Here is a 161,724-nt window from a genome sequence, read left to right on the forward strand (position 1 = left end):
ACGGCCACCAGGTCATCGAGCTGGGCGCCTTCGCCGAAGCCGTCGTGATCATCGACCACACCGGTGACGCCGTGCTCGCCGCCAACGTCGAGTACGTCCTCGGCGACGGTGCCAAGCTCACCGTCGTCTCCGTCCAGGACTGGGACGACCAGGCCGTGCACGTCGCCCAGCACAACGCGCTGATCGGCCGCGACGCCACCTTCAAGTCCTTCGTGGTCACCTTCGGCGGCGACCTCGTACGGCTGCACCCGCGCATCTCCTACGCCGGCCCCGGTGGCGAGGCCGAGCTGTTCGGCCTGTACTTCACGGACGCCGGCCAGCACCAGGAGCACCGCCTCCTGGTCGACCACAACACCCCGCACTGCAAGTCGAACGTCGTCTACAAGGGCGCGCTCCAGGGCGAGGGCGCCCACGCGGTGTGGATCGGTGACGTGCTCATCGAGGCCAAGGCCGAGGGCACCGACACGTACGAGATGAACCGCAACCTGGTTCTCACGGACGGCGCCCGGGTGGACTCCGTACCGAACCTCGAGATCGAGACCGGTGAGATCGTCGGCGCCGGGCACGCGAGTGCCACCGGGCGGTTCGACGACGAGCAGCTGTTCTATCTGATGGCCCGCGGCATCCCGGCCGACGACGCCCGCCGGCTGGTCGTCCGCGGCTTCTTCGCCGAGCTGGTCCAGCAGATCGGCGTCGACGACATCGAACAGCGCCTTCTCACGAAGATCGACGAGGAGCTGGAGGCGTCAGTCTGATGACTGCCTCTCCGACGTTCGTACGCGCCTGCGGGCTGAGCGAGCTGGACGAGGACACCCCCAAGCGGGTGGAACTCGACGGCACGCCGGTCTCGGTCGTCCGTACCGAGGGCGAGGTGTTCGCGATCCACGACATCTGCTCGCACGCGAACGTCTCGCTCTCCGAGGGCGAGGTGGAGGACTGTCAGATCGAATGCTGGCTGCACGGCTCCAGCTTCGACCTCCGCACCGGCAAGCCGTCCGGCCTTCCCGCGACGCGCCCCGTCCCCGTATACCCCGTAAAGATCGAAGGGGGCAGCGTCTTCGTTGACGTACGCGCCTCCCTCAACCAGGAGTCCTGAGGAACCCATGGCAACGCTTGAAATCCACGACCTGCACGTCACCGTCGAGGCCGACAACGCCACGAAGGAGATCCTCAAGGGCGTCGACCTCACCGTGAAGCAGGGCGAGACCCACGCCATCATGGGCCCCAACGGCTCCGGCAAGTCGACCCTCGCCTACTCGCTCGCGGGTCACCCGAAGTACACGATCACCGGCGGCACCGTGCTGCTCGACGGCGAGGACGTCCTGGAGATGTCCGTCGACGAGCGTGCCCGCGCGGGCCTGTTCCTGGCGATGCAGTACCCGGTCGAGATCCCCGGCGTCTCCGTCTCCAACTTCCTTCGTACGTCCGCCACCGCCATCCGCGGTGAGGCGCCGAAGCTGCGCCTGTGGGTGAAGGAGGTCAAGGAGGCCATGCAGCGCCTCAACATGGACCCCACCTTCGCCGAGCGCAACGTCAACGAGGGCTTCTCCGGCGGTGAGAAGAAGCGCCACGAGATCCTTCAGCTGGAGCTGCTCAAGCCGAAGATCGCGATCCTCGACGAGACCGACTCCGGTCTGGACGTCGACGCCCTGCGGATCGTCTCCGAGGGCGTCAACCGCGTCCGCGAGAGCGGCGAGGTCGGCACCCTGCTGATCACGCACTACACGCGCATCCTGCGCTACATCAAGCCCGACTTCGTCCACGTGTTCTCCGACGGCCGGATCGCCGAGTCCGGCGGCGCCGAACTCGCCGACAAGCTGGAGAACGAGGGCTACGAGGCTTACACCACGAAGGGTGGCGTATCCGCGTGACACAGCTGCCGGGCCTCCTCGACACCGAGGCGATCCGTAAGGACTTCCCGATCCTCGACCGGGTGATCCACGACGGCAAGAAGCTCGTTTACCTGGACAACGCGGCGACCTCGCAGACGCCCCGCCAGGTGATCGACACTCTCTCCGAGTACTACGAGCAGCACAACGCCAACGTGCACCGTGGCATCCATGTGCTCGCGGAGGAGGCCACGGCGCTGTACGAGGGCGCGCGCGACAAGGTCGCCGCGTTCATCAACGCGCCCAGCCGCGACGAGGTGATCTTCACCAAGAACGCCTCCGAGTCGCTCAACCTCGTGGCCAACATGCTGGGCTGGGCCGACGAGCCCTACCGGGTCGACCACGAGACCGAGATCGTCATCACGGAGATGGAGCACCACTCCAACATCGTGCCGTGGCAGCTGCTCGCGCAGCGCACGGGCGCGAAGCTGAAGTGGTTCGGCCTGACCGACGACGGCCGCCTCGACCTGTCGAACATGGACGAGGTCATCACCGAGAAGACGAAGATCGTCTCCTTCGTGCTGGTCTCCAACATCCTGGGCACGGTCAACCCCGTCGAGCAGATCGTGCGCCGGGCGCAGGAGGTCGGGGCCCTGGTCCTGATCGACGCCTCGCAGGCCGCCCCGCACATGCCGATGGACGTCCAGGCCCTCCAGGCCGACTTCGTGGCCTTCACCGGCCACAAGATGTGCGGCCCGACGGGCATCGGGGTGCTGTGGGGCCGCCAGGAGCTGCTGGAGGACCTCCCGCCGTTCCTGGGCGGCGGCGAGATGATCGAGACCGTGTCGATGCACTCGTCGACCTATGCTCCCGCCCCGCACAAGTTCGAGGCGGGCACTCCGCCGATCGCGCAGGCGGTCGGCCTCGGCGCGGCGATCGACTACCTCTCCGCGATCGGCATGGACAAGATCCTCGCCCATGAGCACGCGCTCACCGAGTACGCGGTGAAGCGGCTCGGCGAGGTCCTCGACCTGCGGATCATCGGCCCGTCAACGGCCGAGGACCGGGGGGCGGCGATCTCCTTCACCCTGGGCGACATCCATCCGCACGACGTGGGCCAGGTGCTCGACGAGCAGGGCATAGCGGTCAGGGTCGGCCACCACTGCGCCCGGCCGGTCTGCCTGCGCTACGGAATTCCCGCGACCACGCGAGCGTCGTTCTATCTGTACTCCACGCAGGCCGAGATCGATGCTTTGATCGACGGCTTGGAGCACGTACGGAACTTCTTCGGCTGAGGAGCTGGCTGAGTCGTGAAGCTTGATTCGATGTACCAGGAAGTCATCCTGGACCACTACAAGCACCCGCACGGGCGCGGTCTCCGGGACGGCGACGCCGAGGTGCACCACGTCAACCCGACATGCGGCGACGAGATCACCCTGCGCGTGAAGTACGACGGTACGACGATCAGCGATGTGTCGTACGAGGGCCAGGGCTGCTCGATCAGCCAGGCATCGGCCTCCGTGCTGAACGAGCTCCTGGTCGGCAAGGAACTGTCCGAGGCGCGGAAGATCCAGGAGACCTTCCTGGAGCTGATGCAGTCCAAGGGCCGGCTCGAACCGGACGACGCGATGGAGGAGGTGCTGGAGGACGCTGTCGCGTTCGCCGGCGTCTCCAAGTACCCGGCCCGGGTGAAGTGCGCGCTGCTGAGTTGGATGGCGTGGAAGGACGCGACGGCCCAGGCCCTGGGCTCGGACGCCGCCGAAAGGAAGACGGCATGAGCGAGACCATTGAGATGAAGCCGGCCTCGGAGGACGAGGTCCGCGAGGCGCTGTACGACGTCGTCGACCCCGAACTGGGCATCGACGTCGTCAATCTGGGCCTGATCTACGGCATCCACGTCGACGACGCGAACATCGCGACGATCGACATGACCCTGACGTCGGCGGCCTGCCCGCTCACGGACGTCATCGAGGACCAGGCCAAGTCCGCCACGGACGGCATCGTCAACGAACTGCGCATCAACTGGGTGTGGATGCCGCCGTGGGGCCCGGACAAGATCACGGACGATGGGCGGGACCAGCTTCGGGCACTCGGGTTCAACGTCTGAGGCTGTGACGATTCGTCCGCACGCTGTACGCGAAAGCGGCGGCACCCTGATCGGGTGCCGCCGCTTCCGCGTGTGGCTCAGGCCAGCGGGGCCACCACGCGGAAGGAGAAGTCCTGCCGGTTGGTCGTGTTGTAGCCGTACGGGTCCAGGCGCATCTGGAAGTCCTTCTGGCGCAGCGCGTAGTTGGGGTAGTTCACCGACTGGAGCAGCGCCGCGCCCGACCCCCCTGAGTACCCGGCGCAGAAGGTGGCGTCCTGCTTGAACAGCGAGGAGCCGTCGTTGCGGTCGGCGCGCAGGACGAAGTTGCGGTGGCGCAGGTACTTGCCGTCGTGTGTCTTGAACGAGTAGCAGGAGCCGTTGGACAGCCCCGGGACCAGGGTGAAGGTGGAGTCCTCGCGGGATTCCGAGCCGGCGACCGGATCGAGCTTCACCAGGCCGCCTGACACGTGCCAGTAGCGGCCGGGGTAGTTGACCGCCTCGATGGACCTCAGGTTGGAGCGGTCCGGCGTGGTGGGAGCGGCCGAGGACTTGCTGGGGGACGGGGAGGCGGCTGGCTTCCCGGGGGTCTCCTTGGCGGGCGCGGAGGCGGAGCCCTTGTCGTCCGGGGCGGTGGTGGGAGTTGTGGCGGCCGAGGCCGACGTGGCCGGCTGCGCCGACGACAGGCCGCTCTTTCCGTCCGGGGGCGTGGCTCCGGACGCCGACGGCGAGGCGAAGGTGAGGAGACCGGGGTACGTCGAACCGGGCGACGGCACGGGTACCTTCGCCACGGGTACCGGGTCCGCGGTCTGCCGGTCCGTGACGATGATCGCGGTCACACAGGCGGCCACGACCGACAGGGCCAGGGTGCCCGCCATCCAGAGCCGCCGCGTCCCGGGCACACGCGAGGTGTCCGGGGCCCAGCCGTTCTCCCACGGTTGATTTGGGATGAGCCGGGGCTTTTCTTCTGTCATGCGCTGTTCCTCCGGCGTCGCCTGTGGCGAACGTGTGAACGTGTGGTTGAAACAGTAATGGACGCGAGGCTAGGTGACGTCCAGTGCCGTGAGAAGGGTTGTTTCCTCAATGAGACCGGGGGGTGAGGGAGTTGGTGGCGGGGTGCGGAGTGAGGGTGGATTTGGGCGGTTGCTGTGTACGGCCGTACGTATCGATGCGTACACTCGTACACATGGGATATGTGTTGCTGGTCGGAGCCATCGCCGCCGAAGTCGGCGCCACGACCGCCATGAAGTACAGCGACGGTTTCAGCAGGTTGTGGCCCTCTGTGCTGACCGGACTGGGGTATGCCGTCGCGTTCGTGCTGCTCGCACAGACACTGAAGACCGTGTCCGTCGGTACGGCTTATGCGATCTGGTCGGGGATCGGGACGGCGGCCGTCGCGACGATCGGGGCGGTGTTCCTCGGGGAGGGCATGAGTGTGACCAAGGTCGCGGGAATCGTCCTCATCATCGGCGGGGTCGTCGTGCTGAACATGGGCGGTGCGCACTGATGGTGCGGCGGTACGACCCCGAGCGGCGCCAGCGGATCATCGACGCGGCGATCCGGGTGGTGGGGGACAAGGGGATCGCCGGGCTGAGCCATCGGTCGGTGGCCGCGGAGGCGGATGTGCCGCTGGGTTCCACGACGTATCACTTCAGCACCCTCGACGAGCTTCTCGTCGCCGCGCTCCGGCAGGCGAACGAGGGGTTCGCGAAGGTGGTGGCCGCGCGGGGTGGGCTGCGGGACGACCGGGTCGATCTGGCGGGGGAGCTTGCCGGGTTGTTGGGGGAGTGGCTTTCGGGGGATCGGGCGGGGGTCGAGCTGGAGTGCGAGTTGTATCTGGCGGCGCTTCGGCGGCCGGCGTTGCGGCCTGTTGCCGCCGAGTGGGCGGAGGGGGTTGTGGAGTTGCTGGGTGGGCGGACGGACGCGGTTACCGCGCGGGCGCTGGTGGCGGTGATGGACGGGATCTGTCTGCAGGTGCTGCTTACCGGCGGTGCTTATGACGAGGGGTTCGCTCGGGAGGTGTTCGGGCGGGTACTGCGGGGGTGAGGGGGAGTTTTCTCGCCCCCGCCGCCCCTACCCGTCCCATCCCTCCCCCAGAGGGGGGACCCCCAGACGGGCTGGATGCGTCTGGGGCGGGCTTGTCCTCGAACTCGGGTCAGCCCTGTGACCGGCCCTTGAGATCCGCTCCGTGCCGGTTCGCCCGGGTGGGGTGGCTCAAGTTAGGTTTTCTCTATGACCGACACGACTGCTCCCCGCACCACCGGCGCCGTGGCCGCCGGGCTTGCCACCGTCGCCGCTGACGGCACCGTTCTCGACACCTGGTTCCCCGCCCCCGAACTGTCCGCCGAGCCCGGCCCCGCCGGTACCGAGCGGCTGTCCGTCGAGCGGGCCGTCGAGGCGCTCGGCGAGGGTGCGGCGAAAGCGATCGGTCCGGACGCGCGCCGGGGCGTCGAGGTGGTCGCGGTCCGTACGGTCATCGCCTCCCTCGACGACAAGCCGCTCGACGCGCACGACGTCTACCTCCGCCTCCACCTGCTCTCGCACCGGCTTGTGCAGCCCCACGGGCAGTCCCTGGACGGCATGTTCGCCCACCTCGCCAATGTCGCCTGGACCTCGCTCGGCCCGGTCGCCGTGGACGACGTCGAGAAGGTGCGGCTCAACGCCCGCGCCGAGGGCCTGCACCTCCAGGTCACGTCCATCGACAAGTTCCCCCGTATGACCGACTACGTGGTCCCCAAGGGCGTCCGCGTCGCCGACGCCGACCGGGTGCGTCTCGGCGCGCACCTCGCCGAGGGCACGACCGTCATGCACGAGGGCTTCGTCAACTTCAACGCGGGCACGCTCGGTACGTCGATGGTCGAGGGCCGTATCTCCGCGGGTGTCGTGGTCGGCGACGGTTCCGACATCGGTGGCGGTGCCTCGACGATGGGCACCCTGTCCGGTGGCGGCCAGGTCCGTATCACCATCGGCGAGCGCTGCCTGGTCGGCGCCGAGGCCGGCGTGGGGATCGCCCTCGGCGACGAGTGCGTGGTCGAGGCCGGGCTGTATGTCACCGCCGGCACCCTCGTCACCATGCCCGACGGACAGATCGTCAAGGCCCGCGAACTCTCCGGCGCCTCCAATATCCTCTTCCGCCGCAACTCCGTCACGGGCAGGGTCGAGGCCCGCCCGAACAACGCGGTCTGGGGTGGCCTGAACGAGGTCCTGCACAGCCACAACTGACGTACGCCGTGGTCTCCGTGTACCAGCGGTGGTCGCTGGTACCGGCAGGTCTCGGCGGGAGCGGTTCGGGGAGGGTCGTGGGTCGTATCGCATGCTGACGCGTCGGTACGGGTCCCGGCCCTCCTTCGGTTCCAGGTCCCAGTTCCCAGTTCCCCGGTCTTCGGCCGGGTGGTTACGCGCTCAACTCCTCGTAGGCCGCCAGTAGTTCGTCCGTTGTCTGCCGGTCGGCCGATCGCAGCGGTGCCCGCACGGGGCCCGAGGGCAGGCCCAGCCCGCCGAGCAGGGCCTTGGCCGTGACCGCGCCCGGCAGTCCGGATGCCATCATCAACTCGGTGAGCGGAAAGGCCCGTTGCTGGAGGCGGGCGGCCTCGGTGGTGTCGCCCGCGTCGAACGTGTCGATGACGGAACGGACATGACGGGGGATCACATTGGCCACGGTGCTGATGTATCCGGCGCCGCCCAGCGCGTACAGCGCCAGCACGTATTCGTCGCAGCCCGTGTAGAACGCCAGGTCGGTCCGGAGCAGGACCTTCTGAGTGGCCATCAGGTCGTACGCACAGTCCTTCACGGCGACGATGCCCGGGTGGGCGGCGAGGCGGATCATGGTTTCCGGCTCGATGCGGACACCGGTGCGGCCCGGGATGTCGTACAGCGCGAGGGGCAGGGCGGAGGCATCCGCCAGCTCGCGGAAGTGGGCCTCGATCGCGTCCTGCGGGGGGCGGCTGTAGTAGGGGGCGACCGCCAACAGGGCGTCGGCGCCCGCCTTTTCGGCCGCCCGCACCAGTGCGACGGAGTGTGAGGTGTCCGCGGTGCCGACGCCCGCCACGATCGACGCCCGTGCACCGACCGCCTCCCGCACCGCCCGTACCAGTGCCGACTTCTCCGCGTCCGTCGTGGTCGGGGACTCGCCCGTCGTACCGGACAGGACGAGGCCGTCGCAGCCCCCGGCCACCAGCCGGTCGGCGAGCCGCTGGGCACCGTCGAGGTCCAGGGCTCCCTCGGCGGTGAAGGGGGTGACCATCGCGCAGAGGGCGCGGCCGAAGGGGGGAGGAGGTGGCGCCGTCGGTGTTGTCATGCGACCAGTCTCGGCAGGACATTCGTGAAGCTCCACTTAATTCTTGTACCTGATATCGGTAAGTGATGCTTCATGCACGAGGGTTGGGAAGCGGGAGGTACCGGTGCCGACTCGGTTGCCCTGTGCGTCACCGTGGCCGGGACGAAAGAGGTTCCGGTCGTCCGATGAAGGTGCGGTTCCCTGAGGAACGTCCGGCTGAGCCGCTGATCGGACACGAGATCGCTCAGCAGGTGCTGTCCCGGGACGGCGTCCGGGCCGGGTTCACCGGGGTGTCGGTGGGCGGTGCGCTGCCGTACGGAGTTTTCGACGACGCTTCTTGTGTCCACGGCCTGCGGCACCGTGTACCGCACCGTCGCTGCGACTGCGGTTTCCACCGCGCGTACGACCGGGCGACAGTCGGAGGGCTGCTGCGCACCGCCGAGCACCGGGCCGCCGTCCTGTCCCACGTCACAGTCCTCGGTGCCTGCATCCGCTTCGAACCCGGCTTCCGGTACGCCCGTCAGTGGGTGCGCGTCGCGACAGCAGGGCCCTGCGCCTGCGGCGCTGTGCGCGTGGGCGTACGGTCATGTCGCTCGCGGGGTTCGCGCGGCCGGCCGGGGGCGGGCTGCGGGTCGTGGCGGGGAATGACGGCGCCGTTGCGGTTTCTGACCCACCGGGCGCGGTCGAGGGATCGCGGGCGCCCGAACTCGTCGCCGAGGCCGCGCTGTTGCAGGCCCGGCTCGACTGGTTCCAGGGGCAGTTGGCGCGACTGGATGATCGGGGACCGGACAACGGGCCCGAGTGGTAGGCGAGTTGGTCTCCAGCAGGGCTTGACCTCAACCCCGGTCGAGGTCGGAGGGTGGTCGGCGTACCCATCGATGCCGATCAACGGAGGCCGCCATGGCCCGTCGTACCGACACGCACCCCGAGCTCACCCGCCCGGACGTCGAAGCACCCTTCTTCAGCACCTGGCGGGTCGGCACACCCGAGCGGCAGCGGGAGGCGGTCGACGCCATCGCCGCGACCTGGGAGCGCCAGGCCTGGCCGGTGGGAGGAGGGCTCGGCTACTTCGTCTACGCCGGGCATGACGGGACCACTCTGCTCCATTACTCCCAGTGGGTCCGCGAGCAGGACTACGAGGCGTTTCTCAAGACGCAGCGGCAGGCGCGCGTCGACGAGATCGACACCGCCGTAGCGGGAATCGAGCGGGTCGCCCTCGACCGGTACCGGCGGTACCGCAGCCATGAGCGGGCCGCCGGGGACGTGCGCGTTCCCGGGCTCGTCGTGACCGTCCGCATCGACTTCGAGGAGGGTGCCGCGGAGCGGCGGCGCGAGTGGGTCGACCTGGTCCTCGGCGCCCTCGCCGAGTCGGCGGAGAGCGACCGTGGGCTCATCTCCGCCCACTTCCATCTCAGCCAGGACGGCACCCACGTCCTGAACTACGCCGAGTGGGAGAGCCCGGAGTCCTACGAGGCGGCCATCGCCGACCCGGGGGAGGACGCCGGGGCGGCGGTCGGGGCGGAGTGGGAGCGCGTGCGGACCTATCCCGCGGTGAAGTCGGTGACCGGCAGCCGGTACTCGTACGTCCTCGGGCTCGTCCCTGAGTGATCCGGCCCGAGTGATCCGGCCCGGATGATCTGGTCGGCCTCTCCGGAGTTTCACCGAAGACTTTTCTGCCCTGGACAAAAAAAGTGTTCGGTGAGACGGTGGGGCCATGCTGGACGTCACCGTGATCGAGGACCCGGCGGCCGCCGCCGTCTCGCTGGACCCCATAAGGGGCCGGCTGCTCGCCGAGCTGGCCGCCGGGCCCGCGTCGGCCGCCATGCTGGCCGGCAAGGTCGGACTGCCCCGGCAGAAGGTGAACTACCACCTCAAGGCGCTGGAGCGGCACGGCCTGGTCGAGCTGGCCGGGGAGCGCCGCAAGGGGAATGTCACCGAGCGGCTGATGCGGGCGACCGCGGCGTCGTACGTCATCTCGCCGCTCGCCCTGGCCGCCGTACAGCCTGATCCTGACCGTTTTCGGGACCAGCTCTCCGCGCACTGGCTGCTGGCGGTCGGGGCGCGGCTGGTGCGGGACGTCGGCACGCTGATCACCGGCGCCGCCCGGGCCCGTAAGCGGCTCGCGACCTATGCGCTCGACGGCGAGGTGCGGTTCGCCTCCGCCGGCGACCGGGCCGCGTTCATCGAGGAGTTGACGGCGGGTGTCAGCGCGTTGCTGCGCAAGTACGACTCGCCCGGTGTCGAGGGCGGGCGCGATCACCGCATCGTCGTGGCCGTGCACCCGACGGTCAAATCCCAGCCCGGCGAACCGACTTCGAGCGCGGCGAGTACTGAAGGCATCACAAGCACCCCAGACATCACCGGCACCCCAGACGCCACCGGCACCACGGGCACTACGGAAATCCAGGAGTGAGCGCCATGTCCAAGGAAGTTTCCAGGGAATTCGAGATCGCGCGTGAGTTCGAGGTCGACGCCAGCCCGGAGGAGGTGTGGGAGGCGATCACCACCGGGACCGGAGGGTATCTGTGGCCGATGGAGCCGCCGGAGCCGCGGGTCGGCGGCAAGGGGCCCTTCGGATCCAAGGTCATCGCCTGGGATCCGCCGCACCGGTACACCAACCGCGTCGAGGACGTCGAGGGCATCTCCGAGCAGACCCTCAACCAGCTCGACTACACCGTCGAACCGCGCGACGAGGGTCGCCGGGCCTGGGTGCGTTACGTGCACAGCGGCATCTTCGTCGACGACTGGGACAACCAGTACGACGGCGCCGCCCGGCACACCGACTTCTATCTGCACACCCTGCGCGAGTACCTGACCCATTTCGCGCCCCGGCCGGTCGCGTTCGCCACCTTCGACGGACCCGAGGCGTCCAAGGCCGCAGACGCCCTCGCCGCCGTCGGGCGGGCGCTCGGGGTCGGGGAGGACGTGGCCGTAGGGACGCGCGTGACGGTCCGTGGGCCCGACGAGTTCGAGGCCGTGGTCGACTTCAGCGACCCGTACTTCATCGGGCTGCGCACGGACCGGGGCCTCACCCGCTTCTTCGGGCGGAACCACTGGGGCTACCCGGTGGGGGTCTCCCTGCACGACTTCACGCCGGATGCCGACATCAAGGAGTGCGAGACCGCCTGGCAGGACTGGCTGAACGGTGTGTTCAGCCAGTCCTGAGCGGCCGTGTACGACTACCGGGACTACCGGGACCAGTCGGTGGTCACGGCTGGAACCGCAGCACCTGCGGGTCGTGGTCGCTGATCTGGTCGTTGAACTCCGAGTTGATGTGCACGGAGTCGTAGTCGAAGTCGCAGCCGCGGCTGATCGACGGGCTGACCAGGATCTGGTCCAGGACCTGGGTGTTGCCCTGGTAGTCGTAGGTGTAACGCTCGCTCTTCGGCAGCGACTTGATCGCCGACCACAGTTCGCCGTCGCCTTCGAGCAGCTCGGTGGTGTCGGAGAACTCGAAGTCGTTGATGTCGCCGAGCGTGATCACGTCCGCGTTCTTCTGGACCTTCAGGATGTCCTTGACGAACGTGTTCACCGCGGTCGCCTGGAGGTGACGCTTGGTCTCCGAGCTGCGGGCCGGCGGCTGGAACTGCGAGGTGAGGCCCTGGTCGCCGCCCTTCGAAGCGAAGTGGTTGGCGATCAGGATGACGGTCTTGCCGCGGAAGACGAACTCGCCCGCGAGCGGCTTGCGACTGTCCGTCCAGGCCGCGTTGGCCGGGTCTATCCGGCCCGGCGAGAGGGTCAGGGCCGCCTTGCCGTGGTCCTTGGTGACACCGACGGCGGTCGTGGCGTCGCCGCCCGGCCGGTCGGTGAAGGAGACCCGCGCCGGGTTGAACAGGAATACCTGACGGATGTTGCCGCCGGGCTCGCCGCCGTCCGCGAGGTCGACCGGGTCGATGGAGCGCCAGTCGTACGCCGGGCCGCCCGCCGCCACGATCGCGTCGGTCAGCTTCTTGACCGTCTGGTCAGCGGCGACCGTACCGTCCTTCGTCGCGCCGTTGTTGTCCTGGATCTCCTCCAGGGACAGGATGTCGGGCGACTGCAGGTTGTTCACGATCGCGGCGGCGTGCGCGGCGAAGGTGCCGTCCGACGGGTCGAGGTTCTCGACGTTGTACGTCGCCACCGCGAGCTCGTTCCGCGACTGCTTGCGGGTCGTCTCGCGCTTCAGGCCGCCCTGCTTCAGGGTGCCGAGCTCGTTGGCGACGAGCGTGTAGCCACCGAACTGGTTGTAGTCCAGCGGGCCGGTCGTGGCGCCCTTGAGGCTGTCGCCGACGTTCGCTGTCGGGAAGTCGGCGACCGCGCCCAGGGACTGGATCTGGAGCCGGCCGGTGTTCTGCGAGGTGTACGAGCCGTACACCGTGCCGCCCCGCCGGTTGGGGTTCTCCCACGGCTTCACCGTGACCCACAGCTCGGTGTACGGGTCGGTCGCGGTGACCACGCGGGCGTCCTTGACCTGGACGTTCATGCCCTCAAGGGACTCGTAGTAGTCCAGGGCGTACTTCTTGGGCAGCAGTGTCAGGGCGTTCACCGAGCCGCTCGCGGCGGTGTCGCCGGCCGACGTGTAGGCGGCCGGTACGGACCGGGCGTCGACGACGATCGGGGCCGGGACCGCGTTTCCGCTGGAGACGACGGTGACCGTCGGCTTGACGATCTCCGTCACCGTCTGGTTGCCGGACGAGGCGCCGCCGGGCACGTACTCCGAGACGGTGCCGGTGACGGTGACCGAGTCGCCGACCGCGACGGTCGGCTTGGAGCTGGTGAAGACGAAGACGCCCTCGCTGGTGGCCGGGTCGGCGTCCGGGGCCGTGTCCTGGAGCCAGAAACCACGCGACGAACCGTAGGTACGGACACCGGTGACGATTCCCGCCACGTCCGTGACCTTCTGGCCGGCTAGCGGGGACAGGCGCGTGGTGCCCTGGATGTCATGAATGCGCACAGTGTCGGCGTGCGCGGCCGACGGGAGCACGACCATCGTGGCGACCGTGGAACAGACGGCGGCGACGGTGAGCGCGGCGAGACGCGCGGAAGACTTGCTCGGCAACGGAATCCCTCCGGGGACAAACATGGGTGCCGGGACGAAAGTGACAAGGGTGGTGCCGTGGGGGAAACGCGACCCGCTGGGCGACTGGCGACGCGCGTAGACATCCGGTGAACACCCGGTGCGGAAAGTTCCGCACCGAAGGCTCGGCACCAGGCGATCGGCAGTGAAAGCCCGGCTTGGGAGAACAGTGAACACGATGGAGCACGGTGGAGCACGTGGAAGGCAAGGGGATGCGGTGAATCGGCGTCCCCTCCACTTCTACGCGCGTCAATCTCCTGCCTGGTCAGGCCACTTGTCAAGGTTTCAGCCATCTACCACCTCTGACAGGTACATGAACCGGGCGGCATGGTGCCAAATCCGTCTAGGCTGAGCGGCTGAGTCGTACGGCCTTCAACGCAACGTCGTACGGTCGTCAGACGCCGTCGTCGGACTCCGGGCGTGATCCGGGTGCCGCCGTACGGCCATTCGGGCGCCTGAGGAGAAAACAGCCGATGTCAGACAGCTCCCCCCTGCCGCCGGTGCGACTGCACTCCGAAGCGGAACTGGCGCGGGACGCGCTCGCCGCCCCGTTGCTCTCCCGCGCCGCCCGCCTCGCCCGCTGGGCCGGGCCGGACACCCGGGTCGAGACCGGTGGCGTACTCGTCCAGGAGCAACTGCCGGCGGCGGCTCGGGCGCTGGGGCTGATCGACGGCGAGGGCGAGGGCGAGGGTGACGTGAGTGCGGGTGATGTGAGTGTCGAGGACGCGCTCGCCCACGCCAGTGAGGCCTGGCGGGTCGCCGTGGACGCCGGGCTCGTCGAGGTCGTCGACGAGGACGAGGGCACCGTCACGGTGGGCGAGGACCTGGCGCTGCTCACCTCCGGGTCGCCGCACGAGGTGCTCGGGGTGTGGCTCGGGGCGCTGGAGACCGTCCTCGCCGACGCGGGCGTGCCCGACCTCGACGATCTCGTCGACTCCATGGGCGAGAGCGGAGAGGTCGACTTCTCCCAACTGGACTGGGACCCCGACGCGGAGGCCGACTTCCTCGACGGTGTGCTCGCCAACCTGTACCTGCTGAGCGTCAGCGAGGACGGCCCCGCCGACATCCCGGTACCGCTGCCGGCGCTGGCCGCGTCCATGGTCGTACCGAGCGACATGGGCGAGCCCACCAACGACGTCCTGGAGCAGGTCTCGGACATGATGATGCGCCTCGACGACCAGTTCAGGCTGCTCGAACCCGTCGGGCTCGTCGCCTACCGGCCCGTCGACGAGGCGCTCATGGCGGACATCGACGACCCCGCCGAGGGTGCGTCGGCGGGCGACGAGACCGACGTCTCCCGCTACGGCATGGTGCGGCTCACCCCGCTCGGCCTGTACGGCGTACGGGCGCGGCTGCTGGAGTCCGGCTTCGAGGCGCCGGCCGTCGGAGACCTCGCCGACAAGGGCGCGGACGCGCTGCTCGACGGCATGGCGGGCTTCCCCGCGACGGCCGCGCGGGCCGAGACCGAACAGTGGCTGACGCGCCGCGAACCCCGCGCGGCGGCAAGGGAGTTGCTGGCGGCGGCCCGGGGCGGCGACGCCGGAGCGCCACTGCGGCGGCTGCACTGCCAGCAGGCCCTGTCCCTCGTCGGCGGCGAGTCCGAGCCCGCGCTGCGCGAGGTCCTCGACGACGCCGAACTGGGCGGCCTCGCCCGTGTCTGGCTCAGCGAGTACGGCGCGCCGGACGTGCCGGCCCCGTCCGAGGCGATGGTGTTCTGGCTGACCATCGACACGGTGGCCGCGCAACTGGCGGCCGAGGGCAACTCGGCGGAGCTGCGCGGACTGGTGGAGGGACTGGCACAGCAGCACGGCGGCTTCTTCGAGGCGGCCTGGCGCGTGGACCATCCGGCGACACCGGACGTGCTGGAGGCGATGGGACGGCTGCACCCGGACAAGCGGGTGGCCAAGGAGGCGCGGAAGGCGGCGTTCAAGGCGCGGTCGCAGCAAGGGGGTTGAGGGGCGCGTCAGGTGGGGGAGCTGCGGGCCGGCTCCCGGCTGCGGGTGCGTTGTGGCTGGTCGCGCAGTTCCCCGCGCCCCTCGGTAGCTGCCCCTTCGGGGCGGCTACCTCTGCGGCGCATCCGGAAGCGTGTCTCGTGAAGTCGCCCTCCGTTCAACTCGTGTTCAGGCGTGGGCGGGACGGTGGCGTCGAACCGAGTGCGCCGCCCTCCACTGCCATGGCACGCCCCCCGTCACAGGAGACATCATGTCGCTCACCCGCAGGGACTTCGGCAGACAGTCTGCGATCACCTCGGCCGGGGTCGCGCTGGCCGGCACCGTCGGTGCCCTCGCCACCGCGCCGGGCGCCCTCGCGTCCACGGAGGCCGACACGGACGCGGACACCCTCGGTGCGGCCGGGGAATCCGCGGACCGGTACCACGGAGTCGGCTACGGCCCGCTGCTGCCCGACCCCAAGGGCCTGTTGGCGCTCCCCGCCGGATTCTCGTACCGAGTGATCACCCACAGCGGCAAGACCAAGTTGGACTCCGGCGAGATCACCCCGTCCAACCATGACGGCACCGCCGCCTTCGAGGGCCCGCGCGGCACCACCCTCCTCGTCAACAACCACGAGCTGAAGGGCCCGCGCGCCGACTGGAAGTACCCGGTGCCGCTCACCGAGGGCCTCGTCTACGACCCCGCCGCGTCCGGCGGCTGCACGGTCGTCGAGGTGCGTCCCGGCGGCCAGGTCGCCGAGTGGGTGGGCATCGCGGGCACCTCCACCAACTGCGCGGGCGGCAGCACCCCTTGGGGCACCTGGCTCACCTGCGAGGAGAACTCCGACCGCGCCGGCGTCAACGGCATGACCAAGGACCACGGTTACGTCTTCGAGGTCGACCCCAGTGACAAGCGTGCCAACCGGAACCCCAAGCCCCTGAAGTTCTTCGGGCGTTACAACCACGAGGCCGTCGTCATCGACCCCAAGCGCGGCGACGCCTACCTCACCGAGGACGCCGCGTCCCCCAACGGCCTCCTCTACCGCTGGACCCCGCCGCAGCACTGCCACCACGGCCACGGCAACCTCCGCACCCTCTCCGACACCGCGGGCATCCTCCAGGCGCCCAAGTGCTTCGACTCCGCGGGCCAGTTCGTCGACGACCTCTCCCGCGCCACGAAGATCGGCACGGTGTACGGCGTCGACTGGGTCGACGTGCCCGACCGTGACGCCAAGGCCGTCGACGTGCGCAAGCAGTTCGGCGCCGGGGAGATCACCCGGGCCCGCAAGCTCGAGGGCATGTGGTGGGGCGACGGCGGCACCTACATCGTCTCCTCGTACGCCCGTTCCGAGAGCCCCGTCCAGCACGACGGTCAGGTCTGGTTCTACGACCCCAAGCGCCGCACCCTCACCCTGAAGGTCCTCCTGGGCGTGAACCCCGACCCGTCGGCCGACGGCGCCTTCGACGGCCCCGACAACATCACCGTCTCCCCGTACGGCGGCCTGGTCATCGCCGAGGACGGCGAAGGCGTCCAGCACCTGTTCGGCGCGACGGACAGCGGGCGCACCTACCCGATCGCCCGCAACGAACTCAACGCCGGCACCGAAGAGGCGCCCGAATACAGCGAGTTCACCGGCGTGACCTTCTCACCCGACGGGAAGACGCTGTACGCCAACATTCAGACGCCGGGGATCATGCTGGCCATTACCGGGCCGTGGAAGCGGCAGCGGCGCTGACCATCGCTCGCCAAGTCACAGCCGCTCGTCGGCGGGGAACAACAGATGTTCCGCGGCGATTCTGACGAGCGGCACCTCACGTCCCAGTGGCAGTTCGTCGGTGTACGGGCTGTAGCGGTCGCCGGACTCCTTGCTATGCGTGATCGCGCACCGGACCTTGTAGATGCGCTCCGCGGCACGTTCCCTGAGAGTCGCCTGCCCGGCTGGGTCACCGGCACGGCCGAAGTCCAGATGCGGCACCTGGACGAAGGGAACCGTGGCGGTGGCGAAGTGGTCGGCCGCGCCCCGCAGATACCGGTCCAGGTCGGTAGCGAGCGCACCGACGTCGAGATGCTTGTCCAGCACCGCCTTCAGTCCTCTGATCTCACTGAAGCTGAGATCATTCTTGCGCTCGCTGAGGACGTCGGCCGCCAGCTTGGCGGCCTTGCGAATACTGTCCGCGGGCCGCTCCAGCGCGCCGCCCGCGGCTTCGACCCGTCGCCGCAGTGCCTGGAACCACTCCTCCTCCATGCTGTACTCCAGCACCTGGTAGTAGCCCATGAACGCCGCGAAGGGATCGGTCGCCGCGATGGCCCGGAGATAGCGCTGAGACAGCTCTTCCTGGACCTCGTGCCCTTCTTGGACCTCCGGCACCGGGCCCAGCAGTCGATCGCCCATGAATCCTGTTGCCGTACCCTGACCAATCGCCTCCACAAACTCCTCTGCCCTCAGGGGTAGTTGGCGGATCAACCGAGGCTGGGACGACCCGTCGAGACGATTGACGTCGAGAACCGGCACGAGCACGACATCGCTCTCGTAGGCCAGCCGTACCCGGAACGCCGTCGCCACCTGCTCCAGCTCGGCGAGGTCGAGGCCAGGCGGGCCGTCGAGCCGCAACGAGCGCAGCCGGGGCTCGGCCGTCACGTCGAGCAGTTGCTGCGCCGAGATCCGGGCGACAGCGCCTTCGGCCAGTCCCTCGCGCCGTTCCTGCTCCATGAGGTGAGCGAGCGTCCGCTGACGGTCGAACACTGCCAGGCGCTCCATCCCGGTCCGCCTCAGTTCGAGCCGAAGCAACAACGGGACCGAGGGCGGGCCGACCGTGACTGTGCAGGTTCCCCTCGGCGTGGGCATCTCGTACACCGTGGCCGCGCCCTCTGGGGCGAGCAGCGTCGCATGCTGTGTCTCGTCACGGACGAGTAGCTCTAGGCCGACCGGTTGGACGATCTGTGTGTCGGGGCGTTCCCGTGAGTCCACCAGTATTCGGGCCAGCGCGGCGATCGCGTCGAAGTCCACCTCCACGTGCCACTCCGCGCGCGGCCGGTCGTCGAAGGACAGGTACTTCTCTCGGAGCGTCTCGTCGATCTCGGCGATGCCCGTACCACTGCGCAGGACGCTCGCGCCGAACTCGAAGACGACCCGCCGCCCGTCCTCGTCCCTCGGTTCGTAGTCGTTGAACAGGCTGCTCATGATGCCGACGATCGCCGCCTCGCGGTCGGCCCGCGCTGCAGCCAACCGGTCCTCCAGCGTATGTAGCCTCCGTGACTTGGCGTGCCACTCCCGCCGAGACCGGTAGCCTCCGGGCACCCCCTTGGATCCCTTCTGGCCGAGAGGCTGGGACAAGCGGTGCGTCAGGGTGCGGATACCCGCTTCCAGGCACTGGATGTGCGCGAGCTGTCCACGGCGGGCCAGTGCCCACTGATCATGAGTAGCCTTGGTGATACTGCCCGCCCATCGCGACGACGAGACCGGTGTCAGCTCCCGCTTGCGCGCCGCCCACGCGTCGCCGGATGGTTCCCGACTGTCACGGCCGCGGGCGGCAAGATCCTTCGAGGCCAGCGACCCCAGATGCGCACTCACCACGCGCAGCACCTTCTCATCGTCCGGTGCCAGGTCCTTGAGACGGGTACGGACCGCCACGCCACGCGGGCCGGGCGCGACGAACGACGGCATCAAGGCTCTCAGCCCGCTCACCTCGCCACCCCCCCATTCCCGCCCGAAGTTCCCTGCCACCACACCCAACGAGCTTCATCCATGCAAGGTCACGCATTCGACGCAAGAACGTCAGTTCTTTCCCGAGAGTCGACACCACGGCCGCAACACGCGACACGACGCAGACCACTGACACTCACTCCCGGCCGCCAGAACACTCATGAACACACTCCACCGGCAGGAGCTTCAAACCCCCTTCTCTTTGGGCACTCTCCCGTGCACCCCCTGGAGCGGCTCACCGCGCATCTCGGCGGCGCCTCGCTCTGGGCCAAGCGGGAGGACTGCAACTCCGGTGTCGCGTACGGCGGCAACAAGACCCGCAAGCTGGAGTACCTCGTCGCCGACGCGCTCGCCCAGGGCTGCGACACGCTCGTGTCGATCGGCGGTGTGCAGTCCAACCACACCCGTCAGGTCGCCGCCTGTGCCGCCCGAGCCGGGCTCAAGTGCGTTCTCGTGCAGGAGAGTTGGGTGGAGTGGCCCGACTCCGTCTACGACAAGGTCGGCAACATCCTGATCAGCCGGCTCGCCGGGGCCGATGTGCGGTTGGTGCGGGCCGGGTTCGGCATCGGGTTCAAGGAGAGCTGGGAGCTGGCGCTGCGGGAGGTGGAGGAGGGGGGCGGCAAGCCGTACGCGATTCCGGCGGGAGCCTCCGACCATCCGCTCGGCGGCCTGGGGTTCGCCGGTTGGGCGTACGAAGTCGCCAAGCAGGAAAGGGAGTTGGGGATCTTCTTCGACACCGTGGTGGTGTGCTCGGTGACCGGGTCGACCCAGGCCGGCATGGTCGCCGGGTTCGCGGCGCTGGAGGAGGCGGGCGGCCGTACGCGGCGCGTGCTCGGTATCGACGCGTCGGCGGCGCCGGCCCGGACGAAGGCGCAGATCGCGCGGATCGCCCACAACGCCGGCCAACTCATTGGTGTAAAGCGGGAGTTGACACAGGCGGACGTCGAGCTGGACGAGCGCTACCACGCGGGCACGTACGGGATTCCCGACGACGCCACCCTGGACGCGATGCGGCTCGCCGCCCGCACGGAGGGGATGGTCACCGACCCTGTGTACGAGGGGAAGTCGATGGCCGGGATGGTCGATCTGGTGGCGCGGGGAGAGATCGGGCGCGACTCCACCGTGCTGTACGCGCACCTGGGCGGGCAGCCCGCGCTGAACGCGTACAGCGCGCTGTTCTAAGTCTCCTCCGGTCCTCTCGGGTCCTCTCCGGTCCTTTCTGGTTCTTTCTGGTTCTCTCTAGTTCTTCCGGAGGGTCGGCTCCGGGTTCGGGAAGAGCGGTTCGGGTGCGGTGAAGGCGAGCTCGGCGAAGCGTTCACCTATGCGGCGGTGGGTGGCCGCGTCCGGGTGGAGCTGGTCGGGCAGGGGGAGTTCGGCGAAGTCGGACTCCCCGTACAGGGCGCGGCCGTCGAGGTGGTGGAGGTTCGGGTCGTCCGCCGAACGCTGCTGCACGATGCGGGACAGCTCCTCCCGGATGACGTTGAGCGTCAGTTTGCCCGCGGCGCGCTCGGCGGGGTCGCCCATGGGCTGGAAGCGCAGTTCACCGGCGCTCATCGTGGAGAGGTCCAGGGCGGTGGGGCCCGGGGTGTCCTCGTGCATGGGGCAGTAGAGGGGCGAGACGAGCAGCAGCGCTGTGGTCGGATGGCCCTCGCGGATGGTGTCGAGGAAGCCGTGGACCGCCGGGCCGAAGGCACGCAGACGCATCAGATCGGTGTTGACCAGGTTGATGCCGATCTTGACGCTGATCAGGTCGGCGGGGGTGTCGCGCATCGCGCGGGCGGTGAACGGGTCGAGCAGGGCGCTGCCGGCCAGGCCCAGGTTGATCAGTTCCACGCCGCCGAGGGACGCGGCGAGCGCGGGCCAGATGGCGGTGGGGCTCGCGGCGTCGGAGCCGTGGCTGATCGAACTGCCGTGGTGCAGCCAGACCCTGCGGCCCTGGTCGCGGAGCGGTACGGGTTCGACGGGGGCGTCGGTGCGCAGGGCGACGAGCTCGGTGGTCTCGTTGTGGGGCAGCCAGATCTCGACGCGCTTCATGTGGTCCGGCAGGCCGGTGAAGCGGAGGGTGCCGGGCGGGCCGGGTTCATGCGTCGCGGTGCCGGCGGTCATGTCGACGGTCAGCGTGTTACCGCCCCCGGCCACGGTGGACTGGGCGGTCAGCCGGCCGTCGACGAGCAGGTCGTACATACCGGCGGGGCGAGGTGGGGCGCCCACATAGATCCGCCTGGTGGGCAGTGCGTCCAGCTCGACGGAGGTCGCCCGGGTGCGGAAGACCAGCCGTACGCCGGAGGGCTGGGATTCCGCCGAGGCGAGCTGGGGGTCCGTGCACTGGGCGCGGGCCCGGGCGGGCAGGCGGTGGGGGAGAACGCCGTGGGGGGTGTGCTCCAGGTCGAGGGCCCCGCGTACGAGGTCGGCGGTGATGTGCGTGGTCGTCCACTCGTGCTCGGATGACATGTCTGTCCTCTGTGTCCTCTGCGTCCTCGGCCTGTCGTCAACGGGTGGGAGGGGTCGGCCAGTTGCGCAGCAGGGCGTCGAGGGCGTCCAGGATCCGGGTCCAGCTCTCCTCCGAGTCGGGGGCGCTGTGGCTGAAGCCGCCTGCCGTTTCCAGGCTGGTGTATCCGTGGAAGACGCTGCCCAGAAGGCGGACCGCGTGCGTCTGGTCGGGCTCCGTCAGCTCGTAGCCCCGCAGGATGGCCCGCGTCATCTGGGCGTGCCGGACGCCCGCACTGGCGGCGGCCGTCTCGGGGTCGAGTCTCATCCGGGTGGCGGCGGCGCGGCCGGGGTGTTCCCGGCCGTAGTCGCGGTAGACGTTCGCGAACGCGGTCAGGGCGTCCTTGCCGGCCCGTCCGGCCACGGCGTCGGCGGCCCGGTCGGCGAGTTCCTCGAGGGAGAGCAGGGCGATCCTGGTCCTGAGGTCATGGGTGTTCTTGACGTGCGAGTACAGACTCGCGACCTTGACGTCGAACCGCCGGGCGAGCTCCGAGGCGGTCACCTGGTCGAAGCCGACCTCGTCGGCGAGTTCCGCCCCGGCTCTGGTCAGGCGTTCCGCGGTGAGTCCTACGCGTGCCATGACCCTCCTCCTGTTTGGCTAAGGTGAATATAGATTTACCTAAAGGATTTAGGCAAATTAGCCTGCCGTTATGGAGCCGCTGACCGAGCAAGAGATCCGTGCCGCTTTCGTGAACTGCACCAAGGGTGAGGCGCGGCGTCTGTCCGTGCCGCGTGACCTGGCCGACCGGCCCTGGGAGGACCTGGACTTCCTCGGCTGGCGGGACCCGCAGGCCCCCGACCGCGCCTACCTCGTCGCCCGGCTGGACGGCGGAGCGACCGGCCTCGCCCTGCGCAGTTCCGCGCCCGCCTTCGGGCAGACGCGGCGCAGCATGTGCTCGATGTGCCTGACGTCCCACACCGGAGGCGTGTCCCTGATGGTCGCGCCGAAGGCGGGGAAGTCCGGGAAACAGGGCAACTCGGTGGGTGCGTACATATGCGGCGACCTCTGCTGCTCGCTGTATGTGCGGGGCAGGAAGGACGCGGGCCCCGGGGCGCGGCTCCACGAGACGATCACTCTGGAGGAGAAGATCCGGCGGACCGTGGGGAACGTCGCCGCGTTCGTCGCCAAGGTGACGGCTTGACGGGATGACGGGGTGGCGGTGTTACTCCACGGTCCGCTTCGGTGGGTGGTTCTGTGGGGCGCTGTGGGGTGCTGCGGGTGGTTCGGCCGTGCGTGGTTACAGCGACTGGGCGGCCGGCTTCACCATTCCCCTGACGGTGCGGGACTTGACGAAGTCGCCGATCGCCGTCATCTCCCACTCGCCCGTGAACTGCTTGATCATCTTCGCCATCATCACGCCCGTCTGCGGTTCGGCGCTGGTCAGGTCGAAGCGGACCAGTTCCTCACCGGTCGCCGCGTCCAGGAGGCGGCAGTACGCCTTCGCCACCTCGGTGAACTTCTGACCTGAGAAGGAGTTGACCGTGAACACCAGACCGGTGACCTCCTGCGGGAGACGGCCCAGGTCGACCACGATGACCTCGTCGTCGCCCCCGCCCTCGCCCGTGAGGTTGTCGCCGGAGTGCTTGATCGCGCCGTTCACGATGGAGAGCTTGCCGAAGTAGCAGCTGTCGATGTGGTTGCGCTGCGGGCCGTACGCGATGACCGACGCGTCCAGGTCGATGTCCTTGCCCCGGTACGCGGGCTCCCAGCCGAGGCCCATCTTGACCTGGGAGAGGAGAGGCCGGCCGCCCTTGACCAGGGAGACGGTCTGGTTCTTCTGGAGGCTTACGCGGCCCTTGTCGAGGTTGATCTTTCCGGCGCCGAGGGGCGGGGCGGAGGGAGCCGGGGGCGCGGCGGGCGCGGGGGGAGAGGAGAACGACCCGACCGGGGCGGGCGGTGCCGCCGGGGACGCGGGGGGCTGCACCGGGGTCGGCTGCGCGGCCGGTGTCGCGGCCGGTGCCGGTTCCTCCACGCTCACGCCGAAGTCCGTGGCGATGCCGGCCAGGCCGTTCGCGTAGCCCTGGCCCACCGCGCGGGCCTTCCAGGCGCCGTTGCGGAGGTAGACCTCGACGATCACCAGTGCTGTTTCCGCGCCGAGCTGGGGCGGGGTGAACGTCGCCAGTACGGAGTTGTCGTCCGCGTTGCGGATCGTGGCCGTCGGCTCGATGCCCTGGAAGGACTGGCCGGCGGCGTCCGGACTCGCCGTGACGACGATCTTCTCGATGCCCGGGGGGACGGCGGCGGTGTCGACCGTGATCGAGTCGGGGCTGGTGCCGCCGCCGGAGCGGTACGTCACGCCCGGGCCGGTCGGCTGGTTGTAGAAGATGAAGTCGTCGTCGGAGCGCACCTTGCCGTCGGCGGTGAGCAGCAGGCTCGATACGTCGAGCCGCACCGGGGCAGCGACGTCCACCGTCACTCGGGCGACGGGAAGAGGGATGTTCGAGCCGGGGGTCATAGCTGTCATGACCGGTGAACGAGCGGACCGGCTTTGCCGTTCCCTTACCTTGCGGTCATTTGGTTCAGTGCCGGTTGCGTGGGTGGTTGCGGGCCGTTCGCTCGTTGCCGCGCTTGTAGTTGCCGGTCCAGCGGGCCATGACCAGCTGGGGGTCGCCGGATTCCACTTCCGCCAGGAACTCGGTGGCCCTCGGACCGCGGAGGGTGGTTGCGGGGTGGGCGCCGTGTGTGATCTTGACCGTGCCGTCGGGGTGGTGGGTGTAGGCGAAGCCGTTGGGGCGGGGCATGGGGGGATGCTAGGCGGGTGGGGTGCGTGCCGCCCAAGGGTTTTCGCCCCCGCCGCCCCTACCCGTCCCATCCTGTCCCTGGAGGCTGCGCCCCCAGATCCCCGCGTCGCCCCCTCGCCCACGGCGCCCGTCTCAGGAGTGCGTTCAGTACGGCCAGATCGGCGGGTCGTTCACGAAGTGGCCGCCCAGGTGGGTGTGGGCCACGTTCTCGGGATCGAGGTCGCCCTGCTCGGCGATCAGTTTCTCGGCGTACGGTTCGGAGTCGTCCTGCGGTGCGTAGCCGAGCCCGCGCGCGGTGCTGAGGTCCCACCACAGGCGCGTGTTGGCGGAGGAGCCGTAGACGACGGTGTGGCCGACCTCCTCGGCGGTCATGGCCGCGTGGAAGAGGCGGGCGCCGTCGGCGGGGCTCATCCACAGCGACAGCATGCGCACGCTGGTCGGCTCGGGGAAGCAGGAGCCGATGCGGACGGAGACGGTCTCCAGGCCGTGCCTGTCCCAGTAGAGCTGGGCCAGGTCCTCGCCGAAGGACTTGGAGAGGCCGTAGAAGGTGTCCGGGCGGTGCGGGGTGCTGACCGGGATCAGGGGATCGGCGCCCTGGGGGCGGGGGGTGAAGCCCACCGCGTGGTTCGAGGAGGCGAAGACGACGCGTCCCACACCCTCCTCGCGCGCGGCCTCGTACAGGTTGTACGTGCCCTCGATGTTCGCCCTGAGGATCTTCTCGAAAGAGGACTCCAGCGAGATGCCGGCGAGGTGGACGATCGCGTCGACGCCCCGCACGGCCTCGCGCAGCGCCGCCCTGTCTGTGAGGTCCGCGGTGATCGCGCCGGGTTCGCCCTCGATGGGGAGCAGGTCGAACAGACGCAGTTCGTAGCCGTACGACGGGAGCAGGTCCCGCATCAGGGTGCCGAGTCCGCCGGCGGCGCCGGTGAGCAGAACGGTGCGGGGAGCGGGCATCCTCGGGTCTCCTTGGGGCTCCTGGGCGGGTCTCCTTGAGGCGAAGGTCGCATGTATGTACGACATTCACATCCATGGACACGCTATGGAGAGGTGGCCGGTGTCGTCAAGTGTGACGCAGGGCCGCGGATTCTGTCCGTAGTTGGCCGCCGGTCGGCTTGACCCGCCCCGCGGAGGGCCCTTAGCGTGAAAGTGTTCAGAAATGTAGACGTTAATCAGAAGCGTGCACGAATGCATGCCAGGGAGAGCCCGTGACGCCAGCCCCTCTCACCGCCGCCCTCGCCGCCCGACTCACCGTCCCGAGCGGTCCGCTGTTCTTCCCCGTCACCGCGTACGGCCCCGACGGCTCGCTCGACCTCGACGTCTTCCGGGCGCATGTGCGCCAGGGCGTGGAGGCGGGGGCCGCGGCCGTCTTCGCGTGCTGCGGCACCGGGGAGTTCCACGCGCTGACGCCCGAGGAGTTCCAGGACTGCGTACGGGCGGCGGTGGAGGAGACGGCCGGGCGCGTGCCCGTGGTCGCGGGCGCCGGATACGGCACCGCGCTCGCCGTGCGCTACGCGCGTCTCGCCGAGGAGGCCGGGGCCGACGGGCTGCTCGCCATGCCGCCGTATCTGGTCGTGGCCGGGCAGGAGGGGCTGCTGCGCCACTACCGGGAGCTGGCCGCGGCCACCGCCCTGCCGGTCATCGTCTACCAGCGCGACAACGCGGTGTTCACGCCCGAGACCGTCGTCGGGCTGGCCCGCACCGAGGGGATCATCGGGCTGAAGGACGGGCTCGGTGACCTGGACCTGATGCAGCGGATCGTGAGCGCCGTACGCTCCGGGCATTCCGGCGACTTCCTGTACTTCAACGGGCTGCCGACCGCCGAACTGACCCAGCTCGCCTACCGGGGGATCGGCGTCACCCTCTACTCGTCGGCCGTCTTCTGCTTCGCGCCCGAGATCGCGCTCGCCTTCCACAAGGCGCTGGGCACCGGTGACGACGTGACCGCGAACCGGCTCCTGGACGGCTTCTACCGGCCGTTCGTCGAGCTGCGGGCGCAAGGGCGCGGGTACGCCGTCTCGCTCGTCAAGGCCGGAGTACGGCACGGAGGGCTCGACGTCGGGGAGGTCCGGCCGCCGTTGCACGAGCCGACCGAGGAACATGTGAAGCAGCTCGTGCGGCTCGTCGAGCGCGGTCACGCGCTGCTGGAGGCCGCGTCCGAGTCTGTGGCCGCGATCGTTGTCGGTTCCGAGTCCGAGTCCGAGTTCGAGGAGAGCGTGTGAAGGCGTCCGCGTTCGTCTATCCCTGGGACGTCAACGGCGACCCCGACGCCGCCCGGCGGATCGCCGCGCTCGGCGTGGAACAGGTGACCCTCGCCTCCGCGTACCACTCCACGCGCGCGTTGACCCCCCGTCACCCGCGCCACCGCATCGTCACCGCCGAGCACGCGGCCGTGCTGTACCCCACCGACCCTGCGGACGAGCGCTGGGCGGGCCGCGAACTGCGCCCCTACGCCGCCGGGGCCTGGGCCCCGGGGGACGCGTACGGCGAGGCTGCCGACGCCCTCGCGGACGCGGGCCTCGACGTGCACACCTGGGTCGTCCTCGCGCACAACTCCCGCCTGGGCGCCGACCGTCCGGACACCTCCGTGGTCAACGCCTACGGGGACCGCTACCCGTGGGCGCCCTGCATCGCGCAGCCCGCCACGCGCGCGTACCTCGTCGATCTCGCGGCCGAGGCCGCCGTACGGCCCGGGGCACGCGGTACGGAACTGGAGTCCCTCGGCTGGTACGGGCTGGCGCATCTGCACGCCCACGACAAGACCGGCGCCATCGGCCTCGGCGACGCCGGCCAGTATCTGATGGCCCTGTGCTTCTGCCAGTCCTGCCGGGCCGGGTACGGCGGCCAGGGCCTCGATCCCGACGAGCTGGCGGCGGCCGTACGCGCCGCACTGGAGCCGCTCTGGCGGGGCGAGCCGGATCACGGGGGATGGGCCGGGGTCGAGAAGTCCCTCGGTGACGAGAAAGCGGCCCTCACGCGCGCGTGGCGTGAGGAAACGGCACGCACGCTGCAGGAGGCGGCCGTCGAGGCGGTCCGGGCGGCGGCCCCGGCCGGCTTCCAGGTACTGCTGCACGCCGACCCCGTCTCGTACCACGTCGGCGCCAACCCGGGCGTGGACCCCGCGCGCATCCTGTCCGTCGCGGACGGTGTGGTGGTGCCGTGCACGGGCGGAGCGGGCCTGCTGACGCCGTTCGCGGAGGTGGGGCGGAAGGAGGGTGTCCTGGCCGCCAACCTCGTCGTGGTCTCCGGGATGGGCGGCAGCCCGGCCACCCTCGCGGCGGACGCGGAGCGCGCGGCCGGGCTCGGGGCCACCGAACTGCGGCTCTATCACGCCGGGTTGGCGTCGGACGGCGACCTGGACTCCGTACGGGACGCGCTGGCCCGGCGCTGAAGGAGCGGGACCGCGGTCAGCAGCAGAGCGAGGGCACAGCCGACGAGAAGCGTCTGGTGGTCGACGAGTTCGACCAGTGCCGCGCCCACGGCCGGACCGATCGCCGTGGGCGCGAACATCAGGGTGTTGGCGGTCGCGGCGGGACGGCCGAGCAGGTCCTGCGGGGTCTCCCGCTGTACGGCGGTGAGGCCCGCGATCAGGAGACACGGCAGGCTCGTCCCGGCGGCCATGCCGGAGCGAGCCGCGGACCGCGGTGGTGCGTCTGCCGGCCGCCGCTCATCGGGGTGATCCGGGACCTGTCCTCGATGAGCGGCGGCCCGGCCTCACTTCAGGTGCCGGCCGAAGAACCGGCTCCCGTCCTCCGCCTCGAACCACGGGGTGCCGGTGTGTCCGCCCAGATTGGCGTGCAGCGTCTTCTCCTTGCTGCCGAAGGCGTCGAACAGGTCCAGGGCCCGCTGCCGGGGGTTCCCTTCGTCGTCCCACTGCAGCAGGAACAGCAGCGGGATGGTGACCTGCCGGGCCTCCTCGCGCTGGGCGCGGGGCACGTAACCCCCGGCGAAGAAACCGGCGGCCGTGATGCGGGGCTCGACCACCGCCAGCCGGATGCCGAGGGCGGTCCAGCTCGAGTAGCCGACCGGGCCGCCGATCTCGGGCAGCGCGAGGACGGCGTCCAGGGTGGTCCGCCAGTCCGGGACCGCCTTCTCGACCAGCGGGCCGACGAAGGACTCGAAGATGTCGTCGACCGGCTCGCCGGCCTGCATCGCCCGGCGGAGATCGGCGCGAGCCTGCTCGGCGGCGGCGGAACGGGGCCGGTCACCGCACCCGGCGGCGTCGATGGAGGCCACCGCGTAGCCGTGCGCCGCGGAGTGCCGGGCCCGGGCCACCAGCCGGGCTTCCCCCTTGGACAGGCCGTTGTTGTGGGCCATCAGGATCAGCGGGGCGGGTGCGGCGGATCGAGGCGTCCACAGGGTGCCGGGGATCTCGCCGAGGGTGAATTCGCGCTCGAGGACGCCGTCGTCGAGGCGTTGTTCAGAAATGAACTGCATGGTCGTGCCTTTCGGGAGAGCACGTGAACGGCGCTCCCGGACGACCTATCGCCCGACCGTGACCCCGGAGGAGAGCACCCATGTCGATACTGCTTTCACGGGTACCACCTCCTCGTTCTCTCGCACGGCCTCCGGCAAAGTAGCAGTGGTCGCCGTGGCCCGCCAACGGGTTTTCGCGAAGACTCCGCGGCCGGACGCGGCGAACGGGCGGGCAGGCGGCAAAGAAGGGCGAGCAGCCCCGCGAGGAGCGCACCGCCCCGTACGCTCCCCGCATGCCCCTGAGCCTCACCGTCCTCGGCACCGCCTCTCCGCATCCGGAGCCGGGACGCCCCTGCTCCGGCTATCTGGTGCGCGGCGGCGGCGCGGAGGTGTGGGTGGACGCCGGGCCCGGCACGTTCGCTGAGTTGCAGAGGCACACCGATCCCGCACGGCTCACCGCGATCTGGATCTCCCATCTGCACGCCGATCACCTCGCCGATCTGATCGCCGCCGTGTACGGGTTCGCGTACGGCGGGCTGACCCCGCCCGCGCCGATTCCCGTCTACGCGCCGCGTGAGTGCGCCCGCCGGATCGCGGGGTTCTTCGGGCAGCCCAACCTCGGCTTCCTGAGCGGAATCCTCGACTTCAGGCCGCTGTACGACGGCCACACCGTCCGGCACTGGAACCTGCGCCTGACGACCCGCGCCGTCTCCCACGGCATGGAGGCGTACGGGCTGCGTGCCGAGTCGCAGGGGAAGGTTCTCGCGTACTCCGGGGACACCGGACCGTGCGACGCGCTCGCCGAACTCGCCCGGGGCGCCGACCTGTTCCTGTGCGAGGCCGACATCGACCGGCATGGTGATGGCGATGGCGAACAGGTGCATCTGACGCCGGAGGACGCCGGCGCGTACGCGAAGGGGGCCGCTTCGCTGCTCGTCACCCACGTCGGGCCCACGCTCACTCCCGACGCGGCCACCGACCGCGCCGCCGCCGTCTTCGGCGGGCTGACCGACACCGCGTACGAAGGCACCACGAAGCTCATCTGACCCGCGCGACGGCCTCCGCATCATGCGGCTTCTTTACTTTCTTTGTCGGAAGCGTTGACGAAACACGGCACCCCTCCTACCTTCAAGCCGTCGTACTTCGTACGTCATATATGAGACGCGATATGTGAGATCCGATACGCGAGATCTGATCCGGTGGATCCGATCCGTCAAGCTTCCGAGAGGCACGCATGACCTCTGTGCCCACGCCGATCCCGTCCCGCACGCAGTTCGTGCAGGAAGGGATCAAACACCGCATCCTCACCGGACAGTTGACGCCGGGTCAGGCCCTGGTCGAGACCGAGCTCGCCGCACAGTTCGGGGTGTCGAAGACCCCGGTGCGCGAGGCGCTCAAGACGCTGGCCGGCACCGGGCTCGTCGTGATGAACCAGTACAAGGGCGTCACGGTGCGCATGGTGGACGCGGACATGGCGCGCGAGGTCTACGACGTACGGCTGCTGCTGGAGCCGGAGGCCCTCAGGCGGTCGGTGCGCAGAGGCGCCTCGCTCGATGCCGCCCGGGATGCGCTCACCCGCGCCGACCAGGCCACCGACACCGCCGAACGCTCCCTGGCCAACCGGGAGTTCCACCGCTCCCTGTACGTCCGGTGCGGCAATCCGCTGCTCGGCCGGATGCTCGACGAGGTGCGCGACCAGGCCGCCCTGGTCTCCGCCGTCGCCTGGGCCGCCAACCCCTCCTGGGAGCGGGAGGCGGACGAGCACCGGGAGATCCTGCGGCTCGCCCTCGCCGGTGACTCGGACGGTGCGGCGCGCGCCCTGCACGCGCACATCGAGTCGTTCGTGCAACGGGCTTACCCCTCAGGGGAGTCCGAGGTCCAGGGAGAGGGCGGTCAGGAATGAGCGGCGTGGCGTTCGAGGCCCAACGGGCGGCCCTGGCCGACGTGGTGGCGATCCCGGTGACCCCGTTCGCCGAGGACGGCACCGTCGACCAGCCCGCCCACCGGGCCCTGCTGCGCCGGCTGCTCGACGGCGGCATCACCACCCTCACGCCGAACGGCAACACGGGCGAGTTCTACACCCTGACCCCCGAAGAGCGGCGCCTGGTCACCGAGTTGACCGTCGACGAGGTCGGCGACCGGGCCGTGATCCTCGTCGGCGTCGGGCACGACGTACCGACCGCCGTGGCCGCCGCCCGGCACGCCCAGGACAGCGGGGCCGCGATGGTGATGGTCCATCAGCCCATCCACCCGTACGTCTCGGAGGGCGGCTGGGTCGACTATCACCGGGCCATCGCCGAGGCCGTGCCCGGCCTCGGGGTCGTCCCGTACATCCGCAACGCCTCGCTGAGCGGCCTGCGGCTCGCCGAACTCGCCGATGTCTGCCCGAACATCATCGGCGTGAAGTACGCCGTCCCGGACGCCGCCCGGTTCGCCGCCTTCGCACGGGACGCCGGGCTGGAGCGCTTCGTGTGGGTGGCCGGGCTCGCCGAGCCCTACGCCCCCTCCTACTTCTCGGCCGGTGCCACCGGCTTCACCTCGGGCCTGGTGAACGTCGCCCCTGCCGTTTCGCTGAACATGATCGAAGCGCTTCGATCGGGGGACTACCCGGGCGCCATGAAGGTCTGGGCGCAGATCCGCCGCTTCGAGGAGCTGCGCGGCGCCAACGCCTCCGCGAACAACGTGACCGTTGTCAAGGAGGCCCTCGCCTCCCTGGGCCTCTGCCGCCGCGACGTCCGCCCGCCGAGCCGCGCGCTGCCCGAGAACGAACGCGCCGAGGTCGCCGAGATAGCTGCCGGGTGGTCGATATGAAGCCGGCCCAGGCACGCAAAGCGCCGGAGGAACTCCGAAGCCATCAGTGGTACGGGACGGACGGGCTGCGCTCCTTCAGCCACCGGGCACGTACCCGCCAGCTCGGCTACCTCCCCGAGGAGCACCTCGGCAAGCCCGTCATCGCGATCCTCAACACCTGGTCGGACATCAACCCCTGTCATGTGCACCTTCGTGACCGGGCGCAGGCCGTCAAGCGCGGCGTGTGGCAGGCGGGCGGATTCCCCCTGGAGTTCCCGGTCTCCACGCTCAGCGAGACCTTCCAGAAGCCGACCCCCATGCTCTACCGCAACCTCCTCGCCATGGAGACGGAGGAGCTGCTGCGCTCGTACCCGGTAGACGGGGCCGTCCTGATGGGCGGCTGCGACAAGTCCACGCCCGCCCTGCTCATGGGCGCCGCGTCCGCCGATCTGCCCGCCGTCTTCGTGCCCGCCGGGCCCATGCTGCCCGGGCACTGGCGCAACGAGATCCTCGGCTCAGGCACCGACATGTGGAAGTACTGGGACGACAAGCGCGCCGGGCTCATCGGTGACTGCGAGATGACGGAGCTGGAGAGCGGGCTCGCCCGTTCCCCCGGGCACTGCATGACCATGGGTACGGCGTCCACGCTCACCGCCGCCGCCGAGGCGCTCGGGGTGACCGTGCCGGGGGCGTCCAGCATCCCCGCCGTCGACTCCGGGCACGACCGGATGGCCGCCGCGTCGGGTCTCAGGATCGTCGAACTGGTCCACCAGGACCGTAAGTTGAGCGACATCCTCACTGCCGACGCCTTCACCGACGCGGTCACGACCGTCCTCGGCCTCGGCGGCTCCACCAACGCCGTGATCCATCTGATCGCCATGGCGGGCCGGGCCGGTGTCCGGCTCACCCTCGACGACTTCGACCGCATCGCGCGGACCGTACCGGTGCTCGCCAACGTACGGCCCGGTGGACAGACGTACCTCATGGAGGACTTCCACTTCGCCGGCGGTCTGCCCGGATTCCTCTCCCGGATCACGGACCTGCTGCATCTGGACCGGCCGACGGTGTCGTTCGACAGTATGCGTGAGCAGCTCGACGGCGCGCAGGTGCACAACGACGACGTCATCCGCCCGCGCGACAAGCCGGTCGCGAACGAGGGCGGGGTCGCCGTCCTGCGCGGCAACCTCTGTCCGGACGGTGCGGTCATCAAGCACATCTCCGCCGAGCCGCACCTGCTCCAGCACACCGGACGCGCGGTCGTCTTCGACGACTACCGGACCATGCAACGCACCATCAACGACCCGGAGTTGGACATCACCGCCGACACGGTCCTGGTGCTGCGCGGCTCCGGACCCAAGGGCGGTCCGGGCATGCCCGAGTACGGGATGCTGCCCATCCCCGACCACCTGCTCAAGCAGGGGATACGGGACATGGTGCGGATCTCCGACGCCCGGATGAGCGGGACGAGTTACGGCACGTGCGTGCTGCACGTGGCCCCCGAGTCACATGTCGGCGGGCCGCTCGCGCTCGTCCGCACCGGGGACTCCATCACCCTCGACGTCGAGGGAAGGTCGCTTCAACTCAACGTGGAAGACGACGAGTTGGCGCGCAGGCGGGCGGAGTGGACGCCGCCGGCCGAACGGTACGAGCGCGGTTACGGCGCGCTCTACAACGAGCAGATCACGCAGGCCGACACCGGCTGCGACTTCGAGTTCCTGGCGAGGCCGGGCAAGGTGCGCGACCCGTACGCGGGCTGACCGGACAGGCCTGACAGGCCTGACAGCGCACACCCCTGCATAGCGAGAAAGCGCTTCCCGAACGACGCAGGCACGACGTACGCACGCACGACGTACGCACGCACGACGCAGGCACGATCCACGCCACACGCACGACGTACCGAGAACGGAGAACAGTCATGGCCCAAGCCGCAGTCGTGGCGAAACCGCCCGCGCCTCCCCGGCGGCGGCGTGCCTCCGCGACGCCGCGAAGGCTCCCCTATCTGCTGATCGCACCGGCCGCCCTGCTCATGGTGGGCTTCATCGCCTACCCGGTCATCAGCGTCTTCTACTACAGCCTGCAGCACTTCAACCCCACCAAGCCGTGGCGCAACGGCTTCGCGGGCTTCGACAACTTCACGCACGCCTTCACCGACGACCCCCAGTTCTGGGACACGCTGGTCTTCAGCGGCAAGTGGGTCGTCGTCGAGGTCGGCCTGCAGCTGATGTTCGGTCTGGCGCTCGCGCTGATCGTCAACCAGACCTTCGTGGGTCGGTCGATCGGCCGCGCGCTGGTCTTCTCGCCCTGGGCCGTCTCGGGCGTACTCACCTCCGCGATCTGGGTGCTGCTCTACAACTCCCAGACGGGCATCACCCGTTACCTCGCCGACGCGGGCATCGGCACGTACGGGACGAGCTGGCTGTCGGACACCTCCACCGTGTTCCCGGCGGCGATCGTCGCCGACCTGTGGCGAGGCGTGCCCTTCTTCGCGATCCTCATCCTGGCCGACCTCCAGTCCGTCTCGAAGGACCTGTACGAGGCCGCCGAGGTCGACGGCGCCAGCCGGTTCAAGCAGTTCTGGCACATCACGCTGCCGCACCTCAAGGACGCCATCGTCCTGTCCACGCTGCTGCGCGCGGTCTGGGAGTTCAACAACGTCGACCTCCTCTACACCCTCACGGGCGGCGGGCCGGCCGGCGAGACCACGACCCTCCCGCTCTACATCGCCAACACCAGCGTCGACGCCCACAACTTCGGCTACGCGTCGGCCCTCACCACGGTCGCGTTCGTGATCCTGCTCTTCTTCTCGATCGTCTACCTGCGGCTCAGCAAGTTCGGAGGGGAGAGTAAGTGATCACCAAGGAAGCCACCGTGATCGTGCCCACGCCAGTGGACGACGTTCCCGAGCCGCCGCGCCCGGCCAGGAAGCAGCGACGCGCCTGGGACGAGGCCCCGCGCTGGCAGATCTACCTCCCCCTGGGGATCTACCTCGTCTTCACCCTCATCCCCTTCTACTGGATCCTCCTCTTCGCGCTGCGCCCGGCCGGTTCGACCTCACTGCTCCCCTGGCCGATGACCCTCGACCACTTCGACAAGGTGTGGACCGAGCGGGCCTTCGGCACGTACTTCGAGAACAGCATCCTCGTCGGCCTCGCCACGCTGGTGATGACGACGCTCGTCGCCCTGGCCGGCGGTTACGCCCTGGCCCGCTTCGACTTCAAGGTCAAGCGTGCCTTCATGCTGGCCCTGCTCTGCTCCCAGTTCGTGCCGGGCGCCCTGCTGCTGGTGCCGCTGTTCCAGATCTTCGCCGAGCTTCAGATGATCAACTCGCTGGGCGCGGTCATCATCGCCGAGACGGTCTTCCAGCTTCCGCTGTCGATGATCCTCATCAGCGGGTTCATCAAGAACGTGCCGTACACCCTGGAAGAGGCCGCTTGGGTCGACGGCTGCAACCGCTTCACCGCGTTCCGCATCGTCGTACTGCCTCTGCTGCGGCCCGGGTTGATCGCCGTCGGCTCCTTCGCCTTCGTGCACTCGTGGAACCACTTCCTGTTCGCCCTGATGTTCCTCAGCGACCAGGGCAAGCAGACCATCCCGGTCGGCCTCAACACCCTGATGAGCGCGGACAGCGTCGACCTCGGCGCCCTCGCGGCGGGCGGCATCATCGCCGCCGTACCCGTGGTGATCGTCTTCGCGTTCATCCAGAAGTGGCTGATCACCGGCTTCAGCGCGGGGGCGGTGAAGGGATGAGACGCCTGCTTCAAGTCGCCGCCGCGATCGGCCTGTTGGGTGCCGTACTGAGCACCCCGGCCGGAGCCGACGCCCGTGACGTCAGCCGCGACACCCTGCCCGCGAACGACGGCTGGGCCGCTGCCGAAGGTGGCACCACCGGCGGCGCGGCGGCGGACGACGCCCACGTGTTCACCGTACGCAGCCGCGGCGAACTCGTCCGCGCCCTCGACGGCGGCAGCGCCACCCCGAAGATCATCCGGGTCGCGGGGACGATCGACGCCAACACGGCTGATGACGGCGGGCACTTGGGCTGCCGTGACTATGCGGATGGCACCGGCTACAGCGTCGCGAAGTACCTCGCCGCGTACGACCCCCGTACCTGGGGTTCCGCCAGGCCGAGCGGGACGCCGGAGGAGGCCCGGCAGGTCGCGGCGGCCCGGCAGGCCGAGCGGGTCGTACTGTCCGTCGGCTCCAACACGACCATCCTCGGGCTCGGTTCGGGCGCCGTCCTCAAGGGCGCGAGCCTCCAGGTCAAGAACGCGGACAACGTGATCGTCCGCAACCTCGAACTCCGCGACGCCTACGACTGCTTCCCCGTCTGGCAGCCCAACTCCGGTGGTCTGGGCGACTGGAAGACGGCGTACGACACCATCTGGCTGAACGGCGCCACCCATGTGTGGGTCGACCACGTCACCGCCTCCGACAAGGGCCACCCGGACGCCGACGAACCCACCTACTTCGCCCGCAACTACCTGCGCCACGACGGCCTGTTGGACATCACCAACGGCTCCGACCTGGTCACCGTCTCCTGGAGCCGGTTCGCCGACCACGACAAGGCGATGCTCATCGGCAGCGGTGACACGGCCTCCGGCGACCGCGGGAAACTCCGGGTCACCCTGCACCACAACGAGTTCCGCTCGGTGACACAGCGTGCCCCGCGCGTCCGCTTCGGACAGGTGCACGTCTACAACAACCGCTACCTGGTCGACCACGGCGACGACTACCGCTACTCGCTCGGTGTCTCCACCGAGTCCGCCGTGTACGCCGAGAACAACGCCTTCACCACTCCCGGGCACGTCGAGGCCGCCGACCTGGTCAAGAGCTGGAACGGCACCGCCCTGCACCAGACCGGCACCCTCTTCAACGGCTTCCCGGTCGATCTTCTGACCATCTACAACGCCTACAACTCGGGCAGCGAGCGTGACCTCACGGCCGACGTCGGCTGGACGCCTACCCTGCACACAAAGATCGACAGCGCCGACACGGCCGACCGAGAGGTGGCACGCGGCGCGGGCGCAGGGAGGCTCACATGAACACGACACCGACGACCGCATTGACGGCCGTATCGACGGCCACTTCATCACTGGTCACGCCGGTTCCGGTGGTTCTCGCGGGAGCGCGCGGGCACGGGCACTGGCATCTCGCGAACATCCGCCGGCTCCAGGACAAGGGGCTCGTACGGCTGGCGGGCGTCTGCGAGCTGACCCCGCTGACCGACAAGGAGCTGGACGGCCTCGGCACGCCCGAACAGTCCGCCGACTTCGGCGCGCTCCTCGACTCCACCGGCGCCGCCGTCGCCGTGATCTGCACGCCGATCCCCACCCACACCGACCTCGCGCTCATCGCCGCCGCCAAGGGCGTGCACCTGCTGCTGGAGAAGCCGCCGGCGCCGTCGTACGCCGAGTTCCGCCGCATGGCCGACGGGGTCGCCGCGGCCGGGGTCGCCTGCCAGATCGGGTTCCAGTCGCTGGGCTCGCACGCCCTGCCCGCGATCCGGGAACTGATCTCCGAGGGCGCCATCGGCACGGTGACCGGCGTCGGCGGGGCGGGCGCGTGGGCGCGTGACGAGGCGTACTACCGGCGCGCGCCCTGGGCGGGCAAGCGCAGGCTGAACGGTGTGGACGTCATCGACGGCGCCCTCACCAACCCGCTCGCGCACGCCGTCGCCACCGGACTCGCCCTGGGCGGCAGCACCCGCGCCGAGGACGTCACCGGTATCGAGACCGAGCTGCTGCGCGCCAACGACATCGAGTCCGACGACACCTCGTGCGTCCGCGTCAGCACCGCGAACGGCGTTTCCGTCACCGTCGCCGCCACCCTGTGCGCCGAACACCCGGGCGACCCGTACGTCCTCGTGCACGGCACAAGCGGCCGGATCACCTTCTGGTACAAGCAGGACCGCGTACTCCTCCAGCGCTCCGGACACGGCCCGGAGGAGTACGAGTACGACCGCACCGACCTGCTGGAGAACCTCGTCGACCACCTCACCGAGGGCGCCGAACTGCTGGTCGTGCCCGATGTGACCGGCGCGTTCATGCGGGTCGTCGAGGCGATCCGGCAGGCCCCCGACCCGGCCGAACTCCCCGCGAAAGCATGGGAGTTCGCGCCCGGGGAGACCCCCCGCCGAGTGGTCCCCGGTATCGACGGCCTCGTCGCTGCCGCCGCCGACACCCTCTCCCTCTACTCCGAGCTGGGCGCCTCCTGGGCGCTCCCGAAAGAGGTGAGCACCTGATGAACCAGAACCAGATGCCCAACGAGTCGCTGGTCCTGCGGGTCGCGGGCCGCCCGGTCGGCCGCTACACCGGCCGGCCGGAGCTGCCGCTCCGCCACGCGCCCCGCCCGTATCTGCACCCCGTCACCACCCTGGCCGGCACCGCTGTCACCGAGCTCAGCCCCGCCGACCACACCCACCACCTCGGCGTCGGTGTCGCCATACCCGACGTCGAGGGGAACAACTTCTGGGGCGGGCGCACCTATGTGCGGGACCAGGGGCCGACCGAGCTGGACAACCACGGCGCCCAGCGGCACACCGCCTACCAGCTCCGCGACCCCGACGGCTTCGTCGAGGAACTGCGCTGGATGGTCGGCCCGGCCGAGCTGCTGCGCGAGCGCCGAACGGTCGCCGCCACCGAACTCACCGGCTCCGCCTGGGCGTTGGACTTCACCTTCTCCCTCACCAACATCACCACCGCCCCCCTCTCCATCGGCAGCCCAGCCACCAACGGCCGCCCCGGCGCGGCCTACGGCGGCTTCTTCTGGCGGGCCCGCAAGGAGGCCGGCACCCCCGACGTCTTCACGGCCGCCACCGAGGGCGAGTCGGCGGTCCACGGCACCCGCGCCGACTGGCTCGCCCTGGCCGGCGCCAACTGGACGCTCGTCTTCGCCGGGGCCACCGAACAGACGCGCCGCGACCCGTGGTTCGTCCGGGCCGAGGAGTACCCAGGGGTCGGCTCGTCGCTCGCGTACGACGAACGGCTGCCGATCGACGCCGGTGAGACCGTCGTCCGCCGGATCGTCACCGTCGTCGCCGACGGGCGCCTCGACCGGGGCGAGGCCGCGGCTCTCGTACGGAAGGCGGTGAGCGCGTGATCACCGGTGCCGATCTCGGCGACGGGACCTACCGCAACCCGGTCCTGAACGCAGACTGGTCCGACCCGGACGTCGTCCGCGTCGGCGACGACTTCTACCTCACCGCGTCCAGCTTCGGCCGGGCGCCCGGCCTGCCCCTCCTGCACTCCCGGGACCTCGTCAACTGGACCCTCGTCGGCCATGCCCTCGAACGCCTGTGGCCGGCCGCCGAGTTCAGGGTCCCGCGCCACGACTGCGGTGTCTGGGCACCCTCGCTCCGGCATCACGACGACCGGTTCTGGATCTTCTGGGGCGACCCCGACCACGGCATCTTCCAGGTCAACTCACCGGCGATACGCGGCCCTTGGACCAACCCGCACCTGGTCAAGGAGGGCAAGGGACTCATCGACGCCTGCCCGCTGTGGGACGAGGAGACCGGCGAGGCGTATCTCGTGCACGCCTGGGCCAAGTCCCGGTCGGGAATCAAGAACCGGCTCACCGGTCACCGAATGCACCCCGAGGGCACGGGACTTCTGGACGAGGGCAAGGTGATCGTCGACGGCGACCGCATCCCCGGCTGGTTCACCCTTGAGGGCCCGAAGCTCTACAAGAACGACGGCTGGTTCTGGATCCTGGCGCCCGCCGGGGGAGTGGAGACCGGCTGGCAGGGCGCCTTCCGCTCCCGTGACTTCTTCGGGCCGTACGAGGAGCGGATCGTCCTGGAGCAGGGGGACACCGACGTCAACGGACCCCACCAGGGCGGCTGGGTGCGCACGTCGGCAGGCGAGGACTGGTTCCTCCACTTCCAGCAGCGCGGCCCGTACGGCCGTGTCGTGCACCTCCAGCCGATGAGCTGGGGTGGAGCGGAGGGGGAGGAGAGGACGCAAGGGGCGGCGGGTGCGGACGGCTGGCCCGTCGTGGGCGACGCCGGCGCCCCCGTCGCCGTACACCGCAAGCCCGATCTGCCGGTGCAGCCGCCCGCAGCGCCCGCCACCGACGACGACTTCCCCGGCGGACGGTACGGCCGTCAGTGGCAGTGGACGGCCAACCCCCAGGACGGCTGGGCCACCCAGCACTCGGGGGACGGGCTACGGCTGACCTGCGTACGCAGTGCCGACGCCCATGACCTGCGGAAACTCCCGAACATCCTCACCCAGCGGCTGCCCGGCGTCGAATGCGTGGTCGAGGTGGACCTGCGCCTCGACAGCGAGGAGCCGGGGGCCCGGGCCGGGCTCGCCGTGCTGGGCGACTCCTTCGGCTGGATCGGCCTGGAGCGGGCGGACGACGGGACGGTCCGGCTCGTCCACCGGTTCGCGGAGTCCGTCGGCGAGCGGGAGCGGGACGCCGGTCGTCCGAGGGCGGCTCCCGAAGGGCGGGTCCGGCTGCGGATCGGGATCGGCGCGGGGGCGCGCTGCCGGTTCGCGTACGACCTCGGTGCCGGGGACGGCTGGGAGTCGTCCGGGCCGGTGTTCGCCGCCACCCCCTGGCGCTGGGTCGGCGCCCTGCTCGGCCTCTTCGCGCTCGCACCCGTCGGCGGGGGACACGCCGGCGCGGCCACGTTCACGCAGTTCAGAGTCACCTCTCCGTAACTCACCTTATTCGTATGCCTGTTGGGAGCCGCAATGACGCACTTCCCTAGCAAGCGCTTACCGGGCGCCGATGGCCCCGGCGCCGTCGGCAGAACCCTGGCGACCGTCGTGGCTCTGGTGGCCGCCCTGGCCCTCGGCGCGGCCGGTGAGGCGACGGCGGTCAACTCCGTGACGGCCGCCGCTCCCTCCACGGCCAAGGGCCCCGTGACGGCGGCCCTCCGCTGGACCGACCGGGCCCATGGCTTCGCCTCCCTCGACGGCGGCACCTCCGGCGGAGCGGGCGGCAAGGTCGTCACGGTCACCGACCAGGCCTCGCTGGTGAAGTACGCGGCGGCCGAGGCGCCGTACGTCATCCGGGTCGCGGGCTCGATCGCCGTGGCGCCCTTCGGGGCGGATGTCGTCGTCGCCTCGAACAAGACGATCATCGGCGTCGACGACACCGGCGAGATCGTCCACGGCGAGCTGCACCTGAACCCCGGCACCAGCAACGTCATCATCCGCAATCTGACGATCCGTGACTCGTACGTCGAGGGCGACTGGGACGGCAAGACGACCGACTTCGACGCCATCCAGATGGACACCGTCGACCACGTCTGGATCGACCACAACCGCTTCACGCACATGGGCGACGGACTGCTCGACATCCGCAAGGACAGCCAGTACATCACCGTCTCCAGCAATCAGTTCACGAACCACAACAAGGCGTTCGGGATCGGCTGGACGGCCAACGTGCTCACCCAGATCACCATCGACCACAACTGGTTCACGGGCACGAAGCAGCGCAACCCGTCCGCCGACAACTGCGCCTACGCGCACCTCTACAACAACTACATGTCCGCGCAGGTCGCCGACGGCGATCCCGTCTGGACGTACGGGAACTGGTCGCGCGGCGAGACGAAGATGGTCATCGAGAACAGCTACTACGACGGTGTCCAACACCCGTACCAGGCGGACGCCACCGCCGAGTTGGTGCAGCGCGGGTCGATCCTGAGGAACGTCGGCGGACGGCGGGACGAGTGGGGCACCGCCTTCGAACCGCGTGACTTCTACGCCTACCGGCTGGACCCGGCCGCCGCCGTACCCGCGCTGGTCAAGCGCTTCTCCGGGCCGCAGCAGCGGATCGGCGCCGCGGTGACACTCCACGTCCCCGCCGACCACCCGACCGTCCAGGCGGCCGTCGACGCCGTGCCCGCGGGGAACGTCAGCCCGGTGACCATCGCCGTCGCGCCGGGAACGTACCGCGAGAAGGTCTTCATCCCGGCCGGCAAGGCGCACATCCTGCTCCAGGGGACAGGCCGGAACCGCTCCGACACCGTCATCGTCTACAACACCCCGGCCGAGTACGGCGGTTCGACGGGAAGTGCCACGGTCCGCATCGCCGCGAGCGACGTCACCGCCCGCAACCTCACCTTCAGCAACGACTTCGACGAGGCCGCGGTCGTGCTGAACGGCGAGCAGGCGCTCGCGATGAAGACGACCGGAGACCGGATCGTCTTCGAGAACACCGCCTTCCTGGGCAACCAGGACACGCTGATGACCGACAGCCCCAAGCTGGACGTGATCACCCGCGTCTACGTCCGCGACTCGTACATCGAGGGCGACGTCGACTTCATCTACGGGCGGGCGACGACCGTCATCGAGCGGTCGGTGATCCGCGCGCTGAGCCGCGGTTCCACCACCAACAACGGCTACATCACCGCCGCTTCGACCTGGACGGGCAATCCCTACGGCTTCCTGATCACCCGCTCCAAGGTCGTGAGCGACGCGCCCGCCGGCTCCTTCCACCTCGGCCGGCCCTGGCACCCGGGCGGTGAGCCGAACGCTGTCGCCCAAGTCCTTTTCCGGGAGACCGAGTTGCCCGCCGCGATCAAGGCGTCGCCATGGACCGACATGAGCGGCTTCTCGTGGAGGGACGCGCGCTTCACCGAGTACCGGACCTACGGGCCGGGTGCCGAAGTGACCGCCGACCGGCCTCAGTTGAGCGACACCGACGCGGCCGTACACACCGTGGCCGACTACCTGAACGGTACGGATGGCTGGGCCCCGTACGCCCGCCGCTGACCCCCCACAACTTCATAGTTCCCGATTGATCCAGAAGAGAGAGTGCCGACCAATGAAGATCAGCATCCGCAGAAGCAGGCGCGCGGCCATCGCCGTGGCCCTGGGTTCCGTGCTCGCCCTGACCGCCACCGCCTGCGGCGACGACGGCAGCGGAGCGGGCGGGGACAAGGGCAACGAGGGCTCGGGCAAGGGCCAGATCACCTTCTGGGACAACAACGGCGGTGTGCGTACCGACGTCTGGAAGGAGATCATCGCCGACTTCGAGAAGGCCAACCCCAACATCAAGGTCAAGTACGTCGGGATACCGTCCGACAGCATCCAGTCCAAGTACGACACCGCGATCCAGGGCGGCGGACTGCCCGACGTCGGCGGAGTCGGTGCGGCCATGCTCGCCGGCATCGCCGCCCAGAACGCCCTGGAGCCGCTGGACGACCGGCTCTCCGACAGTTCGCTGAACGGCAAGTTGACGCCGGGCATGATCGACAGCGTGCGCAGCGCGGGCGGCGGCGACGACCTGTTCACCATCCCGACCTCCGCGAACAACGGCACACTCTGGTACCGCACCGACCTGTTCGAGGCGGCGAAGCTGGACCCGCCGACGACCTGGTCGAAGTTCTACGCCGCCGCGGACAAGCTCACCGACGCGAGCAAGAACAAGTTCGGTTACACCATTCGCGGTGGCGAGGGGTCGATCGCGCAGGCCCTGGACGCGATGTACGGGCAGTCCGGCATCACGTCGTTCTGGAAGGACGCGAAGACCACCGTCAACGACCCGAAGAACGTGGCGGCGCTGGAGAAGTACACCGCGCTCTTCAAGAAGGACACTCCGTCCGCCGACGTCAACAACGACTTCAAGAAGATGGTCGCCCAGTGGGACAGCGGCGACATCGGAATGCTGAGCCACAACCTCGGTTCCTACCAGGACCACCTGAAGGCGCTGGACGGCAAGTTCCGGGGCATTCCGAACCCCACACAGGACGACGGGACCCGGGTTCAGGTCTCCAACCCCGTTGACGGGCTTGGTCTGTTCAAGTCCAGCAAGAACAAGACGGCCTCGTGGAAGTTCATCGAGTTCGCCGTCTCGCACGCGTCCAACAGCAAGTGGAACGAGTCCGCCGGCGCCATTCCGTCCAACACGGAGGCGGCGAAGGACGCGTGGATCCAGTCCGCGGAGGCGACGAAGCTGGCGGCCGAGTCGCTGAACAGCGGCACGATCAAGATCGTGCAGTTGCCGTACTACCTGCCCGACTGGAACACGATCTCGAAGGCGGACAACGAGCCGAACTTCCAGAAGGTGTTGCTGAAGAAGATGAGTGCGAAGGAATTTCTGGACACGTTGGCCGAGCAGCTGAATGCTGCGCAGGCTGAGTGGAATGAGCAGGTGAGCTAGGGGTCGTTCTTGTTCGTCGCTGGCTGCGGGTTCGTTGTGGCTGGTCGCGCAGTTCCCCGCGCCCCTGAAGGCCAAAAACAGGGGCGCGGGGCCCCAACCTCTCTCGAAAGGCACAACGTCGTGTCTCTTAGCCGTCGACAGGTGACCGCGGCTGCTCTGGCCGCCGTTCCTCTCGCTGTCGGTACCTCGGAGAGCGCCTCAGCGCATTCCGGTCGCCGTTCTCGCACCCTCTACATCGCCGGTGATTCCACCGCCGCCCAGAAATACGCTGACGCCGCTCCGGAGACGGGGTGGGGAATGGCGCTTCCCTTCTTTCTTCGGAAAGATCTCGTTGTCGCCAATCACGCGGTGAACGGGCGCAGTTCCAAGAGTTTCTTCGACGAAGGGCGTCTTGACGCCATTCTCGGTGTGATCGCCCCCGGTGACTTCCTGCTCATCCAGTTCGGCCACAACGACGAGAAGAGCGCCGACCCCGTCCGTTACACCGAGCCCTGGACGACGTACCAGGACTATCTGCGGCTGTACATCGACGGTGCGCGGGCCCGGGGTGCCCGGCCGGTGCTCGCCACCTCCGTCGAGCGGAGAAAGTTCGACGCGAGCGGCAACGCGCTGCCGACCCACGGCGACTACCCGGCGGCGATGCGTGCGCTCGCCGAGGAGGAGCGCGTGGCGCTGCTCGACATCCAGGCCCTGTCGATCGCGCTCTGGCAGGAGTTGGGGATCGAGGAGACGAAGAAGTACTTCAACTGGACAGCGACCGAGCAGGACAACACGCACTTCAATCCGCCGGGTGCCATCGCCGTGGCCCGGCTCGTCGCCGCCGGACTCGTGCGGCGCCGGGTGCTGGCGCGCCGGGACGTGCGCCGCCTCGACGACGAGATCCCGGAGTCCTGGATCACCTGGCCGCAGGCCGCCGCGTAGCCGCTTTCCCCAAGTCCTCCCAGCCTGTTCCTCCAGAAGGAGAGCCGCACCATGAACGCTCACGCATGTCATGATCATGCCACCATGAAGGCCGCCGTCCTGCTCGGCTGCACCGCTCTCGTCCTGACCGTCACCGGTCCCGCCGCCCAGGCCGCCGCTCCGGCCCGTGACCTCGGCCGTCAGACCCTCGCCGCCGGTGACGGCTGGGCGTCCGACGCGGGCGGCACGACCGGCGGTTCGGCCGCGACCGCCGAACACGTCTACACCGTCACCACCTGGGCGCAGTTCAAGGCCGCGCTGCAGGACGGCGGCAGCGCACCCAAGATCATCAAGGTCAAGGGCATGATCGAGGCCGTGTCCGAGGGCTGCGAGGCCTTCGTCGCCGGGGGGTACGACCTCCAGCAGTACCTCAAGGACTACGACCCCGCCGTCTGGGGCAACGACAAGCTCGCCAGCGGTCCGCAGGAGGACGCGAGAGTCGCGTCCGCCGCCAACCAGGACGGCGTCATCAAGGCCGCCGTACCCAGCAACACCACCATCGTCGGCGTCGGCAGGAACTCCGGCATCCTCGGCGGCAGCCTCCAGATCAAGGCCGTCTCGAACGTCATCCTGCGCAACCTCACCATCGAGGCCCCCCTCGACTGCTTCCCGATGTGGGACCCGACCGACGACACCGGCACCGGGGCCTGGAACTCCGAGTACGACGCCGTGGTCGTCTACGGCACCGACCACGTGTGGATCGACCACAACACGCTCACCGACGGCCGCTACCCCGACAGCGAGCGGCCGAGCTACTTCGGCAAGATCTTCCAGCAGCACGACGGGCTGACGGACATCGTGCGCGGCTCCAACTACGTCACCATGTCCTGGAACTCCTTCAAGGACCACGACAAGAACATGCTGATCGGGAACAGCGACAGCACCGCCTCGACGGACGCGGGCAAGCTCAAGGTCACCATGCACCACAACAAGTTCGACGGGATCCTGCAGCGCTCTCCGCGCGTGCGCTTCGGGCAGGTCGACGTCTACAACAACAGCTACGTGGTGACCGAGGAACAGAAGTCCGACTACTACGTCTTCGGCGTCGGCATCTCCTCGCAGCTGTACGCCAGCGACAACGCCATCTCGCTGCCGGCCGGCGCCAGTGTCGGCAAGGTGCTGAAGAAGTGGAAGGAGTCGCCGCTCACCGCCGTGAACAACTACGTCAACGGCCAACTGACCGACCTGATCGCCGTCCACAACGCCGAGATCCCTGCCGAGACCCTCCAGTCGGGCGCCGGCTGGACGCCCACCCTCCGCACGAAGGTCGACTCGCCGCGTGCGGTGCCGTACATCGTCAACCGCGGTGCGGGCGCGGGCAAGGTCTGCTGATCATGGACAGCCCCGAACTCCCTTTCAGCAGAAGGTCGTTCGTCGTCGCGAGCACCGGGGCCGCACTGGCCCTGGGGCTCGCGGCCCCCGCCCGCGCGGCCGGCCGGACCCGGTTCGGCCGCTACGGCTCCCCGTCCCGCCGCCTGACCGAACAGACCCTGTACGTCGACGCGGCCGGCACCGGCGACTTCACGAGCGTCCAGGCCGCCGTGACCGCCGTCGGCGGCACCGGATACACGCTGGTCATCGCGCCGGGTGTCTACCGCGAGACCGTCGCCGTCACGGCCACCCGTACGGAACTGACCCTGATCGGCGCCTCCGAGAACCCGCGCGATGTGGTCATCGTCCACGACAACGCCGCCGGCACCCCGAAACCGGGCGGCGGCACCTACGGCACCACCGGCTCCGCCACCACCCTCGTCCAGGCCGCCGATTTCACAGCCCGCTGGATCACCTTCGCCAACGACTGGCTGCGCGCCGCCCACCCCGAGATCGCGGGGACCCAGGCCGTCGCCATCAAGGTGCAGGGCGACCGTGCGGCGTTCCACCACTGCCGGTTCCTCGGCCACCAGGACACCCTGTACGCCGACTCGATGAGCCGTGAGGTGTACGCCCGGCAGTACTTCGCACACTGCTACGCCGAAGGGGACGTCGACTTCGTCTTCGGCAGGGCCACCGCCGTGTACGAGCGCTGCCACTTCCACACCCTGAACCGCACCGACCTCGCGGGCACCCCCTACGGCTTCGTCCTCGCACCCTCCACCGTGGGCACCAACCCCCGCGGCTACCTGGTGACCGACAGCCGCGTCACCAGTGAAGCCCCGGACGCCGCCTACAAGTTGGCCCGCCCCTGGGTGCCCAGCTCCGACACCACCGCCCGCCCGATGCTCACCGTCCGGGACACCCACCTCGGCCCCGGCATCGACGCGGTCGCGCCCTACACCAACATGTCGGACACCTACCCGTGGCAGAGCCAGCGGTTCGCCGAGTACCGGAACACGGGCCCGGGAGCCCGGATCGTCATCGCCGAGAACCGCCCCCAACTCACGGCCACCGAAGCCGAGTCGGCGACCCGCGAGGCCTACCTCGGCGACTGGACGCCGTGGCGCGGACGGTGGTGCTGAGATGCGCCGACGCACACTGCTCACCGGGTTCGCCGGCGGCCTGATCGCCACCGGCACGGCTCCCGCCTTTGCGTCCGCCGCCCACCGCGTCCTGCATGTCCGTCCCGGCGGCTCCGTCCAGGCCGCCGTGGACACTGTGGTCGCGACGGGCGGCACCGGCCGGACGATCGTCGTGCACCCGGGGACGTACCGTGAGGTCGTCAACGTCCCTGCCCAGGCGGCCGAGTTGACGATCCGCGGCGCCACCCGCGACCCGCGCGACACCGTCATCGTCTACGACAACGCCAACGGCACCCGGAAACCCGACGGTTCGGGCACCTACGGCACCGCCGGCTCCGCCACCCTCACCTCGGCGGCGCCCGGCCTGACCGTACGCGACCTGACCCTCGCCAACGACTGGCTGCGCGCCGACCACCCGGAGATCACGGGGACGCAGGCTGTCGCCGCCTGTGTCACGGGGGACCGGTCGCAGTTCACCCGGGTCCGGTTCCTCGCCCACCAGGACACCCTGTTCGCGGACACGACGGCACTGACCGCCTTCGACCGGCACCACTACCGAGACTGCTACATCGAGGGTGACGTCGACTTCGTCTTCGGGCGGGCGCGGGCCGTCTTCGAGCGCTGCCACTTCCACACCCTCGACCGGGACGTCGCCTTCAAGCCCGAGGGCATGGTCTTCGCGCCCGCCACGGCCCGCGCCAACCCCTACGGCTTCCTGGCCGTGCGCGGACTGGTGACCTCGGCTGCGGAGGACGGCGCGTACAGGATCGCCCGGCCCTGGGTGCCGTCCTACGAGACAACCGCCTGGCCCTCGCTGGTGGTTCGGGACACCTGGCTCGGCCCGGGCATCGACGCCGTGACGCCGTACATCAACATGCGCGAGGCCTACCCCTGGCAGACCATGCGCTTTCGCGAGTACGGCAACTCCGGTCCCGGCCCGGTGATCTCGGTTCCGGAGAACCGGCCGCAGCTCACGGCGGCGGAGGCCGGCGAACATACGCGGCGGACGTATCTCGGCGACTGGTGCCCCGATGAACGGCCGTGACCAGGCGGTGGGGCGGCGGGCGTTCGTCGTGGGGGCGGGGGCGGCGCTGGTCAACGGGGCCGCTGTCGCCCAACCCGCCCAAGCGGACGTGTACCTGGAGTCGGCGGTCGTCGACGGTCCGCTGCCCGGCTTCTACCCGGCGCTCAAGGACGAGCTGGACTTCCCGCTCGCCTGGTGCAGATCCGGTGTCCGGGACTTCCGGTCCTGGCAGCGGATCGCCCGCGCCAAGGTGGAGGAATCGCTCCTCGTCGAGCCGGACGGCGACGGGACCCCGTACCGCCCGGAGTTCGGCGAACGTGCCGAAACCCCCACCTTCACGCGGGAGTTGGTGACCCTCGCGCTCACCCGGTACGAACCCGTGCGCGGTGCCCTGCTCACCCCGCACGGCCCCGGACCCTTCCCCGCCGTACTGCTGCTCCACGACCACGGGGCGAAGTTCGACATCGGCAAGGAGAAGCTCGTCCGGCCCTGGTACGACGACACCCGGCTCGCCTCCGCGCAGGCCTGGGCGGACCGGTACTTCAGCGGACGGTTCGTCGGTGACGAGCTGGCCCGACGCGGCTACGTCGTGCTGGCGCTGGACGCGCTCGGCTGGGCCGACCGGGGCCCACTCGCCTACGACCAGCAGCAGGCCCTGGCAAGCAACCTGTACAACCTCGGCTCGTCCCTCGCCGGACTCATGGCCCGCGAGGACGTACGCGCCGCCCGCTTCCTCGCCGGGCTCGACCGCGTGGACCGGCGGCGGGTCGCGGCCGTCGGGTTCTCGATGGGCGCCTACCGCGCCTGGCAGACCGCCGCCCTCAGCGACGACATCGCCGCCGCGGCCGGCGTCTGCTGGATGACCGGCCTGAAGGAAATGATGGTCCCCGGCAACAACACCCTGCGCGGCCAGTCCAGTTACTACATGCTTCACCCCGGGCTGGCCCGGCACCTCGACTTCCCCGACGTGGCGAGCATCGCCGCACCCAGGCCGATGCTGTTCTTCCACGGCGCCCAGGATCCGCTGTTCCCGGCGGAGGGCGTACGCGTGGCCCACGAGAAGCTGCGCGCCGTCTGGCGCTCGCGCCGCGCCGGGGAGCGGCTGCACACCAGGATCTGGCCCGACCTCGGCCATGTGTTCACCGCACCCATGCAGGACGACGTCTTCTCATGGCTGGACGCCGTCATGTAGCCCCGCTCCCTTCCCCGTTACGACGAAAGGACCCGCACGTCATGCGTCGTATCACTCGCACCACTCGTCTGAAGAGCTCGCTCGCCGCTCTCGCCGTCACCACCGCCGGTGTCGGCCTCGCGGTACTCCCCACCCCCGCCCAGGCCGCGACCGTGGTCGTCTCCACCTCCGCCCAGCTGAGCAGCGCGCTGTCCAGCGCCACCGCCGGCACCGTCATCCAGGTGCGCGCCGGGACGTACTACCCGACGGCCACCCTCCAGTCGACGGCCAACGGCACGTCCGCCAGCCGCATCTACCTCCAGCCGTACGGCTCGGAGACGGTCAAGATCGACGGGTCGAACCTGCCCGACGGTGACTGGATCTTCAAGCTGACCGCCGACTACTGGACCGTCTCCAACATCACGTTCCAGAACTCGCCGGACAGCGCGGTCGTCTGCCAGTCCTGCGCCTCCACGGTCTGGAGCAACATCAAGACCATCAACGGCGGCGACTCGGGGTTCACGCTCACCGGCGACAACACCACCAACAACACGGTCAGGAACATCGACTCGTACGGCAACTACGACCCCGCCAACCACGGTGAGAACGCCGACGGCGTCGCCGTGAAGTTCGGCTCCGGCACCGGCAACCTCATCACCGGCGCCCGCCTCTACAACAACTCGGACGACGGGCTGGACTTCTGGTCCTTCTCGTCGCCGGTCACCGTCGAGCACACCTGGGCGATGGGCAACGGCAGGAACCGCTGGTCCGACTCGGCGTTCGCGGGTGACGGCAACGGCTACAAGCTGGGCGGCGACGGCGAGACCGTGGCCCACGTCATCAACAACTCGGCCGCCTGGGACAACGCGGGCAACGGCTTCACCGAGAACAGCAACAAGGGTGCCATCGTCATCAACCGCACCACCGCCTACGCCAACGCCAAGTGGGGCTACTACTTCGCCACCGGCGCGGCCAAGCTCGGCAAGAACCTGGCCGTCAGCAACAGTTCCGGGTCGGTGAGCAAGGGCTCGTCGGTCACCTCGTCCGGCAACAACTGGGACTCCGGGATCTCGACCCCGTCCTTCGTGTCCACGAGCGCGTCCACCACGTTCAACTCCCGTGCAGCGGACGGGACGTTGCCCGCGACCACGTTCCTGACCACGGGCAGCAGCACGATCGGGTCGACGATGAACTGACCGCCCGCCAAGGCGAGCTGCGAGCTGAACCGAGGGGTGCGGCGCCGCGCCGCACCCCTCACTCCTCAATGGCCGGTTTCGAACCCCTATGGACTTGATATAGATCAGGCAAAAGGTCTGGCAACCGCGAGGGTGACGCGCGTAGAAACCTGTCATGCATAAGCCATTCCGTTTCGCGACAATCACCGTCGCCTGTGCCGTAGCGGGCGCCGCGCTGTACGGCACCGGCGCGGCCACCGCCGGCCAGTCCACGGCGAACTCCACCCACGAGCCCTACAACATCGGGCTCCTGGTCAAGGACATCGACACCTACTACGGCACCACGCTCGACGCCAACGGTGTGTACCAGGCCTCGACGAGCAGTCAGTACGCCAAGGACCTGGCTCAGATCGAGTCGGCGGCGAAGAAGTACATCGACAAGTCGGCGCGCAAGGCGCTGCACAAGGGTGAGAAGCCCGCAGTCGTCTTCGATGTCGACGACACGCTGCTGCTCTCCCTCGACTACGAGAAGAAGACCAACTACACGTACAACTCGGCTACTTGGGCCGAGTACGTGGCCAAGGCCGATCGCCCCGCCGTCTTCGGCACGCCCGAGCTGGTCGCGTACGCCAAGGCCAAGGGCGTCGAGGTGTTCTACAACTCCGGTCTGAAGGAGTCGCAGCGCGCCGCGGCCGTCGCGAACCTGAAGAAGGTCGGCGCCGACATCAACCTCGACGCCGCCCACATGTTCCTCAAGGACGCGGCCAACCCGCCCGCCTACCTGAGCGCCTGTGCCACGGCCGCCGCCTGGACCTGCACGACCGTGCAGTACAAGTCCGGCACCCGCAAGCACATCGAGGACCTCGGGTACGACGTCATCGCCAACTTCGGTGACCAGTACTCGGACCTGGAGGGCGGCTACGCCGACAAGACGTACAAGCTCCCGAACCCGACGTACTTCGTGAGCTGAGCTTCGGTTCCTCACAAGTTCGATCGCAGTCGTACGCACCACGGCAACCCTTTTCGGCCGGGCGGCAACAAGACAGCGGAGCCGGGCTGCGACCTCACCTCATCGGGGCCGCAGCCCGGCTTGTCTCTCAGGGAACGAACACGGTCCCAGCCCCGAGGAAAGGAACGCCCCGTGCGCATCGGCACCGGCCGTCACCGCAGAAACCACACCCTCTCCATCGCCGCCGCGGTGGCCCTCTCCTCGGGTGCGGGTGGCGTCTATCTCGGCCTCTCGCCCGACGGAGCGAGCGCTGCCGGCACCACGGTCACCGTCTCCAGCACCGCTGAGCTGGAGTCCGCGGTGAAGAACGCGATGGCCGGCAGTGTCATCCAGGTGCGCGCCGGTACCTACTACCCGACGGCCACCCTCAAGTCGACGGCGAACGGCACGAGTTCGGCCCGGATCACGCTCCAGGCGTACGGCGCCGAGAAGGTGCGGATCGACGGCTCCAAGCTGCCCGCCGGGTCCTGGCTGGCCGGGATCTACGGCGACCACTGGACGGTCCAGAACCTCACCTTCCAGAACTCCCCGGCCCAGGGCTTCGTGGTCACCTCGTCCGTGGGCGGGATCTTCAGGAACCTCGTCACCGCCCGCAACGGCGACTCCGGCTTCACCCTGCGCGGCGACGGCACCAGCGACAACCTCGTGCAGAACCTGGACAGTTACCTCAACTACGACCCCGCGGGCCACGGCCAGAACGCCGACGGCCTCGCCATCAAGTTCGGCTCCGGCACCGGCAACAGGATCACCGGAGCGCGCCTCTACGACAACGCGGACGACGGGCTCGACCTCTGGCAGTTCTCCACCCCCGTCACCATCGAGCACACCTGGGCCTTCGGCAACGGCAAGAACCGCTGGAGCGACTCGGCGTTCGAGGGCAACGGCAACGGCTTCAAGCTGGGCGGCGGGGGCGCCTCGGTCGCGCATGTCGTCAACAACAACGCGGCCTGGGACAACAACCTGCACGGGTTCACGGAGAACTCCAACACCGGCGCGATCCTGCTCAACCGCAACACCGCCTACGCCAACGCCCAGAGCGGCTTCTACTTCGCCACCGGCAAGGCGCGCCTCGCGAGAAACCTCGCGGTGAGCAACAAGGGCGGCCTGTCCAAGCTGGGCTCGTCCACCGTCTCCGCCGCCAACAACTGGGACAGCGGCGTCTCGACGCCGACGCTGAAGTCGAAGGACGCCACGACCGTGTACGGTGCCCGTCAGTCGAACGGCTCGCTGCCGGCGACCACGTTCCTGGTGGTGGCCTCGACGGTCATCGGGTCGACCATGAACTGACGTACCCCGCAAGGAGAACGAGCCCCCTGTCGGTCGTCACCGGCAGGGGGCTCTCTGACTGGCCGAGGGGGGCTCAGGCCAGCAGATCCAGGCAGTCGAACGAGGTGCCCGGGCTGAGGAACGCCGTGCCGCTCGAACCACTCACGATGTTGATCTTCAATACGTTGTACTGACTCGTGTCCGTCTTCCACGCACTACCAGGGACGCTGTAACTGATCGTACGGTTGTTCCCTCGATATGACCCCGTGGTGAGGGAGCGCGTCGCAGGCTGGGCGGATGCCGCAGGGACGGCCGACACCCAGTCGTTGACCGTGACGCGAGGGCGCCCGCCCGCGAAGGCGTCCGTCACCCCGATGCGCAGGGTGTGCGCGGCGGCGGCCTGGGCGGCGGTCAGCTTGAAGTACACGAGGATGCCGTCGTTGACGCCGCTCCACATGTACGCCGGGAAGTCCGCCGACGCTGTCTGTGAGCCGCTGCCGATGGTGACGTTCCCCGTCCACTTAGCCGCGCGGCCGTCCGACGGATGCGCGTACGTCATCAGCTTGGCGTTCTTGAACTCGCCGGGTGTGCCGTCCCAGTCCCCGAGCCGCCAGATCGTCTTCGCGGCGGACGGGTCCCCGGCCACGGTGATGCTGTTCAGCGCGGTCGCGCCGCCCGCCTTCACCGTCACCGAAGCGGTGTGCACGGCCAGCTCGCCCTTGTACACGGTCAGCGTGTACGTCCCCGGCAGCATCCCCTTGCAGGAGAAGGCCCCGGTGCCGGAAGCGGCCTTCGCCCAGTACTGGGCGCCCGCGTTCGCGAAGCCCACGGTGTACGGGTGCTTCGCGTCCATCCCCTTGATGCCGACGCCGGCTACCTTGCCGCGCCCGGCCGCGCCGACCCAGCCCGTGATGCCGAGCCCGTCCACCCAGGAGGTGTCGAGGCGGGCGGCGGCGAGGGAGGCCGCGGGGGCGCCGCCGTCCGTGAAGGCGAGGACGTACGGACCCTGCAGGCCGAAACGTTCCTTCTCGGTCTGGGCCTCGTTGTAGTGCAGGATCTCGTACAGTCCCGCGCCCTTGTCGTTCGAGTGGCGCAGCAGGGAGCGGTAGAAGGGGCCGCCGGACGCCTTCTCGTGGTTGGAGCGCACGATCCAAAGGCCGACCGAACCGGTGGTGAAGCCGATGTGGTCGTAGTCGATGACCCGCTTGCCGGAGTAGTGCTTGGAGTGCGTGGTGCCGTCCGCCCGCTTCCAGACGTCCCCGGCCTCGATGATCTTGTCGGAGGCCTCGATCCAGGAGTCCGATCCCTCGTTCGGGAACATCCCCGGCTTGAGGCGGACGAGGAAGCGGGTCGCCGTGAAGGACGCGTCCGCCTTGTTCGTCCACAGGTAGACGTTGTTCTGGCCGCTGCGCGCCGCGTACCACTGGGTGATCGCCCCGTGCACGACCTTCACCAGGATCGTCGAGCCGGACTGCCTGACGGTCACCGTGGACGCGCCGAGCCCCGACTCGACGTGCGAGTGCCTGCCGCCGTAGCCCTCGTACTCCTTGCCCCGGTAGACCAGGGAGGTGAGGTCGCCGGTCTTCTTGGAGACCTTGAAGACGAGTGAGGCCCCCGTGTTGATCACGAAGTTGGAGCCATCGTCGGTGTGGCCGAAAGTGGCCGCTGATGCGGACGAAAGCAGACTGCTGCCGGCCACCACCGCAGCGCCCGTACCTGCCACTCCTACGGCGGAAGCGGCCAGCAACCTGCGGCGACTTAGGTTTCTCTTGTGCGTGCTCAAGGCTGCCGGCTCCGTCGTGCTGGAAGGATCACTTACTTGTACACGATGTCAGATGGCGGGAACTCGTCGTTGGTTCCGTCCGTACCGGCGGAGAACGGTAAGCGTCGGCCCGGCGGCGGTGGCGGACGCGCTGCTCGACTCGTGGGGTCATCAACCGTGTTCCCTGGTGGCGAGGAGATGTGTTCGTCTCCTGGTCGCCGCCCGTGCGGAAAGGGTTGCCGAGTCTGCGGAAAATCTTTGCGAGTCGTCGCTACGCCGTCACGAATCGCCCTCATCGGACTTTTCGGTGCTGCCCTGGGCCGCGAAGTCGCCCTTCACGGCGAGTTGCTCGCCCCCCGCGACGGCCGTCACCTTGTACGTGTCGTCCTTCGCGTCCCGGCCGCCGCGCGTGTGGTCGTACTGGCCCGCGAAGACCCACTCGCCCGGCCAGACCGTGTGGCCCTCCTTGAGCACCCACGTGTAGACCAGGAAGCCGTCGCGCTCGGCGACCGTCAGGTCGAAGTCGTCCTCCGGAGCCGATCGCCAGGCGCCCGCGGAGGTGACCCCGCCGGTCTCGGCGATCTTCAACTCGACCGTGAACTCGGTGAGCTGCTCGGACGTCTTGATGGTGACGTTGCTCTGCGCCCAGAAGTCGTTGCTGTGCGGATCGATCGAGCCGTCCGACCACAGAGGCCCGTCCTCGGTGCCCTTCGCGACCGGCGCCGCCACCGTGTTCGAGGCCTTCGGCGTCGGGGTGGGCGTCGGCGTCGAACTCGGCTCGTCGTCCTGGGCGTTGCCGCCGCCCGACGGGTCCGGGGCCGGCTGGACCGGTGCACGGCTGGTCGCGTCCGGCGACGGGGTCGGCAACGGCGAGACCGAAACGGTCGGATCGGCCGGGGTCTCGTCGCTCTTCACCACGGAGGCCAGCGCGTACCCGCCCATCGCGAGAATCCCGGAGACGGCGGCGGTGGCACCCGCGACCCGCGCCCAGGCCAGCAGCGGCGGACGCGACGCCCGGCGCCGGGAGCGCTTCTCCTCGGGATCGGCGGCCATGCCGCGCTCGACCCGCGCGAGGATGCGCGCGCGGTCGGGCTCGTACGCCTCGGCCGCCTCGTGCAGCCCGGCGCGCAGCTCGTCGTGCGGCGTCCTCATCGGTTCGTCCCTCCCGCTCCGCCGGTGGTGCGCACGGGGGTACGCACTCGAAGCGGGGCCTCGTCGGTGCCAAGGAGCCGCTGCAGTTCGGCCATTCCCTTGGACGTCTGGCTTTTGACCGTACCGACAGTAACGCCCAGTGCGAGCGCCGTGTCCTTCTCCGACAGGTCGAAGGCGTGCCGGAGCACCACACACGCCCGCTTGCGGAACGGCAGTCTGCGCAGGGCTTCCTGGACATCTATGACGCCAGGTATGTCGGGATTCTCCGTCTTCTCGTCCCGCTGCGACCAGAACAGGGTGATCCTCCGGCGCTCCCTGACCGCGCTGCGGATACGGGTCTTGGCCAGATTGGCGACCACGCCACGTGCGTACGCCACGGGATGATCGGCGGCCTGCACCCGGTCCCAGCGGTGCCACAGCGCGAGCAGCGCGTCAGCCGCCAGGTCGTCGGCGGCGTCGGCCTCGCCCGTCAGCAGGTGGGCCAGGCGGGCGAGTTCGGCGTAGTGCCGCTCGAAGAAGGCATGGAACTCCACGGAGGCTGCGTCGTCGACGACAGTGCCCACGGGCGACCTCTCCCCCTTAGTTTCACTGAGTTTTCCCAGGCCGGCGGCGGTTGCCGGCCGAAGCCTGGCGTCTGCGTACACGGCCGCCGTGGTGCGCCGGTGAAGGGATGGTGATCGTTTGGCGCGAGAGCCGAGAGAGTATCAGGCATGTGTACGGCCCTTCGAGGGTCGTACGACCGGTCGATCCTGATTCCGTAACACGGTGAAAACCTGAGAACGGTTCAACACAGGAACAATCCAGCCAGCATCCGCACACCGATCAATCAGGCAACGAGGAGTAACCGCCATGTCCGAACCACAGAAGGTGGCCGAACGGCCGAACGCCGCGCCTCCCGCGGCGAACAGCGTCGACGGCTTCTTCAAGATCTCCGAGCGGGGATCCACCTTCGCCCGTGAAGTACGCGGCGGCTTCGCCACGTTCTTCACCATGGCCTACATCCTTGTCCTGAATCCCATCATCCTGGGCAGTGCCAAGGACAAGTTCGGTCACCAGCTCGACAACGTCCAGCTCGTCACCGCCACCGCCCTGGTGGCCGCGGTGATGACGATCATCATGGGCGTCGGCGGCAACCTCCCGCTCGCTCTCGCCGCGGGCCTCGGCCTCAACGCGGTGGTCGCCTTCCAGATCGCCCCGCTGATGAGCTGGGACGACGCGATGGGCCTGGTCGTCCTGGAGGGCCTGCTGATCTGCGTCCTTGTGGTGACCGGACTCAGAGAAGCGATCATGCACGCCATCCCGGGGCCGCTCAAGGCGGCGATCGGCGTGGGCATCGGCCTGTTCATCGCCTTCATCGGCTTCGTCGACGCCGGTTTCGTCAGCCGTATCCCGGACGCCGCGAACACCACGGTCCCGGTACAGCTCGGCGGCACGGGCACGCTCAGCGGCTGGCCCGTCCTGGTCTTCTGTCTCGGCGTCCTGCTGACCATCGGGCTGATCGCGCGCAAGGTGAAGGGCGCGATCCTGATCAGCATCGTCACGATGACGCTCCTCGCGCTCATCATCAACTCGGTCGCCGACATCAAGAGCTGGGGCCTGACCACGCCGGCCTGGCCCGACAAGATCGCGGACACCCCCGACTTCGGGCTGATCGGCCACTTCAGCCTGTTCGGCGCGTTCGGCGAGACCACGGTGATCACCGTCGTCCTGCTGGTCTTCACCCTGGTCCTGTCGGACTTCTTCGACACCATGGGTACGGTCGTCGGCATCAGTGCCGAGGCCGGCCTGCTCGACGAGGAGGGCAGGGTCCCCAACCTCGGCCGTGTGCTGCTCATCGACGGCGCGGCGGCGGTGGCGGGCGGCGCGAGCTCCTCGTCCTCGGCGACCTCGTTCATCGAGTCGGCGGCGGGCGTCGGCGAGGGCGCGCGCACCGGCTTCGCCAACCTGGTCACCGGCGGCCTGTTCGCCTGCGCGCTCTTCTTCACGCCGATCCTGACGATCGTCCCGATGCAGGCCGCCGCACCCGCCCTGGTCGCGGTGGGCTTCCTGATGATGACCCAGGTCAAGCACATCGACTGGGACAAGTACGAGATCGCCATCCCCGCGTTCCTGACGATCGCCGTGATGCCGTTCACGTACTCCATCACCAACGGCATCGGCGCCGGCTTCCTGGCCTACGTCCTCATCAAGACGGTCGTCGGCAAGGCGAAGGAGGTCCACTGGCTCCTGTGGGGCACGAGCGCCCTGTTCCTGATCTACTTCGCGATCGACCCGCTTCAGCAGCTCTTCGGCACGAAGTAGTCACCGGGGCAGGTGACCCCCGCGCCCTTGTCTTTAGGCCTTTAGGGGCGCGGGGCTCTGTCTGTTTGCGGCTCCGCCGCGTGGGCGCGACAAGCCACGACGGCGCCGCAGCCGAACAACTCACCCAGCCAGCGCAGCAACCATCATCGCCTTCGCGACGGGCGCAGCCAGCCCATTCCCACTCACCTCGGACCGGGCCGCCCCTGACTGTTCGACCAGAACAGTCACCGCGACTTCCTTCCCGTTGGAGTCGGACTTCGCATAGGACGTGAACCAGGCATACGGCGTCTGGCTGTTGTTCTCTCCATGCTGAGCCGTACCTGTCTTCCCGCCCACCGTAGCCCCGGAAATCTGCGCATTCGTCCCGGTACCGTCCGAGATGACCGTCTGCATAGCCGACTGCAACTGCTCAGCCGTCCCCGAGCTGACGATCTCCTTGGTCGACGCCTCGTCGTCGTAGTCCTCCAGCACGTCCCCGTCGGAGTTCGTGACCTGGGACACCATGTGCGGCGAGACCAGCCTGCCGCCGTTGGCTATCGCCGCGGACACCATGGCCATCTGCAACGGCGTCGCCGTGACGTCGAACTGCCCGATCCCCGTCAGCGCGGTCTGCGACTTCTCCATGTCCGCCGGGTACACGCTCGGGTACGCCCGTACCGGCACGTCCTGCTTCTCGTCGTTGAAGCCGAACTTCTCCGCCATCGCCCTGACCTTGTCCTGTCCGAGGTCGACGGCCATCTTCGCGAAGACGTTGTTGCAGGAGTACTGCAGCGCGACCCGGACCGTGGCGTTCTCACAGGGCGCGTTCGGGTTCTCGTTCGTCAGCTCACGGGTCGTACCCGGCAGCGTGTAGGGGTCCGGGCTGTCCGTACGGTCGTCCACCGAGCCGTACAGGCCGTCCTCCAGGGCCGCCGCCGCGACCACCAGCTTGAACGTGGACCCCGGCGGCAGCGGCTGCCGTAGTGCCCGGTTGACCAGCGGTTTGTCGGGGTCCTCGTTGAGCTTGGTCCAGGTGCCGCCGTCGCTCGCGCCCGTGATCGTCGACGGGTCGTACGACGGAGTCGACACCATGGCGAGGATTCTGCCGGTCTTCGGGTCGATGGCGACGGCCGCGCCCTTCTTGTCGCCGAGCGCAGCGTAGGCCGCCTTCTGCACGTCGGGGTCGATCGTCGTGATCACGTTCCCCGGGGCGGCGTGCTCCTTGGTGACCGTGTCCATGACGGTCGTGAGTCTGCTGTCCGAGCCGTCGAGCACGTCCTTGTAGATGCCCTCCAGCTGCGTCGGCGTGAACAACGGCGTGCTGTATCCGGTCACGGCGGCGTAGAGCTTTCCGTCCGTGTACGTCCGCTGGTACTTGAGATCGCCGCTGCTCGTCTCCTTCGAGCCGGTGACCGACTCTCCGGCCACGATGATGTTCCCGAGCGGGTTCGCGTACAACGCGATCGCGTTCCGCCGGTTCTTGCTGTCGTCCGCGAGCGCCTGTCCGTCGTAGAACTGCACCCATGTCGCCCTGACCAGCAGAGAGAGCACGAGCAGCAGCGAGAAGACGGAGGCGCGCCTGATCGTTTTGTTCATCCCGCTCCGAAGACGAGCGGCGCCGAACGGAACGTTCCCCCTCGCCTGATTTCTCATGGCACATTCAGGAAACACGGGAAGCTGTAAGGGACACGTGTGCCGCAACTGCCGTATGTGCGGTCGTACGACGGGCCGGTCAGGCCTCCAGCGTCAGCACGACCTCGTCGATCTCCGCGTCGCGCGCCTGCGCGAAACCCCGGTCGTGCCCGGACACGCGGAAACCGCACTTCTCCAGGACCCGCAGCGAGCCCGCGTTGTCGGCGGCGGCACGCGCGTGCAACGGGCGCTCGGAGACCTCGGCGACCAGCGCGCGCAGCGCGGCCGTCGCGATACCGCGCCCCCAGTAGGAGCGGTCGATCCAGTACGTCACCTCGCGGTCGCCCGGCTCGCCGTACACCGCCGCGCTGCCCACCACGTCACCGTCGACGAGGACCGTGCGGTTCAGAACGCCCGGCGCGGCACGGATCCGCTCCCAGTGGGCGTCGAAGGCGCCCCGGTCGGTCGGGTCCGCCGCCGTGAACGCGGCCATCCACAGCGACTCCGGGTCGTTCGTCTGCCGGAAGAAGACCGGCAGGTCACTGTCGTGCACCTCGCGCAGCACGACGTCCGTCGAAGCCGAGTACCTCATCGCTCAGAGCCTCCGGGTGGCCAGGGTCAGCCGGTCGCGCGCGTCGAACAGGGCGTCCTTGACCATCTGTTCATGGGCCGGGGTGAGCCGCGCGACGGGCACCGAGCAGCTGATCGCGTCCCGCGCGGGGGTGCGGTACGGGACCGCCACGCCGAAACAGCGCAGCCCCAGCGTGTTCTCCTCGCGGTCCACCGCGAAGCCCTGTTCGCGCACCAGGCGCAGCTCCTCGATGAGCTTCTCCCGGTCGGTGATCGTGTGCTCGGTCAGCGCGGGCAGCGTCTCCGGGAGCAGCTTGCGGACCTGCTCGTCGGTGTGGGTGGCCAGCAGCGCCTTGCCGAGGGAGGTCGAGTGGGCGGGCAGCCGGCGGCCGACCCGGGTGAAGGGGCGCAGGTAGTGCTGCGACTGGCGGGTGGCGAGGTAGACGACGTTCGTGCCGTCGAGCCGGGCCAGGTGGATGGTCTCCGTCGTGTCGTCGGAGAGCCGGTCGAGGGTCGGGCGGGCCACCGCGACCACCTCGTCGCCGTCGATGTACGAGGTGCCGACCAGCAGCGCCCGTACGCCGATGCCGTACCGCGTGCCCGTCGCGTCCGTCTCGACCCAGCCGAGGTCGACAAGCGTGCGCAGGAGCATGTAGAGACTGGACTTGGGGTAACCGACAGCCTCCTGGACCACTGCCAGGGAGTGCATGCCGGGACGTCCGGCGAAGTATTCCAGCAGTTCAACGGTCCGTACCGCGGACTTGACCTGCGCCCCGCCGCCTGTCTCGGCTGCCGACATCGCCCTTGACCCCTTCGTTCGACGGGAAATAGTCTCCAACAGCATATTCATCATCAGAGACGGTGTTCAGCATATCGAACGCACCTGGTGGATGACGCAGAAAATTCGCATCACAATTCGCCTCACAAATGGCAACACAATCTGGAGGGACCCCCGGTGGCAGCAGCACCAGTCTGGAGTGTCGACCCCCGTACCGGGAAGCAGCGGGAGCAGGTTGCGGTCGAGGCCACGGCCCAGGAGGTGGACTCCACCGTCCGCGCCGCGCACGCCGCCCGCCCGGCCCTCGTGGACCGCACGGTCCGCGCGGCCTTCCTGCGCAGCGCGGCCGAGCAGCTCGAAGCGGCCAAGGAACAGCTCGTCGAGGCGGCCGACGCGGAGACCGCGCTCGGCCCGGTCCGGCTGACCGGCGAACTCGCCCGCACCTGCTACCAGCTGCGGGCCTTCGCGGACATCGTCGACGAGGGCGCCTACCTCGACGTCGTCATCAACCACCCCGACGACACCGCGACCCCGCCGATCCCGGACCTGCGGCGCTACAAGGTGCCGCTGGGCGTCGTGGCCGTCTACTCGGCCTCCAACTTCCCCTTCGCCTTCTCGGTGGCCGGCGGCGACACCGCGAGCGCGCTCGCGGCAGGCTGCCCGGTGGTCGTCAAGGCCCACCCGGACCACCCGGGCCTGTCCGAGCTGGTCGCGGCCGTCCTTCGCCGGGCCGCGGCCCCGCACGGCATCCCCGAGGGTGTCGTGGGCCTGGTCCACGGCTTCGAGGCGGGCGTCGAGCTGGTCAAGCACCCGCTGGTCGCGGCGGCCGGTTTCACCGGTTCCGTACGAGGCGGCCGTGCCCTCTTCGACGCGGCGGCGGCCCGTCCGGTCCCGATCCCGTTCCACGGCGAACTGGGCTCGCTGAACCCCGTGGTGATCACGGAGGCGGCGGCCAACGAGCGCGCCGAGGCGATCGGTACGGGGCTCGCGGGCTCCATGACACTGGGCGTCGGCCAGTTCTGCGTGAAGCCCGGCCTGGTGCTGGCGCCGGCCGGCGCGGCGGGCGACCGTCTGCTGAAGTCCCTGACGGACGCGGTCAGCGACACTGCGTCCGGTGTCCTCCTGGACCACCGGATGCGCGACAACTTCGTCGCCGGGGTCGCCGAGCGCGCCGAACTGCCCGACGTCGAGTCCCCGGTGACACCGGGCGCGGGCGGCGAGCACACGGTCAGCGCAGGGTTCCTCACGGTGGCGGCGGAGAAGCTGGTGGTGGAGGGGGCGTACGACCTGCTGCTGGAGGAGTGCTTCGGGCCGGTCGCCGTGGTGGCCCGCTACGCGGACGACGCCGAGGCGAACGCCGTTCTCTCGCGGCTGCCGGGCAACCTGACGGCGACGGTCCACCTCTCGGCGGAGGAAGCCGCGGGGGAGGGGCGCGGGGCCGAGATCCTGGCCGAGCTGACGCCGCTGGCCGGGCGTGTGCTGGTGAACGCGTGGCCGACCGGGGTCGCCGTGGCCGCGGCCCAGCATCACGGGGGGCCGTACCCCGCCACGACGTCCACGTCGACTTCCGTCGGCGGTACGGCTGTTGAGCGGTGGCTGCGGCCGGTGGCTTATCAGAACGCTCCGGCTGCGCTGCTGCCGGTCGAGCTGCGGGACGAGAACGCGCTGGGGCTGCCTCGGCGATTTAATGGTCGCCTGGAGCGCTAGCGCTGTTGGGGTGCGGTGGATTTCGCGGCTGCGGGCTCGTTGTGGCTTGTCGCGCAGTTCCCCGCGCCCCTATCGGGGCCCGCCTGTCTGGGCCTGCGATAATCAGGCAATGGACTTGGAGCTTTCCCCACTGCCCTTTCCCCTCCGTACGTATGGGCCCGATGGGCACTGGTCCTTCGAGGACGGGGTGCTCACCGGGTGGGCCGGGCCCCGGCAGGACCGGTTCGTGCCGCCCACCGGGGAGGCATTGGACCCCGCCGCCGACGCGCCGCGGCTGCTGGGCGCCCCGGAGGGGGAGTTCCAGCTGATCGCCCGTGTCACCGTCGGGTTCGGGGCGGCCTTCGATGCCGGGGTGCTCTACGTCCATGTCGGCGAGCACGCCTGGGCCAAGCTCTGTCTGGAGTACTCCCCGGATGTGCCCACCGTCTGCACGGTGGTCACCCGGGGACACTCCGACGACGCCAACTCCTTCGCCGTGGACGGCAGTTCGGTCTGGCTCCGGATCAGCCGCACCGGCCGTGCCTTCGCCTTCCACGCCTCACGCGACGGCGAGAAGTGGACCTTCGTCCGCCTGTTCACCCTGGGCGACGAGAAGGAGGCCGACGCGGCCCTGGTCGGCTTCATGACCCAGTCGCCGATGGGGGAGGGGTGTGTGGTGACGTACGACCACATCGAGTTCAGGCCGGAGTGGCCGAAGGATCTGCGGGACGGCAGCTGAGCCGGAACCGTCACGGCAACCCGCCACGTCTTCCGGTGCATGATCAATGACCATGTGACCGGAAGCCGGGTGATCCGTCCCGCGCTGCCCGCCGAGGCCGCCGCCGTCGCGGAACTGCATCTGCGCGCACGGGCCACGTACTACCCGGACGGTCTGCCGGACGCCGACCACGACTGGGTCGCCTCCTGGCGGAGCGGCATCGAGCGCCCCGACGCGCATGTCCTGTGCGTCGTCGAACAGGACCGCGTCATCGGCGTCGCCTCCTTCCGCAGGGCCGAGGGCGCCCCCGCGGACACGGTCAAGCTCTTCCAGTTCCACGTCGACCCCGACCTCTGGCGGGCCGGCATCGGCACCGACCTGCACGCCGCCTGCGCCGCGCGGTGGCGGGCCGACGGACTGCTGGCCGCCACTCTCGACGTACACATCGACAACCGGCGCGCCCAGGCCTTCTACCGCCGTCTGGGCTGGGTCCCGGACCCGGAGAACCCGCCCGCCGAGGGCGATCACCACCTCTTCCTGCGGTACGGAATGAAACCAGCCGTTTGAACGTTCATGTAATTCCGTACGACCCCGTACCATCCCGTACCCGTTCGATCTGGAAAGAGCCGAAGACATGCGCGTCGAGATCTGGAGCGACATCGCCTGCCCCTGGTGCTACGTCGGCAAGGCCCGCTTCGAGAAGGCGCTGGACGCCTTCCCGCACCGGGACGGCGTCGAGGTGGTGCACCGGTCGTTCGAGCTGGACCCGGGGCGCGCCAAGGGCGACATCCAGCCCGTCCTCAAGATGCTCACCAAGAAGTACGGCATGAGCGAGGCACAGGCACAGGCCGGGGAGGAGAACCTGGGGGCGCAGGCCGCCGCCGAAGGGCTCGCCTACCGCACCCGGGACCGTGACCACGGCAACACCTTCGACATGCACCGGCTGCTCCACCTCGCGAAGGACAAGGGCCGCCAGGACGAGCTGATCCAGCTCTTCTACCGGGCGAACTTCGCCGAGGAGCAGTCCGTCTTCGGCGACGACGAGCGGCTCGTGGAGCTGGCCGTCGCCGCCGGCCTCGACGCCGAGGACGTCCGGGGCGTACTCGCCGACCCGGACGCGTACGCCGACGCCGTGCGCGCCGACGAGCGCGAGGCCGGCGAACTGGGAGCCAACGGCGTGCCGTTCTTCGTCCTCGACCGGAAGTACGGCGTCTCCGGCGCCCAGCCCGTCGAGGCCTTCACCCAGGCGCTCACCCAGGCATGGGGCGAGCGGCCCGCTCCCCTCAAGGTCGTCCAGGCCCAGGGCGACAGCGCCGAGGTCTGCGGGCCCGACGGGTGTGCCGTACCCCAGAAGTAGCTCAGCGAAGGAAAACCGCAGCTCAGGGCCTATCCATAAGCAGTCCTTCGTGATGCGGTGCAGAAATCGGCAATGGACGAGGGGATCTTCGGGCCGCAGAGTGGTCCCATGGAGACCTCCGCGAAAACCTCGACATCCGAGAACCTCCGAGACCTCGTCCGTGCCGAGTTCGCCCCGAAGACCACCTATCTGAACACCGCGAGCACCGGGCTTCTCCCCGCCCGCGCCGTGGCCGCCATGCGCGACGCCGTGCAGTCCGTGGCCGACGGCCGGCCACAGGACATGTTCGCCGACGTGGAGGCCGCTCGCTCCGCCTTCGCACGGCTCGTCGGGGTCTCCGACCGCAGGGTCGCCGCAGGAGGCTCCGTCGCCGTCTACAGCGGGCTGATCGCCGCCTCGCTGCCCGCCGGCGCCGAAGTCCTCACCGCCGAGGACGACTTCACCTCCGTCCTCAACCCGTTCCACGTACGAGGGGACCTGAAGGTACGGACCGTGCCGCTGGAGCGGATACCCGAGTCCGTCCGACCCGGTACCGCCCTCGTCGCCGTCAGCGCGGCCCAGTCCGCCGACGGACGCATCGTCGACCTGTCCGCGCTGCGCGAGGCCGCCCGCGAGCACGGAGCCCGTACGTACATCGACGCCTCCCAGGCCACCGGCTGGCTGCCCATCGACGCGGACGCCTACGACTACGTCGCCTCCGTCGCCTTCAAGTGGCTCGTGTGCCCGCGAGGCGTGGCCTTCCTCGTCGTACCCGAGGACCTGGGCGGGCTGACCCCGGTGTTCGCGGGCTGGGTCGCGGGGGAGGTGCCCTGGGACAGCTGCTACGGCCCGGTACGCGAACTCGCCCACTCCGCACGGCGGTTCGACGAGAGCCCGAGCCTGTTCTCCTACGCCGGCGCCCGCCACTCCCTCGCCCTGATCGAGGAGTTGGGCGTGGACACCGTACGCGCCCATGACCTCGCGCTCGCCGACCGGTTCCGCGCCGGGCTCGACCGGCTGGGACACCAGCCCGTACCGGCGCCCGGCTCGGCCATCGTGTCCGTCCCGCAACTCGGCCACAGGCAAGCCGAGTTGAGCCGGGCCGGGGTCGAGGTCTCCGACCGCGCCGGAAATCTGCGCGCGGCCTTCCACCTCTACAACACGCCTCCGGACGTCGACCGACTCCTGGACGTCCTGTCCGGCTGAACCGGCGGTACGAGATCCCCGGGAGCGCCCGGCCCCACTGTCGTGGCTCCGAGGCCGGGCGCTCACCTCACCGGCGTGAAGTCCCTGGCCCCGACGAACTCCGGCCTGCGCACCGGTGCCGCGAACGGTTCCACCGCCTGGTTCTGAACGCTGTTGAACACGATGAAGACGTTGCTGCGCGGGTACGGCGTGATGTTGTCACCGGAGCCGTGCATGCAGTTGCAGTCGAACCAGGTCGCCGAACCCGCCCCGCCCGTGAACAACCTGATGCCGTGCTCGTCGGCGAGCGAGGTCAGCGCCCCGTCGGACGGGGTGCCCGCGTCCTGCATCTGCAGCGACTTCCTGTAGTTGTCCTCGGGTGTCGCCCCCGCACAGCCGAGGAACGTGCGGTGCGAGCCCGGCATGATCATGAGGCCGCCGTTGGTGTCGAGGTTCTCGGTCAGCGCGATCGAGACGGACACCGTCCGCATGTTCGGCAGACCGTCCTCCGCGTGCCAGGTCTCGAAGTCGGAGTGCCAGTAGAAGCCGCCCGCCCCGAACCCCGGCTTGACGTTGATCCGCGACTGGTGGACGTACACGTCGGAGCCGAGGAGCTGCCGGGCCCGCCCGACGATCCGCTCGTCCCGCACGAGCCGGCCGAACACCTCGCTGATCCGGTGCACCTCGAAGACCGACCGGATCTCCTTCGACTTCGGCTCGACGATCGACCGCTCGTCGGCCCGGACGGACGGATCGGCGACCAGCCGCTCCAACTCGGCCCGGTAGAGCGTGACTTCGTCGTCATCGAGGAGCCGGTCGAGTGCCCGGAAGCCGTCACGCTGGTACGCCATCAGGTCGTCCGCGGTGAACGGCCCGGGCGTGTCCGGCGCGCCCCAGAGGACCGGGTCCTGACGGGGGGCGGACACCTCGGCGGCGCCACGGGTGGGGTACAGGTCGGTGAGAGTGGACGTAGCTGACGTGGGTGACATGGGTGTCAGGCCTCCTCGGAGTCGAAGTCGGGGTCGGGGTCGGGGTCAGGGTCGGGTTCCGTCAGCAGGGGATAGACGCCGTTCTCGTCGTGGTCCTCGCGGCCGGTCACGGGCGGGTTGAAGACGCACAGACAGCGGAAGTCCTCCTTGATCCGCATCGTGTGCCGCTCGTGTCCGTCGAGGAGGTACATGGTGCCGGGGGTGATCGTGTAGGTGCGCCCGGTCTCGTCGTCGGTCAGCAGGGCCTCGCCCTTGACGCAAACGACGGCCTCGACGTGGTTCGCGTACCACATCGACGTCTTCGTGCCCGCGTACAGGACGGTCTCGTGGAGCGAGAAGCCGACCCGTTCCTTGGCGAGGACGATGCGTTTGCTCTCCCAGGTGCCGGACGCGGACCTCACATGCCGGTCGGTGCCTTCGATGTCCTTGAACGAACGGACGATCACGTGTTCAACAACCCCTCTCTCGGACGATCTCGACGGTCTCGCGTACGGCACGGGCGACGATCCGCAAACCCTCGTCCAGTTCCTCGGGCGTGATGGTGAGCGCCGGCAGCAGCTTCACGACCTCGCTCTCCGGGCCGGACGTCTCGATGAGCAGCCCGAGTTCGAAGGCCCGCCCCGCGACCCGCCCCGCGCGCGCCTTCTCGTGGAACTCCAGGCCCCACACCAGTCCCCGGCCCCGGTACTCCTTGACGTCGGCGAGGTTCTCCTCGGTGATCGAGATCAGCGCTTCCTCGACCTGCTCACCACGGGCACGCGTCTGCTTCTCCATGGCGGAGCCGTCGGACCAGTACGTCTCCAGCGTGGCGGTGGCCGTCACGAACGCCGGATTGTTGCCGCGGAACGTGCCGTTGTGCTCGCCCGGCTCCCAGATGTCCAGCTCGGGCCTGAACAGGCAGAGGGACATGGGGAGTCCGTACCCGCTGATGGACTTCGACACGGTGACGATGTCGGGCACGACGCCCGCCTCCTCGAAGGAGAAGAAGGCGCCGGTGCGTCCGCAGCCCATCTGAATGTCGTCGACGATCAGCAGCATGTCCTGCCGTACGCACAGGTCGGCCAGCGCCCGCAGCCACTCCGGGCGCGCCACGTTGATGCCGCCCTCGCCCTGCACGGTCTCCACGATCACGGCGGCCGGCTTGTTGAGGCCGGACCCCTGGTCCTCCAACAGCCGCTCGAACCACAGGAAGTCGGGGACGGTCCCCTCGAAGTAGTTGTCGAACGGCATCGGCGTGCCGTGCACCAGCGGAACGCCCGCACCGGCCCGCTTGAAGGCGTTGCCGGTCACGGCGAGCGACCCGAGGGACATCCCGTGGAAGGCGTTGGTGAAGGACACGATGGCCTCCCGCCCCTTCACCTTCCGCGCCAGCTTCAGCGCCGCCTCGACGGCGTTGGTGCCCGTCGGGCCCGGGAACATGACCTTGTACGGCAGGTCGCGGGGCCGCAGCACCAGCTCCTGGAAGGACTCCAGGAACGCGCGTTTCGCGGAGGTCGACATGTCGAGCCCGTGCGTGACGCCGTCCCGCTCCAGATAGTCGATCAACGCCCGTTTGAGTACGGGGTTGTTGTGGCCGTAGTTGAGTGATCCGGCGCCCGCGAAGAAGTCGAGGTAGGCGTGGCCGTCCTCGTCGTACATACGGCTGCCCTGCGCACGGTCGAACACGGCGGGCCAGCTGCGGCAGTAGCTGCGCACCTCCGACTCGACGGTCTCGAAGACGCTCAGGTCGGGCTGGGTGATGGTCACGGCGGTGAACTCCTTGAGGTGGGGGGCGAGATCAGCCGGAAAGCCCGGTAAGCCGAGAAGGCCGGGAAAGGCCGGCAAGTTCGGACAGAGGGCCGATGCGGTACAGGACCTCGGGGTCGTGCGAGCCGTGGGAGTCGTGCGGGTTGTTCGGGCTGTTCGGGTTGTTCGGGAACTGACCCGTGTCGAACAGCACCTCGCGCTCGACGGTGGCGCCGTGGCGCTCCGCGAACGAGGTGAACAGCCGCTCCGAGGCGGTGTTGCCGGGGGCGATGGTGGTCTCGACGGTGGTGAGCCCCTGCTCGGCGCCGACCCGTCGGGTCAGCCCGTCGAGCAGCGCGGCGGCGAGTCCGCGCCCCTGGTGGTCGGCGTCGACGGCCACCTGCCAGATGAGCAGGGTGTCCGGCCGGTCCGGCCGGACATACCCGGTGACGAAGCCGACCGGGCATCCGTCGGGGTCCCGGGCGACGGCCGAGGTGGCGGCGAAGTCCCGGCACCACAGCAGATAGCTGTACGACGAGTTGAGGTCGAGAACCTTCGAGTCCCGGGCGATCCGCCACAGCGCGGCCCCGTCGGCAATCGCCGGGCGGTCAATTTGCAGGTCTGTCCGTGCTGCGCTCATGCAAATTGAACTTACCGAGAGAAAATCAAAAATGCATCGCGGATCGGGGTTCCGCGCAGGTGTGGAATATGTTATTCCGGGAGCGCGAGAATGCCCGCTATGTCCAGTAAATAATCAGACAAAGCGGGCGCATTGTTGAGTGAGTCACAATCACGCAATTCACTCAAGTCGTTCGCATAACCTTTGCGTTTAGGTCGATAAAAAGCGGGCAGGGGAATGCGGGAAGCTACCCGCAACTTCCCGCAATTTAATTAGCCAGTTTCAGCGCGTATTCACGAGAAATTCGCGACCGCGTGCCGCCGGGCCGCTTCGGCGTCCACCATCAGCCCCCGGTCCGCCAGCGCCGCGCCCAGTGCCGCCAGACTCCCGAGTACCGCCTCCGGGGTCGCGTCCGCCCCGTAGTGGTTGACCCGGATCATCTCCTTGGCCAGCGCGCCCCCGCCCGCCGCCAGCGGCAGCGCCGGATCGGCGGCCAGCGCGCTCGCCACCAGCTCCGACGCGACAACCCCGGAGGGCGCCCGCAGGGTCGTGGCGACCGGCGCCGCGTCCTCGGCCTCGTACACATACGGCTCAAGGCCGCCGCCCAGCGCGAGCGCTCCCGCCCGGGTGGCCGCCGCCGCTGCGGTGTGCCGGGCGATCACCGTGTCGAGCCCCGCCGTCTCGATCCGCTCGACGCACGCCTCCAGCGCGAGCATCTCCAGCTGGGCGGGAGCGTGCGGGAGCATGCGCCGGCCGCCGTCGATCCACCGCTCCTTCCAGTCCAGCAGCGAGAGGTACGACCGCCGGGGCGCCCCCGGATTCGCCGCCATCCGCGCCCACGCCCGCTCGCTCACCGACACCACAGACACCCCGGCAGGCCCGCCCATCGCCTTCTGTGCCCCGATCACGCACAGGTCGACACCCCACGCGTCCGGCAGCACCGGCTCGGCGCCGACCGACGCGACGGCGTCGAGATAGAAGAGGGCGCCGTGTTCTCGTACCACCTCGCCGATCTCCGCGACCGGGTTGGTGTTGCCGGTCGCCGCCTCCGCGTGCACCAGCGAGACGAAGTCGATCTCCGGGTGCTCGGCGAACGCCGCCCGGATCTGCGCGGCCGTGACCGCCGCGTGGAAGGGCACCGCGAGATCGACGACCGTGGCGCCGCAGTCCCGCAGCCAGTCGCCGAACGTCTGCCCGTAGGGGCCCGTGACGACGTTGAGGGCGGTCGTGCCAGGGCCCGCGGTTCCCCTGATGGCGCCCTCCAGGGGCAACAGCGCCTCACCCTGCATGATCACGACGTCCTGCTCGGTGGAGAGCAGCCGAGCCACGCGGTCCTCGATCGACGCGAAGCGAGCGGCGGTCAGTGGCGCCAGGTCCAGGAAGGGGTGCGTGGTCACGGTGGTGCTCTCTTCGGATCGCGGGGTAGGGAAGTCGAGTCGAGACTAACCGCGAGGCCGCGCAGCCTCGAAAGCGCAGGTCACATGGCGTCACAACCATAGTAATGATTTGAGATAGTCAAACCTTTCCTTATAATCAGAACCCACAGTCCCCCCACAGGAGGTCCCCTTGAACACGGTCCTCGGACGACGGTCCCGCATGCTGGCCGCCACCACCGCGACGGCCGGGCTCCTGCTCGTGGCCGGCTGCTCCTCGGACGACGGCGACAGCGCCTCGAAGACCGCCGCCGGCGGGGTCGAACTCGTCAAGGGCGGTCAGCTCACCGTCTGTACGCACCTCCCCTACCCGCCCTTCCAGTCGGAGATCGACGGCAAGGTGCAGGGCTTCGACGTGTCGCTCGTCGACCTCGCCGCCAAGAACCTCGGCGTGAAGCAGGAGATCCTCGACACGCCTTTCGAGAACTTCAAGACGGGCGCCTTCCTCAACGCGGACCAGTGCGACCTCGGCGCGGCCGGCATGACCATCACCGAGGAGCGCAAGAAGAACGTCGACTTCTCCGACCCGTACTTCGCCGCGACGCAGGCCGTCCTCGTCGACAAGAAGAGCGGCATCACTTCCGTCGCGGACCTCAAGGACAAGAAGGTCGGCGCCCAGGCACAGACGACCGGCGAGGACTACGCCAAGGGCAAGGATCTCGACCCGGTCTCCTTCGAGTCCTCCGACGCCGTCCTCAACGGCCTGCGCACCGGCCAGGTCGAGGCCGTGATCATCGACTACCCGGTCGTCCAGGGCTGGCTCAAGACCCCGGCCAACGCGGACGCCTTCAAGGTGGTGGACAACCTCAACACCGGTGAGCAGTACGGCTTCACGGTGAAGAAGGGCAACACCAAGCTGCTCGCCGCCCTCAACAAGGTGATCACCGACGCGAAGGCCGACGGCACGTACAAGAAGCTGTACGAGCAGTGGATCGGCCCGTACGACGAGTCCGCCGCCGCTCCGTCCGCGTCATGACCGACGCCTCCGCGAAGCAGGTACAGCCCCGTAAGCAGGGGTTGAGTCGCACTCAGAAACGCGCGCTGTCCCGTGGCGCCCAGTACGCGCTGTTCGTCGCGGCCGTCGTCGCCCTCGCGGTCTCGGCCGACTGGGCCCGTCTGAAGAACCAGTTCGCGCAGGTGGACCTGGCCAAGCAGATGTTCCCGGAGATCATCACGCTGGCCCTCAAGAACACCGTCCTCTACACCCTGTCGGGCTTCGTCTTCGGCCTGGTGCTGGGGATGGTGATCGCCCTGATGCGGCTGTCGCCGGTGGGCCCCTACCGCTGGGTCGCGGGCATCTACATCGAGATCTTCCGTGGCCTGCCGGCTCTGCTGATCTTCATCTTCGTGGGCGTGGCGGTGCCACTCGCCTTCCCCGGCACGGAGATTCCGGGCGGGACGTACGGCAAGGTGGCGCTGGCACTCGGCCTGGTGTCGGCGGCGTACATGGCGGAGACGATCCGCGCGGGCATCCAGGCGGTGCCCAAGGGGCAGATGGAGGCGGCCCGTTCACTGGGCTTCTCGCACGCGCGGGCCATGGTCTCGATCATCATCCCGCAGGCGTTCCGTATCGTGATCCCGCCGCTCACCAACGAGTTGGTGCTCCTGTTCAAGGACTCCTCGCTGGTGCTGTTCCTCGGCGTCACCCTGGAGGAACGTGAACTGGCCAAGTACGGCCGTGACTTGGCAAGCCAGACCGCCAACTCCACGCCGATCCTGGTGGCTGGCCTGTGCTATCTGCTGGTGACGGTGCCGCTGGGCTTCGTCGTACGACGGCTGGAGACGAAGGCGGGGGAGGAGACCAGATGAGTGACGGTACCGAGGACATGAGTGTGCCCGAGATCGAAGTCCGGGACCTGTACAAGTCGTTCGGCGACAACGAGGTGCTGCGCGGCATCGACCTGGAGATCGGGCAGGGCGAGGTCGTGTGCGTGATCGGCCCGTCCGGGTCGGGCAAGTCGACCCTCCTGCGCTGTGTGAACCTGCTGGAGGAGCCGACGAAGGGCCAGGTCTTCGTCGGCGGTACGGAGGTCACGCACCCGGACGTCGACATCGACGAGGTCCGCCGCCGTATCGGCATGGTCTTCCAGCAGTTCAACCTCTTCCCGCATCTGACGGTGACGCAGAACCTGACGCTGCCGCAACGCCGGGTACTGAAGCGGGACAAGGCCCAGGCCGCGCGGGTGGCCGCGGAGAACCTGGAGCGGGTGGGCCTCTCGGAGAAGGCGGACGCGTACCCGTCGTCCCTCTCCGGCGGCCAGCAGCAACGGGTCGCCATCGCGCGGGCGTTGGCGATGGGCCCGGAGGTCATGCTCTTCGACGAGCCGACGTCGGCACTCGACCCCGAGCTGGTGGGGGACGTACTGGCGGTGATGCGCAGGCTGGCGAACGAGGGCATGACGATGATGGTCGTCACGCACGAGATGACGTTCGCCCGCGAGGTCGCCGACCGGGTCGTCTTCATGGACGGCGGAGTGATCGTCGAGGAGGGCACCCCGGACCGGGTCATCACCAACCCGGCCCACGAACGCACCCGCCACTTCCTCTCCCGCCTGCTGGACCCGGCGATGGCGGACGTGGAGGAGGAATCGGCACAGGAGGAATCGGCACAGGCGGAGGATGAGAAGCCGCGGCGGCCGAACTAAGGTGCCGTCCATGAGCGATCAGGCGGTGTTGCGGGTCAAAGGGCGGGTGCTGGTCGGCCCGGAGGAAATCCGTGACGAGGTGTGGGTGGTCGGCGGCAGGATCACGTACGACCGACCGCCCGGCGCCCGTGACATCCGCACGGTGGAGGGCTGGGCGCTGCCCGGTCTGGTCGACGCGCACTGCCATGTGGGCCTGGGACCGGACGGCACGGTGCCGCAGGACACAGCCGAGAAGCAGGCGCTGACCGACCGGGACGCGGGCACCCTCCTCATCCGGGATGCCGGCTCACCGTCCGACACCCGCTGGACCGACGCCCGCGAGGACCTCCCGAAGATCATCAGGGCGGGTCGGCACATCGCCCGCACCCGTCGCTACATTCGGGGCTTCGCGCACGAGATCGAGCCGGACGACCTGGTGGCGTACGTCGCACGGGAGGCCCGGCGCGGCGACGGCTGGGTGAAGCTGGTGGGCGACTGGCTGGACCGAGGCACCGGCGATCTCTCCGCCTGCTGGCCGCGCGAGGAGGTGGAGGCGGCGATCGCGGAGGCCCACCGTCTGGGCGCGCGGGTCACGGCCCACTGCTTCGCGGAGGACTCCCTGCGGGACCTGGTCGAGGCGGGCATCGACTGCGTCGAGCATGCGACGGGCCTGACCGAGGACACGATCCCGCTGTTCGCCGCACGCGGCGTGGCGATCGTCCCGACCCTGGTGAACATCGCGACGTTCCCGAACCTCGCGGCAGCCGGCGACGCCAAGTTCCCGGCATGGTCGGCCCATATGCGCCGCCTGCACGAGCGTCGCTACGACACGGTGCGTTCCGCGTACGACGCGGGGATCCCGGTGTACGTCGGCACGGACGCGGGGGGCACGCTGCCGCACGGGCTGGTCGCGGCGGAGGTGGCCGAGCTGACCAAGGCCGGTATCCCGCCGGTCGAGGCGCTGTCGGCGACGACATGGGGCGCGCGGGAGTGGCTGGGGCGGCCCGGTCTCACGGAGGGGGCGGCGGCGGACCTGGTGGTGTACGAGAGCGATCCGCGGGCGGACGTACGGGTGTTGGGGGCGCCGTTGCGGGTGGTGCTGAACGGGCGCGTCGTGGGGTGACCCGGGTGAATGCGGTGAACATCCGTGGCGTGGGATTCGAAGATCTGCGCGGAAACCCCTCGTAGGAGTGAAGTCCCGTCAGATTGCTGACCGTTGACGTCCTGTACGTAATTCTTACCGGGTCCCAAGCGTGTCTCTTCCGAGGGGTCCCCAACCGTGAACGCCAACAACTTCCGCATGCCCGCACGCAGTCTGGTCACCGTCGCGGCAGCCACGGCCCTGGTGGCCGCCGGTCCCGCGGCCCTGGCCCACGCGACGGAGGACCAGGGCCGCGCGAGCGCGGTCGTCCTCCGCACCGGGCTGAACGTGTCCCTCCTCAACAAGAGCGTGAACGTCCCGCTCGCGGTCGCACTGAACGAGGTGGAGGCGCCGCAGAGCGCCCAACAGACGGCGCTGACCGCCACGTTGGACGGCGTGGACGGCGGAAAACCGTTCACCGTGCTCGGCGCGGAGGTCGCGGAGGCGAAGGCTGCGGTGTCGGACGGCAAGGCGGAGGCGTCGACGAAACTCGCGCACGCCAAGCTCCACGTGCCCGGCCTGCCGTTGTTGTCCCTGATCGAGGTGGAGCAGGTCACGTCGAAGGCGACCTGCGTGGCGGGAGAGAAGCCGGTCGCCTCCTCGAACCTCCTGGGTTCGGTGACGGCTCTCGGGAAGAAGGTGACGCTGACTCCGAGCGGCCCCGTCGAGGTGAAGGTGCCAGGAGTCGGCGAGGTGCGCCTCGACCTGTCACAGACGGAGACGACGACCCGTACAGCGGCGGCGACCGCGCTCGAACTCAAGGTGTCCGTCAACCCGTTGGACCTCAACGTGGCGGAGGTCGAGGGCACGGTGACGCTGGCGAAGGCGACGTGTGAGGCACCGGCGGTGCAGGCGGAGCCGACGACGCCGACGAAACCGGCACCGGAGGTGAAGCCGCAGGGGGCTCCGGCCGAGGCGGGGCTCGCGCAGACGGGCGGCAGCTCGATGACGCCGTACCTCGTGGGCGGGGCGGCCGTGTTGCTGCTGGCGGGCGGAGGAGCGGTCGCACTGGCCCGCCGAGGCAAGAGCTGACGCAGGGGGTGTTTCCTCGCCCCCGCCGCCCCTACCCGTCCCATCCTGTTCCTGGGGGCTGCGCCCCCAGACCCCCGCTTCGGCCCTGAAGGGCCTCGTCCTCAAACGCCGGACGGGCTGGGTATTTCAGCCCCTCCGGCGTTTGAGGAGCGGGGTCTGGGGCGGAGCCCCAGAAGGATGGGACGGGTAAGGGCGGCGGGGGCGAAGAAACTCACCGCCCCGCCAGCGTCACCGCCCGATCGAACGCCTGCAGAAACCCGTTCACCGTCACCCGATTTCGCACAGCCACCCGCAGCCACTCCTCCCCCAGCCCAGGAAACGTGTCCCCCCGCCGCACCGCGTACCCCAGCCCCCGCAGATGCCCCCGCACCGCAACAGCCTGAGGCACCCGCACCAGCACGAACGGCCCCTCCGCCGGAGTCACCACCCGCACCCCGTCGGACCCGAACTCGGCGAGCCCGGCGACAAGATGAGCCCGGTCCGCGGCGATACGCCGCGCCCCCTCCTCCGCCTCCGCCAGCGCCGGCCCGGACACGCACACCTGCGCCGCGGCCAGCGCCGGCGTGGACACCGGCCACAACGGCTGTGCCCGCTCCAGCTCCGAGACCGTCTCCGGCGCCGCCAGCACGTACCCGATCCGCAGCCCCGCCAGCCCCCACGTCTTCGTCAGGCTCCGCAGCACCACGAGCCCGGGCACGTCCGTACGCCCGGCCAGCGCCTCCCGCTCACCCGGCACCGCGTCCATGAACGCCTCGTCGACCACCAACGTCCGCCCAGGACGGGCAAGCTGGATGAGCGAGGCCGTCGGATGCAGGATCGACGTCGGGTTCGTCGGGTTGCCGACCACCACCAGGTCGGCGTCGTCGGGCACGAGCGCCGGGTCCAGCCGGAACCCGTCCGCCGCCCGAAGCAGCACCCGGTCCACGCTGTGCCCGGCATCGCGCAGCGCCGCCTCCGGCTCCGTGAACTGCGGGTGCACGACCACCGGCCGGCGTACCTTCAGGGCGCGCGCCAGCAGCACGAAGGCCTCCGCGGCCCCGGCGGTGAGCAGCACCCGTTCCACCGGCACCCCGTGCCGGGCCGCCACCGCCGCCCGCGCGGCGCGCCCGTCGGGATACGCGGCGAGCCCGCCGAGCGACCCGGCGATGTGCTCGCGCAGCCAGGCCGGGGGAGCGTCGGCCCGGACGTTCACGGCGAGGTCGATCAACTTGGCGCCGTCGTCGCGCACTTCGGCGTCCCCGTGGTGCCGAAGGTCATGCCCGTCGGTGTTTCCGTCAGTGCGCATGGGAGTGCGAGTGCCCGTGTGAGTGATGTCCATGATGGTGACCATCGTGGCCACCTTCGTCGTCCGGATGGAAGTGCGGTTGCTGAGGCATTCCGACCTTGTCCTCGAAGCCGGGCAGCGCGATCCGGTACACGCACGAGTCGCAGTTCATCCGCAGATCCCCCTGCACGGCCTCCCGGTACCGCTCCATCACCAGGTCGAGCAGCTCCGGCTCCGGACCGATGACGTCGGCGGACCGCACCTCGATCTCCGGGTGGGCGTCGGCCCAGCCCTCCGTCTGCTGCCGCACCCGGTCCGGCAGAATCCCGGTGAACAGGAAGTAGGGCAGGACGACGATCCGCCGCGCACCCAGCTTCACGCACCGGTCGAGCCCCGACGGCACGTCCGGCGCCGCCAGGGACACGAACGCCGTCTCCACACCGGCGTAGCCGCGCCCCTCCCACAGCAGCCGCGCCGCCTTGAGCACCTCGGCGTTGGCGTCCGGGTCGGTGGAACCGCGCCCGACCAGCAGCACGGTGACGTCGGCCCGGTCGGCGGGCGTACGAGCCCCACCGCCCAGCGCCTCCTCCAGCCGCCGCTCCAGCACCGCGAGCAGCGCCGGGTGCGGACCCAGCGGACGCCCGTACGTGTAGGAGATCCCCGGGTGCCGCTCCTTCTCCCGGGACAGCGCCGCCGGGATGTCCCCCTTGGCGTGTCCGGCGGACACCAGCATCAGCGGAACGGCGGCGAACCTCCGTACCCCCCGCTCCACCAGCTCGGTCACGGCGTCACCCAGCGGCGGCGGCGACAGCTCGATGAAGCCGCCCGCGACGGGCAGTTCGGGGTTACGGCGCCCCAACTCCCGTACGAAGTCACGGAACGCCTCGGCCCCGGCCTCGTCCCGGGTGCCGTGGCCGGCGATGAGCAGGGCGGGCGGCGGGGTGGTCACGATGTCTCCTCGGACGGTGAAGTGGGATGAAGCGAAAGGGTGTTGAGAAGGGAGCCGGGCAGCGACGCCGGACAGGTGGTGTTCATCGCCCCGTCTCCTGCCAGCGATACCCGCGAGGCGTGACCATCCGGCCCGCGATGTTGCGGGTCGCGGTGTTGCCGACGGTCACGACCGTCATCATGTCGACCGTCGCCGGGTCGAGACCGGTCAGCGTCGTGACGCGGCTGGACTCGTCGGGCCGTGACGCGTTCCGTACGACACCCACGGGCGTCGTCGGCTCCCGGTGCGCGCCGAGGATGGCGAGCGCCTTGGGCAACTGCCAGTCACGGCCCCGGCTGCGCGGGTTGTAGAACGTCACGACGATGTCCGCCTCGGCCGCCGCCAGCACCCGCCGCTCGATGACGTGCCACGGAGTGTGCAGGTCGGAGAGGCTGATGGACACGTGGTCGTGGCCGAGCGGAGCCCCGAGAATCGCGCCGGCGGCGAGGGCGGCCGTGACGCCGGGCACCCCGACCACGTCGATGTCGTCGGACGCCTCGGCGAGCGCGGGCGACGCCATCGCGTACACGCCGGCGTCCCCGCTGCCGATCAGCGCGACCGCCTGCCCCTTCCGGGCCTCGGCGACCGCCGTCCGCGCCCGCTCCTCCTCGGCCCCGAGCCCCGACTCCAGGATCCGGGTGCCGGGCCGCAGCAGATCGCGGATCTGGTCGACGTACTGATCGAGCCCGACGAGCACGGACGCCCGCCGCAACTCCGCCTCGGCGCGCGGCGTCAGCAGATCCCGCGCCCCCGGTCCGAGCCCCACGACCGCGAGCCGTCCACGCCCCGGCCGCCGTACGACAGCACAGGTCGCCATGGCCGGCGCCCCGTCCGCGCGCTCCGACTTCCTCTTGGGTACGAGGAGTTCGCCCCCGCCGAGCAGCGCGGCAGCCTCCGCCACGGAGGGTGTGCCGACGGCGGCGAGCGGCGCGTCGGAGGGATTCGGCACGTCGACGCCGGCCAACTCGTCGGCGGAGTACGTCACCACGGGCACCCCGAGCCGCTCGGCGGCCCCGACGATCCCCGGCTCGTCCGCCTTCGCGTCGACGGTGGCCAGCGCGGCGACGGACGCCACCGAGAGCCCCGCGTCCGCCAACGCCCCCTCGACCAGCCCGAGTACCTCGTCGACCGGAGCGCCCTTGGAGGCGCCCACACCGACGACGAGGGACGGCGGCCGCAACACGACCACACCCGCACCGTCACCGTCGATCAGCCGGTCGGTGACCCGGATCGTCGGCCCGGCGCCCGGTACCGCACTCCCGGCACCGGACGGCAGCACATTGGGCGGCAGCGCGGGCAGCGGCCAGACCGACTCCAGCTCCAGCGCGACGGGTTCACCGTCGAGCATTGCCCGCGAGACTCCGGCTACATCGCCCTCGACGGGCATCCCGAGGGTGTCGAGCCCCGGCACCCCCACAGCGTCCGTCGCGGTGGTCACCACCGGCTCCGCACCCAGCAACCGGCCGACCGCACGGGCGAGTTCATTGGCCCCGCCACCGTGCCCGCCGACCAGCGACACGGCGAACCGTCCGCCCTCGTCGACGCACACCACTCCGGGATCGGACGCCTTGTCGGCCAGCAGCGGGGCGACCAGTCGTACGACCGCCCCCGTGGCCAGGAAGCACACGAGCTGTGAGCACTCTCCGAACGCGCGCCGGACGGCGTCGGCGACCGGCCCCTCGTACACACGCGTACGGTCGGGCCAGGCGGCGGCAAGCCGATCACGCGCCGCCGCGCCCGCCGCCGTCGCGGAAATCAGGCCGATCACAGAGCATCTCCTTCGCTACCTGTATGGCTGTCCACAGATCTGTCCACAGACCTGTCTGTACGTCTGTCTGTACGTCTGTCTGTATGCGCCGTGGGACGGGTGCCCCACAGCAGGAAAACGGGGTTGGTCGCCGCGAGGCGGGTCACCTCACCCGGCAGCGGTGCGAGCCGGGACGACTGCAGCAGGACGCCGTCGCAGTCGAGTCCGGCGCCGATGAGCGCCGCACGCACGGCCGGGACCCGGTCGAGGGCGGCCATCGCGACCACCACCGTCCGCCGGGCCCGCCCCGCACACGCGGCGACGATCGCGGGCAGCTCGCGCCCGCCCCCACCGATGAACACGGCGTCGGGCTCGTCGAGTCCGAGCCCGAGTCCGAGCCCGAGTTCGGACGGCGAGGGCAGGTCATCAGGCGCGCTCCCCTCCACCACCCGCACGTCGACACCGTGCGCGGCGGCGTTCGCCCGCACCCGCTCCGCCCCGTCCGGCGTCTTCTCGACGGCGACCACGGCCGCCCCGAGCCGCGCGCACTCCACGGCCACGGAACCGGAGCCCGCGCCGATGTCCCAGACCAGGTCGCCGAGGCGCGGCCCCAGCCGGGCCAGCGCCAGGGCCCGTACCTCGAACTTGGTGATCATCGAGTCGCGATGGGCGAACTCCCGCTCATCCAGAGCCCATTGGGCCGGTCCGACGGACTCCCCGGCGACCGTGACACGGACGGGTGCGAGGGCCCGCGCCTCGTCGAGACACAGCACCACACTCACCGCGTCGCCCCAGTCCCGTGCGGCCGCCTCGGCAGGCGTGACCCGCTCGACGCGTTCGAGTTCCGGATCGCCCAACGCCGACGCGACAACCAGGACGCGTGCCGGACCGCCGACCAGGGCCGAGCCCAGTTCAGCGGGTCCGGCACCCGGCCCGGTCAGCACCGCCACCTTGGGCCGCGCCCGGCACACGTTGACCGCCGTACGCGGTTCCCGCCCGTGCGCGCTGACCACCACCGCGTCGTCCCAGGTCAGCCCGGCCCGGGCGAACGCGGCGGCCACGGAGGACACCCCCGGCCGGACATCGAGCCGCCCGGCCCCGAACCGCTCGGCCAGCGCCCGCACGATCCCGAAGAACCCGGGATCACCCGAGGCGAGCACGACAACAGGCCGTTCCTTCCCTACGTACTCCTCGATGGTGTCGAGCGCCGGTGCCAGCGCCCCCAGGACAACCTGCTCGGCCCCCTCCGCCACCGTCACCGATGCCGACACCGTGGCCAGATGCCGCCGGGCGCCCACGACCAGCGCGGCCCCGGCGACGGCGGCCGTGGCGTCCGGCGGAAGCGGCGCCCCCGTCCCCGTACCGATGACGGTGATCACGTACTCGCCCCTCGTTCGCGCAGCGCCCGGCGAGCCGCCGGGTCGGCCTTGCGGAAGCCGTGGAAGTGGCCGGGGTGGTAGAGGTGCGAGCGGGTGCCGCTGGCGTCGAGGGCCGGGCCGATCAGGAACAAGGTGTGCTTCCACAGCTTGTGCTCCTTGACCGTCTCCTCCAGCGTCTCGATCGTGCACCGCACGATCAGTTCCTCGGGCCAGGTCGCCTGGTAGGCGATGACGACCGCCGTGGACGTCGGATAGCCGCCCTCCAGCAGCTCCCGCACGAGCTGTCCGCTGCGGGCGGCGGACAGGAAGATCGCCATGGTGGTCCCGTGCCGGGCGAACTCCCGCACCTCCTCACCCGGCGGCATCGGTGTCTTGCCGCCGCCCAGCCGGGTGAGGATCACGGACTGCGCGACCTCGGGGATGGTCAGCTCGCGCTGGGCGATGGCGGCGACCGCGGAGAAGGAGGAGACACCGGGCACGATCTCGGTCTCGATCCCGATCTCGGCACACCGGTCGACCTGCTCCTGGGTGCCGCCCCAGAGCGCGGGATCGCCGGAGTGGATACGGGCCACGCGCAGGCCCTCGCGCACGGCACGCTCGTACACGGCGACGACATCCTCCAGCGACATGGTCGCCGAGTCGAGGATCTCCGCCCCCTCGCGCGCATGTTCGAGAACCGCCTCCTGTACGAGGCTGGCCGCCCAGATCACGATGTCCGCGTCGGCGATGGCGCGGGCCGCGCGGAACGTCAGCAGATCGGCGGCGCCGGGGCCGGCACCGACGAACGTCACCTTGCCGGTGGGAGCGCCGGTCGAAACGTCGGCCGTGGGAGCCATGGGGCGAGATCCTCTCGTACGGAATGTCGAAAACATCAGTAAGTGTGCGGATGGGTGTGGAGGTGCGCGAAGGCGGGTTGATCGGATAGCAAGGGCACATGGCGGTCTTCGTCGCGCTCGGCGCGTTCCTGATGACGCTGGCCGGCGGCTGGACGGCACTGCGTGTGACCGACCGCCGCCATCTCGTCCTGGGCCTGGCCGGCGGCCTGATGCTGGGCGTGGTCGGCCTCGACCTGCTGCCCGAGGCGCTGCACGCGGCGGGCCGGGAGGTGTTCGGCGTACCGGCCGCGCTGCTGCTCTTCGTCGCCGGTTTCCTGCTGGCCCATCTGGTGGAACGTCTGCTCGCCGTACGGCAGGCCTCGCACGGCGCCGCCGAGGGGACCGGAGAGCACGGCGGCCGGACGCCCCAGGTGGGCCTGACGGCCGCCGCGGCGATGGTCGGCCACAGTGCGATGGACGGCGTCGCGATCGGCGCGGCCTTCCAGGTGGGCGGCGGTATGGGTCTCGCCGTCGCGCTCGCCGTGATCGCCCACGACTTCGCCGACGGCTTCAACACGTACACGATCACGAGCCTGTACGGAAACGCCCGCCGCAAAGCCCTGGCCATGCTGTTCGCCGACGCGGCGGCACCGGTCGTGGGCGCGGCCTCGACCCTGTTCTTCACGATCCCCGAACAGGCGCTCGGCGGCTATCTCGGCCTCTTCGCCGGCGTGCTGCTCTACCTCGCCGCCGCCGAGATCCTCCCCGAGGCCCACCACGAACACCCCACCCACTCGACGGTGCTGTGCACGATCGCGGGCGCGGCGTTCATCTGGCTGGTGGTGGGCCTGTCGGGCTGAGCGGTGGTTCACAACTTGCCGCCCCTGCCGCCGTGGCGTGGCGCGGGCGCGATGAGCGTGGAGAGGTACGGGAGCGGCTCACCGTCGAGTTCGCCGGCGGGCCGGATGGACTCGTCCTCCAGCCCCAGCGCCGACCCCCACACCGCGTCGCCGATCCGCCCGCTCTCCCGCAACGCCTGGACGACCTCCTGTGCCTGCCGCCCGAACTTGTACGCGACGACAGTCCCCGGCCCGCCTAGAGCCTCCTTGAGCACAGCGGCCCCCGCGGTCACGGGCACGAGGGTGAGCGGCTCGGTCCCCTCGGTGAGTACGGCCCCCGACCGTGCCGCCAGATCCTGCATCGCGGTGATACCGGGCACGGTCTCGATGACGGCGGAGGGCACCAGTTCCCCGATCGTGTGGGCGAGATAGGTGAACGTCGAGTACACGTTGGGGTCGCCGATGGTCGCGAAGGCGACGACGGGATGCGCGCCGAGCAACTCGGCGACCCGGGCACCGGCGGCATCCCAGGCAGCCTCGCGCCGGGCATGGTCGGACCGCTCGTTGAGCGCGAAGACGACCCGAACGATCTTCTCGGCGCCCACGTAGTGCAGCACGGTGGCCTCGGCACGCCCCCGCTCAAGGGTGTCCATCACGGGTACGACGACCACATCGGCGGCGCGCAACGCGTTGACGCCCTTGACGGTCACGAGTTCGGGATCACCGGGCCCGACCCCCACACCGACAAGCCTGCTGATGCTCACACCGCTCTCGCTGCTCATGACGTCAGGCACCTCTCCACGAACCGACGGGCGACACCGGGCGCCGACGCCCAGTGCGTGTGCAAATAGCTCGCGTGCACACCGCGCTGTACAAACCCCTCGACCCGCCGGACCGGGGTACGCACGCCCCAAGCCGGTTCCGCCCCCGCCCCGGGCTCGACGACGGTCCGATGAAACTCGTGCCCCCGCATCCGGGTACCGGCCGCCGCGAGCGAACTGTCACTCACGGCCACGGCGTCCCGATAGCCGAGGGTGAGCCGGTCACTCATCCGGGCGGTGGCATCGAGCACCCCGCACATGGGCCGCCCGTCCAACTCCCGGCCCAGATACAGCAACCCGGCACACTCGGCGGCAACGGGCGCACCACTCCCGGCAAGAGCGGCGACGGACTTGCGCAGGGGCTCATTGGCGGACAACTCGGCCCCGAACACCTCGGGAAACCCACCCCCGATGACCAACCCGCGTGTGCCGTCGGGCAGTTGCTCATCCCGAAGCGGATCGAACACGACGACCTCGGCCCCGGCGGCCCGCAACAACTCGACATGCTCGGCATAGGAAAAGGTGAAGGCGGCTCCGCCGGCGAGGGCGATCACAGGTGCACTGGTGTCTCCGCCCGGCACCACCAGCCCGTCCGGCGTTTGAGGACGAGGCCGTTCAGGCCGACAGCGGGGGTCTGGGGGCGCAGCCCCCAGTGGGGGTCCCCCCTCTGGGGGAGGGACGGGTAGGGGCGGCGGGGGCGAGGCTGCATCCTTCAGCGGCTCCGCCGCGGGCAGAACCTCACCCGCATCCCACCCCGCACACGCCAACACCCCCGCACTACGCGCCAACCCGAACAACGCCTCGAGATCGCACCCTTCCGAAACCTGCGCGGCCATGGCCGCAACAGCCGCCACCGCCTCCCCCTGCCGCTCGGCGACCGGCACCAACCCCAGATGCCGAGAAGGCACATCCACCTGCGGAACCCGCCGAAGCACCCCCACCACAGGCACCCCCACCGACTCCAACGCCTCCCGCAGCATCTCCTCATGCCGATCCGACGCGACCTTGTTGAGGATCACGCCCCCGACCCGCACCTCCGGATCCCACGACACGAACCCGTGCACGAGCGCCGCCACGGAGCGGGACTGCGAAGACGCGTCGACGACAAGCACCACCGGCGCCCGCAGCAACTTGGCCACCTGAGCCGTGGACGCGAGCTCACCCTCGCCCGCAGCCCCGTCGTACAGCCCCATCACGCCCTCGACCACGGCGATGTCACACCCGCGCGCCCCGTGCACGAACAGCGGCCCGACCAACTCGGGCCCGCACATGTACGCGTCGAGATTCCGCCCCACCCGCCCGGTGGCGAGCGCGTGATACCCGGGATCGATGTAGTCCGGCCCCACCTTGTGCGGAGACACGGCAAGTCCCCGCGCGGCGAACGCGGCCATCAACCCCGTGGCGACGGTGGTCTTGCCGCTGCCCGAGGAGGGCGCGGCAATGACCAGCCGGGGCACGGACCCGGACGACAGGGATCCGGACGACAGGGATCCGGACGAGACGGAGGCGGACGTCACCACTCGATACCCCGCTGCCCCTTCTGCCCGGTGTCCATCGGATGCTTGACCTTGGACATGTCCGTCACCAGATCCGCGAACTCCACCAGCTTCTCCGGGGCGTTGCGCCCCGTGATCACCACATGCTGATTCCCGGGCCGGTCCCGCAACACAGCGACGACCTCGTCGACATCGACCCACCCCCAGTGCATGGGATAGGCGAACTCGTCCAACACGTACAGCTTGTACGTCTCGGCGGCGAGGTCCCGTTTGACCTGCTCCCAGCCCTCCCGGGCCTTGTCCTCGTTGTCGAGCTGCTCGTCGCGCTGAACCCAGGACCAGCCCTCGCCCATCTTGTGCCAGTCGACGGTCCCGCCCTCCCCGCTGGCCCCCAGCACCCGGAGCGCGTTCTCTTCCCCCACCTTCCACTTCGCCGACTTGACGAACTGGAACACCCCGATGGGCCACCCCTGATTCCAGGCGCGCAGAGCGAGCCCGAAAGCGGCGGTCGACTTGCCCTTCCCGATCCCCGTGTGCACGACGACAAGCGGCCGGTTACGCCGCTGCCTGGTCGTCAGACCGTCGTCCGGCACGACACTCGGCTGTCCCTGCGGCATTACGCGGCCCTCCTCGAAGTCCCCTGCACATCCCTCACCAGACCGGCGATGGAGTCCGCCCGCAACTCGTCGAGCGTCACCGCCGTACCCCCGAGCTCACCCGCGAGCTGACCGGCGAGTCCCAGCCGTACCGGCCCGGACTCGCAGTCGACGACCACGGAGGCGATCCCCTCGGCAGCGAACAGGCGAGCCGCCCGCCCGGCCAGCGCGACCGGCTCCGGGCCACCCGTGGCCCGCCCGTCGGTCACGACCACCACCAGCGCACGCCGGGCCGGATCCCGCATCCGCTCCACCCGGAGCACGTCGTGCGCCTTCAGCAGTCCCGCCGCGATCGGCGTACGCCCACCGGTCGGCAGCGACTCCAGCCGAACGGCCGCCGCGTCCACGGACGAGGTCGGCGGCAGAGCGACATCGCCCGCCGTCCCGCGAAACGTCACGAGCCCCACCTTGTCCCGCCGCTGATAGGCGTCGAGCAGCAACGACAGCACAGCGCCTTTGACGGCACTCATCCGCTGCCGGGCGGCCATCGACCCCGAGGCATCGACGACGAACAGCACGAGATTCCCCTCGCGCCCCTCCCTCGTCGCCTGCCGCAGATCGTCCCGCCGCACCACCAGCCCACGCCCGACCCGCCCCCGCGCCAGCTGATGCGGCGCGGCGGCCTGCACGGTGGCCGCCAGGTGCAGCTTGGTGAGCGCCCCTTGAGGCCGCCGGGACCCTGTCGTCCGCCCCCGCTCGGTACGTGCCCGAGACCGCCGACCGGCAGCACCCTCACCCACACCGGGAACGCTCAGCACCTTGGTACGAAAGGGCTCACCCGCCCGTACGGGCTGCTGCTCGCCGGCACCGGCCCCCGAGGGCTGCGGCTCCCCGCCCTCCCCGCCCTCCCCGGCCTCGGGCTGCGCGCCGGCGTCGTCCCCCTGCGGCCCGTCGTCGGACTCCGGGGCCTGACCACCGCCACCCCCGGGCCCGTCCGACCCAGGATCGGGATCGGGATCAGGGTCCTCGTCCTCACCGTCCGCCCCCGACCCCTGCCCGCCGAACTCCTCCAACGTCTCGTCGAGCTTGTTCTCGTCAAGTCCGGGCGCGTCAAAGGGATTCCGCCGCCGCCGATGAGGAAGGGCAAGCAACGCGGCCTGCCGCACATCCTCCGCGAGCACGTCGGTACGCCCGTCCCAGGCGGCCAGTGCGACGGCGGTGCGTGCCATCACGATGTCGGCGCGCATCCCGTCCACCTCGAAGGCGGCACAGGTGGCGGCGATCTGCCGCAACGCCCCGTCGCCCAGCCGCACGGACGGCAACAGCTCCCGCGCGGCGACGATCCGGGCCCGCACGGCGGACTCCTCATCGGCCCACCGCGCGGAGAACCCGGCGGGATCGTCGTCGTACGCCAGCCGCCGCCGCACGACCTCCACCCGCTGATCGGGCTCCCGCGAGGCCGCGACCTCGACGGTCAGCCCGAACCGGTCGAGCAGCTGCGGCCGAAGCTCGCCCTCCTCGGGGTTCATGGTCCCGACGAGCAGGAACTTCGCCGCATGCCGTACGGAGACACCCTCACGTTCGACGTAGGAGGCGCCCATCGCGGCGGCGTCCAACAGCAGGTCAACCAGGTGATCATGAAGGAGATTGACCTCGTCGACGTACAGAATCCCGCGATGCGCATCGGCGAGCAGCCCCGGCTCGAACGCCTTCACGCCCTCCGCGAGCGCCCGCTCGATGTCGAGGGCACCGACAAGCCGGTCCTCGGAGGCACCGACGGGCAGCTCGACCATCCGGGCGGCCCGGGACTCGTGGGCCCCGGCCTCGTGCGGCCCATCAGGACAGGCCGGGTCGGGCCCGCCGGGATCACACGAGAACCGGCATCCGGCGACGACATCCACCGCGGGCAGCAGCACCGAAAGGGCGCGCACGGCAGTGGACTTGGCGGTGCCCTTCTCGCCGCGCACCAGCACACCACCCACCGCCGGCGAGACGGCGTTCAGCAGCAGCGCGAGCCGCAGGTCCTCTTGGCCGACGACGGCCGTGAACGGAAACGGGGTACTCACTTGTCGTCGCCCTCCAGATCGCCTTCGAGCTCCAGGTAGGTCGCGCGCAACCGCTCGATCGTGTCGGCGTCCGGCTCGGCCCACAACCCACGGTCGGCGGCTTCCAGCAACCGTTCCGTGATCCCGCGCAACGCCCACGGGTTGGACTTCTTCATGAAGTCCCGGTTCTCGGGATCGAAGACGTACTCGGCGCTGAGCTTCTCGTACATCCAGTCGTCCACGACCCCGGCCGTGGCGTCGTACCCGAAGAGGTAGTCCACGGTCGCGGCCATCTCGAACGCGCCCTTGTACCCGTGCCGCCGCATCGCCGCCATCCAACGCGGGTTGACCACGCGCGCCCGGAACACCCGGTGAGTCTCCTCGCCCAGTGTCCGGGTCTTCACCTGGTCGGGAGTCGCGGAGTCCCCGACGTACGCTTCGGGGCTCGCCCCCGTCAGGTGCCGCACCATCGCGACCATGCCGCCGTGGTACTGGAAGTAGTCGTCGGCGTCGACCAGGTCATGCTCTCGCGTGTCGACGTTCTTCGCCGCCACCGCGATCCGCCGGAACGCCGTCTCCATGTCCCCCCGGGCTGCCCGCCCGTCCAGGCCGCGCCCGTACGCGTAACCGCCCCACACCGCGTACACCTCGGCGAGGTCCGCGTCGCTGCGCCAGTTGCGCGCGTCGATCAGCGGCAGCAGCCCGGCCCCGTACGCCCCCGGCTTCGACCCGAAGATACGGGCCGTGGCCCGCCGCCGGTCCCCGTGCTCGGCGGCATCCGCGTCCACGTGGGCCCGTACGAAGTTGGACTCGGCCGGCTCGTCCAGGTCCGCGACCGCACGCACCGCGTCGTCGATCAGCCCGACCACGTGCGGGAACGCGTCCCGGAAGAACCCGGAGATACGGACCGTGACGTCGATCCGGGGCCGCCCCAGCTCGGCCACCGGCACCACCTCGAACCCGGTCACCCGCCTCGACGCGTCGTCCCACACCGGACGGCAGCCCAGCAGCGCCAGGATCTCGGCGATGTCGTCGCCCTGCGTCCGCATGGCCGACGTACCCCAGACCGTCAGGCCGACGGACGTCGGATACTCGCCGTTGTCGGTTACGTACCGCTGTACGAGCGAGTCGGCGAGCGCCTGTCCGACCTCCCAACTCAGCCTGGACGGAATGGCCTTGGGGTCGACGGAGTAGAAGTTGCGGCCGGTCGGAAGGACGTTGACGAGTCCGCGCGTGGGTGAGCCCGAGGGCCCCGCCGGGACGAAACCGCCGTCAAGTGCCTTGAGGATGTGGGTGATCTCGTCCGTCGTACGGGCCAACCGGGGCACCACCTCACGGCAGGCGAACTCCAACACAGCGACGGCTGCCGGTAGTTCGAGCCCCAGCACGTCCCGCACGAGAGCGGGAACCGTCGCGACCTCCCACGCCCGCTCCTCCATGCCCTCCGCGAGCCGCCGGCACAACTGCTCCAGCAGGTCGATCGCGTCGGCGGCCGAACGCGCCGGCCCGTCGACGAGATCCGTCAGCTCGACCGCCAGCTTCACCGGAGCTCCCGGCTCGGCCAGCAACTCCTTCTCGACCAGCCCGAAGTACTCGGCCAGGCAGGCCCGCAGACCAGGCAACGCGTTCGCCTGACCGCCCCACACCTGCGAGGCACGCAGCACCGCCAGTACGAGGTTCACGCGAGGCTCGGCCTCCGGGCCGCCGCCGAGAATGTGCAGCCCGTCCCGGATCTGCACGTCCTTGATCTCGCACAGATAGCCGTCGATGTGCATGACGAACGAGTCGAACGCGTCGTCGTCCGGCTGGTCGTCCACATGCAGGTCGTGATGCAGTTCGGCCGCCTTGACCAGCGTCCAGATCTGCGCGCGCACAGCAGGCGCCTTCGTCGGGTCCAGGTCGGAGACGAGCGCGTACTCGTCGAGGAGCTGCTCCAGCTTCGCCAGGTCGCCGTACGTGTCCGCGCGCGCCATCGGCGGTACGAGGTGGTCCACGACCGTGGCGTGCCCGCGCCGCTTGGCCTGGGTGCCCTCGCCGGGGTCGTTGACGATGAAGGGGTAGACGAGGGGGAGTTCACCGAGCACGGCGTCCGGCCCGCACCCCTTGCTCAGCCCGAGTCCCTTGCCGGGCAGCCACTCCATGGTGCCGTGCTTGCCCATGTGGACGATCGCGTCGGCGCCGAACGAGGACTCCAACCACCTGTAGGCCGCCATGTAGTGGTGGGACGGCGGCATGTCCGGGTCGTGGTAGATCGCGATCGGGTTCTCGCCGAAGCCGCGCGGCGGCTGGATCATCACGACGACGTTCCCGAACTGGAGGGAGGCCAGGACGATGTCGTCCCCGTCGACGTACAGGTTGCCCGGAGGCTCGCCCCACGTCTCCAGCATCCCGTCGCGCATCCCGCTGTCCAGCTTGTCGAACCACGCCCGATAGTCGGCCAGCGGCACACGCGCGGGCGCAGCGGCCAGCTGGTCCTCCGTCAGCCACTCGACGTCGTGACCGCCGGCCGCGATGAGCCGGTGGATCAACTCGTCCCCGTTGTCGGGGTATTCGGTGAGGGAGTACCCGGCGGCGCGCAGCGCGTCCAGCACCCGTACCGCCGACGCGGGAGTGTCGAGGCCCACCGCGTTGCCGACGCGCGAGTGCTTGGTCGGGTAGGCGGTGAAGACGAGCGCGAGCTTCTTGTCCGCGTTCGGCTTGTACTTCAACCGGGCGTGCCGTACGGCGATTCCGGCGACCCGGGCGGCCCGCTCGGGGTCGGCGAGGTACACGGGCACGCCACCGGGGCCGTCCTCCTTGAAGGAGAACGGCACGGTGATCAGCCGGCCGTCGAACTCGGGGATCGCGACCTGCATCGCCGCGTCCATGGGGGAGAGGGCCGCGTCGGACGCGTCCCAGGTGGCCCTCGACGACGTGAGGCAAAGCCCTTGCAGCACAGGCACGTCGAGGTCGGCGAGCGCCCCGATGTCCCAGGCCTCCTCGTCACCGCCGGCCGAGGCCTCCGAGGCGTGCGTACCGCCGGCGGCGAGAACGGTGGCGATCAGGGCATCGGCGCCGGCGAGCAGCTCGTACAGACCCGCGTCCGCCCCGCGCAGTGAACCGCAGTACACGGGAAGGGCGTTGGCGCCCCGCGCCTCGATCGCGTCGCACAGCGTGTCGACGAACCCGGTGTTGCCGCTGAGCTCGTGGGCCCGGTAGAAGAGCACTCCGATGGTCGGACGGCCGCTCTCCCGCGCGTACGAGCCGTGCACCCCGTACTCGGGCATCTTCTGCGGCTCGTCGAACCCCTCACCGGTCAGCAGCACGGTGTCGGACAGGAACCGCGCCATCTCCACGAGGTTGGCGGGCCCGCCCTCGACGAGATAGCGCAGCGCCTCCGCGACCACCCCGGCGGGCACCGACGACTCGGCCATCAACTCGGCGTCGGGAACCGTCTCCCCGCCGAGCAGCACGGTCGGCACACCGGACGTCCTCAGATATGCGAGTCCGTCCTCCCAGGCCCGCTTGCCACCCAGCAGCCGTACGACGGCGATGTCCGCGCCCTCGACGAGCGCGGGCAGCTCCTCCGCGACATCCACCCGGGTCGGATTGCCGATCCGGTACGAGGCACCGGCAGCGGCCCGGGCCGCCAGCAGGTCCGTGTCGGCGGTCGACAACAACAACACTGTGCTCATGCGGGCGCTCCCGGTGGAATGAAAGGCAGTCCTTGCGGCGCGCCCGACTCGATGAGCCGCCAGAGCGCGTCGGTGTCCGCGTGCTGTTCGATGAGATCGCCGAGCAGGTCGAGCTGTTCCTCGCGCAGCCCGGCGAAGGAGGTGTCGGGGGCCGGTACGAAGCGGCGGCCCGCGGCGGCGGCCACCTCGCGCAGGAACGCCCGCCGGAATCCGTCGGATTCGAGCGAGCCGTGCCAGTGCGTACCCCAGACGCTCCCGACCCGGCACCCGTCCAAGAAGGTTTCCCCACCCAGGACTTCCGCGACCCCGTGATGGATCTCGTACCCCTCGACCTCTTCGCCGAGGGCGCTGCCGACGGGCCGGGTGAGGGTCTTCTCGCGGGCGAACCGCACCCTTACGGGCAGGACCCCGAGCCCCTCGACATGGCCCTGTCGGCTCTCGACGTCGTCCTCGATGTGCTCGCCGAGAACCTGGAAGCCACCGCAGATGCCGAGCACAGGTCGCCCCTCGGCTGCCCGGCGCATGATGGCGTCCGCGAGCCCGCGCTCACGCAGCCACGCCAGCGCCTTCACGGTTCCCCGCGTTCCGGGGATGACGACGAGGTCGGCGTCGGCCAGTTCCTCCGGCCGGTCCACGAACCGCACCACGACGCCCGGTTCGGCGGCCAGCGCGTCGACGTCGGTGAAGTTGGACATCAGCGGGACGGCACAGACGGCGACCCGCAGCACGTCCTCCCCGACCGGCGGGGCGACGTTCGACTCCCGGACAGTCCCCCGCAGGGACACCCGCAGCCCGTCCTCCTCGTCGATGCCGAGCCCGTGCCGGAACGGCAGCACGCCGTAGGTCGGCCGTCCGGTGAGCCCGAGCAGCATGTCGAGCCCGGGTTCCAGCAGGCTGACATCCCCGCGGAACTTGTTGACGAGGAACCCGGCGACGAGGGCCTGGTCCTCGGGGGACAGCAGGGCGACCGTCCCGAAGAAGGAGGCGAAGACCCCGCCACGGTCGATGTCGCCGACGACGAGCACCGGGAGCCGGGCGTTGCGCGCGATTCCCATGTTGACGATGTCGGTCCGCCTGAGGTTGATCTCAGCCGGGCTCCCGGCCCCCTCACAGATCACCGCGTCATACGTGCCCCGCAGTTCGGCGAGGCACTCCAGCACGGTCCCGAGAAGTCGCTGCTGCCGCCCCCCGTGCAGCCTTGTCCCGGGGGACACTGCGCCTGACAGCGGCTCCGCCGCGGGCCCAGACCCCCCGAAGAAACCACGCGCACTCATCTCGCCCACGGGCTTCCCCATGAGCACGACCTGACTGCTCTGGTCGCTCCCCGGCTTCAGCAGTACGGGGTTCATGAGCGCCGTCGGCTCGATCCGGCACGCCTGCGCCTGCATGGCCTGCGCCCGCCCGATCTCGGCGCCCTCTCGCGTGACGAAGGAGTTGAGGGACATGTTCTGCGCCTTGAACGGCGCGACCTTGACCCCCTGCCGCACCAGCCACCGGCAGATCCCGGCGGTGACGACACTCTTGCCGGCGTCGGAGGTGGTCCCGGCGACAAGCAGCCCACCACCGAGGCTCCCGCCACTCATGAGGTACGCCCCTTCGTGTTCATTCGCCCGTTCACGCGCCTGCTCATGCCCCTGTTCATGCTCGCGTTCGCGAGGAGCCGCCCGGCGACACTGACACCGAGGGCGAGCCAGGTGACGCGCCGCGACAGCCGTACGGCCCGTTCGACGTCGGGGACGCCGACAGCCCGCCCGGACTCCCCGTTGAGCACGGGCCGATGCTCGACCCGCCCTCCGTAGGACAGCGTCCCGCCGAGCCGAACTCCCAGCGCCCCCGCGAACGAGGCCTCCACGGGCCCGGCGTTGGGGCTGGGATGGCGTCCCGCGTCGGCACGCCAGGCCCGGACGGCCCCACGCGGATCACTGCCGGCGACGGCGGCGAGTACGGCGGTCAGCCGTGCCCCCGGCCACCCGGCGAGGTCGTCGAGCCGCGCGGAGGCCCACCCGTACCGCCGGTACCGCTCAGACCTGTGCCCGACCATCGCGTCAAGGGTGTTGACGGCCCGGAACCCGACCAGCCCGGGCACCCCGCCCAGGGCGCCCCAGACCAGCGCGCCCACCACGGCGTCGGAGGTGTTCTCGGCGACGGACTCGACGACGGCCCGGGCGATCCCGTCGGAGTCGAGGGCCTTCGGATCGCGTCCGCAGAGGTGGGGCAGTCGCTTCCGCGCCCCCTCGATGTCCCCGGTCTCCAAGTACCAGCCGACGGCCCGCGCCTCCCGGCCGAGGGAGGTACCGCCGACCACGGCCCAGGTCGCGGCGGCGGTGAGTACGACGGAAGCGGTACGGGACGGACGTACGACGCGACCGGCCGCCGCGGCAAGGGAGACGGCGCCTCCCACACACACGGCGGTGTGCAGCGCGCCCCAACCCCGGTGGTCCCGCCACAGCACCCGCTCGACGGCGCCGGCGGCCCGCCCGAACACGGCGACCGGATGCCCGCGGCGAGGATCGCCCAGGATCAGATCACCGAGGAGTCCGGCGGTGGCGCCGTACGCGAAGACGCGATCGGCACGCACCGGCTCAGCCGGCCGTGGGGTCGGGCAGCGACCTGGTGCTGTACCTCGGACGGCAGCCGAGCATGGCGATATGTCCTCACTCAGGGTGTCCACGCCCTGGTTCGACGAGACCGGCGGCGAGAGTTCCTGGCTCCCGGGGATACCTACCCCGGTGACAGTGGCGGGACCGCGCCGGATTCGCACCGGCTTCCTCTTCTGCTGCCGTACATGGCTCCGGCAGTCCACCACGGGCCCGGAACACCCGTCAACTTGCCGTTGACCTGGAAAGGAGGACTGTGCTGAGCCCCACACCGCGACCGGATCGGGGCGACGAAAAACGCCCGCCCCGACCGTGACCACCGGTAGGGCGGCCGCGGTCGGAGCGGGCGACGAGGAGGTGTCCGGGTGTCCGGCCGGGTCAGGCCACGATCAGATAGATCCCGTACGCCACCACGGCCGTACAGGCGGCGAAGCACGCGTACGCGCCGGTGACGGCCAGCCCCGCCGACTCGCCCTGCGCTACCGCCCGTTCGCGGCGCGAGAGTCCGACGATGCCCAGGGTGAACACGCCCACCATGGCCACGGTGATGACGAGGCTGACGCCGAAGACGGAGCCGAGGGCTGCCCAGTCGATCTTCATGTTGCTTCCTTCTGCTTCTCGCTACGACAGGCCCTGGGACCGGAAGCCGGACTCAGAGGGCCGTGGCCGACGGCTTCGCCGTGACCTCGGCCGGGGACGGGATGGTCGCCGTCAGGTCCTCGGTGACGGAGACGGTGCCCACCGGCGGCGGGGTCACAGCGGCGATGGCCGTCGTGACGACGCCCGCGGGCTCGGCGTTCTCACCGGACTCGGCGGTCTCGCCCTCGACGTGGTTGACGTTCGTGTGGTCGATCACCTCGCGGCGCGACACGACCCAGATCGCCGCGCTCGACGCGATGAGGAAGACGGCCACCAGAGCCGTGCCCCAGTCGCCGAAGCCGGTGACGTACTCCGCCAGCGCGCCGACGAGAGCCGCCGCGGGCAGCGTCAGCCCCCAGGCCACGAACATCCGGGTCGCCGTCGACCAGCGGACCACGCCGCCCTTGCGGCCGAGGCCCGCGCCCATCACCGAGCCCGACACCGAGTGCGTGGTGGAGAGGGAGAAGCCGAGGTGTGAGGAGGCCAGGATGACCGTCGCCGCGCTGGTCTGGGCGGCGAAGCCCTGCTGCGGCTGAAGGTCGGTCAGGCCCTTGCCCATCGTACGGATGATGCGCCAGCCGCCCAGGTAGGTGCCGAGCGCGATGGCCATGCCCGCGGAGAGGATGACCCACACCGGGGGGTCGGAGTCGGGGGAGACGGCGCCGCCGGCGACCAGGGCGAGGGTGATGATGCCCATCGTCTTCTGCGCGTCGTTCGTGCCGTGGGCCAGCGACACCAGGCCCGCGGAGGCGATCTGGCCGACCCGGAAGCCCTTCTCCGCCGCCTTGCCCTCGGCCCGCTCGGCGCTGAGCGTGTACGACAGCCGGGTGGCCAGCATGGCCGCCATGCCCGCCACCAGCGGGGCGGCGATCGCGGGGATCAGTACCTTCGTCACCAGCACGTCGCCATGGACGGCGCCCGTGCCCGCCGAGGCGATGGTCGCGCCGATCAGGCCGCCCATCAGGGCGTGCGAGGAACTGGACGGCAGCCCGACCAGCCAGGTCAGCAGGTTCCAGAGGATCGCCCCGACCAGCGCGGCGAAGATCACCTCGGGACGGATACCGCTCTCGTCCACGAGGCCCTTGGAGATCGTGTTGGCGACCTCGACGGAAAGGAAGGCGCCCACGAGGTTGAGCACGGCCGACATGGCGACCGCGACCTTGGGTTTGAGCGCACCGGTCGAGATGGTGGTGGCCATCGCGTTGGCGGTGTCGTGGAAACCGTTCGTGAAATCGAACGCAAGCGCGGTGACGACCACGATCGCGAGGATCAGCGAGAAGCTTTCCATTTACCCAGATTTCTTCCGTACGGTATTGGCTCTTGGACCGTAGGTAACCTGGATGAACGGAAGGTGAACTGGTGGGGGATGCCGGGTGGCCGGAAACGGGGCGCCGTTCCTCCGGGGCTGCGGGACGAGCGGCGCCCGCCCTCGTCACCCCTTCGCGAACCGTTTGAGCTGGGCCGACGACCCGTTGAAGAGGTTCTGGTCACCCGGCAGGGAGCCGCTGTTGTCGTACTGCCAGAACGTCCAGGACTTCCAGCCACCGGACGGCAGCGCCCCCGCGTCGGACGCGTCGTAGCGGGCCAGCCACAGCGCGTGCTTCGAGGTGAAGGAACTGCTGCTGTTCGTGCAGGTGTTCCACCAGTGGGCGGTCGTGTAGATGACCGGACGGCGGCCGGTGAGCCGGTCGACCTCGTTGCTGAAGGCCGTGATCCAACCGGCCATCTCCGCCTTGCCGAGGCCATAGCACTTGTTCTTGCCGTACGGGTTGTACTCGACGTCGAGCGCGGGTGGCAGCGTCCAGCCGTCCGCTCGCCAGGCCCCGCCGTTGCGCACGAAGTACCGGGCCTGGGTGATGCCGGACGACTTGTCAGGCAGAGCGAAGTGGTAGGCGCCGCGGATCAGGCCGGCGGCGCGTGAACCGTCGTACTGCCGGCCGAAGTACGGACTGCGGTAGGTGTGGGACTCGGTCGCCTTGATGTATACGAACGTGGCGCCCTTCGCCTTCGCGGACTGCCAGTCGACGTCCTTCTGGTGCGACGAGACGTCGTGCCCCTTCGGCTCACCCGCCGCCGAGACCGGAACCTCCGTCACGACGGTCCCGCCGATGGTGATCGCCGCCGCGGTGGCCGCGAGGGCGAGGGAGCGGCGGCGGAAGTGCTGGCGCAAGGGTCGGTGATCACGGGCCATGTGTCCCCCCGGAATGGCTGTGTGCGTGACAAATCTCCAGGAGGCTACTTGAAGATCAACCGATTTCCTGTGTTACTCGGCCAAAACGCGCACACGCGCCGATGTACGCGCTTACGCGCCCTTATGGTCCCCGGAGTTCCCCCCTACAGTGCCCTCGCCCGGCGTCGGCCCGGGACCGTGCCTGGCAGGATCGGGGCATGGCCGAGCAGCGACGGGACGGAAGTGACGTGGGGAACGACGTGCGGGGGGCGGGTACGGCGGAGGGACGCGTCGTGTCCGACGAGACGGCGCGAGCCTGGGCCGGGCTCGTCGCGACGGCCCGCCGCACGGTGGCCGACGGCCTGGTGGTCGGGACCTCCGGCAACGTCTCCGTGCGTGTCGGGGACACCGTCCTGGTCACCCCGTCCGGCGTTCCGTACAAGCGGCTCACCCCCGGCGACATCGTCGGCGTCGACCTGACCGGCCGCCAGATCCTCGGCACCCTGACCCCGACGAGCGAACTGCCCATGCACCTCGCCGTCTACCGCGCCACGGACGCCCGCGCGATCGTGCACACCCACGCCGTCCACGCGACCGCCGTCTCGACGCTCGTGCGGGAGCTGCCGCTGATCCACTACATGGCGGGCGACCTCGGCGGCCCCGTCCGAGTCGCCCCGTATGCGACATACGGCACGGAGGAGTTGGCCGAGAACGTGCTCCGGGCCCTGGCCGACCGCGCCGCCTGCCTCCTCCAGAACCACGGCACGCTCGCCCACGGTGCCACCCTCGACCAGGCGTACGACCGCACCGCCCAGCTGGAGTGGATGTGCCGCGTCTGGCTGACGGCGTCCTCCCTGCCCGGACTGTCCCCGACACTCCTGTCGGAGGAACAGGTGGGAGAGGCGGCGGAACGGCTCAAGGGGTACGGGCAGCGGGGGTAGTGGGCGTAGTGGGAGGGGAGAGGCCTCACTCCCACTCCCTTCTTCTGGCTTCTCCCACTGGCCGTCGGAGCGCTCCGCACCGAGACTGGGTGCGTGCGCCCAGTCACCGCGACGGCCGCTGCCGTCACCGCAGCCCTGGCAGCAGGCGCCGCCAGTGTCGCCGCCGGCCGCTACGCCAGCGACGCCGCCCTCAAGGTGCCCCCGGGCAGGCCCCTGCCCGCCGAACCCCGGCTCACCGTGCACTCCACCGCCGCCGGCCGGGTCGTGCTCACCCGCGCCCTGGCCTCCCGGCGCCCCGGCACCTACGGCCTCGCCGGTGACAGGACCCATGCCGTCGTCGGTCCCGTCCTGGACCACGCGGCCCACTCCGCCGACACCGTCGTACGCCGCCTCGAACGGGTCACCCACGGCACCCTCGAACCCCGCGACAAGGTCTGGCTCACCCCGAACGTGCACGTCGGCGATCCCGGCACCGCTCTCGGGCTCGACCACCTCGACATCGAGATCCCCGGCGAACTCGGCGCCCTGCCCGCCTGGTTCGTGCCCGGGGCCCGCAGCACCTGGGTGATCACCGTGCACGGACTCGGCGCCACCCGCGAGCACCCCCTGAACGTCCTGCCGTTCCTGCACCGCCAGCGGTTCCCGGTCCTCGATCTCGCCTACCGGGGCGATCCCGGCGCGCCCCGGCCCCAGGACGGCCTCGGTCACCTCGGCGAGACAGAGTGGCGCGACCTCGACGCGGCGATCAGGTACGCCCTGAGCCACGGCGCCGAGCATGTCGTCCTGTACGGCTGGTCCACCGGCGCCACCATGGCACTGCGGGCCGCCGCCCGCTCCGCGCTGCGCGACCGGGTCTCCGGGCTGGTCCTGGACTCGCCGGTGCTCAGCTGGGAGACCACCCTGCGCGCCCTCGCCACGGCCCGCCGCACCCCGGGCGCGCTGCTCCCGCTGGCCGTGCGTGCCGCCCAGGGCCGCACCGGTCTGCACGGTGGCCCCGAGGGACCCGCCGCCCATGCCGCCGACCCCGCCCGCCTCACCGTCCCGGCCCTGATCCTCCACGGCCCCGCCGACACGATCGCACCGTGGGGCCCCTCCCGCCGTCTCGCGGCCCGCCGGCCCGACCTGATCACCCTGCACCAGGTCCAGGACGCCCCGCACGGCGCGATGTGGAACGCCGACCCGGCGGCGTACGAGGAAACCCTGCGCCGCTTCCTGACCCCGCTGATGTAGGCACCCCGGCCGCCCCGCCGTCGGCGGTCCCAACCGTCTCCCGCGCCGCGAAACGCCAGGTCCGCAGCCCTCTGCCCACGCGCCGCCGCACTACACGCTCCCTTCCGTTCAAGCCTGGACCACTGGCTTGAACACCCCCTTGGACCCCCGCCCGAACCCCCTCCTCCGGCCGGCCCTGTGGCCCGCCGTGCCATTCCGTTTGGGTTTTCGGACCGTCAACCGGAAGACTGCACCCGTGACGTCCCGTATCCCGCGCGACTCCAGGCTTCGACTTGTCCGCCCGCGACCCCTGGCCGCCGCCCCACGAGCGATGAACCAGCGGCGCTCGCGCCGCCCCGCCCCGCGTCCGCCCGAGGGCACACCGGCCCCGGCGGAACTGGCCAGAATGGCCCGCTCCGGTCTGGCCGGCGCGGCCCGCGTGGCCCGCTGGGCCGACCCCTCCCTGCGGCCCGGCCACGACGGCGGGTCCTCCGACGGCAGGGGCACCCTGTCCCACGCCACCGCCGAACGGGCCGCCTCCGAACTGGGGCTGACCTCGGATCAGGTCCGCCACGACTGGGACACCGCCCGACTCGCCGGACTCGTCGAGGTGCACGGTGACATCGCGCGCCCCGGCTGGCGCCTGCGCGCCTGGAACCGCGACGACAGCGCCGTACTGCGCGGCTGGGTCGCGCTCTTCGACGCCTGGTCGATCGCCCACCCCGAGGAGGCGGACCACGAGCCCGCCGCCGTCGCCGAGGTCGTCTCCGCGATGCCCCAGGTGCTCTCCTTCCTCCAGCTGTCCGCGGGACCCGTCCCCATGGAACAGCTCCTGGACCTCCTGGAGCAGCGGGTCACGGAACTGCGCACCGAACGCTGCGAGATCCCCTACGGCCCCCAGCCCGAGCCGGTGGCGCAGCAGCCGGAGGCGCCCCCCGTCGAGGACACCCCGCTCGCCCCCCTCCTCGACTGGGCCCTGCACGCCCTGGCCTCCGTCGGCGCCCTCACCTACGGCGACGGCCAGGCCACGCTCACCCCGCTCGGCAGCTGGGCGGTGTGGGTCAAGCTGGAGCAGATCTGCGTCGCCGCGCAGAGCCCGGCCGGCAACATCGAGCAGAACGCCGAGGACATGCTGCGCGGCTGCTCCCAGCTGCGCCCCAACGCGGCCCGCGCCGAGTACCGGGCCTGGCTCGCCGCCCGCCCCGTCGGCAGCGCCGTCGCCGAGCTCCTCGACGCCGCCCGCGGTGAGGACGCCCTGCTGCGCGGTCTCGCCTTCGAGGCGCTGCGCGTGGTCGGCGGCCCCGCCGAGCCCGACGTGCGCGCCGTGACGGAGAAGACCCCGCTGCGGCCGTACGCCCTGCTGTGGCTGGCCGAGCACGACGGGATCGACCCTGAGGACGCCTACGAGGTGCTCACCCGCGAGGAGGCCACCTGGATGTGGGTCGACACCGCCGCGGCCGTCGCCGACCACGGCGAGGCGCCGCTGCTCGTGCGGCATCTGGAGTCCGCGGTGCAGCCGACCATCCCCGCGCTCCTCGACGAGGTGCGCGCGGTCGGCCACCCCCGCACCGTCCAGGTCCTGGTCGCCCTCGCCGCCGGCCACCCCGACCCGGCCCTCGCCAAGGCCGTACGCCGCGCCGCCTTCCAGGTGCACACCGGAGGCAGCTGAAGGCTCCGCCGGCCGTGCGGTTGGACTGTCGCGGGCCGGTGTGGCCCGGCCGCGCCCACGCGGCGGAGCCGCACCGCCGCAGTCGCCCGCCCTCGCGGGCCGCGGTGGCGCGCCCGGCTTCCACCGAGGCCGCGCAGTCGTACCGCACGGCGGCCTCGGGCTGCCCTGGGGGAGGACGGGGTCAGGCCTGTATCTCCGGCGCGTACGTACCGAAGCTCCAGATGTTGCCCTCGATGTCGCGTGCCATGTAGTCGCGCGAGCCGTATTCCTGGTCCGTCGGGGGCATCAGGATGTCCGCGCCGTGCTCCACGGCCTGCAGGTGGTGTGCGTCGACGTCGTCCACGACGACGTACACCCCGCACGGGCCCGCGTCCTTCATCGCCGTGTCGAAGACGCCGCCGCGGCCCTTCGAGCCGAGCATCACCGCGCCGTTGCCCTGCACCAGCTCGGCGTGCAGCACCGAGCCGTCCTCCCCCTCGTACACCGACGCCTCGGTGAAGCCGAAAGCCTCCGTGAGCTGCCGGATCGCCGCCTTCGCGTCCGCGTACACCAGTGTCGGGTAGACGCTGGGACGCCCGCCGCCCGTGCCTGCCATGCCCATCACACTCCCTGGGTCCCGCTGTCGGACAACCGGAGACCGGACAACCGGAAACCGGAAAAAATGGCCTGCGCCCAGTCTTGCACCGGCCACTGACAACGCCCTGGAAAGCAGCCCCGCGCCCGCCCCGTTCCGTCGCCCCGCTCAGCGGAACGTGTCGCAGCGGGCCGTGTCCCCGGTGCGGTACCCCTCGTGGAACCACTGCCGGCGCTGCTTCGCCGAGCCGTGCGTCCATGTCTCCGGTGTCACCCGGCCCTGGAAGCGCTCCTGGATGCGGTCGTCGCCCACGGCCGCCGCCGCGTCCAGACCGTCCCGGATGTCGGCGTCCGTGAGGCTGGTGATCAGCGGGCGGCCCGTCGACCCGTCGTTCGTCGTGGTCGCGTGGTTGGCCCACACGCCCGCGTAGCAGTCGGCCTGGAGCTCCACCCGTACCGCGTTGCTGTTCGCGCCCGTACGGCCGTCCTGGGACCTGCCCAGGGTGCCCATGAGGTCCTGGACGTGGTGCCCGTACTCATGCGCCACCACGTACGCCTGTGCGAACGGGCCGCCGTCGGCGCCGAACGTCGTCCGCAGCTCGTCGAAGAAGCCCAGATCGAGATAGACCTTGCGGTCGCCGGGACAGTAGAACGGGCCCACCGCAGAGGTCGCCGTGCCGCACGCGGTGGCCACCCGCTCGCTGAAGACCACGGTAGGAGACCGCGTGTACGCGCCCCGGCCACCACGGGTGAATTCCGCGTTCCAGAAGTCCTGGACGCTGTTGACCACCGCCACGATGCGGCAGTCGTCCTTGGTGTTCGCGTCCCGGCCGGTCCGGCAGGTCTGCTGCACCTGCGCGAGGGAGGATGCGGTCGCCGTGGGCCCGTCGCCGCCGGAGGACAGGCCCAGCTGGTCCGGGCCGACACCGAAGAACAGCCCCAGAAGGAGCGCGAGCAGGGCGCCGATGCCACCCCCGACGGTCGCCCTGCCACCCGGGACCCGGCTGCCGCGTACGTCCTGCACCTCGGAGGTGTCGAGATCGGCGTCGTCGTCGAACTGCATGGCGTCATCCTGATACGCGGCCTGAGCTGCGGTGTCGGACGGAGGTCCGAACGGGGGACCCGTCCCGAACACCTGCACGCAGAGAAAGTGCTTGCACGACCCCGTTAGACTTGCCCCATGGCCTGTCTCCTCGCGCATTAGACGGCGGGAAAGTCCTCAGCCGCCCACCCCGCCAACAACCCCGCCCTGGAGTCTGTCCGTGATCTCCGCTTCCGGTATCGAGCTGCGCGCCGGCGCACGTGTCCTCATCGAGTCCGCCACCTTCCGCATCACCAAGGGCGACCGCATCGGCCTGGTCGGCCGCAACGGCGCCGGCAAGACGACTCTCACCAAGGTCCTCGCGGGCGAGGCCATCCCCGCGGCGGGCCAGATCGCCCGCTCCGGCGAGGTCGGCTACCTCCCCCAGGACCCCCGCACCGGCGACCTGGACGTGCTGGCGAGCGACCGTATCCTCTCCGCGCGCGGCCTGGACACCCTGATCCGCAAGATGCGCGAGAACGAGCAGCGCATCGCCAACGGCTCGGGCGCCACGCGCGAGAAGGCCATGCGGCAGTACGAGCGCCAGGAGACGGAGTTCCTCACCAAGGGCGGCTACTCCGCGGAGGCCGAGGCGGCCACCATCGCCGCCGCGCTCAACCTGCCCGACCGGGTGCTCGGCCAGCCCCTGCACACGCTCTCCGGTGGTCAGCGCCGCCGTATCGAGCTGGCCCGCATCCTGTTCTCGGACGCGGACACCCTGCTGCTCGACGAGCCGACCAACCACCTCGACGCGGACTCCATCGTCTGGCTGCGCGACTACCTGAAGACCTACCGCGGTGGCTTCATCGTGATCTCCCACGACGTCGACCTGGTCGAGACGGTCGTCAACAAGGTGTTCTACCTGGACGCCAACCGGGCCCAGATCGACGTCTACAACATGGGCTGGAAGCTCTACCAGCAGCAGCGCGAGGCCGACGAGAAGCGCCGCAAGCGCGAGCGCCAGAACGCCGAGAAGAAGGCCGCCGCGCTGAACGCGCAGGCCGACAAGATGCGCGCCAAGGCCACCAAGACGGTCGCCGCGCAGAACATGGCCAAGCGTGCCGACCGGCTGCTCGCCGGGCTCGACGCGGTACGGGTCTCCGACAAGGTCGCCAAGCTGCGCTTCCCGGAGCCCGCGCCCTGCGGCAAGACCCCGCTCATGGCGGAGGGTCTGTCGAAGTCGTACGGCTCCCTGGAGATCTTCACCGACGTCGACCTGGCCATCGACAAGGGCTCCCGCGTCGTCATCCTCGGCCTGAACGGCGCCGGCAAGACGACCCTCCTGCGCCTGCTCGGCGGCGCCGAGAAGCCCGACACCGGAGAGGTCATCGAGGGCCACGGCCTCAAGCTCGGCTACTACGCGCAGGAGCACGAGACCCTCGACCCCGAGCGCTCGGTCCTGGAGAACATGCGCTCCGCCAACCCCGACCTCGACCTGGTCGAGGTCCGCAAGACGCTCGGCTCGTTCCTGTTCTCCGGCGACGACGTCGACAAGCCCGCCGGCGTCCTCTCCGGCGGCGAGAAGACCCGCCTCGCACTCGCGACCCTCGTGGTCTCCTCCGCGAACGTGCTCCTCCTCGACGAGCCGACGAACAACCTCGACCCGGCCAGCCGCGAGGAGATCCTCGGCGCGCTGCGCACGTACAAGGGCGCCGTCGTCCTCGTCACCCACGACGAGGGCGCCGTACACGCGCTCCAGCCGGAGCGGATCATCCTGCTGCCGGACGGCGTCGAGGACCTGTGGGGAGCCGACTACGCGGACCTGGTGGCCCTCGCCTGACCGATCGTCCGGCCTCGGCCGACGGTCACGGTCGCTTGATCGAATCGCTGATCCACTTCCTCTGGATCATTCGGCCGATCCGTGATCCATCATCTGAGTGAGATCTCCTCATACCGAGGTGTGTCCTACATCCATTTCGCGGCCGGGCCCTTCATCGACAAGGGCCCGGCCGTCGCGCGTTCCTGACCAGGCACTTCGCGGAACAACTCGTTCGGCCGTACGGACAAGTCTGTGCGGAATCAGTGATTCCGCTTGTGGGGACGTGCTCCTGTCGTCAAAACCTTGTCTCACGGACCTTGCCGAATGGGTGGCCATGAGGCGCTTGAGGGGTGATCATGAGAGGACCAGAGCGCACTTCCGCACGAGGAGGCACGGGTGGCCGAGACTCTGAAGAAGGGCAGCCGGGTTACCGGCGCCGCGCGCGACAAGCTCGCGGCAGACCTGAAGAAGAAGTACGACTCCGGTGCGAGCATTCGAGCGCTGGCCGAAGAAACCGGTCGCTCGTATGGCTTCGTACACCGGATGCTCAGCGAGTCGGGCGTCACGCTCCGTGGCCGGGGCGGGGCGACACGGGGCAAGAAGGCCACTTCGGCCTGATCCCCGACGACTCGTCGGTTTCGATGGTGACCACCCGGTCGGTCTGCTGACCGGCCGGGTGGTTACTGTGCAGTCACTTAGGTGCGTCCCGCAAGGGGCACGCACCTGATCCGACCGCACTCATCGGAGGCGCCCCATGGCTTCGTTCGACCAGGACGTTGTTGGTCAAGGTCCCGAAGTTTCCGTACTCGACAAGGACGGCGTACGGCTCACCGTCGACGACGCGGTCGCCACGGTGACGCTGTCCAACCCGGCCAAGCGCAACGCGCAGAGCCCCGCTCTGTGGCGGGCGCTGGCCGAGGCGGGCCGACTGCTGCCGGGCACCGTGCGTGTCGTCGTGCTGCGCGCCGAGGGCAAGTCTTTCTCGGCCGGACTCGACCGACAGGCGTTCACGCCCGAGGGCTTCGACGGCGAGCCGTCGTTCATCGACCTCGCGCGCAGCGACGACGCCACCCTGGACGGCACCATCGCCGAGTACCAGGAGGGCTTCACCTGGTGGCGGCGCAGCGACCTCGTGTCCATCGCCGTCGTCCAGGGGCACGCCGTCGGCGCGGGCTTCCAGCTCGCGCTCGCCTGTGACCTGCGCGTCGTCGCCGACGACGTGCAGTTCGCCATGCGCGAGACAAGCCTGGGCCTCGTCCCCGACCTGACGGGCACCCATCCGCTCGTCGGCCTGGTCGGCTACGCCCGCGCGCTGGAGATCTGCGCGACCGGCCGCTTCGTCCAGGCCGAGGAGGCCGTGAACACGGGCCTCGCCAACATCGCCGTGCCCGCCGAGCAGCTCGACGGCGCCGTACGCGAACTGCTCGCCGCGCTGCTCGCCGCGCCCCGCGACGCCCTCGTCGAGACGAAGGCGCTGCTGCGCGGCGTCCAGGGCCGGACGTACGACGAACAGCGCACCGCCGAACGTGCCGCCCAGGCCCGTCGGCTGCGGGATCTGGCGGGCGTCGGCGACTGACCCCCGCCCGCACACGCCCATGAGGGGCCGCTGCCGTGGGCGGTGGCCCCTGGTTTTCGTCTGTGGCGCACCTGTCCGCTGCTCGAACCGAGCGGCGCGGCGGTTCTTGGCGCGGTCGCAGACGCCTGTATCGCCTGCCTGCCGCATCCCCGGCGCGGGTTCGCCCGACCCCGCCTACTGTGGGCCGTGGAGGACGACCGAAAGGGATGTACGGCGATGACCGACATGACCCGGCGGAACCGGCCCGAGCAGCCCGAGAACGAGGGCGACGACCCGCCGGCCGACCCGCTCCGGAAGACGAACGTCACCAGACGCGGTGGCGGCGACCCCGCCGGCCGGGGGCGCACCACGATCGCCGACGGAGTCGTCGAGAAGATCGCCGGGCTCGCCGCCCGTGACGTCCTCGGCGTGCACGCCATGGGCAGCGGCCTGTCCCGGACCTTCGGCGTGGTCCGCGACCGGGTGCCGGGCGGCGCCTCGAAGTCCGTCAGTCGCGGTGTGAAGGCCGAGGTCGGTGAGGTGCAGACGGCCCTCGACCTGGAGATCGTCGTCGAGTACGGCGTCTCCATCGGCGACGTGGCCCGGGCCGTGCGCGAGAACGTCATCGCCGCCGTCGAGCGCATGACCGGCCTGGAGGTCGTCGAGGTCAACATCGCGGTGACGGACGTCAAGCTGCCCGAGGAAGAGGAAGAAGAACCCGAACCGCGGCTGCAGTGACGGATTCGGGGCATCGGAAAGGGACCGGAAGAGGACCGGGAAGGCAGGGCAGCATGAGCATCGCCGTGATCGGCATGATCGCCGGAATGGCGCTGGGATTCGCCGGGTACTTCGGCGGCTTCGGCGCGTTTTTGCTGGTGGCCGCCCTGGGCGCCCTCGGCTTCGTCGTCGGCCGGTTCCTGGAGGGCGACCTGGACCTGGGCGACTTCTTCCGCACCCGCGACGACAGACGGCGCTGACGCCCCGTGGCCGAGGAGCAGTCCGGTGAGGAGCGGTCCGGACCGACCCGTACGCCCGGCAGGGCACCGACGGCCGTGCCGCCGGGCGATCGCGGCGCCACTCGGATCGCCGACCGGGTCGTCGCGAAGATCGCCGCGCAGGCGGCCCGCGAGGTGCTGGCCGAGCTGCCCCCGGACGCGGTCCCTCCGCACGCCACGGTCGTCGTCCACCGTGGCAGGGCCCGTATCCGCGTGAGCCTCGAACTCCCTTATCCCTCCGATATCGGTGGCCAGTGCGCGACAGTGCGTGATCGGGTCACTTCGCGGGTACACGGGCTGGCGGGAATGGATGTGCCGGAGGTCGCCGTGGAGATCGAGCGGCTGCACCTGGCATCGCCGCACGGTGCGGCACCAGGGAAGGCACAGGGGAGGACGCGATGAGCGAGCCCCAGGGCTTCGACGGCTCAGGGAACACCCGACGACTGCCAGTACTGGAGAAATCGAACGACGCGGAGACCGACACCACAGGACCGGGGCGGTCCTCGGACGCCTCCGTCCACGAGCCCCTGCCCACCCTCGGCGGCACGGGCGACGCCCCTGGCCGCCGCTTCTGGTCGGCCCGCCGAGTCCCCGCGGCCGTCCTGGCGCTGCTGCTCCTGCTCGGCGCGGGCGCCTTCCTCTACGACATCACCGCCGTACGTGCCAACCGCCCCGCCATGAGCTGGCGCAGGTCACTGGCAAGGCAGCTCGCGCAGCGCCCCCTCGACGACACCTGGGTCCTGGTCGGCGCCGGCATCGCCGTGTTCCTCGGCGGCTGGCTGCTCGTCCTCGCCGTCACACCCGGTCTGCGCGGCGTTCTGCCGATGCGGCGCACCCACGCCGACGTCCGGGCCGGCCTGCACCGGGCCGCCGCCGCGATGGTGCTGCGCGACCGGGCCGTGGAGGTGTCCGGCGTCCAGTCGGTCCGGGTCCGGATGACCCGTACCAGGGCCGACATCCGCGCGGTCTCCCACTTCCGCGAAATCGACGACGTACGGGCCGACCTGGACGACGTGCTCGCCGACGCGATCAGGAGCCTCGGCCTGTCCCGGCCGCCGGCCCTGTCGGTGCACGTCGCCCGCCCCGGCCGGAAGGGGTGAGGACGGATGCAGCGCATCGTCAACCGCGTACTGCTGGGGCTCACGGGCCTGGGCCTGATCGTCATCGGCGGCTCGGTACTGGCCGTGGGCCTGGGCAGCCGATGGCCGACGTGGTGGATCCACGACGACCGTCACGACGTACTGCTGAGCAACGCAGAACGGACCCACTACCGGGACGCCGGCTGGTGGTGGCCGGCGGTACTCGTCGTCCTGGCTGCACTGGTTCTGCTGTCCCTGTGGTGGCTGGCCGCGGTACTGCGCCGACGCCGCCTCACCGAGGTCCTGGTCGACACGGGCGACGGCGAGGGCGCCCTGCTGCGAGGCCGGGCCATGGAGAACGCGATCGCCGGAGAGGCAGCCCGCCTGGAGGGCGTGCAACGGGCCCATGTCACCCTGACAGGCCGCCGCACAGCCCCCGAGGCCCGAATCCAACTCCTCCTGCAGCCACACGCGGCCCCGGGCGAGGCGGTAATCCGCCTCACGACGGAGGCGTTGGGTAACGCCCGCGACTCGGCGGGCCTCAAGGCGCTGCCGACAGAGGTGAGTCTGCGGGGCGCGAAGCACTCGGCCGAAAGGGTGAGCTGAGCCACTGCTCCCGGAGGTCCACTGTCAGTGGGGCGTGTCAGAGTCTGGGCATGCTCGAGATCGTGGTGAAGACGGAGACCGGGGAGCGGCACGTTCGTGTGTCCGCGGAGGAGCTGGCCGGGCTGGTGCGGCGAATCGGCGGTGCCGGCGACCGGTTCCTGGTGGTCCAGCGGATACCCGACCTGCCCGACGTCTTCGCCCAGGTCTGGCACGAGGCCGGCGGGGACTACACGCTGGAGCACCGCGACGGTACCGCCGACCGGCACTTCCAGGTGCTGGTCGACGGTACCGAAGCCGTGATCGAGGCGATGACAGGCTGGGCCCGGCAAGGGGCTGGGTGGATCACGGATGCGGCCTGGTCGCTGGTGGACATGGGCCTCACTCCCGAGGTGCCGCCGCTCGACCTGGACGAGGGTGAGCGCGAGGAGTTGGCGAAGCGCGTTCGCGAGGTGCTGGTCGGCGGCTACGCCGGCCGTGCCGAACTGGCGGAGCTGGCCGAGGAGCACCTGGTCACCGCGGACCGTCGGCCCGTGTCGCGCGCGCAGGCGGCGGCACTGGCCGACCGGATGTGGCTGGAGCGCGTCGCGGAGCAGGCCGAATGGAAGGGCGAGACCGATCCGGAACGGCTCACCCGCGCGTTCACCGCCCTCCAGGAGACCGGAATCACCGCCCGCGAGAACTTCACCTGCTGTCGCAGCTGCGGCCGGTCCGAGATCGGCGCCGAAGGCGGGACCGACGCCCGTGGCTTCGTCTACTTCCACTCCCAGTGCACGGACTCAGCCGCGGCCGGCCACGGACTGACGCTCCTCTACGGAGGCTTCGACGGCTCGTCCGAGACCACCGCCGCCGTCGGACACGAGGTCGTGGCCGCCCTGGCAGCGGCCGGTCTCCAGGCCGACTGGGACCGCGACCCCGACCGGGCCATCACCGTCACCCCTCTGGAGTGGCGCCGCCGCCTGGTCGGCCAGAGATCGCCTCCAGAGCTGATCAGGCCTGTTCCCCGCTCCGGTGACCTGCGCCGACGCCGGCGGTCCTGGGGCCACCTGCTCCGCTGCCGGTGGTGGCCGACGAGGAGGCGGGCCCCGGGCCCAGGGCGTCGCGAACGGAGGTCAGGATGTCCTCGGTGCCGGCGCCGAGCGCTCGCGCCGCGGAGGTGAAATCACGGGTCAGAGTGGCGAGTCGGCTGGCATCGAGCGCGTGCGGCTCGGACGGGAGCGCCGCGACCCGGGTGCCCGCGCCACGGCGGGTACGGATCAGTCCGGCGGCCTCCAGCTCGTGGTAGGCGCGGGCCACGGTGCCCGGCGCCAGATCGAGGTCGACGGCGAGCTGGCGCACGGTCGGCAGGCGCTCACCCTCGGCCAGCCGGCCGGTACGGATCAGCGCGGCCAGCTGGGCGCGGATCTGCTCGTACGGCGGTACCTGGCTGGTGGTGTCGACGCGGACGGCGGGGTCACTCATCGTCGAAGACCCCGTCTTCCGCCGCCTCGTCGTCGACGGCCCGCGGCGCCACCACCGTGACCAGCGACCATCCGAAGGTGAAGAGGCCGAGAAGGCCCAGGGGGCAGAGCGCCACTATGGTGGCGGCGCCCAGCGGACCGGCGCATGTCTTCTCCGTGAGCGCGACGAAGATCATCACTACGACGAGCAGCACCTGGGTCGACACCAGCAGCCCCCAGGCTCCGGTGATCGCCCACGCGCGGTCGCGGCGCTGCTGCTCGTCGCCCGGTCCGTGGGCGATACGGCGCAGGGCCCAGACGCAGACGGGGGTTCCGACGGCGAGGGCGGCGAACATCGGGCCGCTGTAGTACAGGCCGGGCCAGGGGCCGAGTGATGTGCGCAGCCCTTCGCAGGTGACGGTGAGGACATGCCCCGCTCTGCCTGTCCGGTCGGCGTCGGAAGAGGCCGTGACCGCACCGATCACCAGCAGGGTGACGAGGGACGCCGCCTGCAGAAGAAGCAGAGGCGCCATACGGGGCGGCACTTGGTCCCGGACCAGACGCGGGGCGAGACTCGCGGTGCGTACCGCTTCCTGGGGACGCAGGGTCAGGGCGTCGCCGAGCAGGACACCGCCCACCGCGCACAGGCCGAACGCCGTGATGGCGAACACGAGGGGCATCGCGATGTCGCCGCTGTGCATCGCGATCAACTGCTGTGCGACCACGATGCCGATGGCCAGACCGGACCAGCGGGCGTAGTACTCGGCGTGGTCGAGGAACCGGGACTGGAGCGGGACGGTGTCGAGCATGTGGAGATCCCCCCAGATCATCTTGTATCAAGCAGTGGGTACAAGATGCCCTGGCCGGGATCTTGTGTCAAATACTCGATACAAGATGAACAAGGGGAAGAGGTACTCAAGGAGAGACATCGGCCTGAGGCACGCTCGGCGGTGAGTCCCCTTCCCCGTGTTCAGCTCGCATTCCGGGCAGCGCGTACCGGCTGAGGCCGGGGGTGTCGGGCCTGCCCCGACCCGCTGTCAGCACCAGGACCTCGTCCTCGGCGCTCCAGACGCGCCGCGGGGACTTGGCGGGGCACAACTGGACGCTGTCGTGGGGGAGGAGCGCGCGCGGGTCGTGGGCGCGGTAGCCGATCGCGCACTCGCCGCGTCCCAGCGCTGCCGCGACCACGGTCGCGAAGGAGGCTTCCAGGCCGGGCAGCACGTAGTGGTCGGCTGTGCGCAGGGCGAGTGCTCCGCCGCGCACGGCGAAGATCTCCTCGAACACGGCGGCCAGTTCGGGGCTGTGCACGATCTGTGCCATCAGCAGGGCGGTGAGTTCTCCTCGCAGGACGACGTCGGACGCGCGGCCGAGCGGGGCGACCCTCCGGCTGCGGTGGTCGCGCATCTCGGCCACCACGGGCAGTACCCGGTGTGTTCTCTCCTCCCAGGACCGCAGGGTCAGCATGCTCAACAGGGTCCGGTCGTCGGACCGTTCGGGACATGTCTCCTGGTCCGCTCCGAGGGCGATGACACTGTCGTAGACGCGGAGGTCGAGACCGCCGAGGGTCTCGGGGGCGGCCGGGTCACCGGTTCGGTGTGCGAGGCGCAGCGGCGAGGGGTCTTCGAGGCCGGGGGGCCAGTCCGTCGGGGGGCCGGTGTCCGCGGCGGTGACCACGTCGAGGACGGAGCCCGGCCGGGCGGTCCGGCGCAGGATGTCCACGATCAGCGGGGCGCGCCGGTTCCATCCCAGGAGCAGCAGCCGTGCGGGAGGGCCGGGCCGTGGGCGGGGTGGTGCCATGGCGGTGGTGTCGACCCGCGCGCGCGAGTCGGCGAGCGGGACGGGGCTGTCGTCGTGGGCGACGGTCACCAGCCGGTCCCCCGGTTCCAGCACGGTCCCGGGCGCCGGAGTGAGCAGCGCAGAGCCGTCCGCCCGCAGGAGTCCCACGGCGCAGGACGTTTCGAGGCGCAGTGCCACGTCCTCGAAGGACAGTCCCGGTGCCTGCGGGATGTCGCTCACGTGGAACTCGGCTCCGGAGAAGTCCAGGAGGTCGCGCAGCACCGACGACATCCCGGGGTGCCCGGCGGACTGGAGGAGCAGCCGCGCGGTGGTCCGGTCGGTCTCCAGGACGGTGCCACGCGGTCCGGCGGCGAGCCGCGCGGCCGGCAGATAGCGTCCGTCGCGTACGGCGGCCACCACGCGCGGGCCGTTCTCGGCGTGGACCAGGGTGCGCAGTGCCAGGAGGGTCCGTACGACCGTCAGGTCGCCGTCGGTGTCCTCGGCGGGCAGCACTGTCACCGTCCGTGCCGTGCCCGGGGTGACCAGGGCCAGGGCGTCGGGGTCGGTCGGTGATCCGGTGCGGCACTCCAGGCGGACGCCGACCCTGGCTCCCAGGGTGGTGGTGAGGGCCGTTTCCATGGTGGCCGGGTCCCGGTCCGCGAGAATGGTGATCACATGCCGGACGCCGACCGGGCGTGCGGCGATCAGTTCGGCGACCAGGGGGAAGATCTGGTCGGACCAGCCCAGGACCACGGTGTGGTCGTGTTCCAGGATCCGGGAGCGGCCCCGTCTCAGTTCCGTGAGCCGGTCTCCCAGGCCGGTGGTGACGACACCGACGACTGTCGACACGCACAGCAGGGCGATCAGGCCGAGCAGTACGGACAGCAGCATGCGCAGGGGTGCGCCGGTCGCGGCGCCGAGACGCAGGGTCTCCGCGCTGGTGCGCCATACCTGGGTGAGCCGGCCGGACAGGGAGTGCGGGGCGGCGGGGTCCGTCCACACCAGCAGTGCGCTGACGGGGACGACGATCGCCAGGCAGCACAGGGCGAGCCAACCGAGCAGGGTTCCGGTGCTGCGGGCCAGTGTCCTGTCGAACAGGTAACGCGTCCGGTGGTGTAACGGGGGTCGTTCCTGTCGCCGTTCCACATCAGCCCCCTGATCGCCGCGCCCGCCTCCGGAAGTCGAAGCGTGCCGGTCCCACCGTCCGCGACACGCCGCTCCACCGGGATCTTCATCCTTTCGGGCAGCGACACGGGCCGAAACCTGGGCGAGGCCGGACCGGGGAGAAGGAGCTCAGAACCCGTGGCGCATCCCCCCGTCGACAGGCACCATGACCCCCGTCAGATAGCTCGCCGCAGGCGACAGCAGGAACGCCGCCGTACGTCCGAACTCCTCCGGCCTGCCATATCGCCGCAACGGAATCCGCGACTCGTTGGCGACCCGGGTCGCCCCGGGGTCCGCGGACAACCCGTCCAGCTCGCGCACGCGGTCCGTGTCGATGCGCGCCGGCAGCAACCCCACCACCCGGATCCCTCGCGGCCCCACCTCGTCCGCGAGGGACTTGGCGAACCCGGCGAGCCCCGGCCGCAGGCCGTTGGAGATGGTCAGCCCCGGAATCGGTTCGTGCACCGAACCGGACAGCACGAACCCGACGACCCCGCCCGCCTCCAGCTCCGTCACCGCGGTACGGGCCAGCCGTACCGCGCCCAGGAACACCGAGTCGAACGCGGCCCGCCACTGCTCGTCCGTGTTGTCGGCGACGAACCCGGGCGCCGGCCCGCCCACGCTGATGAGGATGCCGTTGAAGCGCCCGAAGTGCTCGCGGGCCGCCGCGACGAGCCGCTGCGCGACCTCCGGGTCGGAGTTGTCCGCGGCCACGCCCACCGCCCCCGGGCCCAGTTCGGCCGCGGCCTCCGCGACCGTCTTCTCGTCCCGCCCCGTGATGACCACCTTCGCGCCGTCGGCGACGAGCTCGCGCGCGGCGGCGTTGCCCAGCCCACGGGTGGCTCCGGTGACGACGTACACCCGGTCCTTCAGTCCAAGATCCATGGTCCCTATCCTGCCCGCTCGTCGCCGTACAGGGCGAGGGCTGTGTTGACGAGGCCGATGTGGCTGAACGCCTGGGGGAAGTTGCCGAGCTGGCGGTCGGCGACCGGGTCGTACTCCTCCGCCAGCAGCCCCACGTCGTTGGTGAGACCGACCAGGCGTTCGAAGAGTGCGCGTGCCTCCTTGGTACGGCCGATCATGTGCAGGGCGTCCGCCAGCCAGAACGAGCAGGCCAGGAACACGCCCTCGTCACCGGGCAGTCCGTCGACCACGGGACCGTCCGTGCTGTAGCGGCGTACGAATCCGTTGTTCCCGAGTTCGTCCCTGACGGCGTCGATGGTGCCGACGATCCTCGGGTCGTCCGGGGGCAGGAAGCCGACGCGGGGCAGGAGCAGCACGGCGGCGTCGAGTTCGCGGGAGCCGTAGAACTGCGTGAACGTGTTCCGCTCCGGGTCGTAGCCGCGTTCGCACACCTCCCGGTGCACCTCGTCGCGCATGGCCCGCCAGCCGTCGAGGTCGCCGCCGCTGAGCTTCGGGTTGAGTTCGAGCTGACGCACCGCGCGGTCGGCGGCCACCCAGGCCATCACCTTCGAGTGCACGAAGTGGCGGCGCGGGCCGCGCACCTCCCACAGCCCCTCGTCGGGCTGCCGCCACGCCGTCCGCAGGAACTCCATCAGCGCGACCTGCACCCGCCACATGTGCGGCTTGGACGGCAGCCCCGAACGCCGGGCCAGCGCCAGCGAGTCGATCACCTCGCCGTACACGTCGAGCTGGAGCTGCCGTACGGCCGCGTTGCCGATCCGCACCGGAGCCGAGCCCGCGAAGCCGGGCAGCCAGTCCAGCTCGAACTCCGGCAGCCGGCGTTCACCGGCGAGCCCGTACATGATCTGGAGGTCCGCCGGATCGCCCGCGACCGCCCGCAGCAGCCAGTCGCGCCAGCTCTCGGCCTCCTCGTGGTAGCCCGCCGACAGCAGTGCGTTCAGGGTGAGAGTGGAGTCGCGCAGCCAGCAGTAGCGGTAGTCCCAGTTGCGTACGCCGCCCAGTTCCTCCGGGAGCGAGGTGGTGGGGGCGGCCACGATCCCGCCGGTCGGCGCGTACGTCAGCGCCTTCAGGGTGATCAGCGAGCGCACGACGGTGTCCCGGTGCGGCCCGTCGTACGTACAGCGCGCCGACCAGTCCTGCCAGTCCGAGACGGTCGTGTCCAGCGCCTCGTACGGGTCGACGAACGGCGGATGCGGCTCGTGCGAGGGATGCCAGGTCAGCACGAACGCGACCCGCTCGCCCTCGGCGACGGTGAACTCCGAGTACGTGGTGAAGTCCCGGCCCCAGGTGCGCACCCCCTCGTCGGTGCGCAGCCACACCGCGTCCGGCCCCGCGACGGCCACCCGGTGCCCGTTCACCCGGCGCATCCACGGCACGACCGACCCGTAGTCGAACCGCAGCCGCAGCGTGCTGCGGACGGTCACCTCGCCGCGTACGCCCTCGACGATCCGTACGAGATCGGGGGAGCGGTCGCGCTGGGGCATCAGGTCGGTGACGCGTACCGCGCCCTCGTCGGTCTCCCACTCGGTGTCGAGGACGAGGGTGCCGGGCCGGTAAGTGCGCCGGGTACACCGGTCGGCGCCCTCGGGGGCGATCCGCCAGTGCCCGTTGCGCTCGTCGCCGAGCAGCGCGGCGAAACAGGCGGCCGAGTCGAAGCGGGGCAGACAGAGCCAGTCGACGGAACCGTTCATGCCGACGAGCGCGGCGGTCTGGTGGTCACCGACGAGGGCGTAGTCCTCGATACGAGGGATACGAGGGATACGCGCGATATCGGGGATACGGTCATTCTTATGGGGGTGCACGACGTGCAGGTTCCCGCTGTGGGGCCCCGGCATTCGGACGAGATCGTCCTGTCACACGCCGAGAATCCCCGGTTACGTCACACGGCCGGTCGCGTCACACGACGGCGGGCTCGGCATCCTGGGACTCCTGAGCCTCCCGCGCCGCCGCCTCGGCCTCCGCCCGGTCCCGGCGTTCCCGGCGCACGAGGATCACCCAGCCCAGGGGGACACCCGCGGAGAACAGCCACCACTGGATGGCGTAGGCGTAGTTCAGCGCGGCGTTCTCGTCGCCGGGCTTCCCGAGCAGCTCGGGGGCGCTGCCCTTCGGTTCGGGCGTCGTCAGCACGATGTAGCCGCCGAGCACCTCGGCGCCCAGCCGCCGGGCCTCCTGCTCGCTGTTGATCAGCATGACCTGCCGGTCCGGCAGCCCTTTGAGGTCCTTGATGCCGCTCGCCGCGGTCGTCTCGGCGGGCATCAGCCGCCCGGTGACGGTGATCTCGCCTCTGGGTGGTGCCGGGATCGTGGGGAACGCGGTCTGGCTCGGCCCGTCCGAGGGGATCCAGCCCCGGTTGACCAGCAGGACCTTGCCGTCGTCGAGGACGAAGGGGGTCAGGACGTGGTAGCCGACCTCGTCGTCGGAGTTGGTACGGCGGCGGACGACGACCTCGTCGTCGGTGTCGAAGCGGCCCTTCGCGCTCACGGTGTGGTAGCGCTCGTCGGTGGTGACGGTGTGTCCGGGGGAGGTCAGCCTCTCCACGGGCACCGGCTCGGCGGACAGCGCGTCCGCGACGAGCTGGTTGCGGGCGGAGCGCCCTTCGTAGCGGTGCATCTGCCAGATGCCCAGCCTGATCATCGTGGGGATGAGGAGGAGGGCGACCAGCGTGAGGATCACCCACTGCCGGGACAAGAGGAAGCGGTACACCCCACTGACGGTACAACTCGCCCGTGGGGTGCGTTCAGGGGGGTACGGACTCGGACGCGGGCCCGCGCGGGCCCTCTCAGACCCTGTCGACGATCCCCACCCTCCCCTCCGCGCGTGCGCAGTGCGCCCCGCAGTACCAGTGCCCCTCGGCCTCGACGCCCTGCCCGATGATCTGGACCCGGCAGTGCTCGCAGATGGGCGCCATACGGTGGATCGCGCAGGCGAAGCAGTCGAAGACGTGCACTCTCCTCTTTGACGTAACTGGTATCTCAGGAGGGGTGGTTACCTGTGATTATGACGAAGAGTGAGTGGCTTGAGTACTGGTTGTCACGGGCGCCGATGTTGTCGGAGGACGTTTTGGACGACATCGAGTACATCCTTGCGACTGCGGGAGGCGATGAAGACTGACCTGATACGGCAAACCGCCGTGCTTGGTGAGGCTGGCGGGGCACAGTCGCCGAGAGCCCGAGCGGAGGGTGCGGGACGCCGTTGGTCCATTCCGCCTGCTGGATCTGATCCTGCGGGGTTGAGCGCTGCGAAAGGTGAGACACGGGTGCGGGCGAATGGTCTGCCAGCAGTGACGTCGCTGGGCCGACCAGGGGTAACCCCTGGTCGGCCCAGCGACGTCAGCTTGCGAGTGTCCGCTTCGTCCCTGACGATGCGGCTTATGACACGTTGCGAAGTGTGTGGGAACGACTACGAGTTGGCGTTCACTGTTGAGACCAGGGACGGGGCGCGCCACGTTTTCGATTCGTTCGCCTGCGCGATCCACCGGATGGCGCCCATCTGCGAGCACTGCCGGGTCCAGATCATCGGGCAGGGCGTCGAGGCCGAGGGGCACTGGTACTGCGGGGCGCATTGTGCCCGCGCGGAGGGCAAGGTAGGCATCGTGGACAAGGTGGGCTCTGCCGTGTAGTCGGCGAACCCCCTGGGGCTTGAGGCAGGGTGCGAAAAGGACTGGCTTGGCGTGGGCCCAGTCGAACCAGCCGCCGCGACTCTTGGCGGAGTGGATGAACCGCCCCGGGTTCGGGGCACGTGCCGCGTAACGCTGTCGTCAGGCGTTGTACTACAGCCGCAGATCTCGACTGGGCTCCGGGAGGTGCTGCCACTCGTGACCAGGACCGATGCTGAAATGCGAGAAGCAGTTCACCGAGGCATCGTCCCAGCCAAGATCGACGAGGTCCGGGGAGGGGGGCCGGCCCCGGCGCTGCTGGTCGAGCACCTGTGCACCGCGGTGTTGGCCGTCTCGGACAACCTGCTCGGCATCCGTGACCGGTCCATCGCAGGGTGGAACTCGCAACTGTCGATTCCGATTCCGCGCAGCCTGAGCAGGTCATATGAAGGAAACAACGGCAAGGAAGATTGAGATTGCGGCAGCACCAAGAGGCCCGTACAGCCAGCGGTGGCGCCGAGCGGTGATCGCGGCCGCCATCAGAAATTCGGCCACGATGCCGATTGCAGTGGCGGCCGAGAGCAGTAGCGCACGATTCCCCGCCTGCTCGGCAAGGCTGACCTGATGGTTCTGTTCGATTCGCATGGCAGGCCATTTCGCCGACTGCGCGCCCAGCGCGGCTACCGTAGCCGAGTCAACACCATCCGCATGGCTCGGAACCCTACCCATGTACTCGGCCGTACGGCGCAGTTGGCTGGCGACGGCCGTTTCGACCGCAGCCACGTCCAGTTCAGGCCGAGTGTCACGCGCGTCTCGGGTGTCCAGCGCGATCTCCATACGCACGGCTGCCTGGGCATCGGCAACGTGGGCGGCTTGGACACTCTGCGTGAGAAATGCCGACCGTTCGCCGCTCGCTGCAATGCTGGTGGTGAGCTGGACCGCGCGGCGCGCAGCCTCGGCTTGGGCCCGCTGCTCACTACCAGTGGCCGCGATCTGCCCGAGCGGTAGAAGGAAGAGCAAGGCGACGACAACCAGGTGGAACCATGCGGCGCGACGCCTAGCAGGTGGAGTCGTCACCGGTTGCGGAATGATCTCCGGATCTCGCAAGATGCGAGTACCGGACGGCGTAGGACGGCGCCACGCCACCGGCCTGAGCACGCTCGCGGCGATAGCCGCGGCGATGACGGCCAAACCTGCGATCCCCGCTGAGATCAGTCCCCAGAAGGCCCAGTCGTCCCCGTCGCGCAGCGTCGCTTCGGGGCTGAGCGCGTACAACTCCGGAGAGAGTTTCTGTACGTCCGCGAGCCGACGGGGCACGTTGTAACCGAGGTCTTCGGTCAGGTAGGTGTCGTTGCCGATGAGGAGCTCTGGTGGTGCCGCGTGACGCAGCCTGAACGCGGTACGAGAAGCCAGCGTGTGTTCAGACGAGGCCAGCCGGTTGCCTTTTTTGATCGTTTCCAGGGCGTCTGCGCGGGCTTCAGCCACAGCTACGAGGAAGGCCAGCGGGGCTTCATCGGCATAGATACGACGCGCGTCATCCTGCAAGGCAGCTTGTCGCTTGACGTCCTCGCGGACCGCATCCTGATACGCGCCACCTGCCTGGCTGAACTGCCATGTGGATACCAATGTTGCCAGCGTCACGACAGTAATCAGTACGATTTGGACATGGATGCGAACGCTGAACCGCATTCGGGGCTGTGGTGCAGGTGCAGGTGCAGGCGGGGCTGGTGGCGTCGGATTGGTCACGACTCGACCCGCTGGAACACGAACTGCAGGTCGTCTGCGTCGGTCAGGGTGAGGACCCCGTCGGCCACCGCCCAGGTGAAGCGCTTCGGTGTCAGCGGCTCTTGCCGGTCGGTGTAGTCGTCCCCGGGGTAGCGGGGATCTTTCCTTGTTGTGGTAGCAGACGATGGATACAGGGTCAGTTGCTGGCCGTCAATTTGGACTTTTCCTGCGGCGATGCTTTTCATGAGGAAGAAGTCGTCCGATGCCGCAGAGAGGGGATAGGTCAGCACTCCCGCGTGCTTGTATCTGCCTTCGGCCGTAAATCGATACGCGAGCGTGGTGTTCGAACTCGGCTGTGAGCTCTCCCAGGCGCCGACGAGGACCTCGGGATCGCCCCCGAACTGAGTGGGCGTTACGGATATGCTGGAGGTCGTCGTGCTCGGTGAAGGGCGCGTCCCGTCGGAGCCAGGAGCCGCTGGAGAGCAGGCCGCTATGACTCCCACTACCCCCAGTATGAACAAGACTATTGACACTCGGACATCACTTTGTGAACGTGCATGGAGAATCATCGGCTCCCCTGAACATCGGCGCTTCGGTAGCCAGTTGGTCATCCCCCGCTAATTTGCCGAACGTAACTGACCCCGTCTAATAGCAGGTTCTCGAACGTGTATCCGTAGCCACCGTCGAACGGCGTGATCGACCACTCGCTGACATACATCGGACCGCCGGGAATGTGGAGAGTCATGGTCGAGCCTTCCACAAACGCAGGCCCACGCAACACTTGCCCGTTGTTGTAGTGCACCGCCACATATCCGTAGGCAAGGAACTCAATCTTCGTCGCCCGCGCACTGCCCTCACCGTCGCCGTCCCATTCCCCCACGAGTTCTTCCGGGACCTTCCCCGCAACGGGCGTGGACGGATCCGGGGCGGGCGGAGGGGGCTCCGGCGATGTGGTCTTCGGCGACGGCGACGGCCGGGGCGGGGGCTCGGGTGGAGGGCTGAGCAGTGTGGTCGATGTGTCCGTATCTGGCGGACGAGGTGACGTGTCGTCTCTTCCTCCACAGCCCACGACCGTACACAGTGCAACCACTGCGATTCCGCGCGTAAGTGGTGCCCTCACGACAGCCCCCCCTGAAACCCCACGGCACTGCATCCCTGCGGTCGGAGCAGTGGCTCGCGACTGAGAGTAGCCCCGCCTGATCCTCAAGGGAGCACCCCGTCGAAGTCGGTCTATGTCAAGCAATTCATTACATGAGCCATCTCGCCGTCTTTCAGCTTCTTGCACGTATGGCCAGTCATTGGTTGATGGATGAGGCTCATGAGATGAGTTCCCGCTGAACAAGTTTCAGTTCCGCTGAACCCACGGGCCTCGGATGGTGGCGTACGAATCACCCTTGCGTAGCGCAAAATCGTCCACGTCCAGTCTGCTCGGCGAATGTCACCGCCGGTACGGCAGCCGCACTTCGTTACTTGACCTGCGGGTACGGGTTCTCCAAGGGCCGTCCGAGGCGGGCTCTTTGATGGTGCCAGCGTGCTCTGGCCCGGTGTCGGTCCCGCCAGTTCTGCCAGTGGACCCGGTGTTCGAGGGTGGCCTGGCGGGGGTTCAGGGCGCCGAGGAGGTTCTTGATCGCGGCGACGGTCAGTGGGACGTGTCCGGGTTCGGGCGGCGGGATGTCCTCGGGGCCGGTCGGCGGCCTGGCCTGGGTGTCCGTCCTCGGCCGGGCTTGGGCGGCGGCTACCGAGCACACCGCTGAAGCAATCATGACCAGGACGGTGTGGCGGCGGATCGCCTCGTACAGTCTGACCTGGGACTGGTCCAGGCCGAACAGATCCTTGCCGAACTCAAAATCCTCCTCGACCGGCCGGCGAAGCCCGGCCGCGGTGATCAACCGACGCAGTGTCACGCGCTGTCCTTCGGGGGCGAAGCACAGGTGGTAGGCCAGTTCGCCGGTCTTGAGGTGCTTGCGGATCAGCAGCAAGTGCCGGGGTTCGCCGGTGGCGACCCACGCCCACCCGTAGAGCCGCTCCCCCTTGTCGCCGGCCCCGGCCGAGACGATCTGCCACCGCTTCTTCGGCTTCAGGCACTTCTTCACGATCTTCTTACAGGTCGTGGTGGTGCCGTCGCCCAGCATGAAGGTGAAGTTCGACGGGATCCGGAGCACATACCCCTGCTGCACCTTCACGCAGTAGGACCGCAGGTCGGGGCTGTTGCCGTAGACCTCGTCCGCCCCGGCTCCGTCCTGGGCGAACGCCGATCCGTGTCCGTTCGGCCCAGCAACACGCGCCGGGCCGGCGTCATCTCCATAGGGTCGCTGTGACGGTCGTGCAGGCCACCGGACCGAAAGGAATGACCTATGCGGATACGCACCGCGTTCGCCGCCGCAGTGACGGTTGCCCTCGCCGCCGGCCCCTCGGCGGGCCTGGCCCATGCCCAACCCGATCTTAACTGCCGCGACTTCGCCTTCCAGGAAGACGCCCAGGCAGAGCTGAACCGCGACCCCAGCGACCCCCACCGGCTGGACGAGGACCAAGGGCCGGACGACGGCATCGCCTGCGAGGTCCTGCCCCGCAGAAGCACCACCAGCACCACCAGCACGACGGCGCCGACGCCTTTGCCCACCCGCGGCGTCCAGGGCGGCATCGGCGGCAGCACCGGCCCCGCCGACTTCGAGCGGACCCTGGGCACGGCCCTGGCCTGCACCTCCCTCACTGCGGCAGCTGCTTACGCGGCCCGGCGACGCCGCGACGCCAACCCGCGAAAGCACTGACCGGCCACCGCAGAGCGCTTCACCTACGCGAGCCGCCCTCCCCCCTTCGTGCGGATGCGGGAGGCGGTCACGATTCACCCGTCGCCGACACGGAGACCCTCACAACAGACAGACACCCCATGTAATTACATCCTGCCTCAACGGCGCCCTCTCGGTGAGCGGACTGACACCCTGGCAAGGATGGAGGACCATCGATCTCCGGCTGCTTCGCACCTGGTTGGCCATGAGGTGGGCTCAGGTGCGAGGAGGCATCGTCTCGATGACCGTGGCAGTGCCGCCGGAAGGTCTGCCTTCGTGCATCGTGATCACGTCACCAACCTTCAGGTGTCGCCATTGCTCGGGGCTCAGAGGAGCCAGCCGAACGTCGGCGGTCTCGCCGGGACCGAGTTCTTCCGCGAACTCGACCCACAACGTCGCGATGTTCAGGTCTCGCTCTCCGCCGGCAGTGCGGTTGCCGATGTCCCACAGTGGTCTGAGCCGACCGTCCCCGTGGAAGGCACTCTGGCGTCCGCCCCCTTCTGCCTCCGACAGGCTCAGCGTCGCCCGGACAGTGCCGTGTTGGACTTCCCAGGCCCGCCACTCGCACCACCGGCGGCTGCGGTCGAGCATCATCTGCCGAGCGGCTTCGGCGAGCAGTTCCCAGAAGTGCACGGTCACGGGATGGATGTCCGCGATCTCGATGAGAAGGCCGAGCACCATCTCCCACTCCTGGCGCTCGATGTCCTCAAGCACATCCCCGACCGTCACGCCGTTCTCTGCCACGGCATCCTCGGGCAGCAACTCGACGGCTTGCCGAAGGAGTGTGAACGCGTCATCCATGCGGTGGATTGTCTCCTCCCAGCAGACGCCTTGTCACAGGCGACCACGCACGACTCCACGACGCTCAGCCGATGCAAGCGGGTAGAAGGAGGCGATGCTCAGAACCGACCCCTGCGCGTGCACCTCGAAGGTCATCCCGTAATTGTTCCCGCAGACTTCACAACTGGCCATGCGCCACAGGGTGGGCCGTCGATGCCGTGCGAGCGAGACGGCGCCGGGCGAGTCGTACGGCAATCACCCGTCCGTACGGTCGTCACCGTCACACCCCTGCCGCGGGTTCCACGTCCCGCAGCAGTTGCCCGAAGGCGGCCTCGTCGAGGACCGGCGTGCCGAACTGCCGGGCCTTGACCACCTTCGAGGTCATGGAGTCGGGGTCGTTGGTGATGAGCAGGCTGGTCAGCCGGGACAGGCTCGTCGCGACATGGAGCCCCGCCTCGACGGCCCGGTCCTCCAGCAGGTCGCGCTCGACCGAGGTGTCCCCGGAGAACGCCACCCGCATGCCCTGCCGGAGCGGCTTGCCGTCCTCGTACCGCCCCGGGTTGGGGTACGGACACGCGGGCCGCTTGCGGGACGGCCGCCAGCTGGTCGGCTGGTAGCCCCCGGAGCTCCCGTAACCACCGGAGGCCTGCCGCCCGATCTGGGGGCGGGCGGAGCCGCTTGTCACCGCTGACCCCGACCACTCCGTCAGCGCCCGGCACTCCAGCAGCGGCAGCCGTACGCCGCCCCGGGCCGCCGCGTGCAGACTGGGCCGGAACGCCTCGGCGAGCACCCGCGCGTCGTCCAGCGCGTGGTGGGCCCGCTGCTGGACGACCCCGAAGTGCGCGGCGAGTGTCTCCAGCTTGTGGTTGGGCAGCGGCAGCCCCAGCTCCTTGGACAGCGCGATGGTGCACAGCCGCTGACGCACCGGCGCCTCGCGCTCCGCGCGCGCGTACTCCCGGGCGATCATCGACCAGTCGAAGACGGCGTTGTGCGCGACGAGCACGCGGTCGGCGAGCCGGGACGCGAACTCCTCGGCGATGTCCACGAAGAGCGGGGCGCCCTCAAGGGCGTCGCTCGTCAGCCCGTGGATCCACACCGGCCCCGGATCCCGCTCCGGGTTGACCGTCGTGTACCAGTGGTCCTCGACCTCACCGCGCGCGTCCAGCCGGTAGACGGCGGCGGAGATTATCCGGTCGTCCCGGGACAGACCGGTCGTCTCGACGTCAACGACCGCGTACCCCTGGGGATATGCGGTCGGCCACGGGGCGGGGGACGGCGTGGGCGTCAGGTCTTCGAGCATGGTCCCAGAGAATACGGGCCGCGACTGACAGTCCGTCGCGCACCCGTTGGTGGAGACCACCAACAAGCAAGCGCGTACCGCCTTGAATACTTGTCAGTAACAACGTCTATGCGCCACCTGTGAGCCGCCCTAACGTGCAGTCATGCCCAACCTTCCCGACGTCGTGGCCTGGTCGATACCCGCCTTCGTGCTGCTCACCGTCATCGAGATCATCAGTGTCCGGATCCACCCGGAGGAGAACGCCGCCGGGTACGAGGCCAAGGACGCCGCGACCAGTGTCGGCATGGGACTCGGAAGCCTGGCCTTCGACTTCCTCTGGAAGATCCCGATCCTCGCCGTCTACACGGCGGCCCACGAACTCACCCCGCTCCGCGTCCCCGTCCTGTGGTGGACCGTCCCGCTCATGCTGCTCGCGCAGGACTTCTTCTACTACTGGTCCCACCGCGGCCACCACGTCGTCCGCATCCTCTGGGCCTGCCATGTGGTCCACCACTCCAGCCGCAGCTTCAACCTGACGACGGCGTTGCGCCAGCCCTGGACCACGCTCACCGTCTGGCCGTTCTACGTGCCTCTCGTCGCCCTCGGTGTGCACCCGGCCGCGCTCGCCTTCTGTTCCTCCGCGAACCTCGTGTACCAGTTCTGGATCCACACCGAGCGGATCGACCGCATGCCCCGGTGGTTCGAGTACGTCTTCAACACGCCCTCCCACCACCGCGTCCACCACGCCTCCCAAGGCGGCTACCTGGACCGCAACTTCGGCGGGATCCTCATCGTCTGGGACCGGCTGTTCGGCTCGTTCGTCGCCGAGACCGAACGGCCTGTCTACGGGTTGACGAAGAACATCAACACGTTCAACCCGGTCAAGGTGGCCACCCATGAGTACGTCGCGATCGTCAAGGACATCAAGGCGGCCGGAAGTTGGCGTGAGCGCGCCGGGCGGGTGTTCCGGGGGCCGGGCTGGCAGCCCGCGCACCTGCGGCAGGAGCCGGCCGAAGAGACCGGCGTCGCGTGAGGCCGGCCCGGGTTCTTCTCGCCGCCTTCGCCCTCACGGCGGCCGTCGACCTGACCGCCCTCGCGGTCGGCTCCGACACCGGGCACGCCCTCGCCAAGCCCCTCCTGATGCCCCTCCTCGCCGCCCACGCCCACCTGCGCGGCGCTCCCCGCCTCCTCCCCGTCGCCCTCCTCCTCGGCTGGGCCGGCGACGTCCTGCTCCTCTCCGACGCCGACCCGGCGTTCCTGGCAGGCATGGCCTCCTTCGCGGCCGGTCACGTCTGTTACCTCGCCCTCTTCAGGAGGTACGGCAAAGAGGACCGCACGGCGAACGGCACGCCACGCGCGCGCGGCGCACGCATCCGGCTCGCGGGGGTCTACGCCCTGGCCCTGGCCGGCACTCTCGCCGCCCTCTGGTCCGGCCTCCCCACCCAACTCCGCGTCCCCGTCGCCGGCTACAGCCTCCTGCTGACCGCGATGGCATACCGGGCCACCGCACTCGGGCTTCTCGCCGGCGCGGGCGGCGCGTTCTTCCTGCTCTCCGACACGCTCATCGCGACCGGCGTCGCGGACCTGCCCCAGCTCCCCCGCCCCGACCTCTGGATCATGCTCACGTATCTCGCGGCCCAGTGGCTCCTGACCGGCGGCGTGCTCGCGGCGGCGAGAACCGGCACGCCCCCACCCGTCACGTCCAGCGGATCGGTACCGGCAACGCGGTGAGCAGCCCCGACACGGCGACCACCAGCCCCAGCGCGACGACCTCCGCGCGCGCGGGGGAGCAGGCCGTCAGCGGGTCGGCCGCCCGGCTCAGCCGCAGCCGCGCCCACAGGGCGAGCACGGCGACGGCGGCCACGACGAGCACCTTGGCGAGCAGGGTGCGGCCGTACGCCGTCGACGTCAGCTGGTCCAGGACCGTGTCCGGCGGCATCCGGCGCAGCGTGCTCCAGATGCCCGTGGCGGTGATCAGGGCGAGCAGGACGGCCGCCACGCGCGCGTAGAGGCCCAGCAGCGCCACGCGCGCCTCCCGGGCAGCCCTCCAGAGGGGCAACGTCCGCAGTACGTACAGCAGTCCGCCCACCCACAGCGCCGCGCACGTGAGGTGGACGAACGTCAGCGCCGAGCCGGTCAGCGGACCGGTCTCCGGCGCCGGATGGGCCCGCAGCGCCTCCGCGACGGCCACCGCCGCCAACGGCCAGACCTGCGTGGCCGGGCGGGCCGAGAGAGCGCACAGGCCCGCCGCGGCGAACCCGTTGACCTCCAGCAGCGCGAGCTTGCCGTCCCGGGACTCGTACAGGCCGCCCACATCGATCGCGGCCAGGCTGTGCGGTACGAGGTTGCCGGTCGACACCACCGAGGCCAGCCCCAGCGCGGCGACGAAACCGACACCGGCCGCGTACGGCGCCCAGGCGCGCGCCCGCTCCGGCGGCGCCCCGGGCAACCTCCCGGCCAGCCTCCGCGCGAACTGCTCGCCCACCGGAACGCACAGCGCGGCGAACAGCACCGTCCGCAGCAGCCCGATCCCGCCCACGCCGGGCGCGGCGGCCTCCCCGGTGCCGTCCAGCGCGACGGACGGGCCGAGCAGCGGTATCAGCGCGGCCAGCAGCACCAGGACCAGTACGGCGACGGCCCGGCCGGCCCCGGGGCGCCGCACGGGCTCGCTCGCGCCGGGCGCCCCGGGCGTGGGTCCTGTCAAGGTCACCTCGTGATCTTCACCAGTCGTCATGGAGCAGGGCAAGTCAAGGAAAACGGCTGGGAGGTACGGCATTCCGCCGATCGGTACGTTCGCGGCCCGACCGTGACTCAGCTCCAGCGCGGCGCGTCCGCTCTCCAGAGCCCGCCCGGCCGTGCCCACTCAGCCCGGCCGCTCTCAGAAAGGCCGGCGACAGGGCATACCGCAACTGCCCCAGGACGAGACCCTGCCGGCGGACACGATGACGGCCTTCGAGGTGGACGGCGTCCCAACCGAGGTGGCCATCGCGGTCGGCGACACGCCTGGGGATGCGCGACTCGTCGCCGTCTACTCGAACAAGGAACTGCCGCCCGAGGTGCAGAAACCGATCGACGGATCCTGACACCGGTGCGGGGCGTCACCGCCCCGCACCGGCCTGACCCTGGTGGTCCTGATCACTGCGGCTACCGCACACACTCCGTCCTTCGAACACTGCCGTGAACAGTGGTTACGGGAGCCGCGCGGCGACACCCGCGGCGCGCGGCCAAAGGTGCACCGATCAGAACGAAGGCCGTGAGGGTGTGCGGGAAGTGCGGACGGCGCGGCCCGTCGAGGCCGCGCCGCCCGGTTCGGGCTATCGCACCGCGCGCAGCGCGTCGACGATCCCGAACCCGAAGAATCCGTTGACCCGTGTGCCGCCCTCGCACACCGCGTCCTGCGTGCCGTCACCGTCCTGGTCGTACGACGTGGGGCAGCCCGGGTTGTTCGCCTGGACCTTGAGCAGCGCCTGGAGCTGGGCCGGGGTCGCCTTCGGGTGCTTCGACTTCAGCAGCGCGGCGACGCCCGCGGCGTGCGGCGAGGCCATCGAGGTGCCCTGGAGGAAGGCGTACTCGCCGTTCGGCATGGTGGACAGGATGCGGCCGTTCTTCGACGGCGTGTCCGGTATCTGGTACTTGCGGTCGCCGCCCGGGGCCGCGATGTCGATGACACCGTTGCCGTACGTGGAGTAGTACGACTTGACGTTGTCGACGCCCGTGGCGCTCACCGTGACGACACCCGGGAGCTGGGTCGGTACGTCGAAGCACTCGTGCGGGTCGATCGTGCGGGTGACCGGCGTCGAGTCGTCGGGGCTGCTCTCGTCGACGATGGCGTCGGAGGCCAGGTCGTGGCTTGAGTTGCCCGCCGACGCCAGGTTGAGGGTGCCCTTCTTCGTCGCGTACAGCTGTGCCCTGTTGACCGCGTCAACAATTGCCCGCTGATCGGGGTCGTCCACGCAGTTGTACAGCCATGGATCAACGTAGTAGCTGTTGTTCGTGATCTCGACGCCGTGGTCGGCGGCGAACACGAAGGCGCACACGACGCTCTCCGGGTAGAAGAGCCCGTCGTTGGGGTCGCTCACCTTGATGCCGGCGACCTTCACGCCGGGCGCGACACCGGCCACGCCGATGCCGTTGCGGGCGGCGGCGATCTCACCGGCGACATGGGTGCCGTGGTAGTCCTCGGCGGTGTACGGGCGCCAGGCACCCGCGCTGGTGTCTGCGACGCCGCCGACGCAGTTCGCCGACTGGGACGCGGAGAAGTTCGGGGCGAGGTCGGGGTGGGTGTCGTCGACGCCGGTGTCGATCACGGCGACGGTGACCTTGCGGCTTCCCGGATTGATCTTCGCGGCCTTGTCGGCGCCGATCGACCGCAGGTCCCACTGGTCGGCTTCGAGGGGCTCGCTCTCGGGGGTCCTGGCCGACACGGCCTCGACCTTGGCTGCCTCCGCGGCTGTCAGATAGTCCGCCGCACCCTCGTCGGTCGTCCCGGCGGCGACCAGCGGCGTGGTCCGCGTGGCACCCGCGGACCGCACACCGCGCACCGCGCGGATCTCCGCCCCGAAGGAGGGGTTCGCGGAGTGGACGACGAGCACACCGATCTTGCCGTACGTGATCACGACGGTGCCGCCGGCCTTGGAGATCGCCTTCGTCACCGCCCCGATCGTGTGACGGTCGGTGCTCTTGGTGTTGACGACATACGCGAGGTTCGGACCGTCCGTCGCCCGGGCCGCGGAAGCGGCCGGTTCGGCGGCCGACGCGGCCACGGGCAGGAAGCCGAGGGAGGCGGTCAGGGACAGTACGACCGGCACCGCGAGAGCGAGCCGACGTCTGGAGCGCAGATGAGCCATGGGTTCTCCATATCATCCGGAAACGGGGCTCGCCCGGACAAGGATGGTTGCCGGGCAAGCGCGTAGCAGGGACGGGCAACAAGTGGGTACGCGCGAAAAGGCGGGCACGGGCGCGTGGCCCGCGCCTCCGATTTTGCAGGTACATGACGGGTGGTACAGGGCGAAGCTATCCCGCATCGTCGCTGGCCAGCAATGACTTCCGGAGATCAGTTCGGAAAGAAGCGCGGCGAGTTGAACCGGTCCTCGCGTGGCGCCGTGACCTTGGGCAGGGAGCACGAGGACCATCGGGCCCTCTGTCGGATCACGCGTGGGGGCCCTACCATCGCGAGCCGGCCACCTGTGATCCAGATCACCGCGAGGTCAGAGAAGAGACATGTCCGTACCCAGCCCGACCCCGTCCCCGAACGACCACGCACCCCCGTCCACCGACGTGACCGCACCCGCAACGCGAGGAGACTCCGTGGCTACCGACGCACCGCCCCCCTCGAAGACAGAACGCCGCCTCCCCTCCACGGAGGAGTACGTCGAGGTCCAGCAGAGCGCTGAGTTCGGTGAACTGCGCCGCGCCCACCGCTCCTTCGCCTTCCCGCTGACCGTCGGCTTCATCGCCTGGTACCTGCTGTACGTCCTGCTGTCGAACTACGCGGGCGGCTTCATGGGCACCAAGCTCGTCGGCCACATCAACGTCGCCTTCGTCCTGGGCATCGCCCAGTTCGTCACCACGTTCCTCATCGCCTGGTGGTACGCGCGGCACGCCGCCGCCAACCTCGACCCGAAGGGTGAGGCGATCAAGTCCCGGATGGAGGGCGAGGCATGAGCCCCGTACAGCAGAGTGTTCTCGCCGCGGGCGAGGCCAGTGAGCACCGGCCACTGATCATCTCCCTGTTCGCGGTGTTCGTCGTCGCGACCCTCGTCATCACCGTCTGGGCGGGCCGCCAGACCAAGAGCGCCGCCGACTTCTACGCCGGCGGACGCCAGTTCAGCGCCTTCCAGAACGGCCTCGCGGTCTCCGGCGACTACATGTCCGCCGCGTCCTTCCTCGGCATCGCGGGCGCGATCGCCCTCTTCGGGTACGACGGCTTCCTGTACTCCATCGGCTTCCTCGTCGCCTGGCTGGTCGCCCTGCTCCTGGTGGCCGAACCGCTGCGCAACTCGGGCCGCTACACCATGGGTGACGTCCTCGCGTACCGCATGCGCCAGCGTCCGGTCCGCACGGCCGCCGGTACGTCGACGATCGTCGTCTCGATCTTCTACCTGCTCGCCCAGATGGCCGGCGCGGGCGTCCTCGTCTCGCTCCTCCTCGGCATCACGTCCGACGCGGGCAAGGTCGCCATCGTCGCCCTCGTCGGCGTCCTGATGATCGTGTACGTCTCCATCGGCGGCATGAAGGGCACCACCTGGGTCCAGATGGTCAAGGCCGTGCTGCTCATCAGCGGCACGATCCTCATTACGTTCCTGGTGCTGCTGAAGTTCAACTTCAACATCTCCGATCTGCTCGGCACCGCCGCCGAACGCAGCGGCAAGGGCGACGCCTTCCTGGAGCCCGGCCTCCAGTACGGCGCCACCGGCACCACCAAGCTGGACTTCATCTCCCTGGGCATCGCCCTGGTCCTCGGCACCGCCGGTCTGCCGCACATCCTGATCCGCTTCTACACGGTGCCCACGGCCAAGGCCGCCCGGAAGTCCGTGAACTGGGCGATCGGCATCATCGGCGGCTTCTACCTGATGACGATCGCGCTCGGCTTCGGCGCCGCGGCACTGATCGATCCGAAAGAGATCACCGACTCCAACCCATCGGGCAACACGGCGGCGCCACTGCTCGCCCTGCACATCGGCGGCGTCGACTCGACCTGGGGCGCCGTGCTGCTCGCGACGATCTCGGCGGTCGCCTTCGCGACGATCCTCGCCGTCGTCGCCGGCCTCACGCTGGCCTCGTCGTCGTCCTTCGCGCACGACATCTACGCCAACGTCATCCGCAAGGGGCAGGCAACCGAGAAGGAGGAGATGAAGGCGGTCCGTTGGGCCACCGTCTTCATCGGCATCATCTCCATCGCCCTGGGCGCCCTCGCCCGTGACCTCAACGTCGCGGGCCTGGTCGCACTGGCGTTCGCGGTAGCCGCCTCCGCCAATCTCCCGACGATCCTCTACAGCCTGTTCTGGAAGAAGTTCACCACCCAGGGCGCCCTGTGGTCGATCTACGGTGGCCTGATCGTGGCGGTCGGCCTGGTGCTGTTCTCGCCGGTCGTCTCCGGCGACCCGAAGGCGATGTTCCCGGGCGTCGACTTCCACTGGTTCCCGCTGAAGAACCCCGGGATCATCTCCATCCCGTTCGGCTTCGTCATGGGCTGGCTCGGCACCGTCCTCTCCAAGGAGGAGCCCGACACCGGCAAGTACGCGGAGCTGGAGGTGCGGTCCCTCACGGGCACCGGAGCGCACTAGGCGTTCGCTCGCCGGTTCGCCGGCAAGGCATCGCGCGGGGCCGTCGTAGGGATCTACGGCGGCCCCACGCCGCATCCCGCGGCATCGGGCCGCCCTCGTTGTCGGTGGGGTCACGTAGGCTCGCAGGTGCGGGAGAAACTTTTACCCACGCGATCCGCTACAAGGGAGGGGGCCCACGTGCTCATCGACACCTACGGCCGAGTCGCCACCGACCTGCGCGTCTCCCTGACCGACCGCTGCAACCTGCGGTGCACGTACTGCATGCCCGAGGAGGGCCTGCAGTGGCTGGCCAAGCCGGACCTGCTCACTGACGACGAGATCGTCCGCCTCATAGACATAGCCGTCCGCCTGCTCGGCATCGAAGAGGTCCGCTTCACCGGCGGCGAGCCGCTGCTGCGCCCGGGCCTGGTCGGCATCGTGGAGCGGGTCGCCGCCCTGGCCCCCCGCCCCCAGATGTCCCTGACGACGAACGGCATCGGCCTGGGCCGTACGGCGACCGCCCTGAAGGCGGCGGGCCTGGACCGCGTCAACGTCTCCCTGGACACCCTTCGCCCGGACGTCTTCAAGACCCTCACCCGCCGCGACCGCCACAAGGACGTCATCGCGGGCCTGGAAGCCGCCCGCGAGGCCGGCCTGACCCCGGTGAAGGTCAACGCGGTGCTGATGCCGGGGCTCAACGAGGACGAGGCCCCGGACCTCCTCGCCTGGGCGGTCGAGCACGACTACGAACTGCGCTTCATCGAACAGATGCCCCTGGACGCCCAGCACGGCTGGACGCGCGAGGGCATGGTCACCGCCGGTGACATCCTGGCCTCCCTCCGCACCCGCTTCGACCTGACGGAGGAGGGCACCGACGAACGCGGCTCGGCCCCCGCCGAGCGCTGGCTGGTCGACGGCGGCCCGCACCGCGTGGGCGTCATCGCCTCCGTCACCCGCCCGTTCTGCGCCGCCTGCGACCGCACCCGTCTGACGGCCGACGGCCAGATCCGCACCTGCCTCTTCGCCCGCGAGGAGACGGACCTGCGAGCGGCTCTCCGCTCCGACGCCTCCGACGACGAGATAGCCCGCATCTGGCGCGAGGCCATGTGGGGCAAGAAGGCGGGCGCGGGCCTGGACGACCCGTCCTTCGTCCAGCCGGACAGGCCGATGTCGGCGATCGGGGGCTGAAGCGGGCTCAGTTGTCCGGAGACTCCCAGGCCTCCAGCCGCACCACGTCCTTCAGGAAGCCCCGCACTCCCAGAAACTGCGACAAGTGCTCGCGATGCTCCTCGCACGCCAGCCACGTCTTCCGCCGCTCGGGCGTGTGCAGTTTCGGGTTGTTCCAGGCGAGCACCCACTCCGCGTCCGCCCGGCATGCCTTGGCGGAACAGATGGTGGAATCAGGGTTGGAGCCGATCATCTGCTGACCCTAACCCGGCGGAAACAGGGCTCAAAAAGGCGACGCCGAGCAGCCACGGGGGGAGCTGCCCGGCGTCGGTCTGTCGCTCCGACGGGGGATGCGGAGCGCGTACGAAGTATGGCATGGGTAACCGTCCGACCGGCACCGGAACTTCATGATTGATCTGAGCTTTTCTTGAGCTTCGCGACGCTGTGCGCACTGACTTCCGGTCAGGATCGTTCGCGCGGATTGCCCCGTACGCCGGCCCCCTGATCGCCCCCGGCGTCTTCCGCCGGGGATTCCGCGAAGCCCTCTTCCGACCGGGGCGGCGTGATCATCGGCCGCACCGGAGCCGTCACGAATGTCGACGGCAGCCCCGGCGCGTTCTCGCGACCCGCGTTGGCGATCACCACGGAGATGTACGGCAGGACCATGCCGAGGACCAATGCCACGAACGCGACGTGCCGTTCGACGTTCCAGAGCACCGCCGCGAGGACCACCGCCACCGTGCGCACGGACATGGTGATGATGTACCGGCGCTGTCTGGCACGGACATCGTCCGCGAGCCCCTGCCTGGCCCCGGTGATCCGGAAGACCTCGGCGCCGCCGCTGTTGCTCCGCTTCCGCATCACGTTCCACCATCCACCCGAATCGGACACTCCCCGGCCCGTACCCCGCGCCGAACCCGGTCGGGGAACCGGGCCCGGACCGCCTCCACGTTACGCCGCGCCTGCGCCGCCTACGAGACCGGGGCATCTTCCGTCGGGGTGACCCGGCTGCGTCGTACCGCGTACCGAGGTCCCCGACATGCGCCGTAGCGCGAACGGGCCGACACTGGGCGTAATGCTCACGTAGAGCCGTACGAGGAGGCATTCATGGGCTGGTTGTGGGCGATCATCGTGGGATTCGTGCTGGGTCTGCTGGCCAAGGCGATCATTCCGGGCAAGCAGCACAGCCCGCTCTGGCTGACGACCATCTTCGGCATCATCGGTGCCGTCATCGGCAACGCGATCGCACGAGGACTCGGTATCGACGAGACAAGCGGCATCGACTGGGGCCGTCACGCGCTCCAGCTCGCGGCGGCCGTCGTGATCGTGTTCCTGGGCGACATGGCGTACTCGATGATGCGCGGGAAGAGACAGCAGGCATAGCGGTACGTGTGAAGGGGGCGGCCCGATCGACAGGGCCGCCCCCTTCACACGTGTGCGCAACACGACACCGACGGTCCGGTCAGCCGGTGACCTCCACCGCCGCGAGGTTCTTCTTGCCCCGGCGCAGGACCAGCCACCGCCCGTGCAGCAGGTCGTCCTTCGTGGGAACCGCGTCCTCGGCGGTGACCTTCGCGTTGTTCACGTAGGCACCGCCCTCCTTCACCGTGCGCCGCGCGGCCGACTTGCTGGCCACCAGCCCGACCTCTGCGAACAGGTCGACGACCGGCCCTGCCTCGGCGACCCGGATGTGCGGCACCTCGGAGAGGGCCGCGCTCAGCGTCCGCTCGTCCAGCTCACCGAGCTCGCCCTGGCCGAAGAGGGCCTTCGACGCGGCGATCACGGCGGCCGTCTGCTCGGCGCCGTGCACCAGCGTCGTCAGCTCCTCGGCGAGCGCACGCTGCGCGGCCCGTGCCTGCGGACGCTCCGCGGTCTGCGCCTCCATCGCCTCCAGCTCCTGACGGGACTGGAAGGACAGGATGCGCATGTACGCCGAGATGTCCCGGTCGTCCACGTTCAGCCAGAACTGGTAGAACGCGTACGGCGTCGTCATCTCCGGGTCGAGCCAGATGGCGCCGCTCTCGGTCTTGCCGAACTTGGTGCCGTCCGCCTTCGTCATCAGCGGCGTCGCCAGCGCGTGCGCGGAGGCTTCCGGCTCCAGGCGGTGGATCAGGTCGAGACCGGCGGTGAGGTTGCCCCACTGGTCGCTGCCGCCCTGCTGGAGCGTGCAGCCGTACCTCCGGTACAGCTCCAGGAAGTCCATGCCCTGGAGCAGCTGGTAACTGAACTCCGTGTAACTGATGCCTTGGTCGGACTCCAGACGCCGGGCGACCGAGTCCTTCGTCAGCATCTTGTTGACGCGGAAGTGCTTGCCGATGTCCCGGAGGAACTCGATGGCGGACAGGCCGGCCGTCCAGTCCAGGTTGTTCACCATCACCGCGGCGTTCTCGCCCTCGAAGGACAGGAACGGCTCGATCTGCGCGCGGAGCCGGTTCACCCAGTTCGCGACCGTCTCCGGGTCGTTCAGCGTGCGCTCCGCGGTGGGACGCGGATCGCCGATCTGACCGGTCGCCCCGCCGACCAGGGCCAGCGGACGCAGGCCCGCCTTCTGGAGGCGGCGCATGGTGAGCACCTGCACCAGATGACCGACGTGCAGACTGGCCGCGGTCGGGTCGAAGCCGCAATAGAACGTGACGGGACCGTCCGCGAGAGCCTTGCGCAAAGCGTCCTCATCGGTGGACTGGGCGAACAGCCCACGCCACTTCAGCTCGTCGACGATGTCCGTCACGGTTCTCGTATCTCCTTGAATGGTCTTCGTTCAGTTCTACGGCAGCCGAGTGACTACCGGCAACGAGGTTATACGCCCTGACTGACAGAGCTCATATTGAAGTCCGGCACCCGCAGCGCCGGCATCGCGGCCCTGGTGAACCAGTCGCTCCACTCCCGGGGCAGCGTCTTCTCCGTACGCCCCGCCTCGACGGCCCGCCCGAGCAGGTCCACCGGCGACTCGTTGAACCGGAAGTTGTTGACCTCCCCGCTGACCTCGCCGTTCTCGACGAGGTACACCCCGTCGCGGGTCAGGCCGGTCAGCAGCAGGGTCGCCGGGTCGACCTCGCGGATGTACCAGAGACAGGTCAGCAGCAGCCCGCGCTCGGTGTTCGCGACCATCTCCTCCAGGGACTTGTCCTCGCCCCCGTCCAGGACGATGTTCCCGATCGCCGGGGACACGGGCAGGCCGGTCAGCCCGGCGGTGTGCCGGGAGGTGATCAGCCGGTTCAGTTCGCCCTCGCGGATCCACTCCGTGGCGCTCAGCGGCAGCCCGTTGTCGAACACCGACTGGTCGTCGCCCGAGGAGTGGGCGAGCAGGAAGGGGGAGGCCTCCAGACCGGGCTCGTTCGGGTCGCTGCGCAGCGTCAGCGGCAGCTCGGTGAGCCGCTCGCCGATACGCGTCCCGCCGCCCGGCTTGGAGAACACCGTGCGCCCCTCGGCGGCGTCCCGCGCGGACGCCGACCACAACTGGTAGATCAGCAGGTCGGCGACCGCGGTCGGCGGCAGCAGCGTCTCGTACCGCCCGGCGGGCAGCTCGATCCGCCGCTCCGCCCAGCCGAGCCGTACGGCGAGTTCGGCGTCGAGGGAGGCCGGGTCGACGTCCTTGAAGTCCCGCGTCGACCGCCCGGCCCACGCCGAGCGCGTACGGTCCGGGGACTTGGCGTTCAGCTCCAGCGTCCCGTTGGGCTGGTCATGGCGCAGGCGCAGCCCCGTCGACGTACCCACATAGCTCGACACCAGCTCGTGGTTGGCGAAGCCGTACAGTTCCCGGCCGCCCGCACGCGCGCGTGCGAACGCCTCACCGAGCGCCGGCGCGAAGTCGCCGAACACCGCGGACGAGGTCTCGGCGGGCGCGTCCGTGAAGTCAGGGGACTCCGGTACACCCCCGACCAGCGGCTGGGCGTCCTCCGCGGGCCCGGCGCCGCGCGCGGCGGCCTCGGCGGCCCGTACGAGCGGCTCCAGCTCGTCGGCGGTGACGGCGGCGCGGGAGACCACCCCGGTGGCCGTGCCCTGCTTGCCGCCGACCGTGGCGACGACCGTGAGCGTGCGCCCGCGGGTGACCCCGTTGGTGGTGAGGGTGTTGCCCGCCCAGCGCAGGTTGGCGGTCGACTCCTCGTCGGCGATGACGACACACCCGTCGGCCCGGGACAGCGCGAGGGCCCGCTCGACGATTTCGTGCGGCTTGATCAAACGGGCGCTCATCGACCGGCCTCCTGCGTGGTGTTGAGAATGTTGACGCCCTTGAAGAGCACCGACGGGCACCCGTGGGACACGGCCGCGACCTGCCCCGGCTGGGCCTTGCCGCAGTTGAAGGCACCGCCCAGGACGTACGTCTGCGGACCGCCGACGGCCGCCATGGAGCCCCAGAAGTCGGTGGTCGTCGCCTGGTAGGCCACATCCCGCAGCTGCCCGGCGATCCGGCCGTTCTCGATCCTGAAGAACCGCTGCCCGGTGAACTGGAAGTTGTAGCGCTGCATGTCGATGGACCAGGACCGGTCCCCGACGACGTAGATCCCGCGGTCGACGCCGCCGATGAGGTCCTCGGTCGCCAGCCCGCCCGGGTCCGGCCGCAACGAGACGTTGGCCATGCGCTGCACGGGCACATGCCCGGGCGAGTCGGCGTACGCGCACCCGTTGGACCGCTCGAACCCGGTCAGCTTCGCGATCCGCCGGTCCAGCTGGTACCCCACGAGGGTGCCGTCCTTCACCAGGTCCCACGACTGTCCCGCGACGCCCTCGTCGTCGTAGCCGATGGTCGCCAGGCCGTGTTCGGCGGTGCGGTCGCCGGTGACGTTCATCAGCTCGGAGCCGTACCTGAGCTTGCCGAGCTGGTCGAAGGTCGCGAAGGACGTGCCCGCGTACGCCGCCTCGTAGCCGAGGGCCCGGTCCAGCTCGGTGGCGTGGCCGATGGACTCGTGGATGGTCAGCCACAGGTTGGACGGGTCGACGACCAGGTCGTACAGCCCCGCTTCGACGCTCGGCGCCCGCATCTTCTCGGCGAGCAGCTCGGGGATCTGTTCGAGCTCGGACTCCCAGTCCCAGCCCCGGCCCGTGAGGTACTCCCAGCCACGCCCGACGGGCGGCGCGATGGTCCGCATCGAGTCGAACTCGCCGCTCGACTCGTCCACGGAGACGGCGGTGAACTGCGGGTGCAGCCGCACCCGCTGCTGGGTGGTGACGGTCCCCGCGGTGTCGGCGTAGAACTTGTTCTCGTGCACCGTGAGCAGCGAGGCGTCGACATGGTTGACCCCGTTCGCCGCGAGCAGCCTCGCACTCCACTCGGCCAGCAGGCCCGCCTTCTCCTCGTCGCCCACGGTGAACGGATCGATCTCGTACGACGAGACCCATGTCTTGTCGGCGTGCACCGGCTCGCCGGCCAGCTCCACGCGCTCGTCGGACCCCGCCGCCTTGATCACCTGGGCGGACAGCTTCGCCATGGCCACGGCCTGCGAGGCGACCTTCGCGGCGGCGTCCATGCTCAGATCCACGCCCGACGCGAAGCCCCAGGTACCACCGTGCACCACCCGCACCGCGTACCCCAGGTCCGTGGTGTCCGACGTGCCGGACGGCTTGGCGTCCCGCAGCCGCCAGGACGCGCTGCGCACCCGCTCGAACCGGAAATCCGCGTGCTCGGCACCGAGCGCACGCGCGCGTGCGAGGGCGGCGTCGGCCAGGGCCCGCAAGGGCAACGCGAGGAACGACGGATCGATTTCATGGGCCACGAGCGGCCTCCCCTTGTCACCGTTGGCGAGATGAGTATGTCCCGCAGTGAATCATGCAGAACCGACACCCTGGCTTCCACCGGATTCAGGCCGAGAACCATGTCCGTCCGACGCTGTCGGCGCCGCCCGGCGAACCCTTCTCCAGGCACACCGACTGTAGGGACCCGACAGGACCAGGGGTGAGCCACTGTCGGTGCCCGATTGTCCGCGAGCGTGGACGGCCCGATAGGTTTTCGGAGAAGCGGCCTGTCGACCCGGCTGTTCGGACAGGTCCTGAACCGCTAACGAAAGGGTGATCCGTTGAGCCGCTCGGTTCTCGTCACCGGAGGCAACCGGGGCATCGGCCTCGCCATCGCCCGCGCGTTCGCCGATGCCGGCGACAAGGTCGCCATCACATACCGTTCCGGTGAGCCGCCGACAGGCTTCCTGGCCGTCAAGTGCGACATCACCGACACCGAGCAGGTGGAGCAGGCCTACAAGGAGATCGAGGCCGAGCACGGCCCGGTCGAGGTCCTCGTCGCCAACGCCGGTGTCACCAAGGACCAGCTCCTGATGCGTATGTCCGAGGAGGACTTCACGTCCGTCCTCGACACCAACCTCACCGGCACCTTCCGCGTCGTCAAGCGTGCCAACCGCGGCATGCTGCGCGCCAAGAAGGGCCGCGTCGTCCTGATCTCGTCGGTCGTCGGGCTGTACGGCTCGCCGGGGCAGGCCAACTACGCCGCCTCCAAGGCCGGCCTCGTCGGGTTCGCCCGCTCCCTCGCCCGTGAGCTGGGCTCGCGCAACATCACCTTCAACGTGGTCGCGCCCGGCTTCGTCGACACCGACATGACCAAGGTCCTCACCGAAGAGCAGCGCGTGGGCATCGTCGCCCAGGTGCCGCTCGGCCGGTACGCGCAGCCGGAGGAGATCGCCGCGACGGTGCGGTTCCTCGCCTCGGACGACGCCTCGTACATCACTGGAGCCGTCATCCCCGTTGACGGCGGACTGGGAATGGGTCACTGATCACCATGAGCGGAATTCTCGAGGGCAAGCGCGTCCTGATCTCCGGTGTGCTGATGGAGTCCTCCATCGCCTTCCACGCCGCCAAGCTGGCCCAGGAGCAGGGCGCCGAGATCATCCTGACCGCGTTCCCGCGGCCCACGCTGACCGAGCGCATCGCCAGGAAGCTTCCCAAGCCCACCAAGGTCATCGAACTCGACGTGACCAACGACGAGCACCTCGGCCGCCTGGCCGACCTCGTCGGCGAGGAGCTCGGTGGCCTCGACGGCGTCGTCCACTCCATCGGCTTCGCCCCGCAGGACGCCCTGGGCGGCAACTTCCTCAACACCCCGTTCGAGTCCGTGGCCACCGCCATGCACGTCTCGGCGTACTCCCTGAAGTCGCTCACCATGGCCTGCCTGCCGCTGATGCAGAACGGCGGCTCCGTCGTCGGCCTCACCTTCGACGCCCAGTACGCCTGGCCGCAGTACGACTGGATGGGCCCGGCCAAGGCCGCTCTGGAGGCCACCAGCCGCTATGTGGCGCGCGACCTGGGCAAACAGAACATCCGCTGCAACCTCATCTCCGCGGGCCCGCTCGCCTCGATGGCCGCCAAGTCCATCCCGGGCTTCAGCGACCTGGCCGCCGTGTGGGACAACCGCTCCCCGCTGGAGTGGGACCTCAAGGACCCGGAGCCGGCCGGCCGTGGCATCGTCGCCCTGCTGAGCGACTGGTTCCCGAAGACCACCGGCGAGATCATCCACGTGGACGGCGGGCTGCACGCGATCGGCGCGTGACCGCTGCCGCTGCCGCCACAGGCTCGGCCGACATTCCGAGGGCCCGCGTTCCGTTCCGGCGCGGGCCTTCGGTGTGCCGGTGCGCCGTCACCCGTTCGGCTCATCCGGCCGGGCGGGGGAGAGAGGTAACTGGGCACTCTGGATTACGCGTTCACCTCGCGTTCCCTCCCCAGCACGGCCGAGGAGGTTCCCCCTTGTGCGCCTGTCCCGCAGCTTCGCCCCGCTGCTCGTCGCCGCCGCTCTCATAGCCGGCCTTCCGTACGAAGCCGTTCCGCACGCACGCGTGGAGGGACGACAACAGGAGCGGCCCGAGCCCTTCGGCTCCACCTGCCACACCCGGGTCACCGGCTCCAAGGTGACCGCGTACTGCCACAACCCCTACGTGGACTCCGACCGCGTACGTCTGCACATCGAGTGCGACCGCTGGTGGGACCTCGACAGCGACGGCTCGTCGGTCGAGGCCGGGCCCGCGCAGACGGTACGGCTCACAGGCCGCTGCTGGAAGGAGGTCCGCTCCGTGTGGGTCAGCCACCAGAAGCGGACGCCCTGAGCCGGCACACGAACGGATAACCCGCCGCCTCCCTGGCGGCAGCCGCCGCGTCGCCCGCGCGGATCGCTTCGACGAGCGGGGCGTGGTCCACGTACGACCGGGGAGTCAGCTTCCCGCCCACGTCGTCGCGCAGCCAGTCCCGCAGCACCTCACCCAGATCCGCGTACATCGCCGTCATCACGTCGTTGTGGGACGCGGCCACCACCGCCATGTGCAGGCTCGCGTCGGCCGTCACGAACGCCTCCGCGTCGCCGGACACCCAGGCCTCCTCCCGGCGCCCCAGAAGCGCGTCCAGCTGCCTGAGGTCGCGTTCGGTGCGCCGCAGGGCCGCCAGCTCGGCCGCGCCCGACTCCAGCGTGGACCGCAGCTCGGCGATGTGCCGGGGGTCCGCGTCGGCGAACCGGCGGTGCATCACACCGGCCAGCTCACTGGTCGCCGCGACGTATGTTCCCGAGCCCTGACGGATGTCCAGCAGCCCGTTGTGCGCGAGGGCCCGGACCGCCTCGCGGACCGTGTTCCGGGCCACTCCGAGCTGCGCGACCAGCTCGGGCTCGGTCGGGATGCGCGAGCCGACGGGCCACTCGCCCGAGGTGATCTGGTTCCGCAGTGCGGCGATGACCTGCTCGGACAGGGCCGATCGACGGGGGTGACTCAGCGGCGGCATGGCACATCTTCGCACGGGGGAGTACAACCAATCATCCTATGATTCTATGCTGGCTGTCATGGTGAGCAAGGAAACCCGGACGACGACGTCCACGGCCATGTCCATACGCGGCTCGACCGAGCCGGAGAACGAGAACGCGAACGGGAGGCCGGCCACGCGCGCGTGGGTCACGCGGCTGGTCGTCGTCGGCATCGTGCTGTCCGCCCTCAACCTCCGGCCCGCCATCACCAGCCTCGGCGCCCTCCTCGAGGAGGTGCGCGACGGACTCGGCATGAGCGGCACCGCGGCCGGGGTGCTCACCTCCGTACCCCCGTTCTGCTTCGCCCTCTTCGGTGTCATGGCACCGGGCCTCGCCCGCCGCTTCGGCGTCGGCGCGGTCGTCTGCGCGGGCATGGCCGCCATCGCCGCCGGCTTGGCGATCCGCCCCTGGACGGGCACCGCGGCCGGTTTCCTGGCCGCCAGCGCGCTCGCGCTCATGGGCATCGCGGTCAGCAACGTCCTGATGCCGGTCGTCGTCAAGCGCTGGTTCCCCGACCGGGTCGGTTCCATGACGGGCCTGTACTCGATGGCCCTGGCCCTCGGCACCGCCGCCGCGGCGGCGATCACCGTGCCCATGACCGAAGCGCTGGGCGGGAGTTGGCGGTCGGGACTGACCGTCTGGGGGATTCTCGCGGCGGCGGCCGTGGTGCCCTGGATCCCGCTGGCACGGGAACGGGGCGCGGGCGGGTCGAAGGGGGAGGCGTCCTCCGCGCGCGGGACGTCCGCCACGGGGGAGGGGGAGGGAGAGAGGGCCGGGGCACTGCGCATCACTCGGAGCCGTACCGCCTGGGCGCTCGCCGTGTTCTTCGGGCTCCAGGCCACCGCCGCCTACGTCACCATGGGCTGGATGGCGCAGATCTTCCGGGACGCGGGCGTCCCGGCCGCCACCGCCGGGCTGCTGCTGGCCGTGACCATGGCGATGGGGGTGCCGCTCGCCTTCGTCATCCCGCGCGTCGCCACCCGCCTGCCCCGCCAGGGGCCCATCGTGGTCGTACTCGGCTGCTGCGGACTTCTCGGATACGCGGGCCTGTACATCGCGCCGGCCGGCGGCGCCTGGGCCTGGGCCGTACTGCTCGGCATCGCCAACTGCGCCTTTCCGCTGGCCCTCACGATGGTCGGGATGCGGGCCAGGACGGGCGCGGGCGTCGCCCAGCTGTCGGCCTTCGCCCAGAGCGCCGGCTACCTGATCTCCATCCCCGGGCCGCTCGTCGTCGGCGTTCTCTACCAGCACAGCGGCGGCTGGGGACTGCCGCTCGCGCTGATGGCCGGCCTACTGCTGCCGCAGATGGCCGTGGGCGTACTGGCGGGACGTGATCGCACCGTGGAGGACGAGGCGGCGGCCCGCTGACCCGCCCCGTCAGGCGCGGACACCCCGGGAGTACGGGCGGGCGGGACTGGTGCGAGACTGGCGGCATGCCAGTGCTCGACCCGAACCCCCAGAACGGCCAGAAGAAGATGCTGCTCGTCTTCGGCTCGTTCTTCGCCATCTTCGTGATCATCGCCGTCATCGCGACGATCGCCTCACCGTGAGAACCGGTGGTGGGGATATCCCCACCATCCCCTAGGGGGCGAGTCTCAGGGTCAAGTGGGTGGATCTCCGGATGGGTTGAGGGCCGAGGGTTCCGTAACTTCGAGGTGTGGCCGCGAGATGCCGGCCACCGACGGCTCGAAGACCCACGGAGGCATCATGTCGGCCCGCACGCACTCCCGGCCCCTTGCGGCGACCACGCGTGGAGTCGACATACGGCTGCCGTGGTGGGCCCTGGCACTGCCGACGCTGGCGTTCGTCGCGCTGCTCGTACTGATGCTGAACCCGACCGACGCACAGGCTGCGACGGGCGACCCGGCCATCGCTCACTTCCTTGAGCGGGCACGGGACCTGGTGACGCGCTGAGCGCCGTAAATACCTCATTCCCACCTGCGGAGCCGCCCGTCAACTCCCTGCGCCCCATGGCGTATTTCATGCGAAGCTGGGTGCCATGAGCGTCGCAGAACCCCGCAGAATCGTCCTCTTCCGGCACGCGAAAGCAGACTGGCCCCAGGTCGCCGACCACGAGCGGCCACTCGCCGACCGGGGCCGCAAGGACGCCGCTGTCGCCGGGCGCAGGCTGGCAGACACCGGCATCCCGTTCGACCTGGCTCTCTGCTCCACCGCCGCCCGGACCCGCGAGACCTGGAAACTCGCCGTCCAGGAGTTCCCGCAACGGCCGAAGACCGTCTACGAGGAGCGGATCTACGACGCCTCACCCGGCGAGCTCATCGCCCTGCTCAACGAAACCCCGGACGACACCCAGAACGTGGTCCTGATCGGCCACAACCCAGGAGTACAGGCACTCACCGACATCCTCGCCGGCGAGTCCGAGAGCGACCCCCGCACCAGGCTGACCAACCGAGGCTTCCCGGCGGCGGCCTTCGCGACCCTGTCCTTCACGGGCTCCTGGAAGGGCCTGGAGCCAGGGACGGCGACGCTGCTCGACTTCTGGGCACCGACGGAGTAGGTCCCGTCGGCGGCAGGCGGCACAGCCTGTGCCGCCTGCCGCCGACGATGAATCACAAGCCCTACCGAGGAGTTGCCGCCCCCCGAAACTCCCAGCGGCTACTCCTGCGTATCCGCCGCCTCGACCTCTTCCCGAGTGACCCCCAGCAGATACAGCACGGTGTCCAGGAAGGGGAAGTTCACCGCCGTGTGCGCGGCCTCCCGCACGACCGGCTTGGCGTTGAAGGCGACGCCGAGTCCCGCCGCGTTCAGCATGTCCAGGTCGTTCGCCCCGTCACCGATCGCCACGGTCTGATCCAGCGGCACCCCGGCCTCCGCCGCGAACCGCCGCAGGAGCCGGGCCTTGCCCGCCCGGTCCACGATCTCGCCGACGACCCTGCCCGTCAGCTTCCCGTCGACGATCTCCAAGGTGTTGGCCTGGGCGAAGTCCAGCCCGAGCCGTTCCTTCAGATCATCGGTGACCTGGGTGAACCCACCCGAGACGACACCGACTTCGAAGCCGAGCCGCTTCAGCGTACGGATCAGGGTGCGCGCCCCCGGCGTGAGCCGGACCTCGCTGCGTACCTTGTCCACCACCGACGCGTCGAGCCCCTTGAGCAGCGCCACCCGCGCGTGCAGCGACTGCTCGAAGTCCAGTTCCCCGCGCATCGCGGCGGCGGTCACCTTGGCGACCTCGTCCTCGCATCCAGCGTGCGCGGCGAAGAGCTCGATCACCTCGTCCTGGATGAGCGTCGAGTCCACATCCATGACGACCAGACGCTGAGCCCGCCGGTGCAGCCCCGCCGCGACGACCGCGACATCGACACCGAGTGCCGCCGCGTCGGTGACCAGGGCGGTGCGCAGCAGCTCGGTCGCGACTCCGGAGACGGCGAACTCGACCGCCGTCACGGGGTACTTGGCGAGCCGGAAGATACGGTCGATGTTGCCGCCGGTCCTGGTGATCCGCGCGGCGATCGCGGCGGTCGACTTAGCGGTCAGCGGATGCCCGAGCACGGTGACGACGGAACGCCCGAGCCCGCGCGGCCGGTTGTCACCCAGCCCGGAGATGATCTCCGCCTGCATCTTCATGGACTCCGCCCAGCTGTGGACGGTGGACCGCAGATCGCCTTCGATGCCGGCAGGCGGCTGTGTCACGAGCGCGCACAGCACCATGCGGCCACGCGTGACGACCTGCTCGATGTCGACGACGTCCACGGAGTAGGCGGCAAGCGTGTCGAACAGACCGGCGGTGATGCCCGGCCTGTCCTTGCCGAAGATTTTGACGAGAAGAGTGGGTACGTCAGCGGTCTGCGTAGCGTTCATGGTGTTTCCACCGTATCCGGCACCCAGTGCCTACCGCGCACGCGGTCCGCCTGACGGACGGGGAACAGTACGTTTCGCGGGGGTGGCGAAGATCTTACGGGCAGGTCAGCGCCGTCCCTTGGGGGCGCGTGGCGGTGGGGGCGGCGGTGGCGGTGGTGGGGGAGGCGGGGGAGGGGTCCGTTTCTCCGGCATGGACTCCGACGAGCCGCCCCTGGGCCATCCGGACCGTCCGGGCCGTCGCGGCGGTGGGGAGAGCGGCCTGGCCATGGTGGGAAGGCCGTACAAGTTCTCGGGCGGCTGCTCTCCCTCACCCGGGCCACCCACCTCACCCGAGCCCTGCTGCTCGCCCGCACTGCGGCCCGTGCCCGGTCCGCTCCTCTCGCCGGAGCCGGTCCGCCCGGGCGCACCGCTCCTGTCGGGCGACCGCGCCTCCGTACGCGGGGCGCCCGGTGCCCGGCCGCCCCCGTAGGGCTGCCCCGTCCCGGCCGGCCGCGCGTCCTCGGGTTCCACAAGCTCCTCGGGCAGCCGTAGATACGGATTGGTGTCGCGGTTGGGCGGCCGGTACGACGAACTGGGCGCGTAGGGGCCGGAATTCGGACCGGGGCCGTCGGCCTGCTCAGGGTGAACGCCGTACCGCGCCTCTTCGGCCGCCGCACCCGTCACCCCGGTCGTGTGCGCAGCCGCCGGTGTCCCACCCGTCCCCGCCCACGCGTCACCCAGTGCCAATGGCACCGCCCGCCACCCGGCCGCCCCGCTCACGTACGCCAGCAGCGCGCCGGCGGCTCCCGCAGCCGCGCCCCACACCGCGCCCAGCAGCAGGGCCGCGATCAGTTGCCCGTGCAGTTCGATTCCGGCGCCGAACGCGTCGAAGCCCAGGACCGAGATCGAGGCGTCCACGGACACCTCCGCCAGCCAGGCGAACAGCGGCAGTGCCACCGCGGTGACCACCCCCAGCCGCAACGCGCAGCGGCCGGCGAAACGCAGGGCACCCGGATCCCGTACGGCGAGAGGCACCCGCCCGTCGACGTCGTCCGGGCCGACACCCCGCGCCAACGGTGTCCGTGCCGCCGCGAGGATGCCCGCGAGCAGCATCATCAGGGCCGCCGCGACCCCCAGCAGCCACACCCGGCTGTCCAGCTCGGCCAGTTTGCCGAGGCTGACCGACTGGTCGTCCGCCGAGCTGAGGAGCCGGTCAAGGGGGTCCGGGAGGACGTTCACCAGAACCCCGGACGCACTGCCGTCGAACGGGACGAACAGGCCGATCGTGATCCCCAGCCAGACCCCGTTGGGGGCGCCGAGCAGCGCCGCGCCCGCGATGCGCTTGGGATGGGCGTCGCCGATCGCCGCGTAGGCGGCTGCCGCAAACCCCGCCGCCACCGCCACCAGAGCCACCGTGACCAGGGCGGACACCGCCGGCCGTACGACGCGGTGGACCGCTTCCCAGCCGCGCGGCAGGGGAGTGCGGCGGGATGCCAGGAGGGCGATCGCCAGGACTCCGGTCGCCCAGACCAGGCCCCCGAGCAGAGTGGGGAGCGTGTCGACGGTGAAGCCGACCGCCGCCTTCGCGTCGATCAGGTCGCCGACCTGGTCGGGCAGCAGACCGCTGATGTCACCGAGCCCGGGGACGTCGATCCCCCCGCCCCCTCCGCCGTCCGTGCCCGGCAGGCTGTCGAGGCCCAGACCGGCCCCGTCGATGGTGATGAGGTCGTGCCCCGCCCAGGCCAGCCCGCCCAGGGTGGCCACGAAGAGGGCGATCACCGCCCCCGCGCGCGTGAGAAGTTCGGAGGGCGAGATCACCGCTCCCGCCCCGCGCAGGGACCGTAGGAAGAACCACGACAGGAGCACCGCGCCCACCAGGCCGACGCCCAGTGGCGCGATCTCGACGGCGGTCGCCGCCTGGGCCCCTTTCAGGCCGAAGGCCGACACGTCACCGGACGGCGTGACCGAACCACCCGCCCCAAGTGCCACAACAGCCGCGGTCATCGGCCCGAGCGAGGCCGTGGCATCCGCCTCCAGCAGATGCAGACCGAGCGCCGCGGTGCCCGCCATTCCGATCAACGCCCAGCTCACAGAGGCGATCGCGGAGAGCAGTACGTCTCCCCACGGCAGCCTCCCGCCCTGCCCGGCGGTTTCGATGCCCATCGTCAGCCCCCGATCCGCGCGGCGGCGGTCCACCCCGCGTGTCCCCCTCGCGTGGGATTACCACTCTCCGGGCCGGTTTCCACCCCGTCAACGGCGCGTGGCCGTCCGCTTCCACGCCCCGTCCGCAAGGCCCGACTTTCGGTCAGGGGGCTGAGCCTGAAATAGTTCCCCCCGATGTTCGACATCCCTAGACTCCCCGTGTTGGGGCAAATATCGGGGGACAACTCAGTGGGGCGCGGAGTGCCGGAACTCGTACTGGAATTGAACGAACGGACCTGGACGCTCGATTCGTCCAGGCCATACACCCTCGGGCGTGATCCGCAGGGGGACGTCGTGCTCGATGACGCCAGGGTCTCCTGGCGGCACGCCACGATCAGCTGGGGCGGCCGGAGCTGGGTCATCGAGGACCACGGCAGCACCAACGGCACTTTTGTGCAGGGGCAGCGCATCCACCAGATGGAGATCGGGCCGGGCTCGGCCGTCCATCTCGGCAACGCGACCGACGGCCCGCGTCTGAACCTCTCCAGCAGCGCCGCCTCGGTCGCGACGCCGCAGGTGGCGCAGCCTCAGCAGCAGCCGTTCGCGGCCCAGGGCGCGAGCCCCGGCTGGGCGCAGCCGCCCCAGCATGAGGCGCCGGAACAGAGCTGGCCGCAGCAGCAGTCCGCCGCGGTCCCGCAGCAGCAGGGCCCCGGCCCGGGGGTGCCGCCGGTGTACGGCGACCGCAGCCCGACCACCTTCCACCAGCTGCACCTCGGCCGGGTGATGCGCATCGGCCGCGCCCTGGAGAACGAGCTGGTCGTCTCCGACCTCCAGGTCTCCCGCAACCACGCGGAGTTCCACGCGACGCCCGACGGCCGCTTCGAGATCCGCGACCTGGGCTCGCACAACGGTACGTACGTCAACGGCATGCCGATCGCCAAGGGCGGCACCGCGCTGCTCGGCCCGAACGACATCGTCGGCGTCGGCCACTCCACGTTCCGCCTGGTCGGCGATCACCTTGAGGAGTTCGTCGACACCGGCGAGATCTCCTTCTCGGCCCGCCATCTGACGGTCACCGTGGACGGCGGCAAGCAGATCCTCAAGGACGTCTCCTTCGGCGTCCCCGAGAAGTCGCTGGTCGCGGTCATCGGCCCGTCCGGTTCCGGCAAGTCGACGCTCCTGAAGGCGCTCACGGGCTACCGGCCGGCCAACCAGGGCGACGTCCTCTACGACAACCGCAACCTGTACAAGCAGTTCGCCGAGCTGCGCCAGCGCATCGGGCTGGTCCCGCAGGACGACATCCTGCACAAGGAACTGACCGTCAAGAAGGCCCTCAAGTACGCGGCCAAGCTGCGATTTCCCGCCGACACCACGACGGAGGAGCGCGAGCACCGCATAGGCGAGGTGCTGCGCGAGCTGAAGCTCGACATCCACAAGGAGAAGAAGGTCACCTCCCTCTCCGGCGGCCAGCGCAAGCGCGTCTCGGTGGCCCTGGAACTGCTCACCAAGCCGTCGCTGATCTTCCTGGACGAGCCGACCTCCGGCCTCGACCCGGGCATGGACCGTGACGTCATGCAGCTGCTGCGCGGCCTCGCCGACGACGGCCGTACGGTCCTCGTCGTCACGCACTCCGTGGCGGAACTGGCGATCTGCGACAAACTCCTGGTGATGGCGCCGGGCGGCTCGGTCGCGTACTTCGGCCCGCCCGAGGAGGCCCTGAACTTCTTCGGCTACGACACCTGGGCCGACGTCTTCTCCTCCTTCGAGAACTACCGCGACTACGACTGGGCGGGACGCTGGAAGGGCTCGCAGCACTACCAGATGTACGCCGCGGACATCGACGCCGTCGCTCCGCAGTCCGTGGACATGCCCGCCGCACAGGCCATGCGCCCGCCCAAGCCGCAGGGCTGGGGCTCCCAGCTGATGACCCTGATCCGGCGTTACGTGACGGTCATCGTCTCCGACAAGGGATTCCTGGCGCTGACGGTGATCCTGCCCGCGGTGCTCGGCGCGGTGAGCCTGCTCATCGACCCGGACAAGACCCTGCTGCCCGGCAAGGTGGGCAGGAACGGCCTCAACATCCCGAACGGCACGGCCACCACCGTTCTCCTCATCCTCGCGGTCGGCGCCTGCTTCGCCGGCGCCGCGAACTCCGTCCGCGAGCTGATCAAGGAACGGGTCATCTACGAACGGGAGCGCGCGACCGGCCTGTCGCGCTCCGCGTATCTGATGTCCAAGGTGATCGTCCTTGGCTTCATCACGGTCCTGCAGGGCCTGATGGTCGGCGCCATCGGCTTCGCCAGCCGCACGATCCCGGACGAGGGCCTGGTCTTCGGCAAGTTCGTGCTGCTCGAACTCTCCGTTCCGATCATGGCGCTCGGCTTCTCGTCGATGATGTTCGGGCTGGTCATCTCCTCCCTGGTGAAGACCTCGGAGAAGACCATGCCGCTGCTCGTCATGTTCGCGATCATCCAGGTCGTGTTCACGGGCTGTCTGTTCATCCTGCACGGCAACATCGGCGTCAACGAGTTCTCGTACCTGATGCCGTCCCGCTGGGCGGTCGCCGCCGCGGGTGCCACGCTCGACTTCAACAAGATCAGCCCGAACGTCGACGACCCCGGCAGCACGGACCCCCTCTGGGACCACACGGCCATGGCCTGGGGCATCGACATGGCCGCCCTGATCGCCATCGGCGTGGTCTGCGGCTTCTTCGTGGCCCGCTTCCTGCGGCGCCACGAGCCCGAGGTCATGCGCAAGTGACCACGGCCGTACGACGGTGAAGGGCGGCACCCCGGTGGGGTGCCGCCCTTTCGCCTGTACGTACGAGTCAGAGGTCCGCGCAGGCCTCAGTACGCGCCGTTGACGTTGTCGATCGAGCCGTACTTGTCGGCCGCGTAGTTGGCGGCGGCAGTGATGTTGGCGACCGGGTCGTAGATGCTCGTCGACGTACCGGAGACGTGGTACGCGTTGAAGGTCGGCTGGATGACCTGGAGCAGACCGATCGACGGGGTGCCGTTCTGGGCGTTGACGTCCCAGCCGTTGATGGCGTTCGGGTTGCCCGTCGACTCCCGCATGATGTTGCGGTACAGGCCGTCGTAGGAGCCCGGGATGCCCTTGTTCCCCATGATGTCGAGGGCCTCGCGGATCCAGCCGTCGAGGTTGTTGCCGTACGTCTTCGTCGTGGCCTTCTTGAGTGCGGCGCGCTTGGCGGACCGGCTCGCGGCCTCCTTCGCCTTGCGCTCCTTCGCGGCCTTCTTCTTTGCCGCCGCCTTCTTCGCGGCAGCCACGTCGGCGGCCTTCTTCTTCGCCGCGTCGGCCTCGGCCTTCACGGTCGCACCGGCCAGCTGGCCGGTGACGCTCGCCTTCACGTCCTTGACCTGCTCCTGGCCGAACACCACAGGAGCGGCGGAGACGGCCTCCGAGGTGGTCTGCGAGCTGCCCGGCACAAGGGTGAACGCGAGGGCGGCGGAGGCGAGCGTGGCGGCACCGGCGACCGCGAGCCTGCGGGTCCTGGCCGACATACGACTATGACCAGGAGTGGCGGTGTTCTTGGACATGGCGGATGGACCTCTTCGAATAGCGCGGACGTCGCTCGGTGCCCGGGGGACAGGCGTGCTTCCGGCACAAACGCCGCGGGCGGAACCCGCGGCGCTGAGCGACGGCTGCCATTCTTAGCGGCCGCAAAATCCTGTGGCAAAGGTGTGACGTACTACGGGGGGTAGTGGACCCGGGAAGGGCAAAACAGGACAGACCGGAGCGTCTTTCCCGCTCACTGGGTGGACGTTTGTCTCCTATAGTCCCTAGTAAGTGATGTGGGTCCTATGCGCGGGGTCACATCGGCCGAGTGCTCGTCTCACCATTAGTTGCGAGAGCAAGGCTCAGCGTGAGGAGCCTGTTTCATGCCTCCGCCGGAAGGAGGAGATGCACGTCCCCGAACTCGTGCCACAGGTACCGCTCGCGCAGCGCCTCCTCGTACCCCCGGTCGACTGCCGCACGCCCCGCGACCGCCTCCAGCATCAGCAGATGCGACGCCTCGGGCTCGTGCAGCCCCGTCAGCAGCCCGTCCACGACCCGCACCCCGCGCTCGGGCGTCACCACCAGGTCGGTCCACCCCTCGGCCGCCCGGACCGCGCCGTCCGGCCCCGCCGCGGACTCCACGGCCCGCACGGCCGTCGTACCGACCGCCACGACCCGTCCGTCCCCGGCCCGCGCGGCGTTGATCAGCCGCGCCGAGGTCTCCGGCACCGCGAACCGCTCCGGGTACGGCGGCTCGTGCGCCTCCGCCGACGCGACCCCCGTGTGCAGAATGACGGGCGCGAACCGCACCCCCCGGCTCACCAGCTCCGCCACCAGCCGCGCGGTGAAGGGCCGCGCGGCACTCGGCATCTCCGCGCTGCCCGCCCCGTCGCGGGACGGCAGCGCGAACACCGTCTGATAGACGGACAACGGCTGATCGCGTGCCGTATAGGAGTAACGAATGGGCCGCCCGTACTCCCGCAGAAGGGACAGCAGCTCCCCGGTCGCCCGCGCCCACCACAGCCGGGAAGCGCGCACCGTCAGCGGCTCCTCCAGGACCAGCCGCGCACCCCCGGGCAGCCGCACGACCGTCCCCGGGGTGCCCGCACGCGCGCGTGTGGTGCCCGTTCCGTCGGGATCCCGCAGCTCGACGGCCCACCGCCCGTCGTCCCCGCGCGTCGAGAAATGCACCACCACGCGCGCGTGGCCGATCCACCCGTCCAAGGCGGCGGCCAGCGTCGGCGACGTGTTGACGACGAGCAGATCCCCGGCGCGCAGCTGCCGGGGCAGCTCGGCGAACCCGTGATGCGACACCGCGGTCCCCCGCGACACGAGCAGCCGTACATCGCCCCGGTCCATCCCCGGCCCACGCTGCTCGGCCGGCACCCGCGCCGACAACTCCTCCGGCACCTGTACGGCCAGTGTCATCGCCCCTCCAACAGGGACGGCGCCGCGTAACGCCCACTCGCCGGCCGCTCGTCCAGCAGCCGCAGAAAGGCGGGCACGACACTTCCGGGCTCCGGACGTGGATCGGCGTCGTCAGGTACGGCCGCCGTGTACAGGTCCGTCCCCATGTCACCGGGGTCGACCGCCCAGACCCGCACCCCGGGCTCCTCCGCCCCGAGCACCGCCGCCAGCTGATCGAGGGCCGCCTTGGACGCCCCGTAACCGCCCCACGTCTCGTACGCCTCGGCCGCCGCGTCCGAACTGACGGCGATCACCGTCCCGGCCGCCGACTCCCGCAGCCACGGCAGCGCCACCTGGACCAGGCCCAGCGCGGCCACCACGTTCACCTCCAACGCCCGCCGCAGCCCCTCCAGGGACAGCCCCTCCAGCCGTACGAGGGGTTCGGCGCCCAACGCGCTCGCGTTGCTCACCAGGAGATCGACGCCGCCCAGCTTCCGCGCCGCCGACACCAGTCCGGCACGGTGACCGGCGTCCGTGACATCACCGGGGAGGGCCTCCACCCGTACTCCGTGGGCGGTGAGCGCCTCGGCGGTGGCGTGCAGGACCTCCGGCGTCCTGGCGTCCAGTACGAGATCCCATCCGCGTTGCGCGAGCGCCGTGGCCAGCGCCCGCCCCAGACCCTTGGAAGCCCCCGTGATGATCGCTACAGGCATGACATGCGTCCCCTCGTCCTCGGCTGCCGGTGATCGGCTGTGCGTCCAACGTAGGAACCGGAGCGTCCCGGCCGCCTCGTCCGGGGGCCGCATCACGGTGGGGCCCTTCGCCCTAGTCCCTTCGGCCCAGGCAGCACCGCCACAGGACGGATACGCACTGTCACACCTCGCCGGTACCGTGAGGGCATGAGTCAAGGACCACGGTCCGGCCTGGCCGCGGTGAGCGCCGCGCTGCTGGCCATGAGCAGGCACCTGGAGGTGCGCGACGTCCTCAAGACGATCGTCGCCTCCGCCAGAGAGCTGCTCGACGCGCAGTACGCGGCGCTGGGGGTCCCGGACGACCACGGCGGCTTCGCCCAGTTCGTGGTCGACGGCGTCAGCGACGCCCAGTGGAAGGCCATCGGCCCGCTCCCGCGCCAGCACGGCATCCTCGCCGCGATGCTGCGCGAGGCCCGCCCCGAGCGCCTGGCCGACGTCCGCGACGACCCGCGCTTCGAGGGCTGGCCGTCCGCCCACCCCGACATGTCCGATTTCCTCGGCCTGCCCATCCGGGACGGCGACGAGGTGCTGGGCGCCCTGTTCCTCGCCAACAAGAACTGTCCGAAACCGTCCGGCGGCTGCGGTTTCACCGAGGACGACGAGGACCTCCTCGCCATCCTGGCCCAGCACGCGGCGATCGCCCTGACCAACGCCCGCCTCTACGAGCGCAGCCGCGAACTGACCATCGCCGAGGAACGCTCCCGCCTCGCCCACGAACTGCACGACGCGGTCAGCCAGAAGCTGTTCTCCCTGCGCCTGACGGCCCAGGCCGCCGCCACCCTCGTGGACCGTGACCCCGCCCGCGCCAAGGGCGAGCTGCAGCAGGTGGCCGCGCTCGCCGCGGAGGCGGCCGACGAACTGCGCGCGGCGGTCGTGGAGCTGCGCCCCACAGCCCTGGACGAGGACGGTTTGATCGCCACGCTCCGCACCCACATTCAGGTCCTCGACCGCGCGCACTCCGCGCGCGTGACGTTCGACAGCCGTGGGGTCCGCGCCCTGCCTGCCGCTCAGGAGGGGGCCCTGCTGCGGGTTGCCCAGGAGGCCCTGCACAACGCGCTGCGGCACTCCGGGGCGGCCCGCGTGGAGGTGACCCTCGCGAAGCGCGGCCCGGGCGCCGCCCTGCGCGTCACGGACGACGGCAGCGGCTTCGACCCCACGGCGGTACGCAGCGCCGGACGCCACCTCGGCCTGGTCTCGATGCGGGACCGGGCGAGTGGGGTCGGCGGCCGGCTGGACGTGGAATCGGCGCCCGGAAAGGGCACCACGATCGAGATGGAGGTCCCCGGTGGCTGACGCAATCAGGGTGCTGCTCGTCGACGACCACCAAGTGGTCCGCCGGGGCCTGCGCACGTTCCTCGAAGTGCAGGACGACATCGAGGTCGTGGGCGAGGCGTCGGACGGCGCCGAGGGAGTCGACCGCGCGGAGGAACTGAAACCCGACGTCGTCCTCATGGACGTCAAGATGCCGGGCATGGACGGCGTCGAAGCGCTGCGCAGACTCCGCGAACTCGACAACCCCGCGCGCGTGCTGATCGTCACGAGCTTCACCGAGCAGCGCACGGTGGTCCCCGCACTGCGCGCGGGCGCCGCCGGGTACGTCTACAAGGACATCGACCCGGACGCACTCGCAGGCGCCATCCGCTCCGTGCACGCCGGACACGTCCTGCTCCAGCCCGAGGTCGCGAGCGCGCTGCTGGCCCAGGAGGAGACGCACTCGGGCCAGGGGAGAAGCGGTTCGCTCACCGAGCGGGAGCGGGAGGTGCTGACCCTGATCGCGGACGGCCGCTCGAACCGGGAGATAGCCCGCGCCCTGGTGCTGTCCGAGAAGACGGTCAAGACGCATGTCTCGAACATCCTGATGAAACTCGACGTGGCGGACCGTACGCAGGCGGCGTTGTGGGCGGTACGTCACGGTGTGACCGGATGACCGGCAACTCGGAACGTTCCCTTCCGGGCTGAGATTCATACCGTCGTGGGAATGTCCCCCGGATGGCGCATCCTTCGTGGATCTCCGGCGTTCTCCAGTGCGTACCGCGGTGACCTGCCGCGGTGAACGCAAAGGGAGGGCTCAGACATGAAGAACCTGAAGAAGGCCGCTGCTGTGACGATGGTGGCGGGCAGCCTGGTCGCCGCCGGTGCCGGTTTCGCTTCCGCCACGGAGGGCTCGCACGCAGGCGGCCAGGCCGTCGGCTCGCCGGGCGTAGCCTCGGGCAACCTCATCCAGGCCCCGGTGCACATCCCGGTGAACGTGGTGGGCAACAGCGTCAACGTCATCGGCGTGCTGAACCCCGCCTTCGGCAACCTCGGCCTCAACCACTGAGGAACCGAGCCGCCGAAGTACTGAGGTGCTGAGGTCCTGACCTCCGGCCTCCTGGGCACGCCCGGGAGGCCGGTCGGACGCGGCGGATTGCCCCAAACGGGCACTCTGCCTTCGGGATCCGTATCGCCAGGTACCCCTCCCGCGTTGCGCAGCGTACGACCCGCGGTCGGGTCGTCACGCAACCGCAGGAGGACGTTTCCCATGAACATCGTCAAGAAGGCCGCCGTGGCCGTAGCCATCGCCGGTGTCGCTGCGGGCGCGGGTGCCGGCGCCGCTGTCGCCGACGCGGGCGCCCAGGGTGTCACCGCGAAGTCGCCCGGCGTGGGGTCGGGCAACCTCGGACAGGTCCCCGTGCACGTCCCGGTCAACGTGGTCGGCGACAGCGTCAACGTCATCGGCCTCCTGAACCCGGCCTTCGGCAACAACGGCGTGAACGACTGACATCACGACGTCAGAAGCCCCGCGAACGAGCATCTGGTTCGCGGGGCTTCTGGCTTGCGCGGGGCGGTATCTCTTCAGCGCCGACCGGCATTCCAGCCCGTCCGGCGATTGAGGACGAGGCCGTTCAGGCCGAAGCGGGGGTCTGGGGGCGCAGCCCCCAGCAGACGCCCACACCAACTCCCCGCACCGCACAACAAACCTCACCGCACCCCCCGCTCCTCCACAACGGAGTTGTACGCCGCGACCTGCGCCCGCCGAGCCGCCCGCTCCACCGGCCGCAACGCCTCCGCCCGCGCCGCGATCTCCGACGCGCTCACCGCCCCTCCGGGCCCGTTCTCGGACGCCACCGAGATCAGCAGCCCCACCCGCTGCGCCAGCTCCAGCACCCGTACCGCCCGCGGTGGATACCCCGGCGCCAACACCTCGCGCCCCCGCTCCGCCCGCGCCCGGTACGCGTCGACCGCCGCCTCCGCGACCCGCCCCGAACCGGCGACGTCCAGCTGCGACAACATCGCCGTCGCGTCCCGCAGCGCCTCCGCCAACTCCCGCTCGGCCTCGCCCAGGGACGGCACGTCGGCGGGCGGTGCCTCACGTACCGGCAGGCAGTGCCAGACGACCTCGATGTGCACGTCCCCGGCCGGCCCGGCCTCGTACACCTCCGGTACCAGCCCCAGCGCGGTGCCCTCGCAGATCACCGCCTCCTCCGCCTCCAGCGCCCGCGCGTTGAACTCGGGGGGCCCGCTCAGCCCGAGCGGATGCCCCGGCGCGGGCAGCGCGATCCGCAGCCCGGACGCACCGAGCGTCCGCAGCCGTCCCAGCGCGAGCGTGAGACCGACGGGCGCCGACTCACCGGGCAGCCCCTCGACCCGGTGCACCGCGTCCTCCCCGACGATGGTCAGTACCGCGTCGTCCGGCGAAACAAGTCCGGCCAACAGGGCATTTCCCCATGCGGCCAGTCGTCCTGAGCGTGGTTCCGAAAGCATGCCCCCACCCTAAGGACCGACCGAGGGGCGGGACGGGCCGACCGGTGGCGTAGATTTCGTGGGGGGCTGCGCCCACAGGCGCACGCGAGACTGGCCGACACTGCAAGGGGAGACAATCCGCTCATGAGCGATGTTCTGGAGCTGGAGGACGTATCCGTGGTCCGCGAGGGCCGGGCTCTGGTGGACCAGGTCTCCTGGTCGGTCAAAGAGGGCGAGCGCTGGGTCATCCTCGGCCCGAACGGCGCCGGGAAGACAACCCTCCTGAACCTCGCGTCCAGCTACCTCTTCCCCAGCCAGGGCACCGCCACCATCCTCGGCGAGACCCTCGGCAAGGTCGACGTCTTCGATCTGCGCCCGCGCATCGGCATGGCCGGCATCGCGATGGCCGACAAGCTGCCCAAGCGCCAGACCGTGCTCCAGACGGTGCTGACCGCCGCGTACGGCATGACGGCCGGCTGGCAGGAGGAGTACGAGGACATCGACGAACGGCGCGCCCGCGCCTTCCTCGACCGCCTCGGCATGAGCGACTACCTCGAACGTCGCTTCGGCACGCTCTCCGAGGGCGAGCGCAAGCGCACCCTCATCGCCCGCGCCCTGATGACCGACCCCGAGCTGCTGCTCCTCGACGAGCCCGCCGCCGGCCTCGACCTCGGTGGTCGCGAGGACCTCGTACGCCGTCTCGGCCGGCTCGCCCGCGACCCGATCGCACCCTCCATGATCATGGTCACGCACCATGTCGAGGAGATCGCCCCGGGCTTCACCCATGTCCTGATGATCCGTCAGGGCAAGGTGCTCGCCGCCGGTCCCCTGGAGCTCGAACTCACCTCCCGCAACCTGTCGATGTGCTTCGGCCTCCCCCTCGTCGTCGGGCAGGTCGGCGAACGCTGGACCGCGCAGGGCCTGTCGATGTCCTGACGGCACACCCCGTTTCGCAGGAACCACCTTGTAGAACAACTGGAAGAAGCCTGTGCCAAGTTGATCGGCGCCCTGTCGGTGACCAGGTCCGCGGACCTACCATGACGATGTGAACGACATCGACGCATGGGTGTGGTGGCTCGTCGGCGCGGTGGCGCTGGGTATCCCGCTCGTGGTGACCGCGATGCCGGAACTGGGCATGCTCGCCGTGGGCGCGCTGGCGGCTGCCGGCGCGGCCGGGCTGGGCGGCGGAATCGTCGTCCAGGTACTCGTGTTCGCCGTCGTGTCGACCGCGCTCATCGCCGTCGTACGGCCCATCGCGACCCGGCACCGCGCCGACCGGCCCCAACTCCTCACCGGAATCGACGCGTTGAAGGGCAAACAGGCCATCGTCCTGGAACGCGTCGACGGCTCCGACGGCCGGATCAAGCTCGCCGGAGAGGTCTGGTCGGCCCGCGCCCTCGACCCCCAACTCGCTTACGAAGTAGGCCAGGAGGTGGACGTCGTCGAGATCGAGGGAGCCACGGCGATCGTCATGTGACCTCGCCCGACGCGTAAGTGGACGGAACGTCCCCGGGGCAGCCGACGGTCTGTCACACTCCACGATGAAGATCTTCAACAAGCAAGATCTTCAACAGGCATACGATCTTTCCGTAAGCGCCAAGGCGGAGAAGGGATACGGGGATCCACGATGGAACCCATCATCATCGTCCTGATCATTCTGGTGGTGTTGGTCTTCATCGCCCTGATCAAGACCATCCAGGTCATTCCACAGGCCAGCGCCGCCATTGTGGAACGGTTCGGCCGCTACACGCGGACACTCAACGCGGGCCTGAACATCGTCGTTCCGTTCATCGACACCATCCGCAACCGCATCGACCTCCGCGAGCAGGTCGTGCCGTTCCCGCCGCAGCCGGTGATCACCCAGGACAACCTGGTCGTCAACATCGACACCGTCATCTACTACCAGGTGACGGACGCGCGGGCGGCGACGTACGAGGTCGCGAGCTATATCCAGGCCATCGAGCAGCTCACCGTCACCACGCTCCGCAACATCATCGGTGGCATGGACCTGGAGCGGACCCTGACCTCCCGCGAGGAGATCAACGCGGCCCTGCGCGGAGTCCTCGACGAGGCCACCGGCAAGTGGGGCATCCGCGTCAACCGCGTCGAGCTGAAGGCGATCGAGCCGCCGACCTCCATCCAGGACTCGATGGAGAAGCAGATGCGCGCCGACCGTGACAAGCGCGCCGCGATCCTCACCGCCGAAGGTATCCGCCAGTCCCAGATCCTCACGGCGGAAGGTGAGAAGCAGTCCTCGATCCTGCGCGCCGAGGGTGAGGCCAAGGCCGCCGCCCTGCGCGCCGAGGGCGAGGCACAGGCCGTCCGTACGGTCTTCGAGGCCATCCACGCCGGTGACCCGGACCAGAAGCTCCTCGCCTACCAGTACCTCCAGATGCTCCCGAAGATCGCCCAGGGTGACGCCAACAAGCTCTGGATCGTCCCCAGCGAAATCGGGGACGCCCTCAAGGGCCTGTCCGGCGCCATGGGCAACCTCAACTTCGGCGCCGGTTCGGGCGGCGGAGACAACCAGGGCGGGGGCACCGAACGCCGAGAAAAGCCGTCAATCACAGACTGACGGCTTTGAGGAACCCCGCGCCCCCCAAAGGGGCGCGGGGCTGTGTCGATTTGCGGCTCCGCCGCGTGGGCGCGACAAGCCACAACGAGCCCGCAGCAGGCGAAGTACCAGTGGACCCCAGAAAAGTCCCACCCGCACCGACTACGCCGCGGGCTGCACCAACCACTCCGGCAGCGCGTCGAACTCCCCCTGCCCCAAGGACAGCAGCATCGCATCCGCAGGCGAAGGCTCGAACGGCAGCCGCAACAGCGGCATCCCTGCCTGCTCCGGAGTCCGGGCCGCCTTACGGTGGTTGTCCTCCGCACACGACGCGACGGTGTTCAGCCAGGAGTCCTGCCCGCCCTGCGCCCGCGGCACCACGTGGTCCACGGTCGTCGCCCGACGACCGCAGTACGCGCACCGGTGCCGGTCCCGGATCAGCACGCCCCGCCTCGACCACGGAGCTTGTCTTCGGAACGGCACCCGGACATAGCGGCAGAGCCTGATCACACGCGGCGCGGGTATGTCGACCGCCGCTCCGCGCATACGGATCTCGGGGTGGGCCTGCTCGACAACAGCCTTGTCCTGCAGCACCAGAACGACGGCCCGGTTCAACGTCACCGTCGACAGTGGCTCGAAGCTCGCGTTCAGTACCAGCGTGTCCCGCATCCAGCCCACCTCCTCTGCTCACAGGCCCACCACATGGCGGGCTTGGATCAACTCTGGCCGGGCACGCCGAGATGGACAACGCAATAAAAATGCCCGCCTCTGATCACTTCCAAGACCAGAGGCGGGCAAACGTGCAATGAACGTCAGTCTTCGGCGGGAACCTCGTACTCACCGACGAGTTGGGCACGCGCGATCGCGTGGAACCGCAGATTGAAACCGACGACCGCGGGCGACACGTCCGCGTCCGGACCCAGTTTCTCCTGATCCACGGCGTACACCGTGAACACATAGCGGTGCGGACCGTCCCCGGCCGGCGGCGCCGCACCGCCGAAGTCCTTGGTGCCGTAGTCGTTGCGCACCTGGACCACGCCTGCGGGCAGCCCCTCGAACTTGCCGCTGCCCGCACCCGCCGGCAACTCCGTCACCGAGGCCGGGATGTCGAACGCGACCCAGTGCCAGAACCCGCTGCCCGTAGGCGCGTCGGGGTCGTAGCAGGTCACGGCGAAGCTCCTGGTCTCCGGCGGGAACCCCTCCCACCGCAGCTGCGGCGAGGTGTTTCCGGATGCATGGACCTGAGCGTCCTTGAGCGTCGCACCCGCCTCGACATCCTCACTCGTGACCGTGAACGACGGCACGGGAGGATGGAAGTCGTGCGGCAGCGGCGGCCTCTTGAGCTCGGTCACCTCGGTACCTCCTGGTGGGATGGGGCCGGATCCGTATCTGTGTCGGACGCTACTAGAACCAGTTGCGCTTGCTGCCGACCTCGGCCAGCCACTGGTTCAGGTACGCCGCCCAGTCTGTGCCCTGGTAGTCGTGCTGGCCCACCTGGAACGACCGGAAGGTGTCGCTGCCCTCGCTGAACAGTCCCGGCTTCTTGTCCATCTCCAGCACGACGTCCATCGAGTGCTCGTCAGCTACGAAGGTCAACTCGACCTGGTTCAGGCCCCGGTACTGCGCCGGAGGGAAGAACTCGACCTCCTGGTAGAAGGGAAGCTTCTGCCGCGTACCGCGAATGTGACCGCGCTCCAGGTCCGCGCTCTTGAAACGGAAGCCCAACTGGACGAAGGCGTCCAGGATCGCCTTCTGCGCGGGCAACGGGTGCACGTTGATGGGGTCCAGGTCACCGGAGTCGATGGCACGCGCGATCGCCAGCTCGGTGGTCACCCCGATGTTCATCCCGCGCAGCGCCTGACCGTCGATCATCGTGACCGGTGTCTCCCACGGGATCTCCAGCCCGAACGGCACGACGTGCACGGCACCGGCCTGAACCTCGAAGGCACCGCCCAGCCGCACCTTCGTGAACTCGACGTCCTGCTTGTACTCCTGGTCGCCGCCCTCCACCTCGACCTTGGCCTGGAGTCCGACGGACAGTCCTTCGATCTGCTGGTTGACGGAACCGCCCTGGATCCGCACCTCACCCTGGACGACACCGCCCGGAACGACGTTGACCTCTGTCAACACCGTCTCGACCGAAGCCCCACCGGCACCCAGGCTCGCGAGCAGCTTCTTGAACGCCATGTCTCTCCTTCTCCAGCGATCCTTGCGATCCCTTGATCCTTAGAAACGCGATCCGACCGTGGCCGGTTCCGTCCTTACCCTGGCAAGGCGGACGCTTCCTGGCCACCCCGTTCGCCGAGACACACCTGTACTACGCTCGGACGGCATGATCGCGCCCGCTGACCGTACGCCCCTCCCCAGGGAGTTCTTCGACCGGCCGGTACTGGCGGTCGCCCCCGACCTCCTGGGGCGCGTCCTCGTACACACCACCCCGGACGGTCCGATCGAACTGTGCCTCACAGAGGTAGAGGCGTACGACGGCCCGAACGACCCCGGCTCCCACGCCTATCGCGGCCCCACACCCCGCAACAGCGTGATGTTCGGTCCGCCCGGACATGTGTACGTCTACTTCACCTACGGCATGTGGCACTGCATGAACCTGGTGTGCGGCCCCGAGGGTGTGGCGAGTGGGGTTCTGCTCCGGGCCGGCGAGATCATCGAGGGCGCCGAGCTCGCCCGCAAACGTCGAATTTCAGCCCGAAACGACAAGGAACTGGCCAAAGGCCCGGCCCGGCTGGCCACGGCCCTGGGCATCGACAGGGCCCTCGACGGTACGGACGCCTGCGCCTCCGGGGCCTCGCCGATCACGGTCCTGACCGGCAGCCCCGTCGGCTCCGAGCAGGTGAGCAGTGGTCCACGCACCGGCGTGGCCGGCGACGGGGGCGTTCATCCCTGGCGCTTCTGGATCATCAACGACCTTACGGTGAGTCCTTATCGAGCCCATGCGCCCCGTCGCCGCTCAACTTGACGAGCCCTTGTGGGGGTACGTAATGTAGTCCGAGCCGCTTGACCCGGGTACGGCGATCGCCTGCAGCCGGAAGTGGCCAACCCACTACCTTCAACTCCCTCTCAGCGGGGGCAATTTCGGCGTGTCTGCATACCGAATTGCGAACCCGCGGAACTCGATTATGAGTTACCGAGAGAAGCGGCTAACGTAGTGAATGTCGAAAGGCCGACGGGCGAAAGCCGGAAAGCTTGAGGCAATCCCGCCGACAGGGAATCGGATACGGAAACGGTCTGGTAGAGTCGGAAACGCAAGACCGAAGGGAAAGCCCGGAGGAAAGCCCGAGAGGGTGAGTACGAAGGAAGCGTCCGTTCCTTGAGAACTCAACAGCGTGCCAAAAATCAACGCCAAGTTTGTTGATACCCCGTCTCTCCCGTTCGGGAGGACGAGGTTCCTTTGAAGTAGTAAACACAGCGAGGACGCTGTGAACGGTCGGGCTTATTCCGCTTGACTGTTCCGCTCTCGTGGTGTGACCCGATTACGGGTTGACATTCACGGAGAGTTTGATCCTGGCTC

At 69.8% G+C, this 161,724-nt stretch carries 154 protein-coding genes, 4 pseudogenes and 1 riboswitch (1 of these 159 running past the window's edge); of the genes and pseudogenes, 89 read left to right on the forward strand and 69 right to left on the reverse strand.

What is annotated here, in order from left to right:
- The 6 genes in view from sufD to G3I71_RS20420 are tightly spaced (at most 15 nt apart) and all read left to right on the forward strand, a layout consistent with a single transcriptional unit that may run on beyond the window.
- Positions 1-755, forward strand: the 3' portion of a protein-coding gene (gene sufD, locus G3I71_RS20395) for a Fe-S cluster assembly protein SufD (protein ID WP_164316253.1). Its footprint begins 433 nt before the window's first position; 755 of the gene's 1,188 nt are visible here — the last part of the coding sequence; its start codon lies beyond the left edge, outside the window; its stop codon occupies positions 753-755.
- Entirely contained in the window at positions 755-1,096 is a 342-nt protein-coding gene (locus G3I71_RS20400; protein WP_164316254.1) for a non-heme iron oxygenase ferredoxin subunit, read from the forward strand. The genes sufD and G3I71_RS20400 overlap by 1 nt, the downstream gene beginning before the upstream one ends.
- Before the next feature lie 7 nt (positions 1,097-1,103).
- Positions 1,104-1,871 carry a Fe-S cluster assembly ATPase SufC gene (sufC, locus tag G3I71_RS20405; protein WP_164316255.1) on the forward strand — a complete coding sequence of 256 codons (768 nt, stop codon included), beginning with the start codon at positions 1,104-1,106 and terminating at the stop codon, positions 1,869-1,871.
- The gene (locus G3I71_RS20410; protein WP_164316256.1) at positions 1,868-3,124 is read left to right on the forward strand and encodes a cysteine desulfurase; all 1,257 of its coding nucleotides are present in this window, start codon (positions 1,868-1,870) and stop codon (positions 3,122-3,124) included. Before sufC ends, G3I71_RS20410 begins: the two co-directional genes overlap by 4 nt.
- Positions 3,125-3,139: 15 nt before the next feature.
- Positions 3,140-3,607, forward strand: a complete 468-nt coding sequence (sufU, locus tag G3I71_RS20415; protein ID WP_164316257.1) for a Fe-S cluster assembly sulfur transfer protein SufU — start codon at positions 3,140-3,142, stop codon at positions 3,605-3,607.
- Positions 3,604-3,936, forward strand: coding sequence for a metal-sulfur cluster assembly factor (locus tag G3I71_RS20420; RefSeq protein WP_164316258.1), 333 nt, complete (start codon positions 3,604-3,606; stop codon positions 3,934-3,936). The genes sufU and G3I71_RS20420 overlap by 4 nt, the downstream gene beginning before the upstream one ends.
- Positions 3,937-4,013: 77 nt before the next feature.
- Here G3I71_RS20420 and G3I71_RS20425 read toward each other — a convergent pair whose 3' ends face one another.
- Positions 4,014-4,886 carry an AbfB domain-containing protein gene (locus G3I71_RS20425; RefSeq protein WP_164316259.1) on the reverse strand — a complete coding sequence of 291 codons (873 nt, stop codon included), beginning with the start codon at positions 4,884-4,886 and terminating at the stop codon, positions 4,014-4,016.
- Positions 4,887-5,098: 212 nt separating this feature from the next.
- On the opposite strand from G3I71_RS20425, the gene G3I71_RS20430 reads away from it, so the two are divergent.
- The 3 genes from G3I71_RS20430 (at position 5,099) to dapD (ending at position 7,134) form a co-directional block, all read left to right on the forward strand.
- Positions 5,099-5,419, forward strand: coding sequence for a multidrug efflux SMR transporter (locus G3I71_RS20430; RefSeq protein ID WP_164316260.1), 321 nt, complete (start codon positions 5,099-5,101; stop codon positions 5,417-5,419).
- The gene (locus G3I71_RS20435) at positions 5,419-5,958 is read left to right on the forward strand and encodes a TetR/AcrR family transcriptional regulator (RefSeq protein WP_164316261.1); all 540 of its coding nucleotides are present in this window, start codon (positions 5,419-5,421) and stop codon (positions 5,956-5,958) included. Before G3I71_RS20430 ends, G3I71_RS20435 begins: the two co-directional genes overlap by 1 nt.
- 186 nt (positions 5,959-6,144) lie before the next feature.
- Positions 6,145-7,134: a 2,3,4,5-tetrahydropyridine-2,6-dicarboxylate N-succinyltransferase gene (dapD, locus tag G3I71_RS20440; RefSeq protein WP_164316262.1), complete on the forward strand. Its 990-nt coding sequence runs from the start codon at positions 6,145-6,147 to the stop codon at positions 7,132-7,134.
- Between the two features lie 172 nt (positions 7,135-7,306).
- Here the strand turns inward: dapD and dapA are convergent, their stop codons facing one another.
- The gene (dapA, locus tag G3I71_RS20445) at positions 7,307-8,209 is read right to left on the reverse strand and encodes a 4-hydroxy-tetrahydrodipicolinate synthase (protein ID WP_164316263.1); all 903 of its coding nucleotides are present in this window, start codon (positions 8,207-8,209) and stop codon (positions 7,307-7,309) included.
- Between the two features lie 164 nt (positions 8,210-8,373).
- Here dapA and G3I71_RS20450 point away from each other — a divergent pair.
- From G3I71_RS20450 to G3I71_RS20465, 4 genes and pseudogenes are all read left to right on the forward strand, one after another.
- Positions 8,374-8,996, forward strand: a pseudogene (locus G3I71_RS20450) (hypothetical protein).
- A gap of 92 nt (positions 8,997-9,088) precedes the next feature.
- Positions 9,089-9,796, forward strand: coding sequence for an antibiotic biosynthesis monooxygenase (locus tag G3I71_RS20455; RefSeq protein ID WP_164316264.1), 708 nt, complete (start codon positions 9,089-9,091; stop codon positions 9,794-9,796).
- A gap of 106 nt (positions 9,797-9,902) precedes the next feature.
- Positions 9,903-10,601, forward strand: coding sequence for a winged helix-turn-helix domain-containing protein (locus G3I71_RS20460; protein ID WP_164316265.1), 699 nt, complete (start codon positions 9,903-9,905; stop codon positions 10,599-10,601).
- A gap of 5 nt (positions 10,602-10,606) precedes the next feature.
- The gene (locus G3I71_RS20465) at positions 10,607-11,353 is read left to right on the forward strand and encodes an SRPBCC domain-containing protein (protein WP_164316266.1); all 747 of its coding nucleotides are present in this window, start codon (positions 10,607-10,609) and stop codon (positions 11,351-11,353) included.
- A 43-nt stretch (positions 11,354-11,396) separates the two neighbouring features.
- Here G3I71_RS20465 and G3I71_RS20470 read toward each other — a convergent pair whose 3' ends face one another.
- Complete coding sequence (locus tag G3I71_RS20470) at positions 11,397-13,226, reverse strand: endonuclease/exonuclease/phosphatase family protein (RefSeq protein ID WP_164316267.1); 1,830 nt, start codon at positions 13,224-13,226, stop codon at positions 11,397-11,399.
- A gap of 491 nt (positions 13,227-13,717) precedes the next feature.
- Between G3I71_RS20470 and G3I71_RS20475 the strand changes: the two genes are divergently transcribed.
- Together G3I71_RS20475 and G3I71_RS20480 are read left to right on the forward strand one after the other, a co-directional pair.
- On the forward strand, positions 13,718-15,199 hold the full coding sequence (locus G3I71_RS20475) for a hypothetical protein (RefSeq protein WP_164316268.1): 1,482 nt from the start codon (positions 13,718-13,720) through the stop codon (positions 15,197-15,199).
- A gap of 247 nt (positions 15,200-15,446) precedes the next feature.
- Entirely contained in the window at positions 15,447-16,910 is a 1,464-nt protein-coding gene (locus G3I71_RS20480; RefSeq protein ID WP_164316269.1) for an alkaline phosphatase PhoX, read from the forward strand.
- A gap of 15 nt (positions 16,911-16,925) precedes the next feature.
- On the opposite strand, the gene G3I71_RS51235 is transcribed toward G3I71_RS20480, so the two are convergent.
- Positions 16,926-18,860 carry a hypothetical protein gene (locus G3I71_RS51235; protein ID WP_343243013.1) on the reverse strand — a complete coding sequence of 645 codons (1,935 nt, stop codon included), beginning with the start codon at positions 18,858-18,860 and terminating at the stop codon, positions 16,926-16,928.
- A gap of 210 nt (positions 18,861-19,070) precedes the next feature.
- On the opposite strand from G3I71_RS51235, the pseudogene G3I71_RS20490 reads away from it, so the two are divergent.
- A pseudogene (locus G3I71_RS20490) lies at positions 19,071-20,060 on the forward strand (1-aminocyclopropane-1-carboxylate deaminase); the annotation flags it as partial.
- 57 nt (positions 20,061-20,117) lie between these two features.
- Here G3I71_RS20490 and G3I71_RS20495 read toward each other — a convergent pair.
- Positions 20,118-21,329, reverse strand: coding sequence for an SGNH/GDSL hydrolase family protein (locus tag G3I71_RS20495; protein ID WP_164316271.1), 1,212 nt, complete (start codon positions 21,327-21,329; stop codon positions 20,118-20,120).
- A 37-nt stretch (positions 21,330-21,366) separates the two neighbouring features.
- On the reverse strand, positions 21,367-21,945 hold the full coding sequence (locus tag G3I71_RS20500; protein ID WP_164316272.1) for a TetR/AcrR family transcriptional regulator: 579 nt from the start codon (positions 21,943-21,945) through the stop codon (positions 21,367-21,369).
- A 70-nt stretch (positions 21,946-22,015) separates the two neighbouring features.
- On the opposite strand from G3I71_RS20500, the gene G3I71_RS20505 reads away from it, so the two are divergent.
- Complete coding sequence (locus tag G3I71_RS20505; protein WP_164316273.1) at positions 22,016-22,507, forward strand: FBP domain-containing protein; 492 nt, start codon at positions 22,016-22,018, stop codon at positions 22,505-22,507.
- Positions 22,508-22,603: 96 nt separating this feature from the next.
- Here G3I71_RS20505 and G3I71_RS20510 read toward each other — a convergent pair whose 3' ends face one another.
- The 3 genes from G3I71_RS20510 to G3I71_RS20520 form a co-directional block, all read right to left on the reverse strand.
- Positions 22,604-23,821 (reverse strand): TerD family protein, encoded by a 1,218-nt coding sequence (locus G3I71_RS20510; protein ID WP_164316397.1) that lies wholly within the window; start codon positions 23,819-23,821, stop codon positions 22,604-22,606.
- A gap of 64 nt (positions 23,822-23,885) precedes the next feature.
- Positions 23,886-24,107, reverse strand: coding sequence for a hypothetical protein (locus tag G3I71_RS20515; protein WP_164316274.1), 222 nt, complete (start codon positions 24,105-24,107; stop codon positions 23,886-23,888).
- 144 nt (positions 24,108-24,251) lie between these two features.
- Positions 24,252-25,061: an NAD(P)-dependent oxidoreductase gene (locus G3I71_RS20520; RefSeq protein WP_164316275.1), complete on the reverse strand. Its 810-nt coding sequence runs from the start codon at positions 25,059-25,061 to the stop codon at positions 24,252-24,254.
- Positions 25,062-25,312: 251 nt separating this feature from the next.
- On the opposite strand from G3I71_RS20520, the gene G3I71_RS20525 reads away from it, so the two are divergent.
- Both G3I71_RS20525 and G3I71_RS20530 read left to right on the forward strand, forming a co-directional pair.
- Positions 25,313-26,326 (forward strand): 5-dehydro-4-deoxyglucarate dehydratase, encoded by a 1,014-nt coding sequence (locus tag G3I71_RS20525; RefSeq protein ID WP_164316276.1) that lies wholly within the window; start codon positions 25,313-25,315, stop codon positions 26,324-26,326.
- A complete protein-coding gene (locus G3I71_RS20530; RefSeq protein WP_164316277.1) occupies positions 26,323-27,495 on the forward strand; it encodes a hypothetical protein in 1,173 nt (390 codons plus the stop codon). The genes G3I71_RS20525 and G3I71_RS20530 overlap by 4 nt, the downstream gene beginning before the upstream one ends.
- Here the strand turns inward: G3I71_RS20530 and G3I71_RS20535 are convergent.
- Together G3I71_RS20535 and G3I71_RS20540 are read right to left on the reverse strand one after the other, a co-directional pair.
- Positions 27,432-27,725 (reverse strand): hypothetical protein, encoded by a 294-nt coding sequence (locus G3I71_RS20535; protein WP_343243014.1) that lies wholly within the window; start codon positions 27,723-27,725, stop codon positions 27,432-27,434. The genes G3I71_RS20530 and G3I71_RS20535 overlap by 64 nt on opposite strands.
- Positions 27,726-27,818: 93 nt before the next feature.
- On the reverse strand, positions 27,819-28,541 hold the full coding sequence (locus G3I71_RS20540; protein ID WP_164316278.1) for a dienelactone hydrolase family protein: 723 nt from the start codon (positions 28,539-28,541) through the stop codon (positions 27,819-27,821).
- Positions 28,542-28,813: 272 nt separating this feature from the next.
- Between G3I71_RS20540 and G3I71_RS20545 the strand changes: the two genes are divergently transcribed.
- The 20 genes from G3I71_RS20545 (at position 28,814) to G3I71_RS20640 (ending at position 52,509) form a co-directional block, all read left to right on the forward strand.
- On the forward strand, positions 28,814-29,566 hold the full coding sequence (locus tag G3I71_RS20545) for an MBL fold metallo-hydrolase (RefSeq protein ID WP_164316279.1): 753 nt from the start codon (positions 28,814-28,816) through the stop codon (positions 29,564-29,566).
- Between the two features lie 188 nt (positions 29,567-29,754).
- Positions 29,755-30,423 carry a GntR family transcriptional regulator gene (locus G3I71_RS20550; protein ID WP_164316280.1) on the forward strand — a complete coding sequence of 223 codons (669 nt, stop codon included), beginning with the start codon at positions 29,755-29,757 and terminating at the stop codon, positions 30,421-30,423.
- On the forward strand, positions 30,420-31,331 hold the full coding sequence (locus G3I71_RS20555; RefSeq protein WP_164316281.1) for a dihydrodipicolinate synthase family protein: 912 nt from the start codon (positions 30,420-30,422) through the stop codon (positions 31,329-31,331). The genes G3I71_RS20550 and G3I71_RS20555 overlap by 4 nt, the downstream gene beginning before the upstream one ends.
- Positions 31,328-33,067 (forward strand): L-arabinonate dehydratase, encoded by a 1,740-nt coding sequence (araD, locus tag G3I71_RS20560; RefSeq protein WP_164316282.1) that lies wholly within the window; start codon positions 31,328-31,330, stop codon positions 33,065-33,067. Before G3I71_RS20555 ends, araD begins: the two co-directional genes overlap by 4 nt.
- Before the next feature lie 158 nt (positions 33,068-33,225).
- On the forward strand, positions 33,226-34,161 hold the full coding sequence (locus G3I71_RS20565) for a carbohydrate ABC transporter permease (protein WP_164316283.1): 936 nt from the start codon (positions 33,226-33,228) through the stop codon (positions 34,159-34,161).
- The gene (locus tag G3I71_RS20570) at positions 34,161-35,057 is read left to right on the forward strand and encodes a carbohydrate ABC transporter permease (protein ID WP_343243021.1); all 897 of its coding nucleotides are present in this window, start codon (positions 34,161-34,163) and stop codon (positions 35,055-35,057) included. The genes G3I71_RS20565 and G3I71_RS20570 overlap by 1 nt, the downstream gene beginning before the upstream one ends.
- Positions 35,054-36,352 carry a polysaccharide lyase family 1 protein gene (locus G3I71_RS20575; protein WP_164316285.1) on the forward strand — a complete coding sequence of 433 codons (1,299 nt, stop codon included), beginning with the start codon at positions 35,054-35,056 and terminating at the stop codon, positions 36,350-36,352. The genes G3I71_RS20570 and G3I71_RS20575 overlap by 4 nt, the downstream gene beginning before the upstream one ends.
- The gene (locus G3I71_RS20580; RefSeq protein WP_164316286.1) at positions 36,349-37,551 is read left to right on the forward strand and encodes a Gfo/Idh/MocA family protein; all 1,203 of its coding nucleotides are present in this window, start codon (positions 36,349-36,351) and stop codon (positions 37,549-37,551) included. The genes G3I71_RS20575 and G3I71_RS20580 overlap by 4 nt, the downstream gene beginning before the upstream one ends.
- Positions 37,551-38,408, forward strand: coding sequence for a PmoA family protein (locus tag G3I71_RS20585; protein ID WP_239149257.1), 858 nt, complete (start codon positions 37,551-37,553; stop codon positions 38,406-38,408). The genes G3I71_RS20580 and G3I71_RS20585 overlap by 1 nt, the downstream gene beginning before the upstream one ends.
- Positions 38,405-39,976 carry a glycoside hydrolase 43 family protein gene (locus G3I71_RS20590; RefSeq protein ID WP_164316287.1) on the forward strand — a complete coding sequence of 524 codons (1,572 nt, stop codon included), beginning with the start codon at positions 38,405-38,407 and terminating at the stop codon, positions 39,974-39,976. The genes G3I71_RS20585 and G3I71_RS20590 overlap by 4 nt, the downstream gene beginning before the upstream one ends.
- Positions 39,977-40,009: 33 nt before the next feature.
- Entirely contained in the window at positions 40,010-42,037 is a 2,028-nt protein-coding gene (locus tag G3I71_RS20595; protein WP_164316288.1) for a pectinesterase family protein, read from the forward strand.
- A gap of 52 nt (positions 42,038-42,089) precedes the next feature.
- Complete coding sequence (locus G3I71_RS20600) at positions 42,090-43,427, forward strand: sugar ABC transporter substrate-binding protein (protein WP_164316289.1); 1,338 nt, start codon at positions 42,090-42,092, stop codon at positions 43,425-43,427.
- A 120-nt stretch (positions 43,428-43,547) separates the two neighbouring features.
- Positions 43,548-44,348, forward strand: coding sequence for a rhamnogalacturonan acetylesterase (locus G3I71_RS20605; RefSeq protein ID WP_164316290.1), 801 nt, complete (start codon positions 43,548-43,550; stop codon positions 44,346-44,348).
- A 51-nt stretch (positions 44,349-44,399) separates the two neighbouring features.
- Positions 44,400-45,719 carry a polysaccharide lyase family 1 protein gene (locus G3I71_RS20610; RefSeq protein WP_164316291.1) on the forward strand — a complete coding sequence of 440 codons (1,320 nt, stop codon included), beginning with the start codon at positions 44,400-44,402 and terminating at the stop codon, positions 45,717-45,719.
- Positions 45,720-45,721: 2 nt separating this feature from the next.
- The gene (locus G3I71_RS20615) at positions 45,722-46,843 is read left to right on the forward strand and encodes a pectinesterase family protein (protein WP_164316292.1); all 1,122 of its coding nucleotides are present in this window, start codon (positions 45,722-45,724) and stop codon (positions 46,841-46,843) included.
- Position 46,844: 1 nt separating this feature from the next.
- Positions 46,845-47,888 carry a pectinesterase family protein gene (locus G3I71_RS20620; RefSeq protein WP_164316293.1) on the forward strand — a complete coding sequence of 348 codons (1,044 nt, stop codon included), beginning with the start codon at positions 46,845-46,847 and terminating at the stop codon, positions 47,886-47,888.
- Positions 47,875-49,059: a dienelactone hydrolase family protein gene (locus tag G3I71_RS20625; protein WP_164316294.1), complete on the forward strand. Its 1,185-nt coding sequence runs from the start codon at positions 47,875-47,877 to the stop codon at positions 49,057-49,059. The genes G3I71_RS20620 and G3I71_RS20625 overlap by 14 nt, the downstream gene beginning before the upstream one ends.
- A 41-nt stretch (positions 49,060-49,100) precedes the next feature.
- Entirely contained in the window at positions 49,101-50,234 is a 1,134-nt protein-coding gene (locus tag G3I71_RS20630) for a right-handed parallel beta-helix repeat-containing protein (RefSeq protein WP_203730866.1), read from the forward strand.
- Between the two features lie 154 nt (positions 50,235-50,388).
- A complete protein-coding gene (locus G3I71_RS20635) occupies positions 50,389-51,183 on the forward strand; it encodes an HAD family acid phosphatase (RefSeq protein ID WP_164316295.1) in 795 nt (264 codons plus the stop codon).
- A 171-nt stretch (positions 51,184-51,354) separates the two neighbouring features.
- On the forward strand, positions 51,355-52,509 hold the full coding sequence (locus G3I71_RS20640; protein WP_164316296.1) for a right-handed parallel beta-helix repeat-containing protein: 1,155 nt from the start codon (positions 51,355-51,357) through the stop codon (positions 52,507-52,509).
- A gap of 73 nt (positions 52,510-52,582) precedes the next feature.
- On the opposite strand, the gene G3I71_RS20645 is transcribed toward G3I71_RS20640, so the two are convergent.
- The 3 genes from G3I71_RS20645 to G3I71_RS20655 form a co-directional block, all read right to left on the reverse strand.
- Positions 52,583-54,271: a rhamnogalacturonan lyase B N-terminal domain-containing protein gene (locus G3I71_RS20645; RefSeq protein WP_164316297.1), complete on the reverse strand. Its 1,689-nt coding sequence runs from the start codon at positions 54,269-54,271 to the stop codon at positions 52,583-52,585.
- A 258-nt stretch (positions 54,272-54,529) separates the two neighbouring features.
- On the reverse strand, positions 54,530-55,402 hold the full coding sequence (locus G3I71_RS20650; RefSeq protein WP_164316298.1) for a hypothetical protein: 873 nt from the start codon (positions 55,400-55,402) through the stop codon (positions 54,530-54,532).
- Positions 55,399-55,965 (reverse strand): SigE family RNA polymerase sigma factor, encoded by a 567-nt coding sequence (locus tag G3I71_RS20655; protein WP_164316299.1) that lies wholly within the window; start codon positions 55,963-55,965, stop codon positions 55,399-55,401. Before G3I71_RS20655 ends, G3I71_RS20650 begins: the two co-directional genes overlap by 4 nt.
- A gap of 286 nt (positions 55,966-56,251) precedes the next feature.
- Between G3I71_RS20655 and G3I71_RS20660 the strand changes: the two genes are divergently transcribed.
- Positions 56,252-57,703, forward strand: coding sequence for an NCS2 family permease (locus G3I71_RS20660; RefSeq protein WP_164316300.1), 1,452 nt, complete (start codon positions 56,252-56,254; stop codon positions 57,701-57,703).
- Positions 57,704-57,823: 120 nt separating this feature from the next.
- On the opposite strand, the gene G3I71_RS20665 is transcribed toward G3I71_RS20660, so the two are convergent.
- From G3I71_RS20665 to G3I71_RS20675, 3 genes are all read right to left on the reverse strand, one after another.
- Positions 57,824-59,278, reverse strand: a complete 1,455-nt coding sequence (locus G3I71_RS20665; protein WP_164316301.1) for a penicillin-binding protein 2 — start codon at positions 59,276-59,278, stop codon at positions 57,824-57,826.
- Positions 59,279-59,414: 136 nt separating this feature from the next.
- Entirely contained in the window at positions 59,415-59,906 is a 492-nt protein-coding gene (locus G3I71_RS20670) for a GNAT family N-acetyltransferase (protein ID WP_164316302.1), read from the reverse strand.
- A gap of 3 nt (positions 59,907-59,909) precedes the next feature.
- Positions 59,910-60,683: an IclR family transcriptional regulator gene (locus G3I71_RS20675; RefSeq protein ID WP_164316303.1), complete on the reverse strand. Its 774-nt coding sequence runs from the start codon at positions 60,681-60,683 to the stop codon at positions 59,910-59,912.
- Between the two features lie 156 nt (positions 60,684-60,839).
- Here G3I71_RS20675 and G3I71_RS20680 point away from each other — a divergent pair, with 156 nt between their 5' ends.
- The 5 genes from G3I71_RS20680 to G3I71_RS20700 all read left to right on the forward strand — a co-directional run bounded on the left by G3I71_RS20680 (position 60,840) and on the right by G3I71_RS20700 (position 65,608).
- Positions 60,840-62,369, forward strand: a complete 1,530-nt coding sequence (locus G3I71_RS20680) for an aldehyde dehydrogenase (NADP(+)) (protein WP_164316304.1) — start codon at positions 60,840-60,842, stop codon at positions 62,367-62,369.
- A gap of 109 nt (positions 62,370-62,478) precedes the next feature.
- Complete coding sequence (locus tag G3I71_RS20685; RefSeq protein WP_164316305.1) at positions 62,479-63,087, forward strand: DUF1349 domain-containing protein; 609 nt, start codon at positions 62,479-62,481, stop codon at positions 63,085-63,087.
- Positions 63,088-63,126: 39 nt separating this feature from the next.
- A complete protein-coding gene (locus G3I71_RS20690; RefSeq protein ID WP_203730870.1) occupies positions 63,127-63,633 on the forward strand; it encodes a GNAT family N-acetyltransferase in 507 nt (168 codons plus the stop codon).
- Positions 63,634-63,700: 67 nt separating this feature from the next.
- Positions 63,701-64,423 carry a DsbA family oxidoreductase gene (locus tag G3I71_RS20695; RefSeq protein ID WP_164316306.1) on the forward strand — a complete coding sequence of 241 codons (723 nt, stop codon included), beginning with the start codon at positions 63,701-63,703 and terminating at the stop codon, positions 64,421-64,423.
- A 72-nt stretch (positions 64,424-64,495) separates the two neighbouring features.
- On the forward strand, positions 64,496-65,608 hold the full coding sequence (locus G3I71_RS20700) for an aminotransferase class V-fold PLP-dependent enzyme (RefSeq protein WP_203730916.1): 1,113 nt from the start codon (positions 64,496-64,498) through the stop codon (positions 65,606-65,608).
- 62 nt (positions 65,609-65,670) lie between these two features.
- Here G3I71_RS20700 and thpD read toward each other — a convergent pair whose 3' ends face one another.
- The 5 genes from thpD to G3I71_RS20725 all read right to left on the reverse strand — a co-directional run bounded on the left by thpD (position 65,671) and on the right by G3I71_RS20725 (position 70,317).
- Positions 65,671-66,576: an ectoine hydroxylase gene (gene thpD / locus G3I71_RS20705; RefSeq protein ID WP_164316308.1), complete on the reverse strand. Its 906-nt coding sequence runs from the start codon at positions 66,574-66,576 to the stop codon at positions 65,671-65,673.
- 5 nt (positions 66,577-66,581) lie between these two features.
- Positions 66,582-67,022, reverse strand: coding sequence for an ectoine synthase (locus G3I71_RS20710; RefSeq protein WP_164316309.1), 441 nt, complete (start codon positions 67,020-67,022; stop codon positions 66,582-66,584).
- Positions 67,023-67,026: 4 nt separating this feature from the next.
- Positions 67,027-68,322: a diaminobutyrate--2-oxoglutarate transaminase gene (gene ectB, locus G3I71_RS20715; protein WP_164316310.1), complete on the reverse strand. Its 1,296-nt coding sequence runs from the start codon at positions 68,320-68,322 to the stop codon at positions 67,027-67,029.
- A 31-nt stretch (positions 68,323-68,353) separates the two neighbouring features.
- Positions 68,354-68,941: a diaminobutyrate acetyltransferase gene (gene ectA, locus G3I71_RS20720; RefSeq protein ID WP_164316311.1), complete on the reverse strand. Its 588-nt coding sequence runs from the start codon at positions 68,939-68,941 to the stop codon at positions 68,354-68,356.
- Between the two features lie 272 nt (positions 68,942-69,213).
- Positions 69,214-70,317: an aminotransferase class V-fold PLP-dependent enzyme gene (locus tag G3I71_RS20725; protein WP_164316312.1), complete on the reverse strand. Its 1,104-nt coding sequence runs from the start codon at positions 70,315-70,317 to the stop codon at positions 69,214-69,216.
- 169 nt (positions 70,318-70,486) lie between these two features.
- On the opposite strand from G3I71_RS20725, the gene G3I71_RS20730 reads away from it, so the two are divergent.
- From G3I71_RS20730 to G3I71_RS20750, 5 genes are all read left to right on the forward strand, one after another.
- Positions 70,487-71,329: a transporter substrate-binding domain-containing protein gene (locus tag G3I71_RS20730; protein ID WP_164316313.1), complete on the forward strand. Its 843-nt coding sequence runs from the start codon at positions 70,487-70,489 to the stop codon at positions 71,327-71,329.
- Positions 71,326-72,162, forward strand: coding sequence for an amino acid ABC transporter permease (locus G3I71_RS20735; RefSeq protein WP_164316314.1), 837 nt, complete (start codon positions 71,326-71,328; stop codon positions 72,160-72,162). Before G3I71_RS20730 ends, G3I71_RS20735 begins: the two co-directional genes overlap by 4 nt.
- Before the next feature lie 17 nt (positions 72,163-72,179).
- On the forward strand, positions 72,180-72,998 hold the full coding sequence (locus G3I71_RS20740; protein ID WP_164316401.1) for an amino acid ABC transporter ATP-binding protein: 819 nt from the start codon (positions 72,180-72,182) through the stop codon (positions 72,996-72,998).
- A 10-nt stretch (positions 72,999-73,008) separates the two neighbouring features.
- Positions 73,009-74,100, forward strand: a complete 1,092-nt coding sequence (locus G3I71_RS20745) for an amidohydrolase family protein (protein WP_164316315.1) — start codon at positions 73,009-73,011, stop codon at positions 74,098-74,100.
- 156 nt (positions 74,101-74,256) lie between these two features.
- Positions 74,257-75,150: an SCO1860 family LAETG-anchored protein gene (locus G3I71_RS20750; RefSeq protein WP_164316316.1), complete on the forward strand. Its 894-nt coding sequence runs from the start codon at positions 74,257-74,259 to the stop codon at positions 75,148-75,150.
- Positions 75,151-75,361: 211 nt separating this feature from the next.
- On the opposite strand, the gene cobC is transcribed toward G3I71_RS20750, so the two are convergent.
- The 5 genes from cobC to cobM form a co-directional block, all read right to left on the reverse strand.
- Positions 75,362-76,435 (reverse strand): Rv2231c family pyridoxal phosphate-dependent protein CobC, encoded by a 1,074-nt coding sequence (gene cobC / locus G3I71_RS20755; protein WP_164316317.1) that lies wholly within the window; start codon positions 76,433-76,435, stop codon positions 75,362-75,364.
- A complete protein-coding gene (locus G3I71_RS20760; protein WP_164316318.1) occupies positions 76,425-77,363 on the reverse strand; it encodes a sirohydrochlorin chelatase in 939 nt (312 codons plus the stop codon). Before G3I71_RS20760 ends, cobC begins: the two co-directional genes overlap by 11 nt.
- Positions 77,364-77,445: 82 nt before the next feature.
- Entirely contained in the window at positions 77,446-79,170 is a 1,725-nt protein-coding gene (gene cobJ, locus G3I71_RS20765) for a precorrin-3B C(17)-methyltransferase (protein WP_164316319.1), read from the reverse strand.
- Positions 79,167-80,528 (reverse strand): precorrin-6y C5,15-methyltransferase (decarboxylating) subunit CbiE, encoded by a 1,362-nt coding sequence (gene cbiE, locus G3I71_RS20770; protein ID WP_343243015.1) that lies wholly within the window; start codon positions 80,526-80,528, stop codon positions 79,167-79,169. Before cbiE ends, cobJ begins: the two co-directional genes overlap by 4 nt.
- On the reverse strand, positions 80,525-81,364 hold the full coding sequence (gene cobM, locus G3I71_RS20775; RefSeq protein ID WP_164316320.1) for a precorrin-4 C(11)-methyltransferase: 840 nt from the start codon (positions 81,362-81,364) through the stop codon (positions 80,525-80,527). Before cobM ends, cbiE begins: the two co-directional genes overlap by 4 nt.
- Before the next feature lie 98 nt (positions 81,365-81,462).
- On the opposite strand from cobM, the gene G3I71_RS20780 reads away from it, so the two are divergent.
- On the forward strand, positions 81,463-82,203 hold the full coding sequence (locus G3I71_RS20780) for a ZIP family metal transporter (protein WP_164316321.1): 741 nt from the start codon (positions 81,463-81,465) through the stop codon (positions 82,201-82,203).
- A gap of 8 nt (positions 82,204-82,211) precedes the next feature.
- On the opposite strand, the gene cobI is transcribed toward G3I71_RS20780, so the two are convergent.
- The 10 genes from cobI to G3I71_RS20830 form a co-directional block, all read right to left on the reverse strand.
- Entirely contained in the window at positions 82,212-82,964 is a 753-nt protein-coding gene (gene cobI / locus G3I71_RS20785) for a precorrin-2 C(20)-methyltransferase (RefSeq protein WP_164316322.1), read from the reverse strand.
- Positions 82,961-84,475, reverse strand: a complete 1,515-nt coding sequence (locus G3I71_RS20790) for a cobyrinate a,c-diamide synthase (RefSeq protein WP_164316402.1) — start codon at positions 84,473-84,475, stop codon at positions 82,961-82,963. Before G3I71_RS20790 ends, cobI begins: the two co-directional genes overlap by 4 nt.
- Positions 84,476-84,516: 41 nt before the next feature.
- Complete coding sequence (gene cobO / locus G3I71_RS20795; protein WP_164316323.1) at positions 84,517-85,116, reverse strand: cob(I)yrinic acid a,c-diamide adenosyltransferase; 600 nt, start codon at positions 85,114-85,116, stop codon at positions 84,517-84,519.
- Entirely contained in the window at positions 85,116-87,161 is a 2,046-nt protein-coding gene (locus G3I71_RS20800) for a putative cobaltochelatase (RefSeq protein ID WP_164316324.1), read from the reverse strand. The genes cobO and G3I71_RS20800 overlap by 1 nt, the downstream gene beginning before the upstream one ends.
- On the reverse strand, positions 87,158-90,814 hold the full coding sequence (gene cobN, locus G3I71_RS20805; protein WP_164316325.1) for a cobaltochelatase subunit CobN: 3,657 nt from the start codon (positions 90,812-90,814) through the stop codon (positions 87,158-87,160). Before cobN ends, G3I71_RS20800 begins: the two co-directional genes overlap by 4 nt.
- Positions 90,811-92,397: a cobyric acid synthase gene (locus G3I71_RS20810; protein WP_164316326.1), complete on the reverse strand. Its 1,587-nt coding sequence runs from the start codon at positions 92,395-92,397 to the stop codon at positions 90,811-90,813. The genes cobN and G3I71_RS20810 overlap by 4 nt, the downstream gene beginning before the upstream one ends.
- Positions 92,394-93,392: a cobalamin biosynthesis protein gene (locus G3I71_RS20815; protein WP_164316327.1), complete on the reverse strand. Its 999-nt coding sequence runs from the start codon at positions 93,390-93,392 to the stop codon at positions 92,394-92,396. Before G3I71_RS20815 ends, G3I71_RS20810 begins: the two co-directional genes overlap by 4 nt.
- A 97-nt stretch (positions 93,393-93,489) precedes the next feature.
- A riboswitch (cobalamin riboswitch) is annotated at positions 93,490-93,633 on the reverse strand.
- 156 nt (positions 93,634-93,789) lie between these two features.
- A complete protein-coding gene (locus G3I71_RS20820; protein ID WP_164316328.1) occupies positions 93,790-94,011 on the reverse strand; it encodes a hypothetical protein in 222 nt (73 codons plus the stop codon).
- Positions 94,012-94,063: 52 nt separating this feature from the next.
- Entirely contained in the window at positions 94,064-95,338 is a 1,275-nt protein-coding gene (locus tag G3I71_RS20825; RefSeq protein ID WP_164316329.1) for an inorganic phosphate transporter, read from the reverse strand.
- A gap of 144 nt (positions 95,339-95,482) precedes the next feature.
- Positions 95,483-96,241 (reverse strand): lysozyme, encoded by a 759-nt coding sequence (locus tag G3I71_RS20830; RefSeq protein WP_164316330.1) that lies wholly within the window; start codon positions 96,239-96,241, stop codon positions 95,483-95,485.
- A 197-nt stretch (positions 96,242-96,438) separates the two neighbouring features.
- On the opposite strand from G3I71_RS20830, the gene G3I71_RS20835 reads away from it, so the two are divergent.
- The 3 genes from G3I71_RS20835 (at position 96,439) to G3I71_RS20845 (ending at position 100,039) form a co-directional block, all read left to right on the forward strand.
- Positions 96,439-97,161 carry a class II aldolase/adducin family protein gene (locus tag G3I71_RS20835; protein WP_164316331.1) on the forward strand — a complete coding sequence of 241 codons (723 nt, stop codon included), beginning with the start codon at positions 96,439-96,441 and terminating at the stop codon, positions 97,159-97,161.
- 93 nt (positions 97,162-97,254) lie between these two features.
- Positions 97,255-98,391 carry an alpha/beta fold hydrolase gene (locus G3I71_RS20840; protein WP_164316332.1) on the forward strand — a complete coding sequence of 379 codons (1,137 nt, stop codon included), beginning with the start codon at positions 97,255-97,257 and terminating at the stop codon, positions 98,389-98,391.
- A 235-nt stretch (positions 98,392-98,626) separates the two neighbouring features.
- On the forward strand, positions 98,627-100,039 hold the full coding sequence (locus tag G3I71_RS20845; RefSeq protein ID WP_164316333.1) for a hypothetical protein: 1,413 nt from the start codon (positions 98,627-98,629) through the stop codon (positions 100,037-100,039).
- A 181-nt stretch (positions 100,040-100,220) separates the two neighbouring features.
- Here the strand turns inward: G3I71_RS20845 and G3I71_RS20850 are convergent, their stop codons facing one another.
- Positions 100,221-100,634, reverse strand: a complete 414-nt coding sequence (locus G3I71_RS20850; RefSeq protein ID WP_164316334.1) for a VOC family protein — start codon at positions 100,632-100,634, stop codon at positions 100,221-100,223.
- A gap of 147 nt (positions 100,635-100,781) precedes the next feature.
- Complete coding sequence (locus tag G3I71_RS20855) at positions 100,782-101,675, reverse strand: neutral zinc metallopeptidase (protein ID WP_164316335.1); 894 nt, start codon at positions 101,673-101,675, stop codon at positions 100,782-100,784.
- Positions 101,676-101,874: 199 nt separating this feature from the next.
- Here G3I71_RS20855 and G3I71_RS20860 point away from each other — a divergent pair, with 199 nt between their 5' ends.
- From G3I71_RS20860 to G3I71_RS20900, 9 genes and pseudogenes are all read left to right on the forward strand, one after another.
- The gene (locus G3I71_RS20860) at positions 101,875-103,473 is read left to right on the forward strand and encodes an ABC-F family ATP-binding cassette domain-containing protein (RefSeq protein WP_164316336.1); all 1,599 of its coding nucleotides are present in this window, start codon (positions 101,875-101,877) and stop codon (positions 103,471-103,473) included.
- A 375-nt stretch (positions 103,474-103,848) separates the two neighbouring features.
- The gene (locus tag G3I71_RS20865) at positions 103,849-104,070 is read left to right on the forward strand and encodes a helix-turn-helix domain-containing protein (protein WP_009337982.1); all 222 of its coding nucleotides are present in this window, start codon (positions 103,849-103,851) and stop codon (positions 104,068-104,070) included.
- A gap of 136 nt (positions 104,071-104,206) precedes the next feature.
- Positions 104,207-105,028 (forward strand): enoyl-CoA hydratase/isomerase family protein, encoded by an 822-nt coding sequence (locus tag G3I71_RS20870; RefSeq protein ID WP_164316337.1) that lies wholly within the window; start codon positions 104,207-104,209, stop codon positions 105,026-105,028.
- 216 nt (positions 105,029-105,244) lie between these two features.
- Positions 105,245-105,745: an Asp23/Gls24 family envelope stress response protein gene (locus tag G3I71_RS20875; RefSeq protein WP_164316338.1), complete on the forward strand. Its 501-nt coding sequence runs from the start codon at positions 105,245-105,247 to the stop codon at positions 105,743-105,745.
- A gap of 53 nt (positions 105,746-105,798) precedes the next feature.
- Positions 105,799-105,984 (forward strand): hypothetical protein, encoded by a 186-nt coding sequence (locus tag G3I71_RS20880; protein WP_044472255.1) that lies wholly within the window; start codon positions 105,799-105,801, stop codon positions 105,982-105,984.
- 6 nt (positions 105,985-105,990) lie between these two features.
- Positions 105,991-106,404: an Asp23/Gls24 family envelope stress response protein gene (locus tag G3I71_RS20885; protein WP_164316339.1), complete on the forward strand. Its 414-nt coding sequence runs from the start codon at positions 105,991-105,993 to the stop codon at positions 106,402-106,404.
- Complete coding sequence (locus tag G3I71_RS20890) at positions 106,401-107,102, forward strand: DUF6286 domain-containing protein (RefSeq protein ID WP_164316340.1); 702 nt, start codon at positions 106,401-106,403, stop codon at positions 107,100-107,102. Before G3I71_RS20885 ends, G3I71_RS20890 begins: the two co-directional genes overlap by 4 nt.
- A gap of 6 nt (positions 107,103-107,108) precedes the next feature.
- Positions 107,109-107,687 (forward strand): alkaline shock response membrane anchor protein AmaP, encoded by a 579-nt coding sequence (gene amaP, locus G3I71_RS20895; protein ID WP_164316341.1) that lies wholly within the window; start codon positions 107,109-107,111, stop codon positions 107,685-107,687.
- A 50-nt stretch (positions 107,688-107,737) separates the two neighbouring features.
- Positions 107,738-108,652, forward strand: a pseudogene (locus tag G3I71_RS20900) (hypothetical protein); the annotation flags it as partial.
- A gap of 118 nt (positions 108,653-108,770) precedes the next feature.
- Here the strand turns inward: G3I71_RS20900 and G3I71_RS20905 are convergent.
- From G3I71_RS20905 to G3I71_RS20935, 7 genes and pseudogenes are all read right to left on the reverse strand, one after another.
- Positions 108,771-109,145: pseudogene (locus G3I71_RS20905) on the reverse strand (GntR family transcriptional regulator); the annotation flags it as partial.
- On the reverse strand, positions 109,138-109,932 hold the full coding sequence (locus G3I71_RS20910; protein ID WP_203730872.1) for a hypothetical protein: 795 nt from the start codon (positions 109,930-109,932) through the stop codon (positions 109,138-109,140). The gene G3I71_RS20910 and the pseudogene G3I71_RS20905, both read right to left, overlap by 8 nt.
- 106 nt (positions 109,933-110,038) lie before the next feature.
- Positions 110,039-112,045 carry an NAD-binding lipoprotein gene (locus G3I71_RS20915; protein ID WP_164316344.1) on the reverse strand — a complete coding sequence of 669 codons (2,007 nt, stop codon included), beginning with the start codon at positions 112,043-112,045 and terminating at the stop codon, positions 110,039-110,041.
- 147 nt (positions 112,046-112,192) lie between these two features.
- Positions 112,193-112,948, reverse strand: a complete 756-nt coding sequence (locus G3I71_RS20920) for an SDR family oxidoreductase (protein WP_164316345.1) — start codon at positions 112,946-112,948, stop codon at positions 112,193-112,195.
- Between the two features lie 5 nt (positions 112,949-112,953).
- Positions 112,954-114,822, reverse strand: a complete 1,869-nt coding sequence (locus tag G3I71_RS20925) for a glycoside hydrolase family 15 protein (protein ID WP_239149258.1) — start codon at positions 114,820-114,822, stop codon at positions 112,954-112,956.
- A gap of 61 nt (positions 114,823-114,883) precedes the next feature.
- Entirely contained in the window at positions 114,884-115,690 is an 807-nt protein-coding gene (locus G3I71_RS20930) for an SURF1 family protein (RefSeq protein WP_164316346.1), read from the reverse strand.
- Between the two features lie 76 nt (positions 115,691-115,766).
- Positions 115,767-115,934 carry a hypothetical protein gene (locus G3I71_RS20935; protein WP_343243016.1) on the reverse strand — a complete coding sequence of 56 codons (168 nt, stop codon included), beginning with the start codon at positions 115,932-115,934 and terminating at the stop codon, positions 115,767-115,769.
- A 423-nt stretch (positions 115,935-116,357) separates the two neighbouring features.
- On the opposite strand from G3I71_RS20935, the gene G3I71_RS20940 reads away from it, so the two are divergent.
- Together G3I71_RS20940 and G3I71_RS51240 are read left to right on the forward strand one after the other, a co-directional pair.
- Entirely contained in the window at positions 116,358-116,606 is a 249-nt protein-coding gene (locus G3I71_RS20940) for a hypothetical protein (RefSeq protein WP_164316347.1), read from the forward strand.
- A gap of 195 nt (positions 116,607-116,801) precedes the next feature.
- A complete protein-coding gene (locus tag G3I71_RS51240; RefSeq protein ID WP_239149259.1) occupies positions 116,802-117,056 on the forward strand; it encodes a hypothetical protein in 255 nt (84 codons plus the stop codon).
- Here G3I71_RS51240 and G3I71_RS20950 read toward each other — a convergent pair.
- From G3I71_RS20950 to G3I71_RS20965, 4 genes are all read right to left on the reverse strand, one after another.
- Positions 117,024-118,271 carry a hypothetical protein gene (locus tag G3I71_RS20950; RefSeq protein ID WP_164316348.1) on the reverse strand — a complete coding sequence of 416 codons (1,248 nt, stop codon included), beginning with the start codon at positions 118,269-118,271 and terminating at the stop codon, positions 117,024-117,026. The two genes, G3I71_RS51240 and G3I71_RS20950, sit on opposite strands and share 33 nt — an antisense overlap.
- A 53-nt stretch (positions 118,272-118,324) precedes the next feature.
- The gene (locus G3I71_RS20955; protein ID WP_164316349.1) at positions 118,325-118,597 is read right to left on the reverse strand and encodes a hypothetical protein; all 273 of its coding nucleotides are present in this window, start codon (positions 118,595-118,597) and stop codon (positions 118,325-118,327) included.
- Between the two features lie 317 nt (positions 118,598-118,914).
- The gene (locus G3I71_RS20960) at positions 118,915-119,187 is read right to left on the reverse strand and encodes a hypothetical protein (RefSeq protein WP_164316350.1); all 273 of its coding nucleotides are present in this window, start codon (positions 119,185-119,187) and stop codon (positions 118,915-118,917) included.
- A 586-nt stretch (positions 119,188-119,773) separates the two neighbouring features.
- Positions 119,774-120,490 (reverse strand): hypothetical protein, encoded by a 717-nt coding sequence (locus G3I71_RS20965; protein ID WP_164316351.1) that lies wholly within the window; start codon positions 120,488-120,490, stop codon positions 119,774-119,776.
- Between the two features lie 171 nt (positions 120,491-120,661).
- Between G3I71_RS20965 and G3I71_RS20970 the strand changes: the two genes are divergently transcribed.
- Positions 120,662-121,075, forward strand: a complete 414-nt coding sequence (locus tag G3I71_RS20970; RefSeq protein WP_164316352.1) for a hypothetical protein — start codon at positions 120,662-120,664, stop codon at positions 121,073-121,075.
- Between the two features lie 234 nt (positions 121,076-121,309).
- Here G3I71_RS20970 and G3I71_RS20975 read toward each other — a convergent pair whose 3' ends face one another.
- On the reverse strand, positions 121,310-121,903 hold the full coding sequence (locus G3I71_RS20975; protein WP_164316405.1) for a hypothetical protein: 594 nt from the start codon (positions 121,901-121,903) through the stop codon (positions 121,310-121,312).
- Between the two features lie 250 nt (positions 121,904-122,153).
- Positions 122,154-123,173 carry a DEDDh family exonuclease gene (locus tag G3I71_RS20980; RefSeq protein WP_164316353.1) on the reverse strand — a complete coding sequence of 340 codons (1,020 nt, stop codon included), beginning with the start codon at positions 123,171-123,173 and terminating at the stop codon, positions 122,154-122,156.
- A 142-nt stretch (positions 123,174-123,315) separates the two neighbouring features.
- On the opposite strand from G3I71_RS20980, the gene G3I71_RS20985 reads away from it, so the two are divergent.
- Together G3I71_RS20985 and G3I71_RS20990 are read left to right on the forward strand one after the other, a co-directional pair.
- Entirely contained in the window at positions 123,316-124,185 is an 870-nt protein-coding gene (locus tag G3I71_RS20985) for a sterol desaturase family protein (protein ID WP_164316354.1), read from the forward strand.
- Positions 124,182-124,883, forward strand: coding sequence for a lysoplasmalogenase (locus G3I71_RS20990; RefSeq protein WP_164316355.1), 702 nt, complete (start codon positions 124,182-124,184; stop codon positions 124,881-124,883). The genes G3I71_RS20985 and G3I71_RS20990 overlap by 4 nt, the downstream gene beginning before the upstream one ends.
- Here G3I71_RS20990 and G3I71_RS20995 read toward each other — a convergent pair.
- Positions 124,849-125,862 (reverse strand): CopD family protein, encoded by a 1,014-nt coding sequence (locus G3I71_RS20995; RefSeq protein ID WP_164316356.1) that lies wholly within the window; start codon positions 125,860-125,862, stop codon positions 124,849-124,851. The genes G3I71_RS20990 and G3I71_RS20995 overlap by 35 nt on opposite strands.
- Positions 125,863-126,007: 145 nt before the next feature.
- Here G3I71_RS20995 and G3I71_RS21000 point away from each other — a divergent pair, with 145 nt between their 5' ends.
- Complete coding sequence (locus tag G3I71_RS21000) at positions 126,008-126,235, forward strand: DUF6281 family protein (protein WP_343243017.1); 228 nt, start codon at positions 126,008-126,010, stop codon at positions 126,233-126,235.
- A 231-nt stretch (positions 126,236-126,466) separates the two neighbouring features.
- Here G3I71_RS21000 and G3I71_RS21005 read toward each other — a convergent pair whose 3' ends face one another.
- The gene (locus G3I71_RS21005; RefSeq protein ID WP_164316358.1) at positions 126,467-127,999 is read right to left on the reverse strand and encodes a S8 family serine peptidase; all 1,533 of its coding nucleotides are present in this window, start codon (positions 127,997-127,999) and stop codon (positions 126,467-126,469) included.
- A 460-nt stretch (positions 128,000-128,459) separates the two neighbouring features.
- Here G3I71_RS21005 and G3I71_RS21010 point away from each other — a divergent pair, with 460 nt between their 5' ends.
- From G3I71_RS21010 to moaA, 3 genes are all read left to right on the forward strand, one after another.
- Complete coding sequence (locus tag G3I71_RS21010) at positions 128,460-128,816, forward strand: DUF485 domain-containing protein (protein ID WP_164316359.1); 357 nt, start codon at positions 128,460-128,462, stop codon at positions 128,814-128,816.
- Complete coding sequence (locus G3I71_RS21015) at positions 128,813-130,438, forward strand: cation acetate symporter (protein ID WP_164316360.1); 1,626 nt, start codon at positions 128,813-128,815, stop codon at positions 130,436-130,438. Before G3I71_RS21010 ends, G3I71_RS21015 begins: the two co-directional genes overlap by 4 nt.
- Positions 130,439-130,615: 177 nt before the next feature.
- A complete protein-coding gene (moaA, locus tag G3I71_RS21020) occupies positions 130,616-131,605 on the forward strand; it encodes a GTP 3',8-cyclase MoaA (RefSeq protein ID WP_343243018.1) in 990 nt (329 codons plus the stop codon).
- 7 nt (positions 131,606-131,612) lie between these two features.
- Here moaA and G3I71_RS21025 read toward each other — a convergent pair whose 3' ends face one another.
- Positions 131,613-131,837: a hypothetical protein gene (locus tag G3I71_RS21025; RefSeq protein WP_164316362.1), complete on the reverse strand. Its 225-nt coding sequence runs from the start codon at positions 131,835-131,837 to the stop codon at positions 131,613-131,615.
- 209 nt (positions 131,838-132,046) lie between these two features.
- Positions 132,047-132,445, reverse strand: a complete 399-nt coding sequence (locus G3I71_RS21030) for a DUF3099 domain-containing protein (protein WP_164316363.1) — start codon at positions 132,443-132,445, stop codon at positions 132,047-132,049.
- Between the two features lie 246 nt (positions 132,446-132,691).
- Between G3I71_RS21030 and G3I71_RS21035 the strand changes: the two genes are divergently transcribed.
- Entirely contained in the window at positions 132,692-132,967 is a 276-nt protein-coding gene (locus G3I71_RS21035) for a GlsB/YeaQ/YmgE family stress response membrane protein (protein ID WP_164316364.1), read from the forward strand.
- A 79-nt stretch (positions 132,968-133,046) separates the two neighbouring features.
- On the opposite strand, the gene tyrS is transcribed toward G3I71_RS21035, so the two are convergent.
- The 3 genes from tyrS to G3I71_RS21050 all read right to left on the reverse strand — a co-directional run bounded on the left by tyrS (position 133,047) and on the right by G3I71_RS21050 (position 137,295).
- Positions 133,047-134,312, reverse strand: coding sequence for a tyrosine--tRNA ligase (tyrS, locus tag G3I71_RS21040; RefSeq protein ID WP_164316365.1), 1,266 nt, complete (start codon positions 134,310-134,312; stop codon positions 133,047-133,049).
- Positions 134,313-134,380: 68 nt separating this feature from the next.
- Positions 134,381-135,775 carry a metallopeptidase TldD-related protein gene (locus G3I71_RS21045; protein WP_164316366.1) on the reverse strand — a complete coding sequence of 465 codons (1,395 nt, stop codon included), beginning with the start codon at positions 135,773-135,775 and terminating at the stop codon, positions 134,381-134,383.
- Entirely contained in the window at positions 135,772-137,295 is a 1,524-nt protein-coding gene (locus G3I71_RS21050; protein WP_164316367.1) for a TldD/PmbA family protein, read from the reverse strand. Before G3I71_RS21050 ends, G3I71_RS21045 begins: the two co-directional genes overlap by 4 nt.
- 300 nt (positions 137,296-137,595) lie before the next feature.
- Here G3I71_RS21050 and fabG point away from each other — a divergent pair, with 300 nt between their 5' ends.
- The 3 genes from fabG (at position 137,596) to G3I71_RS21065 (ending at position 139,623) form a co-directional block, all read left to right on the forward strand.
- Positions 137,596-138,300 (forward strand): 3-oxoacyl-[acyl-carrier-protein] reductase, encoded by a 705-nt coding sequence (gene fabG / locus G3I71_RS21055; RefSeq protein WP_164316368.1) that lies wholly within the window; start codon positions 137,596-137,598, stop codon positions 138,298-138,300.
- A 5-nt stretch (positions 138,301-138,305) separates the two neighbouring features.
- A complete protein-coding gene (gene fabI / locus G3I71_RS21060; protein ID WP_164316369.1) occupies positions 138,306-139,073 on the forward strand; it encodes an enoyl-ACP reductase FabI in 768 nt (255 codons plus the stop codon).
- Between the two features lie 196 nt (positions 139,074-139,269).
- Entirely contained in the window at positions 139,270-139,623 is a 354-nt protein-coding gene (locus tag G3I71_RS21065) for a hypothetical protein (protein ID WP_164316370.1), read from the forward strand.
- Here the strand turns inward: G3I71_RS21065 and G3I71_RS21070 are convergent.
- On the reverse strand, positions 139,598-140,287 hold the full coding sequence (locus G3I71_RS21070) for a FadR/GntR family transcriptional regulator (RefSeq protein ID WP_164316371.1): 690 nt from the start codon (positions 140,285-140,287) through the stop codon (positions 139,598-139,600). The two genes, G3I71_RS21065 and G3I71_RS21070, sit on opposite strands and share 26 nt — an antisense overlap.
- Positions 140,288-140,333: 46 nt before the next feature.
- On the opposite strand from G3I71_RS21070, the gene G3I71_RS21075 reads away from it, so the two are divergent.
- The 4 genes from G3I71_RS21075 (at position 140,334) to G3I71_RS21085 (ending at position 142,824) form a co-directional block, all read left to right on the forward strand.
- The gene (locus G3I71_RS21075; RefSeq protein ID WP_164316372.1) at positions 140,334-141,674 is read left to right on the forward strand and encodes an MFS transporter; all 1,341 of its coding nucleotides are present in this window, start codon (positions 140,334-140,336) and stop codon (positions 141,672-141,674) included.
- Positions 141,675-141,739: 65 nt separating this feature from the next.
- Complete coding sequence (locus G3I71_RS52290; protein WP_105974872.1) at positions 141,740-141,856, forward strand: SGM_5486 family transporter-associated protein; 117 nt, start codon at positions 141,740-141,742, stop codon at positions 141,854-141,856.
- Positions 141,857-142,013: 157 nt separating this feature from the next.
- Positions 142,014-142,220: a hypothetical protein gene (locus tag G3I71_RS21080; protein ID WP_164316406.1), complete on the forward strand. Its 207-nt coding sequence runs from the start codon at positions 142,014-142,016 to the stop codon at positions 142,218-142,220.
- Between the two features lie 85 nt (positions 142,221-142,305).
- Positions 142,306-142,824, forward strand: a complete 519-nt coding sequence (locus tag G3I71_RS21085) for a histidine phosphatase family protein (protein WP_164316373.1) — start codon at positions 142,306-142,308, stop codon at positions 142,822-142,824.
- 98 nt (positions 142,825-142,922) lie between these two features.
- Here G3I71_RS21085 and serB read toward each other — a convergent pair whose 3' ends face one another.
- A complete protein-coding gene (gene serB / locus G3I71_RS21090; protein ID WP_164316374.1) occupies positions 142,923-144,125 on the reverse strand; it encodes a phosphoserine phosphatase SerB in 1,203 nt (400 codons plus the stop codon).
- A 105-nt stretch (positions 144,126-144,230) separates the two neighbouring features.
- Positions 144,231-146,267, reverse strand: coding sequence for a streptophobe family protein (locus G3I71_RS21095; RefSeq protein ID WP_164316375.1), 2,037 nt, complete (start codon positions 146,265-146,267; stop codon positions 144,231-144,233).
- Between the two features lie 240 nt (positions 146,268-146,507).
- Here G3I71_RS21095 and G3I71_RS21100 point away from each other — a divergent pair, with 240 nt between their 5' ends.
- Complete coding sequence (locus G3I71_RS21100) at positions 146,508-149,006, forward strand: FHA domain-containing protein (protein ID WP_343243019.1); 2,499 nt, start codon at positions 146,508-146,510, stop codon at positions 149,004-149,006.
- A gap of 86 nt (positions 149,007-149,092) precedes the next feature.
- Here G3I71_RS21100 and G3I71_RS21105 read toward each other — a convergent pair whose 3' ends face one another.
- From G3I71_RS21105 to G3I71_RS21115, 3 genes are all read right to left on the reverse strand, one after another.
- The gene (locus tag G3I71_RS21105) at positions 149,093-149,803 is read right to left on the reverse strand and encodes a transglycosylase SLT domain-containing protein (RefSeq protein WP_164316377.1); all 711 of its coding nucleotides are present in this window, start codon (positions 149,801-149,803) and stop codon (positions 149,093-149,095) included.
- 340 nt (positions 149,804-150,143) lie between these two features.
- Positions 150,144-151,190, reverse strand: coding sequence for an S-adenosylmethionine:tRNA ribosyltransferase-isomerase (locus G3I71_RS21110; protein WP_164316378.1), 1,047 nt, complete (start codon positions 151,188-151,190; stop codon positions 150,144-150,146).
- A complete protein-coding gene (locus G3I71_RS21115; RefSeq protein ID WP_164316379.1) occupies positions 151,187-151,882 on the reverse strand; it encodes an SDR family oxidoreductase in 696 nt (231 codons plus the stop codon). Before G3I71_RS21115 ends, G3I71_RS21110 begins: the two co-directional genes overlap by 4 nt.
- Before the next feature lie 186 nt (positions 151,883-152,068).
- Between G3I71_RS21115 and G3I71_RS21120 the strand changes: the two genes are divergently transcribed.
- From G3I71_RS21120 to G3I71_RS21135, 4 genes are all read left to right on the forward strand, one after another.
- A complete protein-coding gene (locus tag G3I71_RS21120) occupies positions 152,069-153,214 on the forward strand; it encodes a GAF domain-containing sensor histidine kinase (protein WP_164316380.1) in 1,146 nt (381 codons plus the stop codon).
- A complete protein-coding gene (locus G3I71_RS21125; RefSeq protein ID WP_164316381.1) occupies positions 153,207-153,848 on the forward strand; it encodes a response regulator transcription factor in 642 nt (213 codons plus the stop codon). The genes G3I71_RS21120 and G3I71_RS21125 overlap by 8 nt, the downstream gene beginning before the upstream one ends.
- A 147-nt stretch (positions 153,849-153,995) precedes the next feature.
- Complete coding sequence (chpE, locus tag G3I71_RS21130) at positions 153,996-154,241, forward strand: chaplin ChpE (RefSeq protein ID WP_164316382.1); 246 nt, start codon at positions 153,996-153,998, stop codon at positions 154,239-154,241.
- A gap of 201 nt (positions 154,242-154,442) precedes the next feature.
- On the forward strand, positions 154,443-154,682 hold the full coding sequence (locus G3I71_RS21135; RefSeq protein ID WP_164316383.1) for a chaplin: 240 nt from the start codon (positions 154,443-154,445) through the stop codon (positions 154,680-154,682).
- A gap of 200 nt (positions 154,683-154,882) precedes the next feature.
- Here G3I71_RS21135 and G3I71_RS21140 read toward each other — a convergent pair whose 3' ends face one another.
- Positions 154,883-155,665: a hypothetical protein gene (locus G3I71_RS21140; RefSeq protein ID WP_164316384.1), complete on the reverse strand. Its 783-nt coding sequence runs from the start codon at positions 155,663-155,665 to the stop codon at positions 154,883-154,885.
- Between the two features lie 123 nt (positions 155,666-155,788).
- Here G3I71_RS21140 and G3I71_RS21145 point away from each other — a divergent pair, with 123 nt between their 5' ends.
- The 3 genes from G3I71_RS21145 (at position 155,789) to G3I71_RS21155 (ending at position 158,219) form a co-directional block, all read left to right on the forward strand.
- Positions 155,789-156,580, forward strand: coding sequence for an ABC transporter ATP-binding protein (locus G3I71_RS21145; RefSeq protein WP_164316385.1), 792 nt, complete (start codon positions 155,789-155,791; stop codon positions 156,578-156,580).
- Between the two features lie 109 nt (positions 156,581-156,689).
- Positions 156,690-157,121 carry an NfeD family protein gene (locus G3I71_RS21150; RefSeq protein WP_164316386.1) on the forward strand — a complete coding sequence of 144 codons (432 nt, stop codon included), beginning with the start codon at positions 156,690-156,692 and terminating at the stop codon, positions 157,119-157,121.
- A gap of 150 nt (positions 157,122-157,271) precedes the next feature.
- Positions 157,272-158,219, forward strand: a complete 948-nt coding sequence (locus G3I71_RS21155; protein ID WP_164316387.1) for an SPFH domain-containing protein — start codon at positions 157,272-157,274, stop codon at positions 158,217-158,219.
- Positions 158,220-158,360: 141 nt separating this feature from the next.
- Here the strand turns inward: G3I71_RS21155 and G3I71_RS21160 are convergent, their stop codons facing one another.
- The 3 genes from G3I71_RS21160 to G3I71_RS21170 form a co-directional block, all read right to left on the reverse strand.
- Positions 158,361-158,867, reverse strand: a complete 507-nt coding sequence (locus G3I71_RS21160) for an HNH endonuclease (protein ID WP_164316388.1) — start codon at positions 158,865-158,867, stop codon at positions 158,361-158,363.
- A 143-nt stretch (positions 158,868-159,010) separates the two neighbouring features.
- Positions 159,011-159,550 (reverse strand): YbhB/YbcL family Raf kinase inhibitor-like protein, encoded by a 540-nt coding sequence (locus tag G3I71_RS21165; protein ID WP_164316389.1) that lies wholly within the window; start codon positions 159,548-159,550, stop codon positions 159,011-159,013.
- A 52-nt stretch (positions 159,551-159,602) separates the two neighbouring features.
- Entirely contained in the window at positions 159,603-160,385 is a 783-nt protein-coding gene (locus tag G3I71_RS21170; RefSeq protein ID WP_164316390.1) for a sporulation protein, read from the reverse strand.
- Positions 160,386-160,530: 145 nt separating this feature from the next.
- Between G3I71_RS21170 and G3I71_RS21175 the strand changes: the two genes are divergently transcribed.
- Positions 160,531-161,172 carry a DNA-3-methyladenine glycosylase gene (locus G3I71_RS21175; protein WP_164316391.1) on the forward strand — a complete coding sequence of 214 codons (642 nt, stop codon included), beginning with the start codon at positions 160,531-160,533 and terminating at the stop codon, positions 161,170-161,172.
- Positions 161,173-161,724: the final 552 nt, after the last annotated feature.

The sequence above is a fragment of the Streptomyces sp. SID12501 genome (genome assembly GCF_010550245.1).
In the GTDB taxonomy this organism is placed as follows: domain Bacteria; phylum Actinomycetota; class Actinomycetes; order Streptomycetales; family Streptomycetaceae; genus Streptomyces.

Coding starts and splice junctions, on each gene's coding strand:
- G3I71_RS20400 (WP_164316254.1), top strand. CDS start 755: ATGACTGCCTCTCCGACGTTCGTACGCGCCTGCGGGCTGAGCGAGCTG.
- sufC (WP_164316255.1), top strand. CDS start 1,104: ATGGCAACGCTTGAAATCCACGACCTGCACGTCACCGTCGAGGCCGAC.
- G3I71_RS20420 (WP_164316258.1), top strand. CDS start 3,604: ATGAGCGAGACCATTGAGATGAAGCCGGCCTCGGAGGACGAGGTCCGC.
- G3I71_RS20425 (WP_164316259.1), bottom strand. CDS start 4,886: ATGACAGAAGAAAAGCCCCGGCTCATCCCAAATCAACCGTGGGAGAAC.
- G3I71_RS20430 (WP_164316260.1), top strand. CDS start 5,099: ATGGGATATGTGTTGCTGGTCGGAGCCATCGCCGCCGAAGTCGGCGCC.
- G3I71_RS20435 (WP_164316261.1), top strand. CDS start 5,419: ATGGTGCGGCGGTACGACCCCGAGCGGCGCCAGCGGATCATCGACGCG.
- dapD (WP_164316262.1), top strand. CDS start 6,145: ATGACCGACACGACTGCTCCCCGCACCACCGGCGCCGTGGCCGCCGGG.
- dapA (WP_164316263.1), bottom strand. CDS start 8,209: ATGACAACACCGACGGCGCCACCTCCTCCCCCCTTCGGCCGCGCCCTC.
- G3I71_RS20455 (WP_164316264.1), top strand. CDS start 9,089: ATGGCCCGTCGTACCGACACGCACCCCGAGCTCACCCGCCCGGACGTC.
- G3I71_RS20460 (WP_164316265.1), top strand. CDS start 9,903: ATGCTGGACGTCACCGTGATCGAGGACCCGGCGGCCGCCGCCGTCTCG.
- G3I71_RS20465 (WP_164316266.1), top strand. CDS start 10,607: ATGTCCAAGGAAGTTTCCAGGGAATTCGAGATCGCGCGTGAGTTCGAG.
- G3I71_RS20475 (WP_164316268.1), top strand. CDS start 13,718: ATGTCAGACAGCTCCCCCCTGCCGCCGGTGCGACTGCACTCCGAAGCG.
- G3I71_RS20480 (WP_164316269.1), top strand. CDS start 15,447: ATGTCGCTCACCCGCAGGGACTTCGGCAGACAGTCTGCGATCACCTCG.
- G3I71_RS20495 (WP_164316271.1), bottom strand. CDS start 21,329: ATGTCATCCGAGCACGAGTGGACGACCACGCACATCACCGCCGACCTC.
- G3I71_RS20500 (WP_164316272.1), bottom strand. CDS start 21,945: ATGGCACGCGTAGGACTCACCGCGGAACGCCTGACCAGAGCCGGGGCG.
- G3I71_RS20505 (WP_164316273.1), top strand. CDS start 22,016: ATGGAGCCGCTGACCGAGCAAGAGATCCGTGCCGCTTTCGTGAACTGC.
- G3I71_RS20510 (WP_164316397.1), bottom strand. CDS start 23,821: ATGACCCCCGGCTCGAACATCCCTCTTCCCGTCGCCCGAGTGACGGTG.
- G3I71_RS20515 (WP_164316274.1), bottom strand. CDS start 24,107: ATGCCCCGCCCCAACGGCTTCGCCTACACCCACCACCCCGACGGCACG.
- G3I71_RS20520 (WP_164316275.1), bottom strand. CDS start 25,061: ATGCCCGCTCCCCGCACCGTTCTGCTCACCGGCGCCGCCGGCGGACTC.
- G3I71_RS20535 (WP_343243014.1), bottom strand. CDS start 27,725: ATGGCCGCCGGGACGAGCCTGCCGTGTCTCCTGATCGCGGGCCTCACC.
- G3I71_RS20540 (WP_164316278.1), bottom strand. CDS start 28,541: ATGCAGTTCATTTCTGAACAACGCCTCGACGACGGCGTCCTCGAGCGC.
- G3I71_RS20545 (WP_164316279.1), top strand. CDS start 28,814: ATGCCCCTGAGCCTCACCGTCCTCGGCACCGCCTCTCCGCATCCGGAG.
- G3I71_RS20550 (WP_164316280.1), top strand. CDS start 29,755: ATGACCTCTGTGCCCACGCCGATCCCGTCCCGCACGCAGTTCGTGCAG.
- G3I71_RS20555 (WP_164316281.1), top strand. CDS start 30,420: ATGAGCGGCGTGGCGTTCGAGGCCCAACGGGCGGCCCTGGCCGACGTG.
- araD (WP_164316282.1), top strand. CDS start 31,328: ATGAAGCCGGCCCAGGCACGCAAAGCGCCGGAGGAACTCCGAAGCCAT.
- G3I71_RS20565 (WP_164316283.1), top strand. CDS start 33,226: ATGGCCCAAGCCGCAGTCGTGGCGAAACCGCCCGCGCCTCCCCGGCGG.
- G3I71_RS20575 (WP_164316285.1), top strand. CDS start 35,054: ATGAGACGCCTGCTTCAAGTCGCCGCCGCGATCGGCCTGTTGGGTGCC.
- G3I71_RS20580 (WP_164316286.1), top strand. CDS start 36,349: ATGAACACGACACCGACGACCGCATTGACGGCCGTATCGACGGCCACT.
- G3I71_RS20585 (WP_239149257.1), top strand. CDS start 37,551: ATGAACCAGAACCAGATGCCCAACGAGTCGCTGGTCCTGCGGGTCGCG.
- G3I71_RS20595 (WP_164316288.1), top strand. CDS start 40,010: ATGACGCACTTCCCTAGCAAGCGCTTACCGGGCGCCGATGGCCCCGGC.
- G3I71_RS20600 (WP_164316289.1), top strand. CDS start 42,090: ATGAAGATCAGCATCCGCAGAAGCAGGCGCGCGGCCATCGCCGTGGCC.
- G3I71_RS20610 (WP_164316291.1), top strand. CDS start 44,400: ATGAACGCTCACGCATGTCATGATCATGCCACCATGAAGGCCGCCGTC.
- G3I71_RS20615 (WP_164316292.1), top strand. CDS start 45,722: ATGGACAGCCCCGAACTCCCTTTCAGCAGAAGGTCGTTCGTCGTCGCG.
- G3I71_RS20620 (WP_164316293.1), top strand. CDS start 46,845: ATGCGCCGACGCACACTGCTCACCGGGTTCGCCGGCGGCCTGATCGCC.
- G3I71_RS20625 (WP_164316294.1), top strand. CDS start 47,875: ATGAACGGCCGTGACCAGGCGGTGGGGCGGCGGGCGTTCGTCGTGGGG.
- G3I71_RS20630 (WP_203730866.1), top strand. CDS start 49,101: ATGCGTCGTATCACTCGCACCACTCGTCTGAAGAGCTCGCTCGCCGCT.
- G3I71_RS20635 (WP_164316295.1), top strand. CDS start 50,389: ATGCATAAGCCATTCCGTTTCGCGACAATCACCGTCGCCTGTGCCGTA.
- G3I71_RS20650 (WP_164316298.1), bottom strand. CDS start 55,402: ATGAGGACGCCGCACGACGAGCTGCGCGCCGGGCTGCACGAGGCGGCC.
- G3I71_RS20660 (WP_164316300.1), top strand. CDS start 56,252: ATGTCCGAACCACAGAAGGTGGCCGAACGGCCGAACGCCGCGCCTCCC.
- G3I71_RS20665 (WP_164316301.1), bottom strand. CDS start 59,278: ATGAACAAAACGATCAGGCGCGCCTCCGTCTTCTCGCTGCTGCTCGTG.
- G3I71_RS20670 (WP_164316302.1), bottom strand. CDS start 59,906: ATGAGGTACTCGGCTTCGACGGACGTCGTGCTGCGCGAGGTGCACGAC.
- G3I71_RS20675 (WP_164316303.1), bottom strand. CDS start 60,683: ATGTCGGCAGCCGAGACAGGCGGCGGGGCGCAGGTCAAGTCCGCGGTA.
- G3I71_RS20685 (WP_164316305.1), top strand. CDS start 62,479: ATGGACTTGGAGCTTTCCCCACTGCCCTTTCCCCTCCGTACGTATGGG.
- G3I71_RS20690 (WP_203730870.1), top strand. CDS start 63,127: ATGATCAATGACCATGTGACCGGAAGCCGGGTGATCCGTCCCGCGCTG.
- G3I71_RS20695 (WP_164316306.1), top strand. CDS start 63,701: ATGCGCGTCGAGATCTGGAGCGACATCGCCTGCCCCTGGTGCTACGTC.
- G3I71_RS20700 (WP_203730916.1), top strand. CDS start 64,496: ATGGACGAGGGGATCTTCGGGCCGCAGAGTGGTCCCATGGAGACCTCC.
- thpD (WP_164316308.1), bottom strand. CDS start 66,576: ATGTCACCCACGTCAGCTACGTCCACTCTCACCGACCTGTACCCCACC.
- ectA (WP_164316311.1), bottom strand. CDS start 68,941: ATGAGCGCAGCACGGACAGACCTGCAAATTGACCGCCCGGCGATTGCC.
- G3I71_RS20735 (WP_164316314.1), top strand. CDS start 71,326: ATGACCGACGCCTCCGCGAAGCAGGTACAGCCCCGTAAGCAGGGGTTG.
- G3I71_RS20740 (WP_164316401.1), top strand. CDS start 72,180: ATGAGTGTGCCCGAGATCGAAGTCCGGGACCTGTACAAGTCGTTCGGC.
- G3I71_RS20745 (WP_164316315.1), top strand. CDS start 73,009: ATGAGCGATCAGGCGGTGTTGCGGGTCAAAGGGCGGGTGCTGGTCGGC.
- cobC (WP_164316317.1), bottom strand. CDS start 76,435: ATGCGCACTGACGGAAACACCGACGGGCATGACCTTCGGCACCACGGG.
- cobM (WP_164316320.1), bottom strand. CDS start 81,364: ATGGCTCCCACGGCCGACGTTTCGACCGGCGCTCCCACCGGCAAGGTG.
- G3I71_RS20780 (WP_164316321.1), top strand. CDS start 81,463: ATGGCGGTCTTCGTCGCGCTCGGCGCGTTCCTGATGACGCTGGCCGGC.
- cobI (WP_164316322.1), bottom strand. CDS start 82,964: ATGAGCAGCGAGAGCGGTGTGAGCATCAGCAGGCTTGTCGGTGTGGGG.
- cobO (WP_164316323.1), bottom strand. CDS start 85,116: ATGCCGCAGGGACAGCCGAGTGTCGTGCCGGACGACGGTCTGACGACC.
- cobN (WP_164316325.1), bottom strand. CDS start 90,814: ATGAGCACAGTGTTGTTGTTGTCGACCGCCGACACGGACCTGCTGGCG.
- G3I71_RS20810 (WP_164316326.1), bottom strand. CDS start 92,397: ATGAGTGGCGGGAGCCTCGGTGGTGGGCTGCTTGTCGCCGGGACCACC.
- G3I71_RS20820 (WP_164316328.1), bottom strand. CDS start 94,011: ATGAAGATCGACTGGGCAGCCCTCGGCTCCGTCTTCGGCGTCAGCCTC.
- G3I71_RS20825 (WP_164316329.1), bottom strand. CDS start 95,338: ATGGAAAGCTTCTCGCTGATCCTCGCGATCGTGGTCGTCACCGCGCTT.
- G3I71_RS20830 (WP_164316330.1), bottom strand. CDS start 96,241: ATGGCCCGTGATCACCGACCCTTGCGCCAGCACTTCCGCCGCCGCTCC.
- G3I71_RS20835 (WP_164316331.1), top strand. CDS start 96,439: ATGGCCGAGCAGCGACGGGACGGAAGTGACGTGGGGAACGACGTGCGG.
- G3I71_RS20850 (WP_164316334.1), bottom strand. CDS start 100,634: ATGGCAGGCACGGGCGGCGGGCGTCCCAGCGTCTACCCGACACTGGTG.
- G3I71_RS20855 (WP_164316335.1), bottom strand. CDS start 101,675: ATGCAGTTCGACGACGACGCCGATCTCGACACCTCCGAGGTGCAGGAC.
- G3I71_RS20870 (WP_164316337.1), top strand. CDS start 104,207: ATGGCTTCGTTCGACCAGGACGTTGTTGGTCAAGGTCCCGAAGTTTCC.
- G3I71_RS20875 (WP_164316338.1), top strand. CDS start 105,245: ATGACCGACATGACCCGGCGGAACCGGCCCGAGCAGCCCGAGAACGAG.
- G3I71_RS20880 (WP_044472255.1), top strand. CDS start 105,799: ATGAGCATCGCCGTGATCGGCATGATCGCCGGAATGGCGCTGGGATTC.
- G3I71_RS20890 (WP_164316340.1), top strand. CDS start 106,401: ATGAGCGAGCCCCAGGGCTTCGACGGCTCAGGGAACACCCGACGACTG.
- amaP (WP_164316341.1), top strand. CDS start 107,109: ATGCAGCGCATCGTCAACCGCGTACTGCTGGGGCTCACGGGCCTGGGC.
- G3I71_RS20910 (WP_203730872.1), bottom strand. CDS start 109,932: ATGCTCGACACCGTCCCGCTCCAGTCCCGGTTCCTCGACCACGCCGAG.
- G3I71_RS20920 (WP_164316345.1), bottom strand. CDS start 112,948: ATGGATCTTGGACTGAAGGACCGGGTGTACGTCGTCACCGGAGCCACC.
- G3I71_RS20925 (WP_239149258.1), bottom strand. CDS start 114,822: ATGCCGGGGCCCCACAGCGGGAACCTGCACGTCGTGCACCCCCATAAG.
- G3I71_RS20940 (WP_164316347.1), top strand. CDS start 116,358: ATGACACGTTGCGAAGTGTGTGGGAACGACTACGAGTTGGCGTTCACT.
- G3I71_RS20950 (WP_164316348.1), bottom strand. CDS start 118,271: ATGCGGTTCAGCGTTCGCATCCATGTCCAAATCGTACTGATTACTGTC.
- G3I71_RS20970 (WP_164316352.1), top strand. CDS start 120,662: ATGCGGATACGCACCGCGTTCGCCGCCGCAGTGACGGTTGCCCTCGCC.
- G3I71_RS20980 (WP_164316353.1), bottom strand. CDS start 123,173: ATGCTCGAAGACCTGACGCCCACGCCGTCCCCCGCCCCGTGGCCGACC.
- G3I71_RS20985 (WP_164316354.1), top strand. CDS start 123,316: ATGCCCAACCTTCCCGACGTCGTGGCCTGGTCGATACCCGCCTTCGTG.
- G3I71_RS21005 (WP_164316358.1), bottom strand. CDS start 127,999: ATGGCTCATCTGCGCTCCAGACGTCGGCTCGCTCTCGCGGTGCCGGTC.
- G3I71_RS21015 (WP_164316360.1), top strand. CDS start 128,813: ATGAGCCCCGTACAGCAGAGTGTTCTCGCCGCGGGCGAGGCCAGTGAG.
- G3I71_RS21025 (WP_164316362.1), bottom strand. CDS start 131,837: ATGATCGGCTCCAACCCTGATTCCACCATCTGTTCCGCCAAGGCATGC.
- G3I71_RS21030 (WP_164316363.1), bottom strand. CDS start 132,445: ATGCGGAAGCGGAGCAACAGCGGCGGCGCCGAGGTCTTCCGGATCACC.
- G3I71_RS21035 (WP_164316364.1), top strand. CDS start 132,692: ATGGGCTGGTTGTGGGCGATCATCGTGGGATTCGTGCTGGGTCTGCTG.
- G3I71_RS21045 (WP_164316366.1), bottom strand. CDS start 135,775: ATGAGCGCCCGTTTGATCAAGCCGCACGAAATCGTCGAGCGGGCCCTC.
- fabI (WP_164316369.1), top strand. CDS start 138,306: ATGAGCGGAATTCTCGAGGGCAAGCGCGTCCTGATCTCCGGTGTGCTG.
- G3I71_RS21070 (WP_164316371.1), bottom strand. CDS start 140,287: ATGCCGCCGCTGAGTCACCCCCGTCGATCGGCCCTGTCCGAGCAGGTC.
- G3I71_RS21075 (WP_164316372.1), top strand. CDS start 140,334: ATGCTGGCTGTCATGGTGAGCAAGGAAACCCGGACGACGACGTCCACG.
- G3I71_RS52290 (WP_105974872.1), top strand. CDS start 141,740: ATGCCAGTGCTCGACCCGAACCCCCAGAACGGCCAGAAGAAGATGCTG.
- G3I71_RS21080 (WP_164316406.1), top strand. CDS start 142,014: ATGTCGGCCCGCACGCACTCCCGGCCCCTTGCGGCGACCACGCGTGGA.
- G3I71_RS21085 (WP_164316373.1), top strand. CDS start 142,306: ATGAGCGTCGCAGAACCCCGCAGAATCGTCCTCTTCCGGCACGCGAAA.
- serB (WP_164316374.1), bottom strand. CDS start 144,125: ATGAACGCTACGCAGACCGCTGACGTACCCACTCTTCTCGTCAAAATC.
- G3I71_RS21095 (WP_164316375.1), bottom strand. CDS start 146,267: ATGGGCATCGAAACCGCCGGGCAGGGCGGGAGGCTGCCGTGGGGAGAC.
- G3I71_RS21105 (WP_164316377.1), bottom strand. CDS start 149,803: ATGTCCAAGAACACCGCCACTCCTGGTCATAGTCGTATGTCGGCCAGG.
- G3I71_RS21110 (WP_164316378.1), bottom strand. CDS start 151,190: ATGACACTGGCCGTACAGGTGCCGGAGGAGTTGTCGGCGCGGGTGCCG.
- G3I71_RS21115 (WP_164316379.1), bottom strand. CDS start 151,882: ATGCCTGTAGCGATCATCACGGGGGCTTCCAAGGGTCTGGGGCGGGCG.
- G3I71_RS21120 (WP_164316380.1), top strand. CDS start 152,069: ATGAGTCAAGGACCACGGTCCGGCCTGGCCGCGGTGAGCGCCGCGCTG.
- chpE (WP_164316382.1), top strand. CDS start 153,996: ATGAAGAACCTGAAGAAGGCCGCTGCTGTGACGATGGTGGCGGGCAGC.
- G3I71_RS21135 (WP_164316383.1), top strand. CDS start 154,443: ATGAACATCGTCAAGAAGGCCGCCGTGGCCGTAGCCATCGCCGGTGTC.
- G3I71_RS21140 (WP_164316384.1), bottom strand. CDS start 155,665: ATGCTTTCGGAACCACGCTCAGGACGACTGGCCGCATGGGGAAATGCC.
- G3I71_RS21145 (WP_164316385.1), top strand. CDS start 155,789: ATGAGCGATGTTCTGGAGCTGGAGGACGTATCCGTGGTCCGCGAGGGC.
- G3I71_RS21155 (WP_164316387.1), top strand. CDS start 157,272: ATGGAACCCATCATCATCGTCCTGATCATTCTGGTGGTGTTGGTCTTC.
- G3I71_RS21160 (WP_164316388.1), bottom strand. CDS start 158,867: ATGCGGGACACGCTGGTACTGAACGCGAGCTTCGAGCCACTGTCGACG.
- G3I71_RS21170 (WP_164316390.1), bottom strand. CDS start 160,385: ATGGCGTTCAAGAAGCTGCTCGCGAGCCTGGGTGCCGGTGGGGCTTCG.
- G3I71_RS21175 (WP_164316391.1), top strand. CDS start 160,531: ATGATCGCGCCCGCTGACCGTACGCCCCTCCCCAGGGAGTTCTTCGAC.